Below are 230,686 nucleotides of genomic sequence, written 5' to 3' on the forward strand. Positions count from 1 at the left end.
CCACCGTTGGCGCGCACCAGACCTCCACGCCCTTGGCGTACATCGCGGTGCGCAGCAGCGGCATCATGTTTTCCCAGCAAATCACCACGCCGATCCGCCCGACCTGACTGTCGATTACCGGCAACGTCGAACCATCGCCTTTGCCCCAGATCAACCGTTCGGTACCGGTGGGCATCAGCTTGCGGTGCTTGGCAACCAGGCCTGCCTGCGGATCGAAATACAACGCCGTGCAGAACAAGGTGCTGCCGGCACGTTCGATGACACCGATCACCAGATTGGCGCCGGTGCGCGCTGACAGCCCGGCCAAGGCTTCGGTTTCCGCGCCGGGCACGTCAATTGCGTTGGCAAAATACCGGGCGAAGGCTTCACGCCCTTCCGGCAGGCGATAACCCAGCTGAGTGCCGAAGCCCTCGCCTTTGGGGTAACCGCCAAGCAATGCTTCGGGCATCACCACCAGCGCCGCGCCGGATTCGATGATCGCGTTTTCCCAGGAAAGGATCTGTTCCAGTGTCTCGGCCTTGCCACCGGGCAAGGCGCCGATTTGCAGTGCAGCAACGATTGACTTGGGCATCGCAGTAACTCCGAAAGCAATGAGGGGTTGCCCATTCTCCGGCGCCACAGGATCATGAATAAAGCCCCGTTCGCTGCTGAATGATATGAACCAAATGAATATCGCCGCCGTCGATCTCAACCTGCTGAAAGTTTTCGAAGCGCTTCACGAGGAATCCAGCGCCAGCCGGGCCGCGTTGCGCCTGGGCGTGACGCAATCGGCGGTCAGCGCGGCATTGCGAAGATTGCGCGAGGTGTATGGCGATCAGTTGTTCGTGCGCACCGGCCGCGGACTCGCGCCCACACTCAAGGCCAATCAATTGAAACCGGTGGTCAGCGATGCCCTGAACAAATGCCGGCAGAGCCTGGCGATGGTCGATCCGGCCGCCCACCAATATGACGGGCGCTCGGTGACCGTAGGTATGTCCGATGATTTCGAAATCGCTTATGGGCGGCGGCTGATCGAGGAAATCGCTCGTGTCGCGCCGAAGCTGCGGCTGATCTTTCGTCAGACCCACAGTCAGATCGTCGCCCAGGCGTTGATGGAACGCAGCATCGATCTGGCGATCACCGCCGGTGGGTTTGCCGAGCGCTTGCTCAGCCGTCAGGTGCTGGGAGAAGGCGGCTATCTGTGCCTGGTAGACCCGCTCAGCCTGGCCGAGGGACAGCAGACCCTGAGCCTGGATGAGTTCGTCGCCCGCGAGCACATTCTGGTGTCGTCGGGCGGCTTTATCGGGATCACCGATGAGGGACTGGCGGCGCTGGGGTTGACTCGGCGGGTATGCGCTTCGACCACACACTTTGCCGCGTTGCCGCACTTGCTCAAGGGCAGTCAGGCCGTGGCGACCATTCCGGCCCATGCGGCGCAAAGCATTGCAGCGCTCAGCGGACTGGCACTGCTGCCCTGCCCTCTGGCGTTGCCGCGATACCCGATCGAACTCGGCTGGCGCACCAGTACGCTGCTCGATCCGGTGGTGTTGAAAGTGCGCGAAGCGATTGTCGCGAGTTTTGCGAGCGCTACTTGGCAGCCATCAGGCGATTGACTTCGCTGCGCACCATATTGGCGAATTCCGGGGGCGACATGCCATCCAGTTCGGCACGGACCCACTCGGCCCATTTGCCTTTGCGCTTGGCGCGTTCACCGAACAACCGCGCGGCTTCGCCCTTGGACTTGCCCAGGTTGCTTTGCCAGAGATCGAACAGACGGGATTTCTCATCTTCCAGCGCAGCGCGCTCGGCAAGGGGTTTGTCGGCCAGATTGAAGCTCATGGGAGTTACCTGCTGCGTAAAATAGGCGACATCTTACACTGTAGGAAGAAATGTCCGACTCAGGATTTTTCGTCAAGGTTGGGTCTACGCGAAAATCCACTGCAACTTTTTCGCTGATGACACACTCCACTGTTCACTGTCCATTTAACTGCAAGGAGTACCTCAATGGCCCGGAAAACCGCCGCACAAGTTGCCGAAGAACAGATCAAGGATCAAGCCTTCAGCGAACTTCAGGCTCTGATCGAAGAGTCAGAGAAACTGCTCAAAAGCAGCGCCTCGCTCGTCGGTGAGGAAGCGGACACACTTCGTGGGCAAATTGCCCAGAAACTTCAGCAGGCTAGGGACTCCGTCACCAGCGTTCGTGACCGGACCAAACCTGCGGTCGAAGCCACTGAAACCTACATTGGTGGTCATCCGTGGCAAACCGTGGCCATCTCTGCCGGTTTCGGCCTGGTAGTCGGGTTGTTGCTGGGTCGACGTTAAGCGCCCCCGTTTTAATCAGTACCCGCAAAAAGGCGAGCACGCAGCTCGCCTTTTTCATGCCCGGGTTTTATGCAGACCGAGGTATGCCGGACTCAGAGCCCGGCCAATTCCCGCAAATTCGCCAACGTCTGAGCGTCGAGCGGGATGCCTTCGGTGCTGGACTTGGCACGTTGTTGGTGACGTCGATCCCCTGGCAAACGCTTGAGCCCCACACCGTGCATCTGCCGGACCAGTTCCTGACTGCGCTCGGCAAAACTCTGCCCGGCCGCCTTGCTCGGGTCGATCACGATCAACAGTTGGCCCGTCCACGGCGTCTTGGCCCCCGGATGGTTCGACCAATCGAACTCGAAGGAAAAATTGCCGCCGGTCAACGCCGCTGCCAACAGCTCGACCATCATCGACAGCGCCGAACCTTTATGGCCGCCAAATGGCAGCAACGCGCCGCCCTCCAGAATCGCTTTCGGGTCCTGGGTCGGCTGGCCGAGGCCGTCCACCCCCATGCCTGGCGGCAAACGCTCGCCCTTGCGTGCGGCGATCTGCACATCGCCATGGGCAATGGCGCTGGTCGCCAGGTCGAAGACAATCGGATCGCCGTCAGCCCGAGGGGCGGCGAAAGCGATCGGGTTGGTCCCGAACAGCGGACGATCGGCACCGTGCGGCACCACGCAAGTCATGCTGTTGACCACGCTCAGTGCGACCAGGCCTTCATAGGCGAAGGGCTCGACATCCGGCCACAAGGCGGCGAAATGGTGGGAGTTGCGAATAGCCAGCACCGCAATCCCGGCACTGCGGGCTTTTTCCACCAACAACCCGCGAGCTGCGGCGAGGGCCGGCTGGGCGAAACCATTGCACGCGTCGACCCGGACAAAGCCCGAAGCTACGTCCTCGACCACCGGCACGGCCTGGCCATTGACCCAGCCACTCTGGAGCGTCGACACGTAACCGGGAATGCGGAACACACCATGGCTATGGGCGCCATCGCGTTCGGCGCCGGCGCAGTTGAGGGCCAGTGTCCTGGCGACATCGGCGGAGGTGCCATGGCGTTGAAAAATCTGCTCGAGCAAAACAACGAGCGCGTCGAAATCGAGCGTTTGAGTGTTCGAACTGACGGCCACTTCGGGCGTTGCGGTCATCTGAAGCTCCAGTTTTATTTTTGAGTACGGGCAACAGGGTGCAGCGAGGTTGCAAGGCAACCCAAAACAGTTGTCGATTAAGCGCTGCTCTACCGGCGTCCTGTCAAGTCTCGACAGCCTGTTCGGCTCAAGCAATATGTACCGCACCCGAGCCAGCCACTGGCCGTACTGTTTTTTCCTCAATCCAACGACAGACGATTACCCGCCGGTCGTAGCGCATCGAGGAAAAACCATGATGACTCCCCCATTGCCGTATTTTTTTGACGAAGCAGAACTTGCATCCAAAGCCGAACAGCCTGGTGAACGCGAAAAAGCACTGTCCTTCACGCTTGATGATTTGAAGTGGTTGAGTGCTGTTTATCTGGCAACGCATGCGGCCCGTATCGCCAATAGCGAGCCCATGCACGTCGACCGGCTGCTTCTGAGCGTACCTGACGCGTCAGGCATCCCTCTGGCCGGCGCTTTTTCCATGAGCCGGCCCAATGATGGGGAAGTCACGCTCTATACACCGTGGAAAGGCCTGGTCAAATTCGCGGACATGCAGGGCCTCAAAAGCAAACTCCAGGAATGGCTGGCGCAAACCACTGGAAAGCGAGAGCTGCTGCGCTTTCTTTCCCTTGAACAACGCAGTGCCTTGGCTGCCGCCACTGCGCCGGGCATTACCACGCAAGTCATCGAAGGTGCGGTGCTACAGGACCAGGAACTCACCTTCGAGCGCAATCAGGCTCAGAACATCAGGACGATGATGGGCGAGTTGCTCAAGCTGCCAACGCTGCAATCGATGCTGGACGAAACCCTCAAGACCGCGTTGCATGAAACGCTCCCAGAACTGGACCAGCGCCTTACCCGAATGAAGAGCTTTGTCATCGAAAGAGATGACCAGCAATTGCTTTCCTCGCATTCACTGAGCGATACGCTGCTGCATTACTACCTGACCAACCAGTGGCCCACTGGCGATACCAGAGTTTTTTCCAATCCCCGACACAGTGTGAGCAGCGCTGCCGATAACCAGGCCTGGGAAAGTGCAGTCAAAGAGATCGCACAAACGTTGACCCCGCGCTTGCAAGACCTGCTCAAGACGTTCTGGAACACAACGATGAACAATGGGCAGTCACGTCGGAAGGTTTTTGCCGAGGGTTTGCGCGATACCTTTCACGTGAAGCTTTTGCTACAGCGTCAACAACGTGTTCTAACGACGCAGCAATACCTGCGACTGATGAATCTCAGCCTTGAACCTGACATCGACGATCCTCTTCGTACCGAAAAAGTCCGTGTCACCGCCCCCTTCAAGCATTACGTGGAACTCGCCTCCACCGTGATGATCGGCAGCAGCGACACGTTGGATTTTCTGTACACCCCGTCCAGAGGCATCGAGGCTACGAGTGACCTCCCCGCTGTAGGGAAAATCGTCGCGCAGATGTTGAAAAGCCAAGGACATGAAGACACGCTGCTCAACTTCATGTCGTTGGACGAACGCGCTACGTTTCTTTCGATGAAGCCGGAAGAACAAGTGATTGTCGGTGAACCGATCATCGGCTCGGTGTTTGAACAATTGATGACCGACATCCTTTGCAAGCAGCGCGCGAATCTGGCCTATGCGCTGAGCGAATACCGTGAAAGCGAAGGTACGCAGGATCCCCAAGCTTTGTTCGACAAGGCACTGGATGTCCGCGGACTGATCGACGCTCGACTGCTGGCCGCCGATGCCGAAGGACGCTGGAGTACACACGCAGACCGGCGCCCGAGCGCGCAACCAGCCGCCGTTCGCGGCGAGTCGGCCAAAGAGCATCTGGCCATTCTTTCCACCGTTAAGCAGCCGCTTGAGCTACTGCTCGAAAACCAGCCGGTCATTCCCGCGAAAACTCGAACGATTGGCGAAGTGCAGCGTATCTTCAATTCCTCGCTTGGGAGCCTGCAATCGCGTTTCACTCAAACCCTGTCAACGGCATTGCGCAGCGAATTGAAACTGCACGCCGTCATGCGCACCCTCAGTGCCACGGAACAGGCGATCATCAACACCGTGCTTGATACCCCGGTACGCTTGCAGCGAGCAGCATTGAACGGTTTTTTGCCGGACGTATTTTCCTTGGCATTGAAGGCAAGCGGGGCCACAGCCACGTTGAAACTGGCCAGTTGTTTTGTGCTGACGGAACGTGGAGGCCTGGACCCGAAGCATTCGGGCAGGGCGATTTTGTGGACGCCAGCCTCGGGATTCGAAGCTTTCAAGGCATTGTCTCCATTGCTGACCGAGCTGGATCGACGCCTCAAGGACACCGATGATCGCACCACCCTTCTGGAGAACCTTGGACGCAGCGAGAGAGTCGCTGGCCAGACTTACACCCTGGCGCCGCTGCAGCGAATAGATGAGGATTTTCTCGATCACGTGCAAAAGCCCTTTGTCCAGCTGGACCAGGCGTACGTCATCCGTGCGCTGGCCACGAAGCTTCCGGCGGCGCCCCTGGCCAATCTCCTGAAGCTGGTGGCATTGCGCCAACCGATGACCGGATCAGATCGCGCGACGGACATCGCCCAATCCCTGATCACTCAGCAAAAACTACCGGCATGGCTGGCCAAGGCGTCCATTCAAGACCAGATACTGCACGGGGAGTTGCTTCAGCAATACCTCAACAACGTGACCGACGATCAGGACTACCTCACAGGCATAAGCTCCCTGGCACGCACGGCGCACGATGCACTTGAAAAACAACTCAAGGCAGATACGTTCGACATCGATCCGGATAAGGTCCAGATACAGATCGACAAGCGCTCGAGGTCTGCGGCCAGCACCCAAACCCTGACCGATTTTGCCCTGCCCCATTTCAAGGATCTGGACAAAACCCATTTCAAACTGGTGTCGCTTGATAACACCGCGATCCCCCAGGATATGGACCAAAGCTACATCAGAGACCTGATACGAAACTTGAAGCTGGGTGAACTTCAACAAAAGACACTGAACGAAGCCTTTGCAGACACCCAGGCGAATGCCAAGGACCGCAGGAAGCGTTTTTACACGCAATTGCCCTGGCAGCTGATGCATTACGCCCACACGGAAAAATTGCAGGAGCGCCTCAGCGAGACGGGGTTTGATCTGATACGCCAAGTCATGGACATGCCGGACGCTATCGCACGCGCGGCAGTCGACGGTGCCCACGCGATCATTCGTCCACTCGAGCTCCTGGGCATCAAGCGTCAACAGCCGGTCAAGGTGCCAGGGGTCTATCTGATTGGCTCATCGGCCGACAGCACCGCACCACAGGTCCTTGTCGCGCCTCATAGCCCCGGGTACGGGGTGAAAGAGTATAAAAATGAAACACAGCTGCTGACCGAACTGAAGACACGCGGCGATCTGCTCGACTGGGTACTCATGAACCTGCCGCAGCCTGATCGGATACTGCTCGAACACAGGATGGAGACCACCAATAGCCGCCTTGCCAAGGTGACGCTGGCGTCCAACCCGATCAAGGGGAATCTGTTCGGACACTTGTTCAACGACAATGCCGCTTTACTGGCACGATTGCTCGGTTGTCAGGCCGATGACAACAAGCAGGTTGAATGGGCAACCATCAAGCATGTGCTGGGTGAAGATCTGCAAGGGGCAGTTACGTTCCTGATGGGCAAGCTTGCCTATCCGATTACGGTGTGGCGCAGTTACCGAGACATCAAGCAGTCCGCCGAAGACCTTCAAACGCACAAATGGGGAGCGGCGATAAAGGAATTTATCAGCGGCATTGCACAACTCGCCACATTGCGACTATCGCTGGAATCGCAAGCGAAGCCATCTTCAACGCCAACTGCACCGGCACCACGAACGTCCGATACCCGCTTCAAATGGCAGGATGTCGCCATTACAGCCCCCGAACGTACGCAGTTGAAGCGCCATGAAAGCCTTGATGTCGACCTGAATTCGCTCACATTAAATTCGAGTCTGGGCCTCTATACCCATCCGACGACAAATAAGACCTACGCACCGGTTGAAGGAAAGGTGTATCCGGTCACACAGCGCGGCACACACTGGCGCATCGCTGACACCAACAATCGCGGTCCCCGGCTGAGTCAGAACGTGTCGAAACAATGGGTTCTGGATAGACAAACGCCAGCGCCCCGTTTCAGCATCAGTGATCGGTTGCGCACTGCCTCTTCGGTTTGGGAAGGCATGAACATCGAGGCCAATGGAATGCGCGAAATCCGTCGACTGTTTCCGCAAAAGGCCCGTCAGATTGACGAAGCGCTGGACCTGGCAACCACCTATGCCTGGAACTGCTTTCAAAATCTGCAATTGCTGAAGTCTTCAGACAACACGGTTACCCCCGTGCATCGACTCATCATGGATTTTATTGACGTACCGCAAGTGCAGCCCGTGCATGTGGAACAGCTTGAAAAAGTCTTTGGAGACATTTTTGCGGCCTTGTTGGACCCCTCACTCAGAAAGCCGAAAACCAATCGTTTTGCCATCGGCAGGGTACTCGATGGCGCGGCAACAACATTCGGCTTCATCGTTCCAACGGATGCGAAGCGGAAAATCTATCTGGCAGAAAAGTTCTTCGATACCGGTTTCGAGTTCTACCGCACACATCTTTCCGAGCCTTCCTTCCCTATCAACACCCATGCTCAAGCAGTCACCCTTATTCATGAGCTTTCGCATATCGTCTGCAAAACCGAAGACATCGCTTACCTCGACTCCAGCAGACCATTCCCCCATCTGATTGGGCAGGCCAGCGCAACTGCCAGTGACCTCAAGGACGCGTTGACCACGCTTCAGGAAACTGCACTCTCGATCAAGACTCCCCTTACCCAGCTGTTCATGACCGAGGATCCTGATACTGGTGTGTGTGGGAGGATCCGGGCAGCACTTCATATGAAAATACTGATCGGGTAAAGGCGCATATATTGACCTTGACCGGCGGAGAAAACCTGAGCGCTGCCCGCAAGATTTTCAAGCGAGATCCATTGGTCAGACTCAAGGTGCAACTCGGCAACGCCGACAGCGTTGCATGGCTCATCAGCCAGATGGGGCGCCAACTGCATACCAGCACCCCGTGAATCAGAAAAATAACGACCGATTTGCTGGGCAATTGCCATGACGGTTGTTCTCGCCGACTTCCCCTCAAGGTTAGAATGCGGGAAATCAGGATGGGTCAATGATCGATAACTCACTCTCGCAAGCCCAATATGACGCAATCACCGATGCCGCTGCGCATTGGTGCATGCGTCTGCACGCCAACGATTGCACCGCTGAAGAGCGGCTGGCATTCGAGCAATGGCATGACGCTCATCCGCTTCACGCGTTCGAGTACGAGGCGATGCTGGAGATCTGGGATGTTGCGGGGGACCTGCCCCGTCCAGCCACCGTAGTCCCGATGGTCCGCGCCAAACCTGCAACGCCTTGGCGCACCTTCGGTATCGCCGCCGCGGTTTGCGCCATGGCGTTGCCGCTGGCGGCCTATAGCGGCTGGAACCTGGGCTGGCTGCCCAATTCCTATCAACATTTCGAAGCGAACGACAATGTCCGCCAGGTCACCCTGAGCGATGGCAGTCAGGTGGAACTGAACCTGGGCAGTGAGCTCACGTTCAGCAACTACAAGGATCAACGTCGGATCACGCTGAAAAAAGGCGAAGCCTTCTTCAACGTCAGCCATGACACTGAACACCCCTTCATTGTCAAAGCGACCGAAGGCAGAATTCGGGTCACCGGAACCAGATTCAACGTCTGGATGTATGAAGATCAGGTACGCGTGAACCTGATAGAAGGTTCGGTGCTGGTGAGCAGTAACGACGCCGTTGCGGGTGACGGTTTGCACCTCGAACCAGCAATGCAGGCGAGCTATAGACGCGGCGACTTCACTCCGCGGATCAGTCAGACCTACGACAATGACAACTCACTGGCCTGGCGCAGCGGAAAACTGGTGCTCGATGATCTGGCGTTGACCGATGCATTGCCATTGATCAATCGCTACTTGAGCAAACCGGTGATGGTGGCCGACAGCAGTACCGGCTCGATTCGCATCGGCGGCATCTACAACATCAAGGAGCTCGACAACCTGGTGGCTTCCCTGCCCAAGGTATTGCCGGTCTACCTGACCCGCAACAAGGATGGCAATCCGGTCCTCAACTCCCTTGCGCAACAAGTCCCAAAAAGCTGAAAGCCGCGCCCCTTTGCGGGGTGCGGCCTTCATTTGCTCGTTCAAGCATCTTCAGCGTTACTGTGCGGCCACCTTTCTGGTGGCCCTTAGTCATCGAAGGTCACGAACCTGCAAATAGCGAGTACCGCTGACAAAAAATTTAGGCCATGAAAGCGCTTTTCACAGGCATCTCACCGGGTGATGACGTGATGGCGACAAAATTTCTACATTCGGGGCTTCATTATTTGCCCTGCTCGTACGTCTTATTGAATGAGAGCACCCATCACATTTCCTGGCCGGCTCGAAAAAGGAGTTTTTGCATGTACAACTCGCAACTGCCAACGGACGGTAGCAGTGCGCCAAAGGGCTCCGCCATGGGCTCCGGTGTTTTTGGTCAACGCATTGAGCGCAATGCCAACGAGCGGATCAGGTTGCTGCTCAAGAGCTTTGGCCTGCGAACCAGCCTGATCCGCCTCAAAGTCATCGACGCCTTGCTGACTGCCGCCGAAAGCGACCGTAGCCTCGGCGTGCGCGGCGTGCACAGCCACTTGCTGGAGCTGGGGATTCCCCTGTCCTTTCTCAGTGTGCGGGAAGTGTTGAAACGCTTGTGCAGCGAAGGCGTGATCACCCTCAATCCGGACAAAAGCTACAGCCTGCATCCACATGCTGCAGCCATTCTTCATCGCGAGTGATCCGCACAAGATGCGTCGTTCAGGGTTTGACCTTGCGGCGCATCACGCCATTGATCACCACCACGATCACCGCCACGCCGATGGCGATGTACTGAAACAGCTTCTCGCTGATGACACCTGCGTTTTGCAGATACGAAAGTCCGAACATGATCCCCAACACCACGAGCGAGATCAGAATCGAGTATTTCAAACGTTGCGACTGAGTCATTGCGAGTTCCTGAACCTGAAAAATTATCCGATTTGTATCAGAGCGCGTGCCAAGCCCTACCTTTCTCCGATGATAGGACACTACAAAACGGGGTCTCATGTTACAGCCGATCACTGGATTTGGCTTTATTGCCCCATGAGGATTTTGAAATGTTCCGTCGAATCGCACTGCCGATTCCCCCTGCTCGCTCTCCTGGCCCTGAGCAGCTGCATCGTTTTCCCCCACGGCGATCACCATTACGACCGTGGTGGGCCGGGGTATTACCAGCATCGATAACGTGGATATTTGAACCTTCATTCGTAAGCTAAATACCCAATCCGATAACTGCTAAATAAATGCCCGCCCTGTCGCGAGTATTTTTCGTACGGGCATATTTACCTATTCCTATCAATGGAATATCGAAACATAGCGAAAACTATCGAAACCTTGAGTTTCAATAGTTCATTGGAGCTATTCATGCTCAGTGATTAGTCTCGGCGCATCGCAACAAAACCGTTATTAAACTTCGCGCCAGAACAGAGACAACATGCACAAGCCTTTAATCAATATCAGCTCCCGACATCTATTGGGCTTTTGCCTTGCAATCACTTTTTTCGAACTGCTGACCTATATGGCCAGCGATATGATCATGCCGGGCATGTTGACCGTTACCCATCAATTGGATGCCAGTCCCGACCATGTCCCTTACGCCTTCAATCTTTATTTGGCCGGCGGCATTCTTCTGCAATGGCTTATTGGCCCGCTGTCCGATCATTTCGGCCGCCGCCGGATGTTGCTTATCGGTTGTGCGGTATTCGCCCTGGCCTGTGCCGCCGCGTTCAAGGTGCAAAGCATTTACGCGTTCAATGGCTTACGACTGATGCAGGGCATGGGGTTGGGGTTTGTCATCGCGGTCAGCTACCCGGCCCTGCAAGAAGTTTTCTGCGAAGCCGACGCGGTCAAGATCATGGCGCTGTTGGGGAACGTTGCGTTGCTCTCCCCGCTGCTGGGGCCGTTGCTCGGCAGTCTGCTGCTGGAATGGTTGTCCTGGCGGGAGCTGTTTTTACTGCTGGGTATCGGCGGCGTGATGGTCTGGCTCGGGCTCTATCTGTTCATGCCGGAAACCGTGGGCACCCTGCGCCACGACGGTCAGCGACTGGAAGCAGTACGCTTCGAATGGCACGGCACCCTGCGCCGCTATGCCGCGTTGCTGACTAACCCGCGATTCCTGTGCGCCGCTGTCGCGCTGGGCGTGATGAGCCTGCCGTTGATTGCCTGGATCGGCTTGGCGCCGCTCTTGCTGATCCACAACCAGGGGTTATCAACGCTGCACTATGGCCTGTGGCAAATCCCGGTGTTTGCAGCGGTCATTCTCGGCAATCTGATCCTCAACCGACTGATTGCCAACGTTGAACTGCCACAACTGATTCGATACGCGCTTTGGCCGTTTTGCGGCGGCCTCATCGCGTTAGTCGCCATCAGCATCCATGGCGGTTCGACCGTCGTGCTGATCAGTTGCCTGGCGCTGTACGCCGTGGGACTGGGCATGAGCAATGCCGCGTTGTACCGGCTTGCGCTGTTCGCCAGCGATGACAGCAAAGGTCTGGTCTCGGCCATGATCGGCATGATCTCGATCGCCGTCATGGGCGGCGGCGGCTCGCTTATTGCGGCCGTCGGTGCCGGTGACAGCTACGAATCCTTCGCTTTGATGGCGGGTATCGCGGGGCTGCTGAGCCTGGCGCCCCTACGCCTGTTTCTGCGGCGCTCTCACATTGCGCTTGCCGTCTGACACCCCACAGCAGGTCTTCTGATGATCCATTTACCCCACACCGATGCGCTTTGCGCGTTAACGCAACCCTATTGCCTGGATTCCGTCCCTGAGGGACTGTTCGATCAGGCGATGGGGGAAATCAGCTTGTTTCATTGTCACCACACGCCTGGCTACGAACGCTGGCTGAACGCCAACGGGCTCGATGCCCAAGACCTCGAAACACTGGATGACTGGTCCAGGCTGCCACCGATTTTCGCCAACTATTTCAAACGTCACCTGTTGTTCGGCCCTACCGGCGAAGGCGCGCTGGAGCTGACTTCATCCGGCACCAGCGGCCAGAAAAGTCGCATGCGCTATGACTCTCGCAGCATGGCGGCGGCTCAAGGCATGGTGAGCCACATTTTCCGGCACTACGGCTGGGATACGCCGCAAAGCCCCTGCAATTACTTGCTCCTGAGCTACGAGCCCGAGGCTGCCATCACCTTGGGCACCGCTTACACCGACCAGTTTCTGTGCAGCTATGCGCCCGTCAATCGGCTCGTCTACGGATTACGCCGGACGGCTAAAGGTCACGAGTTCGACCTGTTTGGCGTGATTCGCGCCTTGCAGGAGTTTGCCGACGAGGGATTGCCCGTGCGAATTCTTGGATTTCCTGCGTTTCTTTCCCATGCGCTACAGCACATGGAAAACACTGGCGCACCCAATCTTGAGCTTCCCGCTCAGTCATTGGTGTTTTTGGGGGGAGGCTGGAAAACTCAGGCAGCACAAGAAATTCCCCTGCTTGAGTTGTATGACCGAATCAATCGGCAATTGGGTGTCGACCTGTCCCGCTGTCGCGATGGCTACGGTGCCGTCGAGCATGCCGTGCCCTATATCCAGTGTGCCCGGCATCATTTTCATGCCCCCGTTTACTCGAAGGTTTTCGTGCGCAACCCATCCGATTTCACGGTCCAGCCATACGGCCAGCGCGGCTTGCTGGAATTCGTCTCCCCGTACATTTCGTCAAGCCCTGCTCACGCGGTAGTCATGGGCGATCTGGCGACATTACACCCCGGCGCCAGTTGCGGATGCGGCCTGAGCACCGATTGGTTCGAGCTGCACGGGCGTGCCGGCACCACCGCCAGTCGCAGTTGCGCGATGGCGGCTTCCGAATTGCTGGGAGGGGCTTGATATGTACCTCATCAATGGTCAACTGCGTGACGACGTTACCCCGCAAATCGCCCTCGACAGCCTTCGAAAACAATTGCCCGGGTTGCTTTCTGAACCGATCGACAGCGAGACCGTCATCGAAGCCGCGGCTCGTTTCGCCGCTCAATTACAGACTCGCAGCCTGAACCTGCCTCTGGACGACGATCAATGTCAGGGGCTGAGCGAGTTCTGCCAGCGCAGCAACCTGAGCATAAAGCTTGAGCGAGAACTGGGTTCGCAACCCCGTTCGCTGAGACGTATCGACTACCGACAGCCACACTTTGAAAGCTGGCATCCCTTGGGACTGGTGGTGCATGTGACGCCGGGCAATGCGCCGATGCTGGCGTTCTGCGCGGTTCTCGAAAGCTTGCTGGCCGGTAACATCAACTGGTTACGCCCCAGCGCCAGCGATGCGGGTTTGACTGCAAAATTGTTGGCTGAATTTGTGAAGTGCGACACCAGCGGCAGGCTTGCCGAGTTCATCGCGGTGCTGCCTGTGAGCACTTCCCAGGTAGCCGAACTCTGTGCTCAGGCCGATGGCGTGTCGGCCTGGGGCGGTGAAAAGGCGCTCAAGGCGATTCGTCAGCAGATCCCCGCCGGATGTCGCTGGATCGATTGGGGGCACAGGATCAGTTTTGCTTATCTGTCGCCTGACGCAGCCAGCCCTTCGGCGCTGGATGCGTTGGTCGATGAGGTGTGCAGCCTGGATCAACAAGCGTGTTCCAGCCCGCAATGGGTACTGGTGGACAGCAATGATCCGGCCATTCTGCAAGACCTGGGCGAGCGTTTGAGCGAAGCCTTCACGCGCCGTGCCTCGCGCTGGCCGGCGCTGGTGCCCTCGGATCAGGAGGCGTGCGAAATCACCACCCGCACGGCCATGGCGCAACTGAATTACTGTTTTGCGAACCAACGCGGCCAGGTCTGGGCCGGCCACGGGTGGCGGATCATCTGGGAACACCATCAGACGCTTGCGCCTTCGCCGCTGTTTCGTACGGTGCTGCTCAAACCTGTGCCGCAACACTTGATCGCCGAGACGCTATTGCCTTGGCGCACGGTCCTGCAAAGCTGCGCACTGATGTGCTCTGCGACAGAAACGCCTGGACTTGTGCAAACGCTGGTCAACGCTGGCGTCACCCGGATTGCGCCTTGCGCGGGGATTCATGATGGCTACGTCGGTGAGCCGCATGATGGCGTTTACGCGTTGACGCGCCTGAGTCGCCGCCTCTCGGTGAGTCTGTCGGCGGATGTTTTGCCGGGCCGGGCGACGCTCGACCCGGTCCCACCGCCCCCTGACATTGCCGATGCGCCGATCATGAACAAAAACGCCTTCACGACCCAACCGATGGACGCCGCTGCGCAATTGTATTTCCGCTCTGGAGGGAGCAGCGGCACTCCCGCCCTCGCCGGCTTCAGCTATCGCGACTTTCAACGACAGATGCGCGCAGCGGCAGACGGCCTGTTCGCCGCTGGCCTCGATCCTGCAAAGGACCGGGTCATGAACCTGTTTTACGGCGGCAGCCTGTACGGGGGATTCCTCAGTTTTACCAAAATACTGGAACAAATGGGTGTCACTCATTTCCCCATGGGTGCGCCCCAGGACGATGACTTTAGCGAAATCGCCCAACTGATCGTTGACCAGCGTGTCACCGTGCTGATCGGCATGCCGAGCACCTTGCATCGTCTGTTCTTCAGCGAGCAGGCCCGACTTCGCGCGTACGCTGGTATCAGGAAAGTGTTCCTCGGCGGCGAGCACCCGGGCCAAACCAGCCTGAGCCTCATGGAAAGTTGCGGGGTTTCGATGATCCGCTCGGCGATCTATGGTTCCGTTGACGCCGGTCCCCTGGGGCATGCGTGCGCAGCCAGCGCAAACGGGGTGTTTCACTTGATGTGCGATACCCAGCATCTGGAAATCGTGCAGATCGAACAGGATGAGCCGGTCCAGGCTAATGAGATCGGTCGCCTGCTGTTTACTTCACGAGCACGACAAGGCCAGACCGTGCGCCGATATGACGTGGGTGACACCGGTCGCTGGATGCCCGGAGCCTGTCCGTGCGGGCTGGACTCACCCCGATTCGAACTGCTCCAGCGCCACGGCAAACTGGTGCGAATGGGCACGGAATTCATTTCGCCGTCGGCTCTGCACGATAGCGTCGGCGCGCCCATGCAGGTAGTTCTCGACCACAGCCCTGATGGCGTCGAGCGCCTGACAGTTTTGTCGAATGCAGACGCCGATCAGGTCCGCCACGCCTTATTGAACCATCAAGCGCTGGCAAACGCCGTGAACGCCAACCTGTTAATTGTTGAAGTTCGAACATGCAAGGAACAAGCATTCACTCGGAATAAACACAGCGGCAAAACACCGTTAGTTATTGATAAAAGAAAATAAAAATACCGAGAACTACTCACCACTTGTTTTTAACTGTCTAGACGCCTGATAGAAAAGAGAGAATCCAGTGAAATCGACTTATTCACTCGAACAACTGCTGTCTTATATACGACAACATTCAAACTTCTACCGCCGCCAACTGGAACACTTACCGGCGCAGGGCATTAAGTTGCAAGACATACCGCTGACCAACGCCGTGGACTATTGGTCTGACAGCCATGACTTGAATCATTGGCCGGTCCTGACCGCAAAGGTCGACGACGCGCTGGTGTTTCAAACCGGCGGATCGACCAGCCAGGGCAAACTGTCCGTTTACACCTATAGCGAATGGCAAGAACTGGTCAGTACATTTGGAGAAAGCTTCTCCTCACAACTGAATGACGGCGACCGTGTCGCCAATCTATTCTTTTCCGGAGATCTCTACGCCAGCTTTCTGTTCATCCACGACTCCCTGGTACACGTCAGGCGATCGATCTGCGAGTTTCCATTTACTGGACACGCGGAGCTGGGCGCACTGGCCGATGCGATTGATCAGCATCGGATCAACGTACTGGTCGGCGTCCCGGCACAGCTGCTGCGATTCGCTGCCTACCTGAACCAGCATCGGCGAGTACTGCGCGGGGTTGAGACGTTGTTGTATGGCGGCGAAAGCCTGTTTGCCCAGCAGGTAGCAATCCTCACCGACGTATTTCCCAACGTGCGCATTGCGTCCATAGGCTACGCCAGCGTAGACGCCGGCCTTATCGGGGCCAGCGCTCGCGACTGCGCCTTGGGCGAGCATCGGGTGTTTGAACCACAAACCTTGCTGGAAATCGTCGATGAGCTCACCGGCGAAGTCATCGAAGAATGCGATCGCACCGGACTGTTGGTGGTGACCAGTCTGACCCGCCGGCTCATGCCACTGCTGCGTTACCCAGTGGGCGACCGCGCGTGCTGGCGCGAGCCCGGCTCAACCCCAAATCGCAAATTCGCCCTCAAGGGGCGTAGCGTGCACAGTCAGCGAGTGCGCGTCGGCGTGCTGTCGCTGCTGATCGACGACATCCAGCAGATCGTCCAGCGCATTGCCCACAACGACCAATGGCAATTGCTGATCGAACATGACGGATACAAAGATATTTTGAGTGTGAAGTGGGTTCCCTCAACGCTATCGATGGCCACCGTACCGGTGTGCCGAGCGTTGTACGAGGCGTTGGTTGAACACTATCCCGTCATCGAAGAGCTGAGCCGCGAGGGTCTGCTGGAATTGCGAGTGTTGTCTTGCGCAGTCACCGCATTGAAGCTTCACCCACGCTCCGGCAAACAATTGCGGGTCCAGGACCTGCGCGTGTATGACGAACCATTGTCGGAGCCCGCATGATGCCGCATTTGGTTTTTCGCCCCTATCGACCCTCCGACGCACGTGCCGTAAGCCAGTTGTTTCGCGAGGTCTATGGCGATCATTACGTTCAGCCGGATGTGTATTTGCCGAACATGATCGATCAGCACAATGCCAAGGGACGCTGGAAGTCGATGCTGGCGGTGGACGACGTACGCGTTCTAGGGCATGCCGCGTTGTGTCATGACACACCTGCGGACACCACCGAACTGGCCCTCAGCGTGGTGCATCCCGCCGCGCAGGGGCAGAGCATCGCGACCCGTCTGGGTCGGGAGTTGTTGTCGCAATCAGGTTCCATGGGGTTCAACAGCGTCTCGATCAAACAAGTCACACACCATCCCTACACGCAACGCATGGCAGCAAGCATCGGCTTCCACAGCACGGGTTTGCTACCTGACTACGTCCCTTCGCCCTTCGCCGAGCCGCAGCCGGAAACCATCGTGATGGGTTGTCATGTAGTCGAAGGGCATGCGCGTCCACTCCCCGACATCCCATGGCCCGACAGCTGTCGGGGGTTTATGCAGCACTTGTGTGCCGTGTTCGGCACTTATACGGACACGACGCCATTGTCTTCCCTGCCCTTGCAACTCAAGCAACACCATAAAAGATTCGACATGGTCATTCAGCGTTTGACCAAACGTCTGCTTGAGCAGGTCCGGCAATTGCCCAGGCATTGGCTGATCTCGGCCAAACTTCAGTTGTCACGGCACTTTGCCCAGGACGTTCGCAATCTGGCGGCCCTTGGTTTCACCTTTACCGGGCTGACGCCTACATCAAGTGCCCAGGGGTGGTTCGCACTGTTTCATCGAGGGGCGCAGTCTCGACACCTCGACCTGCATTGCCCGCACATGCAACGCTTGCATGACGACTTACAGCAAAACACCAACATGCAGAGTCGCGCCGAAGCGCTGAACAGAGCCCGCTCAGCCGCGTGAGGCTTTTCGATAAAAGTCATTGCCCGGCTGCGCGCAAAGCTCTACCAGCCAGTCGACAAACACCCTCACCCGCCGGGACAACTGGCGGTGTGGCGGGTAAAGCGCGGTCAGCGGCATGCCCGGTGTCGGCACCGCACTGAGGACTTCACATAAACGGCCTTCGCTCAACTGGCGCGCTACGTGGTAATACGGGGCCTGAACCAGACCATACCCCGCCTCGCACGCGGCCAGGTAACCATCGGCGCTGTTGACCGAAACTTGCTTGGGCAAATCAATGAGCTGAACCTGATCATTGACCATGAACTCCAACCCATAACGCTTGCCATTGCTGCTGGAGAAATACTCCACCATCTGATGGCCCTCCAGGTCAGCCAGACACTGAGGCGTTCCGAATCGCTTCAAGTAATCGGGGCTGGCACACGTGACCTGGTCCAGCATGACCAACGGCCGCGCCACCAGTGAATCATCCAGTGAGTCGCCGCCCCGCAGCACGCAATCAATGCCTTCGCGAATCAGGTCGACAGGCCGGTCATTCAAGCCGATTTCCAGCTCGATCAAAGGATATCGAGCAGTGAATTGCGGTAACGCCGGGATCACTATCAAGCGTCCTACGCCCGCCGGCATATCCACGCGCAGCAGCCCCTTGGGGTTATTGCGTGCAGCGCTGAACACCGCTTCGGTTTCCTCCAGATCCGCCAGCAACCGCACGCAACGAGGGTAGTAGGCCGCACCGTCGAGCGTCAGGCTGATCTGCCGCGTCGTGCGTTGCAACAGTTGCACACCGAGATGCGCTTCCAATTGTTTGATCAGGATGGTCACGGAGGCACGGGGCAATTGCAGGCTATCCGCCGCCTTGGCAAAGCCACCCAGTTCGACGATTCGAGTGAATACGCGCATCGCATTAAAACGGTCCATGGCTATTGCTTACCGGCTGATTATTTAGAAATTACGAACAGTGATAGCAGTTTTAGCCGGTTTATCTTGTTTCTGTCGAGATCAACAATGGGTTTCACTTTCACAGGGAGCTGATTTCAATGCAAACACGTCAACTGGGCAAAAACGGTCCACTCGTCAGCGCGATCGGTCTGGGCTGCATGGGCATGACTGATTTCTATACGACTGGCGTGGACGTCCGCGAAGCCACGGTCACACTGCATCGCGCGCTGGAATTGGGCATTAACCTGCTCGACACCGCCGACATGTACGGCCCGCACACCAACGAAGAACTGATCGGCAAAGCCATCGCCGGCAAGCGAGACCAGGTGTTTCTGGCCAGCAAATTCGGGATCGTTCGCGACCCGGCCAATCCGGTTGCGCGGGGCGTCAATGGCCGGCCGGAGTACATTCGCGCCGCTATCGACGGCACCCTCAAGCGTCTCGGCATCGAGACTCTGGATTTGTATTACCAGCACCGCATCGATCCGCAGGTGGCCATCGAGGAAACCGTCGGCGCCATGGCCGACCTGGTAAAAGCCGGCAAGGTTCGATACCTGGGTTTGAGCGAGGCCTCGGTCGCAACGCTTGAGCGCGCGCACAAGGTTCATCCGATCAGTGCGCTGCAAAGTGAATATTCGTTATGGAGCCGTGATCAGGAGGAAAACGGTTGTCTGGCCGCATGTCAGCGCCTGGGGGTTGCCTTCGTCCCCTACAGCCCTTTGGGCCGTGGCTTTCTCACCGGCGCGCTGAAAAGCCCTGATGATTTCGCGGCAGACGACTACCGGCGCTTCAGCCCGCGTTTTCAAGGCGAAAACTTCGCCAAAAACCTGTTGTTGGTGCAGCAAGTGCAGGGCGTGGCTGCAGACAAAGGCGTGACCGCCGGCCAACTCGCGCTCGCATGGGTACTGGCTCAGGGTGATTACGTTATCCCGATTCCGGGAACCAAACAGCGTAAACACCTGGAAGAAAATGTGGCCGCGCTGGATGTGAAGCTCAGCGGCGAAGACTTGCAAGCACTGGAAGCAATATTCCCGGCCAATGCCACGGCGGGTTTACGTTATCCGGAAGAAGTCATGGAGTTACTTGACCGGTAACCGACACCTGGCCCATTCGACAAGTTGAGTGGGCTGTTGTGGCGAGGGGGTACCCCTTCTGGCCACAAATGATTTTGCGTCATCTGTATTACTTCGAAACAATCTCCTGCCTCGATACTGACTAGAATGGTCAAAATGCATTTTTGGCCGCTATTCGAGACGAGATCCCCCATGCGAACCCACCTGCGTCTGGTCGCCCTGAGCGCCCTGTTCATTTCCTCCCTGGCCCAGGCCGCCGACCTGATCCCGATCGAGGTTCACCGCGATGCCAATTGCGGTTGCTGCAAAAAATGGATCAGCCATCTGGAAGCCAACGGCTTCAAAGTCGACGATCACGTCGAAGCCAATATGAGCGAATTCAAGCAACAGCACGGCGTGCCTCCGCGTCTGGCGTCGTGCCATACCGCTTTGATCAACGGCAAATTCGTTGAAGGTCATGTCCCCGCCGATCAGGTGCTGGCCTTGAGCAAGCGCGATGATCTGTTGGGCGTTGCCGCACCCGGTATGCCCATGGGTTCGCCGGGCATGGAAATGGACGGCATGAGCGATGCGTATCAAGTGATCGGCCTGAAGAAAGACGGCACCGAAATGGTGGTGGCGGACTACCCGGCCCATTGATGTTCGGTGCGTACATCGGGCTGTTCTTTGCCGCATTCGGTGCGGCAACCTTACTGCCCTTGCAGTCCGAGGCGGTTTTGGTGGGGTTGTTGCTCAGCGGCAAGTATTGGCTTTGGTCGCTGCTCGCCGTGGCGACATTGGGCAATGTCCTGGGGTCGCTGGTGAACTGGTGGCTGGGACGCGGTATCGAGCGGTTTCATGATCGGCGCTGGTTTCCCGTCAGCCCGCGCCATCTGGAAAAAGCCCGGGTGCATTATCAGCGTTACGGTCATTGGTCGTTGCTGCTGAGCTGGGTGCCTGTGATCGGTGATCCGCTGACCTTGGTGGCCGGCGTGATGCGCGAGCCGCTGGGGCGATTCCTGCTGATCGTGACCCTCGCCAAAGGCGCCCGTTATGGTGTGTTGGCCATGGCCACAGTGGGCTGGATGGGTTGAACGATTATCCACGGCGATTGCCTGTGTTTAATGTCGCCCTAATCATGCCGATCCAGCATCGGCCGATTTCCAATGGAGCTCGCCCATGTCCCTCACCCCTTTCCGCTGGCTGCCCGGCCTGTTACTGACCGCTGCATTGCCCGTTATCGCCCATGCCGAAGGCCCGGAATACGGACCGGAGCTGCAAGGTTTCGAATACCCCTACACGGTCAAGCATTTCGCCTTTGAATCCCAGGGCAAATCCCTGCAAATGGGTTACATGGATGTCGCCGCCCACGGCAAGGCCAATGGACGCAGCGTGGTGCTGATGCACGGCAAGAACTTCTGCGGTGCCACCTGGGACAGTTCGATCAAGGCCCTGAGTGAGGCCGGTTACCGGGTCATCGCTGCGGACCAGATCGGTTTCTGCACCTCCAGCAAACCCGACCATTATCAGTACAGCTTCCAGCAACTGGCGACCAACACCCAGCAATTGCTCAAGGCCCTGGGCATTCAAAAGGCCAGTGTTCTCGGGCACTCCACTGGCGGCATGCTCGCCACTCGCTATGCGCTGCAATACCCCGATCAGGTTGAACAACTGGCCCTGGTCAACCCCATCGGCCTGGAAGACTGGAAAGCCCTCGGCGTGCCCTATCGCACGGTCGATCAATGGTATGAGCGCGAGCTGAAACTCACCGCCGACGGCATCCGCACCTATGAACGCAACACCTATTACGGCGGTCGCTGGAAGCCGGAATTCGATCGCTGGGTAGACATGCTCGCGGGACTGAACAAAGGGCCGGGGCATACGCAGGTGGCGTGGAATTCGGCGCTGATCTACGACATGATCTTCACCCAACCGGTGTACTACGAGTTCAAGGACCTGAAGATGCCGACCCTGCTGCTGATCGGTACATCCGATACCACGGCCATCGGCAGTGACATCGCACCACCCGAGGTCAAGGCGAAACTCGGTCACTACGACGTCCTCGGCAAGCAGGTGGCGAAACTGATTCCCCGGTCGACGCTGGTCGAATTCCCCGGCATGGGCCACGCGCCGCAAATGGAAGAACCGGCACAGTTCCACCAGGCCCTGCTCGCCTGGCTGAACAATACCAACCCCGTTCATTGATGAGGTAAAGCCGATGGCAGTGCAGATTGCGGTGATTGATGACTGGCAGGACGTGGCCCGTGACGTGGTGGACTGGTCGGTGCTGGAGCCCATCGGCCAGGTAAATTTCATCCATGACTACCCTGGCGATAACGACACCCTGGCGGCACGGTTGGGTGAGTTCGAAGTGATCTGCGTGATGCGCGAACGCACCCGGTTCGATGAGGACCTGCTGCGGCGCTTACCGAAACTCAAGCTGCTGGTCACCGGTGGCATGCGAAACGCCGCCCTGGACCTGAAAGCCGCCGCCGCGCTGGGCATTCAGGTCTGTGGCACCGACAGTTACAAGCACGCGGCGCCGGAACTGACCTGGGCGCTGATCATGGCGGCGACCCGCAACCTGGTGGTCGAAGCCAACGCCCTGCGCGCAGGTAGATGGCAGCAAAGCCTGGGCGGCGACCTGCACGGCAAGACCCTGGCAATCCTGGGGCTGGGCAGCATTGGCACTCGCGTTGCCCGGTTCGGCCAGGTGTTCGGCATGCGGGTGATTGCCTGGAGCGAGAACCTGACCGCCGAACGCGCAGCCGAGGTCGGCGTGACCTGCGTCAGCAAACAGGAACTGTTCGAACAGGCCGATGTGCTGTCGGTCCATCTGGTGCTCAGCGAGCGTAGCCGTGGTTTGGTGGACGCCCAGGCACTGGACTGGATGAAACCTTCAGCGCTGCTGGTCAACACTGCCCGTGGCCCGATCGTCGATGAGGCCGCGTTAATCAAGGCGTTGCAGAAACGGCGACTGGCCGGTGCTGCGCTGGACGTCTTCGAGCAGGAACCCTTGCCGGCTCATCATCCGTTCAGAACCCTGGACACTGTCCTGGCCACGCCCCACGTCGGGTATGTCAGCCAACAAAACTATCAGCAGTTTTTCTCGCAGATGATCGAGGATATTCAGGCGTGGTCTGCGGGAGAACCGATTCGCGTACTGAGCTGATACGCGTCAGGCAGAGGTGGGCAACCACAAACGAAACCGTGCCCCACCCAGCGGCGACGCTTCAACGGTGAGCGTGCCGCCCTGGGCTTCCAACGCCCGACGACTGATTGCCAGCCCCAGACCAAACCCGCCAGTGGCCCGATCCCGACTGCGATCCAACCGATAGAACGGTTCGAAAATCCGCTCCCGCTCCTCATCCGGAATACCGATCCCATCGTCGTCCACCCAGATGTCCGCCCCCTTGGTACACACCTGCACACCAATCTGGATGCGTTTTTCGCAGTAGCGCATCGCATTGCGCAGCAGGTTCTGAATTGCGCGGGCAGTCAGCCTTGGGTCGAGGGTGAAGCGCTCAAGTTGTCCGTGCAGAAGCACATCGATAACGATGTCCGGGGATTCCAGTTCTTCGTCGACGCTGCCGAGGATGCTGTCGATAAATTCATCCAGCGACACTTCGACCCGCTCCGGCAGCCGCGCCGGGTTTTGCAGGCGGCTGTAGGACAGCAGCTCCAGCACCAGCTCATCAAGTTCGCGAATGTGCGCGACCAGACCTTGCAGACGCTCTCGGCTGGCGGCGGGTAAATCGTCGGACAGTGCCAGCGCCAGGCCAAAATCCAGTCGTGTCAGGGGCGTGCGCAATTCGTGAGACACGGCATTGAGCAGGTCCCGCTGCTGGTTGAGCAGGTTCTCGATATCGCCAGCCATGGTGTCGAAGACGTTGGCCAGGCTACCGATGTTGGAGCTTCTGGAAATCTGTGTGCGCTCGCTCAAATGGCCCTTGCCGAAACGTTCAGCCGTCCCTTTGAGGCGTTCCAGGTCGCGCCAGTGCGGGCGCAGCCACAGCAACAGGCAGGCGAGCATGGTCGCGCCGATCAACACGTTGATGCTCCAGTACAACAGGCTGACGTCCATCGGGTCCGGCGGCACGACCATCTCCACCACCGTCCGCTCGTTCAGCGGCGACACCGCCAGGGTGCGCCAGCCCCAGTCGCCAATGCGCACGATGTTCTCGCCACGCTGCAAACGCCTGCGCTCATCGGCGGTGAAATCGGGGTCATCGTTACCGGTCAGGACGATGTGCAGCGGCTGGAATTCCTTGTCCATCTCCGCGGCCAATGCCGGCCACTGTGCCGGGGGCACGGCGTGAAACTGTTTGACGATGAGGGTTTGCAGCCCGCGCGAATAATCGAGGTTGTAGGTGACAAAGCGCTCCTGGAAGACCTTGATCACCACGTCAGGCACCAGATAGATCGCCGCGCTGTACGAAACGATGGTCACCAGATACAGGCGAAACAGGATTCTGAACATCGACTCAACATTCCCACTCGGAACGGCTGAACAGATAACCCTTGCCCCACACCGTCTTGATCTTGCGCGCCTCACCGGCATGATCGTCGAACTTGCGCCGCAGCTTGGAAATCGCCACGTCCACCGAGCGGTCGGTGCCATTGAACTCGATGCCGCGCAGGCGTTGCAGGATCTGGTCGCGACTGAGCACTTCACCGGCATGCCGAGCGAGCACCACCAGCAGGTTGTATTCACCGCTGGACAGTTCGACCAATTGCTCGCGCCAGGTCACGGTGCGCTCGGACAAATCGATGCACAGATTGCCCATCAGAATGCGGTCGTTGGCGGTCTGCGGTTCAATCAGACTGCTTCGTCGCAACAACGTCCGCACCCGGGCCAGCAACACCCGCGGTTCGCAAGGTTTGGTGACGTAGTCGTCAGCGCCCATTTCCAGGCCCAGCACCTGATCGTGGCTGTCGTCGCGGGCGGTCAGCATCAGGATCGGCAACGTGGCCGAGTCGGCGCGCAGCAAACGGCAGACTTGCAGGCCATCGAGCCCCGGCAGCATCAGGTCGAGGATCACCAGGTCCGGCGGATTGACCCGCGCCCGTTCGCGCACATGGTCACCGCGGCTGATCACGCTGACGCTATAGCCGTTGCGTTCCAGGTAACTGGCAATCAGTTCGGAGAGCGCGGTGTCGTCTTCGACCAGGAGGATGTTGGGCATGGTGTTTCCAGAAAGTGCTGTGATGCCTGGTCCGGCCTCTTCGCGAGCAAGCCCGCTCCCACAGGGGATTTGTGAATGCCACAGATCCAATGTGGGAGCGGGCTTGCTCGCGAAGGCGGCCGGGCAGGCGCAATCGTAATCAAGCCGCCAAGGATATACGCCCTCAACCGTGCCTGAGTAAAACCCTTACACAATTTCACACAGCGCCTACAAAGCTTCACCGCTACCCTCGTCGCCTCCCCGTAGGATGCGGGGGGTCATTATTGGGGTATTACATGTCAAAGAATCTGCTTGCCAGGCTCAGCCTGATTGCACTGGCGGTGACGCTGAGCGCTTGTGACAAGGCCTCGACGGCCGAAGAACAGGCACCTCTGGCCACGGTTCGCATTGAAACCATCCAGGCCAGCCCACTCTCGATCACCAGTGAACTGAGCGGGCGGATTGCCGCGCCACGCATTGCCGAAGTCCGCGCCCGGGTTGCCGGTGTGGTGCTGCAACGGGCGTTCCGTGAAGGCAGTGATGTGAAAAAAGGCGAAGTGTTGTTCCGTATCGACCCGGCGCCGTTCAAGGCCGACCTGGACAGCGCCGAAGCGGCGCTGCGCAAGGCGCAAGCCAATGCGTTCCAGGCGCGCCTGCAAGAGCAGCGTTACGCGCAGTTGATCGAAGGCAATGCCATCAGCGGTCAGGACTATGACAACGCCCGGGCCAGTGCCCGGCAAACCGCTGCCGACGTCGCCGCGAACCAGGCTGCCGTGGAACGGGCGAAACTCAACCTGGGTTACGCCACCGTCACCGCCCCGATTTCCGGGCGCATCGGTCGCGCGCTGGTAACCGAAGGCGCACTGGTCGGGCAGAACGAAACCACACCGCTGGCATTGATCCAGCAACTGAACCCGATTCACGCCGACCTCACCCAATCGACCCGCGAACTCAACGATCTGCGCCGGGCGTTCCGTTCCGGCCACTTGCAGCAGGTCGGTCAGGACCAGGTCAAAGCCACGCTGATCCAGGACGACGGCAGTCTCTATCCGTTGCCCGGCAAGTTGCTGTTCGCCGACATCACCGTCGACCCCGGCACCGGCCAGATCATTCTGCGCAGCGAATTCCCCAACCCGGACCTCGACTTGCTGCCGGGCAGCTTCGTGCGCGTGCGTCTGGAGCAAGCGGTCAACCAACAAGGCATCAGCGTGCCGCAACGGGCCATCCAGCGTGACAGTGCCGGTATTGCCCAGGTGCTGTTGCTCGATGCCGAGCAGCGAGTCGGCCAGCAACCGGTCGAACTGGGCGCCGTGCAGAACGATCGCTGGATCGTCACCGCCGGCCTCAAGCCCGGTGACCGCATCGTCACCGAAGGCCTGCAGCACGCCCGTCCCGGCGAAAAAGTGCAGATCGACGACACCCCTCTTCCACTTGCCCAGGTTTCTGGCCAGTAAGCAGGACGCTTCTTTATGCCGCAGTTCTTTATCGATCGCCCGGTGTTCGCCTGGGTGGTTGCCCTGTTCATCCTGTTGGCCGGCGCCCTGGCCATTCCACAGTTGCCGGTGGCGCAATACCCCAACGTCGCGCCGCCGAAAGTCGAAATCTACGCGGTGTACCCCGGTGCTTCGGCGCAAACCGTGGACGAAAGCGTGGTCAGCCTGATCGAGGAAGAACTCAACGGCGCTGACCATCTGCTGTATTTCGAATCCCAGAGCAGCCTCGGCAGCGCCACCATCACCGCGACGTTCCAGCCGGGCACTGACCCGGAAATGGCGCAGGTCGATGTGCAAAACCGCCTGAAAGTGGTCGAGTCGCGTCTGCCTCAAGCGGTGACACAACAGGGTTTGCAGGTGGAGAAAGTTTCCGCCGGTTTCCTGCTGCTGATCACCCTCACCTCCAGCGACGGCAAGCTCGACGACGTGGCGCTCAGCGATTACCTGGCACGCAACGTGATGAACGAGATCAAACGTCTGGACGGCGTCGGCAAGGCGCAGTTGTACGGTGCCGAACGGGCCATGCGAATCTGGATCGACCCGCAGAAGCTGATCGGCTTCAACCTGACCCCGGCCGACGTCAACGCCGCCATCGTCGCGCAGAACGCGCAAGTGTCAGCGGGCAGCATCGGCGATTTGCCGACCCGCACCACCCAGGAAATCACCGCGACCATTCTGGTCAAAGGCCAGTTGTCGACGCCGGAAGAATTCGCCGACATCGTCCTGAAAGCCAATCCCGACGGTTCCACGGTGCGCATCAAAGACGTGGCGCGTGTCGAGATCGGCAGTCAGGAATACCAGTTCTCCACCCGCCTGAACGGCAAACCATCGACCGCCGTCAGCGTGCAACTGGCACCGGGCGCCAATGCCCTGAGTACTGCCACGTTGGTGCGGGCGAAGATGGACGAACTGGCGCGCTACTTCCCGGCTGGCGTGGAATACAAAATCCCGTACGACACCTCGCCCTTCGTCAAAGTCTCGATCACCAAGGTGGTTTACACCCTCGGCGAGGCGATGTTGCTGGTGTTCGCGGTGATGTTCCTGTTCCTGCAAAACATCCGCTACACGCTGATTCCGACCCTGGTGGTGCCGGTGGCGCTGATGGGCACCTTTGCGACCATGTTGGCGCTGGGGTTCTCGATCAACGTGCTGACCATGTTCGGCATGGTGTTGGCAATCGGCATCCTGGTGGATGACGCGATTGTGGTGGTGGAGAACGTCGAGCGAATCATGGCCACCGAAGGCCTGTCGCCCAAAGAGGCGACGCGCAAGGCGATGAAGCAGATCACCGGGGCGATCATCGGCATCACGCTGGTGCTGGTCGCGGTGTTCATTCCGATGGCGTTCATGCAGGGCTCGGTCGGGGTGATTTACCGGCAGTTCTCGTTGTCGATGGCCACCTCGATCCTGTTCTCGGCGTTCCTCGCCCTGACCTTGACCCCGGCGTTGTGCGCGACGCTGCTCAAGCCGATTGCCAAGGGCGAACACCACGAGAAGCGCGGGTTCTTCGGCTGGTTCAACCGGCGCTTCGAGCAACTGACCGAGAGCTATCAGGGCTGGGTCGCCTATGCACTGAAACGCACGGGCCGCTACCTGCTGATCTACGGCGTGCTGCTGATCGGATTGGGCGTGTGCTTCAGTCGCCTGCCCTCCTCGTTCCTGCCGGTGGAGGATCAGGGTTACACCATCACCGACATTCAACTGCCACCGGGCGCGAGCAAGAACCGCACGGTGCAGGTGGTCGAGCAGATCGAAGCCCACAACGCCACTGAACCCGGCGTCGGCGACAGCACGGTGATTCTCGGTTTCAGTTTTTCCGGTAGCGGGCAGAACGCCGCGTTGGCGTTTACCACGCTCAAGGATTGGTCTGACCGGGGCAGCGACGACTCGGCCAGCTCCATTGCCGATCGCGCCAACATCGCGTTGAGCCAGATCAGGGACGCCGTGGCGTTTGCAGTACTGCCGCCACCGGTGGATGGCCTTGGCACTTCCAGCGGTTTCGAGTTCCGCTTGCAGGACCGTGGCGGCCTCGGCCATGCCACGCTGATGCAGGCGCGTAGTGAACTGCTCGCTGGCGCCGAGAAAAGTCCGATCCTGATGAACGTGCGCGAAAGCGCCCTGGCCGAAGCGCCGCAGGTGCAACTGGAAGTCGACCGCAAACAGGCCAACGCGCTGGGCGTGTCCTTTGCCGACATTGGCAACGTGCTGTCCACCGCCGTCGGTTCGGCCTACATCAACGACTTCCCCAATCAGGGGCGGATGCAGCGTGTGGTGGTGCAGGCTGAAGGCGATCAGCGCAGTCAGGTCGCCGATCTGCTGAAGATTCACGTGCGCAACAGTGCCGGGAAAATGGTGCCATTGTCGGCCTTCGTCCAGGCCAAGTGGACCCAGGGTCCGGCGCAATTGACTCGCTACAACGGCTACCCGGCGATCAGCATTTCCGGTGAACCGTCGCCCGGTTACAGCACCGGCGAAGCCATGGCGGAAATCGAGCGTCTGGTGGCGCAAGGGCCGGCGGGGTTGGGGCAGGAATGGACCGGGTTGTCATTGCAGGAACGCTTGTCCGGCAGTCAGGCTCCGATCCTGCTCGGTTTGTCGCTGCTGATTGTGTTCCTGTGTCTGGCCGCGTTGTATGAGAGCTGGTCGATACCGACCTCGGTGCTGCTGGTGGTGCCGCTTGGCGTGCTCGGCGCGGTACTGGCCGTGACCTTGCGCGGGATGCCCAATGACGTGTTCTTCAAGGTTGGATTGATCACCATCATCGGGCTGTCGGCGAAGAACGCGATCCTGATCATCGAGTTCGCCAAGAGCCTGTACGACGAAGGCCACGACTTGGTCGACGCCACGCTGCAAGCCGCGCGCCTGCGACTGCGGCCGATCGTGATGACGTCGCTGGCGTTCATTCTGGGTGTGGTGCCACTGGCGATTGCCACCGGGGCCAGTTCAGCGAGCCAGCAAGCCATCGGCACCGGGGTGATTGGCGGGATGATCACGGCGACACTGGCGGTAGTGTTTGTGCCAGTGTTTTTTGTGGTGGTGATGAAACTCGTGCGCAAGCGCCATAAGGGTATCTAACCCCATCTACCCCTGTGGGAGCGGGCTCCTGCAGGGTTCAGGCGAACCACTGCAGGAGCGAACCCTGAGTCAGGCCAGGCTTTTGCTGACCACCTCGAACACATCGCTGGACAGCTGGCCCGAAGCTCGAATCCGCTCAAGCTCACCTTTCATCAACGCCTGGCGCGCATCGTCATACTTGCGCCAGCGAGTCAGCGGTGCCAACTGCCGCGAAGCGATCTGCGGGTTGAACCCGTTCAACTCGATCACCAGATCCGCGAGGAACCGATAACCCGAACCATCGGCCGCATGGAAGTTGATCAGGTTCTGCCCGGCAAACGCGCCGACCAGTGCACGAACCTTGTTCGGGTTCTTGATGTTGAACGCCGGATGCTGCATCAACGCCTTGACCCGCTCCAGACCACCTGGCAGCACGCTGCCCGCCTGGACACTGAACCACTGATCCATGACCAGGGGATTGTCCTTGAAGTGCTCGGCAAAACTGGCCAAGGCCTTGGCTTTTTCGTCTTCGAACGGCGAATTGACCAATACCGCCAACGCCGTCAGGCGCTCGGTCATGTTGTCGCTGGTCTCGAACTGCTCGAGCGTCGCCGCCAACACTTCCGGTTTGCCGCTGAGCATCAGGTACGACAGCGCAATGTTCTGCAACGCGCGACGAGCGAAGTGTTCGGCCTCAGCCACATACGGGGTTTTCTTCGACAGATCGCGATTGGCCTGGTAACGCAGCCACAGCGCCTCGAACAAACCTTCTGCCAATTGCTTGCGAGCAAACTCGCGAGCGATGTGAATGGCGTCAACGTCAGCCACTTCGCTGATCTCAGTCAGATACGCCTCGCCCGGCAGCGAGAGCATTTCCGCGACCATCGCCTGATCCAGCGTTTCGTCCGACAACACGGTACGCAAGGCAGAAACCAGACGCTGATCCAGTACCAGTTTCTCGCCCTTTTGCTGCTGGGCAATCAGCTCTTGCAGCACCTGAACCGACAATTGCTGACCCGCATCCCAGCGATTGAAACCATCGCTGTCGTGCTGCATCAGGAACATCAGTTGATCGCGGTTGTACGGGAAGCTCAGTTTCACTGGCGCCGAGAAGCCACGCAGCAACGAAGGCAATGGCTGTTGCGCGATGTCGATGAAGGTGAACGTCTGCTCGGCTTCGGTTACGGAGATGACCCGTGAGGTGCCCTGGGCACTGGCTTCACCGGAAAGACGCAACGCAATGGCCGCGCCTTTGGCGTCCAGCAGGCCCAGTTCGACCGGGATCACGAACGGCAGCTTCTCAACCTTGTCTGGGGTTGCCGGGCAGCTTTGACGGAACGTCAGGCTGTAGGTTTTCGCCGCCGCGTCGTAGGACTCGCTGACCGCCAAACGCGGTGTGCCAGCCTGGCTGTACCAGCGCTTGAACTGGGTCAGGTCGACACCGTTGGCGTCTTCCATCGCTTTGATGAAGTCGTCACAGGTCACGGCCTGGCCGTCATGGCGTTCGAAGTACAGGTCGCTGCCTTTGCGGAAGCCTTCGGCGCCGAGCAAGGTATGAATCATGCCGACCACTTCCGAACCCTTTTCGTACACGGTGAGGGTATAGAAGTTGGAAATCTCGATGAAGCTGTCCGGGCGTACGGCGTGAGCCATGGGACCGGCGTCTTCGGCGAACTGGTGGGTGCGCAGGTACGCCACATCCTGAATGCGCTTGACCGTGGCCGAGTTCATGTCGGCGGAGAAACCCGAATCGCGGAACACGGTGAAGCCTTCCTTGAGCGACAACTGAAACCAGTCGCGGCAGGTCACGCGGTTGCCCGACCAGTTGTGGAAGTACTCGTGGGCAACGATTGCCTCTACGCGCTGGTGCGCGGCGTCGGTGGCGGTCTCGGCGCGGGCCAGCACGGCGCTGGAGTTGAAGATGTTGAGACCCTTGTTCTCCATGGCGCCCATGTTGAAGTCGTTGACTGCGACGATCATGAAGATGTCCAGGTCGTACTCTCGACCGTAGACCTCTTCGTCCCAGCGCATGGACTTCTTCAGGCTGTTCATGGCGTGCTGGCACTTGTCGATGTTTTCCGGCTCGACATAAATGCGCAGTGCCACGGAACGATCGGTCATGGTGGTGAACGTGTCTTCGACGCACCACAAATCACCGGCCACCAGCGCGAACAGGTAGGCAGGCTTCTTGAACGGATCTTCCCATGTCGCCCAGTGCCGGCCCTCTTCGCCGGGACCTGAGGCAATCGGGTTGCCGTTGGAGAGCAACACCGGATAGCTGTGCTGCTCGGCAACCACCGTGGTGGTGAACGTGCTCATTACGTCCGGACGGTCGAGGTAATAGGTGATCTTGCGGAAGCCTTCGGCCTCGCACTGGGTGCAGAACATCGTGCCGGATTTGTACAGGCCTTCCAGCGCAGTGTTGGTTTCCGGGTGGATCTTGACGCTGGTATCGACCGTGAAGGTGGTGCTGGTCGGGTGCAGGGTCAGGTGGTTTTCCGTCAACTGATAGTCCGCGGCGGTCAATTCGATGTCGGCCAGGTTCACGGACAGCAATTCAAGCTGTTGGCCATCCAGCACCAGCGGCGGCAGGCCCGGGCCACGCTCGGGATTGCGGCGCATCACCAGTTGCGCATGGACCAGGCTGTGGTCCTCGTACAACTCGAAGGTCAGGTGTGTCTCGTCGATCAGGTACTCGGGCGCCTGATAGTCCTTCAGGTAGATCATCTTCGGTTGTTCGGTGCGCATGCTGGAGTCCTTACTGATGCACGGCGAGCTGGTAGGCCGTGTATTTACGAATATTGATTACGCCGGTGTCGAAAATCAGGTACTGGCCCTTGATTCCCAACAGCGTGCCTTCGGCGATCGGATTCTTGTCCAGGTTGAAGCTGACGATCTTGGCCGGGTATTGCTCGACCGGATAGCGGATCTCGAGCGTTTCTACATCGGCAATAGTCTGGATCGCCTGTAGGCCGAATCGTTCCTGCAAACTTTGCAATCCTTCGGCGCAACTGTCGAACAGCTGATCGCGAACCTGCGCCAGGTCGACCGACACCGCATCGCCCTTGAGTAAAGCACGCCAGTTGGTCTTGTCCGCCACCTGACTGCGGAACAGGTCTTCGACGAAGCCCGACTGCTGACGGGTCGAGACACGCATGATCGGCAAGGCCTGACGGGCGCCCTGGTCGATCCAACGGGTCGGCAGCTGAGTGGCGCGGGTAATCCCGACCTTCACCCCCGAAGAGTTGGACAGATACACAATGTGATCCGTCATGCAGAACTTCTCGCCCCACTCCGGCTCACGGCAGGTGCCAGCGTCATAGTGGCAACGCTCCGGGCTCATGATGCAGATGTCGCACTGAGCCAGTTTGGTCATGCACGGGTAGCAGTAACCCTGGCTGAAACTGGTTTTGGTCTTGCGTCCGCAATGGGAGCAATGAATCGCCCCCAGGTATTCCAGACGCACCGTGGTCCCGATCAATGGATTGACCGGCACCTCGACGTCATCCAGACGAAACGCGTACTGCACGTTCGGCCCGTCAAGGCGCGCCGACATTTTGCTGATTGCACCGCGGCCAATCTCGATCAATGGACGGCATCCGATTTGAACAGGATATTCGGCACTTCAATCGACTTGGAGCCGCACTCCTGCACGCCCATGTAACCGGTGCGCTGGTCTTCGGGCAGGTTCTGGATTTCCCAGGCGATCATCGCTTGCAGCGACAGTTCGCGTTGTTCGGGGGTTAATTTGCCACCGTCGGACCATTTACCGATTTCCACCGCCAGTTTCAGGCTCTGGTAGATATCAGGGGTGATGTTGTTGATCATTTCGTTAAAAGAGGACATCAAGGGCTCCGCGCTCTTTATTGACATAACTGATTAGACGGCCAGTTTACGGCGGTTGTACAAACCACCCAACAAGCCGGTCAAGCATCCGACGAGCAACCCGCCGACGTGGGCCGCATTGGCAATTTCACCGAAGCCGATCAACGAGATCAGTCCCGACATACACAGCACCAGCCATACCAGCATCATCACCAGCACGCCGCGCGGCAGGCGATAAGCCGGGTTTGGCGACAACAGCTGAAAGATCCAGCAATGCCCGAGCAGGCCGTACAGCACGCCGGACAACCCGCCAAACAGTGTCGGGCCACTGAAAACAAACTGGGCGTAGTTCGAGACCAGGCCGAACAGCAAGGTCAGGCCGATCAGGTTGATGCTGCCCTGGCGCGACTCGATGCGTCGCCCCAGCTCCCAGTACCACATGCCGTTCATGGCCAGGTGCAGGATGCCGAAGTGGATCAGCATCGGCGTTACCAGACGCCACCACTGCCCCGCCGCCAGGCTGTCGGCCAATGGCACGAAGTGGATGTACTCGCCGACAACTCGGAAATCGAGGAAGGTCAGCCAGCGCAACGTGTCGAGGTTTTCGCCCAGCAGCGTCACTGCGCCGACCAGCAGGCTCAGCAGCAACACGAACGCCGTCGCCTTGGCGTGGCGCAGTTGCTCGACGAAACCTGGGCGCTTTATGGTTTGCGCCACCGGAATGTCCAGCTGTTGATCGGGATCACCGGCCGGGAAGCGTTCGTACAACACACGCACGTCTTCGCTGATATTGGCCGGCACCCACAGCACTTGCTCGCCCGCCTCTTCGCTGACCCGATGCGGCACTTGCATGCGCTGCAACAGTTTGACGAACCCGCTCAAGTCCACCGCCAGCGGCAGGCGTAAAACAGCAACGGCACTCATCGCAGCACCTCCGGTCGCTCGACATCGACCCAGACAAATTTATGCGGGTCGAGGCGGGTTTCCTGGTCCAGACGGTAGGCGACCAGTTTGCCGTAGAGCACGGCGCTGTAATCCAGACAGGCCAGGTTCGGCCGGATCGGCACCGGCTTGCCGCTGCGCCAGTAGTGGCCCACGAACAACAAAGGCTCATCGACGCCATAGCGCAGCAAGGTGTTTTTTTCAGTGGACGACAGCGGCGTCCGGGCCACGGGTTCGGGCAAGGCGTCGGGCTGGAACACGATGTCTCCGTAGGTTTGCGGGTCGTCTTCCCAGAACTTGGTGCGGAAGAACGAACGCGTCAGGCCATCTCCGCTGGTCATGGTCAACCCGTGCGGCAAGCGCATGTCAGTGCCGCGCAGCAGGCGATCGAACACGGTGCAGGCGAAACTGCCCGGCACGGCCGAAGCCTGGAGGAAATGTTCATCGACGCAACCGTTGGGAAATAGCGCGCGCAAGGGTTCGATCAGCCCCGCGTCCCAGCAGGCATGCACCACGCGGAAACGCCCGGCATCGACGAACAATGGCATCTCATAGAACCATTGCAGGAAGTCATGCCAGTCGGCCGGATGGCCTTCGAACTGGGTCAGGGTTTCGTTCAGCAAACGGGCATGGCGCGGGGTGTGTTCACGCACGAACTGCTTGCCGCTGCCCGGAGGCGCCGGCGTGCTCCAGCCGAGGGCGTTGAACTCATGGTTACCCATGATGCACAACGCCTGACCCGCTTCGACCATGTCGTGAACGATGTGCAGCGCTTCGCGAATCCGCGGGCCGCGGTCGATGATGTCGCCGACGAACACCGCCATGCGCGACGGATGCCGCCAGACGCCTGCGTGCTTTTGGTAACCGAGCCGGTCGAGCAAGTGCTCAAGGGTCAGAGCGCAACCGTGCACGTCACCGATCAGGTCGTAGCTACGCGCGGGATCGAGCATCAGTCGCCTCCACCACCCAACTTGCTGCCCCAACCGAGTTTGGTCCGACAGACTTCATAGTAGTTGTGATCGAGCGGATGAATCAGCCGCAGCTTTTGGGCTTTTTTGCTGATGGTGATGGTGTCCCCCGGCGCGCAGGTGAAATGGTTCTGCCCGTCACAGGAGACTTGCGGGTAAATCTGCATATCTTTGGACACGACGATTTTCAGCTCACTGTTGCCATCGACCACAATCGGCCTGCCCGACAAGGTATGGGGGTACATCGGCACAATCACAATAGCGTCGAGCTTGGGATGCATGATCGGCCCGCCCGCCGACAGCGCGTAGGCGGTCGAACCGGTGGGCGTGGCGACGATCAGGCCGTCGGCCTTCTGGCTGCAGACGAACTGGCCGTCGATGTACAACTCGAACTCGATCATCCGCGTCGACTTGCCGGGGTGCAGCACCACGTCGTTCAGCGCGTCGCCCTGACCGATAGCCTCGGCATGACGACGAACTTCGGCTTGCAGCAGGAAGCGGTTCTCGACCAGATAGTGGCCGTCGAGCACTTCGGCGACTTTGACTTCCAGTTCATCGGGACGGATATCGGTCAGGAAGCCCAGGCTGCCACGGTTGATGCCCAGCACCGGGATATTGTGCCGGGCCAGCGCCCGGGCGGCGCCCAACAGGCTGCCGTCACCACCCACCACAATTACCATGTCACATACTTCGCCGAGCATCTTGCGCGACGAGGTTTGCAAGCCATGGCCCGGCAACACTTCGGCGATGGTGTCTTCGAGGATCACGTGCAGGTGACGATCGAGCAGAAACCGTTTCAGTCGGCGGACGGTATCCAGCACCTGCGAACTGCCCAGGCGACCGATGATGCCGATATTACGAAATTGCTCCATGAGGTTCCTGCGCGACGGCGAAAAACACGATTATGGGCGAAAGCGCGGGATAGACAAAATCCTTTCAGCCACAACGGTGTACTCACGATTGAGGCTATGCTCGCAAGATGATCCTATTTCCCGATTTGCTGCAGTTACCCCACCAGTTGCGCCATCCCGAAGTGCGCGACCTGGCTTGGGTCATCCTCGCGCCGCCGATGCTTGGCGTGACGACGTGGCCGCAGCGTCATCCGCTGACCGGCAGTGACTGGGTGCAAGCGCCGGATCGGCTGGAACGCTGGCTGCGACAACTCGATCGCGACAGTTATGACTTGCTGCACTGGCTGGCGCAGGCCCGAACCCGGCGATTGGGCTTGTACTACGAACGCCTCTGGCAATACGCCGTGCGGCACGCGCCGGGTATCGACCTGATTGCCGCCAACATGCCGATCCGCCGCGAAGGCCATACGCTGGGTGAGCTGGACATGCTGCTGCGCGATCGTGACGGCGTGCATCATCTGGAACTGGCGATCAAACTTTACCTTGGCCCGCAAAATGGCGACGGATACGACACGGCGCAGTGGCTCGGCCCCGGTTGCCACGATCGGCTGGACCGCAAACTGGCTCATCTGACGCAGCATCAACTGCCGATTTCGGCCCGCCCGGAGAGCCGCGAAGTATTGACGGCGCTGGATATCCAGCAGTTCAGTGCGCACTTTTGGCTGGGCGGTTATTTGCTGTATCCGTGGCCGGGATCGGCCGAGCCACCGAATGGTGCGCATCCCCAGCATTTACGCGGTAGCTGGCTGCATCAGAAGGACTGGGCAGACTTTGTCGTACAGCGCCCGTTCGGTCGCTGGCAGCCCCTGCCCCGCCATGCCTGGCTGGCGCCGGCGCACTATCCGGCGGAGCAGGCCTGGAGCGTTGAACAGCTGAACGCCTGGCTCAGCGAGCTGGAGCCACTGGCCCCGGCGCAATTGCTGGTGCGACTCACAGAAAACGCCCAGGGTGATTGGGAAGAGGCAGAGCGGCTGTTTCTGGTGGCGGATCTTTGGCCGAATGTGCCGGGTAATGGTTGAATTTAGTGGGTGTCTGGGCCGGCCTCTTCGCGAGCAAGCCCGCTCCCACAGGGGACCGCATTTCAAACTGTGGGAGCGGGCTTGCTCGCGAAGGGGCCGACGCGGTCTAAACCGATAACCGCAATGCCAAAGCCGCCAACGTCACCAACAATACCGGCACCGTCAACACAATCCCGACCTTGAAGTAATACCCCCAGCCGATCCGGATACTCTTGCGCTCCAGCACATGCAACCACAGCAGCGTCGCCAGGCTGCCGATCGGCGTAATCTTCGGCCCCAGGTCGCTGCCGATGACGTTGGCATAGATCATCGCCTCCTTCACCACCCCGGTCGCCTGGCTGGCATCGATTGACAGCAAACCGATCAGCACCGTCGGCAGATTGTTCATCATCGACGACAGCAGCGCGGTCAGTACGCCGGTGCCCATGGCAGCGCCCCATACGCCGTAGCCGGCAAAACCATCCAGCCATCCGGCCAGGTAACCCGTGAGCCCGGCGTTGCGCAGGCCATACACCACCAGGTACATGCCCAGCGAGAAAATCACGATATGCCAGGGCGCTTCCTTGATGACTTTGCGGGTGGAAATCTTGTGACCACGGGCGGCGATGGCCAGCAGCAACGCCGCGCACACCGCAGAAATGGCACTGATCGGAATCCCCAGCGGTTCCAGCGCGAAGCAGCCGAGCAGCAGAATCACCAACACGGCCCAACCGGCATAAAACGTAGCGTGGTCGTGGATCGCAGAAGCCGGTTGCGCCAGTTGCTCGGGGTCGTAGTCCTTGGGAATGGCACGACGGAAAAACCACATCAGCATCGCCAGGGTCGCCGCGACACTCACCAGGTTGACCGGGATCATCACCGCCGCGTAACGATTGAAACCAATGTTGAAGAAGTCAGCGGAAACGATGTTCACCAGATTCGACACCACCAACGGCAGACTCGCCGTATCAGCGATGAAACCGGCGCCCATGACGAACGCCAGGGTCGCCGCCGGGGAAAAACGCAACGCCAGCAGCATGGAAATCACGATGGGTGTGAGAATCAGCGCAGCCCCGTCGTTGGCGAACAATGCCGACACCAACGCACCGAGCAGCACCATATAAGCAAACAGCTTGCGTCCGCTGCCCCGTCCCCAACGGGCCACATGCAGCGCCGCCCAGGCAAAGAACCCCGCCTCGTCCAGCAGCAGACTGATGACAATCAGCGCGACAAAAGTCCCGGTGGCGTTCCAGATAATCTGCCACACCAGTGGGATGTCGCTCAGGTGAACGACCCCGAAAATCAGCGCAAGCACCGCGCCGAACACCGCACTCCAGCCAACGCCAAGGCCTTTTGGCTGCCAGATCACCAAGGTGATGGTCAGCAGGAAAATCAACGATGCGGTCAGCATGCAGTGCAGCCTTGTCGGAAAACAAACCGCGATTCAGCCGCAATGCACGGGCGGAGTAAAGCGCAAACTTGCTCCCTTGCGCGCACCGGCCCAGCCACACACCCCTTGTAGGAGCAAAGCTTGCTCGCGATGGCGGTGTATCGGTCAGATCAATGCCGACTGACACACCGCCATCGCGAGCAAGCTTTGCTCCGACACAGGAATTGTCACGCTTTCTTGTGTTGTTCGACCCAAAGGCCATAAGCATTGATGAATTTTTGCAGAAACGGTTTTAGCGACTCGGACAGTTTTCCCGCCTCGTCGAACGCTGAACCGGCACCGCTCAGATAGGCTTCCGGTTGCTGCATGCACGGCACATCCAGAAACACCATCGACTGGCGCAGGTGATGGTTGGCGCCAAAACCACCGATAGCGCCCGGCGAAGCGCTGATCACCGCGCCTGGTTTTCCGCTCCAGACACTCTTGCCATAGGGACGCGAACCCACGTCGATCGCGTTCTTCATCGGCGCAGGCACCGAACGGTTGTATTCGGGAGTCACGAACAACACCGCGTCGGATGAGCTCACTTGTTGCCGGAAAGTGCTGTAGGCTGCCGGCGGTGAATCACCATCAATGTCCTCGTTGTAGAGCGGCAGATCACCGATTTCGACGATAACCAGTTTGAGATTGGCAGGCGCCAGGTCGGCCAGGGCCAGCGCCACCTTGCGATTGATCGATTCCTTTCTCAAGCTGCCGACCAGTACAGCGATCGTATAGACGTTGCTCATGGAAGATTCTCGACTGTCCGATGAAAGAGCTTGTAGTTATAGATGACGATTCAACCAGTGGGCGACTGAAAAAACGTCGCCCCTGACTATTTTTTTCCTGTAGGAAAACTTACCTCGCCCAACCACGGTCTACAGAGCCGCAAATTGAGTGATTTATCCCCAGAGGTTCTAAGCAGATGGCAGCAGTACTCGTCGGTCAGTTCCATGCAAGAGACGCGGAAGGCCGCGTTTATTCCGTGCATGAGTTCCAGGAATCCACCCCGTCGGCAGACGGCCTCACTGGCTCGGTGCCTGTCACCACTTACAAGCTGGCCATTGGCGACCGCGTACGGAAACTCGATGACAACCAGTTTTTGCTGGTGCAGTCGGACGTGACCATCGTGCGTGAGCCCGACACCTACGTCGGCAATCCGCCGGAAACCAACGTCGCTTCATAACCCGGTGTTATGAGCGGAAGTCATATTCGCGCACTTGAGTTAGGATTCAGCCACTGACTCCCTCACCTGCTGAACATGGACTTCACGCATGCGTTTACGTCATATCGAAGTGATCCAGGCGCTCCTGCAGACCGGTCACCTGGGCACCGCCGCCGAATGGCTGCAGTTGCCGGTGGCTGAAGTCGAAGGGATTCTGCGCGACGCCGAGGATCAGTTGGGTTTCATGCTGTTTTCCAGCGTGCGTGGACGCTTGCAGGCCACGCGCGAGGCGCGGGAGTTGCAGATCCAGATCGCCCACGTCTATGAAGCGCTCGAGCCGGTCCAGCGGCTGGCCAACAGCCTCAAGCAATATCAGGCTCCGCCCTTGCGGATTATCTGCACGCCGCCCCTGGCACAGCAGCTGTTGCCACAGAGCATTGCCGCCCTGCGCCGACGCCTTCCTGATGCGCCTTGCACCCTTCTGAGTGAACCTACACGCGAGATCGTCAGAAACCTGCTGCTGCGCGAAAGCGATCTGGGCCTGAGCCTGCATGACCCCGATCACGCCGACATTCATTGCCAGGTGATCGCCCAAGGCAAGCTTCAGCTGCTGGCACCCCACGGCTGGTTGCAACCCAAACAGAAGTACATCTCGCTGCAGGACCTGGCCGGCCAATCGATGGTAGGCCTGGAAGGTCATGATCCGCTGAGCCCGGCGCTGGAAAACAAGCTGCATGCCCTGCGTCCTGCCCCGGTCATTCACACCCGGGTACAGACTCACCAGATGATGCGCAGCATGGTCGAGGCCGGTGAAGGTCTGGCCATCGTCGACCCTTTCACTGCCCTCGGGGCGAAATCGGCCGGGCTGGATGCGTGCCCGCTGGCGCCGGCCGTGCCGATCAGCCTGTATGCCTTGACCCTGAAGAGCGGTGAGCCGTCGCCAGCGGTTCAGGCATTGCTGGGCATTATCACGGAACAAGCCGTGGCGATGCTGGCGAACTAAGCGGGGTTTCCAGCGGGTTATCGAACAATCGATACCAGAACAGCGCCACTTCGGCGGTGTTCGGATCGATTCCGCGATAACGCAAATGATCAATTCCGCCCAGGACGTAACCGCGGCGTTCATAGAGCCGACAGGCCCCCAGGTTGTTGTTCTGGGTTTCGAGCATGATGCCCGGCAGTTTCTTTTTGCGGCTCCAGAACTGCGCCACATCCAGCAACGCCTTGGCCACACCATGACGACGCGCCGGCGCATGCACCGCCAACTCATCGATATGGGCGAAGCCGTTCCAGTTGGTGCTGACCACCAGGTGACCCACGGGCTCATCATCGAGATAAGCCATGAAGATCGCGCTGTCAGCGGCATCGCGGAAACTGCTGAACTCCTCGGGATCGATGCCGTAGCACTTGCGATAGGGCGTGATCGGTGTCACCGGCCACTGCTCCACCGGTTTACCCATTTCGGCGGCACCGTAGACCGCGACTTCAAAGCTGAAATCACTGCCCCAGATGTAGGCTGCAAAACCATCGTCGGCAACGCGTACCGACAGCCCTGGGTATTTCGGATTCATGAGCGGTTGCATACTGGGAAAGGTCCTCATTCCTTGATGCAATCGACGGTATATAGCCGTCCATTGCCCTCATCTTCGTGTTGCAAGCCGTGCACATCAGCGACAAACCCCGGGAAGCTGCTGTCGAACGTACGGGCAAACGCCAGGTAATCGATAATCGAGCGCGTCGACTCGGTAAAACGCTCGCCGGGCATGATCAACGGAATCCCCGGCGGGTACGGCACCAGCATCACTGCGGCGATCCGCCCGTCCAGAGCATCGATCGACACCGCTTCAACCTCGCCACGCACTAATTGATCATAGGCGTCAGATGGCTTCATGGCGATTTCCGGGAGCACGGTGTACATGCGCTTCAGGTGTTTGGCCGTGGCATTGCTGCGATAGCAGGCGTGCAGTTGATCGCACAGATCGCGCAATCCCATGCCCTGATAGCGCGCGACATCCTCTTGTGCCACGCACGGCAGGCAGGTCGCGAGACTGACATTGGCATCGTAGCTGCGCTTGAATTCCAGCAACTCGGTCAGCAACGTGCTCCATTTGCCTTTGGTGATGCCCATCGAGAACAGCACCAGGAACGAATACAGCCCGGTCTTTTCAACGACCAAGCCACGTTCCCAAAGGAATTTGCTGACCACCGCTGCCGGAATTCCGCGCTGGCTGAGGGCCCCGCCTGCCGTCAGGCCCGGCATCACCAGCGTGACCTTGATCGGATCAAGCAGCACGTAGTCGTCGGTCACGCCGCCAAAGCCGTGCCAGTCGGCATCGGGCTGCAGCAGCCAGTCATCGGTGATCACGCGGTCGATGCCTTCCACCGATGGCGGCTGCCAGATGGAAAACCACCAATCGTCAGCGGCGATGTGCTGACGCAAATTGGCCAGCGCCCGGCGAAAACTCAGCGCTTCGTCGAACATTTCCTGCAATAGCGATCGCCCGGCCGGGCCTTCCATCATGGCCGACGCCACATCCAGCGAGGCGATGATGCTGTACTGCGGCGAGGTCGAGATGTGCATCATGAACGCTTCATTGAAGCGATCCCGATCCAGTTGCCGCGCGCCGCCATCCTGAACGTGAATCATCGACGCCTGGCTGAACGCCGCCAGCAGTTTGTGGGTGGAATGGGTGGTGAACACCAAGGGGCCGCCTTCACTGCGGGAAGTGCCCATGCCGTAACGCCCGGCGAAAAACTCATGAAACGCCGCGTAGGCGTACCAGGCCTCATCGAAGTGCAAGACCTCGACGCTGTTACCCAACTGCTGCTTGATCAGCTCAGCGTTGTAGCAGAGGCCGTCGTACGTCGAATTGGTCACCACCGCCAACTTGACCTTGGGCGCCCGGCCCTTGGTCAGCGGGCTGGCGTCGATCTTGGCCTGAATCGATTCGCGGCTGAATTCGCTCAAGGGAATCGGGCCGATAATTCCCAGCTCATTGCGCTCCGGGCACAGGTACAGCGGAATGGCGCCGGTCATGATGATCGAGTGCAATATCGACTTGTGGCAGTTGCGGTCCACCAACACCAAGTCATCGCGAGCGACCATCGAATGCCAGACAATCTTGTTGGCGGTCGAGGTGCCATTGATCACGAAGAAGGTGTGATCGGCGCCGAAATTGCGGGCAGCACGAGCCTCGGCTTCCGCCAGCGGGCCAGTGTGATCGAGCAAAGAACCGAGTTCCGGCACCGATACCGACAAATCGGAGCGCAGGGTATTTTCCCCGAAGAACTGGTGAAACGCCTGACCCACCGGGCTCTTGTGGTACGCCACGCCGCCGCCATGGCCGGGTGTGTGCCAGGAATAATTGGAGTCGGCCGTATGCTGCACCAGCGCTTTGAAAAACGGCGGCAGCAAACCATCCAGATATTTGCGTGCCGCTCGAGCGACCTGTCTGGCCAGAAAAGGCACGGTGTCTTCGAAAAGATAAAGAATCCCGCGCAGTTGATTGAGTTCGGCCATGGCGTCGGCCGGAGCGTTCTCCAGGGTCACCTGCTCGCCCAGCGCGAAGATCGGCAAGTCGGGCGCACGCACCCGCGCCAGGCCAATCAGCTCGGCCATGTTGTGTAATAGATGAGAGTGGGTGCTGGCTTCTTCGGCCGCAATCAACATGCAGGAAAGACCGTGATGGGTCGAAGCGACCAGTCGCCCTTCGGTGTAATTCACCGCCGAGACAATGCTGAAGCCTTCCTGCTCCAGCTCCCGGGCGATGCCACGCACGCGATCACCGGCCACGGTGTCGGCCTTGATGTCGCGATGGACGATCAGGACCGGGAATTTCAAATCTTTATACATGGGGCTCAGTGTCCTGAGGCGGCAGACCGTGGTCCACCAATCACCTCAGGGTAGAGGGTTCGAGCGCATGTGGCGAGTGTGATGCACTGAAATGGGTCATCGGGGCGCGTTACGCTTGATCAAGATCAAAAGATCGCAGCGCTACGCCTGAGCCTTGGCCTCGGCCAGTTGCTGCCAGAGCGATGGAGCGCCGGCGGATTTGGCGATGACTTCCAGGCGTGCCATGTGCTGGGCCAGGTCATCCTCGCTGGCACGGATGATACGCGTCGGTTGACGATCGACCGGCAGGCGGCGGATCTCGGTGGCGGAGTTGTCCGCACCTTCCCCGGAACCATTGCCGTCGGAAGCATTACCGGCCAGGGACAGGCTGGTCTGGCCGCCCGTCATGGTCAGGTAAACGTCAGCGAGAATCTCGGAGTCGAGCAAGGCGCCGTGCAGTTCACGGCCGGAGTTGTCGACGCCATAGCGTTTGCACAAGGCGTCGAGGCTGTTGCGCTGCCCCGGGTGACGTTCCCGGGCCATCATCAGGGTATCGAGGATCGAGCAGTGCTGCGTGATGTCCGCACGATCATGCTGGCCCATCAGGGCGAATTCGTTGTTGATGAAGCCAACGTCGAACGCCGCGTTATGGATGATCAGCTGCGCACCCTTGATGAATTCAAAGAACTCATCGGCGACTTCAGTGAAGCGCGGCTTGCCGACCAAGAATTCGTTGGTGATGCCGTGGACGCCAATGGCGCCTTCATCACTCTCGCGGTCCGGTTGCAGGTAAACGTGAAAATGCCGGCCCGTCAGGCGCCGACCGATCAACTCGACACAACCGATTTCGATAATCCGGTGGCCGTCGGTCACCGGCATGCCGGTGGTTTCGGTATCGAGTACAACGGATCTGGTGGCCATCAGTGCTCAGCTCTCAACGGGTCATTCGTGCAAAAACGGCGATGTTAACACGCTCGTCAGGGTCTTTCAGGTACACGATCGCGAGCAGGCTCGCTCACTGATCGTTCCCACGCTCTGCGTGGGAATGCCTCAAGGGACGCTCCGCGTTCCAATGGGACGCAGAGCGTCCCGGGCTACATTCCCACGCAGAGTGTGGGAACGATCAGTGTCGGATTTACGCCTGCTTGTACCCGCGCACTTCATCCACGCCACGATTGGCCAGTTGGTCGGCGCGTTCGTTGCCGTGATGGCCAATGTGCCCGCGCACCCATTTCCAGGTGACGTTGTGGCGATTGACCTGCTCATCCAGCAACTTCCACAGATCAGCGTTTTTCACCGGTTCCTTCGCAGCGGTTTTCCAGCCGCGCTTCTTCCAGTTGTCCATCCACTCGTTGATGCCTTTCATCACATACTGCGAGTCGGTGACCAGCAGCACGTCGCAGGAGCGCTTGAGTTCTTCAAGACCACGGATCGCGCCCATCAGCTCCATGCGGTTGTTGGTGGTGTTGGCTTCGCCGCCCCACAGTTCTTTTTCAACGCCCTTGCACACCAGCAAAGCACCCCAGCCGCCAGGACCAGGGTTGCCTTTACAGGCGCCGTCGGTGAAGAGTTCTACGCTATCGCTCATGCCAATCTATCCAGAAAATGCCGTGGCTCGCCGATCGGTGATCGACGATGCCCGAGGCCGGGGCAAGCCCGGCCGGGAAAATAAAAAAGGTCTTATGGATCGATGCGGCGACGATTGACCTTGGCCATCGGCAGTGGAATCAGCTTGCCCATCGGTTCGCGCCGCTCCTGACGGACAGGCCGCAGGCCCACCACGATCTTGCGCGCAACCAATAAATAGAAGCCGCCACCCGAAAGTTGCCAGTCACCGGCCTTGCGCTCCCAGCCGGCCAGACGAGCCTGCCAGGCCGGTGACGCAAGCGGCGGACGATAGCATCCGAAGCGGCGTTTCTCCAGCGCGAAGCCCAGCAGGTTCAGCCAGTCACCGACTCGCGACGGGGAGATGCAGCGAGCCTTGCGCAACGCGTCATGAGCAAAAACGTGACGCAAGCCCCAGGTGCTCCAGGGATTGATCCCGACGATCAGCAGGTGCCCACCGGGCCGCACGCTGCTCGCCGCTTCGCGCAGCAGACCGTGAGGCGACAGGCAGAAATCCAGCCCATGCTGCAACACCACCACATCGGCGGCATGCTCGCTCAAAGGCCACGCCTGCTCTTCGCAGACGATCTCGACCCCCGGCAACGGCGCGCCGAGCCGCACATTGCGCTGCACTTGCGGTGCCGACGGCGGCGTTTGGGCCGACGGGCCGTAATGCACCAGGTAACCACCGAAGAACCGTCCCAACTCGTCTTCGAGCATGCGACGTTCTTCGTCCAGCAGAAATTGCCCGATGGGGCCGGACAGCCATTCACGGGCCGCGCTGATCAATGTCAGCCATTCAGGATCAGCCTGAGCGAACGCTTTATCGGTCATTGCATTCTCCAACGCGCCAGGAAGTTCTAAGATGCACCATTGTTTTCCGCTTGGCGAATCCGACGATGATACAGATCAGTGCCCTGCCCGCCTTCACCGACAACTACATCTGGTTGTTACAAGACCACAGCACCCAGCGTTGCGCCGTGGTCGATCCAGGCGATGCCGCACCAGTGCAGGCCTGGCTCGAAGCGCATCCGGGTTGGGTGTTGAGTGATATTTTGATCACTCACCATCATCATGACCACGTTGGTGGCGTCGAGCAGCTGAAAAAAGCGACGGACGCGACAGTCTACGGCCCGGCCAGCGAAAGCATCCCGGCGCGGGACGTGGCGCTCAAGGACAACGACCGCGTCAGCGTGCTGGGCTGGGACTTCGATGTCTTTGCCGTTCCGGGTCATACCCTGGGGCATATCGCTTATTACCATCATGGTTTGCTGTTCTGCGGTGACACCCTGTTCGCCGCCGGTTGCGGGCGCTTGTTCGAAGGCACGCCGGAGCAAATGCATACCTCCCTGACCCGCCTGGCCGCGCTGCCTGAAGATACGCTGGTCTATTGCACTCACGAATACACGCTGAGCAACCTGAAGTTTGCCGCAGCGGTCGAACCGGGCAATCCGGACACCGCCGCACGTCTGGAAAAAGTCACCGCGCAACGTGAAGCCGGAATCATGACGCTGCCCTCTACTCTGGCGCTTGAAAAGCTGACCAACCCGTTTTTGCGTGTCGACGTAACATCCGTTAAAGAAAAAGTGGACGAACGGAATGGAACCCAAAACCGGGCTCCGAGTGCGGTTTTTGCTGCTCTGCGTGCTTGGAAAGATAAGTTCTAAGTAGCCATCACGTTGGTACAAAAATTCTGAATGGTTGACCGCAGGGGGTGCGCTTTCTAGAATCGCCCGACATTTTTGCCCGGAACTTACTTCCAGCCAATGTCGTCATCTATTCGTAAAGCCATCAATTCAGACGCATTGACCCGCTTGGCTCAAGCCATCGCGGTGGCTGTGTCCGCCACGCTGGCGGGCTGTTCCAGCCATGTGCCGCAGACCGAAGCGACACACACTCCGAATATCGCCGCCCGGGCCAAGCAGAAACCTATCTGGCTCAGCGAAAAACCGACTCCACAAATTCCGCAAGATGTCTGGGAGCGCATGCGCCAAGGCTTTCAGTTGCAAGACAACGCGGGTGTCAACCCGCGCATCGAGCAACAGCGCCTGTGGTTCGCCAGCAACCCGTCCTTTCTCGAGAACGCCGGCGAACGCGGCAGCCTCTACATTCACTACATCGTCGAACGCCTTGAAGAACGCAACATGCCGCTGGAACTGGCGCTACTGCCAGTGATTGAAAGCGCCTACAACCCGATGGCCTATTCCCGGGCCAACGCGGTTGGCTTGTGGCAATTCATCCCTTCCACCGGGCGTTACTTCAACCTGCGTCAAACCCGCTTCTATGATGGCCGTCGCGATATCACCGCCTCGACCACCGCGGCCATGGACTACCTCACCCGCCTGCACGACATGTTCAATGGCGACTGGCTGTTGGCCCTGGCCGCGTACAACGCCGGCGAAGGCACCGTCAGCCGGGCCATCGAGCGCAACGAAAAGCTCGGTTTGCCGACCGATTACTGGAACCTGCCGCTGCCGGCCGAAACCCAGGCCTACGTGCCAAAGCTGCTGGCCCTGTCGCAAGTGGTGCTGGCACCTGAAGCCTACGGCGTGAACCTGAACCCGATCGCCAACGAACCGTACTTCCAGGTCGTCGAAATCAACCAGCGCATGGACCTGTCCAAGGTCGCCGCGGTGGCGAACATCGACGAAGACGAACTGTTCCAGCTCAACCCCGCCTTCAAGCAGCGCACTACCATCGATGGCCCCCAGCATTTGCTGGTGCCGACGTCCAAGGCGCAACTGCTGACCGCCAGCCTGTCGACCATGCGTCCTGAAGAGCTGATCAGCAAGAAGTCGCTCAAACCGGTATTCGAAGGTGCAGACGAGTCTGAAATCGCCGGCCTCAAACGTTCCTACCGCGTCAAACGCGGCGACAACCTGGCTGCTATCGCCAAGGCCAACAAGGTCGACGTCAAGGATCTGCAGCGCTGGAACAAAATGACCGGCAAGAACCTCAAGGCCGGCCAGACATTGGTCATGCAGGACACCACCAAGCGCAGTCGTGGTCGGGTCAACACCGTCGTGGCGGCGAACAGCAAAGCAAACACTAAAGCTGACAAGCAGAAGTCGCAGACCCAATACAAGGTCAAGCAAGGCGACTCGCTGTACATGGTCGCCAAGCGCTTCAACGTTGAAATGCAGCACCTCAAGCGCTGGAACCCACGTGTTGGCCAGGCGCTGAAGCCCGGCCAGATGCTGACGGTGGCTTCCCCACGCTAAAAAGAGCCCCTGACTTCAGGGGCTTTTTTTCGCCCAAGACTTCACCAAACCCCTTGTAACAGCTGGCGCTGTGGCGAGGGGATTTATCCCCTCGCCACAGCGCCAGCTGCTACAGGGGGTCCATTGGCACAATTAACCGCGCATTAACCCCCCGTCTTTTTCCTGTCGATACAAGCTGTTACTGTACGGCCCACAAAGCCCAAGCCGCCTGGATCGGATCCCTGATTTGAAGCATGCCCTCCTCCTGCTCCTGATCTGCCTGGCCTTGAGCTCCCCCGCAAGCGCGACGATCAGCGAAAGCCATGGTTATGCGCAGTTCGGCACGCTCAAGTACCCGGCCAGATTTACCCACTTCGACTGGGTCAACCCGAAAGCGCCCAAGGGCGGTACGTTGCGGGTGATGGCGTTTGGCACCTTCGATACGCTCAACCCCTACACATTCAAAGGCTCGAGCCCGGTTTCCACCGCCAACTTCCTGCAATACGGCATCAACGAACTCAATGAACCGTTGATGGTCGGCACCGGCCAGTACGCGCCGTCCGGCGATGAACCAACCTCAAGCTATGGCCTGATCGCCCAATCGGTGGAATACAGCGAAGATCGCAATTGGGTGGTGTTCAATCTGCGCCCCGAAGCGCGTTTCCACGATGGCACACCGATTACCGCCTATGACGTGGCGTTCTCCTACCGTTTGCTGCTCAAGGAAGGCCATCCGCAATACCGCACCAACCTTCAGGAAGTGTCGCGGGTCGACATCCTCAATCCGCAACGTATTCGTTTCGTCTTCAAGCGCGCCGGTAATCCGCTGCTGATCCTGCGCCTGGGCGAGTTGCCGGTGTTGCCCCAGCATTACTGGAAAGGTCGGGACTTCAAGGCCACCACCTTCGAACCGCCACTGGGCAGCGGACCGTATCGCATCACCTCGGTAGAGCCTGGACGACGGATCATTTTCGAACGGGTCAAGGATTACTGGGGCAAGGACTTGCCGGTCAATCGTGGCAAATACAACGTCAATCGTATGGAAGTCGAGTTCTACCGTGACAGCGACGTGGCTTTCGAAGCGTTCAAGGCCGGCGAATTCGACATCTATATCGAACACCAGGCAAAAAACTGGGCCAATGGCTATAACTTCCCGGCCGTGCGCCGTGGCGATGTGATCAAGGCGCAAATCGCGCACCAGATCCCGACCCAGAGCCAGGGCCTGTTCATGAATAGCCGGCGGCCAACTTTCGCCGAGGCCAAGGTCCGTGAAGCGCTGGGCCTGATGTTCGACTTCGAGTGGACCAACCGCACGCTGTTCAGCGGCGCCTACAAGCGCGCCATGAGTTATTACCCCAACAGCGAATTCTCCGCCACCGGACTACCGGTCGGTCATGAGTGGCTGCTGCTCAAGCCCTATCGCGATCAGTTGCCCGCAAAGCTCTTCACCGAACCGTTCAGCCTGCCGCAGACCGAAGGCCGCGGCATTCCGCGGGAAACCATGCGCAAAGCCCTGGAACTGCTCGCCGAGGCCGGCTGGAAGCTCAACGGTCAGCGACTGCAAAACACCATCGGCCAGCCGTTGCGTTTCGAGATCCTGTTGGTCAACCCGAACCTGGAACGTATCCTCCAGCCCTACGTCGAGAACCTCGCCAGCATCGGCATCGACGCCCGGTTGCGCACCGTCGATCGCGCCCAATACAAGCAACGCCTCGATCAGTTCGACTTCGACATGATCCTGATGACCCTCAACCAGACCCTCAGCCCGGGCCTGGAACAGTGGCAGTATTTCCATTCCAGCCAGGTCGGGGTCAAGGGCAGCAAAAACTACGCCGGGATTGCCAACCCGGTGGTCGACCATTTACTCGAACAATTGCTTGCCGCCCAGACCCGCGATGAACAGGTCGCCGCCGGCAAGGCGCTCGACCGGGTGTTGCTGTGGCAGCACTACATCATTCCCAACTGGTACCTCAATTATCACCGCCTGGCCTACCGCAACCGGTTCGCCTTCGTCACCACGCCGCCCTACACGTTGGGCCTGAGCGCCTGGTGGCTGAAATCTTCGGAGAAAGATCGATGAAACCCGTACGCACCCTGCTCTTGCAGGCCAGCGGTCTGTTGTTTGCCGGGCTGGCCTGTGCCGCCCCGCAACATGCCCTGACCCTGTACAACGAGCCGCCGAAATACCCGGCCGATTTCAAACATTTCGATTACGTGAACCCCGACGCGCCCAAGGGCGGGATCTTCCGCCAGGCCGGTTTCGGCGGCTTTGACAGCCTCAACCCGTTCATCAACAAAGGCGTGCCGGCCGACGACATCAGCATGATCTACGACACCCTGGCCAAGCAGGGTCTGGATGAGCCGTTCACCGAGTACGGCCTGGTCGCCGGCAAGATCGAAAAAGCCCCGGACAATAGCTGGGTGCGTTTCTACCTGCGCCCCGAGGCACGCTTCCACGACGGGCATCCGCTACGCGCCGAGGATGTGGTGTTCAGCTTCCAGACCCTGATCAAGGACGGTGCGCCGCTGTTCCGCGGTTATTACAGCGATGTCGAGGAAGTGGTCGCTGAAGATCCGCTGACGGTGCTGTTCAAGTTCAAGCACACCAACAACCGCGAGCTGCCGCTGATCCTCGGCCAATTGCCGGTGCTACCCAAGCATTGGTGGGCAACGCGCGATTTCACCAAGGGCAACCTGGAAATGCCATTGGGCAGCGGCCCCTACAAGGTCAGCGAAGTGAAGGCTGGGCGTTCGGTGCGCTATGAGCGGGTCAAGGATTATTGGGCCAAGGACCTGCCGGCCAACCGTGGGTTCTACAACTTCGACGTGATGACCACCGACTACTACCGCGACAACACCGTCGCACTGGAAGCGCTCAAGGCCGGCCAGTTCGACTACTGGCTGGAATCGGCCGCGAAAAACTGGGCCAAGGCTTACAACATTCCGGCGGTGGCCGAAGGTCGGCTGATCAAGGAAGAGATCCCCAACGGCAACCCCACCGGCATGCAAGGCTTCGTGTTCAACCTGCGCCGCCCGGTGTTTCAGGATGTGCGCGTGCGTCAGGCACTGACCCTGTTGCTGGACTTCGAATGGACCAACAAGCAACTGTTCAACGGCGCCTACGCGCGCACCCGCAGTTACTTCGAGAATTCGGAAATGGCGGCCAGTGGCCTGCCGGACGCCGATCAACTCGCGATCCTCGACCCGTTCCGCGGCAAGATTCCCGAGCAGGTGTTCAGCGAGGCATTCCAGAACCCGGTGACCGACGCCAGCGGGATGATCCGCACGCAGCAGCGCAAGGCCTATCAATTGCTGCAAGAGGCGGGCTGGCGGATTGTCGATGACAAGATGGTCGACGCCAATGGCAAACCGGTGACCATCGAGTTCCTGTTGGCCCAGACCGAATTCGAACGTGTGTTGCTGCCGTTCAAGCGCAACCTCAGCGACCTGGGCATCGACCTGGTGATCCGTCGGGTCGACGTCTCGCAGTACATCAACCGCGTGCGTTCACGGGACTTCGACATGATCGTTGGCAGCTTCCCGCAGTCCAATTCGCCGGGTAACGAGCAACGCGAATTCTGGATGTCCGACGCCGCCGACAAACCCGGCAGCCGCAATTCCATGGGCCTCAAAGACCCGGTGGTGGACCAGTTGGTCGAGCAACTGATCAACGCCGATTCGCGCAAAAGTCTGGTGGCCCACGCCCGCGCACTGGACCGCGTGCTCCAATGGGGCTATTACGTGATCCCCAACTGGCACATCAAGACCTGGCGCGTGGCGTACTGGAACCACATCGGCCACCCGAAAATCTCCCCCAAGTACGACATCGGCATTAATACCTGGTGGGTCAAGCCCGACGCGACATTGCCGATAGAAGTCGAAACCAAACTGCAAGCTGACCCTGCGGGCACGGAGTAATCAGATGCTGGCGTATATTTTTCGGCGACTGCTGCTGATCATCCCGACCTTGCTCGGCATTTTGCTGATCAACTTCGTGATCATCCAGGCCGCCCCCGGCGGGCCAGTGGAGCAGATGATCGCCAAGCTCGAAGGCTTCGAAGGCGCCACCAGCCGCATCGCTGGCGGCGGTGCCGAAGTCTCGGTCGCGGGCTCGGCCTATCGCGGCGCCCAGGGCCTGGACCCGGCGCTGGTCAAGGAAATCGAGCACATGTACGGCTTCGACAAATCGGCGCCGGAACGCTTGTGGATCATGATCAAGAACTACGCCACCCTGGATTTCGGTGACAGCTTCTTCCGCGACGCCAAGGTCATCGACCTGATCAAGGAAAAGATGCCGGTGTCGATCTCACTCGGGTTGTGGAGCACGCTGATCATGTACCTGGTGTCGATCCCCCTGGGGATCGCCAAGGCAACGCGGCACGGCAGCCATTTCGACGTCTGGACCAGTTCGGCGATCATCGTCGGTTACGCGATACCGGCGTTCCTGTTCGCCATCCTGCTGATCGTTGTCTTTGCCGGCGGCAGCTATTTCGACTGGTTCCCGCTCAGAGGGCTGACCTCCAACAACTTCGATGAATTGAGCATGGGCGGCAAGATCCTCGATTACTTCTGGCACCTGGCATTGCCAGTGACGGCGTTGGTGATCGGTAACTTCGCGACCATGACCCTGCTGACCAAAAACAGCTTCCTCGACGAGATCAACAAACAGTACGTGGTCACCGCCAAGGCCAAGGGCCTGACCAATCACCGCGTGCTCTACGGCCACGTGTTCCGCAACGCCATGCTGTTGGTCATCGCCGGGTTCCCGTCGGCGTTCATCGGGATCTTTTTCACCGGTTCGTTGCTGGTGGAAGTGATCTTCTCCCTCGACGGCCTCGGGCTGATGAGTTTCGAGGCGGCGATTAACCGCGATTACCCGGTGGTCTTTGGCACGCTGTTCATCTTCACCCTGTTGGGATTGGTGGTGAAACTCATCGGTGACCTCACCTACACCTTTGTCGATCCGCGCATCGACTTCGAAAGCCGGGAGCATTGAGATGAAGCTGTCCCCTCTCAATCGCCGACGCTTCGAACTGTTCAAGGCCAACAAGCGTGGCTGGTGGTCCCTGTGGCTATTTCTGCTGCTGTTCGGGCTGAGCCTCGGTGCCGAGTTGATCGCCAACGACAAACCCTTGGTGGTGCACTACGACAACGGTTGGTACTTCCCGGCGCTCAAGCGTTACCCGGAAACCACCTTCGGCGGCGAATTCCCGCTGGAAGCCAACTACAAGAGCCCGTACATCCGCGAATTGCTCAAGGCCAAAGACGCCTGGGTGCTGTGGGCGCCGATTCCCTACAGCTATCAAAGCATCAACTACGACCTGAAAGTACCGGCCCCGGCGCCGCCTTCGGCCGACAACCTGCTGGGCACCGACGATCAGGGCCGCGATGTGCTGGCCCGGGTGATTTACGGCTTCCGGATTTCGGTGCTGTTCGCCCTGACCCTGACCATTCTCAGCTCGATCATCGGCGTGATCGCCGGGGCCTTGCAGGGCTTTTACGGCGGCTGGGTGGATTTGGCCGGGCAGCGTTTTCTTGAGATCTGGTCCGGGCTGCCGGTGTTGTATCTACTGATCATTCTTGCCAGCTTCGTCCAGCCGAACTTCTGGTGGCTGCTGGGGATTATGCTGCTGTTCTCGTGGATGAGCCTGGTGGACGTGGTCCGCGCCGAGTTCCTGCGCGGTCGTAACCTGGAATACGTGCGCGCCGCGCGGGCGTTGGGGATGCAAAACGGTGCGATCATGTTCCGCCACATCCTGCCCAACGCCATGGTCTCGACCATGACCTTCATGCCGTTCATCCTGACCGGCGCCATTGGCACCCTCACCGCTCTCGACTTTCTGGGCTTCGGTCTGCCGCCTGGCGCGCCGTCCCTGGGTGAACTGGTGGCCCAGGGCAAATCCAACCTGCAAGCGCCGTGGCTCGGTATGAGCGCGTTTGCCGTGCTGGCGTTGATGTTGAGTTTGCTGGTATTCATCGGCGAGTCCGCTCGCGATGCCTTCGACCCGAGGAAGTGAAATGAATCAGGACAATCTGATCGAAGTGCGCGACCTGGCCGTCGAATTCGTCGTTGGCGAGCGCGTTCAACGGGTGGTCGAAGGCGTCAGCTTCGATATCAAGCGTGGCGAAACCCTGGCGCTGGTAGGTGAAAGTGGCTCCGGCAAATCAGTGACCGCCCATTCCATCCTGCGGCTGCTGCCCTACCCGCTGGCTCGGCATCCGTCCGGGACCATCACCTACGCCGACCAGAACCTGCTGGACCTGAAAGAGAAAACCATCCGTCACATCCGCGGCAACCGGATTGCGATGATCTTTCAGGAGCCGATGACTTCGCTCAATCCGCTGCACTCGATCGAAAAGCAGATCAACGAAGTGTTGGGCATCCACAAAGGCCTGGTCGGCAAAGTGGCGACCAAGCGCACGCTGGAGCTGCTGGAAATGGTCGGCATCCCGGAGCCCGAGAAGCGTCTCAAGGCCCTGCCTCACGAACTGTCCGGCGGCCAGCGGCAGCGGGTGATGATCGCCATGGCTTTAGCCAACGAGCCGGAACTGCTGATCGCCGACGAGCCGACCACCGCGCTGGACGTCACCGTTCAGCTGAAAATCCTCGAATTGCTCAAGGAATTACAGGCCCGGTTGGGCATGGCGCTGCTACTGATCAGTCACGATTTGAACCTTGTACGAAGAATTGCTCATCGCGTATGTGTCATGCAGCGCGGTTGCATCGTCGAACAGGCATCGTGCGAAGAGTTGTTCCGCGCACCACAGCATCCGTACACTCGGGAACTGCTGGCAGCGGAGCCCAGCGGCAAGCCGGCAACTAACGTTATCGGCCCGCCGTTGCTGCAAGTCGAGGACCTGAAAGTCTGGTTCCCGATCAAGAAAGGCTTTCTGAAAAAGACCGTCGACCACATCAAAGCGGTGGACGGCATCAATTTCAGCCTGCCTCAGGGCCAGACCCTGGGGATTGTGGGAGAAAGCGGCTCTGGCAAGTCGACACTGGGTTTGGCGATTTTGCGGCTGATCGGCAGCCAAGGCGCGATCCGTTTTGAAGGCAAGCAGCTAGACTGCCTGACGCAGCAACAGGTTCGACCGCTGCGTCGGCAGATGCAGGTGGTGTTTCAGGACCCGTTCGGCAGCCTGAGCCCACGGATGTGCGTGAGCCAGATCGTTGGCGAAGGCCTGCGGATCCACAAGATGGGCACCGAGGCGGAACAGGAACTGGCGATTATTGCGGCACTCAAGGAGGTAGGCCTGGATCCGGAAACCCGGCACCGCTACCCCCACGAATTTTCCGGCGGGCAACGGCAGAGAATCGCCATTGCCCGGGCATTAGTGCTAAAACCGGCGTTGATTCTGCTGGACGAGCCGACATCGGCCCTCGACCGGACAGTGCAACGCCAAGTGGTGGAGCTTTTGCGTTCACTGCAAACCAAGTACAACCTGACGTATCTGTTTATCAGCCATGACCTGGCTGTCGTCAAAGCGCTGAGCCACCAGCTGATGGTGGTCAAGCAAGGCCAAGTGGTCGAACAGGGAGACGCGCAAAGTATTTTTGCGTCCCCCAAACATCCGTATACACAGCAGTTGCTGGAAGCCGCTTTCCTGGCCCCAGCCACTGCGCAATAACCTGAAAGAGAGGAGCAACACATGGGTTTTCTCGCCGGTAAGCGCGTACTGATCGTCGGTGTCGCCAGCAAGCTGTCCATCGCATCCGGCATCGCTGCCGCCATGCATCGCGAGGGCGCTGAGCTTGCCTTCACTTATCAGAACGACAAACTCAAGGGTCGTGTCGAAGAGTTCGCACAAAGCTGGGGTTCCAACCCTGACCTGTGCTTCCCGTGTGACGTGGCCAGCGATGAAGAAATCGCCAAGGTCTTCGTTGAGCTGGGCAAGAAGTGGGACGGCCTGGACTGCATCGTGCACTCCGTCGGCTTCGCCCCGGGCGACCAACTGGATGGCGACTTCACCGAAGCCACCACCCGTGAAGGTTTCCGCATCGCTCACGACATCAGCGCCTACAGCTTCGTGGCCCTGGCCAAGGCCGGTCGCGAAATGATGAAAGGCCGCAACGGCAGCCTGCTGACCCTGTCGTACCTGGGCGCCGAGCGCACCATGCCGAACTACAACGTGATGGGCATGGCCAAGGCTTCCCTGGAAGCTGGCGTTCGTTACCTGGCCGGCTCCCTGGGCCCGGACGGCACCCGCGTCAACTGCGTATCGGCTGGCCCGATCCGCACCCTCGCCGCTTCCGGCATCAAGAACTTCCGCAAGATGCTGGCCGCCAACGAAGCGCAAACTCCGCTGCGTCGTAACGTCACCATCGACGAAGTCGGCAACGCCGGCGCCTTCCTGTGCTCGGACCTGGCGTCCGGCATCAGCGGCGAAATCATGTACGTGGACGGTGGTTTCAACACCACGGCCATGGGTAGCCTCGAAGAGTAATCTTCGGTCAGCCCCCAAAAAAACCCGCCGGTTCTGGCGGGTTTTTTTATGCCTGCGATTTGCGGCCTGATGCAGAACCCCTGTGGGAGTGAGCCTGCTCGCGATAGCGGAGTGTCAGTCGACATCAATTTTGAATATCAGTCCGCTATCGCGAGCAGGCTCACTCCCACAGGGGATTTTTGTTTAACCATCACTCGGTGTCAGGCAACTGGCAAATAGCTGCTGGATCGGCTGTGTGCGCTGGCTATAGCGCTGCAACAGAACCATTTCCCGGTAGAACGTCAACGCGCCCAACGGGATGATCCGCACCTTCGCCCCATGCTCGAGCCAGAGACCGGCCTCAGGTAGCAGCGACACCCCTAACCCGCATTCAACCATCTTCACGATGGCTTCCAGCTCATCCAATTCCAAAGCCACTTGCACATCAATCTGCTGCTCGCGCAAAAACCGCGTTACCAGTCTTCCACCGAACGAATTGCGGTCGTAACGCACATGCGGATGGCTCGCGAGTATCTGCAACGGCTCGTCGCCTTCAAGGTCCGCCGGCACGATCAATACAAACGGTTCCTTGCGGATGACCTGCGCTGACAGTTCCTTGGGCAACTCGAACGGCGGCTTGATCAGGATCGCCAGATCCACCTCACCGGTGTCCACCTGGCTCAGCAGGTTCAGCGACACGCCGGGCACCAGTTTCGGCTCCAGCAACGGCGCCTGTTGCCTCAGTCGCAGCAACGCCTGGGGCAGCAGTCCGGTCTGGGCCGTGGCCACGGCGCCTATTTTCAACTCGCCGCGATACTCGCTGACATCATCGCTGACCGCCATGCGGCTGAAGGTCTCAAGGATCTCCCGCGCCATCGGCAACGCGCGCTGGCCGGCCGCATTGAGCAGCGCCTGACGCCCGGTGCGATCGAACAAGCGAATACCCAGCGCCTGCTCCAGATTGCGCATCTGCGCGCTGACCGCCGACTGGGTCAGGCCGATGTGCATTCCGGCCGCCGCGAACGTGCCATAGCGTGTGACGGCAATGAAAGTTTTCAGTTCGCGCAGCATGATTGTTCCCGATTGATCGAAATAATTTGAGCTCGCGGCAAAAATTATCGTCTTTTAATCAAAAAGCACAGGGCTAAAATCAGTTCGAATCCAGACAGCCGAGGCACATCCGATGCAACTCTCCCCTTTTCACTTGGCCATCCCGGTCCATGACCTGACGGCCGCACGTAATTTCTACGGCAACGTGTTCGGCCTGGAAGAAGGCCGCTCAAGCGATCATTGGGTCGATTTCAATTTTTTCGGCCATCAACTGGTGATTCACCTGGCGCCGAAAAATGCCTCGCAAGAAGCCGCGCACACCAATGCTGTCGACGGCCATAACGTGCCAGTGCCGCATTTCGGCGTGGTGTTGGGGATGGACGAATGGGAGGCGTTGGCCGAGCGATTGAAAGCCCTCGACACCCGATTCGTCATCGAACCGGGCATTCGCTTCCAGGGATTGGTGGGCGAGCAAGCGACGATGTTTCTCTTCGATCCTTGCGGCAATGCGCTGGAGTTCAAGGCGTTCAAGGACATCACTCAGTTGTTCGCCAAATGATCCGCCCCGTCCCGGATGCCACGACCCTCAGTCAGTCCGTGATCAAGGGTGAGACCACCGCCGCCGCCGTCGCCGAAACGGTCCTGGAGCGCATTCAGGCACTGGAGCCGGAGATCCAGGCCTTCGTCTCGTTCGATGCCCGAAAAGTACGCACCGATGCTGCGTCGCACACCAATCGTGGCTTGCTGGCCGGCGTTCCGGTGGGGGTGAAGGATGTCTTCGACAGTGCCGATCATCCGACACAGTTCAACTCACCCATCTATGCCGGTCATCAACCTGCCCGGGATGCCCATGTGGTGACCCTGCTGCGCCAGGCCGGCGCGTTGATCATGGGCAAGACCCACACCACTGAATTTGCGTACATGCACACCGGCCCGACCCGCAACCCCCATGACCCGGACCGCACGCCGGGCAGCTCCAGCGCCGGTTCGGCGGCCGGGATGGCAGCGGATTTCTTTGCGGTGGCGCTGGGTACCCAGACGGCCGGCTCACTGCTGAAACCGGCGTCCTATTGCGGTCTGTTCGCGTTCAAACCGTCGTTTGGACTGGTATCGCTGGAAGGCGTAAAGCCGCTGGCGCCGAGCTTCGACACCGTAGGCTGGTACGGTCGCTCGGTGCGGGATCTGCACTTGGTGGCGCGGGTATTGATTCCAGGTTTTACAGTGCCGGAGGTTGAACCACGCCCTCTGCAATTGGGCTTCTATCGCACAGCGCGCTGGGATCAGGTCGACCCCGAGGTGGCCAACGCCCTGGAACAGGCGGTGGACCACTTGCGCAGTGCCGGCCATCAGGTCGACGACGTGCAACTGCCGGATGAGTTTGCCGGGGTATTCGACGATCACCTGTTGATCAACGACTGCGAAGGCGCCCGTTCTCTGGCGAAGGAGTTTCAGGAACACCGCGCACTGCTAAGCCCTTCGATCTTGGCAATGTTCGACCGGGCGTCGGCGACCACCTGGGAACAGGAGTCCGCGGCCAAGGCCCGACTGGCGGCGCTTGCACCGCGCCTGAATGAACGCTGCCAGCCCTACGACGCAATGCTCGGCCCCTGCTGCGGGATGGTCGCGCCCGTGGGTCTGGAAAGCACCGGGCCATCGGATTTCATCAAGTTCTGGGGCGCATTCGGCTGGCCGCAGGTGAATATCCCGCTGGTTCGCGCAGAAGGATCGATGCCCATCGGTTTACAGATGATCGGCCGGTTCAGAAATGACGGTTCACTGCTCCGGGTGGCCGAACGGGTCGCTGTCGATTTGCTCGTTGATCGCAGCCAATAAGCCGTCGGCCGTCTCGTGGAGCGCAGGATGAAACTCGATCTGATCGACACTGAAGTGGATGTCGCAACCGCGATGTTTTGTGGCATTGCGCTCTTCGAGTATTTCTTCGAGTCGTGCCCTGATCGCGGGAATCTCCACAACGCTTGATCCGGTCAGTAACGCGACGAATTTGTCGCTGCCCAACCGGCCGATCACATCGCTCTCGCGAAAGGCAATGCGCAGCACATCAGCGAAGGTTTTCAGGGCTTTGTCGCCCTCGGCACGACCATAGAGATAGTTGATGTGCTTGAAGTCATCAATATTGAAAAGCAGCAGCGTTGCCGGCTTTTTCAGCTGGTGGCAGACATCCAGCCCTTGTTGGGCCAGCGCTGTAAAACCGTGTCGGTTGGAGAGCAGTGTCAACTCGTCCATGCTCGCCATCTGCACGCCCATCAACTCCTCCTCGGCCTTGCGGGCCAAGTCACGCAGCAGCTCGCGCTCCTGCAGTGGCGTGCGCAACGGGTCGGCGCACGCGCCTGGTTTTACCGGTTTGCCTGGGATCAGCATTACTCACTCCATTGGCGGGTATATTTCTTAGAGTCGTCCATACCCGCTTTGACTCCCTGTTAACGGACCGCCGGTCAGCTACCCGCGACCGGACATGGCCCTCCCGCATCAGCCCAAAGCTTGAACTGGGTAACGAAAATGGCGTGCGGCACCGGTACCGGCGCCCTTCCATATCCTGGATTCCAGCCCCAGAGCACCAGTTTGTCTTCGCTGACATGTTTGATCAGCGCAGCGAAATCGCGGTCACCGTTGCTCGAACGGTCCTTGATCATTGCGCACAATTTATCGGCCGGCAGACCGATCCAGGCCATTTTGTGCGCGGCTGGCGGCAAGCTCCAGTGCGGCGCCCCTGGCGGTGCGTTTGCGCCGTAACTGGCCGGCGGATTACGCTCGGCGTGACAGGTAGCGCACGGCAAACCCGCCGCACCCTTGCCGTCCATGCCCCGCACGACGCTCATGGCGTGAGGGATCCCGGCGTCAAACTGCAATGGCGAATCACCGGGAATATGGCAGTTCTGACAGCGCGGGCTCTGGAAAACCTGTTGTACGGTATCGAACGCCTTGATCGCTTCCTTATCGTCGGCGAACAAGTCCTCGGCGTAGCCGACCAGGCCGATCAACACCACTGCGCCAAGCATCAGATGTCGTCTCATCTCACACCCCCGACAGCTGCAACGGCAATTCCCGCAAGCGCTGACCGGTCAAGGCGAACACCGCGTTGGCCACTGCTGGCGCCGTGGGCGGCACACCGGCCTCACCGATGCCACCGGGTTTGTCGCTGCTGGGCACGATATGCACCTCCACCACCGGCATTTCGTTGAGTCGCAGCACTTGATAGTCGTGGTAATTGGATTGCACCACTTGCCCGTTCTTGAAGGTCAACTTGCTGTGCAAGGTAAATCCGAGGCCAAAGGTGATGGCCGATTCCATTTGCGCCGCGATGCTCATCGGGTTGACCGCAATGCCGCAATCCACCGCACACACCACCCGATGCACGCGGATCGCCAGGTTGTCCTGGGACACCTCGGTCACCTGGGCAACGTAGCTACCGAAAGATTCATGCACCGCAACACCCAACGCATGGCCGTCCGGAAGTGGCGCCTTCCAGTTGGCTTTCTCGACGGCCAGGTTCAGCACGCCAAGATGCCGTGGATGATGCTTGAGCAAGGTTCGCCGGTACTCCACTGGGTCCTTGCCGGCCGCTTCTGCCAGTTCGTCGATCAGCGACTCCATCACGAACGCGGTGTGGGTGTGCCCCACCGAGCGCAGCCAGAGTACGCGGATGCCGGTTTGCGGCGAATGCAGTTCAACCTGGTGATTCGCCAACCCTGAAAGGTACGGACTGTCGGCAACCCCTTCGACAGAGGTCTTGTCGATGCCATTCTTGACCATGGTCGCCTCGAACGAGGTGCCCGCCATGATCGACTGCCCGACCATCACATGCTTCCAGGCGATCGGCAGGCCGCCGGCATCGAGGCCGATGCGCACCTGATGGAGGAACGCCGAGCGGTAGTACCCTCCGCGAATGTCATCCTCCCGGGACCAGACGGTTTTCACCGGTGCGCCCGCGGCCTTGGCGACTTCCACGGCTTCAGCGACAAAGTCCGAGGTCGGATTGGCCCGGCGACCGAATCCGCCGCCGAGAAACTCGGTGTGAATCTCCACCTGCTCGGGTTTGAGCCCGGTGATTTTCCCGGCGACCATTTGATCCAGGGTCTGGAACTGGGTGCCGGTCCAGATTTCGCATTTGTCCTTGCTGATTTTCACTGTGCAGTTGAGCGGCTCCATCGGCGCGTGGGCCAGGTACGGCACGCTGTATTCAACATCAATGGTCTTCGTCGCTTTACCCAGACCCGCCGCAACATCCCCGGCCTTACTGGCCGAAGCGCCAGGGGTGGCGGCGAGTTTGCGGAAGCTGTCCAGCAGCGCCTGACTGTCGAGCCCGGTGTTCGGCCCCAGGTCCCAATCGACCTTCAACGCATCGCGCCCTAGCTTCGCCGCCCAGTAATGATCGGCAATCACCGCCACCCCGGTGGGCACCTGCACCACTTTGTGTACGCCCGGTATCGACAGCGCTTCGGCGCCTTCGAAGGATTTGACAGTGCCACCGAACACCGGCGAGCGCGCGACCATGGCGGTCATCAGCCCGTCGAACTGCACGTCCATGCCGAACTTGGCGCGGCCGGTGATTTTCTCCGGGGTGTCCAGGCGCTTGGTCGGTTTGCCGATGATTTTCCAGTCCTTGGACTCCTTGAGCTTGATCGACGCCGGATCCGGCACCGGCAGCTTGCCGGCGTCATCGGCCAGTTCGCCGTAAGTGGCGCGTTGGTCGCCGGCAATCACCACACCCGATTCGGTGCGAATCGCGGAGGGTGCGACGTTGAAGCGTTTGGCCGCCGCCTCGATCAACATCAAACGCGCTGCGGCTCCGGCCTGCCGATAGCGGTCGAACTCCATCCAGGTCGAGGTCGAACCACCGGTGATCTGCATCCCGCCAAACCCGGCCAGGCCATACTCGGCGGCCGAAGCGGGTGCGTGTACGACGCGGATCTTCGACCAGTCGGCGTCCAGTTCTTCGGCGATCAACATGGTCAGGCCGGTCCAGATGCCCTGGCCCATTTCCGAATGGCCGAGCAGTATGGTGACGCTGTTGTCATTGCCGATCCGTAGAAACGCATTGGGCGCAAAAACACTGCCTTGATTCTCGGCCCCGATAGCAAAGCGATGGCCACCGGGCATGACAAACGCCACCACCAGACCACCGCCCAGCACCGCGCTGCCCTTGAGGAAACCGCGGCGTGACAGAGGATTGAGGCTGTTCATTGTTCGGACTCCCTTCGACGTGGCATCAACCGATTTCGGCGGCGCGTTTGACCGCTGCACGGATCCTTGGGTAGGTGCCGCAGCGGCAGATGTTGCCGGAGAGCGCCTGATCGATGTCGCTGTCGGTGGGTTTGGGAATTTTCGCCAGCAACGCGGCGGCCGACATGATCTGCCCTGACTGGCAGTAGCCGCATTGCACCACATCGAGTTCGGCCCAGGCTTGCTGCACCGGGTGCGAACCGTCGCTGGACAGGCCTTCGATGGTGAGGATTTTTTGCCCATGGGCCACGGCTGTGGCGGGGGTGACACAGGAGCGCAGCGGCGCGCCGTCGACGTGCACGGTGCAAGCGCCGCACTGGGCCATGCCGCAACCGAATTTGGTGCCGGTCAGATGCGCGACATCGCGCAGTACCCACAGCAGCGGCATGTCTGCGGGGACATCCAGCGCCTGGTCCTTGCCATTGATGTTGAGGGTCAGCATTGCGAATTTCCTCAGATTCACGGTGTTCTGAATGGGTTCTCTCGGGGCTGCGCCGTCACATCGTAGGAGCCGAGCTTGCTCGCGATGGCGTCAGGCCTGACACACCGCGTTATCGTTCATCGCGAGCAAGCTCGGCTCCTACAGGGGCAGCGTTATCCTTTCAGCTAAGCGCAAATTACCGGGCGAGACCGGTTCATCGACCACCGGTCACGCAAAGAAGACCGAAGTAACCCGCTCTCTGTAGCAGCTGCCGAGCCCGCGAGGCCGAGCAGACCTTGACCGATGCTGCGCCAAAAGACGACATCAAGGTTGTTTCACATAAGCCGCGCTGTACTTCTGATACTCACCAAAACCGGTCACTTCTGCGGCGCCATTCAGCAATTGCAGGCGAAACAGCGGGTCGCCCTCGGGGTTCAGTGCAATAACAAGATTGCCGGCGAGCAACGGGTACTGATGACGGACTTCGACGGGCGGATCCTTGAGTTGAAAAATGCTCAGGTTGATGTCCGCCATCTCGGGGCCGTTGTCGATTGCCGGCAATACTTTGACGGTCAATTCGCCGACGCGCTGATCCTGGATATTGCTCACGAGGTAGCGCCCTTCTCGCTGACTGTCTGCTACCCGCTCAAGTTTTTGCGCGGCAACCTTGAACGCAGTCGGCCTGACATTGATGCTTAATTGACGTGAGCCGTTGATCCACGTGCCGGTCTGGCTGCCCTGCTCGTTCGGCGTACCTTCGACGAACCAGTTGCCGATCATCTGACCGTCGTCGTCCAGTTCACGCAGAACGATTCCGCCATCTTCGTAGGTATTGCCCACCAGCCGGATCGGTTTGCCGCTGCCAGTCTTGCTGTAGCGAACTTCCCCGACGTAGACATCCCCCTGACGTTGCCACCACAGCTCAACGGGGATCTTGTCATCGAGGGTGCCGCGCAACATGACAGGCGCTTCACCGATGGGCCCCTCGAGGCGACGACGCTCCGTCCATTGCCCGGACTTCAGTTCACGATCGGTGACGTCCACATAGCCATAAGGCATGAACGGGTTGGCTTCGGAGGGTTTTTGCTCCACCTGTGTTTTCTCGGCCACCTTTACAGGACGGTTGTCCTGTATTTGCCAGGTCGCGCTCTGGTGCCAGCAGCAACCGCTTTTGGACTGGGTGTGCAGGCTTTTGGTAACCGGGTCGATCTCGAACATGCCAAGGTGTTCGTCACGGGTCAGAGCGGAAAATGATGGACTCAACAGCAGCGTCCGGCTCTGGGGATCGAACAGGTAGATGTCGTAGGAAGGACCGCCATAGCCCGCATCATTGCCATTGCGTACGGCAAGGTCTTGTTGCCCGTCGAAATTAAAATCGCCGAACAACAGCAGACTTTGATCGGCATACGCCAGGTTGCGGTCGAACTCCGAAGCTGTGCGGCCTGGCTTGAACAGGGCGAACGCTTCGGCTGACTCGATGCGCTGCAGCACCTGCCCGCCGGCCCTTTCGCGCAACGTAATCAGCGCAGGGGCACCGTCGAAAGTCTGGGTGGGCGGCTGAGCGAACAGCACGTCAATGACGTATTTCTTCGCGGGGTCCGTGAGGTGATATGTCACCGGCCCGGCGCTTACAGCACCGGCAGCCAGCAGACAGGAAACAGCCAGTAAACGAGAGGCAACCATGGCGCAGAGCTTCCTTGCGGCAATCAGGTCGGCAAGTCTAGCGGCTATCGGGTCATCCCGACATTGTTGATTCCGTCGCCTATGGAAACTCTTTCAACTTGTCGATCTACGGTACGGCCAGACGACCCGAGGCTGACTACGCTGAAAGTCCAGCCTGAGTAATCCGTAGAGGAGCTGCGCCATGCACCGCGTTCAAAAACTCACGCCCTGCCTGTGGTTCGACGATCAAGCCGAGGAGGCCGCGAAGTTCTACTGTGCGATCTTCGATCATTCGAAAATCAGTGCCATTACCCACTATGGCAAGGCCGGTCAGGAGATACATGGCAGGCCCGAAGGCTCGGTGATGACGGTCAGTTTCGAACTGGACGGACAGAGTTTCACCGGCCTCAACGGCGGCCCCCTGTTCAAGTTCAATGAAGCGGTTTCATTCCAGGTCAATTGCCATACTCAGGAAGAAGTCGACCACTTCTGGGGGCGTCTGTCCGCGGGCGGGCCCGTTGAGGCTCAGCAATGCGGCTGGCTCAAGGATAAATTCGGCGTGTCCTGGCAGATCGTTCCGGTGGCCCTGACGGACATGATGAAAGACCCCGACACGGCAAAATCCCAACGCGCCATGACGGCGCTGTTACAGATGAAAAAACTCGATATCGCTGCACTGCAACGAGCCTTTGACGGCGAGAGCTAATACACTTCGACGCTGACCTGCCGAGGATGCTGATCATGAAGCCCGCCGTTGCCAAAGACGCCGACAAAGCCCCGCGCTTCTGGCGCGACGATGCCCTGCCCTTCATCGAAGCCCGCTCCATCGCCGACGGCCGCGAGGTCTGCTACACCCGGCATTCTCACGAGCACTTCTCCATCGGTGCGATCACGGCCGGGTGCAGTACCTACCTCCATGAGCAATCGGAATCTCAGGTCAGTGCCGGCACCGTGGTGCTGATGAATCCTGGTGACGTCCACGCCTGCAATCCACTCGATGACCAACCGTGGTCGTACCTGATGCTGTACGTCGAGACACCCTGGCTGACCGATTTGCAGCATCAGCTCGGTTTCAGCCCGGACTTGGCGTTCCGCCGGTTTTCCACCACTCACATGCGCGACGCCGATCTGTTTGCCGGGCTCAAGGGTTTGTACGACGTGTTGGTCGATGATCAGCACGACATCCTGCGCAAGCACAGCGCCGCGGTGGAGTTTTTCACCGATGTACAGCAGCGCCTCAACCCCGGTGATCAGCCTCTGCGCGAGCCCAATTTCAAACTGGAGCGGGCCGCCGAGTACATCCGCGACAACTTCACGCAATTGCTCAAGCTCGAAGATATTTGCGCGGCTGCTCAGTTGTCGCCTTCCTACCTCATCCGCGCGTTCAAGCAGCATTACGGCATGACGCCCCACGCGTTTGTACTCAACCAGCGAATCCAGTTCGCCCGGGAGCGGTTGCGTCGCGGAAAATTGATTGCCGATGTGGCACTTGAAGCAGGGTTTGCCGATCAGGCGCACTTTCAACGGGTTTTCAAACAGCATCTGGCGGCGACGCCGGGGCAATACCGGAGTTGACATCAGCCGTCACCAACAAAAGAACCCACGGCAACTTTCGTATATACATACTGCAATACATCGCCTCGCCAAGGTATTTGGCAGGTCAACCGCCACATTGCTCATCCCACGCCTGCTTAATACATATATGGATATATAACCAATACGACAACGCATAGCAGTTCAATTAGCGTAATGGATTAGTTCCCACCAGCCACGGAACTTACCCACTTACTCGAAGATGGAACTTCAATCATGCAATTGCGAGAACAAGCCAACCTGAATTCCGCTGATGAACGTCAACGAACGGCGATTACCGAAGCGCTCACCAATGCCATGGGGGATGAGCACATCCACCAGACTTTAGCCTGGCCATGGGATCGACTGGCCGTTACCTGCGTGCCCAACTCCGCTTTCCACGAAGTTCATCACACCAGCGCCATTCTTTTGTCTCGAATGGTTCGACAGCCCGACTTCATCAACATCCGCGCCGAACAATTTATCCCCGAACACGCCAGTTTCCATGTTGACCAGGAAGGCCGTCTCTATTATGTCCTGGAGAACATCAGCGCTATCAGCCGCCCTGGCGAACTAGTAGAACAGGCCACCAACCACTTCTTCGCGCGCGTCGATATCACCTCTTATATTTCCGACGTTGCCGAGTTCAAACAGAATCTGGCGTTACTGGCAAAGATGGCCGGGCTCACGGGCGGCTTCATATCTTCCAATGATCGAATTGCCGTTGGCCAATGGCTGCGTTTTCACAACTTGCCACTGCCCACCGATGAAGAAAGCACCAAAGCGCTGATTGACCTGCTCAACTTCGCCGTTATGCCGGACCTGCCGGACACGGGTAACTACTGGGAGCTGCTGGACGCTCCAGAGGGTTCGCCCTTCGAGTTAACCCAGAGCAAACGCGCGATCATTCGTGACATCACCGCGCAATTGACCGACGACGAATTGCCCTTGGCCGAATACTTTGGCGCAGCGCTGGTGTTGGAAAACGCAGGATCGGACAAACAGCCGCAGAGCCTCGAGTACCGCTTGCAACGGCTGATCAGCGACGCGAGCCTGCTGGATGAAACCGGGCAAAACTACATTGATGCGCTGGGCTGGTTCACCGACGAGTCAGGACCCAAGGCGTCGAAACAATTTGTCGATCAGTTGCTGATCGCCGCCATGCTGCTGGACCTGGATCCCGAGGTAGACACGGCCAACACGACGTTTGCAGGGTTCAACCTTTACTCCTCAGCTCAGGTTCAGCGCCGGCCTAGCGATGTCCGCAACGACCTGGAAGCGCATCTGATTCAGCGCTTCAAGCTCAATGAACTCATCGCCCCGCTGGTAGCCGAGCTGGCGTTGGCGGGTATGGCACCTGAGTATCTGGTGCGCGAACTCCCTGCGTCGTTGAAGGTCGGAACCCCGGGCTGGGTCATCCTCTGCCAAGCCGTGGGCCTGGCCGAAAGCATTGTTCCCGGTTGCTCCCACCGCATGACGTACGAACACTTGCTGGGCTTTAGCCCGATCTCGGGGCTCACTCCACAACTCAACGATTTGCACGCTATGGCGGGGATTGACCCGGTCGTTACGTGGGCATTGATGAATGGGCTGGTCCAACGCGACGCGGACGGCAACCTGGATCTTGAAACGATCAATAAAGGTATCAAGGCCTATAACGAGCATGTCGAGACACTGTCTACCGCGCTTAACGCGATCAACAAACCAATCCCCCGGCGCAAAGCCCTGGCATTGAAAGAGCTGAAAGCGTACGTACCGGCCTGCGACCCTCATGAACAACTGGTCAAACACCGGGGCTCCCGAGGCGGTGGCGGACGCAAAGTGTCGATATTGGACTTGTACATGAGCGACCAACTTCACACGCAAGACTGGGACCGTCTTAGGGGTCGCGGCATTTATGAGGAATTTCCCCGGCTCAAGACTCTGTACCCGGTTGCCGAGCTATATGAAACAGCCGTGCACAATCACTACAACAATCTGATCGCCGGCCTGTCGACCACGATTCGCTATGTGTTTTCACAGATGGAGAAATCCGACAAAAGATTTATCGAACATGGGCGATTGGCTATCTACCGCCTGGAAGCCTACAAACAGCGTCTAGGCACAGGACCAATACCCGAGGCGACACGGGAGCGAACGGGCCGTTACGGCGTGATTATTTGTGCGGAATATCAAGGCACGCTGGTTCGCTGCTTCGAGCTGTTCCCGTTGCGCTCTGAATGCCGGAGCACGCCGGAACTCAGGGAGGAAGTTGGTAAATACCTGTTTGCCTATGAACAAGATGGCACACGGAGCCGCTTCGTCGAAGACAACGGCCTTCTGGATGCGCCACTGGATCTGGATGCGTACTTCAACAATGCTGTGCCGCGCAATGATGCAGTGTCTAAGGTATTCGTGCGCAAGATAGGTGAGTTCGACAGTGCATCGCACCCGACCCACTCCAATGAACCGATGGCTTACTTCAACGCCGAGCGCATAAAAGCCATCAGCGACCTGATTGCTCAAGAGCATCCCTTCCTGACCGAAAATGAACTGGCGGACATGGGCCGTGACAGCACGGAACAAGAACTGGCGGCAGAAAAGTTCGAGGCAATCTTTAACACACTGCTCAATCTGATCATTCCGTTCAAAGAATGCATCGAAAGCCTGTCCTCGAATGTTCCGGCCAGGCAACGCGACGCGATCGCCAGTTGCGTGATGGACGCAGCCGCTATTGCCTTCGTCTTTGCCAGCGTGCCCGCACAGGTAGGCAGGGCCATTGGAAAGAGCGCATCCCTGGCCACAAAGTTGTTATCCGCATCCAGAATTGGCGCCCGCACTGTCGTGTCCCTGTTGAACCCGCTGGACGGAGTGCCGACCCTGCTCAAGGGCGGTGTAAAACTGATTGGCCGAGGCGCAATAAAACTCGCCGGCCATACTGCCGATGCGGCGCATATCGTCAGGACGCAGCTGCATCGCCTGACAGGCGCCCACTCCTACAACCTGCTGCGCGCCATCGACCACACCGATGGGGCCGCGCGGATCCGCATGAGCCTCGACACCGTAGCGCATGCGCGGGCACTGTTCAGAAGCGATGGGCTCGAAACCGCTGAACATGTGCTCAAGCACCTGCAAGCCAATGATGCAAAGTTGCCCAGCAACGTTTCCCAAACGGAGCTCCAGCATTTATTTGAAGGTTCGTTGACCGGCCTCGCACGCCAGTCTGCCCCCGCTCAATCGCTGAAAAATGTCCTGGGTTCGGACGTTGTCGATTCGTTGATACGCCAGCAAGCGCAAAAGTTTTCCCTGGATAACCTGCGACAGTTCAAGGATCACACGACGCTGCCGGAGCTGTTCAACGACCTTCTGGAGGTGGAGTACAAAAACCTGACGGCGATGAATCAACATCAAAAAACATTGCTCGCGTCAGACCTTGGCAATGCACCTTACAGCGGCTTTCTCGACGATGTGTCCTTTAACCCGGACCGCTTGACCGACAACGCTGATCGAGCCGCCGCCTGGATTCTCAAAGCGTCGAGCTCTCGAAACGAAGTCGATAACATCAGGACCTTGCTTCGCGAGTTCAGCGGTAATGGCAAGTCCCTGACCGACCCCGCCGTTTACAAAGAACTGCATCGGCGTCTGGTGCCCCAAGCGACAGATGCCTTGCGCAGCCCTACGGCTCAAGCGCGTTACCCGTCCAACGTTTCGGGCGCAGCGATGCTGGAACAACACTTGGCAGCCCTGGATTCGGCTCATGAGCATTTCGGCAAACAAATGCTGGGGGCATTCCTGGGCTACCACAGCTTTGTCGACGGAAATGGCCGTACGGCGCGCGCCATCTATGCCATCACGGAACTGCGAGCCAATCGGTTCAACGCCCTGCCGCTACCGGTAGAAAATGCGCTGAGCGGTCTGGGTTGATGGGCAACGCTTAAGCCCGGATCAAATATCCCGCGCATACCACCAAGAGCAACGCCATGCTTCGGTTAAACAACCGCATGCCTTTGGCGTTGCTCAAATACCCGCGCAAAAACGTCCCGGCGTAGACCCAACAGCCGACCGACAGGTAGCAAATCACCAGATACACCGCCGCAAACTGCCAGACCAGTCGCGCCTCGCCATCTGCCACAAAAGCGCCCATGCCGGCCACACAGGCCAGCCAGGCTTTCGGATTGAGCCATTGCATGACGGCGCCATACAGCATCGAGGGTGTCCGGCCCGATTCCTTCGCATCCAGATCTCCCTTGTCGGCAGCCAACTTGAAGGCCATGTACAACAGGAACGCCACGCCCGCCCATTGCACCCCCTGCGTCAGCGCTGGCCAGCGCTGCAACACTTCGTGCAGCCCTAATCCCATCAACACCAACAACACGACGAAACCCAGCGTCGCCCCGGCGACATGCCGTTGACTGGCGCGAAAACCAAACTGCGCGCCGCAACTCAATGCCACGATGTTCACCGGCCCTGGCGTTATCGAGGCCACCAGGGCAAATGCCGCCATCGAGATAATCAGACTCATCACAGACCTTCTTCAATTCAGTTGAACAAGGCCTCAAGGTAAAGAGCCACCTGAGGGCTGTATTGAACAAAACGCCCCTCCAGTTGGCCCTGTGCTGCAATTGCCTGCGGATGAACTACGCTGCCAAAACAACCCCGCAGATTGAAGAAGCGGTGCGCAAAGCCAGTGCGGCAGCGATCAAACCACTGGCGCATACCGACTGACCTTTCTTCGGCGTCCGGCGTCCATATGCTAACCGCTACCACCCGGAATACGCTCCGTGAGAATCAGACAGCCCCTGCTTGCTCTTCTGTTACTCGCCTCGCTGTTGGGTGGCTGTACGACCCTCAATGTCCCTCGAGAACCCAGTCAGGCCCTGCCGGCAACCCATTCGGCATTCGGCCGTTCGATTCAGGCGCAGGCAGTCCCCCATCAGGGCCGATCGGGCTTTCGCTTGCTCTCCGACAGCGCCGAGGCTTTCACTGCCCGCGCCGAACTGATTCGCAATGCCCAAAGCAGCCTGGATTTGCAGTATTACATCGTCCACGACGGCATCAGCACGCGGGTACTGGTGAGCGAACTGCTCGACGCCGCCGACCGCGGAGTACGGGTGCGGATCCTGCTCGACGACACCACCAGCGATGATCTGGACTGGATCATCGCGACCCTCGCCGTCCATCCGAAGATTCAAATCCGCGTGTTCAATCCGCTGCACCTGGGCCGCAGCACCGTCGTGACACGGACGATGGGCCGGTTGCTCAACCTGTCGCAGCAACACCGGCGCATGCACAACAAACTGTGGGTAGCCGACAACAGCGCGGCCATTGTTGGCGGGCGCAACCTGGGGGACGAGTATTTCGATGCCGAGCCTAACCGCAATTTCACCGACATCGATTTGCTCGGCATCGGCCCGGTCGCCGAACAGTTGGGGCATAGCTTCGACCAGTACTGGAACAGCGCCCTGAGCAAGCCGATCGATCAATTCATCTCGAGTAAACCGACAGCCCGAGACCTGGAAAACACCCGGACCCGGCTGAATGAGTCCCTGGAGGAAACGCGCAAAGAGAATCACGCGCTGTATCAGCAGTTGAAGACCTACACCACTCACCCGCGTCTGGACGTCTGGCGCCGGGAGCTGGTCTGGGCATGGAACCAGGCGCTGTGGGACGCACCGAGCAAGGTGCTGTCCAAGGGCGAGCCAGACCCGCACCTGTTGCTGGCCACCCAGTTGGCGCCCGAGCTGAATGGCGTCAGCAAGGAACTGATCATGGTCTCGGCCTACATCGTGCCCGGCCAACCGGGGCTGGTGTACCTGACGGATCGCGCCGATGCCGGCGTGTCGATCAGCTTGCTGACCAACTCACTGGAAGCCACGGATGTACCGGCGACCCACGGTGGTTACGCGCCTTATCGCAAAACCTTGCTGGAGCATGGCGTGCAGCTGTTCGAATTACGCCGTCAGCCCGACGACAATGGCAACGGTGGCAGTGGGCCGCGCCCGTTCAACAAGGGGTCTTCATCCAATAGCTCCGACTCCAGCCTGCACAGCAAGACAATGATTTTCGACCAGCAGAAAGCCTTTATCGGCTCGTTCAATTTCGACTCGCGCTCGTTACTGTGGAACACCGAAGTCGGGGTGTTGGTGGACAACCCGGAACTGGCCAGACGGGTTCGCGCACTGGCGCTGGAGGGTATGGCGCCAGCGCTCAGCTATCAGGTCCGGCTGGAAAAGGGTCAGATCGTCTGGGTCACCGAAGATGACGGCAAACAGCACACATTGACCAAGGAACCGGGGAGTTGGTGGCGACACTTCAACTCATGGTTCACCAGCATGATCGGCCTGGAGAAGTTGCTATAGCTTGAATTGGTTCTTTACGGGACTCGGAAAACACACCGCACCTGGACTGTTCAGCCGGTGCGAAACGACGGCTGGAATTCTCTGTCGATTTTCCGGTGGAGGCGCTGGGCGACGCAGCTTATGCTCAGCCCATGAACCTACAAAACACTTTGCTTCCGCCCCACGCCGAGATGGTTCGCGCCATGCTCGAACGAGACACCGCCTATGAGGGGGTGTTCTTTACCGCGGTCAAAACCACCGGCATCTTCTGTCGCCCCAGTTGCACGGCGCGCAAGCCGAAACCGGAGAACGTCGAGTTCTTCGCCCATGCCGATGAATGCATGTCGGCCGGCTACCGCGCCTGTCTGCGTTGCAAACCACTGGACGCGGCGGCCTTTGCACCGGACTGGGTACAGCAGCTGCTCAAATCGGTGGATGCCGACCCCGAGCAGCGCTGGACCGATGCCCAGTTGCTGGCCGAAGGCATCGAACCACTGAAACTGCGCCGCTGGTTCAAGCAGCATTTCGGCATGACCTTTCACGCCTGGCTGCGCACCCGACGCCTCGGTATGGCGTTAGGCGGGATCAAACAGGGCGAATCCATCGACAACGCCGCGTTCGATTCGGGCTACGAGTCTCTGAGCGGGTTTCGCGATGCGTTTCAAAAGTCCTTCAACATCACGCCCGGCCGCGCCGGCAACAGCGAACCACTGCTGTTCACGCGCCTGACCACACCGCTGGGGCCGATGATCGCCATGGCCGAGCGCCGCGGGCTGGTGCTGCTGGAGTTTCTTGATCGACCAGCGCTGACCAAGGAAGTCGAAGAACTGCAGAATCGATACGGCTACGCGGTTGCGCCAGGACATAACGCGCATTTGCAGCAGATTGAAGCCGAACTGACCGAGTATTTCGCCGGAAAACTCACTGACTTCAACGTTCCACTACACTTGCCTGGCAGCGATTTCGCCCGACAGGTCTGGGCCGAACTGGCGAAGATCCCGTACGGCCAGACCAGCACCTACGGCGCCATTGCGGCGTTATTGGGCAAGCCCGGCGCCAGTCGCGCCGTGGGCCTGGCCAACGGGCATAACCGTCTCTCGATTGTTGTGCCCTGTCACCGGGTGATCGGCGCTGACGGCTCGCTGACCGGCTATGGTGGAGGACAACCGCGTAAGGCGTTCCTGCTCAGGCTGGAAAAAGCAGCGGTGCAGATCACGCAACAACTCGCATTCTGATTACTTTCCGGGTTTCTCAAAAAGTCATAAGGAAGGACATTGATGGACACGCTATTTCACCAACTGCACCACGACGGCTTGCTGATCCTCACCAATGTTGCCGATGCCGCCGGGGCGCACATCGTGGAGCAACTGGGTTGTAAAGCCGTCGCCACCAGCAGCGCGGCAGTCGCCTGGGCCCACGGTTATCCGGACGGTAACGCCCTGCCCCTCGATCGTCTGGTATCGACAGTCGAGTCCATCGCCCGGGTGATCTCGGTGCCGTTGACCGTGGACATCGAGGCCGGTTATTCCGATGACCTGACGCGGGTGGCCGAAGTCATTGAGGCGGTAATTGCCGCCGGGGCGGTCGGGATCAATATCGAGGACGGCGCTTCCCCGCCCGAACTGTTGGTACGCAAAATCGAAATCGCTCGGCAGGTTGCTAAGCGCCATAACGTGAAGCTGTTCATCAACGCCCGAACCGATGTGTACCTCAAGAGCCTGGTGCCCGCCGAAGATCGCGTGGCCGAGACGCTCAAGCGCGCCGCGTTGTATCAGGCGGCCGGGGCCGATGGTTTGTTCGCGGCTGGCGTCACGGCCGAGTACGAAATCGCCGCGCTGTGCCAGGGCACTCGGTTGCCGTTGAACGTGCTCGGGCTCCCCGGCTTGCCTTCGCCTGAAGAACTGAAGGCCCTCGGCGTACGCCGTTTGAGCGCGGGGTCACGCATCGCCGAGTTTCTGTATGGCGCCATGAGTGCACTGGCCAAGAGCTTTCTGGAAACGGGGACACTCGACAGCCGTGAGCTGAAGGCCTTCACCTATGGCGAAGTGAATGCCCTGCTGGCGTCCTCCGGGAAAGCCTGACCCATGCCCGACGCCTACCTGCCCGCCACCGAGTTTCTATCGTCCATCGATGAGGACTGGCGCCGCCACATCGCCGCCATCGGCCCTTGCCTGCATCAACCCCATGCGGCACGCGATCCTTATGAGTCACTGGTGCGGGCGATTGCCTATCAGCAACTGCACGCCAAGGCCGGTGATGCGATTGTCGGTCGGTTGATCGCGTTGTTTGGGACGGGCGCGTTCCCGAGGCCTGAGCAGATTGTCGCGACCGGGTTCAATCAACTGCGCAGTTGCGGCTTTTCCGCCAGCAAGATCGCAACCATTCAGGGCATTGCCCAAGCGGCGCTGGACGGTGTGGTGCCGGATTACGCTGAGGCAATGGCGATGGCGGATGAAGCGCTGATCGAGCGATTAATTACCTTGCGCGGGGTTGGGCGCTGGACGGTTGAGATGTTGCTGATCTACAGCCTGGAGCGGCCGGATATTTTGCCCGCCGATGACTTTGGCGTGCGTGAGGGATATCGCCGGCTCAAGGGGCTGGAGGTGCAGCCGACGCGCAAGCAGATGATTGAGATCGGGTTGGCGTGGAGCCCTTATCGGACGGTGGCTTCCTGGTATTTGTGGCGGATGACCGGCAAGTAGACCGCGTTATCGTTCTTCGCGAGCAAGCCCGCTCCCACAAGGGGAATGCATTTCAATGTGGGAGCGGGCTTGCTCGCGAAGAGGCCGGACCATTCACCACAAATCCAACTACCCATCACCCTCCCTTATCCGCCATGACTTCTCCTCAAACCCGGCGCATGTTGATCCCTCAACCGGAGGGATTCGCCATGCTCAACGCACTCAAACAGATCAACTCAACCTCAGCCTTCAATCGCTGGGCCGGTTTCGAAGTCACTCGCGCCGAGAGCGGCGAAGCCGAGCTCACGATGGCTTTTCGCGAGAGCGATATGGCGCAGTACGCAGGCTTCCTGCACGCCGGACTGATCGGCGCGCTGCTCGACACCGCCTGCGGATTCGCAGCCGGAACGGTCGCCGGCAATGTGCTGGCTTCACACTTCTCAGTGAACTGCTTGGCTCCCGCCATCGGCGAAGTGTTCATCGCTCAGGGGCGGGTGGTAAAGGCCGGCAAGAAACAAGTGTTCGCCCGCGCCGAGTTGTTCGCGCAAACCGGCGATCAGCTGAAACTGGTGGCGACCGGCGACGCGATTCTCGTACCGGTCGAGGGGCGCTGAGAGTCTAGGCTGTCTTGGGAACGTTGCAGATTTGACGGAGGTTCCCATGCAGCTCGAAGGTTCCTGCCATTGCGGCGCGGTGTCGTTCAGTTTGACCAGCGCCCATCCCTACCCGTATCAGCGTTGCTATTGCTCGATCTGTCGCAAGACTCAGGGCGGTGGCGGCTACGCGATCAATATTGCCGGTGATGCCAATAGCCTGAAAGTGCGAGGGCGCAAACACGTTGCGATTTACCGTGCGCGGCTCAAGGATGAAGGCCAGAAGCGTGCCCACCGCAGCAGCCTGGAGCGACATTTCTGCACGACCTGCGGCTCGGGCTTGTGGATATTCAGCCCCGAATGGCCAGAGCTGATTCACCCGTTTGCCTCTGCCATCGACACCCCGCTGCCGGTGCCACCGGAGCGCACGCACTTGATGCTCGGGTCAAAGGCGCCTTGGGTCGAGGCACAGGTGCAGCCTGGCGACAAACAGTTCGATATTTTTCCCGAAGAATCCATCGCCGAATGGCATGAGCGTCTGGGTTTGAGCCGCTAAGCCCGTTCACAGTCTTTGACAGTTTCCCGACAAAGCTGTCAAAGATTGCCGCCCGGCAGCCGCCTAGCATGGGCGCATCCAAACTCCCTCGGGTGCTCCCATGTTAAAGATCGTTCCCACGCTCCGCGTGGGAATGCAGCAACGGACGCTCCGCGTTCGGCTTTGGATGGGACGCGGAGCGTCCCGGGATGCATTCCCACGCAGAGCGTGGGAACGATCAACAACTAATCCTGGTGCGCCCAGGTCATGCGAAACGACGCCCCGCCCCACGGCGAGTCCGCCACTTCCACTTGCCCGCCATGGGATTGCGACACCCGCCGCACGAGCGCCAGGCCCAGGCCGAAGCCACCGGTGCGGCGGTCGCGGCTGGCGTCCAGGCGCGAGAACGGTTCGAAGATTTTCTCCCGCCCGTCCGTCGGCACGCCCGGCCCGTCGTCGTTGACCCGCACTTCGTAGTGATCACCGGTGCGCACCAATGACACCTCCACCCGCTCATCGGCATAACGAATGGCATTGCGCAGCAGGTTGATCACCGCCCGGGCCATAAAACGCGGCTCGATGCGGACCTCATCGACCTGGCACTCGACAATCAGCAATTGCACACCAGCGGCTTCAGCTTCCAGCGCGACGCTGCCGAGCACACTGTCGAGCCAACTGCTGGCCTGAATGTTTTCCCGAGTGATCACCGTGGCGCCGCGCTCGAGGCTGGCATAGGTGAGCAGTTCGGACACCATCTCTTCGAGCTCGCCGAGGTCGGCGTACATGTCGGCGATCAGCTCACGGTTCTGGGTCGGATCGGGTTGTTGCTTGAGCTGGTCGAGTTCGAAAGACAATCGGGCAATCGGCGTGCGCAATTCATGGGACACCGCGTTGGTCAGCTCGCGCTGATTGGCAATCAGGCTTTCGATGCGCGCCGCCATCAGGTTGAAATGTTCGGACAGGTCGCGGATGTTCGAGCGCTTGGACAGCTGGATCCGCGATGACAGGTCGTTATCGCCAAAACGCTCAGCCGCCAGACGCAGCTTTTCCAGATCGCGCCGGTGCGGGCGCACCCAGAATAACAACACGAACCCGATCATCACCGCGATCATCAGATAGGCCGCGGCAATGTAGAACGACATCAGACTCGGCTCAGCCGGCAGCATGATGCTGAGCAGTTGCGAACCGTCGTCAATGCGCGAGATGAATTGCGTGTACTTTTCACGAATCACCAGCAGGCCCTGGGCCAACTCGGCTTTCTCCTGATCGCTCAGGGACAATTGGTCGGTCTCGACCAGGGTCAGGCCCAAGCCGTAGTAGGGGCGCACCGCGTCCAGTTGTCGCTCCCGGGCCGCCCCGTCCAGGCCGCGCAACTGCTCGGCCAGCGACCAGGCCTGGCCCCGCACCGCCTCGCGGTTGTAGTTCTGCATCTGACCGTCGAGAAGCGCATTGAACGCGCGATCGACCGTTTGCAGCCCCAGGACCAGGCCAACCGTCATCACCAGAAACAGCCCCAAAAATAACCGCAGCATTTACCGCTCCCACGCAAACGGATTGAACAGATAACCCTTGCCCCATACGGTCTTGATACACAGCGGCTCTCGAGGGTTGTCCTTGAGCTTGCCCCGTAGTTTGCTGATGTAGACGTCAACGCTGCGGTTCAGGCCGTCGAAAGCGATGCCGCGCATGCGGTTGAGAATATCGTCACGGGACAGGATTTTTCCGGCAGAGCTGGCCAGCAACCACAGCAGTTCGAATTCCATGGTGGTGAGTTCGATGCCCTCTCCCGCCAGCCGCACTACCCGGCAGCTGCGGTCGATGCTCAGATGGCCGAACTCCAGAGCGCTGCACACGCCGCTGTCCGGCATCTGGCGGCGTTGCAAGGCGCGTAACCGGGCCAGCAGGACCGGCGGCTTGATCGGTTTGATCACGTAGTCATCGGCACCGGACTCCAGCCCGAGGATGTGATCGAGGTCGTCTTCCTTGGCGGTAAGAATGACGATCGGCGTGTCGGACACGCTACGGATCTCGCGGCACACGTGCAGGCCGCTCTGGCCCGGCAGCATCAGGTCGAGCACGACGACTTTCGGTTTGAATTCGAGGAACGCGGCCAATGCGAGGTCGCCGCGGTGCACCTGCCGGACTTCAAAACCATGTTGCGACAGGAAATGCGCGATCAGCCCGGCGAGCTTCTCGTCGTCTTCCACCAGCAGTACTTTGCCAAAACCCAGGCTATCCATAACGACCGTCTGCCAACCCTTGTGAGAAGTGGCCGGCATTATGGCGCCAATCGGTGACCGGACGGTTATCGCAGGCAGCAAAAACCGGCCTCGGGGGCCGATTTTCGGAGATGTTTCATACTTTTAAGAGTTTTTTACATTTACCGTCGAAGCGTCAGGCGGCCGCTGGCACACCGCTGTGGAAACGAAACTCCACGTCCGGCGACTCGATCAGCTCTTGCTCGGCGGTGCGAACCCTGTCGATCACCTGGGCGATGTCCTTGGCGTCACCGTACTGGTAGGCCAGTTTCAGGTAACCCTGGAAATGCCGGGCCTCGCTTTTGAGCAGGCCGAAATAGAACTTGCCCAGCTCTTCGTCCAGATGCGGCACCAGCGCTTCAAAACGCTCGCAGCTACGGGCTTCGATAAAGGCGCCGACCACCAGGGTGTCCACCAGTTTGACCGGCTCGTGGCTGCGCACCACTTTGCGCAGGCCCGAAGCGTAGCGCCCGGCGGACAGCTGACGCAGCTCGATCTTGCGCTTTTTCATCAGGCGCATGACCTGTTCATGGTGAACCAGCTCTTCCCGGGCCAGTCGCGACATCAGGTTGATCAGATCGACGTGGGAGTGATACTTGGCGATCAGGCTCAACGCAGTACTGGCGGCCTTGAATTCACAGTTTTTGTGATCGATCAGCAGGGTTTCCTGATCAGCCAGCGCGGCCTGAACCCAGCCATCGGGGGTGCGGCAGCCGAGGAACTCGTGAATTTCGGGAAGGATCATGGGGCTCACGGACAAGAGGTTCAAAATCGAAGGGCGCCGATTATACCGGCCTGCCAGCAGACCACCAGTCGCGACCGTTGATATACATCAAGTCCCGAATGGCCAGCCAGCAACTATAGTTGTCCAACGCAGTATTTTTTACTTCATGGAGATCCCGATCATGCAAGCCATTCGCAGCATTCTGGTGGTCCTCGAACCTGAACACTCGGAAAGCCTGGCGCTCAAACGGGCCAAGCTGATTGCCGGCGTGACCCAGGCTCATCTGCATCTGCTGGTCTGCGACCGCAAGCATGACCACAGCGGCATGTTGGGCGTGCTCAAGGCCGCGCTGATCGAGGACGGCTACAGCGTCACCACCGAGCAGGCATGGAACGAAAGCCTGCACGAAACCATTGTCGATGTGCAGCAGGCTGAAGGTTGCGGGCTGGTGATCAAACAGCATTACCCCGACAGTCCGCTGAAAAAAGCCCTGCTGACCCCGGCGGACTGGAAACTGCTGCGTTACTGCCCGACGCCGGTGCTGCTGGTCAAAACCTCGAAACCCTGGACTGGCGGGGTCATTCTGGCGGCAATCGATGTCGGTAATACCGATGCCGAACACCGCACCTTGCACGCTTGTATCGTCGATCACGGTTACGACATCGCCAGCCTGGCCAAGGCCCATTTGCACGTGGTCAGCGCCCATCCATCGCCGATGCTGTCGGCGGCCGACCCGACGTTACAGCTCAGCGAAACCATCGAGGCGCGCTATCGCGAACAGTGCAAATCGTTTCAGGCCGAGTTCGACATTGATGACGAGCACCTGCATATCGAGGAAGGCCCGGCGGATGTGTTGATTCCATTCATGGTCCACAAACTGCAAGCGGCGGTGACGGTAATCGGTACCGTGGCGCGGTCCGGTTTGTCAGGGGCGTTGATCGGCAATACGGCGGAAGTGGTGCTCGATGCGGTGGAGAGCGATGTGCTGGTGCTGAAGCCGGATACGATCATGGATCATCTGGAGGAGATCGTGACTCAGCATTAAGACTTTTGTGGCGAGGGAGCTTGCTCCCGTTGGGTTGCGAAGCGACCCCAAATCGGCCGGCGCGGTGTTCCAGACAACATTCGTTGGCCGATTTGCGACTGCTGCGCAGTCGACCGGGAGCAAGCTCCCTCGCCACAGGTTAAAGGTTTAGCCGCCGAAGGCATCCCTGAGAAAACCGGGGGCAATGTAGCGCTGGTAATGCGCCTCGGAGAGCAAAAAGAATTCCCGATCAATGGCATCCCGCAGTTCCGGCAGGTTCCAGTCGCGAAACTCCGGCATCAGCACCATCCCGTAGGCTTCCAGGTTGTTGATGACCCGCGCCCCCCGGGCGATCAACTGATACGCCCAGCAATATTCCGACTGATGCGGCACAAAGCGGATCTTGCGCTGCTCCAGCTGCAGACGCAGGCGCTGGGGATCGAAAACTTCAAGCTTGCTGGCCATCACCTGGGACAGCAATAGCTCAAGACGCAGCCACACCGCGCGCTTTTCCTCCTCGTTGTAACCATTCCAGTTGATCACTTCATGGTGGAAACGCTTGCAGCCACGGCACACCAAATCACCGTAAACAGTGGAGCAGAGGCCGACGCAGGGGGTCTTGATGGTCTGATTGGGCATAGGTTGGGAGAGCACGGGAAAGCAGAACAGGTCGGCATGTTAGCCCTTTGTCTAACATTCATCACCCCTCAAAGTTCGAGGGCCAACTTACCTTTAAATTTTTTTTGCCGTAGAATCAGCCAGCCTTTTAAGGCGCCAATGTCCGTTAGAAGCTGTTTTCAAAGCGTCACGAGCACAGTCGTTCCTTCAGAGCGGTGTTGGCGAAGGGTTTTTCCAGCGGGGAAAAGCCCAACGCCAACCCTCATCAGCTCCCCGTTCTGCAGGCGTAAAACTTTGAAAGCAGCTTCTGTAAGGAATTGTCGGTAATTCTGGCTAAGCGGCCCACAACGCCACGCAGCGCATGAGTACGGCAATTTCGGGATGAGCGTCCCGGACACCCATTTGGGACCACTGATGAGGGTAATAACTGTGCTTGAAGCCTACCGCAAACATATCGAAGAGCGTGCAGCACTGGGTATCGTTCCCCAGCCGCTAAACGCCGAACAAACTGCAGGCCTGGTCGAGCTGCTGAAGAATCCCCCGGCGGGCGAAGAAGCTTTCCTCGTTGACCTGATCACCAATCGCATTCCGCCAGGTGTGGACGAAGCAGCCTATGTAAAGGCCGGTTTCCTGTCTGCCCTCGCCAAAGGCGAAGCAAAATCCCCTCTGATCGACAAGAAACGCGCTGTTGAACTGCTCGGCACCATGCAGGGCGGCTACAACATCGTGACGCTGGTCAATCTGCTGGAAGACGCCGAACTGGCGCCAGTCGCTGCTGAAGAACTCAAGCACACCCTGCTGATGTTCGATGCTTTCCACGACGTCGCTGAAAAAGCCAAGAACGGTAACGTTCACGCTAAAGGCGTGCTGCAATCCTGGGCTGACGGCGAGTGGTTCAAGAACCGCCCTGTCCTGGCCGACAAGATCAGCCTGCGCGTGTTCAAGGTCACCGGCGAAACCAACACCGACGACCTGTCCCCTGCTCCGGACGCCTGGTCCCGCCCGGACATCCCGCTGCACGCCCTCGCCATGCTGAAAATGGCCCGTGAAGGCATCGTGCCTGACGTCCAGGGCGTCACCGGTCCGATGAAGCAGATCGAAGAAATGCGCAACGCCGGTTTCCCGATCGCCTACGTCGGTGACGTGGTCGGTACCGGTTCTTCGCGTAAATCCGCCACCAACTCGGTGCTGTGGTTCTTCGGCGACGACGTTCCTTTCGTACCGAACAAGCGTGCCGGTGGTTTCTGCTTCGGCAGCAAGATCGCTCCGATCTTCTACAACACCATGGAAGATGCTGGCGCACTGCCAATCGAATTCGACGTTACCAACATGCATATGGGCGACGTGATCGACCTGTACCCGCATGCTGGCAAAGTCTGCAAGCACGGCACTGACGAAGTCCTGACCACCTTCGAAATGAAGACTCCGGTGCTGTTGGACGAAGTTCGCGCTGGCGGCCGTATTCCGCTGATCATCGGTCGCGGCCTGACCGACAAGGCCCGTGCCGAATTGGGCCTGGGCCCTACCGACCTGTTCAAGCTGCCTGAAGCACCTGTCGACACCGGCAAAGGCTTCACCCTGGCACAGAAAATGGTCGGCAAGGCGTGCGGTCTGCCAGAAGGCAAAGGCGTTCGTCCTGGCACCTACTGCGAACCGAAGATGACCACCGTCGGCTCCCAGGACACCACCGGTCCGATGACCCGTGACGAACTGAAAGACCTGGCGTGCCTGGGCTTCTCGACCGATCTGGTAATGCAGTCCTTCTGCCACACCGCGGCGTACCCTAAGCCGATCGACGTGACCACCCACCACACGCTGCCAGACTTCATCATGACCCGCGGCGGCGTTTCCCTGCGTCCGGGCGACGGCATCATCCACAGCTGGCTGAACCGTATGCTGCTGCCGGACACCGTCGGTACCGGTGGTGACTCCCACACCCGTTTCCCGATGGGCATTTCGTTCCCGGCCGGTTCCGGCCTGGTAGCGTTTGCCGCAGCCACTGGCGTTATGCCACTGGACATGCCGGAATCGATCCTGGTGCGCTTCAAAGGCAAAATGCAGCCGGGCGTCACCCTGCGTGACCTGGTTCACGCCATTCCTTACTTCGCGATTCAGGCTGGCCTGCTGACCGTCGAGAAGAAAGGCAAGAAGAACGCCTTCTCCGGCCGCATCCTGGAAATCGAAGGCCTGGACAACCTGAGCATCGAGCAAGCGTTCGAGCTGTCCGACGCCTCGGCCGAACGTTCGGCTGCCGGTTGCACCATCAAGCTGTCGAAAGAGTCGATCACCGAGTACCTGAGCTCCAACGTCACCCTGCTGCGCTGGATGATCGGCGAAGGCTACGGCGATGCGCGCACCCTGGAACGTCGTGCTCAAGCGATGGAAGCCTGGATCGCCAACCCTGAGTTGATGGTTGCCGATGCTGACGCCGAATACGCGGAAATCATCGAAATCGACCTGGCCGACATCAAAGAGCCTGTGCTCTGCGCGCCAAACGATCCGGACGACGCCCGTCTGCTGTCCAGCGTTGCAGGCGAGAAGATCGACGAAGTGTTCATCGGTTCGTGCATGACCAACATCGGCCACTTCCGCGCTGCCGGCAAGTTGCTGGAACAGGTCAAAGGCCAGCTTCCAACCCGTCTGTGGCTGTCGCCGCCGACCAAAATGGACGCTCACCAGCTGACCGAAGAAGGCTACTACGGCATCTACGGCAAGGCCGGCGCACGCATGGAAATGCCGGGCTGCTCGCTGTGCATGGGTAACCAGGCACGTGTAGAGCCGAACTCGACGGTTGTGTCGACGTCGACCCGTAACTTCCCGAACCGTCTGGGTGACGGCGCGAACGTCTACCTGGCTTCGGCCGAGCTGGCGTCTGTCGCTTCCATCCTGGGTCGCCTGCCGACCGTCGAGGAGTACATGGAATACGCTGGCAAGATCGACAGCATGGCGGCCGATGTCTACCGCTACCTGTCCTTCGACCAGATCGCCGAGTTCCGTGAAGCTGCTGCGAACGCCAACATCCCGGTCGTTCAAGCCTAACGCTGCAACGCAATAAAAAACGCCGCCCATCGTGAGATGAGCGGCGTTTTTTTATGCCTGTACCTTTAGATCGTTCCCACGCTCTGCGTGGCAATGCATCCACGGACGCTCTGCGTCCCAAGAGCCGAACGCGGAGCGTCCGTGGATGCATTCCCACGCAGAGCGTGGGAACGATCGGAGTGGTGGTCAGGCCGTCAGCGAATAGATCAACGCCGAAATCGCCACCAGGCCTACCGCCGTCACGAAGACGTTGGAAGCCTGACCGCGATAACGCGCCATGGCCGGAACCTTGCGAATCGCGTACATCGGCATCAGGAACAGGATCGCGGCGATAATCGGGCCGCCAAGGGTTTCGATCATCCCCAGAATACTCGGGTTCAGCGTGGCAACGATCCAGCAGACCACCAGCATGAACGCTGCAGTCATGCGATCGAGGGTCTTCGGTGCCGGGCGCTTGCCGCTTTTCACGATCAGACCTTTGAGGCCTTCGCTGGCGCCGATGTAGTGGCCTAGGAATGACTTGGAAATGGCCACGAACGCAATCAACGGCGCCGCGAAGGCGATGGTCGGGTTGCTGAAGTGGTTGGCCAGGTACGACAGGATCGACAGGTTCTGCGCCTTGGCTTCCGCCAGTTGCGCCGGCGACAGGGTCAGCACACAACTGAACACGAAGAACAGCACCATCCCCACCATCAAGAGGTGGGCGCGGGACAGGATCTGCGAGCTGCGCTCTTCGGCGTGATCGCCGTAACGACGCTTCTGGTCCACCGCGAACGCCGAGATGATCGGCGAATGGTTGAACGAGAACACCATCACCGGAATCGCCAGCCACAGCGTATGCAACAGTGCCGAGGGTTCCGGCAGTGTCGATGCGGTGGCGAGAATGCCGCCGTTCCAGTGTGGAATCAGGAACACCGCGAGGAACAGCAGCGCAACAATGAACGGATAAACCATCAGGCTCATCGCCTTGACGATCACCTGCTCGCCGCAACGCACCACCGCCAACAGGCCGAGGATCAGCACCAGCGACAGCACGGCGCGCGGTGGCGGCATGATGTGCAATTGATGCTCGAGGAAACTGCCCACGGTGTTGGTCAGGGCCACGCTATAAATCAGCAGGATCGGGAAGATCGCAAAGAAATACAGCAAGGTGATCAGCGCACCAGCCTTGATCCCGAAGTGCTCTTCCACGACTTCAGTGATGTCCGCGCCTTCGCGTCCAGACAACACGAAGCGGGTCAGGCCACGGTGTGCGTAAAACGTCATGGGGAACGCCAACACCGCCAGGACCAGCAACGGCCAGAAGCCGCCCAGACCCGCGTTGATCGGCAAAAACAGCGTGCCGGCCCCGATGGCTGTGCCAAACAGGCCCAGCATCCAGGTGGTGTCATGGCGATTCCAGCTCTCAAGCGTCGCTGGTGCCGTCGATACATAGCGTTCGTCGACGCTATTGGCCTGATCATTCATCCGGTGGGATCTCCGCATTCCGGTCAGTTGCTACCCGGTCAGGACGAGTCGGAAAAATCCGACAGGCAGCGCCCTGGCCGAAACAGGGGCGCGATTGTCCGGGATTAATGAGCAGAAGCAAAGACTTAGCTGAGGAGTGGTTGTACGGATCAGATGCCTGGCATCCCTTTATTGAATAGCTGTTCAAAAAAATCTATCCAAGAAAGGATTGTCGTCCTGTAATTTCGATTCCGACTGCTGGCCGTCAGCCCTTACTGCGGAGCCCTCTCATGCCACTCGTTCGCGTCGACATCAAGAAGCATCAAGACCCTACTCACGCCAAACGTGTCGGGCAATTGATCTACGCCGCCCTGCACAGCGCCATCGGCGTGCCCGAGAACGATAATTTCCAGATTCTGGCCGAGCACGACGAACAGCATTTCATTTTTGATCCCGGCTACCTGGGCATCAATCGCACCGACAATCTGGTGGTGATTCAGATCACCTTGAGCGAAGGCCGCACGATCGAGCAGAAAAAACTCCTCTACAAAACCATCGCCGAGAGCCTTAACGCGGAACTGGCGGTGCGCCTGGAAGATGTATTCATCAATCTGGTGGAGGTAAAGAAAGAGAACTGGTCGTTTGGCAATGGAATAGCCCAGTACGTCAGCTGATTGCTGGCAGCCCGGATATTTCCCACCCCGGGTACGGCCGTTGACACACCCGCGACGCCGACGGCATGATCGGCCACATGAATATTCCTGCACTAAACCTCACCCGCACCACCACGACCGCTTCCGGCGGGTCGTGCGGTGGCTGGCTGAGATAAACACAGCGCAGTGAACCCAAGGCCCCGCCAGCAATGGACCGGGGCCTTGTCGTTTCTCCCGTCCGTTCGGCACTTTTCGTACAACAGCCAAGGAGAAACACCCATGTCATCAGCGCTATTGATCATCGATATGCAGGTCGGTCTGTACCACGGCGCGGAAAAACCCTACGACGGTGAACGGGTACTGGCGAACATCCAGCAACTCATTCGTCAGGCCAGGGAGCGCAACGTGCCGATCTTCGCGGTGCGCCATACCGGCCCTCAAGGCTCGCCCATCGAAGTCGGGAGCCCTTTCTGGCAGCTATTGCCCGCACTGGAGCTGGATGCCAGCACTGACATCCTGTTCGACAAAACCCGACCCAATGCCTTTTATGACACCGCACTGGCGGAGCAGCTGCGGGCGCGCGGCATCAATAAGGTGTTCATCGCCGGCATGAAAACCCAGTATTGCATCGACAGCACTTGCCGGGCGGCGGCCGAACTGGGGTTCAACCCCATACTTGTGGCCGATGCGCATACCTGCATGGACACACCGGCGCTGCCGGCCCGGTCGATCATCGAGCACCATAACGCAACGCTGAACGGCGCCTTCGCAAAGGTATTGAACACCGTGGATGTGTGAGCGCCAAGGAACGCTCCTACACTGAGGTCGCAGGCCACAAGCCTGCTATCTTTGGTTAATGCCAGACCGTTGCGCCATCAGCCATCCGAAGCGACGTTCGAGCCCCGAACTACCGATGCCCACAGGAGCCCAGCATGCCCGCAACCGTTCTGGTACTGGTTGAAACCATCAATGAGTACCTGCCGATTCTCGAACATCAGGGTTTTCACCTGATCCTGGCTCCCACACCTGCCGAGCGCGCCGACGCCATCACACGCCATGGCGCCCGGATCGATGCGGTGCTGACCCGCGGCCCGTTGGGTCTGTATGCCGACGAAATCGCCGCCCTGCCCAATCTCAAGATCATCTGCGTGATCGGTGCCGGTTATGAACATGTCGACCTGCAAGCCGCCGCCAACCGGGGCATTACGGTCACCAATGGCGCCGGAGTCAACGCCTCTTCAGTCGCCGACCATGCCATGGCGATGCTGCTGTCGCTGGTGCGTGACATTCCCCGTTGCGATGCCGCCGTGCGCCGGGGTGAGTGGCCGAAAATCATGCGCCCTTCCCTGGCCGGCAAGCACCTGGGCATCCTGGGGCTCGGCGCGGTCGGCATGGCCATCGCCAAACGCGCCGCCCACGGCTTCGACATGACGGTCAGTTACCATAACCGCCAGCATCGCAGCGACGTGCCGTACAGCTTCCGCTCGACGCCCACCGAACTGGCACGGGAATCAGACTTTTTGATCGTCGCCACCCCCGGCGGGCTGGGCACCAAGCACCTGATCAACCGGCAAGTACTCGACGCTTTGGGCCCCCAGGGGTTCATCGTCAACATCGCCCGAGCCAGCGTGATCGTCACCGCCGACCTGATCAGCTCGCTTGAGCAGCGCAGGATTGCCGGCGCTGCGCTGGATGTCTTCGACACAGAACCCCAAGTCCCCAATGCCTTCAAGACGTTGGCCAATGTGATCCTCACCCCGCATGTCGCCGGTTTGTCCCCGGAAGCCACTCAAGGCACCGTGGAGCTGGCAGGTCGCAATCTGGTGGCGTTCTTTTCCGGCAACCCGGTTTTGACCCCGATTGCCCTGCCATCGTCGATGAGCATGATCTGATCGCTATTCAAACAGATGTATCAAAAACAATGATTGCCCGGCAACACGCTCACCTATAAGGGCCGTTCGTGGTTGTGGGTGTCGGGTGTGCGCATTAGATTAGCCAATAGTCTCAGGCCTCCAGAATAAGCAGAAGGGATAAGCATGGCGCTTACTGACCAGTCCACCCGTATCCGCACCGGCGAAGAACTCGATGCCAGCCTGATCGATCCATACCTCAAGGCCCACATTCCGGGCCTGAGTGGTTTGCCGCAGATCAGCCAGTTTCCAGGCGGTGCGTCGAACCTCACCTACTTGCTGGAATACCCCGAACAGGAGTTCGTCCTGCGTCGCCCGCCCTTTGGCCACAAAGCCAAGTCCGCCCACGACATGGGCCGCGAGTTTCGCATCCTCAATCAGCTCCGGGACGGTTTTCCGTACTGCCCGAAAGCCTACGTGCACTGCACCGACGAATCGGTGATCGGCGCCGAGTTCTATGTGATGGAACGGGTCAAGGGAATCATCCTGCGCTCCGAACTGCCGCCGGAACTGGGTCTGGATTCGGCGAAAACCGAAACGCTGTGCAAGAGTTTCATCGACAAGTTCGTCGAACTGCACCGGGTCGACTACAACGCCTATGGCTTGGGTGACCTCGGTAAACCCGAAGGTTATGTCGCGCGGCAGATCAAAGGCTGGAGCGATCGCTACGAGAAAGCCCTGACGCCGGACGCGCCGAAGTGGGAAGCGGTCAAAGCCTGGCTCAACGACAAGATGCCGGCCGATCACCCGACCTCCAGCATCGTCCATAACGACTACCGCTTCGACAACGTGATCCTCGACCCGAACAACCCGATGGACATCATCGGCGTGCTCGACTGGGAACTGACCACCCTCGGCGACCCGCTGATGGACCTGGGCAACACTCTCGCCTACTGGATCGAAGCCGACGACCCGGCACCGGTGCAATTGATGCGCCGCCAGCCAAGCCACGCCCCGGGCATGCTGACCCGCCGTGAGTTCGTCGATTACTACGCCGAGCGCGCTGGCATCCAGATCGACAACTTCGACTTCTACTACACCTACGGCCTGTTCCGCCTGGCCGGCATCGTGCAGCAGATCTACTACCGCTTCTTCCATGGCCAGACCCAGGACAAACGCTTCGCGCAGTTCATTCACATGAACAAACTGCTGGAGCAGATGAGCCTGCAAGTCATTTCGAAATCCAGCCTCTGATCACGCCACTGGCCCCAATAACAAGGAAAAACCATGTCCAAGACTCAGTTGTTCGACCTCGACGGCAAAATCGCATTTGTATCCGGCGCCAGCCGTGGCATCGGTGAAGCCATCGCCAAACTGCTGGCCCAGCAAGGCGCCCACGTCATCGTCTCGAGCCGCAAACTCGACGGCTGCCAGCACGTGGCCGACGCGATCATCGCGGCCGGCGGCAAAGCCACTGCGGTGGCGTGCCACATCGGTGAAATGGAACAGATCAGCCAGGTCTTCGCCGGCATCCGCGAACAGTTCGGGCGCTTGGACATCCTGGTCAACAACGCGGCGACCAACCCGCAGTTCTGCAACGTACTGGACACCGACCTCAGCGCTTTCCAGAAAACCGTCGACGTGAATATCCGCGGCTACTTCTTCATGTCGGTGGAAGCCGGCAAGCTGATGCGCGAAAACGGCGGCGGCAGCATCATCAACGTCGCGTCGATCAACGGCATCTCGCCAGGGATCTTCCAGGGCATCTACTCGGTGACCAAAGCGGCGGTCATTAACATGACCAAAGTGTTCGCCAAGGAATGCGCGCAGTTCGGCATCCGCTGCAATGCCCTGCTGCCGGGCCTGACCGACACAAAATTTGCTTCGGCACTGGTGAAGAACGAGGCCATTTTGAACACCGCGCTGCAACAGATTCCGCTCAAGCGTGTAGCGGATCCGAGTGAGATGGCGGGAGCGGTGTTGTATCTGGCCAGTGATGCATCGAGTTACACCACCGGGGTTTCGTTGAATGTGGATGGTGGGTTCTTGTCCTGATCCGATGTAGCGGATGAACGAAAGGCAGCCTTCGGGCTGCCTTCTTTTTTGCGCTTATGATCGTTCCCACGCTCCGCGTGGGAATGCAGCCCGGGACGCTCCGCGTCCCAAAACGCACGCAGAACGTCCATTAAGGCATTCCCACGCACAACGTGGGAACGATCGCACGAAAGAATATTAATTCCACCATTTGCAAATAAGGAATATTTATTCCATAAATAGCCCCTCCTGAAAATAAAATCCAAAAGGACCCCGGCTATGCGCGAACTCGGTATCGGACTCATCGGCACAGGTTTCATGGGCCGCGCCCATGCCTTGGCGTTTCGCAACGTCAGTGCGGTTTTCGAACTGCCCCTCAAGCTCAAACTCGCCGCTCTGGCCGACGCCGATCCTCAGCGTGCCCGCCACTGCGCCGATGCCTGGGGTTTCGGCACCGCGCATAACGACTGGCAGCAACTGATCGATGACCCCAAGGTCAATCTGATCGCCATCACCACGCCCAATCACCTGCACTATCCCATGGCCATGGCCGCCCTCGCCGCCGGCAAACCGGTGTATTGCGAAAAGCCGTTGGCCGTGAACCTGGAACAGGCCGACGCCATGCGCCTGGCGTCCAAAGCGGCGGGCGTGGTGACGCGGGTGGGTTACAACTATCAGCACAACCCGATGATCGGGCTGGCCCGGGAGCTGATTGAAAACGGTGACTTGGGTCAGATCATCAGTTTCCAGGGTGAATTCAGCGAAGATTTCATGGCCGATCCCGCATCCCCCTGGTCGTGGCGTTGCGATGCCGATCATGCCGGTGGCGCATTGGCGGATCTGGGCAGTCACTTGCTGGCCATGGCCCGTTATCTGGTGGGCGATGTCGAAGCAGTGAGCGCCGACACCCAGACCGTACACCGGCAACGTCCCGCCACGGCTGGCAGTGCAGAGCAACGCAGCATCGCCGTCGATGATCAGGTCCATGCCTTGTTGCGGTTTGCCAATGGCGCCCGGGGCACGTTCAGCAGCAGTTGGCTCAAGCACGGCTACAAGAATCATCTGAGTTTTGAAATCAGCGGCACCCGAGGAACGCTGGTGTTCGATCAGGAACGCCTGAATGAACTGCGGCTGTTTCGTGCCGGTCAGGACGGTTTCCAGCGCTTGCTGGCAGGCCCCAATCTGCCGGGTTATGCCGCGTTCAGTCCGGCGGCAGGGCATCAGCTTGGATACAACGAACTCAAGACGCTGGAAGTCCATGAGCTGGTGTTGGCGCTGGCAGGCTTGTCTCAGGGGGGAACGGATTTCGAGCAGGCGTGGGAAGTCGAACGCCTGGCGACGGCGATCCGGTTGGCAGCGCGGGAGTCGCGTTGGGTCAGGATCGAGGAAGTTTGAGCGAAATACGCGAATACCCGCCAGCAGCACAGCGCCGCTGGCGGTTCAACGTGAGCATATGGACGCTTACTGAGTGACGCAGCGAGTAAGCGTCGTTTCCCGGGTCACTTGCCCCTCTGCCCTCACATCGCCTTGCACATCAGTGTCTTCAGTGGTTTGGCAGGTGCGCACAGGGGGTGGAGGCGGTGCCGCGGGAGGTGGCGGCGGAGGACTCGCACACCCCCCGAGAATCGCCATGCAGAGTGCGAACGACAGTGTTGTAAAAGTGCGTTTCCCGATACTTTTCATAGATTGACCCGCGGTAAGTGATCGACATATTCCGCGACCCAACATTCTTACCGCGTATCAGCGGACCGGTCACAGAAAAAATACTTTCGTATTCCTCATACGACCGCCGGCAAAACCTGACAGTTCCTAGGACGTCTGGCGACAATGCAACGTGCTGCTCTCAAGTTCATAACGCAGCTCGTCGATCAACGCTGCCACTGCCTCCGGCGTTCTGAGGTTGGCCACGCTCAACCCACTGACCACCAGGTCCACCTCACCCGATACGGGATGATAGAGCTTCACCGTCAATGAATGATCACCCGTGACTTTGCACTCACAGGCCAACGGGGAAAAGCTCCGCTCCAGTTGCATACGCAATTGCGCCACATGAATCATCCGGCAGTTCCTGTCGCTGTTTTGATAGGGAGGCAATACCCGCAGATCGGTATCGCACCCTTACAGACTAAGAACTGCCGCGCCCGGCCAGAACATGAATTTGCACCCCCCCGAGTAGTGCATTTGCACCTAACGCTGGGCCTTGGGTCGCCACTCGCTGGAGAACAAACCGCGCTCGCGAGCCCAGACAATCGCCTCGCTGCGACTGTGAACGTCAAGCTTGGAATACACCGTCGAGACATGGTTGCGCACGGTGTTCGGTGCAAGTTTGAGCCGTGCGGCGATTTCCTTGTCGGCCAGGCCTTCGCAAATCAGGCCGAGCACATCACGCTCGCGGGCAGTCAGGTCGGTGAAAGACACACTAGGCAACAGCGGCGAGTTGACGCTTTTTACGTTAGCGAGTTTCTCGATGAGCGTGCGGCTGAACCAGGAGGCGTCCTTCATGACCTCTTCGATCGCCGACACCAACTCCAGCTCCGTGCGTTTACGTTCGGTGATGTCCATGAACACCAGCAGGTAGCAGGGCCTGTCCTGGATGTTCACGGTGTCGGCTGAGACCGCGCAATCGATCAGCCCGGCGCCTTTCTTGCGTACCCGGACATCGACACGATCCACGCTTCCGTTTTTTTCCAGCGCGGTAAACAGTTGCGCGCGGGCACCTTTATCATCGATAAAATCGATCTGCGTGACCGATTTGCCAAGCACTTCTTCACTGGTGTACGCGAGCGTATCGAGGAAGGCTTCATTGACGTCCATCACCACCTGATCGACGGCGTTGCACACCAGGATCGGCACCGGGGTCAGTCGAAAAGCCTTGGCAAAACGTTCTTCGCTCTGGCGCAGGGCGACTTCGGCCTTATGCCGAGGCTCGATGTCGACGAAGGAAAACAGCATGCAGGCTTCATCGTGCAGTTCAAGGGGCTGGCCGGCGACGATCACCTGTTTGCTGCCACCTTCGGCTAACTGCAACTGCGCCTGCATTTGCGGAATGGTCACCCCTTCGCGCAACCGCTGCTTGGCCAGGTCTCTGTTTTCAGCGCCCTCCAGCACGTCCAGTTCATAGGTCGAACGGCCGATCACCTGATCACGGGTATAGCCGGTCATCTCCAGGAAGCCCGGGTTGACCTTGATGTAGCGCAAATCGCTGAGGCGACAGATCACCGCCGGGGCCGGGTTGGCGTTGAAGGTTTTTTCGAAACGCTGTTCGGCGCTGGCCCACTCCGTGACATCGTTCATGATCAGCACCAGCGACTCCGGTTTGCCAGCACTGTCGGCCAACACCATGCTGCGCACGCTGTGAACCCAGGTGCGCTCTTCGTCGTCGGCGGGCGTCACTTCAACCAATACATCGCTGAAGGACTCGCCTCGGGCGACGCGGCTGATCGGATAGTTGTCAGTCTGAACCGGATGATTATTGCGATAACGCAAGGCGAAGCGCTTGGCGTACTCGTTGGCATTCGCCCCCAGCTCGCTGAGTTGCCCGACGCCGTGCATGGCCAACGCGGCGTCATTGGCCCAGAGAAGGGTCTGGTCGAGTTCCAACAGAATCACCCCATCGGACAGGCCGGCGATGATCTGCTGCAACTGACGGCGATTGGTTTCGGTGGTCAGGACGTCCTGGCTCATTGGATCTCCACGCGTACGGCGGCGCCTTCATGCGTCGCCCAGTGAAATTACGACCGCGAGGGGGTGGGATAGTGCAGATGGCTCACCTGCGGGAACTTGCGAACGCGCCCCCTGTGACGAGGGCGGAAAATTTCCGGAGGTGAGATCTTTGTGCTCGCCTATACTGAAAAGGGTAAACAGTTATGCTGAACTCTATTACTAAGCCATTGATAAATATTGAGATTTAAAGACCTTGGCACCCTTGAAGGTTGCTGGTTAAAGAATATTTCTCTGTGATGATTGGGTGTCGTGACGAGGATTTGATATGAACGTCTTGTTGAAAGAACTTCAGGCCTATCATCATGAGGTGGCGATAAAAATCACTCGGATCAAAGAGTTGCTGAGAAAGATGAAGCATGAATCCGATAGTGCTGATGACTGCAAGCTGTTGTTCAAGATGCTGGAAGCCTTGCATGGTGATGCAGAGCGACACCACCACGAAAATGAAGAACTGATTCGACTGGCCTTGCTAACGACTGAGGCACCGATCCACCCACGGGTCAAGGATATAGAGCGAGATCACCAGGCATTTGGACGCATTGCCGGACAGTTGAAGACATTGGAGGACACAACTCTGGAAACGAGAGTAATTGCTGACACTGTCGATGACTTCATCAAAAAATATTTCGATCATATGGACTCGGAGGAAAATATTTTCTTTCCGGTGGCAGATAAATGGCTGTCAGACGATCAGTGGCAGGAAATAACGCGTCAATGGCATTAGTTGGCGTTCACCGTATACCTTCAATATTGCAAATCCCTTCGCTTTGGCGCGCAACATTGCTGCACTGAGTCACTGCACAGCCTCAACCAGTGCCTCGACAAAAAACTTTGATCTTTTGGTCGTAGCGCCCTCTCCCTGCGGCTGCCCTAAACTCGCGTAAACGATTGATTTAATGCTGTCCCTTATCTGCCTGGAGAGTTTCCATGATCCTGGATACGTTACATTTCACGCCCTGGTCCGCGTTGGCAGGCGGAGCGTTGATCGGCTTGGCGGCGAGCGTGATGGTCGTGGCCAACGGACGGGTCGCCGGGATCAGCGGACTACTCGGCAGTCTCCTATCGCCAAGTGATTCGGGACGGGGCGAAAAAGCCTTATTCATCCTCGGGCTTCTGGCGGCGCCCCTTTTGTGGGCGCTGTTTGAGGTGTGGCCGGCCATTGAATTCAAGACCGGCACCGTGGGGCTGATCATCGCCGGGTTGTGCGTCGGGATCGGCACCCGTTATGGCTCCGGTTGCACCAGTGGCCACGGGGTGTGCGGTATCTCGCGGCTGTCACCGCGCTCCATCGTTGCGACGTTAAGCTTCATGTTCGCGGGCTTTGTGACCGTGTTTGTGCTGCGCCATCTGCTGGGGTTTTGAACATGAAAAAACTCACAGCTTTCCTCGCAGGCCTATTGTTCGGCATCGGCCTGCTGTTGGCCGGCATGGCCAATCCGGCCAAAGTACTGGCGTTCCTCGATATCACCGGTCTGTGGGATCCCTCCCTGGCGCTGGTGATGATCGGGGCGATTGCCGTGGCCTGGGTGCCGTTTCACTGGGCCATGAAACAATCCAAGGCGTTGCTGGGAGGGCCGATGCAGTTGCCGGTCAGTCGTGAACTGGATCGACGCTTGATCGGTGGCAGTTTGCTGTTCGGGGTCGGTTGGGGCATTGCGGGGATCTGCCCCGGGCCGGCACTGGTGCTGTTGCCGACGGGGCATTGGCAGGCGTGGGTGTTTGCGATTGCCATGCTGGCGGGAATGTTGATGTTCAGCGTGTTGCAAGCGCGTCGATAAATCGCCTCGCCTGGTTCAATGTCCAGAGGTCGTAACCTTCGGCGGCACAGTCATTGCCGAAGGCTACGATTTTTTGCGTTTCAGGCCGCCAATTCTCCGCTGGCAATCGCCGCCGAAGCCGCCAGCATCGCCCGCAACAACACCGCACACCCGGCCGCCAGGTCATCCGGCGCGGCATTTTCGATTTCGTTGTGGCTGATCCCGCCTTCGCACGGTACGAAGATCATTCCCGCCGGGCCGAGTTCGGCGAGGAAGATCGCGTCGTGCCCTGCTCCGCTGACGATGTCCATGTGCGACAGGCCCAAGCCTTGAGCGGCGCCACGTACCGCTTCGACGCAGCCTTTGTCGAAGTACAGCGGCGGGAAGTCCGCCGTGGGTGTGAGTTCGAAGGTCAGGCCGTGTTCCTCGCAGGTGGTTTCGATGACTTCGCGGACCTCGGCGATCATCGAGTCCAGTCGCGCCGGTTCCAGATGCCGGAAGTCCAGGGTCATGCGCACTTCGCCGGGGATGACGTTGCGTGAGCCGGGATAGGCTTGCAGGCAGCCGACGGTGCCGCAGGCGTGAGGTTGATGACCGAGGGCGGCGCGGTTGACTGCACCGACGATCACCGCGGCGCCGACCAGGGCGTCCTTGCGCAGGTGCATCGGCGTCGGGCCGGCGTGGGCTTCGACACCGCGCAGTTTCAGGTCGAACCATTTCTGGCCGAGGGCGCCCATCACCACGCCGATGGTTTTGTGTTCGTCTTCGAGGATCGGGCCTTGTTCGATATGGGCCTCGAAATAGGCGCCGACGGCATGCCCGCTGACCTTGCGCTCTCCGGCATAGCCAATGGCGTTCAAGGCTTCACCGACGGTGACGCCCTCGGCATCGACCTTGGCCAGGGTTTCTTCGAGGGTGAATTTTTCCGCGAACACGCCAGAACCCATCATGCATGGCGCGAAGCGTGAGCCTTCCTCATTGGTCCAGACCACGACTTCCAGTGGCGCTTCGGTTTCCACGCCCAGGTCATTGAGGGTGCGCAGCACTTCGACCCCGGCCAGTACGCCAAAGCAGCCGTCGAACTTGCCGCCGGTGGGTTGGGTGTCGATGTGGCTGCCGGTCATCACGGGTGGCAGGTTCGGGTTGCGGCCCGGACGACGGGCGAAGATGTTGCCAACGGCGTCGATGCTGACGGTGCAACCGGCGTCCTCGCACCAGTTGACGAAAATGTCCCGGGCCTGACGGTCGAGGTCGGTCAGGGCCAGGCGACAGACGCCGCCCTTGACGGTGGCGCCGAGCTTGGCCAGGTCCATGAGCGACTGCCACAAGCGGTCGCGGTTGATGTGCTGATGGGTGGACTGCAGAACGTCTACGGCAGCGTTCATGATGATCTCCTCAGTTTTTCTTCTGATAGTTCCCACGCTCTGCGTGGGAATTCATCCATGGACGCTCTGCGTCCGCTTCAGGGACGCGGAGCGTCCCGGGCTGCATTCCCACGCAGAGCGTGGGAACGATCAAACCGTGGATTTTGCGATTGATGGGCTGGGGCGCATCGAGCACAATCCGTAATAAATCAGCCCACCCAGCACCGAGCCGGTGAACCAGCCATAGTCGTAGAACCAGCTGAATGCATCGCTGCCGAGCGACAGCAGCGTCAGCGCCACCGGCACTCCAAAGGCAATGAACCCGAACCAGTTCCACGCCGGGTAAACGTCATCGCGATAGAGGCCAGCTAGGTCCAGTTGCTGTTTCTTGATCAGGAAATAGTCCACCACCATGATTCCGGCGATCGGGCCCAACAGGCTCGAATAGCCCAGCAACCAGTTGGAATACAGCGTCTCCAGGCTTAAATCCGAGACGATCAAACCGAGCTTCTTCAACAGCTCATGGCCCATCAGTGCCAAGCCGACCAGACCAGTGAGCATCACCGCTTTGGTACGGTTGATGAATTTAGGCGCGACGTTCTGGAAATCATTGGTCGGCGAAACGATGTTGGCCGCGGTGTTGGTCGACAGCGTGGCGATGATGATCAGCGCCATGGCCAGTGCGACCCAGACCGGGCTCTGGATATGCCCGATCAGGGTGACTGGATCGGAGACTGTGACGCCCACCAGTTTTACCGAGGCAGCGGTCATCACCACGCCGAGGGAGGCGAACAGAAACATGGTCAGGGGCAAGCCGATAATCTGCCCGACGATCTGGTCCTTCTGGCTTTTCGCAAAGCGGCTGAAATCCGGAATGTTCAGGGACAAGGTGGCCCAGAACCCGACCATCGCGGTCAGCCCGGCGGCAAAGTAACTGGCCACGCTGGCCCCTTCCGGACGCTTGGCGGGGATCGCCATCAACTCGGTCATCGACACGTTCGGCATCGCCCACACCAGCAGCCCCACGCCCACCAGCACCAACAACGGTGCCGAGAGGGTTTCCAGCCATTTGATCGAGTCCGCGCCGCGAATCACCACCCACAGGTTCAAGGCCCAGAACACCATGAAGCCGATCACTTCACCGGTACCGCCGAGGGATTTCCAACCGTCGAACACCGAGCCGAGAAACAGGTGAATGGCCAGCCCGCCGAACATCGTCTGAATGCCGAACCAGCCACACGCCACCAGCGCCCGGATCAGGCACGGAATGTTCGAACCGAGGATGCCGAAGGACGAACGCAACAACACCGGAAACGGAATGCCGTACTTGGTGCCGGGAAAGGCGTTCAGGGTCAACGGGATCAAGACGATGATGTTGGCGAACAGAATCGCCAGCAGCGCTTCACCGACGCTCAGGCCGAAATGCGCAGTGAGCACGCCGCCGAGGGTGTAGGTCGGCACGCAAATCGCCATGCCCACCCATAACGCGGTGATGTGCCATTTGTTCCAGGTTCGTTCGTGCACCTTGGTCGGTGCCATGTCGTGGTTGTAACGGGGGCTGTCGAGGACGTCACTGCCGGCTTCGAGCTCAAACAAGCCGTCGCGCTCGGTCACTTGCGATCTGATCTGTTGCATGGCCGCTCCACTGTTCTTTTGATTATTGTTGCTCATCAGGGGCTGACGGGATCAATTAACGTGCCGGTTACCCCGTTTGCGCATCGGGCAGTTCCATAAACGCTTCATAACCAACTGATGTTTATCAGTTTTATTGATTTAGCCGATGAGTCATCGGTTACTTGCCTGTTCACTCAGGCCGAATGCCAGGCAAGTTGTCCGAACAGTCAGGACTCAATCTGGTGCATACCACTTTTTTTCAACGTCGCGCATCAACCATAGACCATTCTCAAGCGGCTGATTTCACATAAGAAATCTCGTCTATTTTTACAACCTGTCAAGTGCGTCAAAATGGTGAGAGGCCTCACCATTTTGGTGATTTTTATAATTAATCTTTTATTATCAATTGCTTACAACAGTTATAAGCATATAAAAAATATTCTTGCTCAATCCTCAAACTCAGACTAGCGTTTATTCCTGACAGCGCTGACAGGAATACACCTGTTTGCGCAGGCTTCCTATAAAACATTTAGAACCGGCACAAGTCGGTCATTGCCTGCGAGGAACTCGGAATGTCTCTGTTGATCCGTGGCGCCACCGTTATTACCCATGATGAAAGTTATCGCGCCGACGTTTATTGCGCCGACGGCGTGATCAAAGCCATCGGCGAAAACCTTGATGTTCCGGCGGGTGCCGAAGTGCTCGACGGCAGCGGCCAATACCTGATGCCCGGCGGCATCGATCCGCACACGCACATGCAACTGCCCTTCATGGGCACGGTGGCCAGTGAAGACTTTTTCAGCGGCACCGCGGCGGGACTTGCCGGTGGCACGACGTCGATCATCGACTTTGTGATTCCCAATCCGCAGCAATCCTTGATGGAAGCGTTTCATCAGTGGCGCGGTTGGGCCGAGAAGTCGGCGTCGGATTACGGTTTCCATGTCGCGATCACCTGGTGGAGCGAACAGGTGCGCGAGGAAATGGCCGAGCTGGTCAGCCAGCACGGGGTCAACAGCTTCAAGCATTTCATGGCCTACAAGAACGCAATCATGGCCGCCGACGACACCTTGGTAGCGAGTTTCGAGCGCTGCCTGGAGTTGGGCGCGGTACCGACCGTGCATGCGGAAAACGGTGAGCTGGTCTATCACCTGCAACGCAAGTTGATGGCCCAGGGCATGACCGGCCCGGAAGCGCATCCGTTGTCGCGCCCTTCGCAGGTGGAAGGTGAAGCGGCCAGTCGGGCGATCCGCATCGCCGAAACGTTAGGCACGCCGCTGTACCTGGTGCATGTCTCGACCAAGGAAGCCCTCGACGAAATCACCTACGCCCGCAGCAAGGGCCAACAAGTCTACGGCGAAGTCCTGGCCGGACATTTGCTGCTGGACGACAGCGTCTACCAACACCCGGACTGGCAGACCGCCGCCGGTTACGTGATGAGCCCACCCTTCCGTCCGCGCGGCCATCAAGAGGCGCTTTGGCACGGCTTGCAATCGGGCAACCTGCACACCACCGCCACCGACCATTGCTGCTTCTGCGCCGAGCAAAAAGCCGCCGGCCGTGACGACTTCAGCAAGATCCCCAACGGCACGGCCGGTATCGAAGACCGCATGGCGGTGCTCTGGGATGAAGGGGTGAACACCGGGCGTTTGTCGATGCAGCACTTCGTAGCGCTTACCTCCACCAACACCGCGAAAATCTTCAACCTCTACCCGCGCAAAGGCGCGATTCGCGTCGGTGCGGACGCAGACCTGGTGCTGTGGGATCCGGAAGGTACGCGGACGATTTCAGCGCAGACTCACCATCAGCAAGTGGACTTCAACATCTTCGAAGGCAAGACCGTGCGCGGCGTACCGAGCCACACCGTTAGCCAGGGCCGGGTGGTGTGGGCCGATGGTGATTTGCGCGCCGAGCGTGGTGCCGGGCGATATGTCGAGCGGCCGGCGTATCCGGCGGTGTTTGATTTGCTGAGCAAGCGGGCGGAGTTGAATAAGCCGGTTGCTGTGAAACGCTGATCCGTACCAATGATCGTTCCCACGCTCTGCGTGGGAATGCCTCAAGGGACGCTCTGCGTTCCAATGGGACGCGGAGCGTCCCGGGCTGCATTCCCACGCAGAGCGTGGGAACGATCACAAAACCACTGCCCACCAGAGGCAGCACCTCAAATAACCGTGAGGCCAACACCGTGATCAAGACCCTGAACCACCTCCCGCATCCGCACGAGAATGCGGCCGCCCTCGCCGGCCATTTCACCGATCTGGCGCCACCGCTCAACGACCGCCAGGCCCATCTGGAAGCCTCGCGCTGCCTGTATTGCTACGACGCGCCATGCGTGAATGCCTGTCCGAGCGAGATCGACATTCCGTCGTTCATCCGCAATATCCATCAGGAAAACGTTCAGGGCGCCGCGCAGAAAATCCTCTCGGCAAACATCCTCGGCGGCAGTTGCGCCCGGGTGTGCCCAACGGAAGTGCTTTGCCAGCAAGCCTGCGTGCGCAACAACGACCATGAATGCGCACCAGTGCTGATCGGCCTGTTGCAGCGTTACGCCGTCGACAACGCACACTTCAGCGAACACCCCTTCACCCGTGCTGCCTCAACCGGCAAGCGCATCGCCGTGGTGGGAGCCGGCCCGGCCGGTTTGTCCTGCGCTCACCGCAGTGCCATGCACGGTCATGACGTGGTGATTTTCGAGGCACGGGAAAAGGCTGGCGGCCTCAACGAATACGGGATCGCCAAGTACAAACTGGTGGATGACTACGCGCAGAAGGAGCTTGAGTTCCTATTGGAAATCGGCGGGATCGAAATCCGCCACGGGCAGAAACTTGGAGAGAACCTGACGCTCAGCGATCTGCATCAGCAATTCGATGCGGTGTTCCTCGGCCTCGGCCTGGCCGCCAGCAAACAGCTGGGTCTTGCTCATGAAGATGCACCGGGCCTGCTCGCCGCTACTGACTACATCCGCGAACTGCGTCAGGCCGACGACCTGACCCAACTCCCCCTCGCTGACCGTTGCATCGTTTTGGGCGCCGGCAACACCGCCATCGACATGGCCGTGCAAATGGCACGTCTGGGGGCACGCGACGTCAATCTGGTGTACCGCCGCGGCGTCGATGAAATGGGCGCGACAGGTCACGAACAGGACATCGCCAAGGCCAATCAGGTGCGCCTGTTGACTTGGGCTCAACCTGAAGAAGTGCTACTCGATGATCAAGGCAACGTGCGCGGCATGCGCTTCGCCCGCACTCACCTGGTAGACGGTCGCCTGCAAACCACCGGCGAAACCTTCGAACTGGCCGCAGATGCGATCTTCAAAGCCATCGGCCAGGCCTTCGACGCCAGCGCCCTCGCCGACCCGCTGGCCCGTGAACTCAAGCGTGAGGGCGAGCGGATTCAAGTGGACGAAAACCTGCGCACCAGCATCCCCGGCGTGTACGCCGGCGGTGACTGCACCAGTCTCGATCAGGACCTCACCGTACAGGCCGTGCAGCACGGCAAACGGGCCGCAGAGGCGATCAACGCCCAACTCATGCTCAACGTGGAGGCAGCGTAAATGGCCGATCTCTCGATTGTCTTCGCCGGCATCAAAGCCCCCAATCCGTTCTGGCTGGCCTCCGCGCCACCGACCGATAAAGCCTACAACGTGGTTCGCGCCTTCGAGGCCGGCTGGGGTGGCGTGGTCTGGAAAACCCTGGGTGAAGACCCGGCGGCGGTCAACGTGTCGTCGCGTTACTCGGCGCACTTTGGCGCCAACCGCGAAGTGGTGGGTTTCAACAACATCGAGCTGATCACCGATCGCTCACTGGAGATCAATCTGCGGGAAATCACTCAGGTCAAAAAGGACTGGCCGGACCGCGCGCTGATCGTGTCGCTGATGGTGCCCTGCGTCGAAGAATCCTGGAAAACCATCCTGCCGCTGGTGGAAGCCACCGGCGCCGATGGCATCGAACTGAACTTCGGTTGCCCGCACGGGATGCCGGAGCGCGGCATGGGCGCGGCGGTCGGCCAGGTGCCGGAGTACGTCGAACAGGTCACCCGTTGGTGCAAGACGTACTGCTCGCTGCCGGTAATCGTCAAGCTCACGCCGAACATCACCGACATTCGCGTCGCCGCCCGCGCAGCTCATCGGGGTGGTGCGGATGCGGTGTCGCTGATCAACACGATCAACTCGATCACCAGCGTCAACCTGGAACGCATGGTCGCCAATCCCGCCGTGGGCAGTCAAAGCACCCACGGCGGTTATTGCGGTTCGGCGGTCAAGCCCATTGCGCTGAACATGGTCGCCGAAATTGCCCGCGACCCACAGACCCAAGGCCTGCCAATCTCCGGCATTGGCGGCATCGGCAGCTGGCGCGACGCGGCGGAATTCATTGCGCTGGGCAGCGGCTCGGTGCAGGTGTGCACGGCGGCGATGCTGCATGGCTTTCGGATTGTCGAGGAGATGAAGGACGGTTTATCGCGCTGGATGGACAGTCAGGGCTATGCCAGCGTATCGGATTTTTCCGGGCGTGCGGTGGGCAACACCACGGACTGGAAGTACCTGGACATCAACTATCAAGTGATTGCCAGGATTGACCAGGAGGCCTGCATCGGTTGCGGTCGTTGCCACATTGCTTGCGAAGACACTTCGCACCAGGCGGTTGCGAGCCTTAAGCAGGCGGATGGGACGCATAAATATGAAGTGATCGATGATGAATGCGTGGGGTGCAATCTGTGTCAGATCACGTGCCCGGTGCAGGATTGTATCGAGATGGTGCCGATGGAGAATGGGAAGCCGTTTCTGGATTGGAATCATGACCCGAGGAATCCGTATCACGTCGCTCCCTGACTGATCGTTCCCACGCTCTGCGTGGGAATGCAGCCCGGGACGCTCTGCGTACCAAAGCGGACGCAGAGCGTCCATTGAGGCATTCCCACGCAGAGCGTGGGAACGATCGAGTTAGGGCTCCAACCCAATCCCCCGCAAGATCACACTCGTCACCGTCTGCACCGCCCGCTCGAACTGCATGTCCGACAATGGTTGGTGGTCATTCAGAATATTCACCTGATGATCAAAGTCGGCGTAATGCTGGGTAGACGCCCAGATCATGTACAGCAGGCTCGAAGGTTCTACCGGCAGTATGCGTTTGTCGTCCACCCACTGGCGGATTTTCGCTTCTTTCATCTTGGCCCAGTCGTACAGACTGACGTCCAGTTTCTCGCCGAGGGTCGGCGCGCCGTGGATGATTTCGTTGGCCCAGACTTTGGAGCCGTAAGGCCGGCTGCGGGAGTGGTTCATCTTGGCGCGGATGTAGCTGCTGAGCACCACGCGCGGGTCGTCGAACATCTCGAAGCACAGGGCGTCCTGTTTCCACACTTCCAGCAAACCCAACAGCACAGCGCTGTACAGCTCACTCTTGGTGCTGAAGTAGTAATGCAGGTTGGAGCGCGGCAGTTGCACTTCGGCAGCGATGTCGGCCATGGCAGTGCCGCCGAAACCTTTTTCGGCGAAAACCTTTTCGGCTCCCAACAGAATTTTCTCGACGTTACTGCGACGAATCTCGATCTTGTGATTGCCCATGAGGGCTCCCTGACAACAGCGTTGCTCAAGACTAGCATCCGCTCTACCTCGCGGCGACAAGGGAAAACGAAACTTCGTACACCCAGCTACACGCAGGTAAACTGGCCGCCTTTTCGAACCTGCCTCAGAGGTATTCCACGATGCTGCTCAAGAAAACCCTGACCACCGTCGCCCTGCTCGGCTCGCTGTTCGCCGCTTCATCGGTGTTTGCCCACGCCCATCTGAAAGACCAGGCCCCGGCCGCCGACAGCACGGTGAGCGCACCGTCGGAGTTGCGCCTGGTGTTTTCCGAAGGCGTTGAAGCGACCTTTTCCAAGGTCTCGATCAGCAAGGACGGCGCTCCCGTTCCGGTGAAAAGCCTCGCCACCGAAGGCAGTGACAAGAAAACCCTGATCGTCACCCCGGCCGCACCGTTGGCAGCGGGTGCCTACAAAGTCGAATGGCACGCGGTGTCGGTCGATACCCACAAAAGCGAAGGCGCCTATGGCTTCAAGGTTGGCCAGTAATTCATGACGAGCGCGCTGGTGCTGTGCCGCTTTGTGCATTTCACCGTCGTGCTGATGTTGTTCGGGGCGTGGGTGTTCAGGCCGCTGCTGGTCAATGGCAACGCTGGACATCTGGATCAGCGACTGACGAAAACAACCTGCTGGCTGGCGGTGACGGCGCTGGTCACTGGCGTCAGCTGGTTGCTGCTGATCACCGCCAGCATGGCCGGCTCCTGGGAGGCGGCATTCGATCCATCGACCCTGCGACTCGTGCTCGGCAATACATTTTTCGGCCAGGTCTGGCGCTGGCACCTACTGCTCAATGCGTTGTTGGTGGCGCTGCTGATGTCGCCCTTGCGTGCCAACCTGCCCCTGCGAATCGGCCTCGCCAGCCTGCTGCTGGCCACCCTCGCCCCGGTCGGCCACGGGGCCATGCTCGACGGCCTCGATGGCCAATTGCTGATCCTCAATCAAATCATTCACCTGACCTGCGTCGGTGCCTGGCTCGGCGGCTTGATGGTGTTGGTGCTGATCCTGCGGCAGCCGGCAGAGCATTCCATCAAGGCGACCTTGCAACGCTTCAGCGGCATTGGTTACGTCTTGGTGGCGGGGTTGGTGATGACCGGCTTGATCAACGTGCGGGTACTCACCGGGCAATTCTGGCCGACGCCGTTGCTGTCCGGGTTTGCACTGATTCTGTTGGTCAAGGTTGTGCTGGTCGCCGCGATGCTGGGGCTGGCGTTGTTCAATCGGCTGCGGATCAAGCATTGCGAGCAACGACTGCCAACGCTGAAAACCAGCGTGATCATGGAATGGTTTCTGGGGATTGGCGCGGTGGCTGCCGTTTCACTTCTGGGCACCATGCCCCCGATGATCGTGAGCTAAACACAATCCAATGTGGGAGCGGGCTTGCTCGCGAAGGCGGCGTCACATTCAACACATTGGCTGACTGACACACCGCTTTCGCGAGCAAGCCCGCTCCCACAGGGGTTCTTTGACATACCATAAAATCGCACCAAGTCATCGTACAACTTCTGATTGACATTCCCCGTAACACTTGCAAATAATCCGCCCCAGTGTTGTACGACGACGTATAACAAAAAATAAAAACAACAAGAAACACGGGAGCGTCACTGTGAGCAAGCTCGTCCGCAATTCCTCTGTCTCCATCCCTCGCCCAACCTTCGCACGCCGTCACACCCTGAGCCTGATCGGTTGCAGCAGCCTGGCCCTCGCCCTGCCCATGACCAGTCATGCCGAAGGTTTCGTCGATGACGCCAAAGCCACGCTGAACCTGCGTAACTTCTACATCAACCGCAACTTCACCAACCCGGCCTACCCGCAGGGCAAGGCGGAAGAGTGGACGCAAAGCTTCATCCTCGATGCCAAATCCGGGTTCACCCAAGGCCCCATCGGTTTCGGCATGGATGTGTTGGGCCTGTACTCGGAAAAACTCGACGGTGGCAAAGGCACGGGCGGCACCTCGTTGCTGCCGATTCATGACGACGGCCGCCCGGCCGACAATTACGGGCGCCTGGGTGTGGCGTTGAAAGCTAAAGTCTCGAAAACCGAATTGAAGGTCGGCGAATGGATGCCGGTGTTGCCGATCCTGCGCTCCGACGACGGCCGCTCCCTGCCGCAAACCTTCCGCGGTGGTCAGTTGACGTCCACCGAGATCAGTGGCCTGACGCTCTACGGTGGCCAGTTCCGCGCCAACAGCCCGCGCAACGATGCGAGCATGGAAGACATGTTCATGAACGGCAAATCCGCGGCCTTCACCTCGGACCGTTTCAACTTTGGTGGCGGTGAATATGCATTCAACGAGAAGCGCACCCAGGTCGGCGTCTGGTACGCGCAACTCAGCGACATCTATCAGCAGCAGTATTTCAACCTGAGCCATAGCCAGCCCATCGGCGACTGGACCCTCGGCGCCAACCTTGGCTACTTCATCGGCAAGGAAGACGGCAGCGCCCTCGCCGGCGACCTCGACAACAAAACCGCGTTCGCCATGCTCTCGGCCAAATACGGCGGCAACACCTTCTTTGTCGGCCTGCAAAAACTCAGCGGCGACGATGCCTGGATGCGGGTCAACGGCACCAGCGGCGGCACCCTGGCTAACGACAGCTATAACTCCAGCTACGACAACGCCAAGGAACGATCCTGGCAGCTGCGTCACGACTACAACTTTGTGGCGCTGGGCATTCCCGGCCTGACGATGATGAATCGCTACATCAGCGGCGATAACGTGCACACAGGCATCATCACCGACGGCAAGGAATGGGGCCGCGAATCAGAACTGGCTTACACCGTGCAGAGCGGTGTGCTGAAGAACCTCAACGTCAAATGGCGTAACGCGTCGATCCGCAAGGACTTCAGCACCAATGAATTCGACGAAAACCGCATTATCATCAACTACCCGATCTCTTTGCTGTAAGCCAGCTGCTACATCGATTGTGGGGTGAGCAGACCCTCCGTCAATTTCAAACGATGACTCGTTGACAAGAACCGGAAAGCCTAACGATACTCCGACTTAGTCGTACGACAACCTACAACAAACCCAATAACAATAACTGCTTGTGCAGGGACTTCCATGACAACCACTCCTACACCCCGCGCTCCTTTCAATCGTCTCCTCCTGACCGGTGCCGCCGGTGGCCTCGGCAAAGTCCTGCGCGAACGCCTGCGGCCCTATGCCAATGTGATTCGCCTGTCGGACATCGCCGACATCGCCCCGGCCATCGATGACCGTGAAGAAGTCGTGCCCTGCGACCTGGCTGACAAGCAAGCGGTCCATCAATTGGTTGAAGGCGTGGATGCGATCCTGCATTTCGGTGGTGTGTCGACGGAGCACTCGTTCGAAGAGATCCTCGGCGCCAACATCTGCGGCGTGTTCCACATTTATGAAGCCGCTCGCCGCCATGGGGTGAAGCGGGTGATTTTCGCCAGTTCCAACCACGTGATCGGCTTCTACAAGCAGGATGAAGTGATCGACGCCCACTCCCCTCGCCGCCCGGACAGCTACTACGGTTTGTCCAAATCCTATGGCGAAGACATGGCCAGTTTCTACTTCGACCGCTACGGCATCGAGACCGTCAGCGTGCGCATCGGCTCCTCGTTCCCGGAACCGCTGAACCGCCGAATGATGAGCACCTGGTTGAGCTTCGGCGACCTGACGCAATTGCTCGAATGCGCGCTGTACGCCCCTGATGTCGGCCACACCGTGGTCTACGGCATGTCCGACAACAAGGACGTCTGGTGGGACAACCGTTTCGCCACCTGCCTGGGTTATGAACCCCAGGACAGCTCCGAAGTGTTCCGCGAAAAAATCGAAGCCCAACCAATACCAGCCGCTGATGACCCGGCACGGGTCTATCAGGGGGGTGCGTTTGTCGCGTCCGGCCCGTTCGGCGACTGAACCCGCGCACATCACTTGATCCCGACAACAAAAACCCGAGGGAATGAGCTGTCATGCAAGCCGAATTGATTGTCGATGCCCGTAACGCGGTCGGTGAATGCCCGGTCTGGATGCCTGAGGAAAACGCCCTGTATTGGGTTGATATTCCTGCCGGTGGACTTCAGCGCTGGAGCGCCGAAACCGGCCATGTCCACGCCTGGAGAGCACCGCAGATGCTCGCCTGCATTGCACGTCACCGCGATGGCAGTTGGGTTGCCGGGATGGAAAGCGGTTTTTTTCATCTGCACCCGCATAACGATGGCAGCCTCGACAGCAATCTCCTGGCGCCGGTCGAACACGCCCGCACAGACATGCGCCTGAACGACGGTCGCTGCGATCGTCAGGGGCGTTTCTGGGCCGGCAGCATGGTGCTGAACATGGGCGCCAACGCTGCCGACGGCGCGCTTTACCGCTACAGCGCCGGGCAACACGGGCCGCTCGAGGCGCAACTCGGCGGGTTTATCGTGCCCAACGGTCTGGGTTTCAGCCCGGACGGGCGGACGATGTACCTGTCTGACTCTCATCCTCTGGTCCAGCAAATCTGGGCCTTCGATTACGACACCGACAGTGGCACACCGTCCAACCGACGGCTGTTTGTCGACATGCATCAGTTCGCTGGTCGTCCCGATGGCGCAGCGGTCGATGCCGAAGGCTGCTACTGGATTTGCGCCAATGACGCCGGGTTGATTCACCGTTTCACTCCCGACGGCCGGCTGGACCGTTCCCTCGCCGTGCCGGTGAAAAAACCAAGCATGTGCGCCTTCGGCGGCAGTCGCCTGGACACCCTGTTCGTGACCTCGATCCGTCCCGGCGACGACCATGACGAACAGTCACTGGCCGGCGGTGTGTTCGCCCTAGATCCCGGCGTCAAAGGCTTGCCGGAGCCGTTGTTCAACGATTGCTGATCACCCAGCTTTGAATGATGTGACTTGGCTGGCGAGGTCTCTCTGTGGCGAGGGAGCTTGCTCCCGCTGGGTCGCGCAGCGGCCCCCTGCAATTTTTCAGACAGTCCGAGTTTCCTGTATTTGCGACTGCTTCGCAGCCGAGCGGGAGCAAGCTCCCTCGCCACAAAAGCCTTTCAATGAGCTAGTAAAAATCAACATGACGCCAATAACTCTGGAACTCGAAGACGAATTCACCCACCTCACCCTCGCCCCCGAACTCGGTGGCAGCATCGTCAACTGGAGCGTGCGCGGCACGGGTCTGCCGCTGTTGCGAGGATTGCGTTTGCTGAAGCAAGGCGAGTCAGCAGAACTTGGTTTCAGCCTGCACTATCGCTACCCCAGCAACTGACTCAGCACCGCGCGCAACTTGCCGGGTTTCACCGGTTTGTTCAGCAGCGGTGCATCGAGTCGCTGCAATGAGCGCCGACACTGATCCGTGCGGTCGGCAGTGATGATCACTGCCGGAATGGCCTGGTGGTAATGCTCGCGCAAATGCCTGACCACATCGCAGCCCACCACGCCGTGATCGAGATGGTAGTCCGCCAGAATCAATTCCGGCGCTCGCCCCTGCAACGCAGCCAGTGCAGAGAACTCATCGGTGGCCGTGACCACCTCGCAGCCCCATTGCCCGAGCAGCGCGCTCATGCTTTCGAGGATGCTCACTTCGTTGTCCAGTACCAGCAAACGCCGGCCGGGCAATGGATTTCCGGTGCCGGGTTGTGGTGCCGCCAGGCTGATCGGCAGCGGAACCTCATGGGAAATCGGCACGTCGATGCTGAACATCGAACCGCGCCCCGGCAACGAATGAACCCCGACTTTATAGCCGAGGATTTTGGCGATGCGCTCAACGATGGCCAGCCCCAGGCCCACGCCCTTGCGGTCGGCGGCGCGGCCGACGTCCAGTTGGTTGAACTCGAGGAAGATCGAATCCAGTCGGTCCGCCGCGATCCCGCGGCCGGTGTCCCAGACTTCCAGGCGCAGCATTTCACCCCGGCGCCTGGCCCCCAGCAGGATGCTGCCCTCGTCGGTGTAGCGGCAGGCGTTGCTGAGGAAGTTGCGCAAGATCCGCGTCATCAGCCGCAGGTCGGTGCTGATGGCGTAATCGCCCATGTGCACCCGCAGGTTCAACCCTTCAGCCTGGGCCACTGACTGGAACTCCGACACCAGCGGCGCGAGCAATTCGTCGAGGCGGTACAGCGCAATGTCCGGTTTGACCGCAGCCTGATCGAGCCGGGAAATATCCAGCAAATCGGTGAGCAGATCTTCCGCCCCTTCGAGCGCCTGGTGAGTCCGTTCCACCAGCACCTGTTCGACGTCGGGCAGCTTGCGTTCGCGCAGGGTCGAGATCAGCAAACGCGCGGCATTGAGCGGTTGCAACAGGTCATGACTGGCGGCGGCGAGGTATTTGTCCTTGCTGCGATTGGCGGCCTCGGCGGCGTCCCGGGCATCGCGCAAGGCTTGGGCGATCTGTTTACGTTGGGTGATTTGCTGTTGCAGGTTACGGTTGGCTTCCAGCAACTCGTCGGTGCGCGCGGTGACCCGTTGCTCCAGTTCGTCGTTGAGTTGTTGAAGACGCTGCTGGGCGAGTTTGCGTTCGGTGATGTCGGCGACAAAACCTTCCACCAGCCCTTCCTGATCAGGTTTGAGCAACAGGTTCATCAACACGTCGACGCTGCTGCCATCCTTGCGCCGCAATTGGGTTTCGTAGCCAAGCAGACTGCGCTCGCGCTTGAGCATTTCACCGATGTTTTCCAGCTCTTGCGCGCCGTTGACAAACAGGTTGCTCGCCAGATCGGCCAGCGAAAACAGCACTTCCTGGGGATTGTCGTAGCCGAGCATCCGCGCCAGTGCCGGGTTGGCGGCGCGCATGCCTTCAAGCAGGCTGGCCTGAAAGATCCCGTGGACCGCGTTTTCGAACAGCCATTTGTAGCGATTGCGCTCGGCTTCCAGCTCGTCGAGGCGCGCGGCCAGTTCCGGGTAATGACTCTTGCGCGCCGAATGGCTGCCTAATCCCAGTAACCCCGCCAGCGCCCGTTGCTGTTCGTCAGAGGGCTTCGCCATAGACGACCTCGACATCACGCTGACTGGACTCGCGCGGGTTGGTCAGGATGCACGGGTCGTGCATGGCGTGTTGCGACAGGAACGGAATGTCCGCGGTGCTGACCCCGTGCAATCCGAGGGTTTCGTGGAAGCCGATGGCGTGTTTCAACGCAATCAGGTGTTCGACCAGACGCCCGCAAATCTGACGGTGATTCAAGCCACGGCAATCGATGCCAAAGGTCTCGGCGATCACCTTGAAGCGCTCCGGTGCGGAGCTGTAGTTGAACGCCACCACGTGTTCCACCAGCACCGCGTTGCACAGCCCATGAGGCAAGTCGAGAAAGCCACCGAGGCTGTGGGACATGGCGTGCACCGCGCCGAGGATCGCGTTGGAGAACGCCAGCCCGGCCTGCATGCTGCCGAGCATGATTTTCTCGCGCAAGGCGATGTCGTGCGGGTTGGCGATCATCTGCACCAGGTTGCCGTTGATCAGGCGCATCGCTTCGAGTGCGTGGGGATCGGTCAACGGCCCGTGACCGGTGGACACAAACGCTTCGATGGCATGCACCAACGCATCGATGCCGGTACAGGCCGACAGGAACGGGTCCATGCTCAACGTGGTTTCCGGGTCGATCAGCGACACGTCCGGCACCACCGCCTTGCTGACGATGGAGAACTTCATGCGTTCTTGCTGGTTGGAGATGATCACGAATTGCGAGACATCGGCCGAGGTCCCGGCGGTGGTCGGAATCAGGATCAGCGGCGGGCTCGGGACGCGGATGGTGTCCACGCCTTCGAATTCGAGAATGCTGCGCCCATGGGCGACGACAATGCCGATGCCTTTGCCGCAATCCATCGGGCTGCCGCCACCGACGGCCACGATCACATCGCAATGGTTTTCCCGGTACAGATCGGCGCCGAGCATCACTTCTTCGACCCGCGGGTTGGGCGAGACCGCGCTGTACAGGACGTACTCGATGCCCTGGGCCTGCAGGCTGGCCTCGACATCGGCGACCCAACCGGCGGCAATCACACCGGGATCGCTGACCAGCAGCACCTTGCGGGCACCAAAGGTTTTGGCGCAATTGCCGACGTTGTGCCGGCAGCCGGCACCAAAGATGATTTCAGGCGAAACGAATTTACGCAGTTGACTGAGACTCTGGCTCATTGGAAAGCCTGTTTTTATTGTTTTGGAAGGTAATGCCCACACTAAACCATCCGGTGGTGAATGCAATCAGACCAATGGGTAGCACGGCTGGTGTACTCAAACTCTGAACTCACCGGAGAACCCCTGTGGGAGCGGGCTTGCTCGCGAAGGTGGCATTACATTCAACATTGATGTCGACTGACCCACCGCCTTCGCGAGCAAGCCCGCTCCCACAGGGGATTTGTGTTGTTTGATTCATCCGCGGTAGATCAATCGCGAAGCCTTCTCGTTGCGTAACGTCAGGTGTTCCATGCCCAGCCCCGGCGCCTCGGCTTCCTCGCGAGCCTTGAGAATCACACCGTGGTGCGGGGATTTGCTGCACACCGGGTCAGCATTTTCCGCATCGCCAGTCAGCATGAATGCCTGGCAGCGGCAGCCGCCCAGATCCTTGTGCTTTTCATCGCAGGAGCGGCACGGCTCCTTCATCCAGTCATCGCCACGAAAGCGATTGAAACCGAATGAATCAGTCCAGATGTGCTCGATGCTGTGCTCGCGCACGTTGGGAAACTGCACCGGCAACTGGCGGGCGCTGTGGCAAGGCAATGCCGTGCCGTCGGGGGTAATGTCGAGAAACAGATTGGCCCAGCCGTTCATGCAGGTCTTGGGGCGTTCTTCGTAGTAATCCGGGGTGACGAAGATCAGCTTGCACGGGTGGCCCTGTGCTTCAAGACGCTCGCGGTATTCGTTGGTGATGCGCTCGGCACGCTGCAATTGTTCACGCGTGGGCAACAGGCCGACGCGGTTGAGCTCGGCCCAACCGTAGAACTGGCACGTCGCCAATTCAACGAAATCTGCCTCCAGCTCCAGGCACAAGTCGATGATCTGCGCGATCTGGTCGATGTTGTGCCGATGGGTGACAAAGTTCAGCACCATCGGATAGCCCTGGGCCTTCACCGCCCGGGCCATGGCGAGTTTCTGGGCGAAGGCCTTGCGCGAACCGGCGAGCATGTTGTTCACCGCTTCGTCGGCGGCCTGGAAGCTGATCTGGATATGGTCCAGGCCCGCGACCTTGAAATCGCGGACTTTCTGTTCGGTCAAGCCAATGCCCGAGGTGATCAGGTTGGTGTAGTAACCCATGTCCCGGGCGGCCTTGATCAGTTCGGCCAGGTCCTGGCGAACCAACGGCTCGCCGCCGGAAAAGCCCAGTTGCGCGGCGCCCATCTCCCGGGCTTCGCGGAACACCCGGATCCACTCTTCGGTGCTCAACTCTTCGCCAGATTGGGCAAAGTCCAGCGGGTTGGAGCAATATGGGCATTGCAGCGGGCAACGGTAAGTCAACTCCGCCAACAGCCACAGCGGCGGACCCGGACGCGAGTCACTCGATCCAGAATTGAGCATGGGCCACCTCCAGAAACGCCAGCACATCTTCGTCGATCCCCGGTACGCCGGGGAAATTCGCGGACAGTTGATCAATGATCGCCGCAACGCTGCGCTGGCCGTCTACCAGATCGAGGATCTGCCCGGCACTGTCGTTAAGTTTGATCATGCCTTCGGGGTACAGCAGCACGTGACAGTCCTGACGCGGTTCCCATTGCAGGCGAAAACCCTGACGCAGAGACGGTGATTGCTCGCGGTTGATCAGGCTCACAGGGCAATCCCCCGATGCCAGACCTGTTCCATGGTGACGGTGTGATACGGCGGGCGATCCAGCTCGTAGGCCATGCTCATGGCGTCGAGCATGCTCCACAGCACGTCGAGCTTGAATTGCAGGATTTCCAGCATGCGTTGCTGGCCTTCGACCGTGACGTAGTGCGCCAGGGTGATGCGTAAACCATGCTCGACATCCCGTCGCGCCTGACTCAGGCGAGTACGGAAATAGTCGTAACCTCCGACGTCGATCCACGGGTAATGGGTTGGCCAGGCATCGAGTCGCGATTGATGGATTTGTGGCGCAAACAGCTCGGTCAGCGAACTGCTGGCAGCTTCCTGCCAACAGGCGCGACGGGCGAAATTGACGTAGGCGTCGACGGCGAAACGGACGCCGGGCAGCACCAGTTCCTGCGAGAGGATTTGTTCGCGATCCAGCCCCACCGCTTCGCCCAGCCGCAGCCAGGCTTCGATGCCGCCTTCACTGCCGGGTGCACCGTCGTGGTCGAGAATTCGTTGCAGCCACTCCCGGCGCACGTCGCGGTCCGGGCAGTTGGCGAGAATCGCCGCGTCCTTCAGGGGGATGTTCACCTGGTAGTAGAAGCGATTGGCGACCCAGCCCTGAATCTGCTCGCGGGTTGATCGGCCGGCGTACATGGCTTGGTGGAATGGATGATGGATGTGGTAATAGGCGCCTTTGGCGCGCAGGGCTGCTTCGAATTCGGCGGGGGACATCGCTTGGTCAGTCATTGTGTTCTCCTGGTAGCGCTGCGGTGTCTAGTCTGGCGCCTTCGCGAGCAAGCCCGCTCCCACATTGGTTCTCTGTTGTTCACACATTTTGTGTCCAGTGGAGATCCCCTGTGGGAGCGGGCTTGCTCGCGAAGGGGCCCTCCGCTACAACTCAATACTCATGCCGTCATAGGCCACTTCAATCCCACGCCGCTCCAGCAACGCCCGCTCGGCCGAGTCTTCATCAAGGATCGGGTTGGTGTTGTTGATGTGGATCAGCACCTTGCGCTGGCGGGTGAAGCCTTCAAGGATTTCAAGCATGCCGCCGGGGCCGCTTTGCGACAGGTGACCCATTTCACTGCCCAGGTTCTGGCCGACCTCGCAGACTCGCATCTCGTCGTCGCGCCACAAGGTGCCGTCCAGCAACAGGCAATCGGCGCGTTGCATCCAGCTCAGCACCTCATCGTCGACCTGTCCCAGGCCCGGCGCGTAGAACAGCGAAGCACCGCTGCGCCGGTCTTCGATAAACAAACCAATGGTGTCGCCCGGCTGCGGATTGCCGCGATTGGGCGAGTACGGCGGTGCGTTGCTGACCAAGGGGATCGCGCGAAATCTCAGGTGTGCACACGCCGGGATCCTGAAGGGCTCGCGGTCGAGCCCGACCGGTTGCCACTGCAGCCCGCCATTCCAATGCTTGAGCATGGTGAACAACGGGAAGCCGCTGCTCAGGTCTTCATGGACCCGTTCGGTGCACCAGACCTGATGCGGGCAGCCTTCGCGCAGACTCAACAGGCCGGTGCAATGGTCGATCTGGCTGTCCAGCAGGACGACGCCGGCGATCGCGGTATCGCGCAACCGGCGCGCCGGTTGCAGCGGCGCGAAACTCTCGAGTTGCGCGCGAATGTCCGGTGAAGCATTGCACAGCACCCAATCCACACCGTTGTCGCTCAGGGCAATCGAGGACTGGGTGCGGCGTTGGGCCCGCAGGCTGCCATTGCGCATCGCGGCGCACTGGCGGCAGTTGCAATTCCATTGCGGAAAACCACCGCCAGCGGCGGATCCGAGAACGCGAATGTGCATGGGCAATGCTCCAGAAGGCAGGCCCGGCCAACGCAACAGCTGGCCGGGTGAACAATCAGCGGTTGGCGAAATACATCGTCACTTCGAAGCCAATGCGCAGATCGGTAAACGCGGGTTTAGTCCACATGGGTCAATCCTCTTCTTATGCCGGACGATTCCGGTAAAGCCATTAATGCACGGGGCGCCAGGCACCCGAATGCTACTTTCGAACGAGGTGGCGGCGTGCATTGGTAGGGGTATTGCGGGGTTTTCCAGCACACACAAAACCAATGTGGGAGCGGGCTTGTGTGGCGAGGGGGCTTGCCCCCGTTGGGTCGCGGAGCGGCCCCAAAAAAGGGGACTGCTGCGCAGCCAACGGGGGCAAGCCCCCTCACCACAATGGCTCGCTCCCACAAAGTTTGGCGGTGTGCTTGCGGGGGTTAGAAGAACCCCATCGGGTTGATGTCGTAGCTCACCAGCAGGTTTTTGGTCTGCTGATAGTGGTCGAGCATCATCTTGTGGTTTTCACGGCCGACACCGGATTTCTTGTAGCCACCAAACGCGGCGTGGGCCGGGTACAGGTGATAGCAGTTGGTCCAGACCCGCCCGGCCTTGATCGCCCGTCCCATGCGGTAGGCGCGGTTGATGTCGCGGGTCCACAGACCGGCGCCGAGGCCGAACTCGCTGTCGTTGGCAATCGCCAGGGCTTCGGCTTCGTCCTTGAAGGTGGTGATACCCACCACCGGGCCGAAGATTTCTTCCTGGAACACGCGCATTTTGTTGTGGCCCTTGAGCAGGGTCGGCTGGATGTAATAACCCGTCGACAAGTCGCCCTCAAGACGCTCGGCCGCGCCGCCGGTGAGCAGCTCGGCGCCCTCCTCCTGGGCAATTGTCAGGTACGAGAGAATCTTGTCGTATTGCTGCTCGGACGCCTGGGCGCCGACCATGGTTTCGGTGTCCAGCGGGTTGCCGCGCTTGATCTTGACAATCTTCTTCATCACCACTTTCATGAAGTCGTCGTAGATCGACTCCTGCACCAAGGCGCGGGAAGGACAGGTGCAGACTTCGCCCTGGTTGAAGAACGCCAGCACCAAACCTTCGGCAGCCTTCTCGATGAACTGCGGCTCGGCTTGCATGATGTCTTCGAAGAAGATGTTCGGCGACTTGCCGCCCAGTTCAACGGTGCTTGGAATGATGTTCTCGGCCGCGCATTTCATGATGTGCGCGCCAATCGGGGTGGAACCGGTGAAAGCAATCTTGGCGATGCGCTTGCTGGTGGCCAGCGCCTCACCGGCTTCGCGACCGAAACCCTGAACGATGTTCAGCACGCCAGGTGGCAGCAAATCGGCGATCAGCTCGGCGAAGACCATGATCGACAGCGGCGTCTGCTCGGCAGGCTTGAGTACCACGCAGTTACCGGCGGCCAAGGCCGGAGCGAGTTTCCAGGCAGCCATCAGCAGCGGGAAGTTCCACGGGATGATCTGTCCGACCACGCCCAGCGGCTCGTGGAAGTGATAGGCGGTGGTCAGCTCGTTGATCTCGGCGGCGCCGCCCTCTTGAGCGCGGATGCAACCGGCGAAGTAACGGAAATGGTCGGCGGCCAATGGCACGTCGGCATTCAGGGTTTCGCGCACGGCCTTGCCGTTGTCCCAGGTTTCGGTGACGGCAAGGATTTCCAGGTTCTGCTCGATGCGGTCGGCGATTTTCAGCAGCACCCGCGAGCGGTCCTGCGCCGAGGTCTTGCCCCAGGCGTCAGCGGCGGCATGCGCGGCGTCGAGGGCTTTCTCGATGTCGGCGGCGCTGGAGCGCGGGAATTCGGCGATCACTTCGCCGGTGACCGGCGAAGTGTTGGTGAAGTACTCACCATTGACCGGGGCGACGAACTCGCCGCCGATGAAATTGCCGTAGCGCGGTTTGAACGTAACGACGGCGCCAGGTGTGCCAGGTTGTGCGTAGATCATGGTGGGCCTCTGTCTGGGTCGATGCCTGTCGGGCAAACAGGCGATGAACCGATAGTAGAGAGCCCTGCGCGCCAGACGAATGCGCCGTTGGCAGGAGGACTCTCGTTATTTGGTAGTAGGAGCTGAGCTTGCTCGCGATTGAAGCGCCACAGTCTTGATCGTTCCCACGCTCTGCGTGGGAATGCCTCTACGGACGCTCTGCGTTCGGCTCTTGGGACGCAGAGCGTCCCGGGCTGCATTCCCACGCGGAGCGTGGGAACGATCAGTGGCAGGTATCAGTGCTTGGCCACCAGGTCTTTCGGCAGCTTGAACGTCCAGAGCATGCCGCCCTGGTTGAAGTCCTTGATGCGCTTGGCCACTTCGCCGCCCCACAGCGGTACGGCGCCGCCCCAACCGGACAGCACCGAGACGTACTGTTCACCGTCCATTTCCCAGGTCACAGGCGAGCCGAGCACGCCGGAACCGGTCTGGAATTCCCAGACTTTCTCGCCGGTCTTGGCATTGAACGCCTGCAGGAAGCCTTCAGGCGTGCCGGTGAACACCAGTTTGCCCTTGGTGGTCAGCACCCCGCCCCACAGCGGCGCGAAGTTCTTGTGGCGCCAGACTTCCTTGCCGGTTTTCGGGTCGATGGCGCGCAGCACGCCGATGTAGTCTTCATTCAGCGGTTTGATGGTGAAACCGGCACCGAGGAACGCCGCGCCTTTCTTGTAGGCGATGCCTTCGTTCCAGATGTCCATGCCCCATTCGTTGGACGGCACATAGAACAATCCGGTGTCCTTGTTGTAAGCCATCGGCATCCAGTTTTTCGCGCCGAGGAACGCAGGGGCTACGAACACCGAACTGCCTTTGGCTTCGGTGCCGGGAGCACCTGGGCGGCTGGCTTCGTTGTAGATCGGCCGACCCTCTTTATCCAGGCCGGTGGCCCAGGTGATCTTGTCCACGAACGGGAAGCCGCGAATGAATTTGCCGTTGGTGCGGTCCAGCACGTAGAAGAAACCGTTGCGGTCAGCGGTGGCGGCGGCTTTGATCTCTTTGCCGCCTTCGGTGTAGTTGAACGACACCAGCTCGTTCACGCCGTCATAGTCCCAGCCGTCGTGAGGCGTGCTCTGGAAGTGCCACTTGATGGTGCCGTCGTCCGGGTTGAGCGCCAGACGCGACGACGAGTAGAGGTTGTCGCCAGGACGCAGGTGCGAGTTCCAAGGCGCCGGGTTGCCGGTGCCGAACAGCAGCAGGTTGGTTTCCGGGTCGTAGTAACCGCCCAGCCAAGGGGCGGCGCCGCCGGTTTTCCAGAGATCGCCGGGCCAGGTCTTGCCTGCTTCACCGCCGGAGATGCCGTTCTCTACCGCTTTGCCGTCCTTGTAGGTGTAGCCCATGTGGCCTTCGACGGTGGGACGGCTCCACAGCAGGCTGCCGTTTTTCGGGTCGTAGGCTTCGATTTTGCCTACCACCCCGAACTCGCCACCGGCGACACCGGTGATCAGTTTGCCGTTGATCACCAACGGCGCGGCACTGATGGAATAGCCTTCCTTGTGGTCGGCGACTTTCTTGCTCCAGACGACCTTACCGGTGTCCTTGTTCAAGGCCACAAGCTTGGCGTCTAGGGTGCCGAAGATCACCAGGTCGCCATACAGCGCGACACCCCGGTTGATTACGTCGCAGCAAGGACGGATGTCATCGGGCAGGCGTGCATCGTATTGCCAGAGCTTCTTGCCGGTGCGCGCATCCACCGCAAACACCCGCGAGTAGGAACCGGTCAAGTACATCACGCCGTCCTTGATCATCGGCTGTGCTTGCTGACCGCGTTGTTTTTCACCGCCGAAGGAGAATGCCCAGACCGGCCGCAAGTCCTTCACGTTGTTGACGTTGAGCGTGTCCAGCGGGCTGTAACGCTGACCCTGGACGCCCAGACCGTTGGTGACGATCTGCCCCGGGTTCTTGGGATCCTGGAGGATGTCTTGATCAGTGACGCCGGCCAATGCCGAGCCAGACAACAGCATGGCACTGAGCAGCACACTCAAGACGAAGGGTTGGCGACGTGCGGGTTGGGTCATGACGGCTACCTCTGCAGTTTTTGTTATACCCGGGAAATTTTCCCGGTCTGGTGCAGATTCTTGGGCGCCGCCGCCCTTGGAACAATTGCCCGCAGTGCTGAGATTGCTAGTTCCTTAGTACCGGGTCGGATGAGATGAGTGCTGACTGATCGTTCCCACGCTCTGCGTGGGAATGCAGCCCGGGACGCTCCGCGTCCCTTTCGAAAGCTGGAACGCGGAGCGTCCCTTGAGGCATTCCCACGCGGGAGCGTGGGAACGATCATTGCCTGTTCGCGGCGGAATCGACACGGGTCATTTGTGCGCGCTCGTAGCGCGGATACAGATGGCTGACGCTGCGGATCAGTTCGTAGCGGCTCAGGCTGATCCCGGCAAACCGTTCGGGAATGGGGCTGCGGATCATCTCGGCCATATCACTGCCATTGGCGGCGCCGTCGCGCATGAGCTGATCGAGCCAGGTCAGGTAGTCGCGCATCTGTTCGAACGGCTGTTGATCCCTGGCGACCGGTCCATGGCCGGGGACGATCAGCGTCCACGGCAGGCCTTGGAGGGTGGCGATGTCCGCCAGCCATACCGACAGCCCCGGACTGTTGGGCGTGGTCAGTGCCCGCTGGTAAAACACCAGGTCCCCGGCAAACAACACGCCGGTTTTCTGGTCGAGAATAGCCAGATCCGCGCCTGTGTGCCCACCCAGGTCCAGCAGGCGCAGATCGTGATTCCCAAAACTTCGCACGCCCGGTATCAGCGTCCGGGTCGGCAACACCACTTCGGTGCCACGCATCCAGTCGCCCACCAGGCGATACATGTTCTCGGCCATGGCATCGCCCTGCTGATGCAACAGTTCGGTGGTGCCGGCCAACGCGCTGATCGGCACATCACTGAAGGCCTGGTTGCCGAGCACATGATCAGGATGATGATGGGTCAGCAGCACCTCGATCACCGGTTTGTCGGTGGTCGCGGCGATTGCCTTGCGCATCGCTTCGCCGTAGCGTTTGGACGGCCCGGTGTCGATCACCACCACCCCCTGCTCGGTGACGATGAACCCGGTATTGACGATGTTGCCGCCATTGGCCTTGGCGAAATTATCGGTGCTGCCCTCCAGCAGCCAGGTGTCTTCGGCGATCTGCCGGGGCTTGAGTGAGTAGTCGAGTTCGGCCAGAACCGGCAGGCTCAGGCTCATGAACAACAGCAGCATCCAGCGCATCACGCGCTCCTTTGGGTCAGGGTATGGCCGCATCGAATTGATTGCCGCTGTTGTCGCGCAGCATCAGGCGCGTCTGCCCTGCCCCTTCGATATCGAAGGTCAGGTTGGGGTTTTCGCTGACCGCGGGAAACAGCTCAAGACGGGCCAGCAGTTGATCGTTCTGATCCCGCAGTTCGGCATGACTGATGAAGAATTCCGGGATGCCGCTGACCATGCCATTGTCCATCGGGTGCGCCACCTGCATGCGCACTCGGCTGAATTCACCACGGGGATAGCGACCGCCCAGCACTTCGCCGATGTGCTCCTCCCAGCCCGGCTGAGTGCGTACCACGCTCGGCGCCGTGCAACCACCGCCCGCCGCATCGATCAGCGTCGAGCCGACGTGCCACACCCCATCACGGGTCAGTACCGCCGCGCGCAACGGCGTGGCCTGCTCAATGCGGATACGAATCGACAGCCAGGGCAGCACACGGTCCAGCGGCTGGAAATCGACGATTTTCGGCAACGGGTTGAGCTCGGCCCAGGCGAGGATTTTCACCACTTCGCCCTTGAACGCCCGCGCGTCAATTTCCAGTGGCACCTGCCGGGCGTCTTCGGCGAACGGCGGCGCCAGCAGCTTGACCCGATCGTCGAACACGAACGGCGCATCCCCGAGCATTTGCTTGTGATAAAAGGCCCACATCACCGACGGCACCGGGTCTTTGCCCGGGTCGATGTCCACCGCGTGCGCGGCGATGGGCAACCAACAGGCCAACAGACAAGCCGCTCGCCAGTTCACTGTTGATACATCTCAGGCACGTCATAGCGCAGGCCGTAATGGCCATAAATAGTCTTGACCGAGCCCTCGCGAATCAAGGTTTCCAGCGCCTCTTCCACGGCATAGGCCAGTTGACGGTTGCTTTCATGCACCGCCATGCCGATCTCCCACAGCTGCTTGCCCATGTTCGGGTAGGCGTTTTCCGCCAGCGCCACTTGCGGGTCGTTGGCTTCATGAACCTGCCAGTCGATCTCCCCGCGCATGGCCATGACGGCATCGACTTCACCGGCCTTCATGGCGGCAAAAGCCTGGGGTACGCCGGGATAGTGGTGGGTTTTGCCGGCGAGCATGCCGTTGAACACCGAGGTCAGGTAGAACGACGGCACGCTGTCGACTTCGACGCCGATCGGGTGGTGCTCGAACACCGCGACGCTAGCGACTTTGTCCAGTCGGCGGCGATCATAAGCAACCTGCCATTGTTCGTTCTGGTACGGGCCGAACATCACCACATGGCCGTTTTCCAGCTCGCCCAGTTCATTGCGCTTCTGCGCGTAGGCGCGATCGTATGGCACGCGCATCATCAGGTCGGCCAGTTGCAGATCGTGCAACTGACTGGCACGCCAGATGTAATCGCGCAGGTCGTCATCGAGCTTCTCGCCGGCCGGCGCCCAAATCAACCTCAGGCGCACGCCAAGGGCCTTGGCCAACGCCTCGGCAAGTTCGACATCAACGCCCCGGGCCTGGCCGTCGTGTTCAAAACTGTAAGGGGCGAAGTCCTTGTAGACCGCCACTTTCAGTTCCCCGGCGGCGATCATTTCGTCATAGGTACGGACCTGCGCCTGCACCGCCTGGCAGCACAGCAACACAGCGCTGATCAACACAGCGAACAGGCGCATGGGTTATTCCTCGACGCGAACGGTGTCCAGGTAAGTGCGTACCGCCCACAAAGCTTCCTGACTCAGGTAATCGGCCATCTTCGGCATGTAGACCCGGCCATCACGCACCGCGCCGTGGCGCACGCGTTCGACGAACCATTCATCCCCCGCCTCGCCGACATCGAGCAGGCGCAAATCGGGGCGATGCCGCCGGACTTGGCTTCCAGGCCATGGCAGGCCGCGCAGTTCTGGTTGTACGCCGAAGAGCCGATTTCCACGGCCTTATCGTGTTCCGGGGTGGTGCGATAAGGGTTCACCGCAGCCCAACCATCGGCATCAACCGGTACGCCAGCGTCCTTGATCGGGGTCAGGCCCGCGGTGGCGACAGCCTGTGGGACCACGTTGCCGTGGGCCCAGACAGAACCTGCACTGATAAAGCCGGCCAGCAAACCGGCAACGAGCAAGGCGTTGCGTCTTGTTGTCATTGTTATGCCCTCTTGATTGCACGCAAAACCTCTTTGAAGAGGCTATGGCACCCATCTTAGGAACGGCTTCGCGCAAGCCCCATGCTGCTTTGGTGGCCGCCGTCTAGTTCCTTGGTAGTAGGGCTTGTGGCGCACACCTAAATTAGGTGCCGTACGGGAAGTATTCCCGGCAACAGCGGGACTTTTTCCGTATCCGCCAACACGTCGGGCACACCACCCTGTGCAGGCCAAAACCTCCACTGGGAACTGCAACCATGACAATAAGATCGCTACCCGCCCTTTCCCCGCTGTCTATCGCCGTGCAGGCTTTTCTGCTGGTGGGCAGCCTGTCCCTGAGTGCTGTCAGCTACGGCGCGACGGCACCGGCCACTCCCACCCGCAATGTGAGTTGGGAAGACATCGCCAACGATCACCTGACCACCAAGGACGTGCTGCAATACGGCATGGGCACCAACGCGCAACGCTGGAGCCCGTTGGCCCAGATCAATGACAAGAACGTGTTCAAGCTGACCCCGGCCTGGTCCTACTCGTTTGGCGATGAGAAGCAGCGCGGCCAGGAATCCCAGGCCATCGTCAGCGACGGCGTGGTGTACGTCACCGGTTCCTATTCGCGGGTATTTGCCCTGGACGCCAAGACCGGCAAGCGCTTGTGGACGTACAACCATCGCCTGCCGGACAACATTCGTCCGTGCTGCGACGTGGTCAATCGCGGCGCGGCGATCTTTGGCGACAAAATCTACTTCGGCACCCTCGACGCGCGGCTGGTCGCCCTGGACAAGAACACCGGCAAAGTGGTGTGGAACAAGAAATTCGGTGATCACTCCGCCGGCTACACCATGACCGGCGCCCCGGTGCTGATCAAAGACAAAACCACCGGCAAGGTGCTGCTGATTCACGGCAGCTCCGGTGATGAGTTCGGCGTGGTCGGGCAACTCTTCGCCCGCGATCCCGACACGGGTGAAGAGGTCTGGATGCGGCCCTTCGTCGAGGGTCATATGGGCCGGTTGAACGGTAAGGACAGCACCACGACCGGCGACGTCAAGGCGCCGTCCTGGCCGGATGACCCGACCACCGAAACCGGCAAGGTCGAAGCCTGGAGCCACGGCGGCGGTGCCCCTTGGCAAAGCGCCAGTTTCGATCCGGAAACCAACACCATCATCGTCGGCGCCGGCAATCCTGGCCCTTGGAATACTTGGGCTCGGACCTCCAAGGACGGCAATCCTCACGATTACGACAGCCTCTACACCTCGGGCCAGGTCGGCGTCGATCCGAGCACCGGCGAGGTGAAATGGTTCTACCAGCACACCCCGAACGATGCCTGGGATTTCTCCGGCAACAACGAGCTGGTGCTGTTCGACTACAAGGACAAGGACGGCAAAACGGTCAAGGCCACCGGCCATGCGGACCGCAACGGTTTCTTCTACGTGGTCGATCGCAACAACGGCAAATTGCAGAACGCATTTCCCTTCGTCGACAACATCACTTGGGCCAGCCACATCGATCTCAAGACCGGCAAGCCGGTGGAGAATCCGGGCCAGCGTCCGGCCAAACCGTTGCCCGGTGAGACCAAGGGCAAGCCAGTGGAGGTTTCGCCGCCGTTCCTCGGTGGCAAGAACTGGAACCCGATGGCCTACAGCCAGGACACCGGGCTGTTCTACATTCCGGGCAACCACTGGAAGGAGGAATACTGGACCGAAGAGGTCAGCTACAAAAAAGGCTCGGCTTACCTGGGCATGGGTTTCCGCATCAAGCGCATGTACGACGATCACGTCGGCAGCCTGCGCGCGATGAACCCCACCACCGGCAAAGTGGTCTGGGAGCACAAAGAAGCACTGCCACTGTGGGCAGGCGTGCTGGCAACCAAGGGCAACCTGGTATTCACCGGTACCGGCGACGGTTTCCTCAAGGCCTTCGATGCGAAAACCGGCGCGCAGCTGTGGAAGTTTCAGACCGGCAGCGGCATCGTCTCGCCACCGATCACGTGGGAACAGGACGGCGAGCAGTACGTCGGTGTGACCGTCGGTTACGGCGGCGCGGTGCCGTTGTGGGGCGGTGACATGGCCGAGCTGACCAAACCGGTGGCTCAGGGCGGATCGTTCTGGGTGTTCAAGATCCCGAGCTGGGATAACAAGACAGCGCAGAAGTAATCCGCCACCTCCTGTGGTGAGGGGGCTTTTGTGGCGAGGGGGTTTACCCCCGTTGGGTCGCGAAGCGGCCCCCTACATTTTCCAGGAACACCGAGTTGCCTGGATTAACGACTGCTTCGCAGCCGAACGGGGTGGTGCGGCATTCCGATAAACCCCCTCGCCACAAAAGCTCCCTAGCCACAGGTTTTGTGTGTATCCAGCTGCCCTCCATATTTCGAGGACCTGCAATGAAATACCTTCCCTTATTCCTTATGTTGACACTGCCTTTGGCTCACGCCACCGACGACGGCGAAGACACCCCGCTCATCATCAACGGCTGCACCGTCGCCCAACACAGCCAATGCCCCGGCGCCGATCTCAAAGGCGCGAACCTGAGCAATCAGGACCTGCGCAGCATGAACCTCAGCGGTGCCGACCTGCGCAATGCCGACCTGCGTCACGCCCGACTCGATCTCGCCAACCTGGAAAAAGCCCGATTACAGGGCGCCAACCTGACCCGCGCCAGCCTGCAACAAAGCAACCTGCGCCTGGCCGACTTCACCGGGGCAACCCTGATGGCGATTCAGGGCTGGGGGATGTTCGCCCAGGGTGCACAATTTCAGGATGCCAACCTTGGTGGCGCTTACCTGCAATTTGCCCGCCTGTCCGGGGCCAAAATGCACAACGCCAATCTGCGGGCTGCGGATCTGGAGATGACCTGGTTGAGCAAGGCCGACCTCAAGGGGGCCAATCTTAGTGATGCCAATCTGCAAGAGGCCAAGTTGGGGGAAAGCAATTTGGAACAGGCGAATCTGAGCGGCGCACGGCAGCACTATGCGAATTTTCAGGACGCGAATATGGAGGGCTGCACCGGTTGCCCGACGACGTGGGGCAAATGAGGCGATACACCGGATGATCGTTCCCACAAACGGGTCGCCCCCCAAAAGTTGCGCAAAACTGATGGGGTGTTTCACGCAATCCCCTGTGGGAGCGAGCCTGCTCGCGAAAGACGTGAACGATAACGCGTGCTGTCTGAATGAACGCGGTGTCCAGACGTCTTTCGCGAGCAGGCTCGCTCCTACAGGTACAACGCCAGGCTGTTGATCTTGATCTTGATCTTGATCTTGATCTTGCTGTTGATCTTGATCTGCCCCGTCGGAAGGCCGAGCGCAGGTTCTGCGCAGTGGGCACCGCGGCAAGGATGCCGCGGTAGCCGCCCCCGGCCATGGATGGCCGATGGCGGCGGGCCCACGGAGCAGGACCGGAGCGAGGGTATGGCGAGCCTAGGCGAGCCACCGTACGTCAGGGGCAAGAGCGCTTGGTTACTTGGCGCTTCTCCAAGTGACCCGCCGTAAGGGCGGAACCCTAAGCAGCCGTTACCGCAGCAACGGATATGTACTCCGAAGTAAATATTTACCCTTCAGCCCAACGTGTACCCGTTATCAACCTTCCAATCCTGCCCATAAACACCCCGAGCCCCCTGCGACAGCTGAAAAACAATCACATTAGCCACCGCCGCCGCATCAAGAAAATGCCCCGGCAACAGACGTTTACCTAGCGTGTCGGCAACATCCCCAAGCTCCCCATCGCTCAACCCCAGGTTGTCCCACATCGAGGTCGCCGTCGGCCCCGGCGAAACCAGATTAATCCGCACATCAAAACGCGCAAACTCCACCGCCAACGTCCGCGCCTGAGCCGCCAAGGCAGCCTTGCTGGCAATGCACGCAGCCAACCCCGGAAAACTCGAACCGGTCAGAAAACTCCCGACAAACACCACCGACGCCGGGCTCGCCAATTCACCGCGCAACGCCGCCAGCGTATTCAACGCCCCGGCACCATTAACCGCCCACTGGCGCTGAAAGGCCTGCATATCCAGGCTGTCAGCCATTTCGGCGATGCCCGCGTTGGGCACCAGATAATCCACCGGGCCAATCGCCGCCGCGCACTCGGCCAGCTCGCGCAGGTCCTGCTGACTCGTGACATCCCCGGCAAACCACTGCAACCGCTCGCCGTAGATCTGCTGCAACGCCGGCAATTCACCGAGGGTCCGAGACATCGCCAACACCTTGACCCCGCGCGGCAACAGCGCGGCGCACAGTGCCAGACCAATTCCGGAGCTGGCACCCGTGACCACCGCCAAGCGATCCTGAAACTCGGTTTTCATCATTTACTCCTGGGCATCACGGATGCCAGCACTGGGGGACATTGCCAGCCCCTATCTTTGAGCAGGAGGAAAAAAAACGACTTGACGGCGATCAGGATTTTTCGACGGCGTTAGTGCTGCTGCAACAGCGCCGGAGTGATCTCGCTGAATCGCAGCAAGCGACCGCCCTGTTCAGCGGCAAGTTTCTCAGCGGCCTCGCGATTGGAGAACGACGCCAGCACTACGCCCATGGCGCCCTTGAGTTGGGTGCCGACCACGTAGAACGCATCCTTGGCATCGATCAGCTGAGCGTCATCCGGCGCGTTCCACGGGCTGCGGCCCATGTCGTGGACATACAGTCTTGCATCGCCATGATGATTTTCCGGCTGCAACCACCAACCGATCATTTCCGCCGTGGAACAGAACTTCTTGACCCCGGACCGCTCGACGACTTCGCCCTTGGGCCCGGGAAATCCGTCGATGATCATCCCGCAGACATGGCATTCATCACTGGAATGAAAGGCCGTGGCCGCATCGCTGTAAGTGGCTTGCGCCGGGTTGTCACAGGCTGTCAGAAACAGGCACATCATCAGGCCCGCCACCGCGCGCACCGTCGTCAGATAAAACCCATTCATCGTCAACTACTCCCAAAAAACCAAAATAAAAAATCATGTCGCCCGGCGACGAAACAACAGCCAGGCCGAACCCAATGGCACCGCCACCCACAGCGACAGGCACAGCCAGAGCATCGAGCCCGGCATCGGCAAATCGCTGCCCAGCGTCAGCACACCCGCGGTACTGGCGCCGGGCTCAAAACCGGAGAGATTGATCAGGCGATAGATGTCGGCGGGGTTGAGCAGCAGCAACCAGGGCAGCACTTTGGGGTTGAACTGCCCTTCGCTGAGCACCAACAGCGCCAGCAGCGCCAGGTCGAACACCAGCACGAAGAAGAACCACACGCCCAGCGCCAGCCCGGCTGCTGTGGATTTCTCGGCCGACACACTGCTCAGCACATAGGCCAACCCCAGAAACCCCCAGCCCAGCAACGTCGACGACGCCATGAACCGGCCAAAGGCCCAAAGCAACAGGCTCAGTTCGACATCGTCCACCAGCACCGCGATGGCCAGCATGGCGCAGCCGAAACCGATCAATGTCGCCAGCGCCAGGATCAATCCGTGGCCGACAAACTTGCCGAGCAAAATCTGCCCGCGACCCAACGGGTACGTCAGCAACAGCAGCAACGTGCCGCTCTCGTCCTCGCCGACGATGGCGTCATAGGCCAGCAGCAACGCAATCAACGGCATCAAAAACGTCGCCAGACTGGCGAGGCTGGCGATGGTGGCCGGCACCGAGGTGAACCCCAATTGCCCGGAGGCTGCCGCGCCCAGCCAGGCGATGCCGATGGCCAGCACGGCGAACAACACACTGATCGCCAGCAACCAGCGATTGCGCAATCCATCACTGAATTCCTTGCGGGCCATGTTCCAGACAGCGTTCATACGGCCTCCCCCACGGGCGCCGCACCGGCCCGACTCATGTAGTAGCGGTAAATATCTTCCAGAGACGGCTGATGGATTTCCACGTCGGCCGGTTCGTCGTCATTGAGCAGTTGGCGCAACAGCCCGAGCTTGCTGCCATTGAGCGCGGCCACTTCAAGCCCTTCGACGCCCCAGCGTTCGGTGACGTGCCCGGCGTTGTTCCAGCGTTGCTGCAACGGCCCGGCGTGCTTCAGGCCGTTGGCGCGAATCAGCGTCGGCAACCCGGCTTCCTCGCGCAAACTGTGGAGACTGCCGAGGGCCAGCAGGCGGCCCTGGGTCAGAATCGCGGCGCGGTTGATATGCGCCTCGACACCCGGCAAGACGTGGGAGCAGAGAATGATGCTGGTGCCCTGGCTACGCAGGCGATCGAGCAAGCGATAAAGGTCCTGGGTTGCAATGGGATCGAGGCCGACTGTCGGCTCATCAAGCAACAACAAACGCGGTTCGCCGAGCAGCGCTTGCGCCAGCCCCAGGCGTTGACGCATACCTTTGGAGTAGGTCTTGACCCGTCGATGCGCCGCACCGGCCAGGCCGACTTCCTCCAGCAGCACGTCCACCTGAGCGGGTGCGGCACCTTTGAGTCGCGCGAAATGGCGCAAGGTCTCAACACCGCTCAACTGCGGGTAAAACGTCACGTTTTCCGGCAGATAACCGAGCAGGCGCCGCACGTGGGGATCGCTGGGCAAACGGCCGAACACCCTGACCTGCCCTTCGCTGGGCTGGAGCAGGCCAAGTACCAGTTTCATGCTGGTGGTCTTGCCCGCGCCGTTGTGCCCGAACAATCCCAGCACTTCACCTTCAGCGAGGCTGAGGTTGAGCTGATGCAACACGGTGGCATGCCCATAGCGCTGGCTGACGCCTTCGATGTCGATGACGTTCATGAGGTGGGCTCCTGGGTCAGGGTTTGAGTGGACGACTTCATCAGCGGATGACTGTCGAGCACCCCAGGCGATTTCATCACCGGAAACGCTCGTTGCACCCAGCGCAGCAACTCGATACCGGGGCTGTTCATCAACAGCCGCACCTGCGGGTACAGCCACAGCAAACGGTCGACGTTGTCATTGGGTTCGTAGGCGATATCGCCGAGGCCATCGTTGTTGCGGTCCCAGCCCAGGTAATCGCTCCAGTAATTGCCCCGGCCATCCGCCGACCATTCCTGCAAGCGGGTAGCGACGTACTTGACCTGTCGCTGGTTGCCGACAAAAGCGTTGTCGGCGATGCGGTTATCTTCCGAGCCGGCGGTGAGATGAATACCCACGGCGCTGTGCTCGAAGTGGTTGTGTTCGATGCTGTTGAACAGCGAGTTGTAGATGAACAGCGCCTTGCCCTCGGCACCGCTGATCATGCTGTCGCCGGTCGAGCCGTCGCGCACGTCAGTGACGAAGTTGTCACGCAAGGTTGAATAGGTGATGTAGTTCATCAGGATCCCGTAGTTCTGATCCTGTTCGGAGCGATTGCCGATCACCGTGAGCTTGCGGCTTTGCATCAAGGCATAGCCGGTGCGGGTGCGGCGGGTGGTGTTGCCGATCAACCGGTTATCGTTGGCGAACATGTAATGCACGCCGTAGCGCAGGTCTTCCAGGGTATTGCCCTGCAGCAGGTTGCCGTTGGAGGTGTCGATGTAGATGCCATCGCGAGTGTCGCGCACCTGGTTGCCAATGACCTTGGCGCCATGCACGGCATACAAGTGAATGCCATTGCCGCGATCCTGGGAACGCATCGTCGGATCACCCTGAATGCGGTTGTCGATCAGGCTCACATCCTGAGTGCCATCGACCCAGATACCGAAGCCCTTACCCTGCAGGCGATTGCCTTTAATCACCGCGCCATGGGCCTTGGGCTGGATGAACACCGCCGCATTCATGGCGGTGAGATCGTGCCCCCAGTCGAGAAAGGTGCAGCCTTCGATGCCGACATCCGGCGCACTGATGATCAAGCCGTTGCCCTGCCCCTCGCCCTGAAATACCGCGCCCGGTTCGCAGACAATCTGCATCGGCTGATCGACGCTGAACGAGCCACGGTATTCCCCGGCCGGCAGGTGCCAGCGTTGATCGGCGCCCACCGTCAACGGCAGCGTGGTGACGGGTTGCACCGCCAGCGCGCCGCCGGACATCAGCAGGAGCGCAAGCGCAATGACCTTCACCGGGTTTCCCTTGCTATCAGTCATTGGCTGGCTCCTGTCGATGGTCAACGGTCAGGCCTTCTCGACCTTCATGCGGCCGACCATTTCCATGTGCAGCGCATGGCAGAACCAGCTGCAGTAGTACCAATGCAAGCCAGCCTTGTCGGCGATGAAGGTGATCGATGAGGTCTGCTGCGGGCTGATCTCCATGCTCACGCCATGGTTGGTCATCACGAAGCCGTGGGTCACGTCTTCAATCTGGTCGATGTTGGTGATGGTCACTGTGACCTCGTTGCCCTGCTTGACGGTGAACTCCGGCAAGCCGTAGGCCGGGGCCATCGAGGTCATGTAGACGCGGACTTTGTTACCGTCGCGGATGACCTTGTTGTCGGTCTCCAGCTTGATCCCGTCCTTGGCGGCGATGACCACGGTTTCGGCGAAAAACGGGTCGTTGCGGTCCCAGATTTTCTTGGTCTTGATCTGGTCGCGGCGAGCCATGACGCAGTCGTGGGGTTCGGCAAAGGCCGGGCCGTCGTGCACCAGTTTCATTTCCTCGCCGGAGATATCGATCAACTGATCGTTTTCCGGGTGCAGCGGGCCGGTCGGCAGGAAGCGGTCCTTGGAAAACTTGCTGAGCACCATCAGCCACTGGCCGTCGGCCTCACTGGTTTCGGTCAGCGAGGCATGGTTGTGCCCCGGCTGATACTGCACATCGAGTTTCTGCTTGATGTAGTTGACCTTCTCGCCGGTGTAGGCGCGAATCGCCTCCTCGACGTTCCACTTCACCACCTGGCTGTCGATAAACAGCGTGGTGTAGGCATTGCCGCGGCCGTCGAAAGTGGTGTGCAGCGGGCCCAGACCGAGCTCGGGCTCACCGACCACCACGTCACGCGGGTCCTTGAACTTGTCGTCGAACAGATCGTCGAGCTTGGCGATGGCGATGATGGTGCAGGTCGGCGAAAGCTTGCCGTTGGCAATGAAGTACTTGCCATCGGGCGAGGTATTGAGGCCGTGGGGGTTCTTCGGCGTCGGGATGTAACGGGTGAACGCGCTGTCCTTGCCGTCGGTTTTACGACCGTCGACCACCGGCACTTTCGAGCCGTCGAGGGTAATGAACTTGCCGGCCTTGATCGCCGCTTCGATGCGCGGGATGTTGAACACAACCACCCAGTCGCGCTCGTTGCGCATCATGCCGCCCAGGTCGTAGGCCTTCTCCGAGTTGTAGCAGGTCGACGCCGCGTATTTGCCGGTGTAGTCGGCATCAGTGTTGTCCAGGTTGCCGTCGACGATGACCTGGAACGCCATCTCCATTTTCTCGGCATCGATGGCGTTGAACAGGGTGTAGCTGTTCTTGTCCTGCAGGTCGAAGGTGCTGCCGTCATTGGGGTGCGGAATCACGAATTCGGCATTGGCGAACACGTACTTGGTGTGCGGCACTTTTTGCAGGCGAAGCCCGTGAACCGCCTGCACATTGGGCACGGTGAGCATCTTGTCGCACTTCATGATGTCCAGGCGGATACGCGCAACGCGGCTGTTGGCCTTGTCGTTGATGAACAGGTATTTGCCGTCGTACTTGCCGTCGGTCATCGACAAATGCGGGTGGTGGCAGTCGCCATTCTGGAAATGTGCGCTGTCGCCCATGATCCGTTTGCTTTCATTGGTCAGGCCCCAACCGGTGGCGGAATCGACGTTGAACACCGGAACACGCAGCAACTCGCGCATCGACGGAATGCCCATGATCCGCACTTCACCCTGATGGCCACCGCTCCAGAAACCGTAGTACTGGTCCAGTTCGCCCGGCCCGACGTGGGTTTTCAGTTGTGCGTCCTTGGCCGCTGCCGCCCAGGTCTCACGGGTGAACACTGCGCCACCGATGGCCGTGGCGCCGGCCAGTACCGCACCGGTCACCGCACTGGTGCCCAGGAAGCCGCGACGACTGAGGCCGGTCGGTTCCGACGCTTCAGTGGTTTTTTTGGATTCTGTGTCGTTCATCAGGTGTTTTCCTTGAAGGGATAAAAACGGTCACTGCGGACAGGCGCTCGCGGGGTTCATTCCAGAGCGGTCACTTCCACGACAGGTATCAGTTGCACAGGAGCGGGCGCCGCTTTGTCGCGCTTCTTGCGCTTGTTGATCAGCGGCGGGCATTTGTTGTCGTTCTGGTACGTCATCTGGCAATCGAGGCAGTAGTGGCACTCGTTGGCGTTGATCCGGCCATCGGGATGAATCGCCTGAATCTCGCATTCTTTGGCGCACAGTTGGCAAGGCGTGCCGCACTCCTTGCGGCGTTTGAGCCAGTCGAACAGGCGAAATTTGCTCGGAATCGCCAGCGCCGCACCCAACGGGCAGATGTAGCGGCAATAGACTTTGCGCGTGAAGAGGTTGATGACCAGCAGCGCCACCGCGTAGAGCACGAACCACCACTGGCGGTCGAACCTGAGGGTGATGGCGGTCTTGAAGGGTTCCACCTCGGCGAACAGTTCGGCGGTGGACATCGACTCCAGGGAGATACCGAACAGCAGCAGCAAAATGATGTATTTGATCGCCCATAAGCGTTCATGCACGGCGAACGGCAATTCGTACTGGGGGATTTTCAGCTTGCGCGCAGCCTCGTTGATCAACTCTTGCAAGGCGCCAAACGGACACAGCCAGCCGCAGAACACACCACGGCCCCACAGCAGAATGCTGGCGGCGGCAAAGACCCAGAGCATGAAGATCAGCGGATCGGTGAGAAACAGCTCCCAGCGAAAGTGATCGAACAGCGCATGGGCGAAGGTCAGGACATTGACCACGGACAACTGCCCCAGCGCGTACCAGCCGATAAACACCACGGTAAAGACCAGATACCCGCGACGCAGCCAGTGCAGAAAATGCGGGCGACGGGTGAAGGTGTCCTGCAAAAACAGGATCGCTGTCAGCAGCAGCAACGCAGTACCGAGCACGGCAATCTGAAAGGATTTCTGGTACCAGATGTTCAACCACATTGGCCGACTGGCTTCCTCCAGGGCCGCCAGTTCTTCGACGCTGGGCAGTGGTCGTTCAAGGTAAGTCTCGGGCAATTGATAGGCCAGTTCGAAGCTGCTGAACGTGCCACTGACCGGGCCGGTCTGGCGACGTACCAATAGCTCCAGAGACCAGGGCGATCCCGGATCGAACTTCGCCGGTTCGCGCACAATGAAAATCGACATCTCAGTGAACTCGGGCATGCCTTTGGCAAACACATCCGAGAGCCGCTGATGGTCCATGTCGCGAAAGCTGATGACGTTGCCGAACTGGCGCAGTTGCACCCGATCGAAGATCCCGCCGCGCACGTACCCCGAGCCTTTATAGGAAAACAGCCCGCGCCCCAGCACCGCGATGGCTTGCTCGCCGGGCTTGAGGTCTTGCATGAGGAATCGATATTGGTTGTCGCCCAGCAGAGCGCGGCCGATGGTCGGCGGATTCAGGTCGGCGGTGTACAGCTCGATGAAGGTCTGATCAACCTGATCGGCACTGGCGTTGTCGATGCCTTCGGCTTCAGTGCCCTTGAAGGCAGCGTCGACCTGGCCACGGGTCAGGTTCAAACGGCGAATGGCGCCGTTACCGGTCAGTTGTTCCCAGGTGGCAGGTTCGAAAAAGTCCTGGCGCACGGTGGCTGGTTTGCGCGCGACACCGGCCGAGTCCTCGATCAGTTTCAGCGATACAGCCACCTCGTGGGCGGCGCGCATGATGACCTCGTTGACCACCATGGCGGTGACGGTTGCGCCGGCGATGGCATCGACCGTGACCGCATTCGGGTCGCTGGAATGGCCGACGACGACTCGCTGGCTGACCTTGACGCCTTTGTACTTGGCGCTGAAGCCGTGAAGTTTTGCCTCAGGAATGCCAATCAGCAGAATCGGCTCGTGATGCTCCAGCACATAGGCGTCCTGAATCATGCCGGTCGTGTCGAGAATGACCTGGGTGTTGATCGGTTTGCCGGAGTAGGCCGGAATATCCACCACGTCCAGGCTCTGGAACACATAACCGATGACCTTGCCGGCGGCGGACAACGTGCGCACCTTGAACCGGCCTTCGGGGGCGGAAACGGAATCGGTTTGAGGGAAGGTTTTCTCGATGCGCTGCTGCTCGATGTCACCGTACTGCTTGGCTTGTACCGTCTCGAAGGTGGCGAGCATCAGCATCAGCAGGACCACCAGACCGACACCCCAGGCGCGCAGGTTGCCGTGTATCGGAGGCTGATGGATTGTCATGGGCTCGCTGATTTTGAAAGGGCTTGCAGTCATGTTAGGGAGCGTTGCGCCCCCTGCCCTTGATTGAAATCAACTCGAGTCCATAGAGGGCTCGTTTTCTCAGACCGTGCGTGAAAACTGGCCTTTTTGCTCACCACCCAGATAGGCGTCGAACGCCATCGCGGCACTGCGCATCATCAAATGCCCTTGTGGCAGCAGCACCAGTTCGTCGCGGTGAATCTGCAACAATCCATCGCGCACATGCTCGTCCAGCTGCGCCAGCGCCGCGGCAAAATACTCGGTGAAGCGAATGCCATGCCGCGCCTCGTATTTGTCGAATGCGATACGGCCATGGCACATCAGGTCGCTGATCACCTCACGGCGCAGCAGGTCGTCGGCGTTCAAGCGGTAACCGCGATGAACCGGCAACAGCCCTTGATCGATGCGGGCGTAGTACTGCGAAAGCTCCTTGACGCTTTGGCTGTAGCTGTCGCCGACCTTGCCGATCGACGACACTCCAAGGCCGATCAAATCGCAGTCGGCATGGGTGGAATAGCCCTGGAAATTACGCTGCAGGGTGCCATTGGCCCGGGCCAGCGCCAGCTCGTCATCCGGCAAGGCGAAATGATCCATGCCGATGTAGACGTAACCGGCCTCGGTCAGTCGGCGGATGGTCAGCTCGAGCAATTCCAGCTTGCGCTCCGGTGGCGGCATGTCAGCGGGGCGAATCAGCCGTTGCGCGCGGACCATTTCCGGCAGATGCGCGTAGCTGTAGGCGGCAATCCGGTCTGGGCGCAGCGCGATGATCTTGCTGAGGGTGATGTCGAAACTCTGCACGGTTTGCAGTGGCAGACCGTAGATAAGGTCGACGCTGATCGACTTGAAGTGCGCTTCGCGCGCCGCCGCCACCAACGCATAAATCTGCTCTTCACTTTGCTGGCGATTGACCGCTGCCTGCACGTCGGGATCGAAATCCTGCACACCGAAGCTCAGGCGATTGAAGCCCAACTGGCGCAGTGACTGAATCTGCTCGGTGCTGATGGTGCGTGGGTCGACCTCGATGGAGAACTCATGGTTATCGCTATCATCCATGTTGAACGCCTGGTGCAGGCAGTCCATCAGGTCGGCCAGCTGCTCGCTGGTCAAATAGGTCGGCGTGCCGCCCCCCAGGTGCAACTGGGTGAGTTTGCGGGTGCCGTCGAACAAGGCCGCCTGCATCGCGATTTCACGCTTGAGGTACGTCAGGTACTCGACGGCGCGATGGGTTTTCTGGGTAATGATTTTGTTGCAGGCGCAGTAATAACAAAGGCTTTTGCAGAACGGGATGTGGATGTACACCGACAACGGTTTCGGCGCGGCCACCTGATTGCTGTCGCGGGCGGCACGCTGATAGTCATCAACGGCAAACGCCTGATGAAACTGCGGCGCCGTGGGGTAAGAGGTATAACGCGGCCCCGGGCGGTCGTACTTTTCGACCAGGGCGCGATTGAAATCAAAAGTCGTGTTCATGATCGATCAACTCGCAGGAGGTTAATGCTTCGCACCGCCCAAATCCTTTTCAAACAGGTTGCAGATGGCATCCACTTCCGGCCGACCGGCGGGAAGGATGCTGATGAAACGGTCTGATAACTCGATCAACCCGTCCCGGCTCAATTGCTCCAGCAACGGCCAGACGGCGGAGAAGTACTTGGAAAAAACCAGCCCGTAGCGCCGCTCGATAGCACGGATATCCAGCTCCTGATCACAGGCCAGACGCTCTATGACCATTTGCCTGATCTGATCCCCCGCCTCGAAGCGCCAGCCTCGACACGTCGGCAATTGCTTCATGTCCAGTTGCTGCTGATAGCGTTCAATCTCGTCGGTGTTTTGCGTGTACAAATCGTCGATCTGGCTGATGGCGCCCAAACCGAATCCAACATGATCGCAATAGCCATGACGGGAGAAACCCTCGCAGGTACGGCGCAACCGGCCGCGCTCCTGGGCGACTGCCAAATCATCATCAGGCCGGACAAACTGCCCGAGACCAATGTAGTGATAACCCGCGCCAAGCAGTTGATCGAAGCAGATCTGGCGCATCGCGCCCTTATCGTCCTGGCTGCACAGTGCTCTGACCTTGTCACCGAGCACCGGCCGATAGCGCCGTGGTGGCCGGGCATAGTCGAACACCATCAGCCGGTCCGGTTCCAGCTCGATAATGCTCCCCAGCTTCAGCGCAAAACTGTCTGGGGTCTGCCAGGCATGACCGAAACCCAGGTCGACGTTGATGGATCGAAAGCCAAAGGTGCGCGCGGCATCCATGAGCGACTGGATCGGCGCCGGGTTCTGGTAGCAGGCCACCGACCTGTCACAGTCGACGTCGATATCCGGAACGCCGATGCTCACATGAGTGAATCCCTGGTTGCGCAAAAGCCCCATGGTCGCCCAGTCGGTGTGGTGAAGGTCGACCTCGACGCTGTAATCGCCGCCTTCATGTTCGAGAAAGTTGAACCGGCCACGCAGATGGCTCATCAGCCGTTCCAGGTGGACAGGCGCTGGGGTTGCGCCGCTCAGATGAAACTGCTCGACCCGTTGTTGCGCACCCAGGTGACAACCGACGAGGTCGATTTCCCGCTCCAGATGCTGAAGGTACTGCTCGATACCGTTGTGCTCACCGATGATGTCGCACGGGGAACAGGAAGACGGCTTGAGACTGGAAGGCAGTTGCACGTTCAGGGACAGTGGACGGCATTTCTGGCGGCTGACGCGCAGTGCACGAAGCAGATCCAGGGAGCCAATACCGTCATGAAATTTTTGCGTATCGGCATGACAGTTAGGGTCAAGCACGCCTTGATCGCACCGAGCGATCAACTCGCCTGGGTTGTGAAATAAATCGAGCATGGCGGTCTCCGAGACTGGCTGCGGACTTTCAGTCTCCGGGTTTAACCATCAATGCTCCTTGATTTGCGTCAAGCGCAAGCGAAGTGCCTGCACAACGGACCACCGGTCAGGCCCCGATTACCACGTCAGGTAAAACATGCCCTTGGCCAGCAGCACGATCACGACCATGTGGCCGAACAGGCTGCCGTGGATGAAATGCAGATATCGCGGGCTCATTCGGCCGCTTTTGAACAGAAACATGGCGCCCAGGAAATGCAGCAGCACACTCACGGCCACCGCGATTTTCAACGCCAGTAAGGTGCCGAACGATGAGGCCAGTGGTGAGGCCAGGGCTGGCAAGTAGCGTAACCAGACCATGCCTAGCCCGGCACCGAACAATACCAGCAGCACCCACGGCATCAGCGAGCGGGCCCGGCGGCCGATCCCCTGCTCCACCAGCAGCATCACCCTGGCGGGTAGCTGTTTGCGAATGCTTTCCAGGAACAGGACTTCGAAGAACACGGTGCCGATGAAGATCAGCGCGGCAAACAGGTGCAAGGTCAGAATCAGCGGATAGATCATGGTGTTTTCGCCTTGGGTCAAGGCAACCGGCGCTACGGCGAACATTGGGGGGTGAGCGCACTGGCTGTCGGTCTCTGGAGACTACAGAGGCCGCCTGGAAATGCGGTTGATACTGATCAAGAAAGGCGCAAAACCACCGAGTTCGTGTGCATATCCGTTTCTGCGGTAACGGCGGCTGGCGGTTTCGCTTTTACAGCGAGTCACTTGGAAGAGCCCCAAGTAACCAAGGGCTCTTGCCCCTGTCGTTCGGTGCCTCGCCTAGGCTCGGGTTGCCCACTGCGCAGAACCTCCACTCGGCCTCCCGAGGGGGCGACTACCGCAACAGCACCGCGAGGCGGCCTACCGGCCGGCCTGCCTCTTCAAGCGTACGCATTCCCCCTGTGGGAGCGGGCTTGCTCGCGAAAGCGGTGGGTCAGGCAACATTGATATCGACTGACACGACGCCTTCGCGAGCAAGCCCGCTCCCACATTTGGATTTTTGCCAGGTGCAGGATCTGCTGGAGCGGACTCGAAGGATAGGCCGGCCGGTAGGCCGCCGGGCTTTTGATCTTGCTTTTGATCTTGATCTGCCCCGTCGGAAGGCCGAGCGCAGGTTCTGCGCAGTGGGCACCGCGGCAAGGATGCCGCGGTAGCCGCCCCCGGCCATGGACGGCCGATGGCGGCGGGCCCACGGAGCAGGACCGGAGCGAGGGCATGCCGAGCCTGGGCGAGGCACCGTACGTCAGGGGCAAGAGCGCTTGGTTACTTGGCGCTTCTCCAAGTGACCCGCCGTAAGGGCGGAACCCTAAGCAGCCATCACCGCAGAAACGGATATGTACCCCAACCTTAGTGGCGCTGCCCGGTCTAGTGCCCGCGAATGTAATGCTCCAGTTGCCGAATCAAATCCGCCTGCTCAACGATAGCTTCCTTGACCAGATCCCCAATCGATAACAACCCCATCAGTTCGCCGCCCTCCATCACCGGCAAATGACGCAAATGGCTGTCAGTCATCACCGCCATGCAACGCTCGATACTCTGCTGACTGTCAGCCGTCACCACAGGCGCGCTCATGATGTCGCGCACCGGCGTACCCACCGAAGAGCGCCCCTGCAGCACGACCTTGCGCGCATAGTCACGCTCACTGATCACGCCAACGACCTGCCCGGCCTCGATCACCGGAAGTGCGCCCACGTTCTTTTCGGCCATGATCCTCAGCGCTTCAAGCACCATCTCATCCGGCGCGATGCTATGCACCTGACGGTTTTGCACGACCTTGAGTTTCAGCAATTGTGCGGCTGTTTTCATAAATGCCTCCGATGCGGATACGCGATGCTGTTGACCAGGCTCAAGCCACTCCGACTTCCACCACGCCGCTGTTCAACCGCACGGGCCAGACACGCAGACGCTGTTGCGGATACTCCAGGCAACTGCCGTCCTCAAGGCGGAAATGCTGTTTGTAGATCGGCGATGCAACCACCAGATCACCCTTGATGCTGCCGACCAAGCCGCGACCGATCACATTCGCCCCGGATTGCGGGTCATGGTTGTCGATGGCGTAGAGGGTCCGAGCCTCGGCACCCGGCAGGTAGAACAGCGCCACTTGCGCGCCATCGAGCCAGACGACGACACCGGAGTTGCTGACCAGGTCCTGTTGCTCGCACACCGTTTGCCAGGCCTCGGGGTTTTCCAGGGAATCGATGCGTTGGGTATTGGACTGGCTCATCAGGCAATCTCCTCGGTAACAGGGATAAGGTTGAGTTCGGCGGCCATGATCGGGCGCCGCTGGCCGCGCTCCTGGACAAAGTGGATGTCCGGGTCCGGGCGTTTATCGTTGACGAAGGTACGGAAGCGCTTGAGTTTTTCCGGGTCTTTGAGGGCGTTGGCCCACTCGCACTCATAGCGGTTGACCACCAGTTGCATCTGCGATTCGAGCTCTTCACCCAACCCGAGGCTGTCGTTGATGATCACGTCTTTGAGGTAATCGAGGCCGCCTTCCAGGCTTTCGCGCCACACCGAGGTGCGCTGCAATTTGTCGGCGGTGCGGATGTAGAACATCAGGAAGCGGTCGATGTAGCGGATCAGGGTCGCATCGTCGAGGTCGGTGGCGAACAGTTCGGCGTGACGCGGGCGCATGCCGCCGTTACCGGCGATGTACAGGTTCCAGCCTTTCTCGGTGGCGATCACGCCAACGTCTTTGCTCTGGGCTTCGGCGCACTCGCGGGTGCAGCCGGACACCGCGAACTTGAGTTTGTGCGGCGAGCGCAGGCCCTTGTATCGGTCCTCGATGGTCAGGGCCATTTGCACGCTGTCCTGCACGCCATACCGGCACCAGGTGCTGCCGACGCAGGATTTCACGGTGCGGGTCGATTTGCCGTAGGCGTGCCCGGTTTCGAATCCGGCTTCGATCAGCTCGGCCCAGATGTCCGGCAGTTCATGCAACTGCGCGCCGAACAGGTCGATACGCTGGCCGCCGGTGATTTTGGTGTAGAGGTCGTACTTCTTCGCCACCACACCAATCGCAATCAGTTTGTCGGCAGTGATCTCACCACCGGGGATCCGTGGTACCACCGAATAGGTGCCATTTTTCTGCATGTTGGCCATGAAGGTGTCGTTGGTGTCCTGCAGCGGCACCAGCGAGGCGTCCATGATCGGCTGGTTCCAGCACGACGCGAGGATCGACCCCACCGCCGGTTTGCACACGTCGCAACCGGTGTGGCCACGGCCATGCTTGGCCAGCAGTTCTTCGAAGGTGATCACGCCTTCTACGCGCACCAGCGCATAAAGCTCTTGGCGGGTATAGGCAAAGTGTTCGCACAGGCTCTTGTCGACGCTGACGCCACGGGCGATCAACTCATGCTCGAACACCTGCTTGAGCAGCCCGGCACAACCACCGCAACCGGTGCACGCCTTGGTCTGCGACTTGAGCAAGCCAAGGTCGGTGCAGCCACCGTCGATGGCCGAGCAAATGGAGCCCTTGGTGACGTTGTGGCACGAGCACACCGTGGCCGCTTCGGGCAACGCGCCCGGGCCCAGGGTCGGCGCGCCTTCGGAGGATGGCAGAATCAGGCTGGCAGGTTCGGCCGGCAACGCAATCGCGTTCTGCATGTATTGCAGCAACGTGTCGTAATAGCTGTTGTCACCGACCAGCACCGCGCCGAGTACGTGCTTGCCAGTCGCGTCCACCACCAGGCGTCGATAGCTGGCCGTGGTTTCGTCGATGAACTGATAACTGCGCGCGCCCGGCGTGCTGCCGTGGGCGTCGCCGATGGAACCGACATCGACGCCCAGCAGCTTGAGTTTGGTCGACATGTCCGCGCCCATGAACGGCTCGGCGGTTTCGTTGCACAACAGTGCGGCAACGCCGCGCGCCATTTGATAGCCCGGGGCGACCAGGCCAAAAATGCTGCCATTCCACGCGGCACACTCGCCGATCGCATAGATGTTCGGATCGCTGCTTTGGCATTGGTCGTCAATCACCACGCCGCCGCGCGGGCCGACTTCCAGCAAGCATTGACGTGCCAGTGCGTCTTGCGCACGGATACCGGCGGAGAACACGATCAGGTCAGTTTCAAGAAATTCGTCATTGGCGAAGTTCATCCGGTAGCGGTATTCCTCCCCTGCGCTGATCGATTGCGTGCCGCGCGACAGGTGCACGCCGACGCCGAGTCGTTCGATCTGCGCCTTGAGCGCCAGGCCACCGTATTCGTCCAGTTGCACCGGCATCAGGCGCGGGGCGAACTCCACCACATGTGCTTCCAGCCCCAGGGTCTTCAGGGCGTTGGCCGCTTCCAGGCCCAGCAAGCCACCGCCGACCACCACACCGCGTCGGGCGTTGCTGGCCGCGGCACGAATGGCGTCGAGGTCTTCAAGGGTGCGATACACCAGCCGCGAATCGCCCTCGGCGCCTTCGATCGGTGGCACAAACGGATAGGACCCGGTGGCCAGCACCAATTTGTCGTAGGAGACACAACCTTGCGCGGTGATCACCTGACGGCGTCCGCGGTCGATTTCCAGCACCGGCACTCCCAGATGCAGCGTGACGCCCGGGGTCTGGTACAGCGAGGCTTCGCCGAGGGCCAGCGACTCGGCATCGCGGCCGGAGAAATACTCGGAAAGGTGCACACGGTCGTAGGCACGCATTGGCTCTTCGCTGAACACGTGCAGCCGATAGTGATCAAGGGCACCGCGTTCGATCAGCTGTTCGACACAATGATGTCCGACCATGCCATTGCCGATCACGATCAGCGTTTGCAGCTTGTTCAAAGTGGCAACATTGGAATTCATAAGAGACACCCGTCGATAGCTGTTCAAAAAGCAAAAAAAAACGCCTGAAACCTTGCGGTTCCAGGCGTCTTTGCCTGTTCATTTACGGTGCTAAGTCAGGCATCTATGCCGGAACCACCGATGTTGCCCACGACCTGCTCGGCCAATCGATCGTCGTTGACCGAGGGGGCTGCCCACTCGACTGCGTCACAGTGGGCCTGAACAGTGTCTTGCAGACTTTGTGCCAGCCAGCGATTGGCAGCATTTGCATAGGTAAACAGGGGCCAAGGGGGTCCAGAACATCCGATATTTGCCTTCGCATAGTGCAGCGCAGTGTTGCGTGGCCTTATAAAAGTGCACAAAGGGCAGCAACTCGATGATGGTGAAATTCCATTGTTCCTATCCTTTTACGCACACCACCTGACGCAAGGTGTGCAGCACTTCCACCAGCTCGCGCTGGGCGTGCATGACGTGGTCGATGTCCTTGTAGGCCATCGGAATTTCATCGATGACGGCAGCATCCTTGCGGCACTCCACGTGGGCGGTGGCACGGATCTGGTCTTCGACGGTAAACAGGCTTTTCGCCTGGGTACGACTCATGGTGCGGCCGGCGCCGTGGCTGCAGGAGCAGAAAGAATCCTCGTTACCCAGCCCACGGACGATGAAGCTTTTCGCCCCCATCGATCCCGGAATAATCCCCAACTCGCCCTTCTTGGCCGACACCGCGCCTTTGCGGGTGACCAGAATATCCTGACCAAAATGCCGCTCTTTCTGCACGTAGTTGTGGTGGCAGTTCACCGCTTCCAGCGCCGCCTCAAAAGGCTTGTTGACCACTTTTCGGGTCGCCTGAATCACCGCTTGCATCATCAATGCACGGTTCTGCCTGGCGAAGTCCTGGGCCCAACCGACCGCTTCGACGTAGTCATCGAAATGCCGGCTGCCCTCTTTAAAGTAAGCCAGGTCACGGTCCGGCAGATTGGCGAGGTGCTGACGCATGTCCGCCTGCGCCATTTGAATGAACAGGTTGCCGATAGCGTTGCCAACGCCACGGGAACCACTGTGCAGCATGAACCAGACCCGGTCGGTTTCATCCAGGCACACCTCGACGAAGTGATTTCCGCTGCCCAGCGTGCCCAAGTGCCCACGGTTGTTGGTGTTGGCAAGTTTCGGGTACTTGTCAGTGATCGCCTTGAACCGGGGCTCCAGTGCCGCCCAGGCCCGGTCCGCCTGATGCGGAACGCTGTCCCAGGCGCCCTTGTCCCGAACGCCGCGCCCAATGGTGCGGCCATGGGGCACCGCTTTCTCGATCGCGCAACGCAAGCCATGCAGGTTGTCGGGTAAATCACTGGCGGTCAGCGACGTGCACGCGGCGATCATCCCGCAGCCGATATCCACTCCGACAGCGGCTGGAATGATCGCGCCGACCGTGGGAATGACGCTGCCGATGGTCGAGCCCTTGCCCAGGTGTACGTCGGGCATCACCGCCAGGTGCTTGAAGATGAACGGCATCCTGGCGGTATTCATCAATTGCTGCCTGGCTTCGTGTTCTACCGGGACGCCTTCGGTCCAGAGCTTGATCGGTTTGCCGTTGGCGACTTCCAGCAGTTGATAGGTATGGGCTTGCATGGTTTTGATTCTTTTCGATTGGCCGATCGTTCGGCGTGGTTCTGGCGCCTGGGGTGAAAAAGGTCGGTGCAACAGGCATGGCAGGTCGCCTGTCGAGAAAGGAACAGCCGCAGACGCGCCCGTTTTGATTTTCCTACTTCGCGAAAAAAGTGGACATCTATATTTACTGAAAACAACCGCCGATGCTTTTCTCCCGTCAGCGCTGATAACAGAAACGCCGCTCACTGAGCTAATGCTGTCAAAAACAAAGCGTGACAGCCTACCGGCCGGCCTGTTTCCTCAACGCCTGCGCGTGTTGATCGTTCCCACGCTCTGCGTGGGAATGCCGCCGGGGACGCTCTGCGTTCCGCTGTCGACACAAGGCTCGAGTCCTGCGCAGGGGTGACGCGGAGCGTCACGGGATGCATTCCCACGCAGAGCGTGGGAACGATCAATGGGTGTCGGGAGCTGCTGATCTGGCTCTGGCTTTTGATCTTGCTCTGCTTGCCCCTTTCCCAGAGGCCGAACGCAGGTATTGGGCAGGGGGCGGGTTCTGCTGGAAAAACGAATAGCCCCCTTTCAGAGCTTGGCGATCGAGACTTCAGTGGATTTGACGAAGGCAATCACCTCGCTCCCCACTTTCAATTCAAGATCGCGCACTGAACGGGTGGTGATCACCGAGGTGACGATGCCCGAGGCGGTTTGCACATCGATTTCGGAGACCACTTCACCTGTCACAATTTCCTTGATGACACCCTTGAACTGGTTGCGGACGTTGATCGCTTTGATGGTCATGATGAGGCTTCCTGTCTGATGTCGAGAACATCCGCACGAATGTGCAGGCCTTCAAAATGAACCTCACGGATAAATATTAAAAGGAATAGATATCGATTTACTTATTCTTTAATAGAATAACAAGTCCGACCGCTACCACAGCGCCACGGTATAGCTGACGATCAGGCGATTCTCATCCAGGTCACTACCGAAGTTCGAACGCACTGACGCGTTGCGCCATTTAAGGCCCAGCCCCTTCAACGAACCGTCCTGCACCACGTAAGCGATATCGGTGTTGCGCTCCCATTCCTTGCCTTCACCCGGCGCCGTGCGTTGCACATTGTCGCCAGAAATGTAGCGGGTCATGAAGGTCAATCCCGGCACGCCGAGTGCGACAAAGTTGTAGTCGTAGCGCGCCTGCCAGGAATGTTCATCGATGTTGGCGAAGTCACCGATCTGCACGAAGTTGACCAGGTACGGATCGCTGCGCCCGATATACGCAAACGGATCGTCGCCGCTCATGCGCTGATAGCCCAAGCCCAGCGCATGACCGCCCAGGCTGTAGGTAAACAGCGCGCCGAAGGCCTGGTTGTCGATATCACGAAAGTTGCCGTCTTCGGTGCTGCGCGCATAGCGCACGTCGCTCTTGAGCGACTGCCCGGAGCCCAGGTCCAGCGTGTGCACCAGCCCGAAGTAATTTTGCTGGTAGATGTTTTCCAGCTGGCCGTAGCGGTACTGCGCGGTCAGGTTCGGCAGGAACTGATAGTCCGCCCCGGCAAACTGAAACTTGTCGCTTTGCCCGCCGATGCGGTTGGCGGTCATGTCTTGATAGTCGGTGGAGTCGACAAAGTTGATCTGCGTGAGCTGACCGGCCGTGAGCTTCAAGCGATCGATTTCCTGCACATTCACCAGCCCGCCCTTGAACGTGCTCGGCAACAGACGGGTATCGTTGGAGCTCACCACCGGGTCCTTGATCTGCAACGTCCCGAATTTCAGGGTGCTGTTGGACACGCGCATTTTGCCCGTCAGGCCTAACTCGCCATAGCGATCCTGTGAGCCGCCGGACAAATCCGGTGGCAACAGATTAGTCCCCGCCGTCCCGCCACCGGAGTCCAGTTTGAAACCGGCCATGCCCAAAACATCCAGGCCGAAACCGAACGTGCCGGCGGTGTAACCCGACTCCATCCGCAACAGAAAACCCTGGGCCCATTCCTCGGCCTTGTCGCGCGAACCGTCCTGGCGAAAATCACGGTTGAAGTAGAAGTTGCGCGCTTCCAGGCTGCCTTTGCTGTCCGCTACGAAATCCGCCTGAGCGGCCGGCGCACAGAGCAGACCCAGGCCGAGCAATGTGCCAGCCGAGGCGTACCCGTTGAATGGGCAGGTGCGCACCGCTTTTGAAGGCACGTGGACAGTCATGATTTTTTCCATGGAAGAGGTTCCTGCAGCAGCAAGGGAAGATGACGGACACGCCTCATTGTTTTTTTGTGAAAGCGTTGTCGTGGGGGGCAGACGCAGCGACCTGCGTCGTGGGGCGGATTCTTCGTGCCGGGGCAGAACGGCGTCAAACGGGAAAAAGACGAGGTTATGCATAAGAAAATTTGATGCCCGCGATGGCGGACTCTGGAGTAACAATTGCAACCCGCCCCTTCATTACAAGAGCCATACGCGCCAAGGGAACCGCCATGAACCTCAAATTCCTCGAAACCTTCGTCTGGGTCGCCCGCCTGCAAAGCTTCAGCCTGACCGCCGAAAAAATGTTCAGCACGCAGGCAGCGATCTCCAGCCGGATCGCCGCGCTGGAAGACGAGTTGGGCCTGCGCCTGTTCGTGCGCGATTCACGGGGGGTGTCGCTGACGCCCGAAGGTCTCAAGGTGCTCGACTACGCCGAGCAGATGCTTGAGGTTCAGCGCGCATTGAAACACTCGCTGGACAACACCAGCCCGCAACAGGGGCTGGTGCGCATCGGCGTGATGGACACGGTGATTCACACCTGGCTCAGCCCGTTGATGTCGACCCTGATGCAGACCTTCCCCGCCGTGGAAATCGAGATCACTGCCGACGCCGCGCGCAATCTCTGCGAGCAATTGCAAAAGGGCTATCTGGACATCGTTTTCCAGACGGACCTGATCCGCCACGAAAGCGTGCGCAACCTCGAACTGGCGCACTACCCCATGCACTGGATCGCCGCCAGCAACTCGATCTACGCCCGACCTTATGCCTCGCTCACAGAGATGGTTGGCGAGCGGATCATCACCTTCGTCAAACATTCACGACCGCATCAGGATGTGCTCAACCTGTTGCACGCCCATGGCATCAGCGCACCACGCGTCAGTTGCGTCAACTCTGTGTCCGCCATGACCCAGCTGATTCGTGACGGCTTCGGTATTGGCGCCTTGCCGGCGGCGCTGGTTGCCAAACCCTTGGCCGGCGGCGAGTTGATCCAGCTGGACCCCGGCAGCCGCTTGCCGCAACTGGATGTCGTGGCCTCGTGGCGTGCGGGGGTCGGACTGGAACTGATCGAGAACATCGTCGAGATGAGCCGCCAGGTGGTCTGCCAATACGCGGCGGATGTCGGTCCGTTACTCATGGTCGCGGCGCCCGGCCTCGACAGCCGACGGACCCCTGAATAACTTTTAATTGTCTGGGGGCAACAACATTCCTTGTTGGACGGCATCACCGCGGTTTTCTAAAAAGGCTCAACGAACCTGCCGAGACGCCATGATGAATCAACCCGCCCTGTCCTTCGAACAACTGCAGCGCAGCACTCCTCTGGCCCTGCGCCAAAGCATCGCCGCCGGGCACTATCAGGGTCACACCAGTGGCCTGGGTCAAGACCGGGTGCAAGCCAATATCGTGATTTTGCCCAGTTACTGGGCCAATGAGTTTCTCAGGTATTGCACCCTCAATCGTCAAGCCTGCCCGCTGCTCGACATTACCGAACCGGGCGATCCTTATTTCCGCCATCTCGGAACAGCCATTGATATTCGCCACGACGTGCCCCGATACAGGGTTTATCGCCATGGCGAACTGAGCGAAGAACCGCTGGATATCGAGCACCTTTGGCAGGATGACCTGGTGGCCTTCGCCATCGGCTGCTCGTTCTCCTTCGAACAACCGTTGCTGGATGCCGGCATCCCCCTCAAGCACATCGATCTGGGGCGCAATGTCGCCATGTACCAGACCAACATCGACACGCGCCCCACCGCTCGCCTTGGCGGCAAGCTGGTGGTGAGCATGCGACCGATGAAAGCCGCTGCGGCCATCCAGGCCATTCAAATCACCGCACGCATGCCCAATGTCCACGGCGCTCCCGTGCACATCGGCGATCCGTCGCTGATCGGCATCCACGCGCTCGACACCCCGGACTACGGCGACGCCGTCCCCATTGAAGCTGACGAAATACCGGTGTTCTGGGCCTGCGGTGTGACTCCTCAATCGGTGGTGCAGGCCTCACGCCCGCCACTGTGCATCACCCATGCTCCCGGTTGCATGCTGGTGACGGATTTGTGCAACAGCGCTTTGTAAAGGCGTGGGTGTGCCGTAATGCCTATCAGTCAAGGACGACACCCTCCGTAACAGCAGTCGAAGCCTTGTAAAACCACTCAATGTAGTCAACGATGCGATTGGCCTTCGTCCCTTGTTTTGTGCCATGGACCCTGCCCCATTTCCTGAATGTTCGGGACTAAAGTTCGCGCACATTACCCACAAAAGACCTGATGACAGCGAAACCGACTATCCTTTCGGACAGTGAACGCTGCACTCTTGGCAAAAAGGGACGCCATGCCAGACTATGATCGCGCCATCGGCTCCAGACCCGGCATCCTATGCGGTGAGCGAACCTGTCTGATCAGGCCCGGGATAATCTGGCGGGCTTCAATTACGCTGTTCTGTCTTTTCACCGCCACTCCCGGATTCGGCCAGAACCTGCCAACCACAGCGGATGTCGAAATCGCCACGGTTACGGTGATTCAAGCGCAGGAAATCGTTTCCAGGGCCACCCTCGAAGCCGTGCGCTGGAGCGGCCCTGAATCCGGTCCGCAAGTCCTGCGGGGCAAGAGCATCGCCTTTGTCGCAGAAGATTTGCGCAACGGAGGCATTGTCGGTGTCGCGCAAGGCGCTCGCGAGGCAGCCAAGGCGATGGGCTGGACCCTGAAGATATTCGATGGCGCCGGATCATCGGCCGGGCGCGCAAAGGCCTTTTCCGATGCCCTGGCAGCGAAACCTGACGGCTTGATTCTGTGCGGCTCCGACGCCCTTGAGAACAAGGCGGCGCTGACCCTCTTCGCCAACAGGGATGTTCCGGTGGTTGCCTGGCACGGCGGGGCACGGCCCGGGCCGATTGACGGCACGCCGGTGGCCATGAACGTCACGACCGACCCGCTCGAAGTGGCCCGCCTCACGGCCATGGCGGCAGTGGCACAGTCAAACGGACGCGCCGGCGTGGTCATCCTGACCGATTCCAAATACAGCATCGCCATGGCGAAAGCCAAGGCCATGGAAAACGTCATTCGGGGCTGTCGGGAATGTACATTGCTGGAGGTGCGCGATGTCGCAATCTCCGAAAGTGGCGAGAAGATGCCGGCGATCACCAAGGAGCTGCTTCAGCGCTATGGCAAGCGCTGGACCCATACGCTGGCCATCAACGATATCTATTTCGACTACTCGATTGCCTCATTGACCAGCGCCGCCATACCCAGCGACGGCATCAGTCTGTTGTCTGCCGGTGATGGCAGTGCCTCGGCTTTCTTGCGCATACAGGCAAAAACCTACCAGACCGTCACTGTGGCCGAGCCGCTCAACCTGCATGGCTGGCAAGTGATGGATGAATTGAACCGGCTGTTTGCAGGTCAGCCGGTGAGCGGCTTCGTCGCGCCGATACACCTGGTCAATGCCGACAATATTGCCTTCGACGGCGGGAAGAAATTCCAGTACGACCCTGACAATGGCTATCGAGACATCTATCGCCACCAATGGAATCCCTGACATTGGACGTTTTTTCCCGGCTCGGACGCCGGCTATTGCCGCAATCGCTACGCGCACAGTTCACCCTGGCGTTTCTGACGCTGGCGCTGCTGATCCTGGCGAGTGGTGCAACGGCGGTCTACGCCTTGCGCACATCAAACAACGCCACCCGCCAACTGACGGATGAACGACTGGTCCGCATGCAAAACGGCCAAGACATGCTGCAGCGCACCTTGCTGATCGAACGCCAGACCGATCAGCTCCTGACAACCCGTTCCCCCGACACCCTGCGTTCAAGCTATGCGGCGACCGTCGAACAGCTTGAAGCCCTCGATCGACTGGTGCAGCAGCTGACTGCCGCGAACAGTGGCGTGGCGATACTCGATATGCATCAGTCGAGTCAGATGTTCCGCAATACCGCCAACATCGTTGCCCAGCTGCGAGAGAGCCTGCTGCAAACCGAGGTCACCTTCGCGCAAACCATGGAGGATCACACCACCCGGTTAACCGCGACTCAGACCCGGGCCAGCCTGGAACTGGCGGTATTACTTTTCGATCTGCCGCAAGCTGTTGACAGCGATGCCGTGCAACGGCTGCGGACCCGATATGAACGCCTGTCACGCACCGCAGGCAGTTTGACCGACGCTAATGTTCAAACGCCCGATCTCTTCTCCCTGCGCCTCAGACTCATCAATCAGCAAAACGTCATACAGCGCGTTAATGAGGAGCTGAAGAATGAGGCCGGGGTTCTGGTCGCGGTGGCCCGTGCGCAATCCAGTGCATACACCGAAGACTATCGAGAAGCTCTGCAGCGTCTGGTCGAAGCTTCAAATCGTAGCCAGCAATGGGTGCTGATCATGTTGGGCGCCAGCCTGGTGTTCGCCTGGTTCGTGACTCGGGTCTTCATGGGCCGTCATGTGCTGATGCGTCTGAATGAAATAAGCCGGCAATTGCGTCAGGAACACACTGACAAAACGCATTTGATGATGGCGGAACATGGAAAGGACGAGATCGGCAACATGGCTCGCGCGGTGAATCAATTCCTCAGGGACCGGCTTCAGCTGGAAAAAAGAACGGTCCAACTGAGCATCGCCACAGAGCGGCTCGCCCTGCAGAACAGCCGATTGGAGCAAGAAGCCGTCATCCGCGCCGGGCAACGTCACGTCCTGGAGCTGATCGCCAGGAGCACCGAACTTGCAGAAGTCCTCGACAGCCTGGCTCATCTGGTGGAGTCCCAGCTGGAGGGGATGATGGTGTCCATCCTGCTGTTGGATGAGGATGGCAAGCACTTGCTGCACGGGGCGGCCCCCAGTTTGCCGAAAGCCTATAACCAGCTCATCGACGGGATTGCGATCGGTCCGAACGTCGGTTCATGCGGCACCGCGGTGTATCGACGAGAACCGGTCATCGTCACGGATATCGAGCTGGATCCGCTGTGGGAGGAGTACCGTTCAGCCGCTGCGCCCTATGGATTTCGCGCCTGCTGGTCGACGCCGATCCTGTCCCATGAGCGAAAGGTACTGGGTACGTTTGCCTTGTATTCCAACACCGTCCGCAGCCCCAGCTCGGCCGAGACGCGACTGATCGACATGGCGACACCGCTTGCGGGCATTGCGATAGAACGCCAGCTGACCGAAAAGCGCATTCGCTATATGGGCGACCATGACGCATTGACCGGGCTGCCGAATCGCACACTGCTCGAAGACCGTCTCAAGCAAGCAATGCTTTATGCCCAGCGCTACAGCCGGCTGGTGACGGTGGTATTTCTCGATCTGGACAAATTCAAACTGGTGAATGACAGCCTTGGCCACAGTGCTGGAGACGAACTGCTTAAAACCGTCGCTCAGCGCATGCAGGAATGCGTACGCCGTACCGACACGGTCGTGCGACTGGGTGGCGACGAGTTTGTGATCATCCTGTTCGACCAGCCCTCAGACCTGGACGGCGTTACTCCCGCCTTGCACAAAATCCAGGAAGCCATCCTGCGGCCGATTCAGCTCAGCGGGCATACACTCCACGTCACCTGCAGCATGGGGTTGGCCACCTACCCTGCCGACGGCAGCGATACCGACACGTTGCTCAGCAACGCGGACGCTGCCATGTACCGGGCCAAGGAACTGGGTCGCAACAGTTACCAGTTCTATACCAGCGAGATGAATAACAAGGTTCAGGGCAAGCTCGTCATGCAAGACGGGCTTCGAAACGCACTCAACCATGACGAGTTCCTGCTGCTGTACCAGCCACAGGTTGATTTGCTGTCAGGTCAGATTATCGGCGTAGAGGCACTGATCCGCTGGCAGCACCCCGAGCTAGGCATGGTGTATCCCATCAAATTCATTCCACAGGCCGAAGAGACCGGATTGATCGTGCCCATCGGCGACTGGGTGATTCATGCCGCGTGCAAACAGAACAAGGACTGGCAGGATGCAGGCTTGCCGCCGATCACCATGTCGGTGAATATTTCAGCACGCCAATTCATCGAAAGAGACCTGATCGACCGGGTGAGGCATGCCTTGCAAGAAACCGGACTGGACCCGCAGTACCTTGAGCTGGAGCTGACCGAAAGCCTGATCATGCAAGACCTTCAGCAAGCCATCAGCAAAATGAAGGAACTGCAATCAATGGGCATCAGCCTCTCGATCGACGACTTCGGCACCGGCTACTCCAGCCTCGCAGCATTGAAAAGCTTCCCGATCGCGAGACTCAAGATCGACCAGTCTTTCGTACGCGATCTGCCCGACAACGAGAACGACAAAGCCATCGCCACCGCGGTGATTTCGTTGGGGCACACACTGAACCTCAAGGTCATTGCCGAAGGGGTCGAAACCGAAGAGCAGCAAACCTTCCTGCGTGAAAACGGCTGCGATGAAATTCAGGGCCACTTTTTCAGCAAAGCGGTCAGCGCAGAGGAAATCAGCCTGTTACTGCATACGCCCCGATCACCCCAACCGAGTCGCATTGCGCCCCCTGACTCGGTGAAGCGAAAACGCGATGTAAAACGCCCAAGCAGTCCAATATCCAGGCATTGAACTGCGCAGGCACTCCCCCGCCAACCCGGACTCAAGCCCTACCCGCCAATCCACAGAGCCCTCATGGCAACCATTTAAATGGCAGAATCGCCTTAACTTGATCGTTTCGGAGTCCACCATGCTTCGCGCATTTGAACAAAAACTCGACCCCTTCCCGCCCGACGAGGTGCCACCGCCACCCGAAGGCCTGGCGCGGTTCCTTTGGGCATGCACACGGGGCGCCCGCGGCTATATTCTCGCGTTTGCGCTACTCAGTGCCGGGGTGTCGATCTACGAAGCCTGGCTGTTTTCTTTCCTCGGTCAGGTCGTGGATCTGCTCTCGACCTGGCAAGCCGGTGGTGATGCAGCGGCGCAGGAAAGTCGCGTGTTGTGGGGGATGGGCATCGTCATGGTGGCCAGCATCGGGCTGGTGGCGTTGCGGACCATGGTGCAGCACCAGATATTGGCGATCAATCTGCCGTTGCGACTGCGTTGGGACTTCCATCGCCTGATGCTGCGGCAAAGCCTTTCGTTCTTTTCCGATGAGTTCTCCGGCCGGGTCACCACCAAGGTGATGCAGACTGCGCTGGCGGTGCGCGACGTGCTGTTCACCCTTATCGAGATCGCACCCGGCATCGGGGTGTATTTCATCGCGATCATCGCGCTGGCCGGCGGCTTCGCCCTGAAACTGATGCTGCCTTTCATTGCCTGGTTCGTGTTGTTCGGCCTGGCCATGCTCTACTTCGTGCCCCGCTTGGGGAAAGTCGGACAGGAACAGGCCCATGCGCGCTCCTCGATGACTGGACGCATCTCAGACGCCTACACCAACATCACGACAGTGAAGCTGTTCTCCCATTCCAATCGTGAAGCGCACTTCGCGCGCGCGGCCATGGAGGATTTCAAGCAGACCGGCTTTCGCCAGATGCGCCTGGTCAGTCAATTCGAGATCGTCAACCAGGCGTTGGTGGTGGCGTTGCTCATGGCCGCCGGCGGTTATGCACTTTGGCTGTGGCACCTGGGCGAAGTCGGCACAGGTGCGGTGGCGGCGATTACCGCCATGGCGTTGCGTATCAACGGCATGTCGCACTGGATCATGTGGCAAATGACCTCGCTGTTCGAGAGCATCGGCACTGTGCAAGATGGCATGGCAACCCTGACCCGCGGCCCAAAGGTGCAGGATGCGCCGGACGCAGGCGAACTGGTGACCTCCGGCGGGGCGGTAACCTTCGACAATGTGAGCTTCAACTACAATGGCGAACGCCAGGTGCTCGATGGCTTGAGCCTGAACATTCGCCCGGGCGAAAAAATCGGCCTGGTAGGCCGCTCCGGCGCGGGTAAATCCACGCTTATCAACTTGCTGCTGCGCTTTTATGACGTCGACGGCGGGCAGATTCGCATTGACGGGCAAGACATTGCGCACGTGACACAAGACAGTCTGCGCAGCGCGATCGGCATGGTCACCCAGGATACTTCCCTGCTGCACCGTTCCATTCGCGACAACATCGCCTACGGCCGACCCGATGCAAGCGACGCACAGATCCGCAGCGCCGCGATCAATGCCCAGGCCGATGAGTTCATCAGCCAACTGAGTGACCGGCAAGGTCACACCGGCTACGACACCTTGGTGGGCGAGCGCGGCATCAAGCTTTCCGGCGGCCAGCGCCAGCGCGTCGCCATTGCCCGAGTGATGCTCAAGAACGCTCCGATCCTGCTACTTGACGAGGCTACCAGCGCGCTGGATTCGGAAGTCGAAGTGGCCATTCAGGAAAGCCTCGATGAAATGATGAAGGGCAAAACCGTCATCGCCATCGCCCACCGGCTGTCCACGATCGCGGCGATGGATCGACTGATTGTCATGGATGATGGACGCATCGTCGAACAGGGCACCCACACCGAACTGCTCGCCAGGAACGGTATCTACGCGCGGCTGTGGCACCATCAGAGTGGCGGATTCCTGGGCGAGGATCGGGGGGTGACCGAGGTGATGGATCAGGTATGAGCGGGAACGGTCGCCGAACTCAACGCCGCCGCTTGAGCAGCGTTTACACCAACCGTATGAGCGATAAAAATCAAGCCCCGAAAAAACACGGGGCTCGATGTGAATCACACCTCATCAGGACTTACGTCCGCTACCAGGGCCTTGTTCACCTCCTTTGCGCCCTGCTTCAGAGGCTTTATCCCTGTCGTCGGCAAAGTTACCGCCGCGACCACTTCCCTGTCCGCCGCTGGTCGACCGATCCGCGTCGGAGGATTGTCGACCACCCGAAGCCTGGCCACCTTTCTGGCCCGACTGCGAGGCTTTGTCGTTGTCGTCGGTAAAGCTGCCTCCGCGTCCTGCGCCCTGACCACCGCCGGACATACGGTCAGCATCTTTTGACTGCTGTCCGCCCGAAGCCATGCCACCTTTTTGGCCAGCCTCAGAAGCCCGTTGTGGATCGTTGGCAAAATTACCGCTTGATGCCTCCCCGCCTTTCTTGCCGGCTTCCGAGGCTTTGTCCCGGTCATTGCCAAAGTTTCCGGGGTTGTTGTTTCCAGTGTTAGCCATTTTTGTTCACCTCTTTCTCAAGGGCGAGCGCGTGTGCTCGCCTTCAATTACGAGGTCATGAAAAATCGAAAGTTTGAACGAAAATGCCTCTCTCGAGACGGGCGGAATGGGCAAGATAGTTCCCGGAAAATCTGCCCCGAGCGACTGGCGGCACAGTCGCCGCCGATCACCTTGCGATTGGATTATTTTTCAAAAGAGTTCAGATTTTTACTGGTTATAAAGGCTTTTGAATCCTGCGAATGTCGCGCACGGGAGGTCAGTCGATGACCGAACACATCATCCATTTTCACTGCCAGATCGACCAGGGAACGACTGAGCGCTTCAGGGATTGTTGTCTTGAAGCCATCGATCAAGGTGCCACGTCGCTGCTGTTGAACCTGTCCACGTGTGGCGGCAGCACCAATTTCGGCTTCACGCTCTATACCTTCCTGAAGTCATTGCCGGTGCCGCTTTGCGCGATTAATGCGGGCAACATCGAATCGATGGGCATCATCATGTTTTTAGCGGCAAGCCGACGCATCACGTCGCCGCATGCGCGCTTCCTGATTCATCCCATGAACTGGTATTTCAGTCAAAAATCGGTCGACCATCAACGCTTGCGCGAATACCTGTCGAGCCTCGACAACGACCTGGCCCGCTATGTACAGATCTTTAACCTCGAAACTGCTGAGGCAGAAACCAAACTCGATATTTTCCATTGCCTTTCAGCGGAAGAGAAAGTCATCGCAGCCCACGAATCCCTGGCTTACGGCATCGCCCATGAGATGCAGCAAATGGTCTTCGCCGACGATGTCAAACACTGGAAAGTCAGCGGTGGTTGAGTCAAGCCATGCCGCAATCCTGTTGCGCCGTTTCCATCAGTAAATGATCCACGACTTGAGATAGCGCTGCAGCAACCTCCTCTCCACCGCGTATGGCACGTTCGAATACGGTCCGCTGCCGCTCTGCACTGGTTCCGTCCCGCAGGATCCGGCGAGCTTGAGAAAAGACGTTTTCCACCTGCATTTTCCGCGCTGCGTCGCCCAACATCTGCTCCGCCAGGAACAGCCACTGCTCGGCAGAGAATGGCCGGTCGTAACCTTCAACGATGAACGCCGCATGGATACCAAATCGTTTAGCCCGCCAGCGATTTTCCTTGAGGATCCATTGCGACGCTTGCGAATAGGCTGACCCTGGCCGCGGTTGATCCATGGCGTAGGCGACCAGCAATCGAAACAACGAGGCAATGCACAGCGCATCGTCCAGGCGCGGGCAGGCATCGGTCATGCGCAATTCCAGGGTCGGGTAGTGCGCAGCAGGCCGCACTCCCCACCAGCATTCGCTGGCCTGTTTGATAGTGCCGGTACGGAGCAACAAAGCGATATAGGCGGCGTAGGCCGCTTCATCTTCAAAGAACTCTGGTATGCCCATTCTCGGCCACTCGTCACACGCCGTCTGCCGGTAGCTCATGAAACCGCTGTCGACGCCGTCCCAAAATGGCGAAGAGCTACTGAGTGCCAGCAGCAACGGCATCCACGGCAAGACTTCGTTCATCACTTGAATGCGATCCAGGTGCCGGCCAACTTCAACATGCACGTGCAGACCGGACAACAGGCTACGCCGAGCTACGCACTGATAGTCTTCGAACAGTTGAAGAAAATGATCTTGTCCGGTGGCCTGTTGCGTACGCCAGTCGGCCAGAGGATGGCTTGCGGCGCAGAGCAATCCCAGGCCAAAGGATTCGAGTGTGCACCGCAATCGATGGCGAGCCGTTACAAGGTACTCCTCTGCTTGCTCAAGGCTGGTGAAAATCGGCGAGGCCACTTCGATTTGACTCTGGAACATTTCATAAGCAAAACAATCGCCCGTCACCCGCTTGCACGCTTCAATCGACGCGCCGGAAGGCTGCTCGCACATACGTCGAGTGTCCAGGTCAGTGATGAAGTATTCCTCTTCAATACCGAACCTCAATGGCTTGTTCATTGAATTCATGGCAAGGCAATCCCCGAGCTATTTTTGATGGGTCAACGGGACTCGACGCAGGTTCATGGACGCCGACAAGAGGCGCAAGTCCAGACGAAAAAAACACGTGATTCACACGCTTCAGAAGGTCTGTTAAACACTTTGAATTTTTTTTGACGCACTCACTCCTTTGTCTATGAGCATAAGGAGGGGGTCTTATGAACCGCACTGATCTCTTCGTCATCGAGTACAAGCTCCATGGAGAGCCGAGGTCCTTCATCATCCGGGCCAAGAAAATGTGCAATGCGGATGCCTGGCATTGGGCGAGTTGTGATGCCGGATTGGCGCCTATTCCCAGGCCCGGGAAACCGCCGCTTAAAGTCGTATCCAAACCCCAGGCCGAGCGGTACGGCGTCACTGATGTGAAATGGCGCGAGTCCGCAGTGCTGGATTGGACGCAGGTTTAGACTTAACGAGGGATAAAAAACGGGAGGTCAGTTCTGACCTCCCGTCTTTCATTCGACCTTTTACGAAGTGCCTAACCCTCGTGATAGATCGGCAGGTGAGTCGGACGCTGGACGGCGTTCCCCATCCGGTCTGACCTCCGTCTGCGAATGATCAGTGGTCTTTGTCACGGTGTCGCGCACCGCCTCAAACCCCTCCCGTGCCTGTTGCTTGACCTTGTCGGCCAGACCGGCGCTGGTCTTGCCCAGGTACCGCTGTTCAGTCGCCGTCGACGGCAAAGCCGCCCCCAGCATGGCGCCCAAGGCGATGCCAGCAGCGGCGACCACCAAGGGTTGTTCCTTGAGCAGATGGCTGAACTGATTGCTCATGACGTGGGTGCTGCGCACCAGCCGGTCGCCGACATCATGCACGGTGTGGCTGATGTTTTCGGTGGTGGCACCCAGGTTATCCGTCAGGTTGGCGGCTTTGCTTTTGACCGTCTGATAACCCTCTTTGAGCGTATCGGTGGTGTGGTGCAAATGCTCGCGCGCACTGTCGATACCGTCCGCCAGGCCATCGGCCCACTCGCCAACCCTGTCCTGATCGGGGACCGTTCGATAAACCGGGGTCGGTGGACGATTCTGACTCATCATCAACCACAGCAACCCGACTGACGTCAGTACCGCTGGAACAGGGTTGTTACGAACGCTGGTGCCCAGGTTGCTCAGGAACGTCGTGCCATTGCTCTGCATCAAACCCAGCGCCTGATCGAACATCTGACCCGGGGTGAATTTGCTTTCCAGCGCATCAACGATATTGCCGATGCTGGCCCGCTGCGCATCGATTTCACGCTCAATGGCTTCCGGGCTTTTTTGTGATTCCAGTTCAAGTTCACGGTTCATGAGACTTTCCTCCGCAGGGCTTCCTGGTCTTTATTCAAAGCGTCCAATGTACGATCTGGCTTGAAGTGAGACGGCTCGAATTGTTTTTTTCCTGACTGCAACATGGCGAACCCGATGATCATCACTACCACACCCACAATCAGCGCAGCCAACCAGGGCGCCATCACGAGGCTCAGTCCGTAGACGGCAGACATCAACAAGATAATGAAGCCTGCCAGCAGCACAATCGCACCGCCCGCGACCGCGGCAATGCCGGCCTTGAGCGTCGTCAGGCTGGCTTGAAGCTCGGCTTTGGCCAACGCCAGTTCCTTGGTAAACAACGCTGGCACTTCGCGCGACAGCTGGCGTAACAAGCCGACAACCGACGCGTCATGCTCAGTGGCGGACACCGGTCTTGTGCCGGGGAAATCTGAATCTTCTCTGTTCATCACAGTTCTCCTTTGAAGGCTGTCGAGCCGGGTGTGGAGGTCGTTGCGAAGTCCGAAGGACGGTCTTGTTCATCCGATGAAGCCGGCGTGATGCCAGTGTCCGGACCGGCGCCTGGATCGGTGCGTGGTGCCACGGAAGTTTCGTATGGTCGTTGGGCGCCAAAACCGCCTGGTGGCGGCATTGAATGGCCTGCCGCCGGGTCGCCGGTGTCGGGGAATGTCGCCGCAGGGGCGCTGCCGGCTTTAAGGAATCGCGACAGGCCAAAACCCAGCGCAACACTGCCTGCGATGAAGAGTGCGGGGTTGTTACGGGCCAGGTCGGCCGCGTCGTGCAGCAGCTGTTCGGCGCTCTTCCCTCGCAGGTTGCCCGCCAGGCCGCTCATGGACTCCGCGATGTCTGACAGGTAGTCGGACATACCGAGCGTGTCTTTGCTTTCAATCTCGGAAACGAAGGATTTCGTTCCCTGCGCCAACGCCTCGATCTGCTCTGCTGCCGTATCGCGGTATTGCCCAAACTGCGCATCGGCCTGCTGTCTTGCGTCGCCAAGCGCCTCTGTTACGTTTTCCTTGAAGTGTTGAAAATCCTGCTCCGGTGTTCCGGAGCCCTGCTGGTCGGTCTGACCGTCCGTTCTGGTGTCTGAAGTATTCATGACTGCCCTCGCCTTCTGGATGAAAAAAAGCGGTGTCGGGTTCGCCACGAAACACCCGTAGCCCCCCTCATTGCAGATGACGAAGCAGCGTTATGGGAGTTCCAACGAAATGATGAGCGATGCGTCGGCAAGACAGGTCGGGAATATGAACGGTAATGGCGAATGCTGCTTCAAGACTTCAACCATCAAAACAACTTCTTATTTCAAACGACAATAAAAAGGCGCCACTTAAGTGACTATCTAGCGCATGATAGTCCCGCCTGACCAACTCTATCGCGACCCTTATTAATAAGGAATAATTCAAACTTCCAGACAAACGGACAATAAACTTTAAATCGCTATAGAATCAAAAGCTTAAGCAATAAAATAACGACAAAAATAACAACCAATAAAATATCCAAAAACTAGAAAAGACCCACCTTCAATATAAAAGTTTCAAACTTAATTACTTAAATAAAAAACGTATATAGCCCTTTGAGATATGTACTTTCGATGCTAATAATCCCGGCCAGTTGCGATATCCAAACACCCTGTATCTATCAGCACTCACGCTGATCACCCAGCCTCTCCCAACTCCAACTCGCTAGCGGCTCAAGTTTCAACAGAACTTGAGCCGCTGTTGTGCTGCGCACTGAAGCTGCGCAAGGAAGACACCATCATTCACCCTCATTCAAGGCTGAAAATCCTTTCGATCTTCGGTACCCGTCCGGAAGCCATCAAGATGGCGCCGTTGGTCAAGGCCCTTGCTGCAGAACCTGGCATTCATTCGCAGATATGCGTTACCGGCCAACATCAAAGCATGCTTAAACAGGTGCTGGATCTGTTCGACCTCAAGGCCGATTTCACCCTCGATGTCATGACCCCCCATCAGACGCTCAACTCGCTGACGGCGGCGCTTTACGCGGCGATTGATCCGGTTCTGGAAACGATTCGGCCGGACCGGGTGCTGGTGCATGGCGATACCACCTCGGCGATGGTGGCCGCGATGGCTGCGTTTCACCGTCGGATCCCGATCGGTCATGTGGAGGCCGGGTTGCGAACCGGTGATATCTACAGCCCATGGCCGGAAGAAATGAACCGGCGCTGCATCGATATGGGGGCGGACATGCTCTTTGCGCCGACTCACGAATCACGCAAAAACCTGCTCGACGAACGCCTTCAAGGTCGTTCCTTCGTGACCGGCAATACGGTGATCGACGCGTTGCAAATGACGGCGCGGCGCATTGAGCAGGACGCTGAGTTGCGTGCAAGCCTGGACCGGCAATTCCTGTTCCTGAAACCCGGCCGCAAGGTTCTGCTGGTGACCGGGCATCGTCGGGAAAACTTCGGCGAAGGCTTCCTCGATATCTGCAAGGCGCTGAGCCATTTGGCCCGACGGGCTGATATCCAGATCGTTTATCCGGTGCACTTGAATCCCAATGTCATGGGGCCGGTCACCGAGCACCTGGGCGACCTGCCCAACGTGCACCTGATCAAGCCACTTGACTACCTGGCGTTCGTGCGCCTGATGCAACGTGCGCATGTGATCCTCACCGACTCCGGTGGCGTGCAGGAAGAAGCCCCCTCCCTGGGCAAACCCGTGCTGGTCATGCGTGACGTTACCGAACGCCCCGAAGCTGTCGCCGCGGGCACTGTGCGCCTGGTTGGCACCTCGCCCAACTCGATCATCGCTGGCGTCAATGCATTGTTCGATGACGACTTGCTGTGGCGCCGTTGCTCCCAGGCTGCCAACCCTTATGGCGATGGCAAGGCCAGTGCGCGCATCGTCGACGCCCTGATGGGTCGCCCGGTCGATGAATTCGTCGTGACACGGGGGCTTTTGCCCAAGTTCCTGCACTACCCGTCCGGGGTGCCTGTTACCGAAAAATATCACCCGGCCTTCACCTGAACCGCTTCTCCCCTTATCAGCTCGAGATCTACCTGAATGAAGTCTTCCGTTGCCATCCATACGGGTGCGTTCAGCGCCCTTGCCTGTGGCGTGAGTCTGCTCGCACTCATGCCGACCTTTGCTCTGGCCGCGGACAGCCCGCTTACCCAGGCGATCGACCGGCTCAATGCCGACACGCGCCAGGAGCGTGAGGTCCGCTTGAGCGATCTGGGGATCGACGCTCCCATCATCCTCGGTTCGACCGATGCCCGCCGCGAACTGTATCTGCCGGTACCGGCGGGTGTGCCGCTGACGGATGCCACCCTGAATTTCGACGCCAGCTACCTCAATGGCGAAGGCGGCCGCAACACGCTGCTGTTGTCGCTGGACGGTTATCCGGTGCGCGCGCAAGGACTCAGCGAACCCCAGGGCGACGCCAGCGTCACGCTCGGCGTGGATAAGAAAGCGAGAGAAAACGGCTCGTTGCGCCTCGGGGTTGCCTGGTCGTCAATCGTGTCCCGTGTGCTGTGCGAAGACGAACGCGCCATCGGCAACGTGTTGCGCATCGAACCGGACACCCGCCTCACTTACAGCTACGACGCCAGCCAGTTGCAGGACGTCGGTGCCGCCTGGACGGCATTGCCCGGCAAGCCGGGGATCATGGTCGCACCGGGCACCTTGTCCGCCGAAAGCTACGACGCGGCCTGGCGCCTGGGTGTGGCACTGGAACGGATCGGCAAACACAGCCGCATCCTGCCCTTCCCCGCCGTGCAGGACAGCGTTGACCTGACCGGCCTGCGCATTCCGGCCGAACTGCAAATGATTCCAGCCTTCGCCAGCCTCAACGTCAAAGGCCCGCACGTTCTGGCGAACCCGGCAGAAATCGGCGCCCTGTTGATGTTGGGACAGACGCCGAACGTCCAGGCGGATCTGGCCGTCAACGATCCGCAACTGCTCAAAGCCGTCAACGAATCGCTAGACGCGTTGCAGAGCCAGGTTCAAGGCCTGGACGCAACGGCAGCCAGCGCCTTTACGCAATGGCGTGAGCGGCATATCAACGCAGGCCTGGCCGCCACCGGCACTGACAACGTGCGCCTCGCATTGCTGGGCACCCGCCCGGTGCTGATGATCGCGCCACAAGCGACCGGCAAGGCACTGGCCTTGTTCAGTTCAGCCTGGAACACACTGGCACGCAGCCGCCAATTGACCGTCAGCGAAGCACAAATGCCCTTGAGCGCCGACGGCCGCGTGGCCTTGTCGCGCCTGGGTGGAAACGCCGGCGCCATTGACGTGCTGGCCAAATCCGACTGGAGCACCTCGTTCCCGCTGGGCAGCGTCGCCTACGACGGTCGTTTGCCGGTGAAGGCCGTGATCGATGTGTCTGCCGCCCCTGGCGCCTCGGATACCGCGCCGGTGGCCTCGCTGTTTCTCAACGATTACCTGATCGGCGCGCAACAGCTGGTGGCCGACGGTGAGAAGCAACGCATCGAAGCGCGAATCCCGCGGTACGCCCTGGGTTCGAAAAACGTGCTGCGCGTCTCTTTCCAGCGTCAGCCGGTCAGCGACCGTTGCCTGGAAACACCACAGGCCTTCCCGGTCTCAGTGCTGCCGACCAGCCACATCGTGCTGGAAAAAACCGCGTTGGATGATGACTTCTCCGGCATGGCTGCGCGCTTTGCCATGGACGCGCAAATCCTCGTGCCGCAGGCCTACCTTGAGCAACCGGCGAGCAGTTTGCCGCAAGTGATTTCGGTCGCTGATGCCGCCGGTGTTTCGCCGCTGCGGGCGCACCTGAACGTCAGCGCCGACTCCAAGGTTTCGGCCACGCCGGACAAAGCTTTCCTGGCGTTCGAGCTGCCGATCAAGGACAGCAAAGAGTCGGTGCAGGTCGATGAGCAGGGTCGCCTGCGCATCAATCACAAGGATCAGGTGCTGCTGGACGTACATCCCCTCAATCATCTGGCCTCGCTGCAAGTGGTGGATGCCGGCGGCCAACACGGTCTGGTCTATCACGCCCTGGGCAACGACGCGCCTCGCTTCGCCAGGCAGATTCTGCTGACCCGCGGCGACGTGGCCATCCTCGGTGATAACGGCGTGCTGTCCACCTTCGATGCCAAGGATCCAAGTGGCAGCCAACTGATCGACAACGACGAACCCAAGAGCCTGGACGCCTGGCGCACGCCGTCGCTGTTGTGGCTGATTCCGGGTGGAATCCTGTTGGTCCTCATCCTGATGCTGGCTGGCCGTAACGCCCGTCGCAATCGCCAGTAACGGAAGCCTTCGATGACGTCGCTCTATTGGCCCTATTGGCTGGCCCACTACTACAGCTTCCTGGAGATCTCGACCATCGTGGTCGCGGTGCTGATCCTGATTTCCAGCCTGGACGACCTGTTTATTGACCTGTGGTACTGGTCTCGCCGCCTGTTTCGCAAGTTCACTGCGGACCGCAGATACCGGCCGCTGACCGCCGAACAGTTGATGGCCCGGGATGAACAGCCTCTGGCAATCATGGTCCCGGCCTGGCTGGAATATGACGTCATCGCCCCGATGATCGAAAACATGGTCTCGACCCTCGATTACCAGAACTATGTGGTTTTCGTCGGCACCTACATCAACGACCAGCGCACCATCGATGAAGTGGAACGCATGCGTCGGCGTTACAAGCAGCTGCATCGCGTGGAAGTCCCGCATGCCGGGCCAACCTGCAAGGCCGACTGCCTGAACTGGGTGATCCAGGCCATCTTCCTGCACGAAAAAACCCACGGCATGACCTTCGCTGGCGTCGTGTTGCACGACAGCGAGGACGTGCTGCACCCGCTGGAGTTGCGCCTGTTCAACTACTTGCTGCCGCGCAAGGACATGATCCAGTTGCCCGTGGTTTCGCTGGAGCGCAACTGGTACGAATGGGTGGCCGGCACTTACATGGACGAATTCGCCGAATGGCATGGCAAGGATCTGGTGGTGCGTGAAAGCATGACCGACACGGTGCCATCGGCCGGAGTCGGTACCTGTTTCTCCCATCGTGCCTTGCGAGTACTGGCCGGGGAAACCCAGAACCAGCCGTTCAACACGGACAGCCTCACCGAGGACTATGACGTCGGCGCACGCCTGGCCAACGTGGGCATGAACGCAATCTTCGTACGCTTCCCGGTGCAGTTTCGCGTGCTGCGCAAATCATGGTTTCGCAAGCCTTACGAATCGACCCTGAAGATGCCGTTGTGCGTTCGCGAATTCTTTCCCGACACCTTTCGCACTGCGTTTCGCCAGAAAGCCCGCTGGACACTGGGCATTGGCCTGCAAGGCTGGGAGCAAATGGGCTGGAGCGGCTCACTGGCCAATCGATACCTGCTGTTCCGTGACCGCAAAGGCATAGTGACGGCGTTCGTCAGCATCATCGCCTACGTGATTCTCTTGCAGTTGCTGGGCCTGATTATCCTGCGCCAGAGTGGCCTGTGGGATGTGAGCTTCCCGACCCCGTTTGAAACCAGTGGCGTGATCAAATACTTGCTGCTGGCCAACGGTATCGCGCTGGCCTGGCGTATCGCGCACCGCTGCTATTTCACCACCGTGCTGTACGGCTGGCAGCATGGTTTGCTGTCCATTCCGCGGATGGTCGTGGGCAACTTCGTCAACTTCATGGCCGCCTCACGGGCCTGGCGCATGTTCCTGGTCGGCAAGGTGCTGAACCGCAAGCTGGTGTGGGACAAAACCATGCACGACTTTCCGTCCACCGACCTGGTTGCTTTCGCACCGCGCAAGTTGGGCAGCGTATTGCTGTCCTGGCAGGCGATCAACGAAACCGACCTGCAAAGCGCCCTCGCCGAACAGAAAACCCGGCACATGCCATTGGGGCGGATATTGCTCAGTAACGGCTGGCTGGATGACGAGACACTGGCTGAAGCCATTGCCTTTCAGAACGACTTGCCGCGCGTGTTCAATGTGGCGGCCATGGCTCAGGATTCCACCCAGGCCCTGGACGATGAATTCGCCCTGCGCTGGCGCGTAGTGCCGCTTGGTTTGAATGCCGACGGCCGAGCGCAAGTCGCGGTGGCCAGTCCACTGACAGCTGAAGGCCTGCAACAGATCAGCGATGAACTGGGCACCGAACCGCTACAGCTGATCGCCCGGGAAAGCGAAATCGTCGCGCAGTTGCGTCAACAGAACGTGCGTGAAGGCCAATCGGTGCCGGATGCGCGAGCGCCACTGTTGGGTGACCTGCTGATCGAAATGGGGCTACTGGATCGCGACGTGTTCAGTCGCGCCATGTTGCAGTACCGCCCACAGCATCACGGACGCATCGGCGACTATCTGGTCGACAGCGGCGTGTTGCCCCGCACCACCATCGAAAAGGCCGTGGCCCGTCAGCACAGCCACTACCCTGAGGAACTTCCGGCATGAACCGTCCCTTCCTGACCCTCATGGCCACGGGACTGTGCCTGTTACCCGCCGTTGCGCCTGCCGAGACGCTGCCATTGCCGTTGACCGGCCCGGCCTATGTCACGGCCAACGAGGCCTATAGCGCTTACGAACGCAAAGACTACGACCTGGCCATTGCCAAGGCCCGCGAGGCACTGCGTCAACGGGCCGATATCACCCGTTTGAACACGCTGATTACCTTGGCGCAGCGCGACAAGGATCTGCGTGATCATCCCAAACGCTACCCACAGTCGCGCCAAGCCCCGGGCTTCGGCGCCGCGGCAAAGGCATTCAAGGCCTATGATCGCGATGACTTCGGCGCGGCTGCCCAGGCGGCACGCACCGCTGTCGCCCAGGCGCCGAAACGCATGGATTATCGGCTGCTGCTAATCGAGTCCTTGCAGCGTCAACAGCATCTGCAAGAAGCGGATCAGGCCACCACCCAGGCACTGGCGATGTTCCCGGACGACGAGACTTTGCTGCTGCGTCGTGAAGCGATTCGTCGTCAACTGGCGGCGCCGCTGGCGGTACAGGGGTATCACGCCCTGGAGCAAGGCAATGTGACCTTGGCCGTTGACCAGGCCAGGAAAGCCGTCGCCTGGGCGCCCGAGATCAGCGCCAATCAGCAACTGCTGATCAGTGCGCTGCTGGCTGGCAAGGATTACCGCGGCGCCGAACAGGCTGCGTCTGCAGCATTGGCACAGGACGATAGGGACGCTGCGCCGTGGATTTTGCGCAGCTACGCCCTCGATCGCCAGGGCAAAACCCGGTTAGCCCAGGCTGACCTGAATCACGTGCTGGCCGTCGATGGCCTGCCGAAAGCGGAAACCCGCCACATTCGGTTTTTCGCCGCCGACACCGCGTTGGCCCATGGCGAGCCGCAGCAGGCGCTCGATCATTTGCAGCCACTGACCGACGATGACAGCGGCGAACTGGCCCGCCGACGGACTGCCGCGCGAGTGGCGTTGCGGCAGAAAAACAACGGTTTGAACGCTGTCGCCCTCTTTCCGGCACCCGCATTGAACTGTCAGGAAAGTGCCTTCGGCCTGGTCTGCAATATCTGGCCAGGCAACCGGCGCGACGGGGGAACCGACATGGCCTCCCAGGCCTACGCGGCCTTGGCCCGCAAGGATTCCGGGACGGCAGTTGCCCTGGCCCAGGTAGCCATTGATCGCGCACCGAACAATCCGGCCTACCGACGTTTGTTGGTCAGCGCCCTGAGTGAGCAGAAACGTCTCCCCGACGCCATTACGGCAGCCAACGACGGCCTCAAGTTCAATGCCGATGACGCGCAACTGTTGGCCCAGCGTGGTCGTCTGCGTCAGCAATCGGGGGACGATGCCGGGGCTCGCAAGGACTTTACCCAGGCCTTGGCACTGGGCAGCTTGCCCGCTTATGAGGAGGCCAGCCTGTATGCGGCGATCGGTCAGCGCCGAACTGCGCGCGAGCGATTGCAGCAAGCACGGGCAACGGGCGAACTGGAACCGATGAGCGACCTGCAGATCGCCTACCTGTCCGTCCAGGCGGGTGATGACGACGGCGCCCACACGTCATTCCGCAACGCCGATGCCAATAACCGGCTCACGCCGAAGGCAACGCAGGACGCGGCGTATACCGCAATGCGGGTCAATGACGACGAGCAAGCCGTCAGCTATTTCAAGCGCGTCATCGACGCACAAGCCTCCGGCGAACGGGACATGTCCGCGCAGCAGTTGTTCGATACCCGCCGCGCAGTGGCCGATGTTTCGCGCACCTGGGGCTTGACCAGCACCACCAGTTATCGCGGCAACAATTCCAGCAGTGGCCTGAGTTCAGCCCCCAGCGGCGCCAGTAGCAATGACAGCTTGCAGAACAGCACTGAACTGTCCTGGCGCCCCTTGGGTTATCGCAACGCCCGTTTCGTCGAACTCTACGGACGCGTCACCGACACGCTGTGGAGCAAGAACGGCGACTCGGATACTGGTTTCGATGCGCTGCAAGGCGCTGTCGGCATACGGGTCAAACCGTTCACCTCGCTGAATGTGATGGCCGCGGTCGAACGCACGTTCCCGTTGGGATCGTCGGACATTGACGGTGATTGGCTGGTGCGCCTGGGCTACGGTTCAAGTATCGGCACCGATCTGCGGGTCGATGCCTCCAGTTGGTGGACCTCGCAGTTGTTCGCCGAGGCCGGGCACTACATCAACGACTCGCGAGACTATTTCAACAGCGAATGGCAGGTGGGTCGCAGCTACGCTATTGGTGGCGCAGGCTCGCGCTGGGTGAGTTTCCCGCATGTCGTGGCGGCGTTCGACTACGATTCCAAAATGAACAGCGGGACCGATGCCGATGGCAGCACCGACTCATCATCCGGCAAGGCCGGTGGCGTGGGTGTCGGTAATAACGTTCGCTACTGGTTCCGCGAGGATGCCTACAACGCTCCCCGCTCCTACGTGGATTTTTCCTTGCAGTATCGCGTGAAGGTGCTGGGTGACGATCGCGCTCAAGGCGTGTTCGGGCGCCTGACTTATTCCTATTGAAAGGCACTGCCGTGAAAGTCTTTAACTACAACGTCAGTCGCGCGGCTGTTGCTGCGCTCCTGTTTGCCGTCACGCTTGCCGCAACGACCGGCGTGCTCTACGTGACGCGCACCCAGGCTGTCGAACCGGGGATTGTCGGCATCGTCTGGCAGCCGGACAACCAGACCGTCGGCATCAGCGGGCACTGGGAAAAACTCGGGGCTCGTGAGTTGCTGGTGCAGTGGACTGTGGTCGACGATCAGGCCTTCATTCCCGGTACCGGCTTGCCCGGCGTGCCGGTGCTACCCGACTGGGCGCGCATCGCCAAGGCGCCCTGGGCGCAGGATGTCATCCTTGGGCTGGCGGGTTATTTCAGCGAAAACCGTTCACGGGACAACATCGAGCAACTGGCTGCTGTCTCGGAACGCATCGCCAAACTGCCCACGCCGTTAAACGTCACCGGCTGGTATTTCCCCGTCGAAGTCGACCCGAGCTGGACCCGTGCCAAAGAGCTGCCCGCCCTGCTGGCCAAATTACCGCGACCGTTATGGATCAGTGTTTATGACGGCGCCAATATCGGCCCTGCCGCCACGGCCGAATGGCTCAAACGCTGGCTGCCGGATGACATCGGCGTGTTCTTCCAGGACGGCGTCGGTGTCTACGCCCGCAGCGCGCCGGTCGCCAGAACCTACGCCGACGCCTTGCGCCAGCGTCTGGGTGAAAAACGTGTGCGCATCATCGTCGAAGCCTTTCGCCCGAGTTTCGGTGGCGGATTCCGCTCCGCGACGGCCGCCGAGCTCAAGACCCAATTGGCGGCCTATGACGGTTATCCGCTCTACCTGTTCGACGGACCGCACTACGTGACCCCTGAGTTGGTGGAGCAACTGGTGCGCTAAACCCATCGCCTCAATGGCACCGAAACATCCAGAAATTGTCGCACTTTAAACAGCGCTACATTTCTCGCGCAAAGATTGAATGCGGAGATTTAATCATGAGCACAACACAGCGACCAAGCCTATGACCTTGGAGTGAAAGTCATTCATATCGCCGAATACGATTCTCAGTGTGCTGATCGCCGTAAAGAAATCGGAGAGTTCGTAAACACATGGTCAGTGGAAGGCTTCATCCCCGGAGGCCTGCCAGCCCGCTGAACTTGGCTGGGGCAGCCATGAGTTTCCGGAGCACAGCATTCAGCCGGACGACCCTTGGCAATTCCGCAATTTTCGAGCCGGCTGGTGAATGCATGAAAGAACTTCAAGATCGATTTCGACGATGAAGGGTCGGTCATGGATCTCATTTTTCCTGGCACTTCAGCGGGTGTCCCTTACCCGGAATAGAAATGTCAGAGGCACGCGAATTGTTCCTGGCGCGTGATCTGGAGCGCTACCACCTCGATAGGGATAATCGCCTGAAGCCGTCATCGCCCCGGTAGGCAATAGATCCCGCTGCTCCAAATCGTATTTGAACGTCTCTCCTTCATCGTCCTCGGGCATTACTTGCTCTGTTCAGCCTTACCTTCTTGCATCTGCACCGATGATTTGGTGCCGTCGGTATTTTGCTTGGTTGTATTTTTTGAGCTATCGAAGCAACCCTGCAGCAGAAACAGGCTGCCGAGGGTAAGGCACACGTATAGTTTTTTCATGGCTGTCTCCTGCTTTGGTAAATCTCAAAAAACCTTCAACGCTGTCGACAAACGGACAAGATTTTATCCTTTGCTGTGTTCCTGCGAGGTTGGCCCCTCCTTGATTCCGCGCGGCCCTGCAACACCCCAAACGATCAATCCAATCACCGGAAAGACGATGAGGCCGATAGCCCAAGCCGCTTTCACCCCCACCGTTTTGTCGCTGCGAAACACGCTGATGATGGCCCAAAGGTCAACGAGCAGAATGAACACCGCGACAGCGATTGAAAAATAGCTGGTAGCTTCAGACATGATTTGGCCCTCCTGCGATTACTACTGATTAGGTCTCAGCCGAAGACAGGGGTTCAACCCAGGTTTTGCCACGAAAGGGATGTCACTTGACGCTTCAGACCGTTAGGTGGGACAACGTGCGTGGCCCAGATGCAAGCGTCGGGTTCAACAGGAATCAAGGAAGACTCATTTGAAAACCCTACTGTGTTTGCTGATCGCCAGCGGCGTCGGCACCGCGCTGCAATATGCCGGTGTCCCCCATGACCTGTTGCTCGGCTCAATACTCGCCACTGCGTTGATCGCCAGTAACCGTCCTGACCCATCACCTGGTGCGCATGGTCGTGCTGCACTTTGCGCCGGCGTTGGCGTGAAGACGTTTAATCGCCGGAAGGACTAAGCCGGAGAGATCGTGGCCAGGGCACCAATCAGAATGGTCAACACCAGAAATCCACCCAGGAAAATCGCCATCTTGCCCATTGGGCCTCCTACATTATGAGTTTGCGGTGCAGCGGTCGCCGCGAGTGCGGAGCGTGCCGTTATTGTGAGGCGGCGGCTGTGTGCGTTACAGATGCAGATATCGCAGGAAAATACGGATCAGAACACCGAGTTGGGGCTGGATCGCCTTTAAACATCAATTGCGCCAGGATCTTTGTATGCCGCTGAGTTTTCAAAAAATGCACGCTAATGGCGATGACTTCGTTGTAGTGGACTCACGAAACGTGGCCAACCCAATGACAAGTGCCCTCGCTCGGCGAATGGGTGATCGCAACCGAGGCGTCGGATTCAATCAACTTGCGGTGGTGCTCGATTGCGATGATGCCGATGCGCGTTTGATGTTTTGGAATGCAGATGGCTCCGCACTGGATGTTTGTGGCAGTGCAACAAGGGGCGCCGCGCATATGCTGATGCGCGAATCGAACAGCACTTCGATAGCGCTCCGAACCAACCGTGGTCTACTCACTTGCGAACGAACTTCAACCGGCGCAATTTCCGTCAACATGGGAGAGCCGCTTTTCGGCTGGTCGGATATTCCCCTGGCTCTGGAACTGGACACTGCTGTTTTGCCACTTACCGGTGACCCAACAGCTTGCAGCATGGGAAATCCGCACTGCACCTATTTCGTGGAGGATCTAACAGCCATCGATATAGCGACCATCGGCCCGACAATTGAAACCAACCCCCTGTTTCCACTCAGGACGAACGTGCATTTCGTCCAGATCATCGACCGAAAACATATTCGGTTGCGCATTTGGGAGCGCTGGGGTGGCATTCCGCTCGGTTCAGGTTCCTGCTCTTGTGGTGCCGCTGTTAACGGAATTCGTCGTGGCTTGTTAGATAACTCCGTTGAGGTTGAATGTGATGGCGGAACCGTAACGGTTCAATGGGATGGCGTGGGACCTGTGTTTCTCATCGGACCGGTCGAGACGACTTTTTCGGGAGTATTCATGGATGGTTTGCACTTTTTATAGTTGCTTTATCGTGATTCGGAGGAGCTGATCATGACAACTGAAAGCGCTGCTTTGGCCATTTCTGGAACTACGAACTCAAAAAACGCCACCGCTTGTCAGTTTCCCAGCACCTTCCTCCTCCCGTTTTTTCCAACGCTGTACAACCCCTCACACGGCAGGCTCATCTGATGAACAGGACAATTGCTGCACTCACCATCGCGGGCCTGTTCGCCTGCCCGCTTTTCGCACTTGCGACCGAAAAGGTCACTGAAGATGCTGCTGTGCCACCTGCCGCGCTTCCCGGAATCAATCAGACCCAGGGCACTGAATCCAAAGAGGAAAAGGCCGACAAAAAAGGTGAGGAAGCTTCGGGTTCAAACTCCGGTGCCGACCCGGAAGCGATGGAAAAAGATGCAGCCACCTCTAGCGATTCGGAGGACGTTGAGCAAAAACCAACGCAGTAGCGTTAAGACGGATGCGAAGTCTCCATTAATCGCCATTGTTATAGCGCGCGTCAGGCCCGCCACGGTGGAAGAGCCCCTTCGAAAAGAGAAAAGGCTCGGTGCATGAAACTGTTGAAGCGAGCGGCATCGCGCCGCAGCCCTGCCTGTTGACCACCAATCAGGCACATATGGGCCACAAGCCCGATCACTTCTGCTTCGCCTGGCAGATGGACCAAGCGGCGGCAAGTTCGTATCGCGAAGTCCAGACGTCTAGTATCCACACGCTGCTGAAACTCGCCTACCAACGGATCGTGCAGCGACCAGGCTCGGATGGCAACTTCCCGCCCAGGTTGTTTCTCAGCGGCAATACTCAAGTAGCGCTTCAAGGTTTCGCCCGCGCTACGACCCTGCGCCGCATAAGCGAGCATGCGCTCCGTGTAGTCTTCTTCCCAAGCGGCCAGCAAGGTGCGGACAAAGTCTTCGCGATTGCGGAAATGGTGATAGAACGATCCGCGGGTCACATTCAATCGGCGCGATAGGCTCTCGGCCGAAACGCCAACATGCCCTATTTGGTCGAGGGCCTCAAAACCAGCCGCGATCCAATGGTTACGAGTTAGTGTGCTCACCAGTTTTTTCGCTCCATATTTAGCGCCATACAGACTGTGTATGGTGCGCAACCGATTGATACGCTGCGAACACCAGCAAAGATGGCCGTTGCGTTTTGCACGCCAGCACTTTTCATGGAGCTCGCCTTGAAAAAAAACGTTCTGGTTGCTTTCGACCAATTCACTGATATCGACCTGTTCCTGATGTGGGACATCTTAGGCCGTAACACTGAGGACTGGCACGTCCGAATATTGGGTTCCAGCGCTATCGTGCGATCGGCGCACGGCTTGCCTGTTTCGGTGCACGGTCCGCTTTCCGAGGCCAATAGTGCTGACGCGGTATTGTTCGTCAGCGGCAAGGAAGGGATACCCGCTGCACTTGCCGCCCCGGATTTCCTGCCGTCGTTTGAACTTGACTCCAGGCGCCAGCGAATCGGCTCCATATGCGCCGGAGCGTTCATTCTCGAGCGGCTTGGACTGCTCAACGGCCAAGCCACTACACACCCGGATGCACGATCGGGATTACAAGCTCTGGGACTTGAGTCCGTGAATCAGCCTCTTGTATGCCAGGGAAACGTTGCAACCGCTGGCGGATGCCTTTCGGCGCTCTATCTGGTGGGATGGCTGGTTGAATCCTGGTTCGATGTCGACAAGCGCCGGGCGACGTTGCTCCCTGTTCTGCCAACTGGGCAGCAAGCGCTCTATGATGCTTTGATCGGACTCAGTATCCGACAAGGAGAAGTTGGCACCTCGTGCCGGACAGCCTAAGCAGGAAACGCGACATGGCATGTCGTCCAATCAGTAGTTGGAACTCAGGAGAGATCACCGATGCCCCGAGAATTTGAGCTCATTAAGTCCGTGCCAGTCCCCTCGAGGTCCGGCATTACCCACCTTTACAAGTCGATGAACCTGGCGGACGCTTTTGCGATTCGGCTGCCTGCGGGTACATCCGGCAATCCAGATTTGCTTGCTCGATTCATCCTTTCCCACCAGCCATCCTGGATCGGATGGCTCATGAAAGTCCGGGACACTATCGTTGCCTGTTTTGGTCTCAAGACAGCCAGACAGTTGGCATCACTTGCCAATCGGGTTGGAATCTTCAAGGTCTACAGCGCGAACCAGACTGAAATCGTGTTGGGAGAGGATGACAAACACCTCGACTTCCGGATATCGATCCTGTGTTCTGGAGAGACAGAGCCAGAAGGCAGTCGCCAGCTCGTTTTCTCAACCGTGGTCCACTGCCACAACCGCTTAGGCCGGGCCTACATCTTTGTTATTGCCCCCTTTCACCGCATGGTTGTTAAGGCCAGTCTCCTTCGTGCAGCGCGCATTGGTTGGCCACTGGCTACCTGCCCCCAAGGCTGAGAGCGCTGACCCATCACGCACAAAAAAGCCCACTGACCGTCACCGGTTCAGTGGGCTTTTCGATTACGCCTCTAGTTACAGAGCCATATCCGTCGCAGCATTAGCCTTTGGAGCCTTGGCCGGAGCAGCCGGAGCAGCCGCCGGAGCCGCAACCTGACCAATCGCCGGTGGCGGAGTCAGCTCCAGCACCTTGGAGGTGTAAGCCCACTCTTCAGCCACTTTCGCAGGGTTGCCATTCAACTGAGTGCCATAGCTCGGCACGATCTGGTGCAGCTTTTCCTGCCAGGCAGGCGATGCAACCTTGTCCTTGAACACCTTCTGCAGCACGGTCAGCATGATCGGTGCGGCAGTCGAAGCACCCGGCGATGCGCCCAGCAGGCCTGCGATGGTGCCGTCTTGCGAGGCAACGATCTCGGTACCCAGCTTCAGCACGCCACCGGCGGCTTCATCACGCTTGATGATCTGCACGCGTTGGCCGGCTTGCCACAGGCGCCAGTCTTCGGCTTTGGCGTTCGGGAAGTATTCTTTCAGGGCGTTGAGGCGGTCTTCATCAGACAGCATCAGTTGGCCAGCAAGGTACTCGACCAGCGGGTATTCCTTGATGCCGACCTTGGTCATTGGCCACACGTTGTGCGTGGTGGTAGTGGTCAGCAGGTCCAGGTACGAGCCTTCTTTGAGGAACTTGGTGCTGAAAGTCGCAAATGGGCCAAACAGGATGACGCGCTTGCCGTCCAGGACACGGGTGTCCAGGTGCGGAACCGACATTGGCGGTGCGCCAACGGAGGCTTTGCCGTAGGCCTTGGCCAGGTGTTGCTCGGCCAGGGTCGGGTTCTCGGTCACGAGGAACGAACCGCCTACCGGGAAGCCTGCGTATTCCTTGGCTTCAGGAATGCCGGACTTCTGCAGCAGGTGCAGTGCACCGCCGCCCGCGCCGATGAACACGAACTTGGCGTCGGTTTCGGTTTTGCTGCCGTCTTTGAGGTTTTTGTAGCTGACGCGCCAGGTGCCGTCTTCGTTCTTGGTGATGTCTTGCACTTCGCTAGACAGTTTCAAGTCGAATTTCGGCGTGGTTTGCAGGTGCGCAACGAACTGGCGGGTGATCTCGCCGAAGTTGACGTCGGTCCCGATAGGAGACCAGGTGGCCGCGACTTTCTGGTTCGGGTCGCGCCCTTCCATCATCAGCGGAACCCACTTCTTGATCACAGCCGGGTCTTCGGAGTACTGCATGCCGGCGAACAGCGGGCTCGCTTGCAGGGCTTCGTAGCGCTTCTTCAGGAACTTGATGTTGTCATCGCCCCACACGAAGCTCATGTGCGGCGTGGAGTTGATGAACGAACGCGGGTTCTTCAGCACGCCTTGCTGAACCTGCCAGGCCCAGAACTGACGGGAGATCTGGAAGGCTTCGTTGATTTCAACGGCTTTCGGGATCTGAACGTTGCCTTTATCGTCTTCCGGGGTGTAGTTCAACTCGGCCAGGGCGGAGTGACCGGTACCGGCGTTGTTCCAGCCATTGGAGCTTTCCAGGGCGACGCCGTCGAGGCGCTCGATCATTTCCATCGAAGTGCCAGGTTCCAGCTCATTGAGCCAGACACCGAGGGTCGCGCTCATGATGCCGCCGCCAATGAGCAGCACATCGACTTTCTTTGCCTCTTCCGCGTGAACGGACGTGATCCCCATCGACAAAGCCAGCCCCAGCAGGGCCGTGTTCATTTTTTTAAACATGTGTAGCACCTATGATAAAACGCCATCCGCCCTTCCATCCCCATGCTTGAGGCCCCGGTTCACGGCATGCAGGCAGCATGCAGTGGGTTGCGCTCGCACAAGGATTGGAGGGTGGGCACACAAGGCCGACGTGTCTCCATCGACCTCAGTTTATATGTCCCTACTGAACTGACTTCTTATCGTTATTGGCTTCAGCTACTTGAGCGACAGTGATTCTGTTGGCGCGTCTCAAGGACACGCAAACTGAATAGGTCAAAGCAAGTTGGGGCGAAGAATATCACGACACGGCAAACCCGCGCGTCTGTTCCCGACTTGATAGTCCGTCTCGGCCACTATACTCATCGTGCTTTTCTCGATGAGCCGGTGAGGAGATGTCATGAGCGACAAGGTTGATCTGCGCAAATATTCCTCCCAAGTGGTCGACGGCGTAGAACGCGCGCCCGGCCGCTCGATGCTGCGGGCCGTGGGTTTTACGGACGAAGACTTCAAGAAACCGCAGATCGGCATCGCCTCGACCTGGGCGATGGTCACGCCCTGCAACATGCACATCGACAAGCTGGCCATTGAAGCCGAAAAAGGCGCGAATGCCGCTGGGGCCAAGGGCGTCATTTTCAACACCATCACCATTTCCGACGGCATCGCCAACGGCACCGAAGGCATGAAATATTCGCTGGTATCGCGTGAAGTGATCGCCGATTCCATTGAAGTCGTGGCCGGCTGCGAAGGCTTTGACGGCCTGGTCACCGTGGGCGGATGTGACAAGAACATGCCGGGGTGCCTGATCGGTATGGCGCGGCTGAATCGCCCTTCCATCTTCGTCTATGGCGGCACCATCCGGCCGGGCGCGGGCCACACCGATATCATTTCCGTGTTCGAGGCCGTGGGTCAGCACGCGCGGGGCGATATCAGCGAGATTCAAGTCAAGCACATCGAGGAAGTGGCGATTCCGGGCCCCGGCTCCTGCGGCGGCATGTACACCGCCAACACCATGGCGTCCGCGATTGAGGCACTGGGCATGAGCCTGCCCGGTTCCAGCTCTCAGGACGCCGTTGGCAGCGACAAGGCGTCGGACAGTTTCCGCGCTGGCCAGCAGGTCATGGAACTGCTCAAGCGAGACATCAAACCGCGCGACATCATGACCCGCAAGGCGTTTGAAAATGCCATTCGAGTGGTGATCGCCCTCGCCGGCTCGACCAATGCCGTGCTGCACCTTCTGGCGATGGCGCATGCCGTGGATGTCGAGCTGACGCTGGATGATTTCGTCGAGCTGGGCAAGGTCTCCCCGGTGGTGGCCGACCTGCGTCCCAGCGGCCAATACATGATGAGCGAACTGGTGGCCATCGGCGGCATCCAGCCGCTGATGAAGCGTATGCTCGCCGCCGGCATGCTGCATGGCGATGCGCTGACAGTCACCGGCAAAACCTTGGCCGAAAACCTGGAAAACGTGCCCGACTACCCCGCAGGCCAGGACGTGATCCTGCCCTTCGACCAACCGATCAAAAAAGACTCCCATTTGGTGGTGTTGCGCGGCAACCTTTCGCCAACCGGCGCCGTGGCCAAGATCACCGGCAAGGAAGGCCTGCGCTTTGAAGGCACGGCGCGGGTCTATCACGGTGAGGAAGGTGCGCTGGCCGGCATCCTCAACGGCGAAGTCAAGGCCGGCGATGTGATCGTGATCCGCTACGAAGGCCCCAAGGGCGGGCCCGGCATGCGCGAAATGCTTTCGCCGACGTCAGCGGTCATGGGCAAGGGACTGGGCAAGGACGTTGCGCTCATCACCGACGGTCGTTTCTCCGGCGGTTCACACGGGTTCGTGGTGGGCCATATCACGCCCGAAGCCTTTGACGGCGGGCCGATCGCGCTGATTGAAGACGGCGACAAGATCACCATCGACGCCGAAACACGGCAGATTACGGTCGATGTTTCAGACGCCGAACTGGCCGAGCGCAAAACCCGCTGGGTGCGCCCGGAACCCAAGTACAAACGCGGTGTGCTGGCCAAATACGCGAAGACCGTGTCCAGCGCCTCGGAAGGCGCCGTAACGGACAAATACCTCTAGGTGTTCAGGAATGGCCTGGCGGTTACCCCGCCGCCAGTCCCTTCCCGGCCCGCTCCAGATTGCGCCACAACCAAACCGGCAGAACATCTGGGTCAAGGCTGTCGATCAGGTTCTTCAATGCCAACCCCAACTCCGTATCGCCCTCAATCACCAAACGCCGACGAAAGAACAACGTGTCCGGATCTTCCTGACGGCTCGCCAGCAATAGAAACTCGCGCCAGTTACCGCTGATCGTCACATGCGCCGTGGCGCGTTCAGCAATTCGCAACCCGTCACGAGTCAACGTCAGGAACCACGACAACCCCAGGTCCGGGATCCGCAAGCACAACCAACGCCCGCGCAAAACCTCAAACTCGCCATCGCGCAACGGCTCGGCGAGGCAGCGATTGAGCGCCTGTTGCAACGCCAGGCGCTGCACCGCAAATGGCACCCGGCGCACCAACGGCAACAACCGGTCGGCGCCTTTCAGCAGCCATTTCTTTCGATTCAACACAGGCCGACCTCCTCGACACGCAGCATGCCGGCCTGGCCATGCCAGTAGCCATTGCAACCGTCGACGAACAGCGGCGGTGTCTCGCCCAGTCGAACCCGTTGATAGGCCGCGATCACCTCGGCCATGCCCTGAGCGCGGGGGCTCAGACGCAACAGATCGGCGCCACAGGCCACCAGCCCGGAGTAATCCGCCAGCAGATTGGTCACCTCGGCCGACATCGTTTGAATACCGTTGATGGTGAACAACGCCTGCCCTTCCTGACTGGTCAGCGGTAGGCCGTCGGGGTAGTTGAGGCAGCAGAACCGACAGTCGTCCTTGGGCAGGTTTTCCGCCCGTGCGGTGAAGCAGCGTGCGGAATAGGCCAACGGCAAATGCCCGTAAGCAAAGATCTCGACTTCCGGCACCTCGCGGCCCAGTTCGCGCACTTGCTCGAGCACATCGCCAATCAGCGCCGCGGAGCATTCCACCGGCGGCACCCACCGGGTCATCCCGCAGTCCAGCAGTTGCGCGAGGGTATGACCGTTGTACAGATTCAGCGCCGGACCACCCACGAACGGCAATTTGCGCTCAGCCAGAAACTGCACCGCGCCCATGTCGTTGGCTTCCACCAGCAATTGGCCGTTGTCGCAAAGACGACGAAGGCTGGACAGTTCGGAGGCCGCTTCGATCAGCGTCAGGCTGGAGATCACCAACTGCGCCTGGCTGCATTCCTGCAACTCGCGCCCCAATCCCAGCCATTGATCCAGTGAAAAAGCCCGGCGTTTCGAACACACGGTTTCGCCCAGGTAAATCACGTCCAGGGGCAAGGCCGACATCTCGGCGTAAAAGTTGCTGAGTTGCTCTTTGTCCCAATAAAACAGGACCGGTCCAAGGCTGAGTTTCATGTCGCCTCCCTCATTGCCATGATCGATGATAAGCACCCAGGGTGGTCTGGCTGCCTTCGGACAAACCGGCCAGTACTTTGCGCCATTCCTCCTTGACCCGAAAACTGCCCGGCGAGCCACGATGGGCATCCAGTGCCGCACGCCAGACGCGGGTGACTTGTTCGACATAGGCCGGGCTGCGTTGCCGGCCTTCGATTTTGACCGCCTCGACGCCGATGGCCGTCAATTCCGGCAGCAAGTCCAGGGTGTCGAGGCTGGTAGGTTCTTCCAGCGCATGAAAGCGTTTGCCGCCGACCAGGAAACGGCCCTTGCACAGGGTCGGGTAACCGGCGGGTTCTTCGGGGGTGTAACGGTCGATCAGCACTTCACTGAGCCGCGCGCTCAAGCCTTCGGCGTCGTCGCTCCAGCGCACCGCTTTGGCCGGTGAGCAGACGCCGCAGAGGTTGGGGGACTCGCCGGTGATGTAGGACGACAGATGGCAACGCCCTTCGGCCATGATGCACAAGCTGCCGAAGCCAAACACTTCGATGGGCACCGGGCTGCTCGCGGCGACCTGGCGCACTTGTGCCAAGGACAACACCCGCGGCAGCACCGCACGCCGAATGCCGTAGCGTTGCGCGTAAAATTCCAGCGCCGCAGCATGCGTGGCCGAGCCCTGGACCGACAGGTGCAACGCCAAATGCGGATGCCGCTGGCTGGCGTAGTTGAGTACCCCGGGGTCGGCGGCGATCAACGCATCCACGCCGAAATCGGCGGCGCGATCGACCGCCCGTTGCCAGCGCTCCCAGCCCTTGGGTTGCGGGTAGGTGTTGACCGCGACGTAGAGTTTGCGTTGATGCTGGCGAATGTGAGCAACCGCCGCGTCGAACTGTTTGTCGTCCATGTTCAGCCCCGCGAAGTGCCGGGCATTGGTGTCATCGCGAAAACCGACATACACGGCATCGGCGCCTTCGCGCACCGCCGCTTTTAGCGCAGGCAGGTTCCCTGCCGGGCAGACCAGTTGCATGGGTGATCCTCATGGAAAAACGCGCTGCCAGTCTAGCGAGACCGGCAGGCGCGGCCTTGACGGCAATCAATTGCGATCAATGCATCAGGTCGGCGAAGGACAGGAACATCACGTTGTCGTGCTTGAGCACTTGCTGCTCGCACTCGATCACCGCCAGCCCATCGGCCCAACACGCGGCGCTCAACATCGCCGAACTTTGCTGAGGGTGCAGCTCCACGCGCAACTGGCCGTCAGCACCCGGCGTCAGTCGAGCCCGCAGGTACTGCCGACGCTTGTTGCGCTGCAACCAGTCGAACCCGGCGGGCACGGCCATTGGCAGCGGCAACACGTCTTTCACGCCCTGGGCCCTGAGCAGGAACGGCCGCACCACCACCAACGCGGTAATCAGCGCCGCCGAAGGATTGCCCGGCATGCCGATCCAGGGTTTGCCGGCCACTTCGCCGAAGGCCAGCGGTTTACCCGGCTGAATCGCCAGCCGCCAGAAATCCAGGCTGCCGAGTTCCTCGATGGCCTGTTTGAGGTGATCTTCTTCACCGACCGAGACGCCACCGGAACTCAACAACAGGTCGCATTCCGAAGACGCCAGGCTCAAGGCATGCCGGCTGGCCGCCAACTCATCGGCCATGACGCCATAGTCGTGCACCTCGACGCCCCAGCCACTCAACAACGCCGCGAGGCAGTAACGGTTGCTGTTGTAAATCTGCCCCGGCGCCAACGAGTCGCCGGGCTCACGCAGTTCATTGCCGCTGCTGAGCAGGCACACCTGCAACGGACGGTAGACCTCGACCCGCGCGATGCCAGCGCCGGCCAGCAACCCCACTTCTTGCGCACGCAGGCGTTTACCGGCCTGGAGCAACAGGTCTCCCCGGCGCACCTCCTCACCCTCCTTGCGCACGTGATCGCCAACGCTTACGGGAGGAAACCAGACGCGCTCGCCCTCGATCCGGCAACGCTCTTGCGGCACCACCGTGTCGGCACCCGGCGGCAATGGCGCGCCGGTAAAAATCTGTACAGCTTGCTGCGCGAGCAACGGCGAGCTCGCCTGATCCCCTGCCGCAATTCGTCCGCCAATCGGCAAGTAGCCACCGTCCGGTGGCAGGTCAGCAGCCCTGAGGGCGTAACCGTCCATGGCACTGTTGTCCCAGGCCGGCAGGTTGACGGGGGAATGAATGTCCGCCGCCAGCACCCGACCCAAGGCTTGATCCAGACCGATCTTTTGCGCCAGGGGCGGCGGCGGTGCCTGCTCCAGCAGACGGCTGATGGCCTCGTCCACCGGCATCAGGTGGCCGAGGTCGCACACCCGACCAGTCATGAGCGTGTCTCGCAGGCGTCAATGACCCGTTGCGCTTGCGGCTTCAAATGCGCGACGAAATTGCACGGGCCGGTGCGGCTGTCCAATTGTTCGAGCAGGATCTGGTTCCAGGCAGTTCGACACGCGCCGGGCGAACCCGGAACGCAGCACACCAGCACGCCGTTGCTCATCCCGGCCAGCGCCCGTGACTGCAGACTGGACATGCCGATTTCCGCCAGGGACACCTGACGAAACAGTTCACCGAAGCCTTCCACGTGTTTGTCCAGCAACGGCAAGACCGCTTGCGGTGTGTTGTCGCGCGCGGTGAAACCGGTGCCGCCGGTCATCAGTATCACTTGAACCTTGGGGTCGGCGATCCAGTGAGAGACCTTGGCGCGAATCTGATAAATGTCGTCCTTGACCAGGTCACGGTCGATCAATACATGCCCGGCCGTTTGCAGCAAATCCGTCAGGGTCTGCCCCGAGGTGTCGGTGTCAAAGGTGCGCGTATCGCTGATGGTCAGCACGGCGATGTTCAGGGGTTCAAACGTGCGTTGCGCCAGATGGGCCATATCCAAGCCTTCCCGTGAATGAGGGTATGGGACAAAGCCTGAACCGGAATCCCCGGTGAGCCTATTCCTCCAAGGAGGTACCTCCACAGGGACATAAGCAGAATGTGTCGGGCACACAAAAACCTGTGGGAGCGAGCCTGCTCGCGATAGCGGTTTGTCAGGCAACATCAATGGTGACTGACACACCACTATCGCGAGCAGGCTCGCTCCCACACTGTCTCCCATCGCTATCAGGGCGCCAGTCGATTGCGTTGCCAAACACCATCGCGCAACCGGTAATCGAGGCGGTCATGCAAGCGGTCGGCACGGCCCTGCCAGAATTCCAGACGCTCAGGGCGCAAGCAGTAGCCGCCCCAATGTTCGGGCCGCGGCACGATCTTGCCGGCAAAGCGCTGGATGGTTTGGAGCAACAGCGATTCAAGCTCGGCCCGATTGGCCAGCGGCCGGCTTTGCGGCGAAGCCCAGGCGCCCAGGCGACTGTCCTGCGAGCGGGAATCGAAGTACGCATCCGACAGCATCGGGTCGAGCCTGGAGACCTGGCCTTCGATACGCACCTGACGCTCCAGCCCCGGCCAGAAAAAGGTCATCGCCGCATGCGGGTTGGCGGCCAGTTGCTGGCCCTTGTCGCTCTGGTAATTGCCGAAAAAGGTGAAGCCTTCATCGCTCAAGCCCTTGAGCAGCAGGACCCGGCAGTGCGGGCGCCCTTCACTGTCGACCGTCGCCAACACCATGCTGTTGGCTTCGACAGGCGCGCGCTCGGTGTCGCGGGCCAGTTGCAGCCATTGCCGGAACATCGCCATCGGGTCGTCCAGCGCCGACTCGTCTTGCAGGCCAAAAAGGGTGTAGTTACGGCGCATCTGGGCCAGGGAAAGGGGCATGACGGTGATCTCCAAAAAGGTTCTGCCCAGTGTGCAATGCACAGCGCAAGACCACCTTGACCACCATCAACCTTATTTGAGACGCAGACGCCGAGCCAGTTTGTGCAGGTTGCTGGGATCGACTTCCAGAATCCGCGCGGCGCTGGCCCAGTTTTCCCCGGACAGGCTCAAGGCCTGGAGGATTTTCTTGCGCTGGTAATCGTCGACCGCTTCACCAAGAGGCTGGAACGGCTCATCAGCCGTAACGTCCAGTGGATTTTCGACGACCGCACCCTGCTCGCCCACGGCACTGTCGAGGTCCAGAATCTCGGGCTCCAGGGTCATGATCAACGTGCGACTGGTGCCGCGACTGAGCTGCTTCAACGCGGCCCGGCTGATCACATGCTCCAGCTCGCGCACGTTGCCCGGCCAACTGTACGTCAGCAGCGCTCGCTCGGCCGCCGGCGACAGGCGCAAGCCGCGCAAACCGAGCCGCGCCCGATTGAGCTCGAGGAAATGCCCGGCCAGCATCAATACATCGTTACCCCGCTCGCGCAACGGTGGAATCGGCACCGGGTACACCGAGAGCCGGTGATACAGATCGGCCCGAAACAAGCCGTCGCGGATGCTGTCCGGCAGGTGCCGGTTGGTCGCGGCGATGATGCGCACATCGACATGCAGCGGCTTGTCGGCGCCGAGGCGCTGGATTTCGCCGTTCTGCAGGGTGCGCAGCAGCTTCGCTTGCACGGCCAATGGCAATTCGCCCACTTCATCGAGAAACAGCGTGCCACCGTTGGCCGCATCGAAACGTCCGGCACGGTCACTGGTGGCGCCGGAAAACGCGCCTTTGACATGGCCGAACAATTCACTCTCTGCCAGAGACTCCGGCAACGCCGCGCAGTTGACCTGCACCAGCGGCTTGTGACTGCGGCGCGACAGACGATGCAAGCGCCTTGCGAACAGCTCTTTGCCGACGCCGGTCTCGCCCAGCAGCAACACCGGCAATTCGGAGTCGGCCAGCACGTCCAGTTCATTGAGCAACTGATGCAGCACCTCGCTCTGCCCGAGGATTTCGCCTTCATCAGCCGGCCGCCGCACGTCTTGAATATCGCTGCGGGACAAGCGCAGGCTGCGGTTTTCCTGCTCGAGCCGGGTAACTCGCACGGCGGCTTCGATCTGCAAGGTGCAGCGCTTGAGTTCTTCCCGCGCACGACTGTCGAAAGTCCCGGCGTGCAGCGCATCGAGGGTGATCGCGCCCCAGATCCGCCCCTCCACGTACAGGCTCACGCCCATGCAATCGTGCACGGGCATCGGTTCGCCGGCGTGATGGTCGAGCAAGCCGTCATAGGGGTCCGGCAGACGGCTATCGGGCTCGAACCAGGTGGGTTCGCGCGACGCCATGATCGCCGCCAGCCGCGGATGCTGGGCGATGACGAACCGACGGCCCAACGCTTCATGCACCAGCCCCACCGTCGCCACCGGCCTGAGGCTGTCGTCGTCCAGACGCAGCAATCCCACGGCGCCACTGTTGAAGTACTCCCGCAGGGTCTGGACCAGTCGTTGCAACCGCACAGCATTGGGCAACTCGACAATCAGGTCGGCCGCCAGGCTTTCTCGCAGCATGGTAGTTATTACCCTCTATGGTTGGATTCACCCTAAAGCGTCCGGGTGCCTATCACCACAACTAAAAATAAAGCTCTATTTTTCAATACGTTAAAGATGGCATGCCGGGTGCAATGAGCCTGGGGAACCGTTGAAATCCAAACAAGGAACCCCCTGATGAGCCTGACCCTACTGGAACAAAGCCTCGGCCAACTGGCTTGCGATATTCCCGGCGCCACGCGGATTTTCCACACCTTCAAACTGGACTTCTGCTGCGGCGGGCATAAAAGCCTGCGTGAAGCGGCCGCGGGCAAAGACCTCGACCCGGTGCTGATCGCCGATGCGCTGCACCGGCTGCAAGACACCGGCGAAACCCAACACGACTGGCGCAGCGAACCGACGGAGCTGTTGATCGCCCACCTGCTGGCGCGCTACCACGCCCGCCATCGCGAGCAACTGCCGGAACTGATCCGCCTGGCCCGTCGTGTCGAGCAGGTCCATGGTGCGCGCAGCAGCTGCCCCAATGGCCTGGCCGATCTGCTGACTGACATGCAACAAGAACTCGAAGGCCACATGCTCAAGGAAGAACAAGTGCTGTTCCCGATGCTGCAACAGGGCATCGGCTCTCAAGCGGCGCCGCCGATCCAGGTGCTGCGTTTTGAACATGATCAACATGGCGAAGCCCTCGAAAAGCTGCTTGCACTGACCAACAACATCACCCCGCCGGCCGATGCCTGTAACACCTGGCGCGCCCTGTATCGTGGGCTGCTGGAGTTTCGTGATGACCTGATGCAACACATCCATCTGGAGAACAACGTGCTGTTTGTTAATGCCCTCAAACCCCGTCATTGATCGCCAACCAGTGACACCGCTTTCGCGAGCAGGCTCGCTCCCACAGGGGATGGAATTCCAATGTGGGAGCGAGCCTGCTCGCGAATGGGCGTCACCTCGGGATTACGGGTTTCCCCAGCGCGATCAACCGTGCCAATAGAACATCGCCTTGGCCAGGATCACGATCAACACCATGTGCCCAAGGATGCTGCGGCGAATCCAGCTGGCGCGGGTCGTGGTCAGTCGTGCGCTTTTCAGCCAGTACGCCAGCAGGAAGTAATGACCGATGATGCTCAGGGCCAGGACGATCTTCAGGCTCAGCAACGTGCCAAAACTGCTCGCCAGCGGCTGACTCAATACGCCACGGTGTTGCCACGCCAGGCTGATGCCGGCGCCATACAACAGCAACACCACGCCATGCAGCACCTTGCGCGAACGCACTGCGATCGCTTGATCGGCGCCCGTTTGCGCGGTAACCGCCACCTGCTGGCGGGCGTTGTGCCAGATCACCACCTCGAAGAACAGCGTGCCGATGAAGGCAATCGCCGCCAGCAAGTGGGTGACCAGTAAAAAGGGATATAACACTGGCAGCCTCCATCAGTTCGCTTGCTTAGCCTGGATGGCCGTCCACCCGCGCCCGCAACAGCATCGGCCCGTAGCGCCAGGCGTACAGCGCAAACGCCAGCGTCCAACACAGACCGGCCAGCCACAACGCAGGCAGAGGAAAGAACAGGATCAACACGACCCGGCTCAGACACGCCAGGTTGAGCAGAATGAACGCCAACGTCATGCCCGACGGCGGCTCCAGCGCACGGCCGGTATGCCCCAGGCTGACCCGCGCGATCATCGCCAGCACCAGGCCGCCCATGGCGCCGATGGTTAGGCAATGCACCGCCAGACTTGGATTGATCGGCACACCGAAATGCCACAGCGCCATTCCGAGACAAGCCACCGCCAACCAGGCATACGCCAGGTACAACGACCACAGCAACGGTACGTGCCAGAGGGCGCGATCATGCCAGCGAACCAGACGCACCAGATGCCCTGCGGCCAACACGGCGAACAACAGGCCCACCCAGAAATTGGGGTCAAGCGCAGGTCCGGCGGCATACAACAACGCCACCAGCGGTGAGCCAATCAGCAGCAGCCAATCCAGCCACGGCCAAGGGGTCACGCCTTCGACCTTGCCGAGGCCACGCTGGATGAAGAACGGAATGACGCGCCCGCCGATCAACCCCATCATCGCCGCCACCAGCCAGAGGCCGGTCAGCACACCTTGACGCTGCCAGCCTTCATGACCTTCGACCAGGCCGTACAGGGACAAGCCGTCGGCCGCCGCTAATAACAGCAGCACCACCGCAATCGGGTAGTTACGTTTCTGCCGCACCTTCCACAAGGTGAAACCCATGAGCGCGGCCACCGCCAGCGGGAACGCCAATTCCAGCACCGCGAGCACCGGCCATGGCGCATTGACCAGCCAGGCCACGCGCGCCAACAACCACAGCAATGCCAGCGCGGCCAGGGGTCGCCCGCTGAGGCCGGGGCGACCGGTCCAGGTCTGCACCGCCGTCAGCAGAAAGCCCGCGATAATCGCCAAGCCGAATCCGAACAGCAATTCGTGTCGATGCCAGCCCAGCCAGCCACCCGCCGGCTGCCAACCGGAAAGCGCACCATTGAAGGCGGCCAGCCAGAGCGGAATGGCCAGCACTGCCAGCAGGCAGCCGGCGAGGAAAAACGGCCGAAAGGCCAAACGTAACAGCGGCGCGATGGCCATCGCTTTACGGCGGTCGAGCACTTGCATAAAGCCACTCCTTTACCTTGCTGCTGACCTGACGCCAACCCGCACGCGTCGAGGTAATTCCGGGGGCAATGATCGGGTATTGGCGATCAATTGCCTTTGTCGCAGATCAAGTGTGCAAGGGGCGTGCCCCGGATCCCAATTCAACCCACTGTGGCGAGGGGGCTTGCCCCCGTTCGGCTGCGCAGCAGTCGTAAAACCTATGAATGAGGTGTGCCTGATGAAATGTGATTGCAGGTTCTAGGGCTGCTGCACAGCCCAACGGGGGCAAGCCCCCTCGCCACAGGTGTTTCGAATCAGGGTACAAATGACCATTTAAGGGTTATTTAAACCATAAACCTCGTGGTCGTTTTTACCCTCTTTTCTGACAACCCTAATAAACAAGGGCCTCCAGGCATGGCCCGCGTCTTGCTCAGGCTTTCAGCAATCAAAAACCTTGATCCCTCTCGAATCCCCAGGAGTCGTCATGAAAAAAGTCATCCAGCCACTGGCCTGGTTCGTGGTGTTGACCTCGGTCCTGGCGTTGGCCAGCGGCGTCTCGCTGGGCCTCGTTTGACTTGATCGCCATCCCCTCCTCAATCTTCAGGATGAATTCTTATGGTGCTTCATCGCGTCCATCACCAGATTCTGCGCAGTCATCACTTGTTCGAGCCGTTGAACGAAGAACAGCTGGATGAATTGATGAGTACCAGCCACTTGTTGAGCATCGACAAAGGCGAACCGTTGTTCCGCCAGGGCGAGCCGGCCGACTCGTTCTATTTCGTGATTGCCGGCGCGGTGAAAATCTACCGCCTGACACCGGATGGGCAGGAGAAAGTGTTTGAGGTAATCGGCGATCGGCAAACCTTCGCCGAGGCGATGATGCTGATGGACACCCCGAACTATGTGGCCTCGGCCGAAGCGATCTGCCCGACTCAGCTCTATCGGTTATCCAACAGCACCTACATGCGCCTGCTGCAGAGCAACAGCCGGCTGACCTTTGCGCTGCTCGGCAAGCTTTGCGTTCGCCTGCATCAACGGGTCAACGAAATCGAAACCCTGTCCCTGAAAAACGCCACCCACCGGGTCGTGCGTTATCTGCTGACGCAACTGGTGCGCCAGCAAACCGTCGACAGCCAATTCGAACTGCCGATGGCCAAGCAACTGATTGCCGGGCATCTGTCGATCCAGCCGGAAACCTTTTCGCGGATCATCCGCCGTCTGATCGATGAAAACATCATCACCCAGGACGGCCGCCAGATCGCCATTCTCGATCGTCTGCGCCTGGAACAGTTCGAGTGAGTGCCATGCCCGTCTGTTTGTATTGCCAGCACACCCACCCCGCACAAGAAACCGAGTGCCGCCAATGCGGCATGCCCCTGCCGGCATTGGCGGCACAGGCAGGGGAGCGCCGGCTGCGCCGATTCACATGGTTCTGCATCGGCCTGACGATCTTCTGCGTGACGATGTTTTTCTGGCTGCCACGCAGCATCTCCTGAAGCCCCACCGCAATTTTCAATCCCACGCATCTCGCGCCTGCGAAGCAAAAATCCTGTGGCGAGGGGGCTTGCCCCCGTTGGGTCGCGAAGCGGCCCTAACCCGGTAATCCAGTTGTGGCAGATAAAACACATTGGCTGTTTTTACGACTGCTTCGCAGCCGGACGGGGGCAAGCCCCCTCGCCACAGGGTCTGCGCTTCGCAGGCTCGGCAGCTGCTACAGGGACTGTGTTGATCACGGTTGGGTCAACTGCCGATACAACTGCGGCAACCGCAGGGGTAATTGCTCGGGCTGGCGGATCAAGGTGTAGCCATTGGCGCCGAACATGTACGGCAGGTAATCCCCGGCCTCGCGGTCAATCGTGATACAGAACGGCGTCAACCCCTGACGCCGCGCCTCCAGCACCGCTTCGCGGGTGTCTTCAACGCCGTAGCGCCCCTCATACAAATCCAGATCATTCGGTTTGCCATCCGTGAGTAGCAGCAACAGCTTGCTACGGCGCTTGCTCTTGCCCAGCAGTTGGGTGGCGTGGCGGATGGCGGCGCCCATGCGGGTGTAATACCCCGGTTTGAGCCCTTGAATACGACCACGGGTATTGTCGTCATAACGTTGGGTGAAGGACTTGAGTTCCTGCATGCGCACTTGATGACGGCGCAGCGAGGAAAATCCGTACAGGGCGAAATCATCACCGAGCACCGACAGGGTTTCGCCAAACAGCAGCAAACTGTCGCGGATCACATCGATCACCCGATGCTCATCGTTCAAGTGCGCGTCGGTGGACATCGACACATCGGCCAGCAACAGGCAGGCCAGGTCGCGGCGCGTCTGCCGTTGTTCCATGAACAGACCTCGCTCCGCACACTGGCCATGCTCGCGTTCAACGTGAAAATCCAGCCAGGCCTGCATGTCCAACTCAGACCCTTGAGGTTGCTGGCGTAACCATTGACGGTCATTGCGTAGATGCTCGAACTGGCGGCGCAAACGGTGCGCCGGGGCCTTCAGCCGTGGCGGCAGTGGCTGCGCCTCGCAATCCCGGGGCACCATCATTTGCAGATTGACGAAGGCGTCCTGCATCTGCTGTTTGCGGTAGTCCCACTCCGGCAACTTGATGCCCTCGCCCAGGGGAATATCGTCGACATCGGCCGGCGGCAAATCCAGGTGCAGCTTGAGGCCGCCGCCCTTGCGCAGACGGGTGCGCGACAGGCTCAACTCGTCGAGGTCTTCGGCGACTCTGGCGGCGTCCGGGTCTTCGCTGTCGTCTGTCCAGCGATCCAGGTCCACGTGTTCGGTCCAACTGAACAGGTTCTCCAGGCGCACGATCAACAACCCGCCGTCGCGGCTGCCTTCATCGATTCGCTTGGCGCGTTTGCTTCCGCCTTTCTGTTCACCGGGCGGGGTCGTCAGCGACTCTTCCGATTCGTCACCGAGATCGGCCGCCTGCGGGCTGGCGAGGTTCTGCGGCGGGTACAACCACAGCGGCAGCGGCCAGGCGGCCCGTTCGCTGCGGGGGAAATGTTCGACACTGCCCGGCTCGCGTAGCGCCTGGCATAACGCTCGTTCCAGCGCCGCTTCGCCGGGGTTCAATGTGGCCGGATCCGGGCGCAATTGCAGATGGGCATCGACCAGACGTTCGTAACGGGCACGCAACGCGGGATAGCGTCGCAGCAACTGTTGCGTCCAGCGTTGATTGTCCCGCCCCCAATGACGCATCTGCCCGGCCTGGGCCGCCAGCAACGCGAGCCAGCGATAGAGTTCCTCGTTCAGTGCGACTTCAGGAAACACCGCCAGGCTCGACGGCAGACGCAGATTGGCCTCGTCGCACCACGCCAGGGGCACTTGCTTGCAGGTGCCGGCGATCTGCTGCAGCACGTTGCGCCGCAACAGCAGATCACGTTCGCTGGCGGCTTCCACGCCGACGCCATTGGCCCCACCCATGGCGCGAAACAACAACGCCAGCGGCCGCTGCTGGTGGATCAGTTCGACCCGGGCCTCGGGAAAGTCCGGGCTGGCGCGACGGGTGATAAAGCGATGCCAGACACTGCCGACCCACTCTTCCAGTTCGACGGTAAAGGCCATGGTTTTTTTCCTCTGAAAACCAATGTGAAACGGCCCGCTGTACCAGCCGGGCCGTCCTCCTTCAGGGTGTTATTGGCTCACGAACGAACAGCGGAGGCGGCAGAGGCAGTGATCCCCACTGGCACCCGACGCTTGAAGCTGAACAGATAGCAGATCAGCCCTGCGAAGAACCCGAGACCGGCGCCCAGACGAGCCCAGAACAGCACTTGCAGATGATCGACAGTGGCCATGAACGGTAACGCGACGCCATCTACCGGCCAGCGTTGCAGGTAGATCTGCACGACACCGGCTGCGGTGAGCAACAGCGTGATCATCACCATCGACAGGGTCATCAACCAGAAACCCCAGATCTCGAGTTGCTGCGAACGCTCGTCCGCTGCCTCACCGAGCCCGCGCAGTTTCGGCATGGCGTAGCTGATCAAGGTCATCACGATCATCGCGTAAGCACCGTAGAAGGCCAGGTGACCGTGAGCCGCCGTCAACTGCGAACCATGGGTGTAGTAGTTGACCGGCGCCAGGGTATGCAGGAAACCCCAGACGCCAGCGCCGAAGAACGCGGTGACCGTGGTGCCCTTGGCCCATAGCGTGGCGGCGCGGTTCGGGTGGTCCCGGCGACGGTTCTTGACCATGCTGAAGGCGAATATCACCATCGCCAGGAACGGTAGCGGTTCGAGTGCCGAGAAGATTGAACCCACCCACAACCAGACCTCAGGCGCACCGATCCAGAAGAAGTGGTGACCGGTACCGATGATCCCCGTGATCAGCGCCATGGCGATGATCACGTAGAGCCATTTTTCCACGACCTCCCGGTCCACACCGGTGATCTTGATCAGGACGAACGCGAGCATCGACCCCATGATCAGTTCCCACACGCCTTCTACCCAAAGATGCACCACCCACCACCAGTAGAACTTGTCACGGGCCAGGTTGCCGGGGTTGTAGAAGGAGAACAGGAAGAACACCGCGAGACCGATCAACCCGGTCATCATGACCATGCTGACGGTGGTCTTGCGCCCTTTGAGCAAGGTCATGCCGATGTTGTAGAGAAAGCCCAGACAGACCACCACGATACCCATCTTGGAGATGGTCGGCTGCTCCAGGAACTCTCGCCCCATGGTCGGCAGCAGTTCGTTGTGGGTCAGCTTGGCCAGGCCGGCATAAGGCACCAGTAGGTAACCGAGGATCGTCAGCACACCCGCGGCGGCGAATACCCAGAACAGGATGATCGCCAGCTTCGGACTGTGCAGCTCGCGGTCGGCCTCTTCCGGAATCAGGTAGTAGGCCGCCCCCATGAAGCCGAACAATATCCAGACGATCAGCAGGTTGGTGTGCACCATCCGCGCCACGTTGAAGGGGATGATCGGGAACAGAAAGTCGCCGACCACGTATTGCAGGCCCATGATCAAACCGAACAGTATCTGACCGAGGAACAGCATCAGGGCAAACACGAAGTACGGTTTGGCCACGGATTGCGAGGCGAATTTCAGATGCGGATTAGCAATGCTCATGTCTTAGCCCTCCTTGTTTGGCGGCCAGCCATTGGTGTTGATTTTCGAGCTCCATTTGAGGAACTCGGCGATGTCATCCACCTCCTGGTCACTCAACTTGAACTGCGGCATCGCGCGTCGGCCCGGTACGCCCAGTGGCTGCATTTTCATCCAGGCATGCAGGAAGGGTTTGAAGCCCGCCTCCCCGCCGCGCCGCTGGAACACGTTGCCCAACTCAGGCGCGAAATAGGCGCCCTCGCCCAACAGCGTGTGGCAGCCGATGCAATTGTTTTGCTCCCAGACCAATTTGCCGCGTTCGACTGATTCGGTTAACAGCGCCTCATTGCTGCGCTCTGGAAAGGTCTGTTCCGTGTGATAGGTCAAAGCCAGGAATATCAGGAAGAAGAAGATGCTTCCCCCGAAGTAGATGTTCCTGGCCATGCCTTTGGTGAAGGTGTCTGACATGGTCGCTTCCTCTTTGCTAGGCCCGTCCATCATAGGAAGCGAAGGGTTGAAACCTGCTTGATGGCGATCAAGAAAGGCAGATGGTTTTGGTCGGGTATAGATCGTATGGCTGACGGAGATCCAATGTGGGAGCGGGCTTGCTCGCGAAGGCGGTGTGTCAGGCACATCAATTGCGACTGAGACACCGCCTTCGCGAGCAAGCCCGCTCCCACATTGGAGTTGGGGTGTTTTAGGGGCTGTATTTCTTCAGCGGAAGGACACCAGCGTCAGGCCTACCACCGTTGCCAACACCAGCGCCCAGCTCAACATCAACCGCCGCCACAGTCGCGGCGCGTGGCGCATCTCCATGAAGCCATCGGTGATCAGCCACGCCTTGCCAACCGCCACCAGCAAAATCGCAATCGACAACAACCACGTGGCCCCGGCCTGGGCCAGCACCACGGTGCATACGCTTAACGTCGCGAGCGCCGCCCAACAGACGAGCAAAACCCTGGAAACAGACATGAGACCCTCGTCAACTCAACACGTAGACCAGCGGAAACAGCACCACCCAGATCAGATCGACCATGTGCCAATACAACACGCCGGATTCAAACCCGCTGCGATTGTCGGCGTCGTACAGGCCACGGCGACAGCGCTCGGCCAGCCATCCGAGAATGACCATGCCGAGTACTACGTGGAGAAAATGAAACCCGGTGAGGATCCAGTAGAGCGTGAAAAAGGTGTTGTGCTCCATGCCCAGCCCCGAGGCGAGCAAGTGCCGGTATTCGGTGAGTTTCAACCCCACGTAGACACTGGCAACGAGCAACGCCATCAGCAGGAAGATGGCGCCGTGGCGGGATCGTGAGCGCCTGACCTGTTCCTGCGCCAGCGCAGCGAACAGGCCCGCGGTGAGCAGGCTCAGGGTCATCGCCAAGCCGGTTGAGGTGTTCAGCAACAGGCGGCTTTCACTGAACATCTGCGGCTTGAGCGCCTGGGTCGCGGCGAACACCAGGATCAGGATGGCGAACACCGACAGCTCGGCCAGAATGAAAAACCACATCGCCAGATCGCCCGGCAAGTGGCGACGCGAGACGCCCGTGGACTCAACCGAAGTGGACATCAACCACGTCCATCAGCGCGGCAACGGTCAGCGGATCATCGCTCAGCGGCTCGGCCAGGCAAGCCATGCAGGCCTCGCGCGGGCTCATGCCGGAGCCGATCATGCGCGCGGTAAAAATCAACAGCCGCGTTGAGGCAACCTCCTCCAGATCATGCTGATCGAGCCGGCGCAGTGCCTGCCCCAGCCGCACCACTTGCGCCGCCAGCGCGCTGTCCACCTGTGCTTCCCGGGCCACGATGCGTTCCTCATCGGCCACCGGCGGATAGCCAAAGCGCATCGCCACGAAACGTTGGCGAGTGCTGGGCTTCATGCCTTTGAGCAAGTTCTGGTAGCCGGGGTTGTAAGACACCACGAGCATGAAGGACGGCGGCGCCTTCAGCACTTCGCCGGTGCGTTCCAGGAACAACTCGCGACGATCATCAGCCAGTGGATGCAGTACGACCACGGTGTCCTGGCGCGCCTCGACCACTTCGTCGAGGTAACAGATGCCGCCTTCACGCACCGCCCGGGTCAGCGGTCCGTCCTGCCACCAGGTGCCCTGGGCACCGATCAGGTGACGGCCGATCAGGTCGGCCGCGCTCAGATCATCGTGGCAAGCCACGGTGTACAGCGGCAGTTTCAGCCGGTGGGCCATGTGCTGGACGAAACGGGTCTTGCCGCAGCCCGTCGGGCCTTTGATCAGCACCGGCATGCCGTGTCGCCAGGCTTGTTCGAACAGCGCCTCCTCATTATTCAGCGGTTGGTAGAAGGGTTCGGTCGGGTGTTCGCAAGACGGGGTACGGTCCATGGGCTGTCTGTTCCAAAAGCGGATTCAAGGAACACGCTACGGGCCCCTGCGACAACCTGGCAAGTGAGATGGCCGGCAAACTTGATCGTCGTCAAGCGGACATTGGCCTGCTCGGGCATAGCCTTGCACGGCACTAAGAACCTGCGTTCTGCGCTGCCGTTTCAGCACATCGCAAAGGTCTTGCCTGAGGAGAAATGGAATGCTGATCAGCAATAGAAAAACGTTTGCCCTGACCCTCGTCACATTGTGTTCGTCACTGGCCCTGGCGGTGAGCCATGCCGCCAGCGCTGAAGAGCCCGCCGCCGCGGCCGCCCCGCCCATGGTCAAAACCGTGGGTGCTCCCGACATGAGCCAGGCCGAGTTCGACTCGTCCAAGGAAATCTACTTCCAGCGTTGCGCAGGCTGCCACGGCGTGCTGCGCAAAGGGGCGACGGGAAAACCACTGACGCAAGACATCACCCAGTCTCGCGGGCAACCGTTCCTGGAGGCCTTGATTACCTACGGCTCGCCAGCGGGCATGCCGAACTGGGGGACGTCCAATGCGCTGACCAAGGATCAGATCACGTCAATGGCCAAGTTCATTCAGCACGCGCCGCCGACGCCGCCGGAATGGGGCATGGCCGAGACGCTGAAAACCTGGAAGGTACTGGTCAAACCCGAGGACCGCCCGAAGAAGCAGCTGAGCAAACTCAACCTGCCGAACCTGTTTTCGGTGACGTTGCGCGATGACGGCAAGATCGCCCTGATCGATGGGGACAGCAAGAAGATCGTCAAGCTGATCGAGACCGGTTACGCGGTGCACATCTCGCGGATCTCTGCCTCGGGTCGCTATCTGCTGGTGATTGGTCGAGACGCACGGATCGACATGATCGACCTGTGGCCGCTCGAGCCGACCAAGGTCGCCGAAGTCAAAGTGGGCATCGAGGCGCGCTCGGTCGAGACCTCGAAGTTCAAGGGCTACGAAGACAAATACACCATCGCCGGTTCTTACTGGCCGCCGCAATTCACCATCATGGACGGCGAAACCCTGGAGCCGAAACAGATCGTTTCGACCCGCGGCATGACCGTCGACAAGCAGGAATACCACCCCGAACCCCGGGTCGCGGCGATCATCGCCTCCCACGAATGGCCGGAGTTCATCGTCAACGTCAAGGAAACCGGCAAGGTCATGCTGGTCAATTACCAGGACATCAAAAACCTCACCGTCACCTACATCGACGCCGCGCCCTTCCTGCATGACGGTGGCTGGGACAGCACGCACCGCTACTTCATGACCGCCGCCAACAACTCCAACAAGGTCGCCGTGATCGACTCCAAGGAGCGCAAATTGACCGCGCTGGTGGACGTCGGCAAAACCCCTCACCCGGGTCGCGGCGCCAACTTCAACCACCCAACCTACGGCCCGGTCTGGGCCACCAGCCACCTGGGGGATGACGGTATCTCGCTGATCGGCACCGACCCGACCAAACACCCGCAATACGCCTGGAAACAGGTCGGCTCACTCAAGGGCCAGGGCGGCGGATCGCTGTTTATCAAGACCCATCCCAAGTCTCGCCACCTGTACGTCGACACCACCCTCAACCCGGACGCCAAGCTCAGCCAGTCGGTGGCGGTGTTCAACCTCGACAAACTCGACGCGGGCTACACCGTGCTGCCCATCGCCGAATACGCCGGCATCAAGCAAGGCGCCATGCGCGTGGTGCAGCCGGAATACAACAAGGCTGGCGATGAGGTCTGGTTCTCCGTGTGGAGCGGTCAGGCAGAGGAATCAGCGCTAGTAGTGATCGACGACAAAACACTGAAGCTCAAGTCAGTCATAAAGGACAAACGACTGATCACACCCACCGGCAAGTTCAACGTCTACAACACCCAACATGACATCTATTGAGCTCCATCAATGCAAGGAAACACCATGAAAAATACTCTGTTTTCACTGTTCGCCCTGACCGCTGCGCTGAGTGTGCAACCGGCCTTGGCCCAAGACGCGCAGGAGCTGTTCAAAAGCAAACCCTGCGCAGCCTGCCACTCCATCGACACCAAAATTGTCGGCCCGGCCCTCAAGGAAGTGGCGGCCAAGAACGCTGGCGTACCCGGGGCCGTGGACACCCTGGCCAGCCACATCAAGAACGGCACGCAAGGCAATTGGGGTCCGATGCCAATGCCGGCCAACCCGGTAACGGATGAAGAAGCAAAAATTCTCGCGACCTGGGTACTGACACTCAAATAACCGCCTGGAGGGCGTCTGATGGTTTATCGACACGCTGTGATTCTGGCGGCCCTCCTCCTCATTTGCGCAACCGCGGTTGCGGCGCCGGACGCTCAGCGTCAGGCACAACTCGAACACCTGCTGACCCAGGACTGCGGCGCTTGCCATGGGCTGCACCTGACCGGCGGGCTGGGCCCCGAACTGACGCGCCCAGCGCTGGCCGGCAAGTCACGGGACAGCCTGATTGCCACCGTCACCCATGGCCGGCCCGGCACGGCGATGCCCGGTTGGGCGCCGTTGCTCAGCCCCGACGACATCCGTTGGCTGGTCGATCTTCTTCTCCAGGGAAATCCCGCACCATGATCCGTTCAATCCTGCTGTCAGCGGCGACCGGGCTGTTGTTGTCCGCTTGCGTTCAACCACCGTTGCGTGGCTCCGGCGACTTGGGCGTGGTGGTGGAGCGCGCCAGCGGTAGCGTGCAAATCATCGAAAGCGACACCCGCACCACGCTGGCCCGACTCGAGGGTTTCGGCGACCTGTCCCATGCCTCGGTGGTGTTCTCCCGTGACCAGCGCTACGCCTATGTGTTCGGGCGCGACGGCGGGTTAAGCAAAATCGATTTGCTGGCCCAACGTATCGACCACCGAGTCATTCAAGGCGGCAACAGCATTGGCGGCGCCATCAGTCAGGACGGCAAGTTGATCGCGGTGTCGAACTACGTGCCCGGCGGGGTCAAGGTGTTCGATGCCGACACCCTGCAACTGGTGGCCGATATTCCGGCCACGGCCCTGGCCGATGGCAGCAAGCGCTCGCGGGTGGTCGGCCTGGTCGACGCGCCGGGGCAACGTTTTGTGTTCAGCCTGTTCGATACCGGCGAGATCTGGACCGCCGATTTCAGTCAGGGCAGCACACCGCAGATCAGCCGTTTCACCGGTATTGGCTCGCAACCCTACGACGCCCTGATCACCCCGGATGGCCGCTATTACATGGCCGGGCTGTTCGGTGAAGACGGCATGGCCCAACTCGACCTCTGGCATCCAGAGCGCGGTGTGCAGCGCGTACTCGGCGACTACGGACGCGGCCAGGTGAAACTCCCGGTCTACAAAATGCCGCACCTGGAAGGCTGGGCCGTCGCCGATAACCAGGCCTTTGTGCCCGCCGTTGGCCAGCATCAGGTGTTGGTGATGGATTCACGCACCTGGCAGCAGACCGCGGTCATTCCGGTCGCCGGCCAACCGATATTCGTCACCTCGCGCCCGGACGGTCGGCAGCTGTGGGTCAATTTCGCCTACCCGGACAACGATCGGGTGCAGGTCATCGACACCGAAACCCATGCCGTGGTCGCGGATCTGAAGCCAGGGCCAGCGGTGCTGCACATGGAATTCACCGCACGCGGCGACCAGTTGTGGCTGTCGTTACGCGACGGCAATCAGGTTCAAGTCTGGGATCCGTACCGCCTGAAGCTGCTGAGCACCCTGCCAGCCTCCGCGCCGAGCGGCATCTTCTTCAGCAGTCGCGCGCAGAAAATGGGGTATTGAAATGAACCTTGAACTGCTCAGCCGCCAACTCATCGAGCGCTTCCAGCACGGCATGCCGCTGTGCCCGTCACCGTACAAGGAGATGGCGCGGATTCTCGGTTGCCGCGAATCGCAAGTGATGGCCTGCCTGGAAGAAATGGATCAGGCCGGCACCCTCTCACGCATCGGCCCGGTGTTCGAGCACAGCCGCGCCGGGGCCAGCACCCTCGCCGCCCTCGCCGTGCCCGCCGACCGCCTGCAACAGGTGGCCGATCGCGTCAGTCAGTACCCGGAGGTCAATCACAACTACGCACGGGAGCATTTCTACAACCTGTGGTTTGTGCTGACCGCCCCTGATCGCCAACACATCGACCGTGTGCTCAAGGAACTGGAGGACGACACCGGCCTCATGCCGCTGGACCTGCCGATGTTGACCGCTTACCGCATCGACCTCGGTTTTGCCCTGGGAGAAAAATCATGACGCCCGGATTGAGCCCCCAACAAGTGCTGGATCTGCGTCGGCACCTCGAAGGCGGATTACCGTTGGTAGCGCGCCCGTATCAAGCCCTCGCCGAACGGATAAACACAGACGAAAACCAGGTGCTCGAACAAATGCGCCAGTGGAACGAGCAAGGGCTGTTTCGCCGTATCGGCCTGGTGCTGCACCATCGCGCGCTGGGCTTTACCGCCAACGCCATGCTGGTGCTGGATGTTCCTGATGCGCTGATCGACGAAGTCGGCCAGCGCCTGGGAAGAGCACCCGGCATCAACCTCTGCTATCAACGGCCACGGCGTTTGCCGCAGTGGCGGTACAACCTGTTTTGCATGGTGCACGGGCGTCGACGTGATCAGGTGGAGGCGCAGATTCAGGCGTTGCTGGAAGAGCATTTGCTGAGCGATTTGCCCCATCAATTGCTGTTCAGCACCCAGGTCTTCAAGCAGTGCGGCGGCCGCTTTGCGCCCTCGCGCACAGGAGCACCGACCCATGGATGACCTCGACCGTCGGCTGATCAACCGCTTGCAACTGGGCCTGCCACTGGTGCGCCACCCTTGGCGCGCAGTGGCTGCCGAACTGGAGACCAGCAGCACTGAACTGCTCGGCCGACTGCATACCCTGCTCGATGACGGAATGCTCACGCGCTTCGGCCCGATGTTCGACATTGAACGACTGGGCGGCGCCTTCACCCTCGCCGCCCTGGCGGTGCCGGAAGAACGTTTCGACGAGGTCGCCGAGCAACTGCATGACCTGCCTGAAGTGGCGCACAACTACCGACGCGAACACGCCTGGAACATGTGGTTCGTGCTCGCCTGCGCAACTGAACATGACCTGACCGAGACCCTGAACCACATCGAAACCCTGACTGGCTTGCCGCTGCTCAACCTGCCCAAAGAGGAGACTTACCATGTCGGTCTGTATTTCCCGGCCTGAAGACACACTCGTCCAGCGCCTGATCGTGTTGACCCAGGCGGGTCTGCCTTTGCTGGAAGACCCGTGGGCGTGGCTCGCCGAACAGTTGGGGCTGAACATCGACGCCACCCTGGATCTGCTCAAGCGCTTGCAGGCCGAGGGCGCGATTCGGCGGATCGCCGCCGTGCCCAATCACTACCGCCTCGGCTATCGCCACAACGGCATGACGGTCTGGGATGTGCACGACACCGACATGCCGCGCCTCGGCGCGCTGATCGGCGCGCAACCTTTCGTCAGCCACTGCTATCGCCGTCCGCGCCGAACCGACTGGCGCTACAACCTGTTCGCCATGGTTCACGGCCGCAGCGGCGATGAAATCAACAATTACCGCGAGCACCTGCGCCACTTGCTGGGTGACGCTTGTGCGGCCGACGAAATGCTGGTGAGCAGCCGCATCCTGAAAAAAACCGGCTTGCGCCTGCCGCCCGCTTCGCGCTGAACACGTTCCCGACTCAAGGAGAGTTGCATGTTGAGGATCAGCCAATACCTGCGTGCGTTAGCCGGCCAGGCGTCTGCACCCAGGACCAGTCCACCGGGCAGCAATCGGGCGCCGGTGGTGATCTGGAACCTGCTCAGGCGCTGCAACCTGACCTGCAAACACTGCTACGCCACCTCGGCCGACAGTGTCTTTCGCGACGAACTGGATACGGCCGCCGCGCTGACCGTGATCGACGATCTGCAAGATGCCGGGGTGAAGGTGTTGATTCTTTCCGGTGGCGAACCGCTGTTGCGCGAGGATCTGTTTGTGCTCAGCGCCTACGCCCGGACCAAGGGTTTCTTTGTAGCCCTGTCCACCAACGGCACATTGATCGATGAGCACAACATCGCGCAGGTCAGCGCGGCGAATTTCGACTACGTCGGGATCAGCATCGATGGCCTGGAAGCGACCCATGACGCCTTCCGCCAACTCAAGGGCAGCTTCGCCCGTTCCATGCAGGCGATCCGGCTCTGTCGCGAACAAGGCATTCGGGTCGGGCTGCGCACCACCCTGACCCAGGAGAACCATGCGCAGCTGCCGCAACTGCTGGCGCTGATGCGCGAGTACGACGTGCAGAAATTCTATCTGTCGCACCTCAACTACAGCGGTCGCGGTAAACGCAGTCGCAAACTCGACGCGCACCAGCAGATGAGCCGCGAGGCCATGACGTTGATCTTTGAGCAGGCCTGGGAAGACATCCAACAGGGGCGCGACAGCGATTTTGTCAGCGGCAACAACGATGCCGACGCCATTCTGCTGCTGCAATGGGCAGCCCTTCGTTTGCCCGAGCATTACCCACGCCTGGAAAACATGCTCCGCGCCTGGGGTGGCAACGCCTCCGGCAGTGGCATCGCCAACATCGACAACACCGGCGAAGTGCACCCCGACACCTACTGGTGGCAGCACTCGGTGGGCAATGTCCGGCGCACGCCGTTCCGCACGTTGTGGCTGGATCAGCCGGATGCCCTGCTGTTGCGCCTGCGCGAGCATCCCCGCGCCGTTGGTGGTCGTTGCGCGCAATGCCGCTGGTTGCCCATCTGCAACGGCAACACCCGCACACGCGCCTGGGCCGAAGGAGATCTGTGGGGCCAGGACCCCGGCTGCCACCTCAGCGATGACGAAATCGGCGTGCCGCCGGTGACGACCATCCCTTGCATCACTCATTGAATAGCCCGTCCGGCCAACCACCTGACAAAGGCTGGGGCCGGCCAACCTGATGAAGCACCAAGGACGTCCCATGCCTCCATCGATTGCTATACCGGCCACACTTGAGTCCCCGTTCCGGCCGGGCGAAGTTGCCCTGGTCGGCGCCGGCCCCGGCGACCCACGCCTGCTGACCCTGCGCGCCTGGAGCCTGTTGATGCAGGCCGACGCCGTGGTGTACGACCGGCTGATCAGCCCCGAATTGCTGACCTTGATCCCCCTGACCTGCGCCCGCCATTACGTGGGCAAGGCCAGCGGCTGCCACAGCCTGCCCCAAGACCAGATCAACGAACTGCTCGCCGACCTCGCCGATCAAGGGCAGCGCGTGGTCCGGCTCAAGGGCGGCGACCCGTTCATTTTCGGTCGCGGTGCCGAAGAGCTGGAGTACTTGCTGCAACGCGGTGTTGATTGCCAGGTGGTGCCGGGCATTACCGCCGCTTCCGGCTGCAGCGCTTACGCGGGCATACCCTTGACTCACCGCGACCTGGTCAACTCCTGCCGATTCATCACCGGTCATTTGCAACGCGATGGCGAGTTGTCGCTGCCCTGGAGCAGCCTCGCCGACAGTAGCCAGACCTTGGTGTTTTACATGGGCTTGTCAAACCTGGGGATCATCGCTCAACGCTTGATCGAAGCCGGGATGTCAGCCGATACGCCGGCGGCGCTGATCAGCAACGGCACGCGGCCCGACCAGCACGTCGCGCGAGGCAAGCTGCACCAATTGCCGACCCTGGCGCTGGATTGTCCACCGGGCATTCCGACACTGACGGTGATCGGCACCGTGGTCGATCTGTTCGCCGCAGAACAACTGGAATACCCGGCGCGGCTGTACCCGGCGCAAGCTCTGCAACGCCACGCCAAGGTGGCGATATGAGGCGAATCCTCCTTGCCCTCCTGTTATGGATCAGTGCCGCCCAGGCCGGCGCAGCGGTTCCGGCACTTGAACTCGCGGCGCAAAACTATCAGCAGCATTGCCAGAGTTGTCATGGTATTAACCGTCTCGGCGGTGCGGGGCCGGCGTTGTTGCCGGAGAGTCTCAGCCGGATCAAACCCGATGAAATTCGCCGGGTGATCCAGAACGGCCGACCTGCGAGCCAGATGGCTGGTTATGCCAACGTGTTCAGCCCCGCTCAGATCGACGCGCTGGTGGATTACCTTCAGCAACCACCCGCCACCCCGCCCACCTGGAGCAATGACGACATTGTCGGCAGTCACTCGATGCTCGCGGATCTCGGCAAATTGCCCACCACGCCCCAGCATGGCGCCGATCCGCTGAACCTGTTCGTGGTGGTGGAAGCCGGCGACCATCACATCGACATCCTCGACGGTGACCGCTTCGAGGTGTTGGCGCGGTTTGCTTCGCACTTTGCCGTGCATGGCGGGCCGAAGTTTTCGCCAGACGGACGCTTTGTCTACTTCGCCTCCCGTGACGGCTGGATCAGCCTGTATGACCTGCACAACCTGAAGTTGATCGCCGAAGTCCGCGCCGGCCTCAATACCCGCAACCTGGCGGTGAGCAAGGATGGACGCTGGGTGCTGGTGGGCAACTATCTGCCGGGGAATGTGGTGGTGCTCGATGCCCGCGACCTGTCGCTGGTCAAAACCATTCCCACGATCGGCCAGGACGGCACCGCGTCACGGGTCAGCGCGGTCTACTCCGCCCCGCCGCGGGACAGTTTCATCGTGGCGCTCAAGGACGTGAAAGAAGTCTGGGAACTGTCCTGGGCAGGCACACCGGATTTCGAACCACGGCGGATCCCGGCCGGGGACGTTCTCGACGACTTCTCCTTTTCACCGGACTACAAACAGCTGCTGGCCACCTCGCGCAAGGCCCAGGGCGGCCAGGTGATCGACCTCGACAGCGGCAAGGTGATCACCGACATCCCGCTGCCGGGGATGCCGCATTTGGGCTCGGGGACTTATTGGAAACGCAACGGTGAGTGGGTGTTCGCCACGCCGAACATCAGCAAGGGGCTGATCTCGGTCATCGACTTCAAGACCTGGAAACTGATCAAGGAAATCCCGACCCTGGGGCCTGGGTTTTTCATGCGCAGTCACGTCAATTCACGGTATGCCTGGAGCGATGTGTTCTTCGGGCCGGACAACGATGCGATTCACTTGATCGACAAACAGACGCTGGAGATTGCCCACACACTGCGTCCGATGCCGGGCAAAACGGCTGCTCATGTCGAGTTCACTCGCGATGGCCGTTTCCTGCTGCTGAGCATCTGGGCCACCGACGGTGCGCTGATCGTCTACGACAGCAACACACTCAAGGAGATCAAACGTATCCCGATGAACAAGCCTTCGGGCAAGTACAACGTGGGGAACAAAATTGAGTTTGCCGAGGGGACTTCGCATTAGGGTTTGGATCGGGTCAACTCGCCACCCGCACAACCCCCATATCAATCCCCAAATGCACCAGTTCGGTATGGGAAGTCACCTGCAACTTACTCTTGAGCAACGTCAGGTGATTGGAAACAGTCTTGCTGCTAATGCTCAGCTGCTCGGCAATTACCCGCGCCGGGGTACCTTTGGCAAGCATCACGAAAATCTCCAGTTCACGCTGAGTCATGCTCTGCAAGCGCGGATCACTGGCATCCTGTTGCGGATGACACGCGAGCTGAGTGGCCAGCGGCTGCTCAATGTAGGCATGACCGGCGAGGATGCGCTGCACGGCCTCGATCAGCACTTCGGGTGCCGAGCTTTTGGTCAGGTAGCCCGAAGCCCCGGCGTCGAGCGCCTGGCGCACCAACGGCAGTTCATCGTGCATGCTGAAAAACAGCACCCGCAGTTGCGGCAAGCGCTGACGCAATCGCCGGGTGGTTTCCAGACCGCTGATCCCCGGCAGACCAAAATCCATGATCACCAGATTCGGTACGGCTTCGTGTACCCGCGTCAGCGCCTCCTCGCCCGTCGCCGCTTCACGGACTTCCATTGCCGGCAACAACGCTCGCAACAGACTGGCATAGCCCTGACGGACCACCGCATGGTCATCGACCAACAGGATATTCATGACACCTCCCAAGGCATGCTCAACGTCAGCGCCCAACCGGCGCCGGGGTGACTGATGACTCGCAACTCGCCGCCCAGGCTGCGCGCACGTTCGAACATCGAATACAAACCGACACCCGGCCGCTGCGGCTGTTGCGCGCCTCGTCCGTTATCCCGAATGAGCAAGCGCAAACGGCCGCCATGGAATTGCAGGCGGACCCGCACCTGGCTGGCTTCGGCGTGCCGGGCGATGTTGGTCAATGCTTCCTGCAACAAACGATACAGATGGGTTTTGTTCGGTGCGGACAGCGGCGGGAGCTGCGCGCTGACCCGTAACTGGCAATCGATGCCTTGCCGGCCCTGCCATTGCTCCACCAGCAAACCGAAGGCTTCGGCCAGCGGCAGGTGTTGCAACACCACCGGATAGAGGTCATGCACCAGCGCCCGGAAACCCTGTTGCAAATGTTCGCAGTTGTGCTCCAGTTCCCGCACCGTGCGCTCCACCACCCCGGGTTGATCGGCGACCAGTCGTAACAGGCAAGCCTGGGCGCGAATGCCCGCCAGGTATTGGCCGAGGTCATCGTGCAGGGTCTGCGCCAGATGGGTGCGTTCCTGCTCCTGCACCGCCAATAACGCCTGAGTCAGTTGGGTCTTGTCGGCGCAAGCCTGCGCCAAGGCAGCGGTCATCTGATTGAAGTGCACCGCCAGTTGCCGCGCTTCCGGCACACCTTCAGCGCGCAATCGCACCTTGAGTTGCCCACCGGAGACCTGTTGCAACGCGCGCAACAATTCATCGAGCAAGCCCATGCCCCGGCGCACGGCCCAGCGGATGGTCAACAGACTCAACAGCAACGCCAACCCACAGAGGCTCAGCAGCTGTAGCAAGGAATCCCGGACTTCGTCGATTTCATCCCGCGGATCGACCGCGATCTGGACACGCCGGCCATCCTGCAAATCCAGCACCTGGGCGCTGTGTCGAGCGTGGGCAAACAACAAGCGCCCGAGCCAGGCGTCGAGCCCATCCTGAACCGGCAGCCGTGACGCCTCGCCGGGTTCCAGCCAGCGCACCCGCACATGCCGCAAACTGCCTGTCAGCCGGGGTTGCAGGCTGGCGGGGTCACGCTCGGCGGTTTCGCTCAAGTACTCGACCACGGCTTCGGCGGATTGCAATTCACGCTCCACGTCCGCCAGCGCCTGGTGCACCAGCAAGCCCATGCACGCCAAGGTGACCAAGGCGAAAAATCCGCCGACCCAGAGGTTGATCCGCCACAGGGCCGACATCCCTAGCGCCCCGGTGTCATGGGCAGGACCAGCAACGGCACGGGACGCGGGCCGTGGAGCTTGTCGACGCCGATCAGGGTCAGGATCAGCAGCAACGGCAGAAGCAGCGCTTTGAGAATACGCATGATCGATCTCCTCCCGTGTGATGGCCGTTATCGCTCATGCTAAAACCGCGCCACCCCGGGCGAGCTACTACCTTGGTACTGGCTCACTGGTACTTTCTGCATATTTCCTTCTGCCTCACAGCGTTCCTATGCTGGCGCTACCTGTAATGGAGTGCCCTATGCGCCAGCTTGCCCCTTACGCCCTGATCTATCTGTTGGCGATTGCCTGTGCCGCCGGGCTGGCGACCCAGAGCCAGGCTGCCGAGGCGCCGTTGCAGGTGCAGATCGGCTACCTGGGCTATCGCCCTGATCCGGGCCCGTTGCTGTCGAACGTCATTCCCGAGCCGGTCGATGCCGGCCTGCGTGGCGCCGAACTGGCGATCACTGACAGCAACAGCACCGGGCGTTTCCTCAATCAGAGCTACAACCTGGTCAGCGCCAACGTCGACAATCCGGATGCCCTGGTCGAAGCGGCCAAGGCTCAACATGCCCAAGGCCTGCGCCTGTTTGTCGTCAATGCGCCAGCCGCCAGCCTGCGCCAACTCAGCACCGTGCTGCCCGACAGCTTGCTGTTCAACGCCGGCAGCCCCGACGACAGCCTGCGCACCAGCGACTGCCTGCCGAACGTGCTGCACAGCCTGCCAAGCCGGGCGATGCTCGCCGATGCACTGGCGCAATTTTTGGTGCTGCGCAAATGGCAACGGGCGCTGCTGATCGTCGGCCCGACCCCGGACGATCAAGCCTATGCAGCCGCCCTGCGCCGCGCCGCCAAACGTTTCGGCCTGACCCTGGTCGCGGAAAAAGCCTGGAGTTTCGACAATGATCAGCGCCGCAGCGCCCAGGCCGACATGCCGCTGTTCACCCAGACCGCCGAGTACGACGTGGTGCTGGTGGCGGATGAACGGGGTGATTTCGGCGAATACGTGCCTTACCAGACCTGGTACCCACGGCCGGTCGCCGGCACTCAGGGACTGACCCCGGTGGGCTGGCACAAAACCGTGGAAACCTACGGCGCCGCCCAATTGCAGAAACGCTTCGAAGCCCTGGCCGGACGCTGGATGAATGACCGCGATTTTGCCGCCTGGATCGCCGTGCGCAGCATCGCCAGCGCCGTGAGCAAACTGCGCCAGGCCGATCCGGTGGCAATCCGTACGCTTGAGATCAGCGATCAATTGCCGCTGGACGGTTTCAAGGGTCGCAAGCTCAGCTATCGGCCGTGGAACGGTCAGTTGCGCCAACCGATTCCCATCGTGCAGCCCCGGGCGCTGGTCAGTACGTCGCCGCAAGACGGCTTCCTGCACCCCTTCAACGAGATGGACAGCCTCGGCTACGACAAACCCGAGGTCAGTTGCCGTTTTCCCTGACCCAATATTTAAAACAACAAGGAATCTGCCATGCGCCGCACCCTGCTTTCCTGCGCTCTGCTGCTCGCCGCCGGGCACGCCGCTGCCAGCACCGCCTGGGTTTCCAACGAAAAAGACAACAGCCTGAGCCTGATCGACCTGCAGACCCTGCAAGTCACCGACACCCTGCCCGTCGGCCAGCGCCCGCGCGGTCTGCTGCTGTCCCACGACAACAAGCTGCTGTACATCTGCGCCAGCGACTCGGACCGGGTCCAGGTGATGGATGTGGCCACGCGCAAGATCATCAAGGAACTGCCCTCGGGCAAAGATCCTGAACAATTCGCCCTGCACCCGAATAATCGCTGGTTGTACGTTTCCAACGAAGACGATGCGCTGGTGACGGTGATCGACACCGAAACCTCCAAGGTGCTCGGGCAGATCAGCGTCGGTGTCGAGCCTGAAGGCATGGCCGTCAGCCCCGACGGCAAGTGGGCGGTGAACACCAGTGAAACCACCAACATGCTGCACTGGATCGACACCAGCACTCAGACTCTGGCCGATAGCACTCTGGTGGATCAGCGACCGCGCTTCGTTGAGTTCACACCCGATGGCTCGAAGCTCTGGGCTTCGGCGGAAATCGGCGGCACGGTGACCATTCTCGACGTCGCCAGCCGCAAGGTCCTCAAAACCCTGACCTTCCAGATCAAGGGCGTGCACCCGGACAAAGTCCAGCCAGTGGGGATCAAGCTCAGCGCTGACGGCAAATACGGTTTCGTCGCCCTCGGCCCGGCCAATCATGTGGCGGTGATCGATGCCAAGACCTTCGAAATTCTTGATTATCTGCTGGTCGGCCGGCGGGTCTGGCAGATGTCGTTTACCCCGGATCAAAAGCAATTACTGGCCACCAACGGCGTCAGCGGCGACGTGTCGGTGATCGATGTCGACAGCCTCAAGGTGACTAAATCGATCAAGGTCGGGCGTTATCCGTGGGGCGTGGTGGTGACGCCATGAACGCACTCGAAGTCAGCGAACTGAGCTTCGCTTATGGTGCGAAAGAGGCGTTGCGCCAGGTGAGTTTCAACCTGGCACCCGGCCGTTTTGCGGCGCTGCTCGGTCCGAATGGCGCGGGCAAATCGACGCTGATTGCCCTGCTCACCCGGCTCTATGATTTACAGCGCGGTGACATCCGCGTCGGCGGCTGTTCGTTGCGCAACGCCGCACGTCCGGCGCTCAAGCAACTGGGTGTGGTGTTTCAGCAAAGCACGTTGGACCTCGACCTGAGCGTCGAGCAAAACCTGCGTTATCACGCCGCGCTGCATGGCATGTCGCGGCGCCAGACCGGCCTGCGGGTCGACGCCGAACTGGCCCGTCAGGCCTTGACCGAACGCCGTCGCGAGCGGGTTCGCGAACTCAATGGCGGCCACCGTCGCCGAGTGGAAATCGCCCGCGCGTTGTTGCATGAACCGCGCCTGCTGCTGCTCGACGAGGCCAGCGTCGGCCTCGACCCGGCCAGTCGGCTGGCGCTCAATCAACACATTCGTAGTTTGTGCCGCGAACAGAACATCAGCGTGCTCTGGACCACCCATTTGCTCGATGAAGTGCAGCCCAGCGACGACTTGCTGATTCTCCATCAGGGCCGGTTGGTGGCCAGCGGACAAGCCGATGCGCTGAGTCTGGAACATGGCGGCGATCTCGGTTCGGCCTTCGCTCGACTGACCACTTCAGGAGCCGCCCAATGAATGCCTACTGGCAATGTTTCAGCGGCATCGTGCTGCGCGAATGGCTGCGTTTTGTGTTGCAGCGCACGCGGTTTCTCAGCGCGCTGGTTCGGCCGTTGCTGTGGCTGCTGGTGTTCGCTGCCGGTTTTCGCGCGGCACTGGGGATCGCGATCATCGAGCCCTACGACACCTACATTCCCTACGAGGTCTACATCATTCCCGGACTGGCCTGCATGATCCTGCTGTTCAACGGCATGCAAGGTTCGCTGTCGATGGTCTACGACCGGGAAATGGGCAGCATGCGCGTGCTGCTGACCAGCCCCCTGCCCCGGACTTTCCTGTTGTGCAGCAAACTGTTGGCCACTTCGTTGATCTCGTTGTTGCAGGTGTACGCCTTTCTGGCGATTGCCTGGGTGTACGGCGTGCAGCCACCGGCCATGGGGCTGTTGATCGCCTTGCCGGCGTTGCTGCTGGTGGCGTTGATGCTCAGCGCGCTGGGTTTGTTGCTGTCCAACGCGATCCGCCAGCTGGAGAACTTTGCCGGAGTGATGAATTTCGTGATCTTCCCGCTGTTTTTCCTGTCGTCGGCGCTGTATCCGCTGTGGAAGATGCGCGAATCCAGCGAGTGGCTGTATTGGTTGTGCGCATTGAACCCGTTCACCCATGCGGTGGAACTGGTGCGGTTTGCCTTGTATGAACGCTTCAATCCGCTGGCACTGGCGGTGTGCGTGGGGCTGACGCTGGTATTCGCCCTGCTCGCCGTACTCACCTTCAACCCGCAACACGCCGCCCTGCGCAAAACCAACTAACACCACAATCCTCCCTGTGGGAGCGGGCTTGCTCGCGAAGACGGCCGTCCAGTCGACAAAAATGTTGCCTGACACACCGCCTTCGCGAGCAAGCCCGCTCCCACAGGGGATTTGCGTTGAACAGGGTGAAATTACTACTTTAGTACTGGTTTTCCTGTCTATCGTCGCATTCCAATCGCACCGAGACTGGCATGTAATAGGTTCATAACTATAAGGATTGAACCCCATGCCGCGTGCCCGACGTCGTCTGCTGCGCCCTTCTCTCGCTGCGCTATCGCTGAGCCTGTTGCTGGGCGTCGCGCAGGCCGAAACACCGCTGTTTTCCGCCGACGGCTATCGCATCGGTCTGTACCGCAGTCCGACCCCGAATCACGTACAGGGCGCCGACATCATCGATACCGCCGCCCTGCAAACCCTGCTAACCCAGACACCCCGTCCGGTGCTGATCGACGTTTATCGCCGGCAATGGCTGCAAGGACGTTTCATCGAGGACCAGCCCCACGAAAGCCTCCCCGGCAGCCATTGGCTGGCCAATACCGGCGACGGTGACCTGACGCCTGACTGGCAGGACTATTTTGCGCGTAAGCTGAACACATTGACCGCAGGTGATCTCGCACAACCGCTGGTCTTCTACTGCCGCTCCGATTGCTGGCTGAGCTGGAACGCCGTGAAGCGCGCCGCCGCCATGGGCTATAAGACTCTGTATTGGTATCGCGACGGCCTGGACGCCTGGCAGGCAGCCAACCTGCCCGTAACGCCTGCCCAGCCCGAGCCCTTCCCCTGACCTTTACGCGTGCGAGTTGTTGCCACACCCTAATCAAAATAATGAGGTGAAAGGCTATGTACAAAATTCTGATTGCCGATGATCACCCGCTGTTTCGCGAAGCCATTCATAACGTCATCAGCGATGGTTTTCCGGGCAGCGAGGTGATGGAAACCGCCGACCTGGACAGCGCCCTGGTGTTGACGCAGGAACACGACGACCTGGACCTGATCCTGCTAGACCTGAACATGCCCGGCATGCACGGCCTCAATGGCCTGATCAATCTGCGCAACGAGGCACCGACCATTCCGGTGGTGATCGTCTCGGCCGAACAGGACAAACAAGTCGTGCTGCAAGCCATCACTTACGGCGCGGTGGGCTTCATCACCAAATCCTCGCCACGGGTGCAGATGACCGAAGCCATCCAGCAGATCCTCAACGGCAATGTCTACTTGCCGCCGGACATCATCCGCACGCAAAAAAGCGGTACAAGGCGCATGAACGATGCCCCGAGCTTCCCACCTGAGCTGCTACAGGCCTTGACCCGCAAACAGTTGCTGGTGCTCGAACGCATGACCAAGGGCGAGTCGAACAAACAGATCGCCTACACCCTGGAAATCGCCGAAACCACAGTCAAGGCCCACGTCTCGGCGATCCTGCGCAAACTCAATGTGCACAACCGGGTGCAGGCGATTCTGAGTGCCGGGGATATTGATTTCGGGTCTTACTTACGCCGCTGATGTCTGATGATGATCGTTCCCACGCTCCGCGTGGGAATGCAGCCCGGGACGCTCTGCGTCCCTCCAGAGCCGAACGCGGAGCGTCCGTTGAGGCATTCCCACGCGGAGCGTGGGAACGATCATCTCAAGGCCTGCCGAGCAAATGACTCATCGCGGTCTTGAGCTTCATCGGCCGCACCGGTTTGTGCATCAGGGTGTGGCCCAACTCGCGGATCTGCTGTTTGAGTTCGTTGCTGTAGTTGGCGGTGATCATCATCGCCGGGATCGCCGAACCGCGACGGGCGTTGATCCGGGCCACGGCATCGACGCCGTTCTGATCGTCGTCCAGGTGATAGTCGGCGATCAGCAAATCGGCTTCTTCGTGATAGTTGTCCACTTGCCGCGCCAGGTCCTGCTCGGACAGCGCCGTGACCACCAGACACCCCCACCCTTCGAGCAAGGTGCGCATGCCGGCGCAAATGGCCGCGTCGTTGTCCAGCACCCAAACCCGCGCCCCACGCAGGCGTTCAAGCATCGGCTCACTCATCAACAGGCTCGGCAGCGCCTTGGGGGCCGTAGCGCTGAGGGGCACTTCGACCGAGAACATCGAGCCCTTGCCCGGCCACGAACGCACATGAATACGGTGGCCGAGAATCCTAGCGATCTTTTCCACGATCGCCAGACCCAGGCCTAACCCGCGATCCTGATCCGGTCGCTGCACATCACCACGTTTGAATTCCTGAAAAATCTCCTCGAGGCGGTTTTCGGCGATGCCCATGCCGCTGTCCCAGACCTCGATCGACAGGCGCTGGTGATGACGCCGACAACCGAGTACCACACGTCCGCTGTAGGTGTAGCGAATGGCGTTGCTCAGCAGGTTTCGAAGAATCCGCGCCAGCAACTGAATGTCGCTGCGCACCAAGGCGGAACAAGGGATGAAATGCAGCTCCAGGCCTTCACTGCGAGCCACCTGGGTGTACTCGGCCGCAAGGTTTTCCAGCAATTCGCTGAGGGCAAATGGCGCAATGTCGGCCTTGATCACCCCGGCATCCAGCTTGGAGATATCGACCAGCGTACCCAGCAGGTTCTCCACGTCTTCCAGGGAGTTGCTGACATTTCGCACCAAAATGGCATTGGCCACCGGCTCCCGCCGTTCGAGCAACGCGCTGGTAAACAGCCGCGCAGCATTGAGCGGTTGCAGCAGGTCATGACTGACGGCAGCGAGAAACTTGGTCTTCGACAGGTTGGCTTGTTCGGCCTCGAGCTTGGCTTCACGCAGGCGAGATTCCGCCCGCCGACGCTCGTCGATTTCGCGCAGCAACTGGTCATTGAGGGTGGTCAGTTCCGCCGTCCGTTCGCGCACCCGCAACTCAAGATTCTGATAGGCCTGGTGCAGCGCTTCGGCGGTGCGGCGGCGTTCGGTGATGTCGCGGATCAGCACGAAAATCCCCACCACTTCCCCGGTGGCCAGGCGATTGGGCACATAGGAGCGCAGCATGTAGCGCTCCTGATTGTTGATGTTGGTTTCGGCGAACTCGAACGTTACGCTCTCACCGGCCAAAGCCCTGGCGACGTAGGCTTCCAGGCGCTGGTAATGCTGTTCGCTGTGGACTTCGCGCAGGCTCTGCCCAAGCATCACGCCCCGAGGCCAGCAGTACCATTCTTCGTACACCTTGTTGGTGAACTCGTAGACCAGATCGGCATTCAGGTAGGCAATCAGCGCCGGCACATGGTCGGTGATCAGGCGGATCCAGCGCTCGCTTTCGCTCAGCGCTTCGGCGTGTTGGTAGCGTTCGGTGATGTCGGTGAAGGTGTTGACGAAACCGCCGGTGGGCAACGGATGGGTGCGAATTTCCAGCACCCGGCCATCGTAGAGGCGCTGCTCGCATTCCAGCACGTGCCGTCCGTTCAGATCCCGGCTGGCCGGGGTCAGCAGATTCAGCTCGCTGTCGCCGATCACTTCGGCAAACGGACGATGGGCTGCCACCGGGGCCAGGCCGCTGAGTTCGAGGAATCGCCGGTTCCACAACTCCAGAATGCCCTCGGCGTTGACCATGGCCACGCCTTGGGACAGGTTGTCGACCGCCCGTTGCAACAAGTGGGATTTCTGCGCCACCGCCTGCTCGCGGCGCACGGTTTCGCGGAGTTTGACGTCGGTAATGTCGGTGAACAGGATCACTCGCCCGCCTTCCTGGGTGGGGCGTTCGCTGACTTGCAACCAGCGACCGTCCTGCAGGCGATAAAGCAGGTTTTCGTCGGCATGCCCGCGCGGCTCTTCAGTGAACAGCCCGGTGGCGGACATCAGTCGCTTGACCTCGGTCAGGCGCATGCCGGCGTTGATCCGCACCCGGCTGTTGCCCCAGAACGCCTTGAAACGGCTGTTGAACAACACGATCCGCTGGTCCGCATCGAACAGCACGAACGCGTCGGAAATGCTCTCGATGGCATCGATCAAATGCTGATGCGCGGTTTCTGCTCGCAGGCGTGCTTCGCTGAGCAAGCGATTGCCCGACTTGAGTTCAGCCATGGCCTGGTTCAAGGCGTCGGTGCGCTCACGCACCTGCTCGGCCAGCACCACAGAATGCTGGAACGCCGCGTACGGGTCATTGCCGCGGGTGATGCCGGACTCGATCCGCTCGATCAGCGCGCCATTGATGCGCTGCAGTTTGTGGTTGTCGCGCTGCAGGCTGGCGATCTGCGCTTGAAGCTCAACGATGTCCAGGGGACCGGCCTCGGGCAATGGCAACCCCGGTGAAGGTCTGGTTGATGTGCATGCCATTGAACTGTTCTCCGTAGGTATTGAAACCCATCACCCGCTGGTCACGCAAAAACGTTCCGATCTGCTCCAGACTGCCGCTGTCTTCCAGTTCCATACGCCTTAGAAAGCAGTCGCAGCCGATGGTCAGCAACAGATCGCCAAGGCGCTCCTGCAAGCCTTCGAACAGGGTTTGCAGGTTTGGCAACATGGGGCCGGGCTTCATGACAGTAAGGACGATGCCGTTTTCCACCGCACAGTAGAAACTCAGGCTCAGGTCCGGATGAACCTGCTGGATCGCCCGCACGTAATACTGATCGTTGATCCGCACGGCCAAGGGGTGCGCGGCGAAGATCCGGTGATCGAGCTCCGCCACCGGCACGCCAATGTGCCGGGCGTATTCCTCGGCGGCCGGTTCGGCATTCAGTTCAAAGACCCGGCGCGAGGCGCTGTCGGCGCCGGTGACCACCAGTTTTTCCGCCCGCGGCAGAATGTGGTGGGTGGTGAAAACTTCAAAGTCGAGCCAGGTATTGACCAGCACCACCACCGCCGCGCCGCTGTGGAACTCGCCATTGAAATAGACGTGGGTGTGGGTCAGGTAATTGTCGTCGCCGGCCGAACCGCCGAAATGCGGGATGTCGCCCAATGCTGCACTCAGGGCCGCGAGGACCATTTCTTCACGACTGGACAAGCCATCGAGCAGAGTCAGGGCAAAGCTGTTGCCCTTGATCGGCGCCAACGTGTTGCTGCGACAGCCACTGACCAGGCGCTCGACCATTTGCTGGGCGTCGATCAGGCTGAAGCGCTCCATCTCGCAGATCAGTTCGGCGTCGATGGAAAAATGCCGGTGGTCGAAACCCACCGCGGTCACGCAGTTGCGGCCATAGCCCAAGGGCGTGATTTCCCCGGCACTGGTGCAACCCACCAGGCGTATACCGCCGAAGCTTTGTTGCAAGGCCTGGCCCAGCGCCTGCAAGTCGTACTCGGCGGAACAGAAGAACAGCACGAAGCCCAAGTGCGGATGCAACAGTTGTCGCGCCAGCTCCTGCGCCACTTGCTGGGCATCGGTGGCCTGGGACATGGCACTGACCACACCTTCACTCTGGACCTGCTGCATCGTCGCCTCCCGCAGGTGCGCATGTATGAGGCTGGAGTGTACGAAGCCTGTGAGCTGCGACGTATGCTACTTGGGTAGCGGTCAGGCGCTTCGATGGGATGAGAGTCGGCGGATTGGCTGCCTGATGACTGACGCTTTGTGGCGAGGGGACTTGTCCCCGTTGGACTGCGCAGCAGTCCCCCTGCGGTCGATGCGCAACCGAAGGGGGCCGCTGCGCGACCCAACGGGGACAAGTCCCCTCGCCACAAGTCCACTCACCACAAATCCCCTCGCCACAGGGATTTAATGTCAGCAGTTACCAGGTCAGCACAGCCCCCACCGCAAAGGTGTCGGTGTCTTCATCCTGGTCGCTGGTGTCGTGGCCGTTGATTGCGAACTGGTTGTACTCGGCCACCAGCTTGAGGTTGTCGTTGATGTCATGGAACAACGCAACGCCGCGCGTTTCGTAGTCCGCGCCGCTGCCGACCACGCCATTGCCGTCGTCGTTGGTCTTGCCGTAAGACAAGGCCAGTCGGTTCTTGCCCAGTTTGTAGGAGCCTTGCAGCAGGTAACCGTCACTGTCGACGTTGCGCAGGGTCGGTTCGCCAGCGTTGTTGGTGAAAAACGGATTGATGCCTTTGGCCTGGAAGCCGGAGCCTGTGAGGGACAAGCCGCCCATTTTCGCCTGCACGCCATAGCCGACGCCTTTGGAGGTGACGGACTCGACGGTGGAATCGGTATTGTCCGACGTCTGGTAGCTGCCGTTGACCCAGCTGTAGATCTTCGCCCCGGCGAGGTCGAACTGATAGGTGATCTCGCTTTCGGTACGCGGGTTCTCTTGGTACGCCTTGCCGGTCGGGCTGCTGTCGTTGGTGTCCACCGGGTCCATGATCCCCACGGCCACCCGCAAACCCTCCATCACCGGCGTGCGGTAGGTGATCTGCGACGTCGGGAACGGGTACGGATAACCCGTGCCGATATTGCCGAACGACACCCCGCCACCGTCCACCAGCCCCAGGGTATCGCTGACCTGGCCGTAACCGGCGAGCAACTCATCGAGCAGGATGTTGGAACGGGCGAACAGGCCGAAGTCCTTGCCGACCAGCACTTCGCCCCACTCAGGGTTGGCCACCGTGCCGTAGAACTGACGCACGTCGATGGCGGTGTCGGTGCCGTTGGTTTCGCTGTCGTTGATGGTCACCCAGAAGGAAGACCGGGCGCCGAGCTTGAGGTCATCGACCTGCTTGCCCATGTTGAAGCCCAGGTAGTTGGGCAGAAAACCCATTTTGACCCGCGCTTGCTTGCGGTCGAACTGGTCGCCGGCACGGTCCACATCGCTGTTCACGTAGAAGGCGTTGATGTAGCCGTCGGTGGAAAACGTGGTTTGGTCCTTGTCGTACAGCACGATCTCGGCTTGGGCCATCGAGCTCAAACCGAGGGTCGAAAGGCTGGCGATGAAGGCAGGCAAGAAACGATGCTTGATGTTCTTATTGTTGTGCATGACGCGCTCCGCAGCGGGGGACTGGATGTCGGAGGCGATTATCGAAAGCTGACCGGCGGCGTCATACGCTGCCTTGGAGGCGGTTTTGAAATGCTTTGGAGTGGCAGGTGATGCGCGGCAAGTTCGGTGTAAGACCGTCCGTCGACGAGGCCCGGAACTTAAGGCGTACGCCTGTGGAACGGACTGGCGTCCACAGGAACCGGTACTTGCTAGACGCCCGCTCTAATCAGCATGTAAGCGGCGACCACGACACAGATGCTGGCGAAGCCGATCTGCAATCCCCGGGCCGGGACTCGTGCGCAAAGTCTTCGGCCAATGATCATGCCGACGATGCTCGCGACGATAAACGCCACGCCCAAACCGTCGATTCGCACCCCGGCCTGGAACGCGCCAATCACGCCGATGGCGGAAATCAGGCTGATCACCATCAACGAAGTGGCGACGATGCCGCGCATCTGCACATCGGTCAGTTGCTTGAATGCAGGGACGATCAGGAAGCCGCCACCGACCCCGAGCAGCCCCGAAACCACACCGGTCACCGCGCCCAGTGCCGCGAGGGTCGCGGTGCATTTGGCGGTCCAGGAAAAGCGCCCGGTCTGCTGATCGAGCATGCAGTTCTTCTGGCCCCAGTTGGCGTGGCCGTGGTCGCTTGGCCCTTCGCCCTGGCGCTCACGGCGCAGCATCCGCCAGGCCACCATGACCATTAGCAGGCTGAACAGGATCATCAGGATTTTTTCCGGCAACTGATGGGCGAAGTAGATGCCGATCGGCGAAAAAACCGCCCCCAGCAGGGCGATCAGCAACGCTGCGCGATAACGCACCAGACCATGGCGTAACCCGTCAATGGCGCCGACAGCCGCGGCACTGCCCACCGCGAACAATGCGACCGGCGCGGCTTGTGTCATGGTCCAACCCAACCCCAGCACCAGCGCCGGCACCGCAAGAATGCCGCCACCGGCGCCGGTCAAACCGAGTACCAACCCCATCACCACGCCAAAGAAACTCGCCAGCAACATAAAACACTCGTGATCCGCGAAAAGAGCCGGGAACGCCCGGTATCGATGACTGACAGGATAGAGCCCGCGCAGCTTTTTTGATTAATTGAATTGATGCGGGCTGGTCAGCGCAGGGAGAATGAAACTACCCTCATGGCTTGTCCTAAAAGAAAACGGCCACCATGCCTGCCTTGATTGAAGCTTTTTTAGACCCTGCCTCGTCGACCTTCAGCTACGTGATCTACGAAGACGATGGCGGCCAATGCGCGATCGTCGACCCGGTGCTCGACTACGATCCCGCCGCCGGACGAACCGCCACCACCCAGGCCGACAAGATCATCGCCTTCGTTCGCCAGCATCAGTTGCAGGTGCAATGGCTGCTGGAAACCCACGCCCATGCCGATCACCTGTCCGCCGCACCGTATCTGCGTCGGGAACTGGGCGGGAAGATTGCGATTGGTCAGTCAATCAGCAAGGTTCAGGGCGTGTTCAAGACCCTGTTCAACCTTGAGCCGGAATTCTGTATCGATGGTTCGCAGTTCGATCACCTGTTCGCGCCGGATGAATCGTTCCGCATCGGCAACCTCAAGGCCACGGCCCTGCATGTTCCCGGCCATACGCCAGCGGACATGGCTTATCTGATCGACAGCGATGTGATTCTGGTGGGCGATACATTGTTCATGCCAGATGTGGGCACCGCGCGCTGCGACTTTCCCGGCGGCAACGCCAACCAGATGTTTGCCTCGATTCACAAGCTGCTGGCCTTCCCTGCCGGCGTTCGATTGTATGTCTGCCACGACTACCCGCCTGAGGGGCGTGAACCGCAGTGCATGAGTACCGTGGGCGAGCAGCGCAAAAGCAACATTCACATTCATGACGGCATCGACGAAGCCACGTTCGTTGCCATGCGCACCCGGCGCGATGCGGGGTTGGGCATGCCGACGCTGTTGCTGCCGGCGATCCAGGTGAATGTGCGGGCGGGGAATTTGCCGCCGGCTGAGGGCAATGGCGTCACCTATTTGAAGATCCCTCTGAATAAACTCTAACGCTTGATCGCTCCCACGCTCCGCGTGGGAATGCCGCCAGGGACGCTCCGCGTTCCGCTTCGGGAAGTGACGCAGAGCGTCACGGGATGCATTCCCACGCGGAGCGTGGGAACGATCAAACACGTGTAACCCGTAGCAGCTGTCGTTGTGGCGAGGGGATAAATCCCCTCGCCACAACGACAGCTGCTACAGGGGATTTTGCGTTTAGTTGTTGAGGGTCAACCCGTTGGCCGGCAACGGCAGCGCGGTTTTATAGCGCACCTGCTTGAGCGCAAAGCTCGAGCGGATATTGGCAACGCCGGGGACTTTGGTGAGGAAGTCCATCATGAAGCGCTCCAGCGACTGAATAGTCGGCACCAGTACGCGAATCAAGTAATCGGGGTCGCCGGCCATCAAATAGCACTCCATCACTTCCGGGCGATCCGAGATCGCTTCCTCGAAATGCTGCAACGCCTCCTCCACCTGTTTTTCCAGGCTCACATGAATGAACACATTCACATGCAGCCCCAACAGGTCGGCATCCAGCAGCGTCACTTGCTCACGAATCAGGCCCAATTCTTCCATCGCCTTGACCCGGTTGAAGCACGGGGTTGGCGACAAATTGACCGAGCGTGCGAGGTCGGCGTTGGTGATGCGCGCGTTCTCCTGAAGGCTGTTCAAAATGCCGATATCGGTACGGTCCAGTTTGCGCATGAGACAAAACCACCTGTTTTTTATGTTTATGCAGATTTTTTATCCTCAAATGATCACCAGCGCAATGAAACAGAGAGAAATATTCTTCTTGGCCCGGCCTATGATTGTTGTAGGACAAGATTTCTTTCACCGAAGAATGATGGTCAGCTCACTACAAGAAATTCACAAGATCGAGCGTAGAAGCCATGAACCAAGCGTACGAACCGCTGCAACTGCACGTTCCCGAACCATCGGGCCGTCCAGGCTGCAAAACCGACTTCTCCTACCTGCGTCTGACCGACGCCGGCACGGTGCGCAAACCCCCAATCGACGTTGAACCGGCCGACACCGCTGATCTGGCCAAGGGCCTGATTCGCGTGCTCGATGACGAGGGCAATGCCCTCGGTCCCTGGGCTGAAGGCGTGCCGGCCGAGATCCTGCGCAAAGGCATGCGCGCCATGCTCAAGACGCGGATCTATGACAACCGCATGGTGGTCGCCCAGCGTCAGAAAAAAATGTCGTTCTATATGCAGAGCCTTGGCGAAGAAGCCATCGGCAGCGGCCAGGCCCTGGCGTTGAACGTCGATGACATGTGCTTCCCGACGTACCGCCAGCAAAGCATCCTGATGGCGCGCGAAGTGCCGCTGGTGGACCTGATCTGCCAGCTGTTGTCCAACGAGCGCGATCCGCTCAAGGGCCGTCAGCTGCCGATCATGTATTCAGTCAAAGACTTCGGCTTCTTCACCATTTCCGGCAACCTCGCCACCCAGTTCGTGCAAGCCGTGGGCTGGGGCATGGCCTCGGCGATCAAGGGCGACACCAAAATCGCCTCGGCCTGGATCGGCGACGGCGCTACCGCTGAATCCGACTTCCACACCGCCCTCACCTTCGCCCACGTTTACCGTGCGCCAGTGATCCTCAACGTGGTCAACAACCAGTGGGCGATCTCCACGTTCCAGGCGATTGCCGGTGGTGAAGCCACCACGTTCGCCGGTCGTGGCGTCGGTTGCGGCATTGCCTCCCTGCGGGTCGATGGCAACGATTTCGTCGCGGTCTACGCCGCCTCTGCCTGGGCCGCCGAACGCGCCCGCCGCAACCTCGGCCCGACCATGATCGAATGGGTCACCTACCGCGCCGGCCCGCACTCGACTTCTGATGATCCGTCCAAATACCGTCCTGCCGACGACTGGAGCTACTTCCCGTTGGGCGACCCGATTGCGCGTCTCAAGCAGCATCTGGTGAAAATCGGTCAGTGGTCCGAAGAGGAACACGTCGCCGTCAGTGCCGAACTGGAAGCCGAAGTGATCGCCGCACAGAAAGAAGCCGAGCAGTACGGCACCCTCGCCGGCGGCCAGATTCCGAGCGCCGCGACCATGTTCGAAGACGTCTACAAAGAGATGCCGGAGCACTTGAAGCGCCAGCGTCAAGAGTTGGGGATCTGACATGAACGATCACAACAACAAAATCGAGTTGGAAACCGCCATGACCACGACCACCATGACCATGATCCAGGCCCTGCGCTCGGCCATGGATGTGATGCTTGAGCGTGACGACAACGTCGTGGTGTTCGGCCAGGACGTCGGCTACTTCGGCGGCGTGTTCCGTTGCACCGAAGGCCTGCAGAACAAGTACGGCACCTCCCGCGTATTCGACGCGCCGATCTCCGAAAGCGGCATCGTCGGCGTCGCCGTCGGCATGGGCGCCTACGGTCTGCGGCCGGTGGCCGAGATCCAGTTCGCCGACTACGTTTACCCGGCGTCGGACCAGATCATTTCCGAAGCCGCACGCCTGCGCTATCGCTCGGCCGGCGAGTTCACCGCCCCGATGACCCTGCGCATGCCTTGCGGCGGCGGCATCTACGGCGGCCAGACCCACAGCCAGAGCATCGAGGCGATGTTCACCCAGGTCTGCGGTTTGCGCACAGTGATGCCGTCCAACCCTTACGACGCCAAAGGCTTGTTGATCGCGTCCATCGAAAACGATGACCCGGTGATCTTCCTCGAGCCAAAACGCCTGTACAACGGCCCGTTCGACGGTCACCACGAACGTCCGGTAACCCCGTGGTCGAAACACCCGGCCGCGCAAGTGCCGGACGGTTACTACACCGTGCCGCTGGACGTCGCCGCCATCACCCGTCCGGGCAAGGACGTGACCATCCTGACGTACGGCACCACCGTTTACGTGTCGCAAGTGGCGGCTGAAGAAACCGGCATAGACGCCGAAGTCATCGACCTGCGCAGCTTGTGGCCGCTGGATCTGGAGACCATCGTCAAGTCGGTGAAGAAAACCGGCCGTTGCGTGATCGTGCACGAAGCGACCCGCACCTGCGGTTTCGGCGCCGAACTGGTCGCCCTGGTGCAAGAGCACTGCTTCCACTACCTGGAAGCGCCTATCGAACGCGTCACCGGTTGGGACACTCCCTACCCGCACGCACAAGAGTGGGCGTATTTCCCTGGTCCGTCCCGAGTGGGCGCGGCTTTGCATCGGGTTATGGAGGTCTGAATGGGCACGCACGTTATTAAAATGCCGGACATTGGTGAAGGCATTGCAGAAGTTGAATTGTCGGTTTGGCACGTCAAAGTCGGCGACATGGTCGTAGAAGACCAGGTACTGGCCGATGTCATGACCGACAAGGCGATGGTCGACATCCCTTCGCCGGTGAACGGCAAGGTAATTGCACTGGGCGGACAGCCTGGCGAAGTCATGGCGGTTGGCAGCATCCTGATCAGCATTGAAGTCGAAGGCGCGGGCAACGTTAAAGAGTCGGCTCAACCTGCACCGGTTAAAGAAGCGCCGGTTGCGGCACCGAAAGTTGCCGCCGCTGTTGAGAGCAAACCGGTTGCCGCCGCAGCGCCGCGAGCTGCCGTATGCCAGGGCCCGATGGTCGCTCGCGAAGCGGATGAGCGTCCGCTGGCCTCACCGGCCGTGCGCAAACATGCACTGGACCTCGGCATTCAATTGCGTCTGGTGCGTGGCACCGGCCCTGCCGGTCGGGTGCTGCACGAAGACCTCGAGGCCTATCTGGCTCAAGGTCAGCAGCCGCAATCCACCGCTGTCGCCGCTTACGCCCAGCGTAACGATGAAGAACAGATCCCGGTCATCGGCATGCGCCGCAAGATTGCCCAGCGCATGCAGGACGCCACTCAGCGCGCCGCTCATTTCAGTTATGTCGAAGAAATCGACGTCACCGCCGTGGAAGAACTGCGCGCTCACCTGAACGAAAAACACGGCGCGACCCGCGGCAAGCTGACCTTGCTGCCGTTCCTGGTCCGCGCACTGGTCGTTGCCCTGCGCGACTTCCCGCAGATCAACGCCCGTTACGACGACGAAGCCCAGGTCATCACCCGCCTCGGCGCGGTGCATGTCGGCATCGCCACCCAAGCTGACATCGGTTTGATGGTGCCGGTGGTCCGTCACGCCGAAACCCGCAGCCTGTGGGACAGCGCTCAGGAAATTTCGCGCCTCGCTACCGCTGCCCGCAATGGCAAGGCCAGTCGCGATGAGTTGTCTGGTTCGACCATCACCCTGACCAGCCTCGGCGCCTTGGGCGGTATCGTCAGCACCCCGGTGCTGAACCTGCCTGAAGTGGCGATCGTGGGCGTCAACAAAATCGTCGAACGGCCGATGGTCGTCAAAGGCCAGATCGTGATTCGCAAGATGATGAACCTCTCCAGCTCCTTCGATCACCGCGTGGTCGACGGCATGGACGCGGCGCAATTCATCCAGGCCATCCGTGGCTTGCTCGAACAACCCGCCACGCTATTTGTTGAGTAGGCATTTGTGGAGAAAGTCATGCAACAGACTTTGAACACCACGCTGCTGATTATCGGCGGCGGCCCTGGCGGTTATGTGACGGCGATTCGTGCCGGTCAGCTGGGCATCTCGACCATTCTGGTCGAAGGCGAATCCTTGGGCGGCACGTGCCTGAACATCGGCTGCATTCCGTCCAAGGCGTTGATCCACGTCGCCGAACAGTTTCACCAGACGCAGCATCACAGCCAGCATTCGGCGCTGGGTATCAGCGTGTCGGCGCCGACCCTCGATATCAGTAAAAGTGTCGAGTGGAAGGACGGCATCGTTGATCGCCTGACCACCGGCGTGGCGGCGCTGCTGAAAAAGAACAAGGTCCAGGTCATTCAAGGTTGGGCCAAGATCGTCGACGGCAAAACCGTCGACGTCGGCGACACGCGGATTCAGTGCGAACACCTGGTGCTGGCCACCGGCTCGAAAAGCGTGAACCTGCCGATGCTGCCGATTGGCGGCCCGATCATCTCCTCCACCGAAGCCCTGGCGCCGACCTCCGTGCCGAAACGGCTGATTGTGGTCGGTGGCGGTTACATCGGTCTGGAGTTGGGGATCGCCTATCGCAAGCTCGGCGCTGAGGTCAGCGTGGTCGAGGCTCAGGATCGCATCCTGCCGGCCTACGACGCGGAACTCACACAGCCCGTGCATGACGAACTGAAAAAACTCGGCATGAAGCTTTACTTGAAACACAGCGTCCAAGGCTTTGATTCTGCTAGCAATACCCTGCAAGTTCTTGACCCGAATGGCGACACCCTGAACCTGGAAACCGATCAGGTCCTCGTCGCCGTCGGCCGTAAGCCGAACACCCAGGGCTGGAACCTCGAAGGTTTGAACCTGGACATGAACGGCTCGGCGATCAAGATCGACAACCGCTGCCAGACCAGCATGCGCAACGTGTATGCCATTGGCGACGTGAGCGGCGAACCGATGCTCGCGCACCGGGCCATGGCTCAGGGTGAGATGGTTGCCGAACTGATCAGCGGTAAATCCCGCGAATTCAACCCGACCGCCATCGCCGCCGTGTGCTTTACCGACCCGGAACTGGTGGTGGTCGGCAAGACCCCGGACGACGTCAAGGCGGCGGGCCTGGACTGCATCGTTTCCAGTTTCCCGTTTGCGGCCAATGGTCGGGCGATGACGCTGGAATCGAAAAGCGGCTTCGTGCGGGTCGTGGCGCGGCGTGACAATCATGTGATTGTCGGCTGGCAGGCGGTCGGTGTGGGCGTGTCGGAATTGTCGACGGCGTTCGGCCAGAGCCTGGAAATGGGCGCCCGGCTGGAAGACATTGCCGGCACCATCCACGCGCATCCGACACTCGGCGAAGCGGTACAGGAAGCGGCGTTGCGAGCCCTCGGCCACGCGCTGCACCTGTAACCGCTTCATCTGATCGTTCCCACGCTCCGCGTGGGAATGCCTCAACGGACGCTCCGCGTCCGCGTTAGGGACGCGGAGCGTCCCGGGCTGCATTCCCACGCAGAGCGTGGGAACGATCAAAGGAACGAATTGCGGGCTGCGAAACAGGCCCGGAATGAAGTATTGTTGTCCCCATCCAGAAAAACGTCAGAAGCCTTGAACCGTTTCGGCGGTTGTTAAGCGATAGAGGGTGTCATGGGTAACGAAAGCATCAATTGGGACAAGTTGGGTTTTGACTACATCAAGACAGACAAGCGCTATCTGTCGCACTGGCGTAATGGCGAGTGGGACAAAGGCACCCTGACCGAAGACAATGTGCTGCACATCAGCGAAGGTTCCACTGCCCTTCACTATGGCCAGCAGTGCTTCGAAGGGCTGAAGGCCTATCGTTGCAAGGACGGTTCGATCAACCTGTTCCGCCCGGACCAGAACGCCGCCCGCATGCAACGCAGCTGCGCGCGCCTGCTGATGCCACAGGTGTCTACCGAGCAGTTCGTCGAAGCCTGCAAGGAAGTGGTCCGCGCCAACGAGCGTTTCATCCCGCCTTACGGCACCGGCGGCGCGCTGTACCTGCGTCCGTTCGTGATCGGCGTGGGTGACAACATCGGTGTGCGTACCGCCCCCGAGTTCATCTTCTCGATCTTCGCCATCCCGGTCGGTGCCTACTTCAAGGGCGGCCTGACCCCGCACAACTTCCTGATCTCCAGCTATGACCGCGCCGCCCCACAAGGCACCGGTGCAGCCAAGGTCGGTGGTAACTACGCGGCCAGCCTGATGCCAGGTTCCCAGGCCAAGAAAGCCCACTTTGCCGACTGCATTTACCTGGACCCGATGACCCACACGAAAATCGAAGAAGTCGGCTCGGCCAACTTCTTCGGGATCACCCACGACAACAAGTTCGTGACCCCGAACTCGCCGTCGGTCCTGCCGGGCATTACCCGCCTGTCGTTGATCGAGCTGGCAAAATCGCGTCTGGGCCTGGAAGTGGTCGAAGGCGACGTGTTTATCGACAAGCTGTCCGACTTCAAGGAAGCCGGCGCTTGCGGTACCGCTGCCGTGATCACCCCGATCGGCGGCATCAGCTACAACGACAAACTGCACGTGTTCCACAGCGAAACCGAAGTCGGCCCAGTCACCCAGAAGCTCTATAAAGAGCTGACGGGCGTACAGACCGGCGACATCGAAGCGCCAGCGGGCTGGATCGTCAAGGTTTGATTTGACGGGACCTGATCCCAAGCGGCACATAACCCATCCATCGCGTTGCCGATGGGTGGGTTTTTTATTGCACAAGGAATGGCGATTCGGGGTCCGTACCCATTCCCTGGTTCACTTGTTAAACTAGCCCATTTTTCAGAGCCGAAGGCTAGGGACTGCGCCGTGAATTTAGAAACTTTGACGATGCATTGGAAATCGGAAGTTTCAAACAAGAAAAAACCGGGTAGTCGTATCGGCCTGATCACCAATATTCTTAAACGAACCAGAAAGAGCAACACGCTCAGGTACTTGTTCATATTCAGACTGGCGCAGTATTTAAATGCTCGCAAAGGTTTGTGCCGCGTTTATGCGAAACGGCTGGAAAGAAAGAGCAATCTAAAGTACGGAGTTGACATAAATATCGATGCCCAAATAGGCCCTGGCTTTCGTATCGGCCATTTGCCAGGGATCGTCATCACTGGCCATGTGCAGATCGGCCGAAACTTCTTTATCCGTCAAAACACTACCATTGGCATAAAAACCATGGGATTAGCTGAATATGACCTCAAGATCGGCGATAACGTAAGTGTCGGGGCAAATAGTTGCATCATCGCGGACACCCTCTCAATTGGTGATGACGTTACTATCGGGGCCATGTCCTTCGTCAATAAAAACATTCCCGCAGGCACTACTTTTTATAACGCCCGATAATCGTGAGGGCATCTCGGTCTATCTGAGCAAACAACCACTCCACAAACACCCGTGTCTGCGCCGTCACATCCGGCGCGACACCGTAGTAATAACGCGGCAACGGCATTCGCAATTCGGGCAACGGGCAAATCAGGCGAGCGCTAGAGAGGTGGGTGCCCAGCAATGAGGTCGGGCACAAGGCAACGCCCTGTCCTTCCACGGCGGCCTCAAGCACCAGGTGCATGTGGTCAAACTGCCGGGTGACCTGAGTGGCTGACTGGCCTTGACCAAAATGCAGGGCCCAGTTGTGCCAATCTTCGCGACGCGCCTTGGCGGTCAGTAACGTGTGCCGGCTCACGGACGCGAGGTCTTCAAGGGCCAGGCGCTCGATCAGCGAAGGCGCCGCGACCAGCAACAGTTCGTCTTCGAAGAGCGCTCGTGCCTCGATCGCCGGTGCCCAGTCATCACGACCACGGCGAATGACGATGTCGAACCCGTCGCGCGCATGATCGGGTGCCTGGGTCTGGGTCATCACTTGCGGTTTGATGTCGGGGTGCTGCGCGATGAAATCTTCCAGTCTGGGCGCTAGCCAAAGCATCGCAAAGGATGGGCGGACATTGATCTTCACGGTCGGCAGAGAAGCGTGCTGCTTGAGTTCAGCCGCGGCGTTGGCGATCTGCGCCAGCCCGGCACTGACCTGTTCATAAAAGCGTTGACCGGCCGGCGTCAACACCGATTGACGGACACGCCGCTCGAACAGCAGCACACCCAGGTGCTCCTCCAGCAATTTGATGTGCCGGCTGACGGCACTGTGACTGACATGCAGCTCTTCGGCCGCCAGGCTGAAACTCTGATGGCGAGCAGCAACAGCGAAGGCGCGAACAGCATTGAGGGGCGGTAGTGGATTGATCATGCGTCTAATTTAGTCACATATGCAGCGCAATTAAAGCGTTTGTCACGCCCACGTCGTCACGCCAATCTGCTCGCACGCAGCCAGCGCCACCTGACGGAGCAAGACATGAACAGCTACGGACTCTTTCTATTGTTCGCCACCCTGACCATTTTGAGCCCGGGGCCTGGCGTGGTCCTGACCCTGTCCAACGCGGTGCGCCATGGCTGGACCGGGGCAGTGCCGGGCATTCTGGGGATCGCATCGGGTGCGTTTATCGTCGCCGCCATCAGTGCCACCAGCGTCGGCCTGATCCTCAGCACCTCCGCCAACGCTTTTACCGCATTGAAATACGCAGGGGCCGCCTATTTGCTGTACCTGGGTTATAAGAGCTGGCGCTCGGCGGGTTTCAACACACTGCTTGAAACACGCCCCTCAAGCCCGGGCTACCGCTTCCTGGAAGCGGCTTCGATCCAGTTTCTGAACCCCAAGGCCGTGTTTTTCTTTCTGGCGGTGTTCCCGCAATTCATCGACACCTCAGCGCACTTCTCCACCCAGTTTTTCAAACTGGTCGCCTCCTATGGCGTGCTGGTGATCCTCGTGCATGGCAGCTATGCCTTGCTCGCCAATGCTGCCAAAGGCTGGTTGTCGAGCCCGAAGGGTTCCTGGCTGGCGGCGAAAGTCTCGGGCGTAACCTTCGCCGGTTTCGGCGTGCTGATGGCCTCGGCCAGTCGCTAAGACGCAGAACTGGCGATCGCTCGACGCCGGCTCTCGGTGAGCGAGGTTTGTGTTGTCGATACCTGAACCGGCAGTTCAACAGCGAACCGGCTGCTGAGTTCCTTGCGTCCCGTCGCCGTCAATGCCAGCGCGCGGCTGTCCAGGTCTTGAGCCACCCATTTGCGCGTGATCGCCGTTTTCAACAACGCCGCCCCCAGCGATCCACCCAGATGCGGGCGGCGCATGCTCCAGTCCAGGCATGGGCAGGCAAAGCGGCGGCGCAACGTGCTCAAATCCTTGACCTCGATACCCAACCCTTCAAACAACGCCTCACCGCTTTGGCTCAACTGATAAGCCTGTTCATCGGTTGCCAGCAGCCACCCCGCTTCGATCATCCGGTCATGCAGCAGCACCGCCAACGTGCCGGCCATGTGGTCGTAACACGTGCGGGCGAATTGCAGGCGATCCGGGGTGCGCGAATTGAAGGTCGGCGCAGCGTTCTGGCCGATCACCATCAACGCTTCCAGCGCCTGGGCGACGCGCTTGTCCGTCAGGCTGTAATAGCGATGTCGGCCCTGCACGTGCAGCCGCACCAGCGCCAACTCCTTGAGTTTGGCCAGATGCGCGCTGGCGGTGGAGGCACTGACTTCGGCAATCGCCGCCAACTCGGTGCTGGTGCGGGCGTGGCCGTCCATCAGCGAACAGAGGATTTTCGTCCGCGCCGGTTCCGCGATGGCTGCTGCCACCAGGGAAACGCCGATGTCGTGCTGTTCTACGTTCATATTTCGTTCCCGGACGAATCAAGGACTTTTCGGACTGGAGATAGTAGCAACACTTTTCCAACCACGAACAAGGCTGCGACCCATGGACCCGATCATCGCTGCGACTCATGCCGATCCTTATCCCTATTACGCGCAACTGCGCGCGCAGGGCGGAATGGTTTTTCACCAAGGACTGAAAGTGTGGGTGGCGAGTAGCGCCCGAGCCGTTGCGGCCGTGCTGGCGCATCCTGACTGTCATGTCCGACCGTCCCACGAACCGGTGCCCAAGGCGATAGTTGGCGGGATGGCCGGCAAGGTCTTCAGTCAGTTGATGCGGATGAATGAGGGCGAGGGGCAGCGTTGCCCGAGGTCGGCGATACAGCCAGGGTTGGCGTCGATTGATATCGATGAAGTCAATGCGCTGGTCGGCGCTCGCCTTTTCACTGCAGGCGCGGAAGGGTTGTACAAGGCGATGTTCCGCGGGCCGGTTGGCGTGGTGGCTGCATTGCTGGGGTTCTCTGCGGTTCAGGGCCGGGCTATCAGCGAACTGACCGGGGACTTCGTCGCGTGCCTGTCGCCCCTGAGCGGTCAAGCGCAACTGGAGGCGGCGCACGTTGCGGCGGAACACTTGAGCGGCTACTTCATTGAGCTGCTGGATGCCCCGAACAATCAGAGCGCCCTGCTCGCCGGGATCCGCCAGCGCTTCGCGGCAACCTCTGGCGACGTTGAAACGTTGATCGCCAACCTGATCGGGCTG

General features: G+C 59.8%; 206 protein-coding genes and 5 pseudogenes (2 of these 211 running past the window's edge). 109 read left to right on the forward strand and 102 right to left on the reverse strand.

Features of this window, described 5'->3' with window-relative positions; genetic code table 11:
* A protein-coding gene (locus PFAS1_RS26910; protein ID WP_076031222.1) for a carbon-nitrogen hydrolase family protein crosses the window boundary here: on the reverse strand, positions 1-571 show its 5' portion. The gene continues 353 nt to the left of window position 1, outside the view; the window shows 571 of its 924 coding nt (coding positions 1-571); its start codon is at positions 569-571; its stop codon lies off the left edge, out of view.
* An 85-nt stretch (positions 572-656) separates the two neighbouring features.
* On the opposite strand from PFAS1_RS26910, the gene PFAS1_RS26915 reads away from it, so the two are divergent.
* Complete coding sequence (locus PFAS1_RS26915) at positions 657-1,592, forward strand: LysR family transcriptional regulator (RefSeq protein WP_076031223.1); 936 nt, start codon at positions 657-659, stop codon at positions 1,590-1,592.
* Here the strand turns inward: PFAS1_RS26915 and PFAS1_RS26920 are convergent.
* On the reverse strand, positions 1,567-1,818 hold the full coding sequence (locus PFAS1_RS26920) for a hypothetical protein (protein WP_008155229.1): 252 nt from the start codon (positions 1,816-1,818) through the stop codon (positions 1,567-1,569). The genes PFAS1_RS26915 and PFAS1_RS26920 overlap by 26 nt on opposite strands.
* 165 nt (positions 1,819-1,983) lie before the next feature.
* Between PFAS1_RS26920 and PFAS1_RS26925 the strand changes: the two genes are divergently transcribed.
* Entirely contained in the window at positions 1,984-2,301 is a 318-nt protein-coding gene (locus PFAS1_RS26925; RefSeq protein ID WP_074876356.1) for an ElaB/YgaM/YqjD family protein, read from the forward strand.
* Between the two features lie 92 nt (positions 2,302-2,393).
* On the opposite strand, the gene PFAS1_RS26930 is transcribed toward PFAS1_RS26925, so the two are convergent.
* Positions 2,394-3,434: an Ldh family oxidoreductase gene (locus PFAS1_RS26930; protein ID WP_074876354.1), complete on the reverse strand. Its 1,041-nt coding sequence runs from the start codon at positions 3,432-3,434 to the stop codon at positions 2,394-2,396.
* 232 nt (positions 3,435-3,666) lie between these two features.
* Here PFAS1_RS26930 and PFAS1_RS26935 point away from each other — a divergent pair.
* The 3 genes and pseudogenes from PFAS1_RS26935 (at position 3,667) to PFAS1_RS26945 (ending at position 10,245) form a co-directional block, all read left to right on the forward strand.
* Positions 3,667-8,474 (forward strand): annotated as a pseudogene (locus PFAS1_RS26935) (dermonecrotic toxin domain-containing protein).
* Positions 8,475-8,572: 98 nt separating this feature from the next.
* Entirely contained in the window at positions 8,573-9,574 is a 1,002-nt protein-coding gene (locus PFAS1_RS26940; RefSeq protein WP_076031224.1) for a FecR family protein, read from the forward strand.
* Positions 9,575-9,873: 299 nt separating this feature from the next.
* The gene (locus tag PFAS1_RS26945; RefSeq protein WP_076031225.1) at positions 9,874-10,245 is read left to right on the forward strand and encodes a fe2+ zn2+ uptake regulation protein; all 372 of its coding nucleotides are present in this window, start codon (positions 9,874-9,876) and stop codon (positions 10,243-10,245) included.
* A 19-nt stretch (positions 10,246-10,264) separates the two neighbouring features.
* Here the strand turns inward: PFAS1_RS26945 and PFAS1_RS26950 are convergent, their stop codons facing one another.
* A complete protein-coding gene (locus PFAS1_RS26950) occupies positions 10,265-10,453 on the reverse strand; it encodes a hypothetical protein (protein WP_008024801.1) in 189 nt (62 codons plus the stop codon).
* Positions 10,454-10,979: 526 nt separating this feature from the next.
* Between PFAS1_RS26950 and PFAS1_RS26955 the strand changes: the two genes are divergently transcribed.
* From PFAS1_RS26955 to PFAS1_RS26975, 5 genes are all read left to right on the forward strand, one after another.
* Entirely contained in the window at positions 10,980-12,221 is a 1,242-nt protein-coding gene (locus PFAS1_RS26955) for an MdfA family multidrug efflux MFS transporter (protein ID WP_076031226.1), read from the forward strand.
* 21 nt (positions 12,222-12,242) lie between these two features.
* Entirely contained in the window at positions 12,243-13,373 is a 1,131-nt protein-coding gene (locus PFAS1_RS26960; RefSeq protein ID WP_076031227.1) for a LuxE/PaaK family acyltransferase, read from the forward strand.
* Between the two features lies 1 nt (position 13,374).
* Positions 13,375-15,777 (forward strand): aldehyde dehydrogenase family protein, encoded by a 2,403-nt coding sequence (locus tag PFAS1_RS26965; RefSeq protein WP_076031228.1) that lies wholly within the window; start codon positions 13,375-13,377, stop codon positions 15,775-15,777.
* Between the two features lie 67 nt (positions 15,778-15,844).
* A complete protein-coding gene (locus tag PFAS1_RS26970) occupies positions 15,845-17,134 on the forward strand; it encodes an AMP-binding protein (protein WP_076031229.1) in 1,290 nt (429 codons plus the stop codon).
* Entirely contained in the window at positions 17,134-18,087 is a 954-nt protein-coding gene (locus tag PFAS1_RS26975; RefSeq protein WP_076031610.1) for a GNAT family N-acetyltransferase, read from the forward strand. Before PFAS1_RS26970 ends, PFAS1_RS26975 begins: the two co-directional genes overlap by 1 nt.
* Here PFAS1_RS26975 and PFAS1_RS26980 read toward each other — a convergent pair.
* Positions 18,076-19,002 carry a LysR family transcriptional regulator gene (locus PFAS1_RS26980; RefSeq protein WP_076031230.1) on the reverse strand — a complete coding sequence of 309 codons (927 nt, stop codon included), beginning with the start codon at positions 19,000-19,002 and terminating at the stop codon, positions 18,076-18,078. The two genes, PFAS1_RS26975 and PFAS1_RS26980, sit on opposite strands and share 12 nt — an antisense overlap.
* A gap of 119 nt (positions 19,003-19,121) precedes the next feature.
* Between PFAS1_RS26980 and PFAS1_RS26985 the strand changes: the two genes are divergently transcribed.
* The 5 genes from PFAS1_RS26985 to PFAS1_RS27005 all read left to right on the forward strand — a co-directional run bounded on the left by PFAS1_RS26985 (position 19,122) and on the right by PFAS1_RS27005 (position 23,247).
* Positions 19,122-20,117 (forward strand): aldo/keto reductase, encoded by a 996-nt coding sequence (locus tag PFAS1_RS26985; RefSeq protein ID WP_076031231.1) that lies wholly within the window; start codon positions 19,122-19,124, stop codon positions 20,115-20,117.
* 171 nt (positions 20,118-20,288) lie between these two features.
* The gene (locus PFAS1_RS26990; protein WP_076031232.1) at positions 20,289-20,735 is read left to right on the forward strand and encodes a DUF411 domain-containing protein; all 447 of its coding nucleotides are present in this window, start codon (positions 20,289-20,291) and stop codon (positions 20,733-20,735) included.
* Entirely contained in the window at positions 20,735-21,169 is a 435-nt protein-coding gene (locus PFAS1_RS26995; RefSeq protein WP_076031233.1) for a YqaA family protein, read from the forward strand. Before PFAS1_RS26990 ends, PFAS1_RS26995 begins: the two co-directional genes overlap by 1 nt.
* An 85-nt stretch (positions 21,170-21,254) precedes the next feature.
* The gene (locus PFAS1_RS27000) at positions 21,255-22,280 is read left to right on the forward strand and encodes an alpha/beta fold hydrolase (protein ID WP_076031234.1); all 1,026 of its coding nucleotides are present in this window, start codon (positions 21,255-21,257) and stop codon (positions 22,278-22,280) included.
* 13 nt (positions 22,281-22,293) lie between these two features.
* A complete protein-coding gene (locus PFAS1_RS27005) occupies positions 22,294-23,247 on the forward strand; it encodes a D-2-hydroxyacid dehydrogenase family protein (RefSeq protein WP_076031235.1) in 954 nt (317 codons plus the stop codon).
* 6 nt (positions 23,248-23,253) lie between these two features.
* On the opposite strand, the gene PFAS1_RS27010 is transcribed toward PFAS1_RS27005, so the two are convergent.
* Both PFAS1_RS27010 and PFAS1_RS27015 read right to left on the reverse strand, forming a co-directional pair.
* The gene (locus tag PFAS1_RS27010; RefSeq protein WP_076031236.1) at positions 23,254-24,555 is read right to left on the reverse strand and encodes an ATP-binding protein; all 1,302 of its coding nucleotides are present in this window, start codon (positions 24,553-24,555) and stop codon (positions 23,254-23,256) included.
* A gap of 4 nt (positions 24,556-24,559) precedes the next feature.
* Positions 24,560-25,261 (reverse strand): response regulator, encoded by a 702-nt coding sequence (locus PFAS1_RS27015; protein ID WP_074876325.1) that lies wholly within the window; start codon positions 25,259-25,261, stop codon positions 24,560-24,562.
* Between the two features lie 275 nt (positions 25,262-25,536).
* Here PFAS1_RS27015 and PFAS1_RS27020 point away from each other — a divergent pair, with 275 nt between their 5' ends.
* Together PFAS1_RS27020 and PFAS1_RS27025 are read left to right on the forward strand one after the other, a co-directional pair.
* Entirely contained in the window at positions 25,537-26,694 is a 1,158-nt protein-coding gene (locus tag PFAS1_RS27020; protein WP_074876323.1) for an efflux RND transporter periplasmic adaptor subunit, read from the forward strand.
* Between the two features lie 15 nt (positions 26,695-26,709).
* Positions 26,710-29,808 carry an efflux RND transporter permease subunit gene (locus PFAS1_RS27025; RefSeq protein WP_076031237.1) on the forward strand — a complete coding sequence of 1,033 codons (3,099 nt, stop codon included), beginning with the start codon at positions 26,710-26,712 and terminating at the stop codon, positions 29,806-29,808.
* A gap of 69 nt (positions 29,809-29,877) precedes the next feature.
* Here PFAS1_RS27025 and pepN read toward each other — a convergent pair whose 3' ends face one another.
* Genes pepN through PFAS1_RS27055 form a run of 6 tightly spaced genes read right to left on the reverse strand, consistent with a single transcriptional unit; the run spans position 29,878 to position 36,394 of the window.
* A complete protein-coding gene (pepN, locus tag PFAS1_RS27030; protein ID WP_076031238.1) occupies positions 29,878-32,535 on the reverse strand; it encodes an aminopeptidase N in 2,658 nt (885 codons plus the stop codon).
* A gap of 10 nt (positions 32,536-32,545) precedes the next feature.
* The gene (locus PFAS1_RS27035) at positions 32,546-33,376 is read right to left on the reverse strand and encodes a DUF2797 domain-containing protein (protein WP_076031239.1); all 831 of its coding nucleotides are present in this window, start codon (positions 33,374-33,376) and stop codon (positions 32,546-32,548) included.
* Positions 33,373-33,633 carry a YeaC family protein gene (locus PFAS1_RS27040; protein ID WP_076031240.1) on the reverse strand — a complete coding sequence of 87 codons (261 nt, stop codon included), beginning with the start codon at positions 33,631-33,633 and terminating at the stop codon, positions 33,373-33,375. Before PFAS1_RS27040 ends, PFAS1_RS27035 begins: the two co-directional genes overlap by 4 nt.
* Positions 33,634-33,666: 33 nt before the next feature.
* A complete protein-coding gene (locus PFAS1_RS27045) occupies positions 33,667-34,536 on the reverse strand; it encodes a rhomboid family intramembrane serine protease (protein ID WP_076031241.1) in 870 nt (289 codons plus the stop codon).
* The gene (locus PFAS1_RS27050) at positions 34,533-35,507 is read right to left on the reverse strand and encodes a metallophosphoesterase (RefSeq protein WP_418329263.1); all 975 of its coding nucleotides are present in this window, start codon (positions 35,505-35,507) and stop codon (positions 34,533-34,535) included. The genes PFAS1_RS27045 and PFAS1_RS27050 overlap by 4 nt, the downstream gene beginning before the upstream one ends.
* The gene (locus PFAS1_RS27055) at positions 35,504-36,394 is read right to left on the reverse strand and encodes an NAD(+) kinase (protein WP_007906781.1); all 891 of its coding nucleotides are present in this window, start codon (positions 36,392-36,394) and stop codon (positions 35,504-35,506) included. The genes PFAS1_RS27050 and PFAS1_RS27055 overlap by 4 nt, the downstream gene beginning before the upstream one ends.
* Before the next feature lie 107 nt (positions 36,395-36,501).
* On the opposite strand from PFAS1_RS27055, the gene PFAS1_RS27060 reads away from it, so the two are divergent.
* Positions 36,502-37,452: a DUF1853 family protein gene (locus PFAS1_RS27060; protein ID WP_076031243.1), complete on the forward strand. Its 951-nt coding sequence runs from the start codon at positions 36,502-36,504 to the stop codon at positions 37,450-37,452.
* A 106-nt stretch (positions 37,453-37,558) separates the two neighbouring features.
* On the opposite strand, the gene PFAS1_RS27065 is transcribed toward PFAS1_RS27060, so the two are convergent.
* Positions 37,559-38,842 (reverse strand): arsenic transporter, encoded by a 1,284-nt coding sequence (locus PFAS1_RS27065; RefSeq protein ID WP_076031244.1) that lies wholly within the window; start codon positions 38,840-38,842, stop codon positions 37,559-37,561.
* Between the two features lie 206 nt (positions 38,843-39,048).
* Positions 39,049-39,609, reverse strand: coding sequence for an NADPH-dependent FMN reductase (locus PFAS1_RS27070; RefSeq protein WP_076031245.1), 561 nt, complete (start codon positions 39,607-39,609; stop codon positions 39,049-39,051).
* Between the two features lie 176 nt (positions 39,610-39,785).
* On the opposite strand from PFAS1_RS27070, the gene PFAS1_RS27075 reads away from it, so the two are divergent.
* Complete coding sequence (locus PFAS1_RS27075) at positions 39,786-40,046, forward strand: hypothetical protein (RefSeq protein WP_076031246.1); 261 nt, start codon at positions 39,786-39,788, stop codon at positions 40,044-40,046.
* An 88-nt stretch (positions 40,047-40,134) separates the two neighbouring features.
* Entirely contained in the window at positions 40,135-41,028 is an 894-nt protein-coding gene (locus PFAS1_RS27080; RefSeq protein WP_076031247.1) for a LysR family transcriptional regulator, read from the forward strand.
* On the opposite strand, the gene PFAS1_RS27085 is transcribed toward PFAS1_RS27080, so the two are convergent.
* The 5 genes from PFAS1_RS27085 to PFAS1_RS27105 all read right to left on the reverse strand — a co-directional run bounded on the left by PFAS1_RS27085 (position 40,994) and on the right by PFAS1_RS27105 (position 46,296).
* Entirely contained in the window at positions 40,994-41,608 is a 615-nt protein-coding gene (locus tag PFAS1_RS27085; RefSeq protein ID WP_076031248.1) for a GNAT family N-acetyltransferase, read from the reverse strand. The two genes, PFAS1_RS27080 and PFAS1_RS27085, sit on opposite strands and share 35 nt — an antisense overlap.
* Before the next feature lie 14 nt (positions 41,609-41,622).
* Positions 41,623-43,878, reverse strand: coding sequence for an Orn/Lys/Arg family decarboxylase (locus tag PFAS1_RS27090; protein ID WP_076031249.1), 2,256 nt, complete (start codon positions 43,876-43,878; stop codon positions 41,623-41,625).
* A 141-nt stretch (positions 43,879-44,019) separates the two neighbouring features.
* A complete protein-coding gene (dnaQ, locus tag PFAS1_RS27095) occupies positions 44,020-44,778 on the reverse strand; it encodes a DNA polymerase III subunit epsilon (protein ID WP_074876294.1) in 759 nt (252 codons plus the stop codon).
* A gap of 214 nt (positions 44,779-44,992) precedes the next feature.
* Entirely contained in the window at positions 44,993-45,445 is a 453-nt protein-coding gene (rnhA, locus tag PFAS1_RS27100; RefSeq protein WP_008028618.1) for a ribonuclease HI, read from the reverse strand.
* 92 nt (positions 45,446-45,537) lie between these two features.
* Positions 45,538-46,296: a methyltransferase domain-containing protein gene (locus PFAS1_RS27105; protein WP_008152097.1), complete on the reverse strand. Its 759-nt coding sequence runs from the start codon at positions 46,294-46,296 to the stop codon at positions 45,538-45,540.
* 65 nt (positions 46,297-46,361) lie between these two features.
* Here PFAS1_RS27105 and gloB point away from each other — a divergent pair, with 65 nt between their 5' ends.
* The 8 genes from gloB (at position 46,362) to fabI (ending at position 57,107) form a co-directional block, all read left to right on the forward strand.
* Positions 46,362-47,129 carry a hydroxyacylglutathione hydrolase gene (gene gloB / locus PFAS1_RS27110; protein ID WP_076031250.1) on the forward strand — a complete coding sequence of 256 codons (768 nt, stop codon included), beginning with the start codon at positions 46,362-46,364 and terminating at the stop codon, positions 47,127-47,129.
* Positions 47,130-47,228: 99 nt separating this feature from the next.
* Complete coding sequence (locus PFAS1_RS27115) at positions 47,229-48,683, forward strand: transglycosylase SLT domain-containing protein (RefSeq protein ID WP_076031251.1); 1,455 nt, start codon at positions 47,229-47,231, stop codon at positions 48,681-48,683.
* Positions 48,684-48,909: 226 nt separating this feature from the next.
* Complete coding sequence (locus tag PFAS1_RS27120; protein WP_076031252.1) at positions 48,910-50,742, forward strand: extracellular solute-binding protein; 1,833 nt, start codon at positions 48,910-48,912, stop codon at positions 50,740-50,742.
* Positions 50,739-52,580 carry an extracellular solute-binding protein gene (locus tag PFAS1_RS27125; protein WP_076031253.1) on the forward strand — a complete coding sequence of 614 codons (1,842 nt, stop codon included), beginning with the start codon at positions 50,739-50,741 and terminating at the stop codon, positions 52,578-52,580. The genes PFAS1_RS27120 and PFAS1_RS27125 overlap by 4 nt, the downstream gene beginning before the upstream one ends.
* A gap of 4 nt (positions 52,581-52,584) precedes the next feature.
* Complete coding sequence (locus tag PFAS1_RS27130; RefSeq protein ID WP_046048846.1) at positions 52,585-53,658, forward strand: microcin C ABC transporter permease YejB; 1,074 nt, start codon at positions 52,585-52,587, stop codon at positions 53,656-53,658.
* Between the two features lies 1 nt (position 53,659).
* Positions 53,660-54,679, forward strand: a complete 1,020-nt coding sequence (locus PFAS1_RS27135) for an ABC transporter permease (protein WP_076031254.1) — start codon at positions 53,660-53,662, stop codon at positions 54,677-54,679.
* A gap of 1 nt (position 54,680) precedes the next feature.
* On the forward strand, positions 54,681-56,291 hold the full coding sequence (locus tag PFAS1_RS27140) for an ABC transporter ATP-binding protein (protein WP_076031255.1): 1,611 nt from the start codon (positions 54,681-54,683) through the stop codon (positions 56,289-56,291).
* Between the two features lie 21 nt (positions 56,292-56,312).
* On the forward strand, positions 56,313-57,107 hold the full coding sequence (fabI, locus tag PFAS1_RS27145; protein WP_008152082.1) for an enoyl-ACP reductase FabI: 795 nt from the start codon (positions 56,313-56,315) through the stop codon (positions 57,105-57,107).
* Positions 57,108-57,290: 183 nt separating this feature from the next.
* Here the strand turns inward: fabI and PFAS1_RS27150 are convergent, their stop codons facing one another.
* Entirely contained in the window at positions 57,291-58,157 is an 867-nt protein-coding gene (locus tag PFAS1_RS27150) for a LysR family transcriptional regulator (protein WP_076031256.1), read from the reverse strand.
* Between the two features lie 112 nt (positions 58,158-58,269).
* Between PFAS1_RS27150 and PFAS1_RS27155 the strand changes: the two genes are divergently transcribed.
* Complete coding sequence (locus PFAS1_RS27155; protein WP_076031257.1) at positions 58,270-58,695, forward strand: VOC family protein; 426 nt, start codon at positions 58,270-58,272, stop codon at positions 58,693-58,695.
* Entirely contained in the window at positions 58,692-59,969 is a 1,278-nt protein-coding gene (locus tag PFAS1_RS27160; RefSeq protein WP_076031258.1) for an amidase, read from the forward strand. The genes PFAS1_RS27155 and PFAS1_RS27160 overlap by 4 nt, the downstream gene beginning before the upstream one ends.
* On the opposite strand, the gene PFAS1_RS27165 is transcribed toward PFAS1_RS27160, so the two are convergent.
* The 5 genes from PFAS1_RS27165 to PFAS1_RS27185 all read right to left on the reverse strand — a co-directional run bounded on the left by PFAS1_RS27165 (position 59,910) and on the right by PFAS1_RS27185 (position 65,481).
* Positions 59,910-60,515, reverse strand: a complete 606-nt coding sequence (locus PFAS1_RS27165; protein ID WP_076031259.1) for a GGDEF domain-containing protein — start codon at positions 60,513-60,515, stop codon at positions 59,910-59,912. The genes PFAS1_RS27160 and PFAS1_RS27165 overlap by 60 nt on opposite strands.
* Before the next feature lie 74 nt (positions 60,516-60,589).
* Entirely contained in the window at positions 60,590-61,168 is a 579-nt protein-coding gene (locus PFAS1_RS27170; RefSeq protein WP_076031260.1) for a hypothetical protein, read from the reverse strand.
* 1 nt (position 61,169) lies between these two features.
* Complete coding sequence (locus PFAS1_RS27175) at positions 61,170-63,338, reverse strand: xanthine dehydrogenase family protein molybdopterin-binding subunit (protein WP_076031261.1); 2,169 nt, start codon at positions 63,336-63,338, stop codon at positions 61,170-61,172.
* 25 nt (positions 63,339-63,363) lie between these two features.
* On the reverse strand, positions 63,364-63,819 hold the full coding sequence (locus PFAS1_RS27180; RefSeq protein WP_074876266.1) for a (2Fe-2S)-binding protein: 456 nt from the start codon (positions 63,817-63,819) through the stop codon (positions 63,364-63,366).
* A 303-nt stretch (positions 63,820-64,122) separates the two neighbouring features.
* Entirely contained in the window at positions 64,123-65,481 is a 1,359-nt protein-coding gene (locus tag PFAS1_RS27185; RefSeq protein WP_076031262.1) for an XAC2610-related protein, read from the reverse strand.
* A gap of 181 nt (positions 65,482-65,662) precedes the next feature.
* Between PFAS1_RS27185 and PFAS1_RS27190 the strand changes: the two genes are divergently transcribed.
* The 3 genes from PFAS1_RS27190 to PFAS1_RS27200 all read left to right on the forward strand — a co-directional run bounded on the left by PFAS1_RS27190 (position 65,663) and on the right by PFAS1_RS27200 (position 70,935).
* A complete protein-coding gene (locus tag PFAS1_RS27190) occupies positions 65,663-66,166 on the forward strand; it encodes a VOC family protein (RefSeq protein WP_074876262.1) in 504 nt (167 codons plus the stop codon).
* A gap of 35 nt (positions 66,167-66,201) precedes the next feature.
* On the forward strand, positions 66,202-67,035 hold the full coding sequence (locus tag PFAS1_RS27195) for an AraC family transcriptional regulator (RefSeq protein WP_076031611.1): 834 nt from the start codon (positions 66,202-66,204) through the stop codon (positions 67,033-67,035).
* A 234-nt stretch (positions 67,036-67,269) separates the two neighbouring features.
* Complete coding sequence (locus PFAS1_RS27200) at positions 67,270-70,935, forward strand: hypothetical protein (RefSeq protein ID WP_076031263.1); 3,666 nt, start codon at positions 67,270-67,272, stop codon at positions 70,933-70,935.
* A gap of 10 nt (positions 70,936-70,945) precedes the next feature.
* Here PFAS1_RS27200 and PFAS1_RS27205 read toward each other — a convergent pair whose 3' ends face one another.
* Both PFAS1_RS27205 and PFAS1_RS29810 read right to left on the reverse strand, forming a co-directional pair.
* Positions 70,946-71,533 carry a LysE family translocator gene (locus PFAS1_RS27205; RefSeq protein WP_076031264.1) on the reverse strand — a complete coding sequence of 196 codons (588 nt, stop codon included), beginning with the start codon at positions 71,531-71,533 and terminating at the stop codon, positions 70,946-70,948.
* A gap of 17 nt (positions 71,534-71,550) precedes the next feature.
* Positions 71,551-71,727 carry a hypothetical protein gene (locus tag PFAS1_RS29810; protein ID WP_198044991.1) on the reverse strand — a complete coding sequence of 59 codons (177 nt, stop codon included), beginning with the start codon at positions 71,725-71,727 and terminating at the stop codon, positions 71,551-71,553.
* A gap of 65 nt (positions 71,728-71,792) precedes the next feature.
* On the opposite strand from PFAS1_RS29810, the gene PFAS1_RS27210 reads away from it, so the two are divergent.
* The 6 genes from PFAS1_RS27210 to PFAS1_RS27235 all read left to right on the forward strand — a co-directional run bounded on the left by PFAS1_RS27210 (position 71,793) and on the right by PFAS1_RS27235 (position 77,179).
* Positions 71,793-73,370, forward strand: coding sequence for a phospholipase D family protein (locus PFAS1_RS27210; protein WP_076031265.1), 1,578 nt, complete (start codon positions 71,793-71,795; stop codon positions 73,368-73,370).
* A gap of 131 nt (positions 73,371-73,501) precedes the next feature.
* The gene (locus PFAS1_RS27215) at positions 73,502-74,584 is read left to right on the forward strand and encodes a bifunctional transcriptional activator/DNA repair enzyme AdaA (protein WP_076031266.1); all 1,083 of its coding nucleotides are present in this window, start codon (positions 73,502-73,504) and stop codon (positions 74,582-74,584) included.
* A 42-nt stretch (positions 74,585-74,626) separates the two neighbouring features.
* A complete protein-coding gene (locus PFAS1_RS27220; RefSeq protein WP_076031267.1) occupies positions 74,627-75,430 on the forward strand; it encodes an isocitrate lyase/PEP mutase family protein in 804 nt (267 codons plus the stop codon).
* A gap of 3 nt (positions 75,431-75,433) precedes the next feature.
* Entirely contained in the window at positions 75,434-76,051 is a 618-nt protein-coding gene (locus tag PFAS1_RS27225) for a DNA-3-methyladenine glycosylase family protein (protein WP_076031268.1), read from the forward strand.
* Positions 76,052-76,239: 188 nt separating this feature from the next.
* Positions 76,240-76,644, forward strand: coding sequence for a PaaI family thioesterase (locus PFAS1_RS27230; protein WP_074876250.1), 405 nt, complete (start codon positions 76,240-76,242; stop codon positions 76,642-76,644).
* Positions 76,645-76,690: 46 nt separating this feature from the next.
* A complete protein-coding gene (locus tag PFAS1_RS27235; protein WP_076031269.1) occupies positions 76,691-77,179 on the forward strand; it encodes a GFA family protein in 489 nt (162 codons plus the stop codon).
* Between the two features lie 224 nt (positions 77,180-77,403).
* Here the strand turns inward: PFAS1_RS27235 and PFAS1_RS27240 are convergent, their stop codons facing one another.
* The 3 genes from PFAS1_RS27240 to PFAS1_RS27250 all read right to left on the reverse strand — a co-directional run bounded on the left by PFAS1_RS27240 (position 77,404) and on the right by PFAS1_RS27250 (position 80,161).
* Positions 77,404-78,690, reverse strand: a complete 1,287-nt coding sequence (locus PFAS1_RS27240; protein ID WP_076031270.1) for an ATP-binding protein — start codon at positions 78,688-78,690, stop codon at positions 77,404-77,406.
* The gene (locus PFAS1_RS27245) at positions 78,691-79,398 is read right to left on the reverse strand and encodes a winged helix-turn-helix domain-containing protein (protein ID WP_076031612.1); all 708 of its coding nucleotides are present in this window, start codon (positions 79,396-79,398) and stop codon (positions 78,691-78,693) included.
* Between the two features lie 154 nt (positions 79,399-79,552).
* A complete protein-coding gene (locus PFAS1_RS27250; RefSeq protein ID WP_076031271.1) occupies positions 79,553-80,161 on the reverse strand; it encodes a MiaE family protein in 609 nt (202 codons plus the stop codon).
* A gap of 160 nt (positions 80,162-80,321) precedes the next feature.
* Between PFAS1_RS27250 and PFAS1_RS27255 the strand changes: the two genes are divergently transcribed.
* Positions 80,322-81,185, forward strand: coding sequence for a universal stress protein (locus tag PFAS1_RS27255; protein WP_074876238.1), 864 nt, complete (start codon positions 80,322-80,324; stop codon positions 81,183-81,185).
* A 147-nt stretch (positions 81,186-81,332) separates the two neighbouring features.
* Here the strand turns inward: PFAS1_RS27255 and PFAS1_RS27260 are convergent, their stop codons facing one another.
* Positions 81,333-81,803, reverse strand: coding sequence for a DUF1289 domain-containing protein (locus PFAS1_RS27260; RefSeq protein WP_033054572.1), 471 nt, complete (start codon positions 81,801-81,803; stop codon positions 81,333-81,335).
* Between the two features lie 408 nt (positions 81,804-82,211).
* On the opposite strand from PFAS1_RS27260, the gene acnB reads away from it, so the two are divergent.
* Positions 82,212-84,821 carry a bifunctional aconitate hydratase 2/2-methylisocitrate dehydratase gene (gene acnB / locus PFAS1_RS27265; protein WP_076031272.1) on the forward strand — a complete coding sequence of 870 codons (2,610 nt, stop codon included), beginning with the start codon at positions 82,212-82,214 and terminating at the stop codon, positions 84,819-84,821.
* Between the two features lie 186 nt (positions 84,822-85,007).
* On the opposite strand, the gene PFAS1_RS27270 is transcribed toward acnB, so the two are convergent.
* Positions 85,008-86,288, reverse strand: coding sequence for a serine/threonine transporter (locus PFAS1_RS27270; protein ID WP_076031273.1), 1,281 nt, complete (start codon positions 86,286-86,288; stop codon positions 85,008-85,010).
* A gap of 269 nt (positions 86,289-86,557) precedes the next feature.
* On the opposite strand from PFAS1_RS27270, the gene PFAS1_RS27275 reads away from it, so the two are divergent.
* The 6 genes from PFAS1_RS27275 (at position 86,558) to PFAS1_RS27300 (ending at position 92,199) form a co-directional block, all read left to right on the forward strand.
* Positions 86,558-86,941 (forward strand): tautomerase family protein, encoded by a 384-nt coding sequence (locus tag PFAS1_RS27275; RefSeq protein ID WP_076031274.1) that lies wholly within the window; start codon positions 86,558-86,560, stop codon positions 86,939-86,941.
* A gap of 258 nt (positions 86,942-87,199) precedes the next feature.
* A complete protein-coding gene (locus PFAS1_RS27280; RefSeq protein ID WP_076031275.1) occupies positions 87,200-87,718 on the forward strand; it encodes a cysteine hydrolase family protein in 519 nt (172 codons plus the stop codon).
* 134 nt (positions 87,719-87,852) lie between these two features.
* Positions 87,853-88,812, forward strand: coding sequence for a 2-hydroxyacid dehydrogenase (locus PFAS1_RS27285; RefSeq protein WP_076031276.1), 960 nt, complete (start codon positions 87,853-87,855; stop codon positions 88,810-88,812).
* Positions 88,813-88,956: 144 nt separating this feature from the next.
* Positions 88,957-90,024, forward strand: coding sequence for a phosphotransferase family protein (locus PFAS1_RS27290; protein ID WP_076031277.1), 1,068 nt, complete (start codon positions 88,957-88,959; stop codon positions 90,022-90,024).
* A gap of 33 nt (positions 90,025-90,057) precedes the next feature.
* Entirely contained in the window at positions 90,058-90,825 is a 768-nt protein-coding gene (locus tag PFAS1_RS27295; RefSeq protein ID WP_008149805.1) for an SDR family oxidoreductase, read from the forward strand.
* A 258-nt stretch (positions 90,826-91,083) separates the two neighbouring features.
* On the forward strand, positions 91,084-92,199 hold the full coding sequence (locus tag PFAS1_RS27300) for a Gfo/Idh/MocA family protein (RefSeq protein ID WP_076031278.1): 1,116 nt from the start codon (positions 91,084-91,086) through the stop codon (positions 92,197-92,199).
* A 414-nt stretch (positions 92,200-92,613) separates the two neighbouring features.
* On the opposite strand, the gene PFAS1_RS27305 is transcribed toward PFAS1_RS27300, so the two are convergent.
* Together PFAS1_RS27305 and PFAS1_RS27310 are read right to left on the reverse strand one after the other, a co-directional pair.
* The gene (locus PFAS1_RS27305) at positions 92,614-92,862 is read right to left on the reverse strand and encodes a DUF1652 domain-containing protein (RefSeq protein ID WP_076031279.1); all 249 of its coding nucleotides are present in this window, start codon (positions 92,860-92,862) and stop codon (positions 92,614-92,616) included.
* 129 nt (positions 92,863-92,991) lie between these two features.
* A complete protein-coding gene (locus PFAS1_RS27310; protein WP_076031280.1) occupies positions 92,992-94,488 on the reverse strand; it encodes a helix-turn-helix transcriptional regulator in 1,497 nt (498 codons plus the stop codon).
* Between the two features lie 304 nt (positions 94,489-94,792).
* Between PFAS1_RS27310 and PFAS1_RS27315 the strand changes: the two genes are divergently transcribed.
* The 3 genes from PFAS1_RS27315 (at position 94,793) to PFAS1_RS27325 (ending at position 96,305) form a co-directional block, all read left to right on the forward strand.
* The gene (locus PFAS1_RS27315) at positions 94,793-95,251 is read left to right on the forward strand and encodes a hemerythrin domain-containing protein (protein WP_076031281.1); all 459 of its coding nucleotides are present in this window, start codon (positions 94,793-94,795) and stop codon (positions 95,249-95,251) included.
* A gap of 203 nt (positions 95,252-95,454) precedes the next feature.
* Entirely contained in the window at positions 95,455-95,889 is a 435-nt protein-coding gene (locus PFAS1_RS27320) for a YeeE/YedE family protein (RefSeq protein ID WP_076031282.1), read from the forward strand.
* 2 nt (positions 95,890-95,891) lie between these two features.
* Positions 95,892-96,305: a DUF6691 family protein gene (locus tag PFAS1_RS27325; RefSeq protein ID WP_076031283.1), complete on the forward strand. Its 414-nt coding sequence runs from the start codon at positions 95,892-95,894 to the stop codon at positions 96,303-96,305.
* Between the two features lie 80 nt (positions 96,306-96,385).
* Here the strand turns inward: PFAS1_RS27325 and PFAS1_RS27330 are convergent, their stop codons facing one another.
* Positions 96,386-97,669, reverse strand: a complete 1,284-nt coding sequence (locus PFAS1_RS27330) for a Zn-dependent hydrolase (RefSeq protein ID WP_076031284.1) — start codon at positions 97,667-97,669, stop codon at positions 96,386-96,388.
* Between the two features lie 129 nt (positions 97,670-97,798).
* Positions 97,799-99,283, reverse strand: a complete 1,485-nt coding sequence (locus tag PFAS1_RS27340) for an NCS1 family nucleobase:cation symporter-1 (RefSeq protein ID WP_076031285.1) — start codon at positions 99,281-99,283, stop codon at positions 97,799-97,801.
* A gap of 551 nt (positions 99,284-99,834) precedes the next feature.
* Here PFAS1_RS27340 and hydA point away from each other — a divergent pair.
* From hydA to preA, 3 genes are all read left to right on the forward strand, one after another.
* Entirely contained in the window at positions 99,835-101,274 is a 1,440-nt protein-coding gene (hydA, locus tag PFAS1_RS27345) for a dihydropyrimidinase (protein WP_074876208.1), read from the forward strand.
* Positions 101,275-101,444: 170 nt separating this feature from the next.
* Positions 101,445-102,812 carry an NAD(P)-dependent oxidoreductase gene (locus PFAS1_RS27350; RefSeq protein WP_076031286.1) on the forward strand — a complete coding sequence of 456 codons (1,368 nt, stop codon included), beginning with the start codon at positions 101,445-101,447 and terminating at the stop codon, positions 102,810-102,812.
* Positions 102,813-104,087 (forward strand): NAD-dependent dihydropyrimidine dehydrogenase subunit PreA, encoded by a 1,275-nt coding sequence (gene preA, locus PFAS1_RS27355; protein WP_076031287.1) that lies wholly within the window; start codon positions 102,813-102,815, stop codon positions 104,085-104,087.
* Between the two features lie 111 nt (positions 104,088-104,198).
* On the opposite strand, the gene PFAS1_RS27360 is transcribed toward preA, so the two are convergent.
* Positions 104,199-104,819 (reverse strand): TetR/AcrR family transcriptional regulator, encoded by a 621-nt coding sequence (locus PFAS1_RS27360; protein WP_008149783.1) that lies wholly within the window; start codon positions 104,817-104,819, stop codon positions 104,199-104,201.
* A gap of 140 nt (positions 104,820-104,959) precedes the next feature.
* Here PFAS1_RS27360 and copC point away from each other — a divergent pair, with 140 nt between their 5' ends.
* The 6 genes and pseudogenes from copC to PFAS1_RS29665 all read left to right on the forward strand — a co-directional run.
* Positions 104,960-105,325: a copper homeostasis periplasmic binding protein CopC gene (gene copC, locus PFAS1_RS27365; protein WP_076031288.1), complete on the forward strand. Its 366-nt coding sequence runs from the start codon at positions 104,960-104,962 to the stop codon at positions 105,323-105,325.
* A gap of 3 nt (positions 105,326-105,328) precedes the next feature.
* A complete protein-coding gene (gene copD / locus PFAS1_RS27370; RefSeq protein ID WP_076031289.1) occupies positions 105,329-106,189 on the forward strand; it encodes a copper homeostasis membrane protein CopD in 861 nt (286 codons plus the stop codon).
* Between the two features lie 250 nt (positions 106,190-106,439).
* Positions 106,440-107,738 carry an OprD family porin gene (locus PFAS1_RS27375; protein ID WP_418328973.1) on the forward strand — a complete coding sequence of 433 codons (1,299 nt, stop codon included), beginning with the start codon at positions 106,440-106,442 and terminating at the stop codon, positions 107,736-107,738.
* A gap of 156 nt (positions 107,739-107,894) precedes the next feature.
* Complete coding sequence (locus tag PFAS1_RS27380; protein WP_076031290.1) at positions 107,895-108,719, forward strand: NAD-dependent epimerase/dehydratase family protein; 825 nt, start codon at positions 107,895-107,897, stop codon at positions 108,717-108,719.
* A 53-nt stretch (positions 108,720-108,772) separates the two neighbouring features.
* On the forward strand, positions 108,773-109,663 hold the full coding sequence (locus PFAS1_RS27385; protein ID WP_076031291.1) for an SMP-30/gluconolactonase/LRE family protein: 891 nt from the start codon (positions 108,773-108,775) through the stop codon (positions 109,661-109,663).
* A gap of 196 nt (positions 109,664-109,859) precedes the next feature.
* A pseudogene (locus PFAS1_RS29665) lies at positions 109,860-109,976 on the forward strand (aldose 1-epimerase); the annotation flags it as partial.
* Between the two features lie 59 nt (positions 109,977-110,035).
* Here the strand turns inward: PFAS1_RS29665 and PFAS1_RS27395 are convergent.
* The 13 genes and pseudogenes from PFAS1_RS27395 to pedF all read right to left on the reverse strand — a co-directional run bounded on the left by PFAS1_RS27395 (position 110,036) and on the right by pedF (position 123,654).
* The gene (locus PFAS1_RS27395; protein ID WP_076031293.1) at positions 110,036-111,763 is read right to left on the reverse strand and encodes a PAS domain-containing hybrid sensor histidine kinase/response regulator; all 1,728 of its coding nucleotides are present in this window, start codon (positions 111,761-111,763) and stop codon (positions 110,036-110,038) included.
* Entirely contained in the window at positions 111,747-112,910 is a 1,164-nt protein-coding gene (gene ercA / locus PFAS1_RS27400) for an alcohol dehydrogenase-like regulatory protein ErcA (protein WP_074876193.1), read from the reverse strand. The genes PFAS1_RS27395 and ercA overlap by 17 nt, the downstream gene beginning before the upstream one ends.
* Before the next feature lie 234 nt (positions 112,911-113,144).
* Positions 113,145-114,287 (reverse strand): pyrroloquinoline quinone biosynthesis protein PqqE, encoded by a 1,143-nt coding sequence (gene pqqE, locus PFAS1_RS27405; RefSeq protein ID WP_076031294.1) that lies wholly within the window; start codon positions 114,285-114,287, stop codon positions 113,145-113,147.
* On the reverse strand, positions 114,265-114,537 hold the full coding sequence (pqqD, locus tag PFAS1_RS27410; RefSeq protein WP_074876190.1) for a pyrroloquinoline quinone biosynthesis peptide chaperone PqqD: 273 nt from the start codon (positions 114,535-114,537) through the stop codon (positions 114,265-114,267). The genes pqqE and pqqD overlap by 23 nt, the downstream gene beginning before the upstream one ends.
* The gene (gene pqqC / locus PFAS1_RS27415) at positions 114,534-115,286 is read right to left on the reverse strand and encodes a pyrroloquinoline-quinone synthase PqqC (protein WP_076031295.1); all 753 of its coding nucleotides are present in this window, start codon (positions 115,284-115,286) and stop codon (positions 114,534-114,536) included. Before pqqC ends, pqqD begins: the two co-directional genes overlap by 4 nt.
* 144 nt (positions 115,287-115,430) lie before the next feature.
* Positions 115,431-116,345: a pyrroloquinoline quinone biosynthesis protein PqqB gene (pqqB, locus tag PFAS1_RS27420; protein ID WP_076031296.1), complete on the reverse strand. Its 915-nt coding sequence runs from the start codon at positions 116,343-116,345 to the stop codon at positions 115,431-115,433.
* Between the two features lie 55 nt (positions 116,346-116,400).
* Entirely contained in the window at positions 116,401-116,472 is a 72-nt protein-coding gene (gene pqqA, locus PFAS1_RS27425; RefSeq protein WP_003253598.1) for a pyrroloquinoline quinone precursor peptide PqqA, read from the reverse strand.
* Between the two features lie 292 nt (positions 116,473-116,764).
* Complete coding sequence (gene exaC, locus PFAS1_RS27430; protein ID WP_076031297.1) at positions 116,765-118,285, reverse strand: acetaldehyde dehydrogenase ExaC; 1,521 nt, start codon at positions 118,283-118,285, stop codon at positions 116,765-116,767.
* 275 nt (positions 118,286-118,560) lie between these two features.
* Complete coding sequence (locus PFAS1_RS27435) at positions 118,561-120,336, reverse strand: PQQ-dependent methanol/ethanol family dehydrogenase (RefSeq protein ID WP_076031298.1); 1,776 nt, start codon at positions 120,334-120,336, stop codon at positions 118,561-118,563.
* A gap of 259 nt (positions 120,337-120,595) precedes the next feature.
* Entirely contained in the window at positions 120,596-121,537 is a 942-nt protein-coding gene (locus tag PFAS1_RS27440) for a quinoprotein relay system zinc metallohydrolase 1 (protein ID WP_076031299.1), read from the reverse strand.
* 16 nt (positions 121,538-121,553) lie between these two features.
* Positions 121,554-122,315, reverse strand: a complete 762-nt coding sequence (locus PFAS1_RS27445) for a quinoprotein dehydrogenase-associated SoxYZ-like carrier (protein WP_076031300.1) — start codon at positions 122,313-122,315, stop codon at positions 121,554-121,556.
* Positions 122,312-123,190 carry a substrate-binding periplasmic protein gene (locus PFAS1_RS27450; RefSeq protein ID WP_076031301.1) on the reverse strand — a complete coding sequence of 293 codons (879 nt, stop codon included), beginning with the start codon at positions 123,188-123,190 and terminating at the stop codon, positions 122,312-122,314. Before PFAS1_RS27450 ends, PFAS1_RS27445 begins: the two co-directional genes overlap by 4 nt.
* Before the next feature lie 3 nt (positions 123,191-123,193).
* A pseudogene (gene pedF, locus PFAS1_RS27455) lies at positions 123,194-123,654 on the reverse strand (cytochrome c-550 PedF).
* A 254-nt stretch (positions 123,655-123,908) separates the two neighbouring features.
* On the opposite strand from pedF, the gene exaA reads away from it, so the two are divergent.
* Positions 123,909-125,801 (forward strand): quinoprotein ethanol dehydrogenase, encoded by a 1,893-nt coding sequence (gene exaA / locus PFAS1_RS27460; protein WP_076031302.1) that lies wholly within the window; start codon positions 123,909-123,911, stop codon positions 125,799-125,801.
* A gap of 227 nt (positions 125,802-126,028) precedes the next feature.
* Positions 126,029-126,679 carry a pentapeptide repeat-containing protein gene (locus PFAS1_RS27465; protein ID WP_074876172.1) on the forward strand — a complete coding sequence of 217 codons (651 nt, stop codon included), beginning with the start codon at positions 126,029-126,031 and terminating at the stop codon, positions 126,677-126,679.
* A 179-nt stretch (positions 126,680-126,858) separates the two neighbouring features.
* Here PFAS1_RS27465 and PFAS1_RS29675 read toward each other — a convergent pair whose 3' ends face one another.
* From PFAS1_RS29675 to PFAS1_RS27550, 17 genes are all read right to left on the reverse strand, one after another.
* Positions 126,859-127,032, reverse strand: a complete 174-nt coding sequence (locus tag PFAS1_RS29675) for a hypothetical protein (RefSeq protein ID WP_156886763.1) — start codon at positions 127,030-127,032, stop codon at positions 126,859-126,861.
* A 168-nt stretch (positions 127,033-127,200) separates the two neighbouring features.
* Positions 127,201-127,944 carry an SDR family NAD(P)-dependent oxidoreductase gene (locus PFAS1_RS27470; RefSeq protein ID WP_076031303.1) on the reverse strand — a complete coding sequence of 248 codons (744 nt, stop codon included), beginning with the start codon at positions 127,942-127,944 and terminating at the stop codon, positions 127,201-127,203.
* 110 nt (positions 127,945-128,054) lie between these two features.
* Positions 128,055-128,558, reverse strand: coding sequence for a nitrous oxide reductase accessory protein NosL (locus PFAS1_RS27475; RefSeq protein WP_076031304.1), 504 nt, complete (start codon positions 128,556-128,558; stop codon positions 128,055-128,057).
* Positions 128,559-128,591: 33 nt separating this feature from the next.
* Entirely contained in the window at positions 128,592-129,422 is an 831-nt protein-coding gene (locus PFAS1_RS27480; RefSeq protein ID WP_033062172.1) for an ABC transporter permease, read from the reverse strand.
* Entirely contained in the window at positions 129,419-130,342 is a 924-nt protein-coding gene (locus PFAS1_RS27485) for an ABC transporter ATP-binding protein (RefSeq protein WP_074876166.1), read from the reverse strand. The genes PFAS1_RS27480 and PFAS1_RS27485 overlap by 4 nt, the downstream gene beginning before the upstream one ends.
* Positions 130,339-131,628 (reverse strand): nitrous oxide reductase family maturation protein NosD, encoded by a 1,290-nt coding sequence (locus PFAS1_RS27490; RefSeq protein WP_074876163.1) that lies wholly within the window; start codon positions 131,626-131,628, stop codon positions 130,339-130,341. Before PFAS1_RS27490 ends, PFAS1_RS27485 begins: the two co-directional genes overlap by 4 nt.
* A gap of 27 nt (positions 131,629-131,655) precedes the next feature.
* Positions 131,656-133,578 (reverse strand): TAT-dependent nitrous-oxide reductase, encoded by a 1,923-nt coding sequence (gene nosZ, locus PFAS1_RS27495; protein WP_413037962.1) that lies wholly within the window; start codon positions 133,576-133,578, stop codon positions 131,656-131,658.
* 53 nt (positions 133,579-133,631) lie between these two features.
* On the reverse strand, positions 133,632-135,845 hold the full coding sequence (gene nosR / locus PFAS1_RS27500) for a transcriptional regulator NosR (RefSeq protein ID WP_076031305.1): 2,214 nt from the start codon (positions 135,843-135,845) through the stop codon (positions 133,632-133,634).
* 66 nt (positions 135,846-135,911) lie between these two features.
* Positions 135,912-137,300, reverse strand: coding sequence for an oxygen-independent coproporphyrinogen III oxidase (gene hemN, locus PFAS1_RS27505; RefSeq protein WP_076031306.1), 1,389 nt, complete (start codon positions 137,298-137,300; stop codon positions 135,912-135,914).
* Positions 137,301-137,321: 21 nt separating this feature from the next.
* Positions 137,322-138,668: an oxygen-independent coproporphyrinogen III oxidase gene (locus PFAS1_RS27510; protein WP_076031307.1), complete on the reverse strand. Its 1,347-nt coding sequence runs from the start codon at positions 138,666-138,668 to the stop codon at positions 137,322-137,324.
* A gap of 117 nt (positions 138,669-138,785) precedes the next feature.
* Positions 138,786-139,229: a CopD family copper resistance protein gene (locus PFAS1_RS27515; RefSeq protein ID WP_076031614.1), complete on the reverse strand. Its 444-nt coding sequence runs from the start codon at positions 139,227-139,229 to the stop codon at positions 138,786-138,788.
* Between the two features lie 843 nt (positions 139,230-140,072).
* Positions 140,073-140,513, reverse strand: a complete 441-nt coding sequence (locus PFAS1_RS27525) for a CBS domain-containing protein (RefSeq protein ID WP_046046902.1) — start codon at positions 140,511-140,513, stop codon at positions 140,073-140,075.
* A gap of 40 nt (positions 140,514-140,553) precedes the next feature.
* The gene (gene nirD / locus PFAS1_RS27530; protein ID WP_076031309.1) at positions 140,554-140,931 is read right to left on the reverse strand and encodes a nitrite reductase small subunit NirD; all 378 of its coding nucleotides are present in this window, start codon (positions 140,929-140,931) and stop codon (positions 140,554-140,556) included.
* Complete coding sequence (gene nirB, locus PFAS1_RS27535; RefSeq protein WP_076031310.1) at positions 140,931-143,492, reverse strand: nitrite reductase large subunit NirB; 2,562 nt, start codon at positions 143,490-143,492, stop codon at positions 140,931-140,933. The genes nirD and nirB overlap by 1 nt, the downstream gene beginning before the upstream one ends.
* 378 nt (positions 143,493-143,870) lie before the next feature.
* A complete protein-coding gene (locus tag PFAS1_RS27540) occupies positions 143,871-145,097 on the reverse strand; it encodes an RtcB family protein (RefSeq protein ID WP_076031311.1) in 1,227 nt (408 codons plus the stop codon).
* Positions 145,098-145,655: 558 nt separating this feature from the next.
* Positions 145,656-145,871 carry a TOBE domain-containing protein gene (locus tag PFAS1_RS27545; protein ID WP_008145745.1) on the reverse strand — a complete coding sequence of 72 codons (216 nt, stop codon included), beginning with the start codon at positions 145,869-145,871 and terminating at the stop codon, positions 145,656-145,658.
* Between the two features lie 132 nt (positions 145,872-146,003).
* Complete coding sequence (locus PFAS1_RS27550) at positions 146,004-147,266, reverse strand: OprD family porin (protein WP_076031615.1); 1,263 nt, start codon at positions 147,264-147,266, stop codon at positions 146,004-146,006.
* 266 nt (positions 147,267-147,532) lie between these two features.
* Between PFAS1_RS27550 and PFAS1_RS27555 the strand changes: the two genes are divergently transcribed.
* The 5 genes from PFAS1_RS27555 to PFAS1_RS27575 all read left to right on the forward strand — a co-directional run bounded on the left by PFAS1_RS27555 (position 147,533) and on the right by PFAS1_RS27575 (position 155,819).
* Positions 147,533-148,480 carry a LysR family transcriptional regulator gene (locus PFAS1_RS27555; protein ID WP_076031312.1) on the forward strand — a complete coding sequence of 316 codons (948 nt, stop codon included), beginning with the start codon at positions 147,533-147,535 and terminating at the stop codon, positions 148,478-148,480.
* Positions 148,481-148,571: 91 nt separating this feature from the next.
* On the forward strand, positions 148,572-149,375 hold the full coding sequence (locus PFAS1_RS27560) for a putative hydro-lyase (RefSeq protein WP_076031616.1): 804 nt from the start codon (positions 148,572-148,574) through the stop codon (positions 149,373-149,375).
* Between the two features lie 438 nt (positions 149,376-149,813).
* Positions 149,814-150,833, forward strand: a complete 1,020-nt coding sequence (locus tag PFAS1_RS27565; RefSeq protein WP_076031617.1) for a substrate-binding domain-containing protein — start codon at positions 149,814-149,816, stop codon at positions 150,831-150,833.
* Positions 150,821-153,841, forward strand: coding sequence for an EAL domain-containing protein (locus tag PFAS1_RS27570; protein WP_076031313.1), 3,021 nt, complete (start codon positions 150,821-150,823; stop codon positions 153,839-153,841). The genes PFAS1_RS27565 and PFAS1_RS27570 overlap by 13 nt, the downstream gene beginning before the upstream one ends.
* A gap of 118 nt (positions 153,842-153,959) precedes the next feature.
* Entirely contained in the window at positions 153,960-155,819 is a 1,860-nt protein-coding gene (locus tag PFAS1_RS27575; RefSeq protein ID WP_076031314.1) for an ABC transporter ATP-binding protein, read from the forward strand.
* Positions 155,820-155,933: 114 nt separating this feature from the next.
* On the opposite strand, the gene PFAS1_RS27580 is transcribed toward PFAS1_RS27575, so the two are convergent.
* On the reverse strand, positions 155,934-156,365 hold the full coding sequence (locus PFAS1_RS27580; RefSeq protein ID WP_076031315.1) for a con-10 family general stress protein: 432 nt from the start codon (positions 156,363-156,365) through the stop codon (positions 155,934-155,936).
* Positions 156,366-156,628: 263 nt separating this feature from the next.
* Between PFAS1_RS27580 and PFAS1_RS27585 the strand changes: the two genes are divergently transcribed.
* Positions 156,629-157,186 carry an ATP-dependent Clp protease proteolytic subunit gene (locus PFAS1_RS27585; RefSeq protein ID WP_074876115.1) on the forward strand — a complete coding sequence of 186 codons (558 nt, stop codon included), beginning with the start codon at positions 156,629-156,631 and terminating at the stop codon, positions 157,184-157,186.
* A 1-nt stretch (position 157,187) separates the two neighbouring features.
* Here the strand turns inward: PFAS1_RS27585 and PFAS1_RS27590 are convergent, their stop codons facing one another.
* Positions 157,188-158,327, reverse strand: a complete 1,140-nt coding sequence (locus PFAS1_RS27590) for a carboxylate-amine ligase (protein WP_076031316.1) — start codon at positions 158,325-158,327, stop codon at positions 157,188-157,190.
* Between the two features lie 197 nt (positions 158,328-158,524).
* Here PFAS1_RS27590 and PFAS1_RS27595 point away from each other — a divergent pair, with 197 nt between their 5' ends.
* The gene (locus PFAS1_RS27595; RefSeq protein WP_076031317.1) at positions 158,525-158,773 is read left to right on the forward strand and encodes a DUF6555 family protein; all 249 of its coding nucleotides are present in this window, start codon (positions 158,525-158,527) and stop codon (positions 158,771-158,773) included.
* Between the two features lie 60 nt (positions 158,774-158,833).
* On the opposite strand, the gene PFAS1_RS27600 is transcribed toward PFAS1_RS27595, so the two are convergent.
* The 3 genes from PFAS1_RS27600 to PFAS1_RS27610 are packed head-to-tail and all read right to left on the reverse strand — an operon-like array spanning position 158,834 to position 160,730.
* Entirely contained in the window at positions 158,834-159,652 is an 819-nt protein-coding gene (locus PFAS1_RS27600; protein WP_076031318.1) for a DUF3618 domain-containing protein, read from the reverse strand.
* On the reverse strand, positions 159,649-160,080 hold the full coding sequence (locus PFAS1_RS27605; RefSeq protein ID WP_074876108.1) for a phage holin family protein: 432 nt from the start codon (positions 160,078-160,080) through the stop codon (positions 159,649-159,651). Before PFAS1_RS27605 ends, PFAS1_RS27600 begins: the two co-directional genes overlap by 4 nt.
* A complete protein-coding gene (locus tag PFAS1_RS27610) occupies positions 160,080-160,730 on the reverse strand; it encodes a hypothetical protein (protein ID WP_076031319.1) in 651 nt (216 codons plus the stop codon). Before PFAS1_RS27610 ends, PFAS1_RS27605 begins: the two co-directional genes overlap by 1 nt.
* Before the next feature lie 721 nt (positions 160,731-161,451).
* Between PFAS1_RS27610 and wecB the strand changes: the two genes are divergently transcribed.
* The 6 genes and pseudogenes from wecB to PFAS1_RS30115 all read left to right on the forward strand — a co-directional run.
* The gene (gene wecB, locus PFAS1_RS27615) at positions 161,452-162,618 is read left to right on the forward strand and encodes a non-hydrolyzing UDP-N-acetylglucosamine 2-epimerase (RefSeq protein ID WP_232252297.1); all 1,167 of its coding nucleotides are present in this window, start codon (positions 161,452-161,454) and stop codon (positions 162,616-162,618) included.
* Positions 162,619-162,654: 36 nt separating this feature from the next.
* Positions 162,655-164,868, forward strand: coding sequence for a hypothetical protein (locus PFAS1_RS27620; RefSeq protein ID WP_076031320.1), 2,214 nt, complete (start codon positions 162,655-162,657; stop codon positions 164,866-164,868).
* 12 nt (positions 164,869-164,880) lie between these two features.
* Positions 164,881-166,995: a glycosyl transferase family protein gene (locus PFAS1_RS27625; protein ID WP_076031321.1), complete on the forward strand. Its 2,115-nt coding sequence runs from the start codon at positions 164,881-164,883 to the stop codon at positions 166,993-166,995.
* On the forward strand, positions 166,992-169,532 hold the full coding sequence (locus tag PFAS1_RS27630) for an NfrA family protein (protein WP_076031322.1): 2,541 nt from the start codon (positions 166,992-166,994) through the stop codon (positions 169,530-169,532). The genes PFAS1_RS27625 and PFAS1_RS27630 overlap by 4 nt, the downstream gene beginning before the upstream one ends.
* Positions 169,533-169,591: 59 nt before the next feature.
* A complete protein-coding gene (locus tag PFAS1_RS27635) occupies positions 169,592-170,407 on the forward strand; it encodes an alpha-amylase family protein (RefSeq protein WP_418329264.1) in 816 nt (271 codons plus the stop codon).
* Between the two features lie 126 nt (positions 170,408-170,533).
* Positions 170,534-170,684: pseudogene (locus PFAS1_RS30115) on the forward strand (saccharopine dehydrogenase NADP-binding domain-containing protein); the annotation flags it as partial.
* A 319-nt stretch (positions 170,685-171,003) separates the two neighbouring features.
* On the opposite strand, the gene PFAS1_RS29815 reads toward PFAS1_RS30115, so the two are convergent.
* Both PFAS1_RS29815 and PFAS1_RS27640 read right to left on the reverse strand, forming a co-directional pair.
* The gene (locus tag PFAS1_RS29815) at positions 171,004-171,153 is read right to left on the reverse strand and encodes a hypothetical protein (protein WP_162842858.1); all 150 of its coding nucleotides are present in this window, start codon (positions 171,151-171,153) and stop codon (positions 171,004-171,006) included.
* A gap of 63 nt (positions 171,154-171,216) precedes the next feature.
* Positions 171,217-171,444, reverse strand: coding sequence for a PLD nuclease N-terminal domain-containing protein (locus PFAS1_RS27640; protein WP_076031323.1), 228 nt, complete (start codon positions 171,442-171,444; stop codon positions 171,217-171,219).
* Between the two features lie 169 nt (positions 171,445-171,613).
* Between PFAS1_RS27640 and PFAS1_RS30255 the strand changes: the two genes are divergently transcribed.
* The 3 genes from PFAS1_RS30255 (at position 171,614) to PFAS1_RS27655 (ending at position 173,335) form a co-directional block, all read left to right on the forward strand.
* Positions 171,614-171,820, forward strand: a complete 207-nt coding sequence (locus tag PFAS1_RS30255) for a hypothetical protein (protein WP_335720570.1) — start codon at positions 171,614-171,616, stop codon at positions 171,818-171,820.
* Between the two features lie 256 nt (positions 171,821-172,076).
* Positions 172,077-172,892 (forward strand): diaminopimelate epimerase, encoded by an 816-nt coding sequence (gene dapF / locus PFAS1_RS27650; protein WP_076031324.1) that lies wholly within the window; start codon positions 172,077-172,079, stop codon positions 172,890-172,892.
* 167 nt (positions 172,893-173,059) lie between these two features.
* Entirely contained in the window at positions 173,060-173,335 is a 276-nt protein-coding gene (locus PFAS1_RS27655; RefSeq protein WP_076031325.1) for a hypothetical protein, read from the forward strand.
* 50 nt (positions 173,336-173,385) lie between these two features.
* On the opposite strand, the gene PFAS1_RS27660 is transcribed toward PFAS1_RS27655, so the two are convergent.
* A complete protein-coding gene (locus PFAS1_RS27660) occupies positions 173,386-173,940 on the reverse strand; it encodes a TetR/AcrR family transcriptional regulator (RefSeq protein ID WP_076031326.1) in 555 nt (184 codons plus the stop codon).
* A 126-nt stretch (positions 173,941-174,066) separates the two neighbouring features.
* Between PFAS1_RS27660 and PFAS1_RS27665 the strand changes: the two are divergent.
* Together PFAS1_RS27665 and PFAS1_RS27670 are read left to right on the forward strand one after the other, a co-directional pair.
* A pseudogene (locus PFAS1_RS27665) lies at positions 174,067-174,724 on the forward strand (DJ-1/PfpI family protein).
* A 23-nt stretch (positions 174,725-174,747) separates the two neighbouring features.
* Positions 174,748-175,284 carry a DUF2867 domain-containing protein gene (locus PFAS1_RS27670; protein ID WP_076031327.1) on the forward strand — a complete coding sequence of 179 codons (537 nt, stop codon included), beginning with the start codon at positions 174,748-174,750 and terminating at the stop codon, positions 175,282-175,284.
* Between the two features lie 75 nt (positions 175,285-175,359).
* Here the strand turns inward: PFAS1_RS27670 and mqo are convergent, their stop codons facing one another.
* Complete coding sequence (mqo, locus tag PFAS1_RS27675; protein WP_076031328.1) at positions 175,360-177,006, reverse strand: malate dehydrogenase (quinone); 1,647 nt, start codon at positions 177,004-177,006, stop codon at positions 175,360-175,362.
* Between the two features lie 376 nt (positions 177,007-177,382).
* Here mqo and ilvD point away from each other — a divergent pair, with 376 nt between their 5' ends.
* A complete protein-coding gene (gene ilvD, locus PFAS1_RS27680) occupies positions 177,383-179,065 on the forward strand; it encodes a dihydroxy-acid dehydratase (RefSeq protein WP_076031329.1) in 1,683 nt (560 codons plus the stop codon).
* Between the two features lie 22 nt (positions 179,066-179,087).
* Here the strand turns inward: ilvD and ubiT are convergent, their stop codons facing one another.
* The 7 genes from ubiT to norR all read right to left on the reverse strand — a co-directional run bounded on the left by ubiT (position 179,088) and on the right by norR (position 185,791).
* Positions 179,088-179,558, reverse strand: coding sequence for a ubiquinone anaerobic biosynthesis accessory factor UbiT (ubiT, locus tag PFAS1_RS27685; protein WP_076031330.1), 471 nt, complete (start codon positions 179,556-179,558; stop codon positions 179,088-179,090).
* Entirely contained in the window at positions 179,552-180,442 is an 891-nt protein-coding gene (locus PFAS1_RS27690; RefSeq protein WP_076031331.1) for a U32 family peptidase, read from the reverse strand. The genes ubiT and PFAS1_RS27690 overlap by 7 nt, the downstream gene beginning before the upstream one ends.
* Positions 180,443-180,452: 10 nt before the next feature.
* Positions 180,453-181,448 carry a ubiquinone anaerobic biosynthesis protein UbiU gene (ubiU, locus tag PFAS1_RS27695; RefSeq protein WP_076031332.1) on the reverse strand — a complete coding sequence of 332 codons (996 nt, stop codon included), beginning with the start codon at positions 181,446-181,448 and terminating at the stop codon, positions 180,453-180,455.
* A gap of 76 nt (positions 181,449-181,524) precedes the next feature.
* Positions 181,525-182,760: a molybdopterin molybdotransferase MoeA gene (locus tag PFAS1_RS27700; RefSeq protein ID WP_076031333.1), complete on the reverse strand. Its 1,236-nt coding sequence runs from the start codon at positions 182,758-182,760 to the stop codon at positions 181,525-181,527.
* Positions 182,757-183,311 carry a molybdenum cofactor biosynthesis protein B gene (moaB, locus tag PFAS1_RS27705; RefSeq protein ID WP_076031334.1) on the reverse strand — a complete coding sequence of 185 codons (555 nt, stop codon included), beginning with the start codon at positions 183,309-183,311 and terminating at the stop codon, positions 182,757-182,759. Before moaB ends, PFAS1_RS27700 begins: the two co-directional genes overlap by 4 nt.
* Before the next feature lie 230 nt (positions 183,312-183,541).
* Positions 183,542-184,189 carry a pyridoxamine 5'-phosphate oxidase gene (gene pdxH / locus PFAS1_RS27710; RefSeq protein WP_076031335.1) on the reverse strand — a complete coding sequence of 216 codons (648 nt, stop codon included), beginning with the start codon at positions 184,187-184,189 and terminating at the stop codon, positions 183,542-183,544.
* Positions 184,190-184,261: 72 nt separating this feature from the next.
* The gene (norR, locus tag PFAS1_RS27715) at positions 184,262-185,791 is read right to left on the reverse strand and encodes a nitric oxide reductase transcriptional regulator NorR (RefSeq protein ID WP_076031336.1); all 1,530 of its coding nucleotides are present in this window, start codon (positions 185,789-185,791) and stop codon (positions 184,262-184,264) included.
* Positions 185,792-185,947: 156 nt separating this feature from the next.
* On the opposite strand from norR, the gene ytfE reads away from it, so the two are divergent.
* Entirely contained in the window at positions 185,948-186,622 is a 675-nt protein-coding gene (gene ytfE, locus PFAS1_RS27720) for an iron-sulfur cluster repair protein YtfE (RefSeq protein WP_076031337.1), read from the forward strand.
* A 123-nt stretch (positions 186,623-186,745) separates the two neighbouring features.
* On the opposite strand, the gene PFAS1_RS27725 is transcribed toward ytfE, so the two are convergent.
* Complete coding sequence (locus PFAS1_RS27725) at positions 186,746-187,186, reverse strand: CopD family copper resistance protein (protein ID WP_076031338.1); 441 nt, start codon at positions 187,184-187,186, stop codon at positions 186,746-186,748.
* Positions 187,187-187,211: 25 nt separating this feature from the next.
* A complete protein-coding gene (locus PFAS1_RS27730) occupies positions 187,212-188,402 on the reverse strand; it encodes an NnrS family protein (protein ID WP_076031339.1) in 1,191 nt (396 codons plus the stop codon).
* 594 nt (positions 188,403-188,996) lie between these two features.
* On the opposite strand from PFAS1_RS27730, the gene PFAS1_RS27735 reads away from it, so the two are divergent.
* Together PFAS1_RS27735 and PFAS1_RS27740 are read left to right on the forward strand one after the other, a co-directional pair.
* Complete coding sequence (locus PFAS1_RS27735; RefSeq protein WP_076031340.1) at positions 188,997-189,680, forward strand: Crp/Fnr family transcriptional regulator; 684 nt, start codon at positions 188,997-188,999, stop codon at positions 189,678-189,680.
* Positions 189,677-189,877 carry a protein DnrP gene (locus tag PFAS1_RS27740; protein WP_198044938.1) on the forward strand — a complete coding sequence of 67 codons (201 nt, stop codon included), beginning with the start codon at positions 189,677-189,679 and terminating at the stop codon, positions 189,875-189,877. The genes PFAS1_RS27735 and PFAS1_RS27740 overlap by 4 nt, the downstream gene beginning before the upstream one ends.
* Positions 189,878-190,110: 233 nt before the next feature.
* On the opposite strand, the gene PFAS1_RS27745 is transcribed toward PFAS1_RS27740, so the two are convergent.
* The 6 genes from PFAS1_RS27745 to PFAS1_RS27770 all read right to left on the reverse strand — a co-directional run bounded on the left by PFAS1_RS27745 (position 190,111) and on the right by PFAS1_RS27770 (position 195,793).
* Positions 190,111-191,952, reverse strand: a complete 1,842-nt coding sequence (locus tag PFAS1_RS27745) for a nitric oxide reductase activation protein NorD (RefSeq protein WP_076031341.1) — start codon at positions 191,950-191,952, stop codon at positions 190,111-190,113.
* Between the two features lie 77 nt (positions 191,953-192,029).
* Positions 192,030-193,460 (reverse strand): cbb3-type cytochrome c oxidase subunit I, encoded by a 1,431-nt coding sequence (locus tag PFAS1_RS27750; RefSeq protein ID WP_076031342.1) that lies wholly within the window; start codon positions 193,458-193,460, stop codon positions 192,030-192,032.
* 3 nt (positions 193,461-193,463) lie between these two features.
* Positions 193,464-193,904, reverse strand: a complete 441-nt coding sequence (locus PFAS1_RS27755) for a c-type cytochrome (RefSeq protein ID WP_008156283.1) — start codon at positions 193,902-193,904, stop codon at positions 193,464-193,466.
* A 246-nt stretch (positions 193,905-194,150) separates the two neighbouring features.
* Positions 194,151-194,408: a cytochrome C oxidase subunit IV family protein gene (locus PFAS1_RS27760; RefSeq protein WP_076031343.1), complete on the reverse strand. Its 258-nt coding sequence runs from the start codon at positions 194,406-194,408 to the stop codon at positions 194,151-194,153.
* A 10-nt stretch (positions 194,409-194,418) separates the two neighbouring features.
* Entirely contained in the window at positions 194,419-195,006 is a 588-nt protein-coding gene (locus tag PFAS1_RS27765; protein ID WP_076031344.1) for a cytochrome c oxidase subunit 3 family protein, read from the reverse strand.
* Positions 194,990-195,793: a CbbQ/NirQ/NorQ/GpvN family protein gene (locus tag PFAS1_RS27770; protein ID WP_074876054.1), complete on the reverse strand. Its 804-nt coding sequence runs from the start codon at positions 195,791-195,793 to the stop codon at positions 194,990-194,992. The genes PFAS1_RS27765 and PFAS1_RS27770 overlap by 17 nt, the downstream gene beginning before the upstream one ends.
* Before the next feature lie 199 nt (positions 195,794-195,992).
* Here PFAS1_RS27770 and PFAS1_RS27775 point away from each other — a divergent pair, with 199 nt between their 5' ends.
* From PFAS1_RS27775 to PFAS1_RS27825, 11 genes are all read left to right on the forward strand, one after another.
* Positions 195,993-197,681, forward strand: coding sequence for a nitrite reductase (locus tag PFAS1_RS27775; protein WP_076031345.1), 1,689 nt, complete (start codon positions 195,993-195,995; stop codon positions 197,679-197,681).
* A 24-nt stretch (positions 197,682-197,705) separates the two neighbouring features.
* A complete protein-coding gene (locus PFAS1_RS27780; RefSeq protein ID WP_076031346.1) occupies positions 197,706-198,020 on the forward strand; it encodes a c-type cytochrome in 315 nt (104 codons plus the stop codon).
* A gap of 18 nt (positions 198,021-198,038) precedes the next feature.
* Entirely contained in the window at positions 198,039-198,362 is a 324-nt protein-coding gene (locus PFAS1_RS27785; protein WP_074876049.1) for a c-type cytochrome, read from the forward strand.
* Positions 198,359-199,537 carry a cytochrome D1 domain-containing protein gene (locus PFAS1_RS27790; protein ID WP_076031347.1) on the forward strand — a complete coding sequence of 393 codons (1,179 nt, stop codon included), beginning with the start codon at positions 198,359-198,361 and terminating at the stop codon, positions 199,535-199,537. Before PFAS1_RS27785 ends, PFAS1_RS27790 begins: the two co-directional genes overlap by 4 nt.
* A gap of 1 nt (position 199,538) precedes the next feature.
* The gene (locus tag PFAS1_RS27795; protein WP_076031348.1) at positions 199,539-199,997 is read left to right on the forward strand and encodes an Lrp/AsnC family transcriptional regulator; all 459 of its coding nucleotides are present in this window, start codon (positions 199,539-199,541) and stop codon (positions 199,995-199,997) included.
* On the forward strand, positions 199,994-200,509 hold the full coding sequence (ahbB, locus tag PFAS1_RS27800) for a siroheme decarboxylase subunit beta (RefSeq protein ID WP_076031349.1): 516 nt from the start codon (positions 199,994-199,996) through the stop codon (positions 200,507-200,509). Before PFAS1_RS27795 ends, ahbB (PFAS1_RS27800) begins: the two co-directional genes overlap by 4 nt.
* Complete coding sequence (locus PFAS1_RS27805; protein ID WP_076031350.1) at positions 200,502-200,945, forward strand: Lrp/AsnC family transcriptional regulator; 444 nt, start codon at positions 200,502-200,504, stop codon at positions 200,943-200,945. The genes ahbB (PFAS1_RS27800) and PFAS1_RS27805 overlap by 8 nt, the downstream gene beginning before the upstream one ends.
* Entirely contained in the window at positions 200,920-201,423 is a 504-nt protein-coding gene (ahbB, locus tag PFAS1_RS27810) for a siroheme decarboxylase subunit beta (RefSeq protein ID WP_076031351.1), read from the forward strand. Before PFAS1_RS27805 ends, ahbB (PFAS1_RS27810) begins: the two co-directional genes overlap by 26 nt.
* Positions 201,424-201,450: 27 nt before the next feature.
* A complete protein-coding gene (nirJ, locus tag PFAS1_RS27815) occupies positions 201,451-202,629 on the forward strand; it encodes a heme d1 biosynthesis radical SAM protein NirJ (RefSeq protein ID WP_076031352.1) in 1,179 nt (392 codons plus the stop codon).
* Between the two features lie 70 nt (positions 202,630-202,699).
* Positions 202,700-203,539: a uroporphyrinogen-III C-methyltransferase gene (gene cobA / locus PFAS1_RS27820; protein WP_076031353.1), complete on the forward strand. Its 840-nt coding sequence runs from the start codon at positions 202,700-202,702 to the stop codon at positions 203,537-203,539.
* Positions 203,536-205,029 (forward strand): nitrite reductase, encoded by a 1,494-nt coding sequence (locus PFAS1_RS27825; RefSeq protein ID WP_076031354.1) that lies wholly within the window; start codon positions 203,536-203,538, stop codon positions 205,027-205,029. Before cobA ends, PFAS1_RS27825 begins: the two co-directional genes overlap by 4 nt.
* 13 nt (positions 205,030-205,042) lie before the next feature.
* Here the strand turns inward: PFAS1_RS27825 and PFAS1_RS27830 are convergent, their stop codons facing one another.
* From PFAS1_RS27830 to PFAS1_RS30195, 3 genes are read right to left on the reverse strand one after another with little or no spacing between them, the layout of a single operon-like run.
* Positions 205,043-205,681 (reverse strand): response regulator, encoded by a 639-nt coding sequence (locus PFAS1_RS27830; RefSeq protein WP_074876031.1) that lies wholly within the window; start codon positions 205,679-205,681, stop codon positions 205,043-205,045.
* Positions 205,678-206,940 (reverse strand): HAMP domain-containing sensor histidine kinase, encoded by a 1,263-nt coding sequence (locus PFAS1_RS27835; RefSeq protein WP_076031355.1) that lies wholly within the window; start codon positions 206,938-206,940, stop codon positions 205,678-205,680. Before PFAS1_RS27835 ends, PFAS1_RS27830 begins: the two co-directional genes overlap by 4 nt.
* Positions 206,941-206,942: 2 nt before the next feature.
* Positions 206,943-207,065 carry a hypothetical protein gene (locus tag PFAS1_RS30195; protein ID WP_256581177.1) on the reverse strand — a complete coding sequence of 41 codons (123 nt, stop codon included), beginning with the start codon at positions 207,063-207,065 and terminating at the stop codon, positions 206,943-206,945.
* A 158-nt stretch (positions 207,066-207,223) separates the two neighbouring features.
* On the opposite strand from PFAS1_RS30195, the gene PFAS1_RS27840 reads away from it, so the two are divergent.
* The 6 genes from PFAS1_RS27840 to PFAS1_RS27865 all read left to right on the forward strand — a co-directional run bounded on the left by PFAS1_RS27840 (position 207,224) and on the right by PFAS1_RS27865 (position 212,417).
* A complete protein-coding gene (locus PFAS1_RS27840) occupies positions 207,224-208,408 on the forward strand; it encodes an ABC transporter substrate-binding protein (protein WP_076031356.1) in 1,185 nt (394 codons plus the stop codon).
* A gap of 30 nt (positions 208,409-208,438) precedes the next feature.
* The gene (locus tag PFAS1_RS27845; RefSeq protein WP_074876026.1) at positions 208,439-209,398 is read left to right on the forward strand and encodes a YVTN family beta-propeller repeat protein; all 960 of its coding nucleotides are present in this window, start codon (positions 208,439-208,441) and stop codon (positions 209,396-209,398) included.
* The gene (locus PFAS1_RS27850; protein ID WP_076031357.1) at positions 209,395-210,126 is read left to right on the forward strand and encodes an ABC transporter ATP-binding protein; all 732 of its coding nucleotides are present in this window, start codon (positions 209,395-209,397) and stop codon (positions 210,124-210,126) included. Before PFAS1_RS27845 ends, PFAS1_RS27850 begins: the two co-directional genes overlap by 4 nt.
* Positions 210,123-210,914: an ABC transporter permease gene (locus PFAS1_RS27855; protein WP_008149735.1), complete on the forward strand. Its 792-nt coding sequence runs from the start codon at positions 210,123-210,125 to the stop codon at positions 210,912-210,914. Before PFAS1_RS27850 ends, PFAS1_RS27855 begins: the two co-directional genes overlap by 4 nt.
* Positions 210,915-211,140: 226 nt before the next feature.
* Positions 211,141-211,698 carry a PQQ-dependent catabolism-associated CXXCW motif protein gene (locus PFAS1_RS27860; RefSeq protein ID WP_076031358.1) on the forward strand — a complete coding sequence of 186 codons (558 nt, stop codon included), beginning with the start codon at positions 211,141-211,143 and terminating at the stop codon, positions 211,696-211,698.
* 56 nt (positions 211,699-211,754) lie between these two features.
* Complete coding sequence (locus PFAS1_RS27865; RefSeq protein WP_074876021.1) at positions 211,755-212,417, forward strand: response regulator transcription factor; 663 nt, start codon at positions 211,755-211,757, stop codon at positions 212,415-212,417.
* A 124-nt stretch (positions 212,418-212,541) separates the two neighbouring features.
* Here the strand turns inward: PFAS1_RS27865 and nahK are convergent, their stop codons facing one another.
* The 4 genes from nahK to PFAS1_RS27885 all read right to left on the reverse strand — a co-directional run bounded on the left by nahK (position 212,542) and on the right by PFAS1_RS27885 (position 218,764).
* A complete protein-coding gene (nahK, locus tag PFAS1_RS27870) occupies positions 212,542-215,136 on the reverse strand; it encodes a hybrid sensor histidine kinase/response regulator NahK/ErcS' (protein ID WP_074876020.1) in 2,595 nt (864 codons plus the stop codon).
* Positions 215,105-216,268, reverse strand: coding sequence for a nitric oxide-sensing protein NosP (nosP, locus tag PFAS1_RS27875; protein ID WP_074876019.1), 1,164 nt, complete (start codon positions 216,266-216,268; stop codon positions 215,105-215,107). The genes nahK and nosP overlap by 32 nt, the downstream gene beginning before the upstream one ends.
* A 295-nt stretch (positions 216,269-216,563) precedes the next feature.
* Positions 216,564-217,748: a porin gene (locus PFAS1_RS27880; protein ID WP_074876018.1), complete on the reverse strand. Its 1,185-nt coding sequence runs from the start codon at positions 217,746-217,748 to the stop codon at positions 216,564-216,566.
* A 209-nt stretch (positions 217,749-217,957) separates the two neighbouring features.
* The gene (locus PFAS1_RS27885) at positions 217,958-218,764 is read right to left on the reverse strand and encodes a sulfite exporter TauE/SafE family protein (RefSeq protein WP_076031359.1); all 807 of its coding nucleotides are present in this window, start codon (positions 218,762-218,764) and stop codon (positions 217,958-217,960) included.
* 161 nt (positions 218,765-218,925) lie between these two features.
* Between PFAS1_RS27885 and PFAS1_RS27890 the strand changes: the two genes are divergently transcribed.
* Positions 218,926-219,789: an MBL fold metallo-hydrolase gene (locus tag PFAS1_RS27890; protein WP_076031360.1), complete on the forward strand. Its 864-nt coding sequence runs from the start codon at positions 218,926-218,928 to the stop codon at positions 219,787-219,789.
* A 204-nt stretch (positions 219,790-219,993) separates the two neighbouring features.
* Here the strand turns inward: PFAS1_RS27890 and bkdR are convergent, their stop codons facing one another.
* Positions 219,994-220,482: a Bkd operon transcriptional regulator BkdR gene (gene bkdR / locus PFAS1_RS27895; protein WP_008005367.1), complete on the reverse strand. Its 489-nt coding sequence runs from the start codon at positions 220,480-220,482 to the stop codon at positions 219,994-219,996.
* 185 nt (positions 220,483-220,667) lie between these two features.
* Here bkdR and PFAS1_RS27900 point away from each other — a divergent pair, with 185 nt between their 5' ends.
* From PFAS1_RS27900 to PFAS1_RS27930, 6 genes are all read left to right on the forward strand, one after another.
* The gene (locus tag PFAS1_RS27900; protein ID WP_074876013.1) at positions 220,668-221,903 is read left to right on the forward strand and encodes a 3-methyl-2-oxobutanoate dehydrogenase (2-methylpropanoyl-transferring) subunit alpha; all 1,236 of its coding nucleotides are present in this window, start codon (positions 220,668-220,670) and stop codon (positions 221,901-221,903) included.
* A gap of 1 nt (position 221,904) precedes the next feature.
* Positions 221,905-222,963: an alpha-ketoacid dehydrogenase subunit beta gene (locus PFAS1_RS27905; RefSeq protein ID WP_008149725.1), complete on the forward strand. Its 1,059-nt coding sequence runs from the start codon at positions 221,905-221,907 to the stop codon at positions 222,961-222,963.
* A complete protein-coding gene (locus PFAS1_RS27910; RefSeq protein WP_076031361.1) occupies positions 222,964-224,235 on the forward strand; it encodes a dihydrolipoamide acetyltransferase family protein in 1,272 nt (423 codons plus the stop codon).
* An 18-nt stretch (positions 224,236-224,253) separates the two neighbouring features.
* Complete coding sequence (lpdA, locus tag PFAS1_RS27915) at positions 224,254-225,639, forward strand: dihydrolipoyl dehydrogenase (RefSeq protein ID WP_076031362.1); 1,386 nt, start codon at positions 224,254-224,256, stop codon at positions 225,637-225,639.
* Between the two features lie 234 nt (positions 225,640-225,873).
* Positions 225,874-226,893 (forward strand): branched-chain amino acid aminotransferase, encoded by a 1,020-nt coding sequence (locus tag PFAS1_RS27925; protein WP_076031364.1) that lies wholly within the window; start codon positions 225,874-225,876, stop codon positions 226,891-226,893.
* A 162-nt stretch (positions 226,894-227,055) separates the two neighbouring features.
* Entirely contained in the window at positions 227,056-227,583 is a 528-nt protein-coding gene (locus tag PFAS1_RS27930) for a serine acetyltransferase (RefSeq protein ID WP_076031622.1), read from the forward strand.
* Here the strand turns inward: PFAS1_RS27930 and PFAS1_RS27935 are convergent.
* Positions 227,561-228,475, reverse strand: a complete 915-nt coding sequence (locus PFAS1_RS27935) for a LysR substrate-binding domain-containing protein (RefSeq protein WP_076031365.1) — start codon at positions 228,473-228,475, stop codon at positions 227,561-227,563. The genes PFAS1_RS27930 and PFAS1_RS27935 overlap by 23 nt on opposite strands.
* A gap of 105 nt (positions 228,476-228,580) precedes the next feature.
* On the opposite strand from PFAS1_RS27935, the gene PFAS1_RS27940 reads away from it, so the two are divergent.
* Entirely contained in the window at positions 228,581-229,189 is a 609-nt protein-coding gene (locus tag PFAS1_RS27940) for a LysE family translocator (RefSeq protein ID WP_008149720.1), read from the forward strand.
* On the opposite strand, the gene PFAS1_RS27945 is transcribed toward PFAS1_RS27940, so the two are convergent.
* On the reverse strand, positions 229,186-229,950 hold the full coding sequence (locus tag PFAS1_RS27945) for an ArsR/SmtB family transcription factor (RefSeq protein ID WP_076031366.1): 765 nt from the start codon (positions 229,948-229,950) through the stop codon (positions 229,186-229,188). The two genes, PFAS1_RS27940 and PFAS1_RS27945, sit on opposite strands and share 4 nt — an antisense overlap.
* An 82-nt stretch (positions 229,951-230,032) precedes the next feature.
* On the opposite strand from PFAS1_RS27945, the gene PFAS1_RS27950 reads away from it, so the two are divergent.
* Positions 230,033-230,686: the 5' portion of a cytochrome P450 gene (locus PFAS1_RS27950; protein WP_076031367.1), read on the forward strand. The gene runs 468 nt beyond the window's last position; the window shows 654 of its 1,122 coding nt (coding positions 1-654); it begins with the start codon at positions 230,033-230,035; its stop codon lies off the right edge, out of view.

It is taken from the genome of Pseudomonas frederiksbergensis (assembly GCF_001952935.1).
Taxonomy (GTDB): domain Bacteria; phylum Pseudomonadota; class Gammaproteobacteria; order Pseudomonadales; family Pseudomonadaceae; genus Aquipseudomonas; species Aquipseudomonas frederiksbergensis.

Excerpts from the sequence above, each read along its gene's own strand:
- PFAS1_RS26915 (WP_076031223.1), top strand. The coding sequence starts at position 657 with ATGAACCAAATGAATATCGCCGCCGTCGATCTCAACCTGCTGAAAGTT.
- PFAS1_RS26920 (WP_008155229.1), bottom strand. The coding sequence starts at position 1,818 with ATGAGCTTCAATCTGGCCGACAAACCCCTTGCCGAGCGCGCTGCGCTG.
- PFAS1_RS26925 (WP_074876356.1), top strand. The coding sequence starts at position 1,984 with ATGGCCCGGAAAACCGCCGCACAAGTTGCCGAAGAACAGATCAAGGAT.
- PFAS1_RS26930 (WP_074876354.1), bottom strand. The coding sequence starts at position 3,434 with ATGACCGCAACGCCCGAAGTGGCCGTCAGTTCGAACACTCAAACGCTC.
- PFAS1_RS26940 (WP_076031224.1), top strand. The coding sequence starts at position 8,573 with ATGATCGATAACTCACTCTCGCAAGCCCAATATGACGCAATCACCGAT.
- PFAS1_RS26945 (WP_076031225.1), top strand. The coding sequence starts at position 9,874 with ATGTACAACTCGCAACTGCCAACGGACGGTAGCAGTGCGCCAAAGGGC.
- PFAS1_RS26950 (WP_008024801.1), bottom strand. The coding sequence starts at position 10,453 with ATGACTCAGTCGCAACGTTTGAAATACTCGATTCTGATCTCGCTCGTG.
- PFAS1_RS26955 (WP_076031226.1), top strand. The coding sequence starts at position 10,980 with ATGCACAAGCCTTTAATCAATATCAGCTCCCGACATCTATTGGGCTTT.
- PFAS1_RS26960 (WP_076031227.1), top strand. The coding sequence starts at position 12,243 with ATGATCCATTTACCCCACACCGATGCGCTTTGCGCGTTAACGCAACCC.
- PFAS1_RS26965 (WP_076031228.1), top strand. The coding sequence starts at position 13,375 with ATGTACCTCATCAATGGTCAACTGCGTGACGACGTTACCCCGCAAATC.
- PFAS1_RS26975 (WP_076031610.1), top strand. The coding sequence starts at position 17,134 with ATGCCGCATTTGGTTTTTCGCCCCTATCGACCCTCCGACGCACGTGCC.
- PFAS1_RS26980 (WP_076031230.1), bottom strand. The coding sequence starts at position 19,002 with ATGGACCGTTTTAATGCGATGCGCGTATTCACTCGAATCGTCGAACTG.
- PFAS1_RS26985 (WP_076031231.1), top strand. The coding sequence starts at position 19,122 with ATGCAAACACGTCAACTGGGCAAAAACGGTCCACTCGTCAGCGCGATC.
- PFAS1_RS26990 (WP_076031232.1), top strand. The coding sequence starts at position 20,289 with ATGCGAACCCACCTGCGTCTGGTCGCCCTGAGCGCCCTGTTCATTTCC.
- PFAS1_RS26995 (WP_076031233.1), top strand. The coding sequence starts at position 20,735 with ATGTTCGGTGCGTACATCGGGCTGTTCTTTGCCGCATTCGGTGCGGCA.
- PFAS1_RS27000 (WP_076031234.1), top strand. The coding sequence starts at position 21,255 with ATGTCCCTCACCCCTTTCCGCTGGCTGCCCGGCCTGTTACTGACCGCT.
- PFAS1_RS27005 (WP_076031235.1), top strand. The coding sequence starts at position 22,294 with ATGGCAGTGCAGATTGCGGTGATTGATGACTGGCAGGACGTGGCCCGT.
- PFAS1_RS27010 (WP_076031236.1), bottom strand. The coding sequence starts at position 24,555 with ATGTTCAGAATCCTGTTTCGCCTGTATCTGGTGACCATCGTTTCGTAC.
- PFAS1_RS27015 (WP_074876325.1), bottom strand. The coding sequence starts at position 25,261 with ATGCCCAACATCCTCCTGGTCGAAGACGACACCGCGCTCTCCGAACTG.
- PFAS1_RS27020 (WP_074876323.1), top strand. The coding sequence starts at position 25,537 with ATGTCAAAGAATCTGCTTGCCAGGCTCAGCCTGATTGCACTGGCGGTG.
- PFAS1_RS27025 (WP_076031237.1), top strand. The coding sequence starts at position 26,710 with ATGCCGCAGTTCTTTATCGATCGCCCGGTGTTCGCCTGGGTGGTTGCC.
- pepN (WP_076031238.1), bottom strand. The coding sequence starts at position 32,535 with ATGCGCACCGAACAACCGAAGATGATCTACCTGAAGGACTATCAGGCG.
- PFAS1_RS27040 (WP_076031240.1), bottom strand. The coding sequence starts at position 33,633 with ATGTCCTCTTTTAACGAAATGATCAACAACATCACCCCTGATATCTAC.
- PFAS1_RS27045 (WP_076031241.1), bottom strand. The coding sequence starts at position 34,536 with ATGAGTGCCGTTGCTGTTTTACGCCTGCCGCTGGCGGTGGACTTGAGC.
- PFAS1_RS27055 (WP_007906781.1), bottom strand. The coding sequence starts at position 36,394 with ATGGAGCAATTTCGTAATATCGGCATCATCGGTCGCCTGGGCAGTTCG.
- PFAS1_RS27060 (WP_076031243.1), top strand. The coding sequence starts at position 36,502 with ATGATCCTATTTCCCGATTTGCTGCAGTTACCCCACCAGTTGCGCCAT.
- PFAS1_RS27065 (WP_076031244.1), bottom strand. The coding sequence starts at position 38,842 with ATGCTGACCGCATCGTTGATTTTCCTGCTGACCATCACCTTGGTGATC.
- PFAS1_RS27070 (WP_076031245.1), bottom strand. The coding sequence starts at position 39,609 with ATGAGCAACGTCTATACGATCGCTGTACTGGTCGGCAGCTTGAGAAAG.
- PFAS1_RS27075 (WP_076031246.1), top strand. The coding sequence starts at position 39,786 with ATGGCAGCAGTACTCGTCGGTCAGTTCCATGCAAGAGACGCGGAAGGC.
- PFAS1_RS27080 (WP_076031247.1), top strand. The coding sequence starts at position 40,135 with ATGCGTTTACGTCATATCGAAGTGATCCAGGCGCTCCTGCAGACCGGT.
- PFAS1_RS27085 (WP_076031248.1), bottom strand. The coding sequence starts at position 41,608 with ATGCAACCGCTCATGAATCCGAAATACCCAGGGCTGTCGGTACGCGTT.
- PFAS1_RS27090 (WP_076031249.1), bottom strand. The coding sequence starts at position 43,878 with ATGTATAAAGATTTGAAATTCCCGGTCCTGATCGTCCATCGCGACATC.
- dnaQ (WP_074876294.1), bottom strand. The coding sequence starts at position 44,778 with ATGGCCACCAGATCCGTTGTACTCGATACCGAAACCACCGGCATGCCG.
- rnhA (WP_008028618.1), bottom strand. The coding sequence starts at position 45,445 with ATGAGCGATAGCGTAGAACTCTTCACCGACGGCGCCTGTAAAGGCAAC.
- PFAS1_RS27105 (WP_008152097.1), bottom strand. The coding sequence starts at position 46,296 with ATGACCGATAAAGCGTTCGCTCAGGCTGATCCTGAATGGCTGACATTG.
- gloB (WP_076031250.1), top strand. The coding sequence starts at position 46,362 with ATGATACAGATCAGTGCCCTGCCCGCCTTCACCGACAACTACATCTGG.
- PFAS1_RS27115 (WP_076031251.1), top strand. The coding sequence starts at position 47,229 with ATGTCGTCATCTATTCGTAAAGCCATCAATTCAGACGCATTGACCCGC.
- PFAS1_RS27125 (WP_076031253.1), top strand. The coding sequence starts at position 50,739 with ATGAAACCCGTACGCACCCTGCTCTTGCAGGCCAGCGGTCTGTTGTTT.
- PFAS1_RS27130 (WP_046048846.1), top strand. The coding sequence starts at position 52,585 with ATGCTGGCGTATATTTTTCGGCGACTGCTGCTGATCATCCCGACCTTG.
- PFAS1_RS27135 (WP_076031254.1), top strand. The coding sequence starts at position 53,660 with ATGAAGCTGTCCCCTCTCAATCGCCGACGCTTCGAACTGTTCAAGGCC.
- PFAS1_RS27140 (WP_076031255.1), top strand. The coding sequence starts at position 54,681 with ATGAATCAGGACAATCTGATCGAAGTGCGCGACCTGGCCGTCGAATTC.
- fabI (WP_008152082.1), top strand. The coding sequence starts at position 56,313 with ATGGGTTTTCTCGCCGGTAAGCGCGTACTGATCGTCGGTGTCGCCAGC.
- PFAS1_RS27150 (WP_076031256.1), bottom strand. The coding sequence starts at position 58,157 with ATGCTGCGCGAACTGAAAACTTTCATTGCCGTCACACGCTATGGCACG.
- PFAS1_RS27155 (WP_076031257.1), top strand. The coding sequence starts at position 58,270 with ATGCAACTCTCCCCTTTTCACTTGGCCATCCCGGTCCATGACCTGACG.
- PFAS1_RS27160 (WP_076031258.1), top strand. The coding sequence starts at position 58,692 with ATGATCCGCCCCGTCCCGGATGCCACGACCCTCAGTCAGTCCGTGATC.
- PFAS1_RS27165 (WP_076031259.1), bottom strand. The coding sequence starts at position 60,515 with ATGCTGATCCCAGGCAAACCGGTAAAACCAGGCGCGTGCGCCGACCCG.
- PFAS1_RS27170 (WP_076031260.1), bottom strand. The coding sequence starts at position 61,168 with ATGAGACGACATCTGATGCTTGGCGCAGTGGTGTTGATCGGCCTGGTC.
- PFAS1_RS27175 (WP_076031261.1), bottom strand. The coding sequence starts at position 63,338 with ATGAACAGCCTCAATCCTCTGTCACGCCGCGGTTTCCTCAAGGGCAGC.
- PFAS1_RS27180 (WP_074876266.1), bottom strand. The coding sequence starts at position 63,819 with ATGCTGACCCTCAACATCAATGGCAAGGACCAGGCGCTGGATGTCCCC.
- PFAS1_RS27185 (WP_076031262.1), bottom strand. The coding sequence starts at position 65,481 with ATGGTTGCCTCTCGTTTACTGGCTGTTTCCTGTCTGCTGGCTGCCGGT.
- PFAS1_RS27190 (WP_074876262.1), top strand. The coding sequence starts at position 65,663 with ATGCACCGCGTTCAAAAACTCACGCCCTGCCTGTGGTTCGACGATCAA.
- PFAS1_RS27195 (WP_076031611.1), top strand. The coding sequence starts at position 66,202 with ATGAAGCCCGCCGTTGCCAAAGACGCCGACAAAGCCCCGCGCTTCTGG.
- PFAS1_RS27200 (WP_076031263.1), top strand. The coding sequence starts at position 67,270 with ATGCAATTGCGAGAACAAGCCAACCTGAATTCCGCTGATGAACGTCAA.
- PFAS1_RS27205 (WP_076031264.1), bottom strand. The coding sequence starts at position 71,533 with ATGAGTCTGATTATCTCGATGGCGGCATTTGCCCTGGTGGCCTCGATA.
- PFAS1_RS29810 (WP_198044991.1), bottom strand. The coding sequence starts at position 71,727 with ATGCGCCAGTGGTTTGATCGCTGCCGCACTGGCTTTGCGCACCGCTTC.
- PFAS1_RS27215 (WP_076031266.1), top strand. The coding sequence starts at position 73,502 with ATGAACCTACAAAACACTTTGCTTCCGCCCCACGCCGAGATGGTTCGC.
- PFAS1_RS27220 (WP_076031267.1), top strand. The coding sequence starts at position 74,627 with ATGGACACGCTATTTCACCAACTGCACCACGACGGCTTGCTGATCCTC.
- PFAS1_RS27225 (WP_076031268.1), top strand. The coding sequence starts at position 75,434 with ATGCCCGACGCCTACCTGCCCGCCACCGAGTTTCTATCGTCCATCGAT.
- PFAS1_RS27230 (WP_074876250.1), top strand. The coding sequence starts at position 76,240 with ATGCTCAACGCACTCAAACAGATCAACTCAACCTCAGCCTTCAATCGC.
- PFAS1_RS27235 (WP_076031269.1), top strand. The coding sequence starts at position 76,691 with ATGCAGCTCGAAGGTTCCTGCCATTGCGGCGCGGTGTCGTTCAGTTTG.
- PFAS1_RS27240 (WP_076031270.1), bottom strand. The coding sequence starts at position 78,690 with ATGCTGCGGTTATTTTTGGGGCTGTTTCTGGTGATGACGGTTGGCCTG.
- PFAS1_RS27245 (WP_076031612.1), bottom strand. The coding sequence starts at position 79,398 with ATGGATAGCCTGGGTTTTGGCAAAGTACTGCTGGTGGAAGACGACGAG.
- PFAS1_RS27250 (WP_076031271.1), bottom strand. The coding sequence starts at position 80,161 with ATGATCCTTCCCGAAATTCACGAGTTCCTCGGCTGCCGCACCCCCGAT.
- PFAS1_RS27255 (WP_074876238.1), top strand. The coding sequence starts at position 80,322 with ATGCAAGCCATTCGCAGCATTCTGGTGGTCCTCGAACCTGAACACTCG.
- PFAS1_RS27260 (WP_033054572.1), bottom strand. The coding sequence starts at position 81,803 with ATGCCCAATCAGACCATCAAGACCCCCTGCGTCGGCCTCTGCTCCACT.
- PFAS1_RS27270 (WP_076031273.1), bottom strand. The coding sequence starts at position 86,288 with ATGAATGATCAGGCCAATAGCGTCGACGAACGCTATGTATCGACGGCA.
- PFAS1_RS27275 (WP_076031274.1), top strand. The coding sequence starts at position 86,558 with ATGCCACTCGTTCGCGTCGACATCAAGAAGCATCAAGACCCTACTCAC.
- PFAS1_RS27280 (WP_076031275.1), top strand. The coding sequence starts at position 87,200 with ATGTCATCAGCGCTATTGATCATCGATATGCAGGTCGGTCTGTACCAC.
- PFAS1_RS27285 (WP_076031276.1), top strand. The coding sequence starts at position 87,853 with ATGCCCGCAACCGTTCTGGTACTGGTTGAAACCATCAATGAGTACCTG.
- PFAS1_RS27290 (WP_076031277.1), top strand. The coding sequence starts at position 88,957 with ATGGCGCTTACTGACCAGTCCACCCGTATCCGCACCGGCGAAGAACTC.
- PFAS1_RS27295 (WP_008149805.1), top strand. The coding sequence starts at position 90,058 with ATGTCCAAGACTCAGTTGTTCGACCTCGACGGCAAAATCGCATTTGTA.
- PFAS1_RS27300 (WP_076031278.1), top strand. The coding sequence starts at position 91,084 with ATGCGCGAACTCGGTATCGGACTCATCGGCACAGGTTTCATGGGCCGC.
- PFAS1_RS27305 (WP_076031279.1), bottom strand. The coding sequence starts at position 92,862 with ATGATTCATGTGGCGCAATTGCGTATGCAACTGGAGCGGAGCTTTTCC.
- PFAS1_RS27310 (WP_076031280.1), bottom strand. The coding sequence starts at position 94,488 with ATGAGCCAGGACGTCCTGACCACCGAAACCAATCGCCGTCAGTTGCAG.
- PFAS1_RS27315 (WP_076031281.1), top strand. The coding sequence starts at position 94,793 with ATGAACGTCTTGTTGAAAGAACTTCAGGCCTATCATCATGAGGTGGCG.
- PFAS1_RS27320 (WP_076031282.1), top strand. The coding sequence starts at position 95,455 with ATGATCCTGGATACGTTACATTTCACGCCCTGGTCCGCGTTGGCAGGC.
- PFAS1_RS27325 (WP_076031283.1), top strand. The coding sequence starts at position 95,892 with ATGAAAAAACTCACAGCTTTCCTCGCAGGCCTATTGTTCGGCATCGGC.
- PFAS1_RS27330 (WP_076031284.1), bottom strand. The coding sequence starts at position 97,669 with ATGAACGCTGCCGTAGACGTTCTGCAGTCCACCCATCAGCACATCAAC.
- PFAS1_RS27340 (WP_076031285.1), bottom strand. The coding sequence starts at position 99,283 with ATGCAACAGATCAGATCGCAAGTGACCGAGCGCGACGGCTTGTTTGAG.
- hydA (WP_074876208.1), top strand. The coding sequence starts at position 99,835 with ATGTCTCTGTTGATCCGTGGCGCCACCGTTATTACCCATGATGAAAGT.
- preA (WP_076031287.1), top strand. The coding sequence starts at position 102,813 with ATGGCCGATCTCTCGATTGTCTTCGCCGGCATCAAAGCCCCCAATCCG.
- PFAS1_RS27360 (WP_008149783.1), bottom strand. The coding sequence starts at position 104,819 with ATGGGCAATCACAAGATCGAGATTCGTCGCAGTAACGTCGAGAAAATT.
- copC (WP_076031288.1), top strand. The coding sequence starts at position 104,960 with ATGCTGCTCAAGAAAACCCTGACCACCGTCGCCCTGCTCGGCTCGCTG.
- copD (WP_076031289.1), top strand. The coding sequence starts at position 105,329 with ATGACGAGCGCGCTGGTGCTGTGCCGCTTTGTGCATTTCACCGTCGTG.
- PFAS1_RS27380 (WP_076031290.1), top strand. The coding sequence starts at position 107,895 with ATGACAACCACTCCTACACCCCGCGCTCCTTTCAATCGTCTCCTCCTG.
- PFAS1_RS27385 (WP_076031291.1), top strand. The coding sequence starts at position 108,773 with ATGCAAGCCGAATTGATTGTCGATGCCCGTAACGCGGTCGGTGAATGC.
- PFAS1_RS27395 (WP_076031293.1), bottom strand. The coding sequence starts at position 111,763 with ATGGCGAAGCCCTCTGACGAACAGCAACGGGCGCTGGCGGGGTTACTG.
- ercA (WP_074876193.1), bottom strand. The coding sequence starts at position 112,910 with ATGAGCCAGAGTCTCAGTCAACTGCGTAAATTCGTTTCGCCTGAAATC.
- pqqE (WP_076031294.1), bottom strand. The coding sequence starts at position 114,287 with ATGCTCAATTCTGGATCGAGTGACTCGCGTCCGGGTCCGCCGCTGTGG.
- pqqC (WP_076031295.1), bottom strand. The coding sequence starts at position 115,286 with ATGACTGACCAAGCGATGTCCCCCGCCGAATTCGAAGCAGCCCTGCGC.
- pqqB (WP_076031296.1), bottom strand. The coding sequence starts at position 116,345 with ATGCACATTCGCGTTCTCGGATCCGCCGCTGGCGGTGGTTTTCCGCAA.
- exaC (WP_076031297.1), bottom strand. The coding sequence starts at position 118,285 with ATGATCTACGCACAACCTGGCACACCTGGCGCCGTCGTTACGTTCAAA.
- PFAS1_RS27435 (WP_076031298.1), bottom strand. The coding sequence starts at position 120,336 with ATGACCCAACCCGCACGTCGCCAACCCTTCGTCTTGAGTGTGCTGCTC.
- PFAS1_RS27440 (WP_076031299.1), bottom strand. The coding sequence starts at position 121,537 with ATGCGCTGGATGCTGCTGTTGTTCATGAGCCTGAGCCTGCCGGTTCTG.
- PFAS1_RS27450 (WP_076031301.1), bottom strand. The coding sequence starts at position 123,190 with ATGCGCCTGTTCGCTGTGTTGATCAGCGCTGTGTTGCTGTGCTGCCAG.
- exaA (WP_076031302.1), top strand. The coding sequence starts at position 123,909 with ATGACAATAAGATCGCTACCCGCCCTTTCCCCGCTGTCTATCGCCGTG.
- PFAS1_RS27465 (WP_074876172.1), top strand. The coding sequence starts at position 126,029 with ATGAAATACCTTCCCTTATTCCTTATGTTGACACTGCCTTTGGCTCAC.
- PFAS1_RS27470 (WP_076031303.1), bottom strand. The coding sequence starts at position 127,944 with ATGAAAACCGAGTTTCAGGATCGCTTGGCGGTGGTCACGGGTGCCAGC.
- PFAS1_RS27475 (WP_076031304.1), bottom strand. The coding sequence starts at position 128,558 with ATGAATGGGTTTTATCTGACGACGGTGCGCGCGGTGGCGGGCCTGATG.
- PFAS1_RS27480 (WP_033062172.1), bottom strand. The coding sequence starts at position 129,422 with ATGAACGCTGTCTGGAACATGGCCCGCAAGGAATTCAGTGATGGATTG.
- PFAS1_RS27485 (WP_074876166.1), bottom strand. The coding sequence starts at position 130,342 with ATGAACGTCATCGACATCGAAGGCGTCAGCCAGCGCTATGGGCATGCC.
- PFAS1_RS27490 (WP_074876163.1), bottom strand. The coding sequence starts at position 131,628 with ATGACTGATAGCAAGGGAAACCCGGTGAAGGTCATTGCGCTTGCGCTC.
- nosR (WP_076031305.1), bottom strand. The coding sequence starts at position 135,845 with ATGACTGCAAGCCCTTTCAAAATCAGCGAGCCCATGACAATCCATCAG.
- hemN (WP_076031306.1), bottom strand. The coding sequence starts at position 137,300 with ATGAACACGACTTTTGATTTCAATCGCGCCCTGGTCGAAAAGTACGAC.
- PFAS1_RS27510 (WP_076031307.1), bottom strand. The coding sequence starts at position 138,668 with ATGCTCGATTTATTTCACAACCCAGGCGAGTTGATCGCTCGGTGCGAT.
- PFAS1_RS27515 (WP_076031614.1), bottom strand. The coding sequence starts at position 139,229 with ATGATCTATCCGCTGATTCTGACCTTGCACCTGTTTGCCGCGCTGATC.
- PFAS1_RS27525 (WP_046046902.1), bottom strand. The coding sequence starts at position 140,513 with ATGAAAACAGCCGCACAATTGCTGAAACTCAAGGTCGTGCAAAACCGT.
- nirD (WP_076031309.1), bottom strand. The coding sequence starts at position 140,931 with ATGAGCCAGTCCAATACCCAACGCATCGATTCCCTGGAAAACCCCGAG.
- nirB (WP_076031310.1), bottom strand. The coding sequence starts at position 143,492 with ATGAATTCCAATGTTGCCACTTTGAACAAGCTGCAAACGCTGATCGTG.
- PFAS1_RS27540 (WP_076031311.1), bottom strand. The coding sequence starts at position 145,097 with ATGCAAGCCCATACCTATCAACTGCTGGAAGTCGCCAACGGCAAACCG.
- PFAS1_RS27545 (WP_008145745.1), bottom strand. The coding sequence starts at position 145,871 with ATGACCATCAAAGCGATCAACGTCCGCAACCAGTTCAAGGGTGTCATC.
- PFAS1_RS27550 (WP_076031615.1), bottom strand. The coding sequence starts at position 147,266 with ATGACTGTCCACGTGCCTTCAAAAGCGGTGCGCACCTGCCCATTCAAC.
- PFAS1_RS27555 (WP_076031312.1), top strand. The coding sequence starts at position 147,533 with ATGAACCTCAAATTCCTCGAAACCTTCGTCTGGGTCGCCCGCCTGCAA.
- PFAS1_RS27560 (WP_076031616.1), top strand. The coding sequence starts at position 148,572 with ATGAATCAACCCGCCCTGTCCTTCGAACAACTGCAGCGCAGCACTCCT.
- PFAS1_RS27570 (WP_076031313.1), top strand. The coding sequence starts at position 150,821 with ATGGAATCCCTGACATTGGACGTTTTTTCCCGGCTCGGACGCCGGCTA.
- PFAS1_RS27575 (WP_076031314.1), top strand. The coding sequence starts at position 153,960 with ATGCTTCGCGCATTTGAACAAAAACTCGACCCCTTCCCGCCCGACGAG.
- PFAS1_RS27580 (WP_076031315.1), bottom strand. The coding sequence starts at position 156,365 with ATGGCTAACACTGGAAACAACAACCCCGGAAACTTTGGCAATGACCGG.
- PFAS1_RS27585 (WP_074876115.1), top strand. The coding sequence starts at position 156,629 with ATGACCGAACACATCATCCATTTTCACTGCCAGATCGACCAGGGAACG.
- PFAS1_RS27590 (WP_076031316.1), bottom strand. The coding sequence starts at position 158,327 with ATGAACAAGCCATTGAGGTTCGGTATTGAAGAGGAATACTTCATCACT.
- PFAS1_RS27595 (WP_076031317.1), top strand. The coding sequence starts at position 158,525 with ATGAACCGCACTGATCTCTTCGTCATCGAGTACAAGCTCCATGGAGAG.
- PFAS1_RS27600 (WP_076031318.1), bottom strand. The coding sequence starts at position 159,652 with ATGAACCGTGAACTTGAACTGGAATCACAAAAAAGCCCGGAAGCCATT.
- PFAS1_RS27605 (WP_074876108.1), bottom strand. The coding sequence starts at position 160,080 with ATGAACAGAGAAGATTCAGATTTCCCCGGCACAAGACCGGTGTCCGCC.
- PFAS1_RS27610 (WP_076031319.1), bottom strand. The coding sequence starts at position 160,730 with ATGAATACTTCAGACACCAGAACGGACGGTCAGACCGACCAGCAGGGC.
- wecB (WP_232252297.1), top strand. The coding sequence starts at position 161,452 with ATGGCGCCGTTGGTCAAGGCCCTTGCTGCAGAACCTGGCATTCATTCG.
- PFAS1_RS27620 (WP_076031320.1), top strand. The coding sequence starts at position 162,655 with ATGAAGTCTTCCGTTGCCATCCATACGGGTGCGTTCAGCGCCCTTGCC.
- PFAS1_RS27625 (WP_076031321.1), top strand. The coding sequence starts at position 164,881 with ATGACGTCGCTCTATTGGCCCTATTGGCTGGCCCACTACTACAGCTTC.
- PFAS1_RS27630 (WP_076031322.1), top strand. The coding sequence starts at position 166,992 with ATGAACCGTCCCTTCCTGACCCTCATGGCCACGGGACTGTGCCTGTTA.
- PFAS1_RS29815 (WP_162842858.1), bottom strand. The coding sequence starts at position 171,153 with ATGAAAAAACTATACGTGTGCCTTACCCTCGGCAGCCTGTTTCTGCTG.
- PFAS1_RS27640 (WP_076031323.1), bottom strand. The coding sequence starts at position 171,444 with ATGTCTGAAGCTACCAGCTATTTTTCAATCGCTGTCGCGGTGTTCATT.
- dapF (WP_076031324.1), top strand. The coding sequence starts at position 172,077 with ATGCCGCTGAGTTTTCAAAAAATGCACGCTAATGGCGATGACTTCGTT.
- PFAS1_RS27655 (WP_076031325.1), top strand. The coding sequence starts at position 173,060 with ATGAACAGGACAATTGCTGCACTCACCATCGCGGGCCTGTTCGCCTGC.
- PFAS1_RS27670 (WP_076031327.1), top strand. The coding sequence starts at position 174,748 with ATGCCCCGAGAATTTGAGCTCATTAAGTCCGTGCCAGTCCCCTCGAGG.
- mqo (WP_076031328.1), bottom strand. The coding sequence starts at position 177,006 with ATGTTTAAAAAAATGAACACGGCCCTGCTGGGGCTGGCTTTGTCGATG.
- ilvD (WP_076031329.1), top strand. The coding sequence starts at position 177,383 with ATGAGCGACAAGGTTGATCTGCGCAAATATTCCTCCCAAGTGGTCGAC.
- PFAS1_RS27690 (WP_076031331.1), bottom strand. The coding sequence starts at position 180,442 with ATGAAACTCAGCCTTGGACCGGTCCTGTTTTATTGGGACAAAGAGCAA.
- ubiU (WP_076031332.1), bottom strand. The coding sequence starts at position 181,448 with ATGCAACTGGTCTGCCCGGCAGGGAACCTGCCTGCGCTAAAAGCGGCG.
- PFAS1_RS27700 (WP_076031333.1), bottom strand. The coding sequence starts at position 182,760 with ATGACTGGTCGGGTGTGCGACCTCGGCCACCTGATGCCGGTGGACGAG.
- moaB (WP_076031334.1), bottom strand. The coding sequence starts at position 183,311 with ATGGCCCATCTGGCGCAACGCACGTTTGAACCCCTGAACATCGCCGTG.
- pdxH (WP_076031335.1), bottom strand. The coding sequence starts at position 184,189 with ATGCCCCTTTCCCTGGCCCAGATGCGCCGTAACTACACCCTTTTTGGC.
- norR (WP_076031336.1), bottom strand. The coding sequence starts at position 185,791 with ATGCTGCGAGAAAGCCTGGCGGCCGACCTGATTGTCGAGTTGCCCAAT.
- ytfE (WP_076031337.1), top strand. The coding sequence starts at position 185,948 with ATGAGCCTGACCCTACTGGAACAAAGCCTCGGCCAACTGGCTTGCGAT.
- PFAS1_RS27730 (WP_076031339.1), bottom strand. The coding sequence starts at position 188,402 with ATGCAAGTGCTCGACCGCCGTAAAGCGATGGCCATCGCGCCGCTGTTA.
- PFAS1_RS27735 (WP_076031340.1), top strand. The coding sequence starts at position 188,997 with ATGGTGCTTCATCGCGTCCATCACCAGATTCTGCGCAGTCATCACTTG.
- PFAS1_RS27745 (WP_076031341.1), bottom strand. The coding sequence starts at position 191,952 with ATGGCCTTTACCGTCGAACTGGAAGAGTGGGTCGGCAGTGTCTGGCAT.
- PFAS1_RS27750 (WP_076031342.1), bottom strand. The coding sequence starts at position 193,460 with ATGAGCATTGCTAATCCGCATCTGAAATTCGCCTCGCAATCCGTGGCC.
- PFAS1_RS27755 (WP_008156283.1), bottom strand. The coding sequence starts at position 193,904 with ATGTCAGACACCTTCACCAAAGGCATGGCCAGGAACATCTACTTCGGG.
- PFAS1_RS27760 (WP_076031343.1), bottom strand. The coding sequence starts at position 194,408 with ATGTCTGTTTCCAGGGTTTTGCTCGTCTGTTGGGCGGCGCTCGCGACG.
- PFAS1_RS27765 (WP_076031344.1), bottom strand. The coding sequence starts at position 195,006 with ATGTCCACTTCGGTTGAGTCCACGGGCGTCTCGCGTCGCCACTTGCCG.
- PFAS1_RS27770 (WP_074876054.1), bottom strand. The coding sequence starts at position 195,793 with ATGGACCGTACCCCGTCTTGCGAACACCCGACCGAACCCTTCTACCAA.
- PFAS1_RS27775 (WP_076031345.1), top strand. The coding sequence starts at position 195,993 with ATGCTGATCAGCAATAGAAAAACGTTTGCCCTGACCCTCGTCACATTG.
- PFAS1_RS27780 (WP_076031346.1), top strand. The coding sequence starts at position 197,706 with ATGAAAAATACTCTGTTTTCACTGTTCGCCCTGACCGCTGCGCTGAGT.
- PFAS1_RS27785 (WP_074876049.1), top strand. The coding sequence starts at position 198,039 with ATGGTTTATCGACACGCTGTGATTCTGGCGGCCCTCCTCCTCATTTGC.
- PFAS1_RS27790 (WP_076031347.1), top strand. The coding sequence starts at position 198,359 with ATGATCCGTTCAATCCTGCTGTCAGCGGCGACCGGGCTGTTGTTGTCC.
- PFAS1_RS27795 (WP_076031348.1), top strand. The coding sequence starts at position 199,539 with ATGAACCTTGAACTGCTCAGCCGCCAACTCATCGAGCGCTTCCAGCAC.
- ahbB (WP_076031349.1), top strand. The coding sequence starts at position 199,994 with ATGACGCCCGGATTGAGCCCCCAACAAGTGCTGGATCTGCGTCGGCAC.
- PFAS1_RS27805 (WP_076031350.1), top strand. The coding sequence starts at position 200,502 with ATGGATGACCTCGACCGTCGGCTGATCAACCGCTTGCAACTGGGCCTG.
- ahbB (WP_076031351.1), top strand. The coding sequence starts at position 200,920 with ATGTCGGTCTGTATTTCCCGGCCTGAAGACACACTCGTCCAGCGCCTG.
- nirJ (WP_076031352.1), top strand. The coding sequence starts at position 201,451 with ATGTTGAGGATCAGCCAATACCTGCGTGCGTTAGCCGGCCAGGCGTCT.
- cobA (WP_076031353.1), top strand. The coding sequence starts at position 202,700 with ATGCCTCCATCGATTGCTATACCGGCCACACTTGAGTCCCCGTTCCGG.
- PFAS1_RS27825 (WP_076031354.1), top strand. The coding sequence starts at position 203,536 with ATGAGGCGAATCCTCCTTGCCCTCCTGTTATGGATCAGTGCCGCCCAG.
- PFAS1_RS27830 (WP_074876031.1), bottom strand. The coding sequence starts at position 205,681 with ATGAATATCCTGTTGGTCGATGACCATGCGGTGGTCCGTCAGGGCTAT.
- PFAS1_RS27835 (WP_076031355.1), bottom strand. The coding sequence starts at position 206,940 with ATGTCGGCCCTGTGGCGGATCAACCTCTGGGTCGGCGGATTTTTCGCC.
- PFAS1_RS30195 (WP_256581177.1), bottom strand. The coding sequence starts at position 207,065 with ATGCGTATTCTCAAAGCGCTGCTTCTGCCGTTGCTGCTGATCCTGACC.
- PFAS1_RS27840 (WP_076031356.1), top strand. The coding sequence starts at position 207,224 with ATGCGCCAGCTTGCCCCTTACGCCCTGATCTATCTGTTGGCGATTGCC.
- PFAS1_RS27845 (WP_074876026.1), top strand. The coding sequence starts at position 208,439 with ATGCGCCGCACCCTGCTTTCCTGCGCTCTGCTGCTCGCCGCCGGGCAC.
- PFAS1_RS27850 (WP_076031357.1), top strand. The coding sequence starts at position 209,395 with ATGAACGCACTCGAAGTCAGCGAACTGAGCTTCGCTTATGGTGCGAAA.
- PFAS1_RS27855 (WP_008149735.1), top strand. The coding sequence starts at position 210,123 with ATGAATGCCTACTGGCAATGTTTCAGCGGCATCGTGCTGCGCGAATGG.
- PFAS1_RS27860 (WP_076031358.1), top strand. The coding sequence starts at position 211,141 with ATGCCGCGTGCCCGACGTCGTCTGCTGCGCCCTTCTCTCGCTGCGCTA.
- PFAS1_RS27865 (WP_074876021.1), top strand. The coding sequence starts at position 211,755 with ATGTACAAAATTCTGATTGCCGATGATCACCCGCTGTTTCGCGAAGCC.
- nosP (WP_074876019.1), bottom strand. The coding sequence starts at position 216,268 with ATGCAGCAGGTCCAGAGTGAAGGTGTGGTCAGTGCCATGTCCCAGGCC.
- PFAS1_RS27880 (WP_074876018.1), bottom strand. The coding sequence starts at position 217,748 with ATGCACAACAATAAGAACATCAAGCATCGTTTCTTGCCTGCCTTCATC.
- PFAS1_RS27885 (WP_076031359.1), bottom strand. The coding sequence starts at position 218,764 with ATGTTGCTGGCGAGTTTCTTTGGCGTGGTGATGGGGTTGGTACTCGGT.
- PFAS1_RS27890 (WP_076031360.1), top strand. The coding sequence starts at position 218,926 with ATGCCTGCCTTGATTGAAGCTTTTTTAGACCCTGCCTCGTCGACCTTC.
- bkdR (WP_008005367.1), bottom strand. The coding sequence starts at position 220,482 with ATGCGCAAACTGGACCGTACCGATATCGGCATTTTGAACAGCCTTCAG.
- PFAS1_RS27900 (WP_074876013.1), top strand. The coding sequence starts at position 220,668 with ATGAACCAAGCGTACGAACCGCTGCAACTGCACGTTCCCGAACCATCG.
- PFAS1_RS27905 (WP_008149725.1), top strand. The coding sequence starts at position 221,905 with ATGAACGATCACAACAACAAAATCGAGTTGGAAACCGCCATGACCACG.
- PFAS1_RS27910 (WP_076031361.1), top strand. The coding sequence starts at position 222,964 with ATGGGCACGCACGTTATTAAAATGCCGGACATTGGTGAAGGCATTGCA.
- lpdA (WP_076031362.1), top strand. The coding sequence starts at position 224,254 with ATGCAACAGACTTTGAACACCACGCTGCTGATTATCGGCGGCGGCCCT.
- PFAS1_RS27925 (WP_076031364.1), top strand. The coding sequence starts at position 225,874 with ATGGGTAACGAAAGCATCAATTGGGACAAGTTGGGTTTTGACTACATC.
- PFAS1_RS27935 (WP_076031365.1), bottom strand. The coding sequence starts at position 228,475 with ATGATCAATCCACTACCGCCCCTCAATGCTGTTCGCGCCTTCGCTGTT.
- PFAS1_RS27940 (WP_008149720.1), top strand. The coding sequence starts at position 228,581 with ATGAACAGCTACGGACTCTTTCTATTGTTCGCCACCCTGACCATTTTG.
- PFAS1_RS27945 (WP_076031366.1), bottom strand. The coding sequence starts at position 229,950 with ATGAACGTAGAACAGCACGACATCGGCGTTTCCCTGGTGGCAGCAGCC.